The organism is Mycobacterium botniense, from assembly GCF_010723305.1.
GTDB lineage: Bacteria > Actinomycetota > Actinomycetes > Mycobacteriales > Mycobacteriaceae > Mycobacterium > Mycobacterium botniense.
The window spans coordinates 1,662,430-1,893,115 of record NZ_BLKW01000002.1; the positions used below are offsets into that span (position 1 = coordinate 1,662,430).

At 64.7% G+C, this 230,686-nt stretch carries 214 protein-coding genes, 1 tRNA gene and 8 pseudogenes (2 of these 223 running past the window's edge); 108 read left to right on the forward strand and 115 right to left on the reverse strand.

Going from position 1 to position 230,686, the window contains the following annotated elements; all coding sequences use genetic code 11:
* Positions 1-204, forward strand: partial view of a glycerophosphodiester phosphodiesterase family protein gene (locus G6N08_RS07735; protein WP_163756840.1) — the final stretch only. The gene continues 789 nt to the left of window position 1, outside the view; the window shows 204 of its 993 coding nt (coding positions 790-993); its start codon lies off the left edge, out of view; it ends in the stop codon at positions 202-204.
* Between the two features lie 250 nt (positions 205-454).
* Here the strand turns inward: G6N08_RS07735 and kstR are convergent, their stop codons facing one another.
* Positions 455-1,060: a cholesterol catabolism transcriptional regulator KstR gene (gene kstR / locus G6N08_RS07740; RefSeq protein WP_163755801.1), complete on the reverse strand. Its 606-nt coding sequence runs from the start codon at positions 1,058-1,060 to the stop codon at positions 455-457.
* A gap of 311 nt (positions 1,061-1,371) precedes the next feature.
* Between kstR and G6N08_RS07745 the strand changes: the two genes are divergently transcribed.
* Positions 1,372-3,480, forward strand: a complete 2,109-nt coding sequence (locus G6N08_RS07745; protein WP_163755803.1) for an acyl-CoA dehydrogenase family protein — start codon at positions 1,372-1,374, stop codon at positions 3,478-3,480.
* 208 nt (positions 3,481-3,688) lie between these two features.
* Here G6N08_RS07745 and G6N08_RS07750 read toward each other — a convergent pair whose 3' ends face one another.
* Both G6N08_RS07750 and G6N08_RS07755 read right to left on the reverse strand, forming a co-directional pair.
* Entirely contained in the window at positions 3,689-4,225 is a 537-nt protein-coding gene (locus G6N08_RS07750; RefSeq protein ID WP_163755805.1) for a hypothetical protein, read from the reverse strand.
* A 54-nt stretch (positions 4,226-4,279) separates the two neighbouring features.
* Positions 4,280-5,368 carry a ferredoxin--NADP reductase gene (locus tag G6N08_RS07755; protein ID WP_371868969.1) on the reverse strand — a complete coding sequence of 363 codons (1,089 nt, stop codon included), beginning with the start codon at positions 5,366-5,368 and terminating at the stop codon, positions 4,280-4,282.
* A gap of 174 nt (positions 5,369-5,542) precedes the next feature.
* On the opposite strand from G6N08_RS07755, the gene hsaA reads away from it, so the two are divergent.
* The 4 genes from hsaA to hsaB are packed head-to-tail and all read left to right on the forward strand — an operon-like array spanning position 5,543 to position 9,135.
* Positions 5,543-6,727 carry a 3-hydroxy-9,10-secoandrosta-1,3,5(10)-triene-9,17-dione monooxygenase oxygenase subunit gene (gene hsaA, locus G6N08_RS07760; RefSeq protein ID WP_163755807.1) on the forward strand — a complete coding sequence of 395 codons (1,185 nt, stop codon included), beginning with the start codon at positions 5,543-5,545 and terminating at the stop codon, positions 6,725-6,727.
* Positions 6,728-6,776: 49 nt separating this feature from the next.
* Positions 6,777-7,652: a 4,5:9,10-diseco-3-hydroxy-5,9,17-trioxoandrosta-1(10),2-diene-4-oate hydrolase gene (gene hsaD, locus G6N08_RS07765; protein WP_163755809.1), complete on the forward strand. Its 876-nt coding sequence runs from the start codon at positions 6,777-6,779 to the stop codon at positions 7,650-7,652.
* On the forward strand, positions 7,649-8,566 hold the full coding sequence (hsaC, locus tag G6N08_RS07770) for an iron-dependent extradiol dioxygenase HsaC (RefSeq protein WP_163755812.1): 918 nt from the start codon (positions 7,649-7,651) through the stop codon (positions 8,564-8,566). The genes hsaD and hsaC overlap by 4 nt, the downstream gene beginning before the upstream one ends.
* A complete protein-coding gene (hsaB, locus tag G6N08_RS07775; protein WP_163755814.1) occupies positions 8,566-9,135 on the forward strand; it encodes a 3-hydroxy-9,10-secoandrosta-1,3,5(10)-triene-9,17-dione monooxygenase reductase subunit in 570 nt (189 codons plus the stop codon). The genes hsaC and hsaB overlap by 1 nt, the downstream gene beginning before the upstream one ends.
* Positions 9,136-9,227: 92 nt before the next feature.
* Here the strand turns inward: hsaB and G6N08_RS07780 are convergent, their stop codons facing one another.
* The 8 genes and pseudogenes from G6N08_RS07780 to fadD3 form a co-directional block, all read right to left on the reverse strand.
* Positions 9,228-10,757 carry a PPE family protein gene (locus tag G6N08_RS07780; RefSeq protein WP_163755816.1) on the reverse strand — a complete coding sequence of 510 codons (1,530 nt, stop codon included), beginning with the start codon at positions 10,755-10,757 and terminating at the stop codon, positions 9,228-9,230.
* Between the two features lie 350 nt (positions 10,758-11,107).
* Entirely contained in the window at positions 11,108-12,283 is a 1,176-nt protein-coding gene (locus G6N08_RS07785) for a cupin domain-containing protein (protein ID WP_163756844.1), read from the reverse strand.
* A gap of 323 nt (positions 12,284-12,606) precedes the next feature.
* Positions 12,607-13,791 carry a pyridoxal phosphate-dependent aminotransferase gene (locus G6N08_RS07790; protein ID WP_163755818.1) on the reverse strand — a complete coding sequence of 395 codons (1,185 nt, stop codon included), beginning with the start codon at positions 13,789-13,791 and terminating at the stop codon, positions 12,607-12,609.
* A 10-nt stretch (positions 13,792-13,801) separates the two neighbouring features.
* Complete coding sequence (gene ipdE2, locus G6N08_RS07795; RefSeq protein ID WP_163755822.1) at positions 13,802-14,743, reverse strand: acyl-CoA dehydrogenase IpdE2; 942 nt, start codon at positions 14,741-14,743, stop codon at positions 13,802-13,804.
* 8 nt (positions 14,744-14,751) lie between these two features.
* Positions 14,752-14,830 (reverse strand): annotated as a pseudogene (locus G6N08_RS21300) (hypothetical protein); the annotation flags it as partial.
* A gap of 15 nt (positions 14,831-14,845) precedes the next feature.
* Complete coding sequence (locus tag G6N08_RS07800) at positions 14,846-15,799, reverse strand: acyl-CoA dehydrogenase family protein (RefSeq protein WP_163755824.1); 954 nt, start codon at positions 15,797-15,799, stop codon at positions 14,846-14,848.
* Positions 15,796-16,944, reverse strand: coding sequence for an acyl-CoA dehydrogenase family protein (locus G6N08_RS07805; protein WP_163755826.1), 1,149 nt, complete (start codon positions 16,942-16,944; stop codon positions 15,796-15,798). The genes G6N08_RS07800 and G6N08_RS07805 overlap by 4 nt, the downstream gene beginning before the upstream one ends.
* The gene (fadD3, locus tag G6N08_RS07810; protein ID WP_163755828.1) at positions 16,944-18,473 is read right to left on the reverse strand and encodes a 3-((3aS,4S,7aS)-7a-methyl-1,5-dioxo-octahydro-1H-inden-4-yl)propanoate--CoA ligase FadD3; all 1,530 of its coding nucleotides are present in this window, start codon (positions 18,471-18,473) and stop codon (positions 16,944-16,946) included. Before fadD3 ends, G6N08_RS07805 begins: the two co-directional genes overlap by 1 nt.
* Positions 18,474-18,540: 67 nt before the next feature.
* Between fadD3 and ipdE1 the strand changes: the two genes are divergently transcribed.
* The 5 genes from ipdE1 to G6N08_RS07835 all read left to right on the forward strand — a co-directional run bounded on the left by ipdE1 (position 18,541) and on the right by G6N08_RS07835 (position 23,335).
* On the forward strand, positions 18,541-19,689 hold the full coding sequence (gene ipdE1, locus G6N08_RS07815) for an acyl-CoA dehydrogenase IpdE1 (protein WP_163755830.1): 1,149 nt from the start codon (positions 18,541-18,543) through the stop codon (positions 19,687-19,689).
* Positions 19,686-20,474, forward strand: coding sequence for a (5R,7aS)-5-hydroxy-7a-methyl-1-oxo-2,3,5,6,7,7a-hexahydro-1H-indene-carboxyl-CoA reductase (gene ipdF / locus G6N08_RS07820; RefSeq protein WP_163755833.1), 789 nt, complete (start codon positions 19,686-19,688; stop codon positions 20,472-20,474). Before ipdE1 ends, ipdF begins: the two co-directional genes overlap by 4 nt.
* 111 nt (positions 20,475-20,585) lie before the next feature.
* Positions 20,586-21,191, forward strand: a complete 606-nt coding sequence (gene kstR2, locus G6N08_RS07825; RefSeq protein WP_163755835.1) for a TetR family transcriptional regulator KstR2 — start codon at positions 20,586-20,588, stop codon at positions 21,189-21,191.
* Between the two features lie 3 nt (positions 21,192-21,194).
* The gene (gene fadA6 / locus G6N08_RS07830; protein WP_163755837.1) at positions 21,195-22,355 is read left to right on the forward strand and encodes a steroid 3-ketoacyl-CoA thiolase FadA6; all 1,161 of its coding nucleotides are present in this window, start codon (positions 21,195-21,197) and stop codon (positions 22,353-22,355) included.
* A 101-nt stretch (positions 22,356-22,456) separates the two neighbouring features.
* Entirely contained in the window at positions 22,457-23,335 is an 879-nt protein-coding gene (locus tag G6N08_RS07835) for a type IV toxin-antitoxin system AbiEi family antitoxin (protein WP_163755839.1), read from the forward strand.
* Between the two features lie 64 nt (positions 23,336-23,399).
* Here the strand turns inward: G6N08_RS07835 and ipdC are convergent, their stop codons facing one another.
* From ipdC to echA20, 4 genes are read right to left on the reverse strand one after another with little or no spacing between them, the layout of a single operon-like run.
* Positions 23,400-24,458, reverse strand: a complete 1,059-nt coding sequence (gene ipdC / locus G6N08_RS07840) for a (3aS,4S,5R,7aS)-5-hydroxy-7a-methyl-1-oxo-octahydro-1H-indene-4-carboxyl-CoA dehydrogenase (protein ID WP_163755841.1) — start codon at positions 24,456-24,458, stop codon at positions 23,400-23,402.
* Positions 24,455-25,198 carry a cholesterol ring-cleaving hydrolase subunit IpdB gene (gene ipdB, locus G6N08_RS07845; RefSeq protein WP_163755843.1) on the reverse strand — a complete coding sequence of 248 codons (744 nt, stop codon included), beginning with the start codon at positions 25,196-25,198 and terminating at the stop codon, positions 24,455-24,457. The genes ipdC and ipdB overlap by 4 nt, the downstream gene beginning before the upstream one ends.
* Positions 25,195-26,076, reverse strand: coding sequence for a cholesterol ring-cleaving hydrolase subunit IpdA (ipdA, locus tag G6N08_RS07850; protein WP_163755845.1), 882 nt, complete (start codon positions 26,074-26,076; stop codon positions 25,195-25,197). Before ipdA ends, ipdB begins: the two co-directional genes overlap by 4 nt.
* 42 nt (positions 26,077-26,118) lie before the next feature.
* On the reverse strand, positions 26,119-26,862 hold the full coding sequence (gene echA20 / locus G6N08_RS07855; RefSeq protein ID WP_163755847.1) for a (7aS)-7a-methyl-1,5-dioxo-2,3,5,6,7,7a-hexahydro-1H-indene-carboxyl-CoA hydrolase: 744 nt from the start codon (positions 26,860-26,862) through the stop codon (positions 26,119-26,121).
* 54 nt (positions 26,863-26,916) lie between these two features.
* On the opposite strand from echA20, the gene G6N08_RS07860 reads away from it, so the two are divergent.
* From G6N08_RS07860 to G6N08_RS07880, 5 genes are all read left to right on the forward strand, one after another.
* Positions 26,917-27,696, forward strand: coding sequence for an SDR family oxidoreductase (locus G6N08_RS07860; protein WP_163755849.1), 780 nt, complete (start codon positions 26,917-26,919; stop codon positions 27,694-27,696).
* Positions 27,697-27,708: 12 nt separating this feature from the next.
* Entirely contained in the window at positions 27,709-28,614 is a 906-nt protein-coding gene (locus tag G6N08_RS07865; RefSeq protein ID WP_163755850.1) for an SDR family oxidoreductase, read from the forward strand.
* A 359-nt stretch (positions 28,615-28,973) separates the two neighbouring features.
* Positions 28,974-29,591 (forward strand): fatty-acid--CoA ligase, encoded by a 618-nt coding sequence (locus tag G6N08_RS07870; RefSeq protein WP_163755853.1) that lies wholly within the window; start codon positions 28,974-28,976, stop codon positions 29,589-29,591.
* 12 nt (positions 29,592-29,603) lie between these two features.
* Entirely contained in the window at positions 29,604-29,852 is a 249-nt protein-coding gene (locus G6N08_RS07875) for a (2Fe-2S)-binding protein (protein ID WP_163756846.1), read from the forward strand.
* A 140-nt stretch (positions 29,853-29,992) separates the two neighbouring features.
* Complete coding sequence (locus tag G6N08_RS07880) at positions 29,993-30,727, forward strand: VIT1/CCC1 transporter family protein (protein ID WP_163755855.1); 735 nt, start codon at positions 29,993-29,995, stop codon at positions 30,725-30,727.
* Positions 30,728-30,747: 20 nt separating this feature from the next.
* Here the strand turns inward: G6N08_RS07880 and G6N08_RS07885 are convergent, their stop codons facing one another.
* From G6N08_RS07885 to G6N08_RS07900, 4 genes are read right to left on the reverse strand one after another with little or no spacing between them, the layout of a single operon-like run.
* Positions 30,748-32,232 (reverse strand): multicopper oxidase family protein, encoded by a 1,485-nt coding sequence (locus tag G6N08_RS07885; RefSeq protein ID WP_163755857.1) that lies wholly within the window; start codon positions 32,230-32,232, stop codon positions 30,748-30,750.
* Between the two features lie 59 nt (positions 32,233-32,291).
* On the reverse strand, positions 32,292-32,750 hold the full coding sequence (locus tag G6N08_RS07890) for a nitroreductase family deazaflavin-dependent oxidoreductase (protein ID WP_163755859.1): 459 nt from the start codon (positions 32,748-32,750) through the stop codon (positions 32,292-32,294).
* A 10-nt stretch (positions 32,751-32,760) separates the two neighbouring features.
* Positions 32,761-33,153, reverse strand: a complete 393-nt coding sequence (locus G6N08_RS07895) for a DUF8021 domain-containing protein (RefSeq protein ID WP_163755861.1) — start codon at positions 33,151-33,153, stop codon at positions 32,761-32,763.
* Positions 33,153-34,313, reverse strand: coding sequence for a steroid 3-ketoacyl-CoA thiolase (locus G6N08_RS07900; RefSeq protein WP_163755863.1), 1,161 nt, complete (start codon positions 34,311-34,313; stop codon positions 33,153-33,155). Before G6N08_RS07900 ends, G6N08_RS07895 begins: the two co-directional genes overlap by 1 nt.
* 118 nt (positions 34,314-34,431) lie before the next feature.
* Between G6N08_RS07900 and G6N08_RS07905 the strand changes: the two genes are divergently transcribed.
* From G6N08_RS07905 to ltp2, 6 genes are read left to right on the forward strand one after another with little or no spacing between them, the layout of a single operon-like run.
* Positions 34,432-35,709 carry a cytochrome P450 gene (locus G6N08_RS07905; protein WP_163755865.1) on the forward strand — a complete coding sequence of 426 codons (1,278 nt, stop codon included), beginning with the start codon at positions 34,432-34,434 and terminating at the stop codon, positions 35,707-35,709.
* A 35-nt stretch (positions 35,710-35,744) separates the two neighbouring features.
* Positions 35,745-36,812 carry an acyl-CoA dehydrogenase family protein gene (locus G6N08_RS07910; RefSeq protein ID WP_163755866.1) on the forward strand — a complete coding sequence of 356 codons (1,068 nt, stop codon included), beginning with the start codon at positions 35,745-35,747 and terminating at the stop codon, positions 36,810-36,812.
* A complete protein-coding gene (gene fadE29, locus G6N08_RS07915) occupies positions 36,797-37,960 on the forward strand; it encodes an acyl-CoA dehydrogenase FadE29 (RefSeq protein ID WP_163755868.1) in 1,164 nt (387 codons plus the stop codon). The genes G6N08_RS07910 and fadE29 overlap by 16 nt, the downstream gene beginning before the upstream one ends.
* Positions 37,957-38,937: a bifunctional MaoC family dehydratase N-terminal/OB-fold nucleic acid binding domain-containing protein gene (locus G6N08_RS07920; protein ID WP_163755870.1), complete on the forward strand. Its 981-nt coding sequence runs from the start codon at positions 37,957-37,959 to the stop codon at positions 38,935-38,937. The genes fadE29 and G6N08_RS07920 overlap by 4 nt, the downstream gene beginning before the upstream one ends.
* Positions 38,934-39,335: a MaoC family dehydratase gene (locus G6N08_RS07925; RefSeq protein WP_163755872.1), complete on the forward strand. Its 402-nt coding sequence runs from the start codon at positions 38,934-38,936 to the stop codon at positions 39,333-39,335. The genes G6N08_RS07920 and G6N08_RS07925 overlap by 4 nt, the downstream gene beginning before the upstream one ends.
* Positions 39,335-40,507: a 17-hydroxy-3-oxo-4-pregnene-20-carboxyl-CoA lyase gene (gene ltp2, locus G6N08_RS07930; protein ID WP_163755874.1), complete on the forward strand. Its 1,173-nt coding sequence runs from the start codon at positions 39,335-39,337 to the stop codon at positions 40,505-40,507. The genes G6N08_RS07925 and ltp2 overlap by 1 nt, the downstream gene beginning before the upstream one ends.
* Before the next feature lie 68 nt (positions 40,508-40,575).
* Here ltp2 and chsH3 read toward each other — a convergent pair whose 3' ends face one another.
* Positions 40,576-41,481 carry an enoyl-CoA hydratase ChsH3 gene (gene chsH3, locus G6N08_RS07935; RefSeq protein WP_163755875.1) on the reverse strand — a complete coding sequence of 302 codons (906 nt, stop codon included), beginning with the start codon at positions 41,479-41,481 and terminating at the stop codon, positions 40,576-40,578.
* Position 41,482: 1 nt separating this feature from the next.
* Positions 41,483-43,165: a 3-oxosteroid 1-dehydrogenase gene (gene kstD / locus G6N08_RS07940; RefSeq protein WP_163755877.1), complete on the reverse strand. Its 1,683-nt coding sequence runs from the start codon at positions 43,163-43,165 to the stop codon at positions 41,483-41,485.
* Between the two features lie 72 nt (positions 43,166-43,237).
* Between kstD and G6N08_RS07945 the strand changes: the two genes are divergently transcribed.
* The 7 genes from G6N08_RS07945 (at position 43,238) to G6N08_RS07975 (ending at position 49,581) form a co-directional block, all read left to right on the forward strand.
* Positions 43,238-44,023: a 2-keto-4-pentenoate hydratase gene (locus G6N08_RS07945; protein WP_163755879.1), complete on the forward strand. Its 786-nt coding sequence runs from the start codon at positions 43,238-43,240 to the stop codon at positions 44,021-44,023.
* Positions 44,024-44,036: 13 nt separating this feature from the next.
* Positions 44,037-44,951: an acetaldehyde dehydrogenase (acetylating) gene (locus tag G6N08_RS07950; protein ID WP_163755880.1), complete on the forward strand. Its 915-nt coding sequence runs from the start codon at positions 44,037-44,039 to the stop codon at positions 44,949-44,951.
* Complete coding sequence (dmpG, locus tag G6N08_RS07955) at positions 44,948-45,991, forward strand: 4-hydroxy-2-oxovalerate aldolase (RefSeq protein ID WP_163755881.1); 1,044 nt, start codon at positions 44,948-44,950, stop codon at positions 45,989-45,991. The genes G6N08_RS07950 and dmpG overlap by 4 nt, the downstream gene beginning before the upstream one ends.
* A 72-nt stretch (positions 45,992-46,063) precedes the next feature.
* Positions 46,064-46,381 (forward strand): heme-binding protein, encoded by a 318-nt coding sequence (locus G6N08_RS07960; protein WP_163755882.1) that lies wholly within the window; start codon positions 46,064-46,066, stop codon positions 46,379-46,381.
* A 142-nt stretch (positions 46,382-46,523) separates the two neighbouring features.
* On the forward strand, positions 46,524-47,651 hold the full coding sequence (locus G6N08_RS07965) for a hypothetical protein (RefSeq protein WP_163755883.1): 1,128 nt from the start codon (positions 46,524-46,526) through the stop codon (positions 47,649-47,651).
* A 2-nt stretch (positions 47,652-47,653) separates the two neighbouring features.
* Positions 47,654-48,436: an SDR family oxidoreductase gene (locus G6N08_RS07970; protein WP_163755884.1), complete on the forward strand. Its 783-nt coding sequence runs from the start codon at positions 47,654-47,656 to the stop codon at positions 48,434-48,436.
* On the forward strand, positions 48,436-49,581 hold the full coding sequence (locus G6N08_RS07975; RefSeq protein ID WP_163755886.1) for a sulfotransferase family protein: 1,146 nt from the start codon (positions 48,436-48,438) through the stop codon (positions 49,579-49,581). Before G6N08_RS07970 ends, G6N08_RS07975 begins: the two co-directional genes overlap by 1 nt.
* Before the next feature lie 71 nt (positions 49,582-49,652).
* Here the strand turns inward: G6N08_RS07975 and G6N08_RS07980 are convergent, their stop codons facing one another.
* Both G6N08_RS07980 and G6N08_RS07985 read right to left on the reverse strand, forming a co-directional pair.
* Positions 49,653-50,117, reverse strand: coding sequence for a hypothetical protein (locus tag G6N08_RS07980; protein WP_163755888.1), 465 nt, complete (start codon positions 50,115-50,117; stop codon positions 49,653-49,655).
* Positions 50,114-51,277 (reverse strand): 3-ketosteroid-9-alpha-monooxygenase, oxygenase component, encoded by a 1,164-nt coding sequence (locus G6N08_RS07985; RefSeq protein ID WP_163755890.1) that lies wholly within the window; start codon positions 51,275-51,277, stop codon positions 50,114-50,116. Before G6N08_RS07985 ends, G6N08_RS07980 begins: the two co-directional genes overlap by 4 nt.
* 113 nt (positions 51,278-51,390) lie before the next feature.
* Between G6N08_RS07985 and G6N08_RS07990 the strand changes: the two genes are divergently transcribed.
* The gene (locus tag G6N08_RS07990; protein WP_163755892.1) at positions 51,391-51,915 is read left to right on the forward strand and encodes a gamma carbonic anhydrase family protein; all 525 of its coding nucleotides are present in this window, start codon (positions 51,391-51,393) and stop codon (positions 51,913-51,915) included.
* On the opposite strand, the pseudogene G6N08_RS21305 reads toward G6N08_RS07990, so the two are convergent.
* The 8 genes and pseudogenes from G6N08_RS21305 to G6N08_RS08025 form a co-directional block, all read right to left on the reverse strand.
* Positions 51,912-52,725, reverse strand: a pseudogene (locus G6N08_RS21305) (3-oxoacyl-[acyl-carrier-protein] synthase III C-terminal domain-containing protein). The gene G6N08_RS07990 and the pseudogene G6N08_RS21305 overlap by 4 nt on opposite strands.
* A gap of 31 nt (positions 52,726-52,756) precedes the next feature.
* Positions 52,757-52,828 (reverse strand): annotated as a pseudogene (locus G6N08_RS08000) (SRPBCC family protein); the annotation flags it as partial.
* Positions 52,829-52,849: 21 nt separating this feature from the next.
* Positions 52,850-53,143 (reverse strand): annotated as a pseudogene (locus G6N08_RS21185) (2-polyprenyl-6-methoxyphenol hydroxylase); the annotation flags it as partial.
* Between the two features lie 90 nt (positions 53,144-53,233).
* On the reverse strand, positions 53,234-53,659 hold the full coding sequence (locus G6N08_RS08005) for a nuclear transport factor 2 family protein (protein ID WP_163755896.1): 426 nt from the start codon (positions 53,657-53,659) through the stop codon (positions 53,234-53,236).
* On the reverse strand, positions 53,656-54,540 hold the full coding sequence (locus G6N08_RS08010; RefSeq protein ID WP_163756848.1) for a TIGR03619 family F420-dependent LLM class oxidoreductase: 885 nt from the start codon (positions 54,538-54,540) through the stop codon (positions 53,656-53,658). Before G6N08_RS08010 ends, G6N08_RS08005 begins: the two co-directional genes overlap by 4 nt.
* Positions 54,541-54,545: 5 nt before the next feature.
* Positions 54,546-55,727 carry a thiolase family protein gene (locus G6N08_RS08015; RefSeq protein WP_163755898.1) on the reverse strand — a complete coding sequence of 394 codons (1,182 nt, stop codon included), beginning with the start codon at positions 55,725-55,727 and terminating at the stop codon, positions 54,546-54,548.
* On the reverse strand, positions 55,727-56,791 hold the full coding sequence (locus G6N08_RS08020) for a thiolase family protein (RefSeq protein WP_163755899.1): 1,065 nt from the start codon (positions 56,789-56,791) through the stop codon (positions 55,727-55,729). The genes G6N08_RS08015 and G6N08_RS08020 overlap by 1 nt, the downstream gene beginning before the upstream one ends.
* A gap of 8 nt (positions 56,792-56,799) precedes the next feature.
* A complete protein-coding gene (locus G6N08_RS08025) occupies positions 56,800-57,822 on the reverse strand; it encodes a Zn-ribbon domain-containing OB-fold protein (RefSeq protein ID WP_163755902.1) in 1,023 nt (340 codons plus the stop codon).
* 58 nt (positions 57,823-57,880) lie between these two features.
* On the opposite strand from G6N08_RS08025, the gene G6N08_RS08030 reads away from it, so the two are divergent.
* Positions 57,881-58,912 carry an LLM class F420-dependent oxidoreductase gene (locus G6N08_RS08030; protein ID WP_163755904.1) on the forward strand — a complete coding sequence of 344 codons (1,032 nt, stop codon included), beginning with the start codon at positions 57,881-57,883 and terminating at the stop codon, positions 58,910-58,912.
* A 113-nt stretch (positions 58,913-59,025) separates the two neighbouring features.
* Here G6N08_RS08030 and G6N08_RS08035 read toward each other — a convergent pair whose 3' ends face one another.
* Positions 59,026-59,745 carry an acetoacetate decarboxylase family protein gene (locus tag G6N08_RS08035; protein ID WP_163755905.1) on the reverse strand — a complete coding sequence of 240 codons (720 nt, stop codon included), beginning with the start codon at positions 59,743-59,745 and terminating at the stop codon, positions 59,026-59,028.
* A gap of 37 nt (positions 59,746-59,782) precedes the next feature.
* On the opposite strand from G6N08_RS08035, the gene G6N08_RS08040 reads away from it, so the two are divergent.
* A complete protein-coding gene (locus G6N08_RS08040; RefSeq protein WP_371869006.1) occupies positions 59,783-60,976 on the forward strand; it encodes a cytochrome P450 in 1,194 nt (397 codons plus the stop codon).
* 85 nt (positions 60,977-61,061) lie between these two features.
* On the opposite strand, the gene G6N08_RS08045 is transcribed toward G6N08_RS08040, so the two are convergent.
* Positions 61,062-61,862 (reverse strand): crotonase/enoyl-CoA hydratase family protein, encoded by an 801-nt coding sequence (locus tag G6N08_RS08045; protein WP_163755909.1) that lies wholly within the window; start codon positions 61,860-61,862, stop codon positions 61,062-61,064.
* A 68-nt stretch (positions 61,863-61,930) separates the two neighbouring features.
* Here G6N08_RS08045 and G6N08_RS08050 point away from each other — a divergent pair, with 68 nt between their 5' ends.
* The 3 genes and pseudogenes from G6N08_RS08050 (at position 61,931) to G6N08_RS08060 (ending at position 66,202) form a co-directional block, all read left to right on the forward strand.
* Positions 61,931-63,577 carry an acyl-CoA synthetase gene (locus G6N08_RS08050; RefSeq protein ID WP_163755911.1) on the forward strand — a complete coding sequence of 549 codons (1,647 nt, stop codon included), beginning with the start codon at positions 61,931-61,933 and terminating at the stop codon, positions 63,575-63,577.
* Positions 63,578-63,813: 236 nt separating this feature from the next.
* Positions 63,814-64,661: pseudogene (locus G6N08_RS08055) on the forward strand (amidohydrolase family protein).
* On the forward strand, positions 64,658-66,202 hold the full coding sequence (locus G6N08_RS08060) for an acetolactate synthase large subunit (RefSeq protein WP_163755913.1): 1,545 nt from the start codon (positions 64,658-64,660) through the stop codon (positions 66,200-66,202). Before G6N08_RS08055 ends, G6N08_RS08060 begins: the two are co-directional and overlap by 4 nt.
* Here G6N08_RS08060 and G6N08_RS08065 read toward each other — a convergent pair.
* The 4 genes from G6N08_RS08065 to G6N08_RS08080 are packed head-to-tail and all read right to left on the reverse strand — an operon-like array spanning position 66,188 to position 71,494.
* Positions 66,188-67,657: a flavin-containing monooxygenase gene (locus tag G6N08_RS08065; RefSeq protein ID WP_163755915.1), complete on the reverse strand. Its 1,470-nt coding sequence runs from the start codon at positions 67,655-67,657 to the stop codon at positions 66,188-66,190. The genes G6N08_RS08060 and G6N08_RS08065 overlap by 15 nt on opposite strands.
* A gap of 32 nt (positions 67,658-67,689) precedes the next feature.
* Positions 67,690-69,198, reverse strand: a complete 1,509-nt coding sequence (gene fadD17, locus G6N08_RS08070; protein ID WP_163755917.1) for a long-chain-fatty-acid--CoA ligase FadD17 — start codon at positions 69,196-69,198, stop codon at positions 67,690-67,692.
* A gap of 5 nt (positions 69,199-69,203) precedes the next feature.
* Positions 69,204-70,301 carry an acyl-CoA dehydrogenase family protein gene (locus G6N08_RS08075; protein ID WP_163755919.1) on the reverse strand — a complete coding sequence of 366 codons (1,098 nt, stop codon included), beginning with the start codon at positions 70,299-70,301 and terminating at the stop codon, positions 69,204-69,206.
* 11 nt (positions 70,302-70,312) lie between these two features.
* Entirely contained in the window at positions 70,313-71,494 is a 1,182-nt protein-coding gene (locus G6N08_RS08080) for an acyl-CoA dehydrogenase (protein WP_163755921.1), read from the reverse strand.
* A 186-nt stretch (positions 71,495-71,680) separates the two neighbouring features.
* Here G6N08_RS08080 and G6N08_RS08085 point away from each other — a divergent pair, with 186 nt between their 5' ends.
* From G6N08_RS08085 to G6N08_RS08140, 12 genes are all read left to right on the forward strand, one after another.
* Positions 71,681-71,872, forward strand: a complete 192-nt coding sequence (locus G6N08_RS08085) for a ferredoxin (protein WP_163755923.1) — start codon at positions 71,681-71,683, stop codon at positions 71,870-71,872.
* Between the two features lie 24 nt (positions 71,873-71,896).
* The gene (locus tag G6N08_RS08090; RefSeq protein WP_163755925.1) at positions 71,897-72,811 is read left to right on the forward strand and encodes a 3-oxoacyl-ACP reductase; all 915 of its coding nucleotides are present in this window, start codon (positions 71,897-71,899) and stop codon (positions 72,809-72,811) included.
* 260 nt (positions 72,812-73,071) lie between these two features.
* Positions 73,072-73,836 (forward strand): MlaE family ABC transporter permease, encoded by a 765-nt coding sequence (locus tag G6N08_RS08095; protein WP_163755927.1) that lies wholly within the window; start codon positions 73,072-73,074, stop codon positions 73,834-73,836.
* A gap of 7 nt (positions 73,837-73,843) precedes the next feature.
* Positions 73,844-74,686, forward strand: a complete 843-nt coding sequence (locus G6N08_RS08100) for an ABC transporter permease (protein WP_163755929.1) — start codon at positions 73,844-73,846, stop codon at positions 74,684-74,686.
* Positions 74,687-74,694: 8 nt separating this feature from the next.
* Complete coding sequence (locus tag G6N08_RS08105; protein WP_163755931.1) at positions 74,695-75,897, forward strand: MCE family protein; 1,203 nt, start codon at positions 74,695-74,697, stop codon at positions 75,895-75,897.
* Positions 75,897-76,943: an MCE family protein gene (locus tag G6N08_RS08110; RefSeq protein ID WP_163755933.1), complete on the forward strand. Its 1,047-nt coding sequence runs from the start codon at positions 75,897-75,899 to the stop codon at positions 76,941-76,943. The genes G6N08_RS08105 and G6N08_RS08110 overlap by 1 nt, the downstream gene beginning before the upstream one ends.
* Positions 76,933-77,994 carry a virulence factor Mce family protein gene (locus G6N08_RS08115; RefSeq protein WP_281352709.1) on the forward strand — a complete coding sequence of 354 codons (1,062 nt, stop codon included), beginning with the start codon at positions 76,933-76,935 and terminating at the stop codon, positions 77,992-77,994. The genes G6N08_RS08110 and G6N08_RS08115 overlap by 11 nt, the downstream gene beginning before the upstream one ends.
* Positions 77,991-79,382: a virulence factor Mce family protein gene (locus G6N08_RS08120; RefSeq protein ID WP_163755937.1), complete on the forward strand. Its 1,392-nt coding sequence runs from the start codon at positions 77,991-77,993 to the stop codon at positions 79,380-79,382. Before G6N08_RS08115 ends, G6N08_RS08120 begins: the two co-directional genes overlap by 4 nt.
* The gene (locus G6N08_RS08125; RefSeq protein WP_163755939.1) at positions 79,379-80,545 is read left to right on the forward strand and encodes an MCE family protein; all 1,167 of its coding nucleotides are present in this window, start codon (positions 79,379-79,381) and stop codon (positions 80,543-80,545) included. Before G6N08_RS08120 ends, G6N08_RS08125 begins: the two co-directional genes overlap by 4 nt.
* The gene (locus G6N08_RS08130; protein ID WP_163755941.1) at positions 80,545-82,272 is read left to right on the forward strand and encodes a virulence factor Mce family protein; all 1,728 of its coding nucleotides are present in this window, start codon (positions 80,545-80,547) and stop codon (positions 82,270-82,272) included. The genes G6N08_RS08125 and G6N08_RS08130 overlap by 1 nt, the downstream gene beginning before the upstream one ends.
* A complete protein-coding gene (locus tag G6N08_RS08135; protein WP_163755943.1) occupies positions 82,269-82,949 on the forward strand; it encodes an Rv1363c family protein in 681 nt (226 codons plus the stop codon). The genes G6N08_RS08130 and G6N08_RS08135 overlap by 4 nt, the downstream gene beginning before the upstream one ends.
* The gene (locus tag G6N08_RS08140; protein ID WP_163755945.1) at positions 82,949-83,431 is read left to right on the forward strand and encodes a mammalian cell entry protein; all 483 of its coding nucleotides are present in this window, start codon (positions 82,949-82,951) and stop codon (positions 83,429-83,431) included. Before G6N08_RS08135 ends, G6N08_RS08140 begins: the two co-directional genes overlap by 1 nt.
* Positions 83,432-83,446: 15 nt before the next feature.
* On the opposite strand, the gene G6N08_RS08145 is transcribed toward G6N08_RS08140, so the two are convergent.
* The 3 genes from G6N08_RS08145 to G6N08_RS08155 form a co-directional block, all read right to left on the reverse strand.
* Positions 83,447-84,010 carry a hypothetical protein gene (locus tag G6N08_RS08145; protein WP_163755947.1) on the reverse strand — a complete coding sequence of 188 codons (564 nt, stop codon included), beginning with the start codon at positions 84,008-84,010 and terminating at the stop codon, positions 83,447-83,449.
* A 101-nt stretch (positions 84,011-84,111) separates the two neighbouring features.
* Entirely contained in the window at positions 84,112-85,566 is a 1,455-nt protein-coding gene (locus G6N08_RS08150; protein ID WP_163755949.1) for an alpha,alpha-trehalose-phosphate synthase (UDP-forming), read from the reverse strand.
* On the reverse strand, positions 85,567-85,731 hold the full coding sequence (locus tag G6N08_RS08155; RefSeq protein WP_163755951.1) for a hypothetical protein: 165 nt from the start codon (positions 85,729-85,731) through the stop codon (positions 85,567-85,569).
* 305 nt (positions 85,732-86,036) lie between these two features.
* Here G6N08_RS08155 and G6N08_RS08160 point away from each other — a divergent pair, with 305 nt between their 5' ends.
* Both G6N08_RS08160 and G6N08_RS08165 read left to right on the forward strand, forming a co-directional pair.
* The gene (locus G6N08_RS08160; protein WP_163755954.1) at positions 86,037-86,972 is read left to right on the forward strand and encodes an enoyl-CoA hydratase; all 936 of its coding nucleotides are present in this window, start codon (positions 86,037-86,039) and stop codon (positions 86,970-86,972) included.
* Between the two features lie 206 nt (positions 86,973-87,178).
* Positions 87,179-88,012, forward strand: a complete 834-nt coding sequence (locus G6N08_RS08165; protein WP_163755956.1) for an SDR family oxidoreductase — start codon at positions 87,179-87,181, stop codon at positions 88,010-88,012.
* Here G6N08_RS08165 and G6N08_RS08170 read toward each other — a convergent pair.
* Positions 87,995-88,903, reverse strand: coding sequence for an NAD(P)-dependent oxidoreductase (locus tag G6N08_RS08170; protein WP_281352729.1), 909 nt, complete (start codon positions 88,901-88,903; stop codon positions 87,995-87,997). The two genes, G6N08_RS08165 and G6N08_RS08170, sit on opposite strands and share 18 nt — an antisense overlap.
* 211 nt (positions 88,904-89,114) lie before the next feature.
* Between G6N08_RS08170 and G6N08_RS08175 the strand changes: the two genes are divergently transcribed.
* Entirely contained in the window at positions 89,115-89,906 is a 792-nt protein-coding gene (locus G6N08_RS08175; protein WP_163755961.1) for an SDR family NAD(P)-dependent oxidoreductase, read from the forward strand.
* Between the two features lie 10 nt (positions 89,907-89,916).
* Here G6N08_RS08175 and G6N08_RS08180 read toward each other — a convergent pair whose 3' ends face one another.
* The gene (locus G6N08_RS08180) at positions 89,917-91,440 is read right to left on the reverse strand and encodes an LCP family protein (RefSeq protein WP_246216716.1); all 1,524 of its coding nucleotides are present in this window, start codon (positions 91,438-91,440) and stop codon (positions 89,917-89,919) included.
* A 145-nt stretch (positions 91,441-91,585) separates the two neighbouring features.
* Between G6N08_RS08180 and G6N08_RS08185 the strand changes: the two genes are divergently transcribed.
* The 10 genes from G6N08_RS08185 to G6N08_RS08230 all read left to right on the forward strand — a co-directional run bounded on the left by G6N08_RS08185 (position 91,586) and on the right by G6N08_RS08230 (position 104,204).
* On the forward strand, positions 91,586-92,308 hold the full coding sequence (locus tag G6N08_RS08185) for a FadR/GntR family transcriptional regulator (RefSeq protein WP_163755965.1): 723 nt from the start codon (positions 91,586-91,588) through the stop codon (positions 92,306-92,308).
* A gap of 360 nt (positions 92,309-92,668) precedes the next feature.
* Complete coding sequence (locus G6N08_RS08190) at positions 92,669-93,466, forward strand: MlaE family ABC transporter permease (protein ID WP_163755967.1); 798 nt, start codon at positions 92,669-92,671, stop codon at positions 93,464-93,466.
* A 1-nt stretch (position 93,467) separates the two neighbouring features.
* Complete coding sequence (locus G6N08_RS08195; RefSeq protein WP_163755969.1) at positions 93,468-94,346, forward strand: ABC transporter permease; 879 nt, start codon at positions 93,468-93,470, stop codon at positions 94,344-94,346.
* A 5-nt stretch (positions 94,347-94,351) separates the two neighbouring features.
* On the forward strand, positions 94,352-95,566 hold the full coding sequence (locus tag G6N08_RS08200; protein ID WP_163755970.1) for an MCE family protein: 1,215 nt from the start codon (positions 94,352-94,354) through the stop codon (positions 95,564-95,566).
* The gene (locus G6N08_RS08205) at positions 95,563-96,594 is read left to right on the forward strand and encodes an MCE family protein (protein WP_163755972.1); all 1,032 of its coding nucleotides are present in this window, start codon (positions 95,563-95,565) and stop codon (positions 96,592-96,594) included. Before G6N08_RS08200 ends, G6N08_RS08205 begins: the two co-directional genes overlap by 4 nt.
* A complete protein-coding gene (locus G6N08_RS08210) occupies positions 96,591-98,126 on the forward strand; it encodes a virulence factor Mce family protein (RefSeq protein ID WP_163755974.1) in 1,536 nt (511 codons plus the stop codon). Before G6N08_RS08205 ends, G6N08_RS08210 begins: the two co-directional genes overlap by 4 nt.
* On the forward strand, positions 98,123-99,694 hold the full coding sequence (locus G6N08_RS08215) for a virulence factor Mce family protein (protein WP_163755976.1): 1,572 nt from the start codon (positions 98,123-98,125) through the stop codon (positions 99,692-99,694). Before G6N08_RS08210 ends, G6N08_RS08215 begins: the two co-directional genes overlap by 4 nt.
* Positions 99,691-100,848 (forward strand): virulence factor Mce family protein, encoded by a 1,158-nt coding sequence (locus tag G6N08_RS08220; RefSeq protein WP_163755978.1) that lies wholly within the window; start codon positions 99,691-99,693, stop codon positions 100,846-100,848. The genes G6N08_RS08215 and G6N08_RS08220 overlap by 4 nt, the downstream gene beginning before the upstream one ends.
* A 1-nt stretch (position 100,849) precedes the next feature.
* Positions 100,850-102,400 carry an MCE family protein gene (locus G6N08_RS08225; RefSeq protein ID WP_163755980.1) on the forward strand — a complete coding sequence of 517 codons (1,551 nt, stop codon included), beginning with the start codon at positions 100,850-100,852 and terminating at the stop codon, positions 102,398-102,400.
* Between the two features lie 529 nt (positions 102,401-102,929).
* Positions 102,930-104,204 carry an amidohydrolase family protein gene (locus tag G6N08_RS08230; RefSeq protein ID WP_163755982.1) on the forward strand — a complete coding sequence of 425 codons (1,275 nt, stop codon included), beginning with the start codon at positions 102,930-102,932 and terminating at the stop codon, positions 104,202-104,204.
* A gap of 275 nt (positions 104,205-104,479) precedes the next feature.
* On the opposite strand, the gene G6N08_RS08235 is transcribed toward G6N08_RS08230, so the two are convergent.
* The gene (locus tag G6N08_RS08235; RefSeq protein WP_163755984.1) at positions 104,480-105,661 is read right to left on the reverse strand and encodes an acyl-CoA dehydrogenase family protein; all 1,182 of its coding nucleotides are present in this window, start codon (positions 105,659-105,661) and stop codon (positions 104,480-104,482) included.
* A gap of 363 nt (positions 105,662-106,024) precedes the next feature.
* Between G6N08_RS08235 and G6N08_RS20610 the strand changes: the two genes are divergently transcribed.
* Positions 106,025-106,231 carry a hypothetical protein gene (locus G6N08_RS20610; RefSeq protein WP_170301270.1) on the forward strand — a complete coding sequence of 69 codons (207 nt, stop codon included), beginning with the start codon at positions 106,025-106,027 and terminating at the stop codon, positions 106,229-106,231.
* Positions 106,232-106,430: 199 nt separating this feature from the next.
* Here the strand turns inward: G6N08_RS20610 and G6N08_RS21050 are convergent, their stop codons facing one another.
* Entirely contained in the window at positions 106,431-106,556 is a 126-nt protein-coding gene (locus G6N08_RS21050) for a hypothetical protein (RefSeq protein WP_281352710.1), read from the reverse strand.
* A gap of 2 nt (positions 106,557-106,558) precedes the next feature.
* Between G6N08_RS21050 and G6N08_RS08245 the strand changes: the two genes are divergently transcribed.
* Both G6N08_RS08245 and G6N08_RS08250 read left to right on the forward strand, forming a co-directional pair.
* Positions 106,559-107,431 (forward strand): alpha/beta fold hydrolase, encoded by an 873-nt coding sequence (locus G6N08_RS08245; RefSeq protein WP_163755986.1) that lies wholly within the window; start codon positions 106,559-106,561, stop codon positions 107,429-107,431.
* 328 nt (positions 107,432-107,759) lie between these two features.
* Positions 107,760-108,791 (forward strand): fused (3R)-hydroxyacyl-ACP dehydratase subunits HadA/HadB, encoded by a 1,032-nt coding sequence (locus G6N08_RS08250; RefSeq protein ID WP_163756850.1) that lies wholly within the window; start codon positions 107,760-107,762, stop codon positions 108,789-108,791.
* 95 nt (positions 108,792-108,886) lie between these two features.
* On the opposite strand, the gene G6N08_RS08255 is transcribed toward G6N08_RS08250, so the two are convergent.
* Genes G6N08_RS08255 through G6N08_RS08270 form a run of 4 tightly spaced genes read right to left on the reverse strand, consistent with a single transcriptional unit; the run spans position 108,887 to position 113,137 of the window.
* Positions 108,887-110,215, reverse strand: a complete 1,329-nt coding sequence (locus G6N08_RS08255) for an amidohydrolase family protein (protein WP_246216641.1) — start codon at positions 110,213-110,215, stop codon at positions 108,887-108,889.
* A complete protein-coding gene (locus G6N08_RS08260) occupies positions 110,169-111,383 on the reverse strand; it encodes an amidohydrolase family protein (RefSeq protein WP_163755991.1) in 1,215 nt (404 codons plus the stop codon). The genes G6N08_RS08255 and G6N08_RS08260 overlap by 47 nt, the downstream gene beginning before the upstream one ends.
* A 3-nt stretch (positions 111,384-111,386) precedes the next feature.
* The gene (locus tag G6N08_RS08265) at positions 111,387-112,202 is read right to left on the reverse strand and encodes an acetoacetate decarboxylase family protein (RefSeq protein ID WP_163755992.1); all 816 of its coding nucleotides are present in this window, start codon (positions 112,200-112,202) and stop codon (positions 111,387-111,389) included.
* Entirely contained in the window at positions 112,199-113,137 is a 939-nt protein-coding gene (locus G6N08_RS08270; protein WP_163755994.1) for an SDR family oxidoreductase, read from the reverse strand. Before G6N08_RS08270 ends, G6N08_RS08265 begins: the two co-directional genes overlap by 4 nt.
* 64 nt (positions 113,138-113,201) lie before the next feature.
* Between G6N08_RS08270 and G6N08_RS08275 the strand changes: the two genes are divergently transcribed.
* A complete protein-coding gene (locus tag G6N08_RS08275) occupies positions 113,202-114,134 on the forward strand; it encodes an IclR family transcriptional regulator (RefSeq protein ID WP_163755996.1) in 933 nt (310 codons plus the stop codon).
* A gap of 55 nt (positions 114,135-114,189) precedes the next feature.
* Here the strand turns inward: G6N08_RS08275 and G6N08_RS08280 are convergent, their stop codons facing one another.
* The 9 genes from G6N08_RS08280 to G6N08_RS08320 all read right to left on the reverse strand — a co-directional run bounded on the left by G6N08_RS08280 (position 114,190) and on the right by G6N08_RS08320 (position 125,103).
* A complete protein-coding gene (locus G6N08_RS08280; RefSeq protein ID WP_163755998.1) occupies positions 114,190-114,738 on the reverse strand; it encodes a nuclear transport factor 2 family protein in 549 nt (182 codons plus the stop codon).
* On the reverse strand, positions 114,728-115,609 hold the full coding sequence (locus G6N08_RS08285; protein ID WP_163756000.1) for an SDR family NAD(P)-dependent oxidoreductase: 882 nt from the start codon (positions 115,607-115,609) through the stop codon (positions 114,728-114,730). Before G6N08_RS08285 ends, G6N08_RS08280 begins: the two co-directional genes overlap by 11 nt.
* A gap of 61 nt (positions 115,610-115,670) precedes the next feature.
* Positions 115,671-117,107 (reverse strand): aldehyde dehydrogenase family protein, encoded by a 1,437-nt coding sequence (locus G6N08_RS08290; protein ID WP_163756002.1) that lies wholly within the window; start codon positions 117,105-117,107, stop codon positions 115,671-115,673.
* 27 nt (positions 117,108-117,134) lie between these two features.
* Positions 117,135-118,841, reverse strand: coding sequence for a thiamine pyrophosphate-binding protein (locus G6N08_RS08295; protein ID WP_163756004.1), 1,707 nt, complete (start codon positions 118,839-118,841; stop codon positions 117,135-117,137).
* A gap of 2 nt (positions 118,842-118,843) precedes the next feature.
* The gene (locus tag G6N08_RS08300; RefSeq protein ID WP_163756852.1) at positions 118,844-120,037 is read right to left on the reverse strand and encodes a CaiB/BaiF CoA transferase family protein; all 1,194 of its coding nucleotides are present in this window, start codon (positions 120,035-120,037) and stop codon (positions 118,844-118,846) included.
* A gap of 16 nt (positions 120,038-120,053) precedes the next feature.
* Positions 120,054-120,989: an SDR family NAD(P)-dependent oxidoreductase gene (locus tag G6N08_RS08305; protein ID WP_163756006.1), complete on the reverse strand. Its 936-nt coding sequence runs from the start codon at positions 120,987-120,989 to the stop codon at positions 120,054-120,056.
* Positions 120,990-122,837 carry a flavin-containing monooxygenase gene (locus G6N08_RS08310; RefSeq protein ID WP_163756008.1) on the reverse strand — a complete coding sequence of 616 codons (1,848 nt, stop codon included), beginning with the start codon at positions 122,835-122,837 and terminating at the stop codon, positions 120,990-120,992.
* A 62-nt stretch (positions 122,838-122,899) separates the two neighbouring features.
* Complete coding sequence (locus G6N08_RS08315) at positions 122,900-124,258, reverse strand: aromatic ring-hydroxylating oxygenase subunit alpha (RefSeq protein WP_163756010.1); 1,359 nt, start codon at positions 124,256-124,258, stop codon at positions 122,900-122,902.
* Positions 124,255-125,103: an SDR family NAD(P)-dependent oxidoreductase gene (locus G6N08_RS08320; protein ID WP_163756012.1), complete on the reverse strand. Its 849-nt coding sequence runs from the start codon at positions 125,101-125,103 to the stop codon at positions 124,255-124,257. The genes G6N08_RS08315 and G6N08_RS08320 overlap by 4 nt, the downstream gene beginning before the upstream one ends.
* A 162-nt stretch (positions 125,104-125,265) precedes the next feature.
* On the opposite strand from G6N08_RS08320, the gene G6N08_RS08325 reads away from it, so the two are divergent.
* From G6N08_RS08325 to G6N08_RS08340, 4 genes are read left to right on the forward strand one after another with little or no spacing between them, the layout of a single operon-like run.
* The gene (locus G6N08_RS08325; protein ID WP_246216642.1) at positions 125,266-126,882 is read left to right on the forward strand and encodes a Vgb family protein; all 1,617 of its coding nucleotides are present in this window, start codon (positions 125,266-125,268) and stop codon (positions 126,880-126,882) included.
* On the forward strand, positions 126,879-127,616 hold the full coding sequence (locus G6N08_RS08330; RefSeq protein WP_163756014.1) for a GntR family transcriptional regulator: 738 nt from the start codon (positions 126,879-126,881) through the stop codon (positions 127,614-127,616). The genes G6N08_RS08325 and G6N08_RS08330 overlap by 4 nt, the downstream gene beginning before the upstream one ends.
* Positions 127,617-127,623: 7 nt before the next feature.
* The gene (locus tag G6N08_RS08335; RefSeq protein WP_163756016.1) at positions 127,624-129,201 is read left to right on the forward strand and encodes an AMP-binding protein; all 1,578 of its coding nucleotides are present in this window, start codon (positions 127,624-127,626) and stop codon (positions 129,199-129,201) included.
* Position 129,202: 1 nt separating this feature from the next.
* On the forward strand, positions 129,203-129,976 hold the full coding sequence (locus G6N08_RS08340; RefSeq protein WP_163756018.1) for an SDR family NAD(P)-dependent oxidoreductase: 774 nt from the start codon (positions 129,203-129,205) through the stop codon (positions 129,974-129,976).
* Positions 129,977-130,039: 63 nt separating this feature from the next.
* Here the strand turns inward: G6N08_RS08340 and G6N08_RS08345 are convergent.
* Positions 130,040-130,111: transfer RNA gene (locus G6N08_RS08345), tRNA-Thr, on the reverse strand.
* Positions 130,112-130,138: 27 nt separating this feature from the next.
* Positions 130,139-130,864, reverse strand: coding sequence for a hypothetical protein (locus G6N08_RS08350; protein WP_163756021.1), 726 nt, complete (start codon positions 130,862-130,864; stop codon positions 130,139-130,141).
* Between the two features lie 131 nt (positions 130,865-130,995).
* Between G6N08_RS08350 and G6N08_RS08355 the strand changes: the two genes are divergently transcribed.
* Together G6N08_RS08355 and G6N08_RS08360 are read left to right on the forward strand one after the other, a co-directional pair.
* The gene (locus G6N08_RS08355; RefSeq protein ID WP_163756023.1) at positions 130,996-131,715 is read left to right on the forward strand and encodes a response regulator transcription factor; all 720 of its coding nucleotides are present in this window, start codon (positions 130,996-130,998) and stop codon (positions 131,713-131,715) included.
* A 73-nt stretch (positions 131,716-131,788) separates the two neighbouring features.
* Positions 131,789-133,198 (forward strand): sensor histidine kinase, encoded by a 1,410-nt coding sequence (locus G6N08_RS08360; RefSeq protein WP_371868970.1) that lies wholly within the window; start codon positions 131,789-131,791, stop codon positions 133,196-133,198.
* 3 nt (positions 133,199-133,201) lie between these two features.
* Here G6N08_RS08360 and G6N08_RS08365 read toward each other — a convergent pair whose 3' ends face one another.
* The 12 genes and pseudogenes from G6N08_RS08365 to G6N08_RS08420 form a co-directional block, all read right to left on the reverse strand.
* On the reverse strand, positions 133,202-133,606 hold the full coding sequence (locus G6N08_RS08365; protein ID WP_163756027.1) for an HIT family protein: 405 nt from the start codon (positions 133,604-133,606) through the stop codon (positions 133,202-133,204).
* A gap of 98 nt (positions 133,607-133,704) precedes the next feature.
* Positions 133,705-134,595: an SDR family NAD(P)-dependent oxidoreductase gene (locus G6N08_RS08370; RefSeq protein WP_246216643.1), complete on the reverse strand. Its 891-nt coding sequence runs from the start codon at positions 134,593-134,595 to the stop codon at positions 133,705-133,707.
* On the reverse strand, positions 134,592-135,002 hold the full coding sequence (locus tag G6N08_RS08375; protein WP_371869007.1) for a nuclear transport factor 2 family protein: 411 nt from the start codon (positions 135,000-135,002) through the stop codon (positions 134,592-134,594). The genes G6N08_RS08370 and G6N08_RS08375 overlap by 4 nt, the downstream gene beginning before the upstream one ends.
* Before the next feature lie 32 nt (positions 135,003-135,034).
* Positions 135,035-137,089 (reverse strand): FAD-dependent oxidoreductase, encoded by a 2,055-nt coding sequence (locus tag G6N08_RS08380; protein WP_163756031.1) that lies wholly within the window; start codon positions 137,087-137,089, stop codon positions 135,035-135,037.
* Positions 137,086-138,156, reverse strand: coding sequence for an NAD(P)H-dependent amine dehydrogenase family protein (locus tag G6N08_RS08385; protein WP_174813286.1), 1,071 nt, complete (start codon positions 138,154-138,156; stop codon positions 137,086-137,088). Before G6N08_RS08385 ends, G6N08_RS08380 begins: the two co-directional genes overlap by 4 nt.
* Before the next feature lie 59 nt (positions 138,157-138,215).
* Positions 138,216-139,343 (reverse strand): NDMA-dependent alcohol dehydrogenase, encoded by a 1,128-nt coding sequence (locus G6N08_RS08390; protein ID WP_163756035.1) that lies wholly within the window; start codon positions 139,341-139,343, stop codon positions 138,216-138,218.
* Positions 139,344-139,442: 99 nt separating this feature from the next.
* Positions 139,443-140,000 (reverse strand): nuclear transport factor 2-like protein, encoded by a 558-nt coding sequence (locus G6N08_RS08395; RefSeq protein ID WP_163756037.1) that lies wholly within the window; start codon positions 139,998-140,000, stop codon positions 139,443-139,445.
* A 2-nt stretch (positions 140,001-140,002) separates the two neighbouring features.
* Positions 140,003-140,209 carry a ferredoxin Fdx gene (gene fdx / locus G6N08_RS08400; protein ID WP_163756038.1) on the reverse strand — a complete coding sequence of 69 codons (207 nt, stop codon included), beginning with the start codon at positions 140,207-140,209 and terminating at the stop codon, positions 140,003-140,005.
* 2 nt (positions 140,210-140,211) lie between these two features.
* The gene (gene cyp51, locus G6N08_RS08405; RefSeq protein ID WP_163756040.1) at positions 140,212-141,567 is read right to left on the reverse strand and encodes a lanosterol 14-alpha demethylase; all 1,356 of its coding nucleotides are present in this window, start codon (positions 141,565-141,567) and stop codon (positions 140,212-140,214) included.
* Between the two features lie 80 nt (positions 141,568-141,647).
* Positions 141,648-142,451 (reverse strand): annotated as a pseudogene (locus tag G6N08_RS08410) (SDR family oxidoreductase); the annotation flags it as partial.
* Complete coding sequence (locus G6N08_RS08415) at positions 142,452-143,675, reverse strand: cytochrome P450 (protein ID WP_163756045.1); 1,224 nt, start codon at positions 143,673-143,675, stop codon at positions 142,452-142,454. It lies immediately after the preceding pseudogene.
* Positions 143,672-144,325 (reverse strand): TetR family transcriptional regulator, encoded by a 654-nt coding sequence (locus tag G6N08_RS08420; RefSeq protein ID WP_163756048.1) that lies wholly within the window; start codon positions 144,323-144,325, stop codon positions 143,672-143,674. Before G6N08_RS08420 ends, G6N08_RS08415 begins: the two co-directional genes overlap by 4 nt.
* 197 nt (positions 144,326-144,522) lie before the next feature.
* Between G6N08_RS08420 and G6N08_RS08425 the strand changes: the two genes are divergently transcribed.
* The 5 genes from G6N08_RS08425 to purD all read left to right on the forward strand — a co-directional run bounded on the left by G6N08_RS08425 (position 144,523) and on the right by purD (position 149,412).
* On the forward strand, positions 144,523-145,992 hold the full coding sequence (locus G6N08_RS08425) for an aldehyde dehydrogenase (RefSeq protein ID WP_163756050.1): 1,470 nt from the start codon (positions 144,523-144,525) through the stop codon (positions 145,990-145,992).
* Positions 145,993-146,065: 73 nt separating this feature from the next.
* Positions 146,066-146,815 carry an SDR family oxidoreductase gene (locus tag G6N08_RS08430; RefSeq protein WP_163756052.1) on the forward strand — a complete coding sequence of 250 codons (750 nt, stop codon included), beginning with the start codon at positions 146,066-146,068 and terminating at the stop codon, positions 146,813-146,815.
* Positions 146,812-147,681, forward strand: coding sequence for an NAD(P)-dependent oxidoreductase (locus tag G6N08_RS08435; RefSeq protein WP_163756053.1), 870 nt, complete (start codon positions 146,812-146,814; stop codon positions 147,679-147,681). Before G6N08_RS08430 ends, G6N08_RS08435 begins: the two co-directional genes overlap by 4 nt.
* A gap of 19 nt (positions 147,682-147,700) precedes the next feature.
* The gene (locus tag G6N08_RS08440; protein ID WP_163756055.1) at positions 147,701-148,132 is read left to right on the forward strand and encodes a carboxymuconolactone decarboxylase family protein; all 432 of its coding nucleotides are present in this window, start codon (positions 147,701-147,703) and stop codon (positions 148,130-148,132) included.
* A gap of 11 nt (positions 148,133-148,143) precedes the next feature.
* Positions 148,144-149,412, forward strand: coding sequence for a phosphoribosylamine--glycine ligase (purD, locus tag G6N08_RS08445; RefSeq protein WP_163756058.1), 1,269 nt, complete (start codon positions 148,144-148,146; stop codon positions 149,410-149,412).
* Positions 149,413-149,484: 72 nt separating this feature from the next.
* Here purD and G6N08_RS08450 read toward each other — a convergent pair whose 3' ends face one another.
* A complete protein-coding gene (locus tag G6N08_RS08450) occupies positions 149,485-151,068 on the reverse strand; it encodes a gamma-glutamyltransferase family protein (RefSeq protein ID WP_163756060.1) in 1,584 nt (527 codons plus the stop codon).
* Between the two features lie 18 nt (positions 151,069-151,086).
* Positions 151,087-152,607, reverse strand: a complete 1,521-nt coding sequence (locus G6N08_RS08455; protein ID WP_163756859.1) for a FadD7 family fatty acid--CoA ligase — start codon at positions 152,605-152,607, stop codon at positions 151,087-151,089.
* A 366-nt stretch (positions 152,608-152,973) separates the two neighbouring features.
* On the opposite strand from G6N08_RS08455, the gene G6N08_RS08460 reads away from it, so the two are divergent.
* Complete coding sequence (locus G6N08_RS08460) at positions 152,974-154,044, forward strand: IS110 family RNA-guided transposase (RefSeq protein ID WP_218033352.1); 1,071 nt, start codon at positions 152,974-152,976, stop codon at positions 154,042-154,044.
* Between the two features lie 14 nt (positions 154,045-154,058).
* Positions 154,059-155,765: an oxalyl-CoA decarboxylase gene (gene oxc, locus G6N08_RS08465; RefSeq protein WP_163756064.1), complete on the forward strand. Its 1,707-nt coding sequence runs from the start codon at positions 154,059-154,061 to the stop codon at positions 155,763-155,765.
* Between the two features lie 39 nt (positions 155,766-155,804).
* On the opposite strand, the gene G6N08_RS08470 is transcribed toward oxc, so the two are convergent.
* Positions 155,805-157,016: an acyl-CoA dehydrogenase family protein gene (locus tag G6N08_RS08470; RefSeq protein ID WP_163756861.1), complete on the reverse strand. Its 1,212-nt coding sequence runs from the start codon at positions 157,014-157,016 to the stop codon at positions 155,805-155,807.
* A 204-nt stretch (positions 157,017-157,220) separates the two neighbouring features.
* Positions 157,221-158,147, reverse strand: coding sequence for an alpha/beta hydrolase-fold protein (locus G6N08_RS08475; protein WP_163756065.1), 927 nt, complete (start codon positions 158,145-158,147; stop codon positions 157,221-157,223).
* 61 nt (positions 158,148-158,208) lie between these two features.
* On the opposite strand from G6N08_RS08475, the gene G6N08_RS08480 reads away from it, so the two are divergent.
* Entirely contained in the window at positions 158,209-158,829 is a 621-nt protein-coding gene (locus tag G6N08_RS08480) for a TetR/AcrR family transcriptional regulator (protein ID WP_163756067.1), read from the forward strand.
* Here the strand turns inward: G6N08_RS08480 and G6N08_RS08485 are convergent.
* Positions 158,783-159,586, reverse strand: coding sequence for a DUF429 domain-containing protein (locus G6N08_RS08485; protein WP_163756069.1), 804 nt, complete (start codon positions 159,584-159,586; stop codon positions 158,783-158,785). The two genes, G6N08_RS08480 and G6N08_RS08485, sit on opposite strands and share 47 nt — an antisense overlap.
* Before the next feature lie 40 nt (positions 159,587-159,626).
* On the opposite strand from G6N08_RS08485, the gene purB reads away from it, so the two are divergent.
* The 3 genes from purB to G6N08_RS08500 are packed head-to-tail and all read left to right on the forward strand — an operon-like array spanning position 159,627 to position 163,301.
* On the forward strand, positions 159,627-161,054 hold the full coding sequence (purB, locus tag G6N08_RS08490) for an adenylosuccinate lyase (RefSeq protein WP_163756071.1): 1,428 nt from the start codon (positions 159,627-159,629) through the stop codon (positions 161,052-161,054).
* Between the two features lie 4 nt (positions 161,055-161,058).
* On the forward strand, positions 161,059-162,306 hold the full coding sequence (locus G6N08_RS08495; RefSeq protein ID WP_163756073.1) for a cytochrome P450: 1,248 nt from the start codon (positions 161,059-161,061) through the stop codon (positions 162,304-162,306).
* Positions 162,303-163,301: a tellurite resistance/C4-dicarboxylate transporter family protein gene (locus tag G6N08_RS08500; protein ID WP_163756075.1), complete on the forward strand. Its 999-nt coding sequence runs from the start codon at positions 162,303-162,305 to the stop codon at positions 163,299-163,301. Before G6N08_RS08495 ends, G6N08_RS08500 begins: the two co-directional genes overlap by 4 nt.
* A gap of 284 nt (positions 163,302-163,585) precedes the next feature.
* Here G6N08_RS08500 and G6N08_RS08505 read toward each other — a convergent pair whose 3' ends face one another.
* Positions 163,586-164,206 (reverse strand): hypothetical protein, encoded by a 621-nt coding sequence (locus G6N08_RS08505; protein ID WP_163756077.1) that lies wholly within the window; start codon positions 164,204-164,206, stop codon positions 163,586-163,588.
* Between the two features lie 41 nt (positions 164,207-164,247).
* On the opposite strand from G6N08_RS08505, the gene G6N08_RS08510 reads away from it, so the two are divergent.
* Both G6N08_RS08510 and G6N08_RS08515 read left to right on the forward strand, forming a co-directional pair.
* On the forward strand, positions 164,248-165,141 hold the full coding sequence (locus G6N08_RS08510) for a phosphoribosylaminoimidazolesuccinocarboxamide synthase (protein WP_163756079.1): 894 nt from the start codon (positions 164,248-164,250) through the stop codon (positions 165,139-165,141).
* Positions 165,138-167,282: a S9 family peptidase gene (locus G6N08_RS08515; RefSeq protein ID WP_163756081.1), complete on the forward strand. Its 2,145-nt coding sequence runs from the start codon at positions 165,138-165,140 to the stop codon at positions 167,280-167,282. Before G6N08_RS08510 ends, G6N08_RS08515 begins: the two co-directional genes overlap by 4 nt.
* Positions 167,283-167,352: 70 nt before the next feature.
* On the opposite strand, the gene G6N08_RS08520 is transcribed toward G6N08_RS08515, so the two are convergent.
* Entirely contained in the window at positions 167,353-168,930 is a 1,578-nt protein-coding gene (locus G6N08_RS08520) for a DHA2 family efflux MFS transporter permease subunit (RefSeq protein ID WP_163756862.1), read from the reverse strand.
* Positions 168,931-169,021: 91 nt separating this feature from the next.
* On the reverse strand, positions 169,022-170,686 hold the full coding sequence (locus G6N08_RS08525) for a DHA2 family efflux MFS transporter permease subunit (protein ID WP_371868971.1): 1,665 nt from the start codon (positions 170,684-170,686) through the stop codon (positions 169,022-169,024).
* A gap of 139 nt (positions 170,687-170,825) precedes the next feature.
* On the opposite strand from G6N08_RS08525, the gene G6N08_RS08530 reads away from it, so the two are divergent.
* Complete coding sequence (locus tag G6N08_RS08530; protein WP_163756085.1) at positions 170,826-171,530, forward strand: DUF2334 domain-containing protein; 705 nt, start codon at positions 170,826-170,828, stop codon at positions 171,528-171,530.
* 27 nt (positions 171,531-171,557) lie between these two features.
* The gene (locus G6N08_RS08535; RefSeq protein WP_163756087.1) at positions 171,558-173,213 is read left to right on the forward strand and encodes an FAD-binding dehydrogenase; all 1,656 of its coding nucleotides are present in this window, start codon (positions 171,558-171,560) and stop codon (positions 173,211-173,213) included.
* Between the two features lie 58 nt (positions 173,214-173,271).
* Here G6N08_RS08535 and G6N08_RS08540 read toward each other — a convergent pair whose 3' ends face one another.
* Positions 173,272-173,910: an MBL fold metallo-hydrolase gene (locus G6N08_RS08540; protein ID WP_163756089.1), complete on the reverse strand. Its 639-nt coding sequence runs from the start codon at positions 173,908-173,910 to the stop codon at positions 173,272-173,274.
* Between the two features lie 44 nt (positions 173,911-173,954).
* On the opposite strand from G6N08_RS08540, the gene G6N08_RS08545 reads away from it, so the two are divergent.
* Genes G6N08_RS08545 through purQ form a run of 3 tightly spaced genes read left to right on the forward strand, consistent with a single transcriptional unit; the run spans position 173,955 to position 175,577 of the window.
* Entirely contained in the window at positions 173,955-174,614 is a 660-nt protein-coding gene (locus G6N08_RS08545; protein ID WP_163756091.1) for an ATPase, read from the forward strand.
* Positions 174,615-174,666: 52 nt separating this feature from the next.
* Entirely contained in the window at positions 174,667-174,906 is a 240-nt protein-coding gene (gene purS, locus G6N08_RS08550; protein WP_163756093.1) for a phosphoribosylformylglycinamidine synthase subunit PurS, read from the forward strand.
* Positions 174,903-175,577: a phosphoribosylformylglycinamidine synthase subunit PurQ gene (purQ, locus tag G6N08_RS08555; RefSeq protein WP_163756095.1), complete on the forward strand. Its 675-nt coding sequence runs from the start codon at positions 174,903-174,905 to the stop codon at positions 175,575-175,577. Before purS ends, purQ begins: the two co-directional genes overlap by 4 nt.
* 50 nt (positions 175,578-175,627) lie before the next feature.
* Here the strand turns inward: purQ and G6N08_RS08560 are convergent, their stop codons facing one another.
* Positions 175,628-176,425 carry a family 1 encapsulin nanocompartment shell protein gene (locus G6N08_RS08560; protein WP_163756097.1) on the reverse strand — a complete coding sequence of 266 codons (798 nt, stop codon included), beginning with the start codon at positions 176,423-176,425 and terminating at the stop codon, positions 175,628-175,630.
* Entirely contained in the window at positions 176,422-177,426 is a 1,005-nt protein-coding gene (locus tag G6N08_RS08565; protein ID WP_371868972.1) for a Dyp-type peroxidase, read from the reverse strand. The genes G6N08_RS08560 and G6N08_RS08565 overlap by 4 nt, the downstream gene beginning before the upstream one ends.
* Positions 177,427-177,475: 49 nt before the next feature.
* On the opposite strand from G6N08_RS08565, the gene G6N08_RS08570 reads away from it, so the two are divergent.
* From G6N08_RS08570 to purM, 7 genes and pseudogenes are all read left to right on the forward strand, one after another.
* On the forward strand, positions 177,476-178,741 hold the full coding sequence (locus G6N08_RS08570) for a M18 family aminopeptidase (RefSeq protein WP_163756101.1): 1,266 nt from the start codon (positions 177,476-177,478) through the stop codon (positions 178,739-178,741).
* Between the two features lie 154 nt (positions 178,742-178,895).
* Positions 178,896-181,190 carry a phosphoribosylformylglycinamidine synthase subunit PurL gene (purL, locus tag G6N08_RS08575; protein ID WP_163756103.1) on the forward strand — a complete coding sequence of 765 codons (2,295 nt, stop codon included), beginning with the start codon at positions 178,896-178,898 and terminating at the stop codon, positions 181,188-181,190.
* Between the two features lie 10 nt (positions 181,191-181,200).
* Positions 181,201-182,965 (forward strand): annotated as a pseudogene (locus tag G6N08_RS08580) (alpha/beta hydrolase).
* Positions 182,965-183,588 carry an Rv0804 family intramembrane glutamic endopeptidase gene (locus G6N08_RS08585; RefSeq protein ID WP_163756105.1) on the forward strand — a complete coding sequence of 208 codons (624 nt, stop codon included), beginning with the start codon at positions 182,965-182,967 and terminating at the stop codon, positions 183,586-183,588. Before G6N08_RS08580 ends, G6N08_RS08585 begins: the two are co-directional and overlap by 1 nt.
* A 79-nt stretch (positions 183,589-183,667) precedes the next feature.
* On the forward strand, positions 183,668-184,060 hold the full coding sequence (locus G6N08_RS08590; protein WP_163756107.1) for a sterol carrier family protein: 393 nt from the start codon (positions 183,668-183,670) through the stop codon (positions 184,058-184,060).
* Positions 184,061-184,160: 100 nt separating this feature from the next.
* Positions 184,161-185,732, forward strand: coding sequence for an amidophosphoribosyltransferase (gene purF / locus G6N08_RS08595; protein WP_246216644.1), 1,572 nt, complete (start codon positions 184,161-184,163; stop codon positions 185,730-185,732).
* Between the two features lie 68 nt (positions 185,733-185,800).
* Positions 185,801-186,883, forward strand: a complete 1,083-nt coding sequence (gene purM / locus G6N08_RS08600; protein WP_163756109.1) for a phosphoribosylformylglycinamidine cyclo-ligase — start codon at positions 185,801-185,803, stop codon at positions 186,881-186,883.
* A 61-nt stretch (positions 186,884-186,944) separates the two neighbouring features.
* Here purM and G6N08_RS08605 read toward each other — a convergent pair whose 3' ends face one another.
* A complete protein-coding gene (locus G6N08_RS08605) occupies positions 186,945-187,136 on the reverse strand; it encodes a DUF3073 domain-containing protein (protein WP_163756111.1) in 192 nt (63 codons plus the stop codon).
* A 130-nt stretch (positions 187,137-187,266) separates the two neighbouring features.
* Positions 187,267-188,367, reverse strand: a complete 1,101-nt coding sequence (gene ygfZ / locus G6N08_RS08610) for a CAF17-like 4Fe-4S cluster assembly/insertion protein YgfZ (protein WP_163756113.1) — start codon at positions 188,365-188,367, stop codon at positions 187,267-187,269.
* A 164-nt stretch (positions 188,368-188,531) separates the two neighbouring features.
* Here ygfZ and G6N08_RS08615 point away from each other — a divergent pair, with 164 nt between their 5' ends.
* Positions 188,532-189,392, forward strand: a complete 861-nt coding sequence (locus G6N08_RS08615; protein WP_163756863.1) for an aminodeoxychorismate lyase — start codon at positions 188,532-188,534, stop codon at positions 189,390-189,392.
* A gap of 238 nt (positions 189,393-189,630) precedes the next feature.
* On the opposite strand, the gene G6N08_RS08620 is transcribed toward G6N08_RS08615, so the two are convergent.
* The 5 genes from G6N08_RS08620 to lmeA form a co-directional block, all read right to left on the reverse strand.
* Positions 189,631-190,293 (reverse strand): heme-binding beta-barrel domain-containing protein, encoded by a 663-nt coding sequence (locus G6N08_RS08620; protein WP_163756115.1) that lies wholly within the window; start codon positions 190,291-190,293, stop codon positions 189,631-189,633.
* A gap of 231 nt (positions 190,294-190,524) precedes the next feature.
* Entirely contained in the window at positions 190,525-190,827 is a 303-nt protein-coding gene (locus tag G6N08_RS08625) for a DUF1416 domain-containing protein (protein WP_163756117.1), read from the reverse strand.
* Between the two features lies 1 nt (position 190,828).
* Positions 190,829-191,662 (reverse strand): sulfurtransferase, encoded by an 834-nt coding sequence (locus G6N08_RS08630; protein ID WP_163756119.1) that lies wholly within the window; start codon positions 191,660-191,662, stop codon positions 190,829-190,831.
* Positions 191,663-192,026: 364 nt separating this feature from the next.
* Entirely contained in the window at positions 192,027-192,134 is a 108-nt protein-coding gene (locus G6N08_RS21310) for an Ms5788A family Cys-rich leader peptide (protein WP_371869008.1), read from the reverse strand.
* 229 nt (positions 192,135-192,363) lie between these two features.
* Positions 192,364-193,176 (reverse strand): mannan chain length control protein LmeA, encoded by an 813-nt coding sequence (gene lmeA, locus G6N08_RS08635; protein WP_163756864.1) that lies wholly within the window; start codon positions 193,174-193,176, stop codon positions 192,364-192,366.
* 249 nt (positions 193,177-193,425) lie between these two features.
* Here lmeA and G6N08_RS08640 point away from each other — a divergent pair, with 249 nt between their 5' ends.
* The 7 genes and pseudogenes from G6N08_RS08640 to pstB all read left to right on the forward strand — a co-directional run bounded on the left by G6N08_RS08640 (position 193,426) and on the right by pstB (position 200,106).
* Positions 193,426-194,190 (forward strand): winged helix-turn-helix transcriptional regulator, encoded by a 765-nt coding sequence (locus tag G6N08_RS08640; RefSeq protein ID WP_163756121.1) that lies wholly within the window; start codon positions 193,426-193,428, stop codon positions 194,188-194,190.
* The gene (mshD, locus tag G6N08_RS08645; protein ID WP_163756123.1) at positions 194,187-195,122 is read left to right on the forward strand and encodes a mycothiol synthase; all 936 of its coding nucleotides are present in this window, start codon (positions 194,187-194,189) and stop codon (positions 195,120-195,122) included. The genes G6N08_RS08640 and mshD overlap by 4 nt, the downstream gene beginning before the upstream one ends.
* Before the next feature lie 130 nt (positions 195,123-195,252).
* Positions 195,253-196,377: a phosphate ABC transporter substrate-binding protein PstS gene (pstS, locus tag G6N08_RS08650; RefSeq protein ID WP_163756125.1), complete on the forward strand. Its 1,125-nt coding sequence runs from the start codon at positions 195,253-195,255 to the stop codon at positions 196,375-196,377.
* 103 nt (positions 196,378-196,480) lie between these two features.
* Positions 196,481-197,506 (forward strand): phosphate ABC transporter permease subunit PstC, encoded by a 1,026-nt coding sequence (gene pstC, locus G6N08_RS08655; RefSeq protein ID WP_163756127.1) that lies wholly within the window; start codon positions 196,481-196,483, stop codon positions 197,504-197,506.
* Complete coding sequence (gene pstA, locus G6N08_RS08660; RefSeq protein WP_163756129.1) at positions 197,503-198,417, forward strand: phosphate ABC transporter permease PstA; 915 nt, start codon at positions 197,503-197,505, stop codon at positions 198,415-198,417. Before pstC ends, pstA begins: the two co-directional genes overlap by 4 nt.
* A gap of 10 nt (positions 198,418-198,427) precedes the next feature.
* Positions 198,428-198,886 (forward strand): annotated as a pseudogene (locus G6N08_RS08665) (ABC transporter permease subunit); the annotation flags it as partial.
* A gap of 443 nt (positions 198,887-199,329) precedes the next feature.
* Positions 199,330-200,106: a phosphate ABC transporter ATP-binding protein PstB gene (gene pstB / locus G6N08_RS08670; RefSeq protein WP_163756131.1), complete on the forward strand. Its 777-nt coding sequence runs from the start codon at positions 199,330-199,332 to the stop codon at positions 200,104-200,106.
* 30 nt (positions 200,107-200,136) lie between these two features.
* Here the strand turns inward: pstB and phoU are convergent, their stop codons facing one another.
* The 5 genes from phoU to G6N08_RS08695 form a co-directional block, all read right to left on the reverse strand.
* On the reverse strand, positions 200,137-200,805 hold the full coding sequence (gene phoU / locus G6N08_RS08675) for a phosphate signaling complex protein PhoU (protein WP_163756132.1): 669 nt from the start codon (positions 200,803-200,805) through the stop codon (positions 200,137-200,139).
* Between the two features lie 95 nt (positions 200,806-200,900).
* Positions 200,901-202,997: an LCP family protein gene (locus G6N08_RS08680; RefSeq protein WP_163756135.1), complete on the reverse strand. Its 2,097-nt coding sequence runs from the start codon at positions 202,995-202,997 to the stop codon at positions 200,901-200,903.
* Between the two features lie 222 nt (positions 202,998-203,219).
* Positions 203,220-204,353, reverse strand: a complete 1,134-nt coding sequence (gene dusB / locus G6N08_RS08685) for a tRNA dihydrouridine synthase DusB (protein WP_163756137.1) — start codon at positions 204,351-204,353, stop codon at positions 203,220-203,222.
* Between the two features lie 6 nt (positions 204,354-204,359).
* Positions 204,360-205,376, reverse strand: a complete 1,017-nt coding sequence (locus G6N08_RS08690) for an acyl-ACP desaturase (protein ID WP_163756140.1) — start codon at positions 205,374-205,376, stop codon at positions 204,360-204,362.
* 157 nt (positions 205,377-205,533) lie between these two features.
* On the reverse strand, positions 205,534-206,118 hold the full coding sequence (locus G6N08_RS08695) for a TetR/AcrR family transcriptional regulator (RefSeq protein WP_163756142.1): 585 nt from the start codon (positions 206,116-206,118) through the stop codon (positions 205,534-205,536).
* A gap of 67 nt (positions 206,119-206,185) precedes the next feature.
* Here G6N08_RS08695 and G6N08_RS08700 point away from each other — a divergent pair, with 67 nt between their 5' ends.
* The gene (locus G6N08_RS08700) at positions 206,186-207,199 is read left to right on the forward strand and encodes an oxygenase MpaB family protein (RefSeq protein WP_246216645.1); all 1,014 of its coding nucleotides are present in this window, start codon (positions 206,186-206,188) and stop codon (positions 207,197-207,199) included.
* Between the two features lie 103 nt (positions 207,200-207,302).
* On the opposite strand, the gene G6N08_RS08705 is transcribed toward G6N08_RS08700, so the two are convergent.
* The gene (locus G6N08_RS08705; RefSeq protein ID WP_163756146.1) at positions 207,303-207,506 is read right to left on the reverse strand and encodes a zinc transporter Slc39a7; all 204 of its coding nucleotides are present in this window, start codon (positions 207,504-207,506) and stop codon (positions 207,303-207,305) included.
* Positions 207,507-207,572: 66 nt separating this feature from the next.
* On the reverse strand, positions 207,573-207,977 hold the full coding sequence (locus G6N08_RS08710; RefSeq protein WP_163756149.1) for an ArsR/SmtB family transcription factor: 405 nt from the start codon (positions 207,975-207,977) through the stop codon (positions 207,573-207,575).
* Positions 207,978-208,113: 136 nt separating this feature from the next.
* Here G6N08_RS08710 and G6N08_RS08715 point away from each other — a divergent pair, with 136 nt between their 5' ends.
* The gene (locus G6N08_RS08715) at positions 208,114-209,013 is read left to right on the forward strand and encodes an SAM-dependent methyltransferase (protein WP_163756151.1); all 900 of its coding nucleotides are present in this window, start codon (positions 208,114-208,116) and stop codon (positions 209,011-209,013) included.
* 48 nt (positions 209,014-209,061) lie between these two features.
* On the opposite strand, the gene G6N08_RS08720 is transcribed toward G6N08_RS08715, so the two are convergent.
* Positions 209,062-210,147 carry a F420-dependent hydroxymycolic acid dehydrogenase gene (locus G6N08_RS08720; RefSeq protein WP_163756153.1) on the reverse strand — a complete coding sequence of 362 codons (1,086 nt, stop codon included), beginning with the start codon at positions 210,145-210,147 and terminating at the stop codon, positions 209,062-209,064.
* 318 nt (positions 210,148-210,465) lie between these two features.
* Between G6N08_RS08720 and G6N08_RS08725 the strand changes: the two genes are divergently transcribed.
* Genes G6N08_RS08725 through G6N08_RS08735 form a run of 3 tightly spaced genes read left to right on the forward strand, consistent with a single transcriptional unit; the run spans position 210,466 to position 212,297 of the window.
* Positions 210,466-211,305, forward strand: a complete 840-nt coding sequence (locus G6N08_RS08725) for a tyrosine-type recombinase/integrase (protein ID WP_281352711.1) — start codon at positions 210,466-210,468, stop codon at positions 211,303-211,305.
* A gap of 42 nt (positions 211,306-211,347) precedes the next feature.
* Positions 211,348-211,644 (forward strand): hypothetical protein, encoded by a 297-nt coding sequence (locus G6N08_RS08730; protein ID WP_095785798.1) that lies wholly within the window; start codon positions 211,348-211,350, stop codon positions 211,642-211,644.
* Positions 211,641-212,297 carry a hypothetical protein gene (locus tag G6N08_RS08735; RefSeq protein ID WP_163756155.1) on the forward strand — a complete coding sequence of 219 codons (657 nt, stop codon included), beginning with the start codon at positions 211,641-211,643 and terminating at the stop codon, positions 212,295-212,297. The genes G6N08_RS08730 and G6N08_RS08735 overlap by 4 nt, the downstream gene beginning before the upstream one ends.
* 108 nt (positions 212,298-212,405) lie before the next feature.
* On the opposite strand, the gene G6N08_RS08740 is transcribed toward G6N08_RS08735, so the two are convergent.
* From G6N08_RS08740 to G6N08_RS08820, 18 genes are all read right to left on the reverse strand, one after another.
* On the reverse strand, positions 212,406-212,915 hold the full coding sequence (locus G6N08_RS08740) for a hypothetical protein (protein WP_003921237.1): 510 nt from the start codon (positions 212,913-212,915) through the stop codon (positions 212,406-212,408).
* Complete coding sequence (locus tag G6N08_RS08745) at positions 212,912-213,184, reverse strand: hypothetical protein (RefSeq protein WP_003921239.1); 273 nt, start codon at positions 213,182-213,184, stop codon at positions 212,912-212,914. Before G6N08_RS08745 ends, G6N08_RS08740 begins: the two co-directional genes overlap by 4 nt.
* A 70-nt stretch (positions 213,185-213,254) precedes the next feature.
* A complete protein-coding gene (locus G6N08_RS20150; RefSeq protein ID WP_003921240.1) occupies positions 213,255-213,425 on the reverse strand; it encodes a hypothetical protein in 171 nt (56 codons plus the stop codon).
* A 38-nt stretch (positions 213,426-213,463) separates the two neighbouring features.
* Positions 213,464-214,405: an alpha/beta hydrolase family protein gene (locus G6N08_RS08750; protein ID WP_163756157.1), complete on the reverse strand. Its 942-nt coding sequence runs from the start codon at positions 214,403-214,405 to the stop codon at positions 213,464-213,466.
* Complete coding sequence (locus G6N08_RS08755) at positions 214,402-215,778, reverse strand: GH25 family lysozyme (RefSeq protein ID WP_163756159.1); 1,377 nt, start codon at positions 215,776-215,778, stop codon at positions 214,402-214,404. Before G6N08_RS08755 ends, G6N08_RS08750 begins: the two co-directional genes overlap by 4 nt.
* Positions 215,775-216,044 (reverse strand): hypothetical protein, encoded by a 270-nt coding sequence (locus G6N08_RS20615; protein ID WP_246216646.1) that lies wholly within the window; start codon positions 216,042-216,044, stop codon positions 215,775-215,777. The genes G6N08_RS08755 and G6N08_RS20615 overlap by 4 nt, the downstream gene beginning before the upstream one ends.
* Before the next feature lie 147 nt (positions 216,045-216,191).
* Positions 216,192-217,079, reverse strand: coding sequence for a hypothetical protein (locus G6N08_RS08765; RefSeq protein ID WP_163756161.1), 888 nt, complete (start codon positions 217,077-217,079; stop codon positions 216,192-216,194).
* An 11-nt stretch (positions 217,080-217,090) separates the two neighbouring features.
* Positions 217,091-218,167, reverse strand: coding sequence for a PPE family protein (locus tag G6N08_RS08770; protein WP_081262983.1), 1,077 nt, complete (start codon positions 218,165-218,167; stop codon positions 217,091-217,093).
* A gap of 4 nt (positions 218,168-218,171) precedes the next feature.
* Entirely contained in the window at positions 218,172-219,869 is a 1,698-nt protein-coding gene (locus G6N08_RS08775) for a phage fiber-tail adaptor protein (protein WP_163756164.1), read from the reverse strand.
* A 1-nt stretch (position 219,870) separates the two neighbouring features.
* The gene (locus G6N08_RS08780) at positions 219,871-220,260 is read right to left on the reverse strand and encodes a phage tail fiber protein (RefSeq protein WP_011723759.1); all 390 of its coding nucleotides are present in this window, start codon (positions 220,258-220,260) and stop codon (positions 219,871-219,873) included.
* A 10-nt stretch (positions 220,261-220,270) separates the two neighbouring features.
* Positions 220,271-220,672 carry a hypothetical protein gene (locus G6N08_RS08785; protein ID WP_246216647.1) on the reverse strand — a complete coding sequence of 134 codons (402 nt, stop codon included), beginning with the start codon at positions 220,670-220,672 and terminating at the stop codon, positions 220,271-220,273.
* Positions 220,673-220,751: 79 nt separating this feature from the next.
* Positions 220,752-222,266: a hypothetical protein gene (locus G6N08_RS08790; protein ID WP_163756167.1), complete on the reverse strand. Its 1,515-nt coding sequence runs from the start codon at positions 222,264-222,266 to the stop codon at positions 220,752-220,754.
* A gap of 132 nt (positions 222,267-222,398) precedes the next feature.
* On the reverse strand, positions 222,399-222,710 hold the full coding sequence (locus G6N08_RS08795) for a hypothetical protein (protein ID WP_033711318.1): 312 nt from the start codon (positions 222,708-222,710) through the stop codon (positions 222,399-222,401).
* A 3-nt stretch (positions 222,711-222,713) separates the two neighbouring features.
* The gene (locus tag G6N08_RS08800; RefSeq protein ID WP_163756169.1) at positions 222,714-224,309 is read right to left on the reverse strand and encodes a DUF7257 domain-containing protein; all 1,596 of its coding nucleotides are present in this window, start codon (positions 224,307-224,309) and stop codon (positions 222,714-222,716) included.
* A complete protein-coding gene (locus tag G6N08_RS08805) occupies positions 224,306-225,211 on the reverse strand; it encodes a hypothetical protein (RefSeq protein ID WP_163756171.1) in 906 nt (301 codons plus the stop codon). Before G6N08_RS08805 ends, G6N08_RS08800 begins: the two co-directional genes overlap by 4 nt.
* On the reverse strand, positions 225,208-226,944 hold the full coding sequence (locus G6N08_RS08810; protein WP_163756173.1) for a Gp37-like protein: 1,737 nt from the start codon (positions 226,942-226,944) through the stop codon (positions 225,208-225,210). Before G6N08_RS08810 ends, G6N08_RS08805 begins: the two co-directional genes overlap by 4 nt.
* Positions 226,941-228,497 (reverse strand): DUF7257 domain-containing protein, encoded by a 1,557-nt coding sequence (locus G6N08_RS08815; protein WP_443093837.1) that lies wholly within the window; start codon positions 228,495-228,497, stop codon positions 226,941-226,943. Before G6N08_RS08815 ends, G6N08_RS08810 begins: the two co-directional genes overlap by 4 nt.
* A 2-nt stretch (positions 228,498-228,499) precedes the next feature.
* Positions 228,500-230,686 carry the final stretch of a phage tail tape measure protein gene (locus G6N08_RS08820; protein WP_163756177.1) on the reverse strand. It continues 2,730 nt past the right edge of the window, so the window shows 2,187 of its 4,917 coding nt (coding positions 2,731-4,917); its start codon lies off the right edge, out of view — the gene reads right to left on this strand; its stop codon occupies positions 228,500-228,502.

Consider the following 230,686-nt stretch of genomic DNA (forward strand, 5'->3'; position numbering starts at 1 on the left):
GGCCTGGTTGCGGATAAGCCGTTCGTCGACCATGCACATTCGCTGGGGTTCAGAGTCATTCCGTGGACGATCAACGACGCCGATGCCATGCGAGCCCAGATCAGTGCCGGTGCCGACGGCATCATCACTGATTACCCGGCTCTGCTGCGCCGCGTGTTATCCGAGTTCGGGATGCCGTTGCCGCATGGGTACCACATCGGTTAACAGCCGGCCGAGCGCGACACTTGAACCGCACCGGCTGTTTTCGGTGATTTTCGGCTCAGCTTTTACGGATCTTCCCGGACCGGCGGCAACTGCAGTGCGAGAGCATCCCGTGCCGCCAGCCCGCTCCGCACCGGCATGGAGAAGCCAGGCCATCGACAGGTGTTCTCACCGCGGCAGGTCGTGCGCCTGCTGGCGAGGTGCTCGAATAAGGTCCGGTCGGAAGGCGCTGCGAAGCCACCGCTCGCGGTGGTCAGGTCTTGGGGCTGTCCTGATCGCCGATCAAAAGCCGCACAGCCAGGTCCAGCCGCTTGCTGACGTCGGTCGCTGACGCCCGCCGAGTGAGCCAGGCGAGCAGGTTCGACAACCATACGTCGGAGATCACCCTGGCGATGTGATACTGGTCTTCGGTCGGCTCGCCGTCGGCCATCGCGCGCGCGAACATCGAATCGATGAGCTTTTCGACATGGTCAACCTCACCCGCCGCGGAGGCGTCGGCGAACACATACGCACGTGTCATCGCCTCGGTTAACAGCGGATTGCGCTGCATCGCGCGATTGAGCTTACTGACCATGAAGTTCAGCCGCTGATACGGTGTGCCGCCGGGCAAAGTGGAACGGTCGGTCTTGGCATCGATACGTTCGAACTCCCGGCCCAGCGCCGAGACCAGCAGGTGGACTTTGGACGGGAAGTATCGGTACAGCGTGCCGACCGCCACATCGGCCCGGTCGGCTACTGCGCGCATCTGAACTGCCTCGTAGCCGCCCTTCGACGCGATCGCCATCGTCGCATCCAAGATCCGCTTGCGACGTTCGCGCTGCGCCTCGGAACCCAGCTCGGACTCAGCCAGTACTGCCACGCTCATAACCTCGCGGGGCTGCGCATCTGGGATGCGGTCCACGTTTGCGTTCGCCGGCCCCGGTGTGTGACGGGACATGTGCGGGCAGCTCCTTCTTGTCGCGGTTCGCTCTCAAACGATACGCACCTCGAGCCTGAATTTCCCGCCGCTGTGACGCCGACACAGCGACGTGTACTGCTGTGATGGCGGTCGACTTGACGGTTGATCACTGGCACCATTAGAACACGTTCTAACGCCGAACGCGGGTGGTGCCGTGACCCGCGATAGCCGGTGGGCGCTGCCGCCCGTCGCCGATCACACGAGGAGCTCCAGTGTCAGCGACCATTATCGACGAACAAGCCGCGGTGCGGGAGCTGGTGCGCGATTGGGCGTCGACATCGGGGGCCACCGCCGCGATCCGCGACATCGAGCAGGGCAACGCCGACGCGTGGCGGCCTGTATTTGACGGTCTGGCCAATCTGGGACTGTTCGGTGTCGCCGTTGCGGAGGAAAGCGGTGGTGCGGGCGGCAGCGTCGAGGATCTGTGCGTCCTGGTCGAAGAGGCCGCCACGGCGTTGATTCCCGGGCCGGTCGCGACGACGGCGCTGGCCACACTGGTGGTCACGGATCCCGGCCTGCGGGGCGCGCTGGTGTCTGGTCAACGCTGTGCCGGGATGGCGCTTGAGGGCGATGTGCGCTTCGATGCCGCTTCCTGCCGGGCGTCGGGGAGCGTGCGCTGGGTGCTGGGCGCCACCGACGGCGGGGTGCTGCTGCTGCCGGCCGGCGGGCAGTGGCTGCTCGTCGACGCCGCCGACGACGGCGTAGTGGTCGAACCGGTGCGCGCTACCGACTTTTCGCGCCCGTTGGCGCGGGTGGTGCTCGCCTCGGCGCCGGCCGCTGTGCTGGACGCCCCGGAGCTGGAGGACCTGGCTGCTACCGTGTTGGCCGCCGAGGCGGCCGGGGTGACCCGGTGGGCGCTGGATACCGCGGTCGCCTACGCCAAAGTGCGTGAGCAATTCGGTAAGCCGATCGGCAGCTTCCAGGCGATCAAGCACATCTGCGCCGAGATGCTTTGCCGCGCCGAGCAAGCCGAGGTGGCTGCCGCTGACGCTGCGCGTGCCGCCGCGGATCCGGATCGGCGCCAGCTGTCGCTGGCCGCGGCGATCGCCGCGGCCAGCGGCATCGAGGCCGCCAAAGCCAACGTCAAGGATTGCATCCAGGTCCTCGGCGGCATCGGCATCACCTGGGAGCATGATGCGCATCTATACCTGCGCCGGGCCTACGGCATCGGGCAGTTCTTGGGCGGGGCCGCACGGTGGCTGCGCCGCGTGGCTGCGCTGACCCGTGCCGGTGTGCGCCGCCGTCTGGCCATTGATCTCGGCCGGGTGGCCGATTTGCGGCCTCAGATCAGCGCAGCTGTTGCCGAAATCGCCGCGCTGCCCGAAGAACAACGGCGGGTCGCCCTGGCCGACGCGGGATTGCTGGCACCGCATTGGCCGCCGCCGTACGGGCGTGGCGCCGGGCCGGCCGAGCAGTTGCTGATCGACCAGGAACTCGCGGCCGCGGGTGTGGTGCGGCCGGACCTGGTGATCGGGTGGTGGGCGGCGCCGACCATCCTCGAGCATGGCACGCCGGAGCAGATCGAGCGTTTTGTGCCGGCCACGATGCGCGGCGAAATCTTTTGGTGTCAACTGTTTTCCGAGCCGGAAGCCGGCTCGGATCTGGCGTCGCTGCGCACCAAGGCGGTGCGCGTCGGCGGCGGCTGGAAGCTGACCGGCCAGAAGGTGTGGACGTCGTCGGCGCACAAGGCGCAGTGGGGGGTGTGTCTGGCCCGTACCGATCCGGAAGCGCCAAAACACAAGGGCATCACGTATTTCCTCGTCGATATGAGCTCACCGGGCATCACGATCCGGCCGCTGCGGGAGATCACCGGCGAGGCGTTGTTCAACGAGGTCTTCTTAGACGAGGTGTTCGTCCCCGACGAGATGGTGGTCGGGGCGGTCAACGACGGGTGGCGGCTGGCGCGCACGACGCTGGCCAACGAGCGGGTCGCGATGGCTACCGGGACCGCATTGGACAACCCGATGGAAGAGCTGCTCGAGGCGGTGGCGAATCAGCAACTCGACAGCGCCCGGGAGGAGCGTCTAGCGGCGCTGATTGTGGCGGCCCAGACTGGGGCGCTGCTGGATCAGCGCATCGCCCAGCTGGCGGTTGGCGGGCGCGACCCGGGTGCGGAGTCAAGTGTGCGCAAACTGATCGGCGTCCGCTACCGGCAGGCGCTGGCCGAATACCGGATGGAGCTTTCCGAAGGTGCGGGCGTCGTCGAGGATGCGACGGTCTATGACTTCCTCAACACCCGCTGTCTGACGATCGCCGGAGGCACTGAGCAGATCCTGCTCACGCTGGCCGCCGAGCGACTGCTGGGGCTGCCGCGGGGATAGTCCGCGACACGAAACCGGGCCGTGGCCCGGGGAACCCGCGTTTTACGGCTTTTTCTGCGGTTTGCGCCGTGAGCCATGCCGGGGATAGCTGCACCGGACCGATATCGGACGCAGTAGCGTATTGCTGCTCCGGTGGTGCCGCTGCGCAGGTACTGCCGTGACGGGTGTGGTCACGTCGGTGTTCGGCGCCAGACCGGCCGGGGGAGTCTTAGGAAAACGTGGTCTGCGCGCAGGTGCTGGGCGAGGTGAGGTTGACCCCGGTATACACCACCTGAATGTGAGCGCAGACGATGACGGTGGTATCGGTCTTCGGTTGGCCGGTGCGCCAGTCGGTCGAGTCGATCCTGCCGACGGTCTGATATTTGTCCGGTGGACCTTCGCCCCAGTAGATGGTGGTGATCACGTCCGGTCCGCCTTCTTTGAACACTTTGGTGAACGGACCGCCGGTGGCGTGCACATCCAGATACGTCAACCGGTCGGTCGAGCGCACCTCGGTGCTTTGCCGGGCCCACAGACCGGGCGGGAATCCGGTCACCCCGTCGGGCGTGCGCAGGTTGGCTCCCGCGGTGAAGTCGCAGCTGCCGGTCGCACGGTGACAGTCCACAAGGGTATGGGTTTCCAGCTGGGTTGTCTCGTCGACGGGAAAGACGGTGGTGGCGTTGTTGCTGGCGGCTACGCAGGGTGTCGGCGGGATGACGGCCAGCACCGGCCCGACGCCCGCAAGTGCCACGAACAGCCGTTTCATCTTGGCGCCCTCACCTTCAGTTCAGCTGGTTCCAGCAGAACGTATCGCCGTGGTCTACTCGTCGTAGGTGACTTCGACCGAATCAGTCTCGGGGTGGGACTGACAGGCCAGGATGAGCCCATCGTCGAGGTCTCGCTGTTCCAAGACGTCGTTGGCCTCCATGGTGACCTTGCCGGCGCGCAGGGTACAGGCACAGGCACCGCAATGACCCTCCCGGCAGGAGAACGGTGCGGCCAGCCCCGCGTCCAGCAGGACGTCGAGCAGCTTGGCGCGTCGCGGCCACGACACAGTATGGGTTTCCCCGTCCAGCGTGACCACCGCGGTGGCCGGCTGCTCGTCGCCGTTGTCCTCGACCGTGACCGCGGCGAACGGGTCAGTCTCCAGCGAGCGGAACACCTCGAGGTGGATGTGCTGTGGAGGCACATCGAGCGCCGTGAGGGCATCCTGAGCGGCCTGCATGAACGGGCCAGGTCCGCAGATGAACACTTGTCGGCCGGTGTACGGTGCTGCCAGTTTGGCCAGCGCGGCCGCGCTCGGCAGGCCCTGCAGCGATTCCAACCAGTGCAGCACGGTCAGCCGGTCGGGATACTTGACGGCCAGTTCGCGCAGGGCGTCGCCGAAGATCACCGAGCGGTCGTCGCGGTTTGCATAGAGCAGCACCACCTGCCCGCTACCCTCGGACAGCGCTGATTTACAGATCGAGATCACCGGGGTGATCCCGCTGCCGGCCGCCATGAGCAAAAAATCGTCATCGAGGGTCCTGGGTACGAAGTTGCCCGAGGGCGCCAGCGCATGGATGCGCATGCCGGGGCGGGCGTGGTCGCACAGCCAGTTCGACGCGTAACCGTCGGCGGTGCGTTTGACGGTGACCATGAGCGCGTCGTCCGTGAACGGTGAGCTGCACAGCGAATAGCAGCGCGCCACTGAGCCGGTCCGCTCGCTGGGGATGCGCAGGGTCAGGAACTGCCCGGGCGCGTAGCGCAGCCGGTCCGCCGGAATGTCGGCATCGTCGGGCACTGTGAATACCAGAGAACGCGCCTCGTCGGTCTCGGCGACGACATCGGCGATCTGTAGTTCAAGGACATGGCTGCCGAGCGGCTCGTCAGGAACTGCCGGGCGCACGACGGCCTTCTCTTCCGTCATAACTAGAACAGGTTACAGAAACCTTGCCTCTCAGCGCTACCAGCTGCAGGAACAGGCTGCTCGACACAAATCGGAACGTGTTCTAATCTTCAGTCTAGGTCTGCCCGGCCCATCTTCGGGTTGGCAATGGCCTGTGTCGGCGCCCAGCTATGTCCGCACTCCCGGGAGGAAGCAGTGACGTCCATTGAACAACGCGATGCCGAGTCGGTTCTGGCCGGCATCGACGACTTGCTGCCCAAATTGCGGCAGCGGGCCCAGGAGACCGAAGACCTGCGGCGGTTGCCCGACGCCACAGTCAGCGAGCTGCAAGAGATCGGTTTTTTCAGGCTGCTGCAGCCACGACAGTGGGGTGGTCTGGAATGTGACCCGACGTTGTTCTACGAGGCGGCGCGCCGGCTTGCGAGCGCCTGCGGGTCCACCGGGTGGGTAGGCTCGATCGTCGGCGTGCACAACTGGCACCTGGCGTTGTTCGACCAGCGCGCGCAGCAGGAGGTCTGGGGCGAGGATCCGAACGTGCGGATTTCGTCGTCGTACGCACCGATGGGTGCGGGCACCGTCGTCGACGGCGGCTATCTGGTCAGCGGGTCGTGGAACTGGTCGTCGGGATGCGACCACGCCACCTGGTGTTTTGTGGGCGGACCGGTCATCAAGGACGGTCGTCCGGTGGACTTCGGCAGCTTCCTGATCCCGCGCAGCGACTACGAAATCCACGACGTGTGGTATGTCGTCGGATTGCGCGGTACCGGCAGCAACACCGTCGTCGTCAAGGACGTCTTCGTTCCGCGGCACCGGTTTCTTTCCTACAAGGCGATGAACGACCATACCGCGGAGGGGCTCAGGACGAACACCGCACCGGTCTACAAAATGCCTTGGGGAACAATGCATCCGACGACGATTTCAGCGCCGATCGTGGGTATGGCCTACGGTGCCTACGACGCGCACGTGGAGCATCAGGGCAAGCGGGTGCGCGCAGCGTTCGCCGGCGAGAAAGTCAAGGACGACCCGTTCGCCAAGGTGCGCATCGCCGAGGCGGCCAGTGACATTGACGCGGCGTGGCGGCAGCTGATCGGCAATGTCGGTGAGGAATACGCGCTTTTGGCCGCGGGCAGGGAGATACCGTTCGGGCTGCGTGCCCGTGCCCGCCGTGACCAGGTGCGCGCTACCGGCCGCGCGATTGCTTCCATCGACCGGTTGTTTGAAGCCTCCGGTGCTACCGCGCTGGCCAATGATGCTCCCATTCAGCGGTTTTGGCGCGACGCGCATGCCGGACGGGTGCACGCGGCCAACGATCCGGAGCGGGCGTACGTGATCTTCGGCAACCACGAGTTCGGGCTGCCACCGGGGGACACCATGGTCTGATGGCAGCGGCGGCGATACCGGGCGAATCGATGAAAAGGAGTAGCGCCTAGTGACTGCGACCGAGGAGCTGACATTCGAGTCGACTTCACGCTTCGCGGAGGTCGACGTCGACGGTCCGCTGAAGCTGCACTATCACGAGGCCGGCGTCGACAACGACCAGACGATTGTGCTGCTCCATGGCGGCGGACCAGGCGCCTCCAGCTGGACGAACTTCTCACGCAACATTGCTGTGCTGGCCCAGCAGTTTCATGTGCTGGCCATCGACCAGCCCGGCTACGGCCATTCCGGCAAACGCGCCGAGCATCCCCAGTTCAATCGTTACGCGGCAACGGCTCTCAAATCTCTGTTCGATCAACTAGACATCGAGCGTGCTCCGCTGGTCGGCAATTCATTGGGCGGGGGTACCGCGGTCCGGTTTGCGCTGGACTACCCCGACCGCGCGGGCCGGCTGGTATTGATGGGCCCGGGCGGATTGAGCGTCAACGTGTTCTCCCCCGACCCTACCGAAGGGGTGAAACGGCTCAACAAGTTCGCTGTTGAGCCCACCCGGGAAAATCTCGAGGCGTTCCTGCGCGTCATGGTCTATGACCGTAAACTCATCACCCCCGAGCTGGTCGAGGAAAGGTTCGCGCTGGCCAGCACACCGGAAGCGCTTGCTGCGACTCTGGCGATGGGGAAGTCCTTCTCCGGAGCTGATTTCGAGGCCGGCATGATGTGGCGCGAGGCGTACCGGCTGCGCCAGCCGGTATTGCTGATCTGGGGCCGTGAGGATCGGGTCAATCCGCTGGATGGTGCGCTGGTGGCGCTGAAGACAATTCCACGTGTGCAACTGCACGTTTTCGGGCAGTGTGGGCATTGGGTGCAGGTAGAGAAGTTCGACGAGTTCAATAAACTGACCATCGACTTCCTGGGAGGCGCGCGATGAGTATCGCTGCGGGTATTCGGTCGCTGGGCTATCTGCGCATCGAGGCCACCGATGTTTCAGCCTGGCGGGAATACGGCCTGAAGGTGCTGGGCATGGTTGAGGGCACCGGTGCGACCGAAGAGGCGCTGTATCTGCGGATGGATGAGTTCCCGGCCCGGCTGGTGATTCTGCCCGGCGAACAGGACCGGCTCTCGGCAGCCGGCTGGGAATGTGCGAATGCCGAAGGGCTGCAAGAGATCCGCAACCGGCTCGACCTGGAGGGCACACCCTACAAGGAGGCGACCGCGGCCGAGCTGGCGGAGCGGCGGGTCGATGAGATGATCCGGTTTACCGACCCGTCCGGCAACTGTCTGGAGGTGTTCCACGGTGCCGCGCTCGAGCACCGCAGGGTGGTCAGCCCATACGGGCACCGGTTTGTCACCGGTGAGCAGGGCCTGGGCCACGTCGTGCTGTCCACCCGCGACGACGCCGAGGCGCTGCACTTTTACCGCGATGTGCTCGGCTTCAAACTGCGCGATTCGATGCGGCTACCGCCGCAGCTGGTCGGGCGGCCGGCCGACGGGCCACCGGCGTGGCTGCGGTTTTTCGGCTGCAACCCGCGGCACCACAGCTTGGCCTTCCTGCCGATGCCTACCCCGAGCGGCATCGTCCACCTCATGGTCGAAGTGGAAAACTCCGACGACGTTGGGTTGTGCCTGGACCGGGCGTTGCGTCGCAAAGTGCCCATGTCGGCCACATTGGGCCGGCACGTGAACGACAAGATGTTATCGTTCTACATGAAGTCGCCCGGCGGGTTCGACGTCGAATTCGGTTGTGAGGGACTGCAAGTCGACGACCGAGACTGGATCGCCCGGGAAAGCACCGCGGTCAGCTTGTGGGGGCACGACTTCACGGTCGGTGCTCAGGGAAAATGATGAGCTCTCCGGAGCAGATCGACCCGCGCACCTACCGGCGGGTGCTGGGTCAGTTCTGCACGGGGATCACCGTCATCACCACCATGTATGACGGGGCTCCGGTCGGCTTCGCGTGTCAATCGTTCGCAGCGTTGTCACTGGAGCCGCCGCTGGTGCTGTTCTGCCCGACCAAGGTGTCGCGGTCCTGGAAGGCGATCCAGGCCACCGGCCGATTCTGCGTCAACGTGCTCAGCGAGGCACAGAAGGACATCTCCGCACGCTTCGGATCTAAGGAAGCCGACAAATTCGCCGACATCGACTGGAGCAGCTCGCCGCTGGGATCACCGATGATCGACGGGTCGCTGGCGCATATCGATTGCACAGTGGCCGCGGTGCATGAGGCCGGCGACCATTACCTGGTCGTTGGTGCGGTCCAGTCACTCACGGAGGTGCCGCGGGTGAAACCGCGGCCGCTGCTGTTCTACCGCGGCGATTACACCGGCATCGAACCCGAGAAGACCACACCGGCCCAGTGGCGCGACGACCTCGAGGCGTTTCTCACCAGCACTAGCCGGGATACCTGGCTGTAATCGCTCTAGTGAAGACGTTTTGGTTACCAACGCGTCCCGAGTGCGGTGGCCCGCGTCGTCGATGTGCACGGTGTGTTGCGCGGGTGAGCGGTTCACCGGCCGTGTGTAGGGGTATCGGGTTCGGGGGGGCCGGGGCCCCAGCTGCCGGGCATCATCGGCATGGTGGCGTTGTCGTCGGACGGGTCAGCGCCCAGCCTGACCAGCCCGGCGGGCTGGCCGACATGTTCCCGGTGGGCGGTGCCGGCAAACCCTTGGGTTCCCGCGCCCGGCCCGGAAGCCAGGACTGCGGCGGCCTGTTGCTCACCGCCCGTGCCGGTGTCGGGCTCGGCGTCCGCGCTGAGATCCAGGTATTCGTAGCGGTAGCCGCGGTCGATCAGCCCGGTCCGCCGCCGCGGCCGTCGATGCGCGCGTGCCCCGGAGGCCGCTGCGGCCTCCGCTATCGCAGTGTCACGCTCTGCGGCCGGCTCTTTGGTTGCGGCGCGAGCAGTCATCGCTGAGCCCACACCGGAACCCGGAGGACCGACAAGGTAGGGATAGGCAACCTGTGCGGTGCCGGCGAGCGGTGGCGGAGGCGCCGGCGGCGGAGCGGCGCCGGCGGCGGGTGCCGGGGAGGACGGCAGGGCCGGTGCCGGGGCGGTCGCTGGGACCGCGGCGGAGGTGACAACCGGGGGGGCCACACTGACAACCGGTGCCGGGGAGATCAGCGGAGCGGCAACCGGACCGGGGACCGCGGCGAGCGAGGCGGGCTGAGACATGCCGGCCAGCCCGGTCAGCCCGGTCAGGCCCGTCATGTCCGCCATCGGTACAGACGCAGCGATCAGGCCGAGCGAGAGCTGCGTCAGCTCCGTCAGCTGCGGGGCGAAGGTGAGGTAGACCTCGCCGGCCCAGTGGGGAACGTCGCTTGTCAGCACCGGATCGGTCAGCAAGCTTTCGATCGCCCCGACCGGATTTGACGGAAATTGCGACAAGTCGCCCTCGATGGCGTTGGCAACCTCACCGGCTCGGGTTGTCCACCAGCTCAGGTGGGTCGGACCTGGTCCGCTGTCTTGGTTTGTACCAGCACTGGGGGCCGAGGCGCTATTGGCTTTCTGGATCGGCGGGGCCGGAGTGGTTTGCGGTGCTGCCGTCACCGCCGCGCCGGCGACGGTCTGATAGGTCGCCATGGTGGTCGCCGCCTGGATCCACATCCGCGCATAGTCGGCCTCGTTGAGGGCGATCGGTATCGTGTTGATGCCGAAGAAGTTCGTTGCCACCAACACGGCGTGGACGGCATGGTTGGCGGCAAGCTCGGCCAGCGTCGGCATGGCTGCCACAGCGGCGGTGTAGGCCGCCGCCGCGGTTTCGTGCTGGGCGGCTACCGCGCTGCTATCCGCGCTGGTTTGTATCAACCACGCCAGATACGGCACATTCGCGGCCACATATGACTCTGCGCTGGGACCCTGCCACACCCCCGCCTGCACGCCTGCCAGCAGAGCGCTGAGGTCCTCGGCCACCGAAGCGTATTCGCTGCTCAACGCATTCCATGCCTGCGCTGCGGCCAGCAACGCTGCCGGTCCCGGGCCGCTGGACAGTAACGCCGAATGTACTTCCGGCGGTGAGGCCATCCAGATCAGCTCGGTCATCACCGGCGCCGCGGACCCCGATCAGCGATAGGTGACGCATGTCCGCCCGGGCAGCCGGGGTCAACCCTCGCAAACCGTTCCGACCCGGGGCTGACCGGCATCTGGCAGGCCCCGGCCAAGTCGTCGAGAACAACACCCGGCTTCATAACAGACATCGGAGCTGATCTTCCCCCGGCACTGACGATTCCGCAATAGCGACTCGATGATGATGAGGATGCCGCCTTCTCGGGGTTTAGACGCTAAATACTCCGCTAACGCGGATACTGGTATCCGGCAGGCCCGGCCGCAGTGGGAGCGGGCGATCACCCGGGCATGCCGCTGCGCAGCGCTGACCGGATCGGCAACCTGGATCAGCTCTCGGGCAGCCGCACGAGAAAGCCGGTAGTGATCAGCGTTCGGGCCAGCTCAGTTTGCTGCGCCGGATTCAGCCCGGGCAGATCACGAACCCGAAACGGCCCGGTCGCTCTCGAGACGAACAACATCGCGGCCTCATGATCGCGGCTAACCCGTATCAGCAATTGGGCGAATTGCAGAGCGACGCCGTCGGCGACCGGGATCACCCGCGAATACAGCGGCTGATATTTCATCACTCGTGTCCGTCCGTCGATTCCCACGGCGCATGGGATCTGGCCGACTGGGGGGCAGCGTCCACGTCGGACCAGGACATCTTCCATGGCACTGAGCGCCTCAGCGACGGCGCCGGAGTCTTCGACGGTTCTGACCGCTGCGCGCACCAGGTCGACCAGGTTTGCGCGCAGCCCGGGGTCATCGAGATGCCGCGGCGGCAGACGGTCGTGGACACGCTCATCGCGCAAACTCAGCGAATGCAGCAGGTGAGTGAGCAGTGTGAGCACCGTTGGGGCATGTATCCCGACAGTCAGGTGAACGGATAGCTCCGAGTGTGTCTCGGCGCCGTGGACTCGGCCGCGCGGCAGATACAACACATCACCGGCCGTCAGATGCAGGTCAGCTGGTGGGGCAAGGTCGGCACCGGCAAATCCTTCGCGGCGCTGCATTTCGTGGGGTGGCACCTCGGCGTCATAGATATGCCAGATCTTGGATCCCTGGATCTGCAGGATCAGCACGTCGTGGGGGTCGAAATGCGCGACAAATCCTGTGGAGTGAGGTGGTGTGAGATACGCGTTGACCCGCGTCGGGAAATTTAGCTCAACCTCGATCGAGTGTGATAAGGCACCGATTGTGCGCATATAGCGCTCCAGCCCGTTCAGGATGACCGTGTAGCCGTCGGCTAAGCCGTCGCGGACCCGGACCGGGTCGAGACTGCCATCCGCTAGGCGATAACTGCCGGGGTCTTTCTCCTCACCGCCTCTGACCAGCCGTACCGCCGACGGCTCCGGCTGGACGTGCGTCAGGAGTTCCTCAACGGCCGCCGACCCGCGCAGCACATTATCGAAGTAGTTTGCGCAGCCGCGATTCACATGGTACGGGCGGCTCCCCCAGATGTCGTCGAGAAATGTCTGCACCGGGAGAGGGGCAAGCAGCCAGGTCAACGAGAACTCGGCAATAGCTCCCTCCTCAAAAAACCTCGTGGTGACGAGCTCAGCAGCCTATCGCGCCTCTTACTGGTCACACCTCATACTCCGAGTATCGGTGGGGTTGGCTGGTGCGCGCCTCACCGGTGCAACGCGATCAGGTTGACGCGGTATCGATGTCCCGAGCGTTGTGGAAGCGACAGCCGGGGAGCGCGAGACACCTCGGCAGCGACGGCCACCGGCACCCCAACTTCCCGTACAAGGGCGGGACAGAGCGTGGTCGGTGTGCGGCACAGCGACCAACACTCACTATTGACCAGAAACCGTCAATGCCTGTTGTAAGTGACGCTGCACCTTCAGGTGCGCGGGCCGGCTCTGTTTTTTTCCAGCCAAGGCCGCATCCGGCGCAGGGCCTCCTCGATATCGCTCATCGGGCCGGCAAAAGACAGCCGGACGAACGAGTTACCGCGCGCGGTGTCGAAGTCGATACCCGGTGCGATCGCAACTCCGGTGTCGGCCAACAATTTCGAGCAGAAGGTCGCGGAGTCAGCGGTGAAATCCGAGACGTCGGCGTAGACGTAAAAGGCGCCGTCGGCCGGTGCCAGCCTTTCGATTCCCAAACCCCGCAGACCGTCGAGTAGCAGCGCACGGTTGATCGAGTACTGGTGTAGGTGACCGTCGGCTTCGGCGATCGCCTCGGGAGTGAACGCCGCGACAGCCGCGTGCTGCGACAGCACCGGCGGACAGATGGTGAAGTTTCCGGTGAGCCGGTCGATTGCGCGCAGCAGGTCGGGCGGTACCACTAACCAGCCCAGGCGCCAACCTGTCATCGCGAAATACTTGGAAAAACTGTTAACCACCAACGCATTTCGCGACACCTGCCAGGCGCAACTAGTTGGAGGTGCGCCTGGATAGACCAGCCCGTGATAGACCTCGTCGCTGATCAACCGTGCCCCGGTGTCCTCGCACCATGACGCGATCGCTGTCAGCTCGTGGGGTGGAATAACAGTTCCGGTGGGGTTGGCCGGGCTGGCCAGCACCACACCGTGCACTGGCGGGTCGACTGCGGCCAGCATCTCCAAGGTGGGCTGAAACCGGGTCTGCGGGCCGCATTCGATCTCGACGACCTCGCAGCCGAGTGCTGAGAGGATGTTGCGGTAACAGGGATACCCAGGGCGGCTCAGCACCACCCGGTCGCCGACGTCAAAGCAGGCCAGAAACGCGAGCAGAAATCCACCCGAAGATCCCGTCGTCACCACCACTTCATCGGCGCTGACGCGTAGGCCATATCGATGCTGATACGACGCGGCGATCGCTTCACGCAGCTCTGGGATGCCCAGGGCTACGCTGTAACCCAGCTGGTTGTGGCGCAGGGCGGCGGCAGCGGCTGCACGTACCGGCTCAGGGGCACCCGCGCTGGGCTGACCGGCAGCCAGGTTCACCACATCGGCGTGGGTACGCTGGCGCTCGGCGGCGGCCAACCAAACATCCATCACGTAGAACGGCGGGACGCCGGCGCGCAGCGCCACACGATGACTCACACGAGCCAGATTAGAACACTTCGGATTCCAGTCGGCGCAACTGCTCGCGCGGCGAACCCAGCAGCTGCGCACTCCCATGCGCGCGTTTGAAATACAGGTGCATGTCGTGCTCCCAGGTAATGGCGATGCCGCCGTGCATCTGAATACCTTCGGCGGCCACCTGGAAAAAGGTCTCGGTTGCGGCGAGGCGGGCCCGGACCGCGTTGGTGGGTGTGGGCCGGTTGATCGCCTCGTCGACGACGGCGCGTGCAGCCGCCACCGTGACATACAGGTCCGCCATCCGATGCTTGAGCGCCTGGAAGCTACCGATCGGCCTCCCGAACTGCACTCGAGTCTTGGTGTACTCAACAGTTAGGCCCAGACAGCGTTCGGCTGCCCCGATCTGCTCGGCGGCCAGCAGGATGGCGGCGGTGTCAGCGAGGCCCGGGTCGGCACCGATAGTGACGGTCTCCCGGGGTTGCAGCCGGGCCAGCTTGCGGGTGGGGTCCATGGTCGCGACTGGAGACGCACTGAACGTGATCCACCTGTCGAGCCGACCCTCCTGGGCCGCAACAACAATGTCGGCGACATCCCCGTTGACCACGTAGTCGGCATCGAACACTAACGCGCCGATTGACTTGCCGGCCGCCAACGCTTCCAGCGACTGGCTGTCTGGTTCAGCTGCGTTGAGCAGCGCCAGTTCGGCCAGCGTCGTGCCCAGTAGCGGTGTGGGCACCAGTGCGCGGCCCAACTCTTGGAGAACTATTGCTACATCAGCTAATTGGCCGCCTGCACCGCCGAATTCCTCGGGTACGACCAGCCCAGCGGCGCCGACCTGCTCGCACAATAGCTGCCACAGCGACTCGTCGTAGCCGCGTTGTGACTGCATTGCCTGCCGCACCGCAGCCGGGCCGGCGTGTTTGGACACCAGCGCGGCGACGGTGTCAGCGAGCAGCTGGCGTTCCTCACTCATCGGCGCCGCTCCTTTTCATCGCTGCGCTCTGCATCGTCGCCGGCGCGGGTCATCGGCGCCGCTCCTTTTCATCGCTGCGCTCTGCATCGTCGCCGGCGCGGGTCATAGCGCCGCTAGCACCCGGCGCCGGTGTGCCGCCGGGTCGCCCCACGCCGACCGCAACGCTTGCACCCGCAACAGCCACAGCGACAGATCATGCTCAGCGGTGAACCCGATGGCGCCGTGAGTCTGCAAAGCAGACCGGGCGGCCAGCAGAGCAGCTTCAGCGGCGGCAACCTTGGCGGCACTGACATCGCGGGCAATTTCGGATGAGTTGTCGGCCAGTGACAGCGCAGCGCCGTATACCAAAGGACGCGCCAGCTCCACAGCGATGTGCACGTCCGCGAGCTTGTGTTTGATCGCTTGATACGAGCCGATCACCCGCCCGAACTGGGTGCGCTGCTTGGCGTACTCAACAGTTATGTCCAGCAGCGCTTGCGCCGCACCGACCAACAACGCACCAGTAGCCAGTGCGCCGAACTCACTGGCACGCTTGACATCTGCGTGCCACCGCTCACCCGCCGCAGTCACCTCGAACAGCCGGCGGCTGGGATCCACAGAATCGCAGCGCGTGCCCAGTGCCGCCTCGGTGACACCGTCATCAGTGGCTAAGAGTGCCAAACCAGCGGCCTCGGCATCGACCGCGCGCGGCATGAGCGGTGGCATGGCGACCGTGGCGATCAGCTCACCGGACGCCAGCGCCGCGCAGCGCTTGCCGTCGGTGAGCAAAAGTGGTGCCACCGCAATGGATTCAGCTACCGGACCGGGAACACACCAACGGCCGAGACGCTCGAGCGCGACCACCAGATCGCTGGTGTGTGCAGCCAGTCCGCCATGTGTCTCGGGTACGTTCAGTGCGGTGACGCCAAGCTCGGCCAGCTGTGCCCATACCTTGCGTCCGGGTGCGAAGTCGCCGGCGGCCCAGGCCCGAACCGCAGCAGGTACTCCTGCGCCGCTGAGGGCGGCGTCGATGCTGGCAGCGAAGTCGCGCTGCTGGTCGTCGAGCCCGAATTTCACTGTGCTTTTCCCCCGGCTTTGTCACGTGGCAGTCCTAGCAGCCGTTCGGCGATGATGTTGCGCTGAATTTCGTTGGTGCCGGCGTAGATCGGGCCGCCCAGCGCGAACAGCAGCCCGTCGACCCAGGTGTCGGCGAGTTCGGCGCCACTCCCTTGCATATCCAGCGCCGTCTGGTGTATGGCGACGTCCAGGTCGGACCAGAACACCTTGGTCACCGATGATTCCGCGCCCAGCTCTTCACCGGCCGACAGCCTTGTCACCGTGCCGAAGGTGTGCAGCCGATAGGCTTGCGCCCGGATCCACGCCTCGGCCACCCGGTCGCTGAATTCTGCCGGCGAGCCATTGTCTTTCCAGAGTTTGGCGAGCCGCTCTGCGGCAGCCAGAAAGCGGGCCGGGCTGCGCAGCGACATCCCACGCTCGTTGCTTGATGTGCTCATGGCTGCCCGCCACCCGTCGTTGACCTGGCCGATCACGTCCTCGTCGGGAACAAAGACGTTGTCGAGGAAGATTTCCCCGAACCCGGTGTCGCCGTTCAGCTGGGTGATGGGGCGGACCGTGACACCGTCGGCCTTCAAGTCGAACATGAAATACGTCAGGCCGCGGTGCCGCTCTGCGTGCGGGTCGGAGCGAAACAAGCCGAACGCCTTGTCGCCAAACGGTGCACGTGAGCTCCAGATCTTCTGGCCGTTGAGTAGCCAGCCGCCCCGGGTGCGGGTTGCGGTCGAACGCAGCGATGCCAGATCGCTGCCGGCTTCCGGTTCCGACCAGGCCTGCGCCCAGATCTCCTCGCCGGTGGCCATCTTCGGCAGCACGCGGTCCAGCTGCTCCTGCGTACCGTGCGCGAACAGTGTCGGCGCCAACATCGAGATGCCGTTGGCGCTGGCGCGTCCGGGTGCACCGGCGCGGAAGTACTCCTCCTCGAAAACGACCCACTGCAATAGCGTTGCGTCCCGGCCGCCATATTTTTTCGGCCAGGTGATCACCGACAGCCCGGCGTCGAAAAGCACGCGGTCCCAGCGCCGGTGCTGTTCAAAACCTTCGGCGGTGTCATAGGACTTGGTCGGGAACTTGTCCTTGTTCGCCACCAGAAACTCGCGCACCTCGCGCTGCAACGCCAGGGTCTCCGCGTCGAAATCCAGGTCCATCAGGTCATCTCCCGCAATAGGGGTTTGACTACCTTGCCACCGGCGTTGCGGGGCAGCACATCGACAAACTGTACCGAACGCGGCGCTTTGAAATTCGCCAGATGTTCACGTGCGTAAGCGATCACCGACTTTTCGTCGAGATCTGAGCCGGGTCTGCGGACTACGAACGCTCGACCGACCTCGCCGAGCCGCTCGTCGGGAACGCCGATGACTGCGACATCAGCGACGCCGTCCAGCCCGGTTAGCACTTGCTCGACTTCGGCAGGGTAGACGTTGAACCCGCCGCAGATGTACATGTCCTTGAGGCGGTCGGTGATCCGCAAGTTGCCGGCCGCGTCGACGCTGCCCACATCGCCGGTGTGCAGCCATCCGTCGGCGTCGATGGCCGCGGCGGTGGCTTGCGGGTCGTCGAGATAGCCGAGCATCACGTTGGGCCCGCGCAGCAGCACCTCGCCCAGCTCTCCGATCCGTAACTCGAAGTCGGCGATCGGGCGCCCACAGGTAGTGGCGACCGTCACGGCGTCGTCCTCGGGGCGGCACATGGTGGCGAACCCGCCGGATTCGGTCAGCCCGTACGCGGTGAGCACGATGTCGATGTCGAGTTCGGACTGCATTCGCTCGACAAGCGCCACCGGCACGGTGGCGGCCCCGGTTACCGCGAACCGCAGCGAGCTGAGGTCATAGTCGCCGCGGGCCGGGTGGTCGAGCAGGCTCTGGTAGATCGTCGGCGGCCCCGGTAGGACGGTGATGCGATGCTGCTGGATCGCCTGGAACACGCGGACCGGGTCGAACGTCAATTGCGGGATCAGCGTGGCACCGGTCTGCAAGCAGGCCAGGATACCGGCCTTGTAGCCGAAGTTGTGAAAGAACGGGTTGATGCACAGATAGCGGTCGGCGCTGGTGATTTTGCCGCACGCAGCCCAGGCGGCCGGGCCGGCCAGCGACTGTCGGTGCGCACACACCACCCCTTTGCTGCGGCCGGTCGTGCCGGAGGTGAACAAGATGTCGCTGATGTCGTCGGGCGTCACGGCGGCGGCGCGGGTGGCCACCGCATCGAGGTCGACACCACGCCTGATGAAGTCATCCCACGGCATATCCGCCATCTCGTGGCGCTCCACCGGCACGCGCACGATGTGCCGCAGCGCGGGCAGCGCGCCACGATCCAGGCCCGCCAGGCGGTCCACACCCAGGAAACGGCCCATGGCGATCAGCACCGACGCGCCGGTGCGGGCCACGATGTCGCGGGCTTCCGCGCTGGTGTAGCGCGTGTTCAGCGGCACCATGGCCGCCCCGGCGTGATGGATCGCCAGGCAGGCCACCACCCAATGCCAGGTGTTCGGCGACCAGATCGCCACCCGCTCCCCGGGCACCACGCCCAGCGCGATCAGCGCCGCTGCCGCCCGGTGTACCTCGTCACGCAACTCGGCGAACGTCAAGCAGCGGTCGTCGGCGATCAGGGCCGGATGCTCGGGAAGTTGACGGGCAATCCGGTCCAGCGCCGCAGGCGTGGTCCTCGGATCGCCGGTCATCGATGTTTCTCCAGGTTCGATCTCGCCGAGGTACTAAGCAAGTGCTTGGTAGGTTAGCCTACAGCCCATGCAAGGCGTCGAGGAGTTCCGGGCCGAGGTCCGCCAGTGGCTGGCCGACAACCTGGTCGGCGAGTTTGCCGCGCTCAAGGGGCGCGGCGGGCCGGGGCGCGAGCACGAGGCGTTCGAAGAACGTCGCGCCTGGAACCAGCACCTGGCTGCGGCCGGCCTGACATGTTTAGGGTGGCCGGTCGAGCACGGCGGGCGTGGGCTCTCGGTCGCCCACCGGGTGGCGTTTTACGAGGAATACGCGCTCGCTGACGCGCCGGCGAAAGTCAACCATTTCGGTGAGGAGCTGCTGGGACCGACGCTGATCGCCTTCGGCACACCCGAGCAGCAGCGGCGGTTTCTGCCGCGCATCCGCGACGTCACTGAGCTGTGGTGCCAGGGCTATTCGGAGCCGGGCGCGGGCAGCGACCTGGCCAACGTCTCGACCACCGCCGAACTCGACGGCGACCAGTGGGTGATCAACGGACAGAAAGTGTGGACATCGCTGGCCCATTGGGCGCAGTGGTGTTTTGTGTTGGCACGAACGGAGAAAGGCTCTAAGCGCCACACGGGGTTGTCGTATCTGCTGGTGCCGCTGGATCAGCCCGGGGTGCAGATCCGCCCGATCGTGCAGCTCACCGGGGACTCGGAGTTCAACGAGGTGTTCTTCGACGGTGCCCGCACCGACGCGGCGCTGGTGGTCGGCGCACCCGGGGACGGGTGGCGGGTCGCGATGGCGACACTGACCTTCGAGCGCGGCGTCTCCACGCTGGGACAGCAGATTGTTTATGCGCGCGAGCTCAACGGCATCGTCGAGTTGGCTAAGCGCACCGGCGTCATTGACGATCCGCTGATCCGTGAGCGGCTGACCCGCTCGTGGGCCGGTCTGCGCGCAATGCGCTCATATGCCCTGGCCACTATGGATACCGAACAGCCGGGCCAGGACAATGTCTCAAAGCTGCTGTGGGCCAACTGGCATCGTGAGCTCGGCGAAATCGCTATGGACGTGCGAGGCAAGGCTGGACTGGTGCTGGCCGACGGTGACTTCGACGAATGGCAGCGGTTGTTTTTGTTCGCCCGAGCCGACACCATCTACGGCGGCTCCAACGAAATTCAGCGCAATATCATCGCCGAGCGAGTACTCGGCCTGCCCCGGGAGGTCAAGGGATGACGCTTGCGGTCGCGCCGAAAGAGGTTGGCGGACACGGGCTTCTGGATGGCAAAGTGGTCGTCGTGACCGCGGCGGCGGGCACCGGCATCGGGTCGGCCACCGCGCGCCGCGCGTTAATGGAGGGCGCCGACGTCGTCATTTCCGATTACCACGAACGGCGGCTGGGCCAGACCGCCGACGAACTGGCCGCGCTGGGTTTAGGCCGGGTGGAGCATGTGCTGTGCGATGTGACCTCCACCGCCCAGGTCGATGCCCTCTTCGCGTCGGCCAATGCGCGGATGGGACGCATCGACGTGCTGGTCAACAACGCCGGACTGGGGGGGCAGACCCCGGTGGTTGAGATGACCGACGAGGAGTGGGACCGGGTGCTCGACGTCACGCTGACCTCGGTGATGCGGGCCACCCGCGCCGCGCTGCGGTACTTCCGCGCGGCCGGGCACGGTGGGGTGATCGTCAACAACGCCAGCGTATTGGGCTGGCGTGCCCAGCATTCCCAGGCCCACTACGCGGCCGCCAAGGCCGGGGTGATGGCGCTGACACGGTGCAGCGCAGTCGAAGCGGTGGAGTACGGGGTGCGCATCAACGCGGTATCTCCCAGCATCGCCCGCCACAAGTTCCTGGACAAGACGGCCCCGGCCGAATTGCTCGACCAGTTGTCCGCTGCTGAAGCGTTCGGGCGGGCGGCTGAGCCCTGGGAAGTGGCGGCCACCATCGCGTTCCTGGCTAGTGAATACTCCAGTTATATGACTGGAGAAGTGATTTCGGTGTCCAGCCAGCATCCGTGACGCGGTGACCGGCGGGCGGTGTCCATTTTTGCCGTTTTCGCCGTCGTCGGTGCCGCCGGGCTGCTGGATACTACGATAGCCAAGCAATCGCTTGGTTGGTACTCTTGCTCTGTGGACCGCGACCCCAGCGCCTCAAATAGTCGACGAGATGAGTTGCTGGAGCTTGCTGCGGCCATGTTCGCCGAGCGCGGTTTGCGCGCCACCACGGTGCGTGACATTGCCGACGGGGCAGGCATTTTGTCGGGTAGTCTTTACCATCATTTCTCCTCGAAAGAGGAGATGGTTGACGAAGTGCTGCGCGGCTTCTTGGAATGGCTTTTCGCCCGCTACCGCGAAATCGTGGACAACGAACCTAACCCGCTGGAACGGTTCAAAGGTTTGTTCATGGCGTCGTTCGAGGCGATCGAGCAGTGGCACGCCCAAGTCGTCATCTACCAAGACGAGGCCAAGCGGCTGTCGTCGCAGCCCCGCTTCTCCTATATCGAAGACCTCAACAAGCAGCAACGCAGAATGTGGATCGACGTGTTGCGTCAGGGCATGCAGGAGGGCTATTTCCGCGCCGATCTTGACGTCGACCTCGTCTACCGATTTATCCGCGACACAACCTGGGTGTCGGTGCGTTGGTACAAACCCGGAGGACCGCTTACCGCACAGCAGGTGGGCCGGCAGTACCTCGCCATCGTTCTCGGCGGAATCACCTCAACTCGAAGGAGATAGATCATGCCTGAGGCGTACATCATCGACGCGGTGCGCACTCCGGTCGGCAAGCGCAACGGCTCGCTGGCCCACGTGCATCCGATCGATCTTGGCGTCCATGTGTTCCGGGGGCTGTTTGACCGGGTCGACGTCGACCCGGCAGCCGTCGACGACGTGATCGTCGGCTGCGTGGATGCCATAGGTGGGCAAGCCGGCAACATCGGCCGCCTGGCCTGGCTGGCGGCTGGGTACCCCGAGGAGGTGCCAGGCGTCACCGTCGACCGGCAGTGTGGTTCCAGTCAGCAAGCGATTTCGTTTGGCGCACAAGCAATCATGTCCGGAACCGCGGACATGATCTTGGCTGGCGGCGTCCAGAACATGAGCCAGATCCCCATTGCGTCGGCGATGGAGGTTGGCAAGCAATTCGGTTTCACCTCGCCAACCAACGAGTCGAAGAACTGGCTGCATCGCTATGGCGACCAAGAGATCTCACAATTCCGCGGGGCCGAGTTGATCGCAGAGCGGTGGAACATCTCCCGCGACGAGATGGAGCGGTACGCGCTCTCCAGCCACCAGCGTGCGCTGGCGGCGATTCGCGCCGGGCATTTTGACAACGAGATCATCGGTGTTTCGGTCGACGGGGCCGACTTCCGCATTGACGAGGGACCTCGGGAGACCTCCCTGGAGAAAATGGCCACGCTGCCGACGCTACGTGAGGGCGGCCGATTGACCGCCGCGCTGGCCAGCCAGATCTCCGACGGTGCCAGCGCAGTGCTGCTGGCCTCCGAACAGGCTGTTAAAGACCACAGGCTCACCCCGCGGGCACGGGTTCACCACATCAGCGCGCGCGGCGCCGACCCGGTGTTCATGCTGACCGGACCGATCCCGGCCACCCGCTACGCCTTGGAAAAGACCGGGCTGTCGATCGATGACATTGACGTGGTCGAGATCAATGAGGCGTTCGCCCCGGTGGTGCTGGCGTGGCTCAAGGAAATCAAGGCCGACCCGGAAAAGGTCAACCCGAACGGCGGCGCGATCGCTCTCGGTCACCCGCTGGGCGCCACCGGGGCTAAGTTGTTCGCTACTATGCTCAATCAACTCGAGCGCATCGGTGGGCGCTACGGGCTGCAGACGATGTGCGAGGGCGGCGGCACGGCCAACGTCACCATCATCGAGCGGCTGTAAGCTTTTGCGCCGAGTGTGATCAGCACGACACCTTCACGGCGTGTCGCGTCGCCTGGTTCACGCTCGTAGCGGTGTCGGTGCCAGCTGGCAGCATGACCGCCATGACAGAACCGAACTGGCCGTTCCTCGGCTCTGAAGTTCTGGCGGCCAGGGCTCTCCCCGAACGGGCGATGCGTTCGCTCTACGAGCGGGCCTACCCGGGCGTCTATGTCCCCGCCGGTGTCGAACTGACAGCCGGGCAACGCGCGGAAGCGGCATGGCTGTGGTCGCGGCGGCGAGCGGTGGTCGCCGGAAACTCGGCGGCGGCCTTACTGGGTGCGAAGTGGGTAAGCCCTGCACTTGATGCCGAGCTGATTTATGGGAATCGCCGCCCGCCGGTCGGCATTACAGTGCACAGCGAGACCCTGCTCCCCGGCGAAATCGTCAAAGTCGACGGTATCGCGGTGACGAGCTCCGCCAGGACTGCATTCGACATCGGGCGGCGAACAGTTTCGCGGCTGCTGGCAGTCCAGCGGCTGGATGCGTTGACCAATGCCACTGATGTGAAGGTCAACGAAATCGAGGCTGTCATGGCCGGACATCGCGGGTCACGTGGTCTGGCTCGGCTCCGGCGGATCCTGCCGCTCATCGACGGCGGAGCTGAATCCCCCCCGGAGACGCGAACCCGGCTGGTGCTGATCGACGCAGGCCTGCCTCCGCCGCGCACGCAGATCCCGATCTATGACGAATATGGCGATTTCGTCGCACGCCTCGACATGGGTTATGAGGAACTGCGTGTGGGCATCGAGTACGACGGAATCCAGCACTGGATGGACCGCAAGCAGCGAGACCGTGACATCGACCGGCATTCCGCATTGCTCGATCTCGGCTGGACGATCATCAGAGTGAGTAGCGAACTACTTCGCCACCGGCGGGGTACGTTCATTGGGAGGGTCGTCGCCGCGATGCAGGCGGCGGGATGGTGTGCTGACGGCCGATAGTGAACTGCACGACGCACACGCCGCGTGTCGCGTCGTGGAGTTCACTATCGGCCACCGGTCGCAGTCAGACCACCAGCGCATACGCTGTTTGCAAATGCTTGATCGCGTCACGCACGATCGTCTCGATGAGCTCTGCACAGGACGGCAGGTCGTCGAGGATGCCGGCCACCTGGCCGGAAGCCAGCACCCCGGCCTCCGTGTTACCTTCCACCAAACCGGCTTTCAATAGCATCGGGGTGTTTGCGGCCATCAGCACCTGTGACCAGGTCATCTCCTTACCGTGGCGCATCGCCAGGCCGTCGCGGATCATCGAGCGCCACGTCATGCCCGATATCTTCTTGAACTGAGCGGCATTACGCACAGCTGCAACGAAACCTCGGACCCGCGAGCCGCTTTCCAGTTTCTCGACCAGCTCGGTACGCAGCACCCGGTGCGGCATGCCGTCGACACGGGTGGTGACGACGGTGCCGTCCAGGCCCGCTTGCAGATAGCGGCGTTTGACCGCGTCGGGCACCGTGGAGTCGGAAGTCAACAAAAACCGGGTTCCCATCGCCACTCCGGCCGCCCCGTAGCTCAGCGCCGCTGCGAGCCCGCGGCCGTCGAAGAAGCCGCCGGCGGCGATCACCGGGATATCCACCGCGTCGAGCACCGATGGCAACAGCAACGTCGTTGCCACCGATCCGGTGTGCCCCCCGCCTTCACCCCCTTGCACGATCACCGCATCGGCACCCCAGGATGCCACTTTGCGGGCGTGTTTGGCTGCCCCGACCGAGGGGATCACCACGACGCCGGCTTCTTTCAAACGCTTGATCAGCTCCTGTTTGGGCGCCAGCGCAAACGACGCCACCCTCACGCCTTCCCGGATCATCAGCTCCACCCGCTGTCCGGCGTCGGCGGCATCGGCGCGAATGTTGACCCCGAACGGCTTATCGGTAGCGGCCTTGACTTTGCCGATGGCCGTCGCTAACTCGTTGAGCGTCATGGTGGCCGAAGCCAAGATTCCCAGCCCGCCCGCGTTAGCGGTGGCCGACACCAGCCGAGCACCGGCCACCCACCCCATTCCGGTTTGCACCACCGGGTGTTCGACGCCCACGAGATCGGTGAGTGGAGTGCGTAGTCTCATACCCGGACCTCTGTGTCGCGCAGCGACTTCGGGTCGATGACATCGCGGATTAGCCGCAGCTCCTCGTCAAAGGGCTGCCTGGTCTCGCCTGCCTCGTCCAGTCCATAGATCTCGAATGACGTAGCTTGCCGGACGTCCTCGGGTGAGACACCGGGATGCAGGCTCAGCGCCCGCATGATATGTCCCGGCCCGCCGAAGTCGAAAACCCCGAGATTGGAGACCACCCGGTAAATGTTGACGAACCGGAAGGCCGGATTGTCTGGGTCGATTTTGTCGTAGCCGATACCGGAGACGACATCGACGGTGTCACAAAACACCCGTTTGGAGTGATTGCCGACCCAATAGCTGGTGGCGTGATTGATTGTGTTGCCGGGCGCCCCGCGCACGCCGAACATCTGGCGGGTCGGGTGCTGCAGCGGTCCTAACGCCGAGATGTTTTGGTTGCCGTAGCGGTCAATCTGGTTGGCGCCCATCACTACATGGCGTCTGCCCCACGCCAGCGTCTCGAACACCCGGCCGAACGGCATCCAGCCCTCGATGGCCCCGGAGGAGCCAAGTGCTGGCGTGTCCGCCAGCAGCTGCGCCTCTCCGTCGGTCAGCAGCAGCTCGGGGGCGAATGTCAGCCGGGCCAGCCGCGCGCCGATCAGGGCCACGGTCGTCATCGGGCTGACCAGGATTTCCCCGCTGTCGCGGAACAGCTCGGCGCAGGCCACCACGCACACTTCGGCCCGCGTGCTCACGACGACACCCCCCCGAACTCGCGCACGGCTGCCTGATACTCGGCTTCAGTGCCGGACAAATAGGTCGCGACAAATTCTCGCCAGCTCTCCTCGGACTGCGCGGCGTGCACATAGTGCCGCTGGAACTTCTCGTCGCGCCCGTAATCGGGTGCAGCCGTAGTGAAGTGGGCGCCACCAGGAGCTTCCACCACCGCGTCGACCATCATCCGGTTCACCAGCAGGGCCTGCGGGGGCACCGCCTTGACCAGCTCTTCGGTTGTCACCATGCGCTCCACCGACAGATAGCGTCTGTCGGCGGCCATCAGGTACAGGTCGTCGAAATAGGGGTCGACACCGGTGTAGGCAGCGTTGCCTTGGGCATCACCGAGGTTCATATGGACGAACGCGGCGTCCAGGCGCAGCGCGGGCATCGCGATCAACGTCTCATGCCCGCCGCCCGGCGCCGGATATGGGGAGCGGACCGTGGCGAGCTCACCCTGCCAGAAGTCGAGGACCGAACTGCCCAGTCCGGCGCGGATCGGCAAGAACGGCAACCGCTGGGCGGCGGCCTGCAGTCCGCAGCGCAGCATGCCTTCGTCCATCTCCCGGGCCTCGATCACACCGCTGGTGCGGGCCTGCGCGAACCAGGGATCGTAGAACGGCGGTGAATCCAGCGAGACGAAGCCGTAGTAGACGCGGCGCACCTTGCCGGCCGAGCACAACAGCCCGATATCCGGTCCACCGTAAGTCACGACGGTCAGATCGGTGACATCCGAACGCAGGATGGCGCGCACGAACGCCATGGGTTTACGCCGCGACCCCCAGCCGCCGATCCCGATGGTCATACCGCTGCGCAGCTGCCCCACAGCCTCATCGAGGGTGGTTCGCTTGTCCGGCATTACCCGCTGCTCCTCCACATCGCATCGCTTTCGCGCCGGCGGCTACGACTTCTTGACGAATGCATCGCGGTGCTCGTCAGCCACGCCGGCGAGGTTGAGTTCAAACGTAAAGCCTTGCTCCATACGGTAACTGGAGTTGACCCGTTGCACGTCGATGAAATTCAGCGCTTCCTTGGCCGCGCGGATGACCCGGGTGTCCTTGGTGGCGATATCGCGGGCCACCCGTAAGGCGGCCTCGTCGAGTTCATTGCGGGGCACCACCTCGTGCACCGAGCCGAAGTGGTGCAACGTTGCGGCGTCGACGGTGGCCGCGGTGAAGAACAGCCGGCGCATCATGTGCTGGGGCACCAGCCGCGACAGGTGGGTTGCCGCGCCCAGCGCACCCCGTTCCACCTCCGGCAACCCGAAGGTGGCGTCGTCGGAGGCCACGATCACATCGGAGTTGCCGACCAGCCCGATACCCCCGCCTAGACAGAACCCGTTAACCGCCGCGATGACCGGAACCGCGCACTCGTAGACCGCGCGGAACGCGGCGAAACAGCCGCGGTTGGCGTCGATTAGTGCGGTGAAACCGTCGCTGCGCTGCATCTCTTTGATGTCCACCCCGGCGTTGAAACCCCGTCCCTCGGCCCGCAGCACCACCACATGGGTGTCGGGCGTGTCGCCCGCTGCCGTGATGGCGTCCGCGAGCTCGAACCAGCCTCGCGACGGCACGGCGTTGACTGGTGGGTAATCGACGGTCACGGCGACTATGCCCGGTTCGACGGTGGTAGACGTGATCGGCATCGCACTCCCCAGGGTCGACTACCTAAGCAAGCATTTGCTTGGTACGCTAGCACAGTGACCCGTCCTGAACGAGCCGCAACCGTCAACTTGGGGCTGGCAGGACGGGTAGTGCTGGTCACCGGGGGTGTCCGGGGGGTGGGCGCGGGCATCAGCGCGGTGTTCGCCGAACAGGGCGCGACTGTCATCACCTGTGCGCGCCGAGCGGTGCACGGCCTGCCGTATGAGTTTCACGTCTGCGATGTGCGCGATGAGGACGCCGTCACCCGGCTGGTGGACGTGATCGGCGAACGGCACGGCCGCCTCGACGTGCTGGTCAACAACGCTGGCGGGTCTCCGTACGCGCTGGCCGCCGAGGCGACACCCACCTTTCATCGCAAGATCATCGAGCTCAACCTTATTGCACCACTTTTAGTTTCGCAGCGAGCTAATGTGCTGATGCAGCGGCAGCCGGGTGGCGGATCGATTGTCAACGTCTCGTCGGTCAGCGGGCGCCGTCCCTCACCCGGAACCGCGGCATACGGCGCCGCGAAGGCCGGTCTCGAAAACCTCACTGCCACATTGGCAGTCGAGTGGGCACCTAAGGTGCGGGTGAACGCTGTGATCGGCGGAATGGTCGAGACTGAGCAGTCGGAGTTGTTTTACGGCGACGCCGACTCGATCGCCAGAGTCGCCGCCACGGTGCCGTTGGGCCGGCTTGCGCAGCCTGCTGACATCGGTTGGGCAGCAGCATTTCTGGCATCCGATCTGGCGTCGTACATCAGTGGTGCAAGCGTGGCGGTGCACGGTGGGGGCGAACCGCCGCCATACCTGGCGGCATCGAGTGCCAACAAGTAAGGAGCGATGGGAATGGGGTTGGTTGACGACCGGGTGGTCATCGTCACCGGAGCGGGCCGCGGCATCGGCCGGGCGCACGCGCTGGCGTTCGCCGCCGAAGGGGCGCGCGTGGTGGTCAACGACATCGGTGTTGCGCTGGACGGGACCGGTGGCGGTGAGCGCAGTCCGGCGCAGGCGGTTGTCGAGGAGATCAGAGCCGCGGGCGGAGAAGCCGTCGCCAACGGGGACGATGTCGCCGACTGGGACGGTGCGCAGAACTTGATCCACACCGCGGTCGACACCTTCGGCCGGCTGGACGTGCTGGTGAACAACGCCGGTTTCATCCGCGACCGGATGCTGGCCAATACCAGCGAAGACGAGTGGGACGCCGTCATCCGGGTGCATCTGAAGGGACACTTCGCGCCGCTGCGGCATGCCGCGGCCTACTGGCGCGGCTTGGTCAAAGCCGGTGAGGCGGTAGACGCCCGGATCATCAACACCAGTTCGGCGGCGGGTCTGCAGGGCAGCGTCGGGCAGGGCAATTATTCGGCAGCCAAGGCCGGCATCGCCGCACTGACTTTGGTGGCCGCCGCTGAATTGGGCCGCTATGGGGTCACGGTGAACGCCATCGCCCCGGCGGCGCGGACGCGTATGACTGAGAAGGTTTTCGCCGAGACCATGGCCAAGCCCGACGGGGGATTCGACGCCATGGCTCCGGAAAACGTTTCGCCGCTCGTGGTTTGGCTGGGAAGCACCGAATCCGGTGACGTGACAGGCAAAGTATTCGAGGTCGAGGGCGGGCTGATCCGGGTCGCCGAGGGCTGGGCCCATGGGCCGCAGGTTGACAAGGGTGCGCGCTGGGATCCCGCCGAACTGGGTGCGGTAGTTCGCGACTTGCTGGCTAAGGCGCGCCCACCGGTTCCGGTGTACGGGATGTGAGATTCGCAGGCCGCGCCAGATTCGCCAAGGTCCTCCAAAACGGCAAGTGGCCTCATCGGAGGCAGGATCTCATCGGTGCCAGTCACTTGCTGCGGGCCGAATTCTTTAGCGGTGGGTTTGCGGTCACCGTTCGCCCGAATGTCCCTGTTTTCCGGAGTTCGCCCACGGGTGAGCAGAAGCTCATGTCGTCGGCGGCCGGGCAAACACAGCCGGCGTAGTGAGCCTCACCCAGGTCTGTCGGCCAGGTTAGCTTAGACTGTGCTAAGTCATATGGGGTTAGACTTCGCTCTGTGCGACGTGTCCAGCCCCGCGGTGATTCGGAGAGGTCCGGCACGGGAAACACCGATCAGCGAGCTGACTTGCGCTCCCTTGTCTTGGCCGCGTCCTATCGCGTACCGGATGTCGAGCGGGTCTGGTCGTTGATCGGGGAAGGACGCTCACCGTTGGTCGGCCTCGGAGCGCGTTTCGTAGTCCTCTACACGTCGATCAACGAGCCAGGCCGGGTACTGGTGACAATCGGTATCCGACATCGCACGTCGGTCCGGGAACTGTTGCGCTCGCCCGAGGTGTTCGAATGGTTCGACCTCATCGGGGTCGACGATATACCGGCGATATTCGCCGGTGAGGTGTTGCAGAAGATCAACCTGGTGTCTCCTGAGGCGGAGACCGTCCCTCCCGGGGTGATTATCGGTGCGATCTCGGCTGTCGGTGACGTCCCTGAACTGATGACGAAGGTGTACGACGGCCTCGACCGATTCCGGGACGCCGGGGTGCGCAAGGTCTGGATCTATCAGGCCTTCGACGACCAGCAGGAAGTGATGACACTGATGGAGCTCGACAGCGTGTTCAGCGCGCAGCGGTGGATCGACCAGCCCGATGAGGCCGCGGAATGGATGGCGGGAGCCGGGATGGGGGTGTATCCGGGCCTTTTCGTTGGACAGTTGGCCCATATCATGCGCGCCGAGGCGATTCGGTGAGGGGATGTGCTGATGTTCGTGTGTCTGTGTGTCGGGGTCACCAGCCAGACTGTCGCCGAGGCCGTCGCCGCCGGTGCGTCCACGTCCAAACAGGTTGCTGCGATCTGCGGTGCAGGTAGCGAGTGCGGACGTTGCCGGCGCACCGTACGGGCCATTATCGCAGCCGCGTCGAACCCGACTTCGACCCGCCCAGCGAGTCAAAGCATCCGGATCAGCACATCACCGACCCGATTGGTTGATTGGCCCGCGTCCCGGTATTAGCCTGCGCGTCAGCGGCTCTGCAAGATTTACCCGCGGGGTGAAACGATATCTCACCGGGTGGTGAAAGCTAAACCTGTGCAGTTGCTTCGACATTCCTCAGCGATCGTGCGGTCGAGAGCCGGGTGAGATTAGATAGCGGCATGGCCCAGCCAGCTACTCGTCCGCCGTCGTCACCAGAACAGCTGCCGCACGACTTCGATCACGTCCACTCCGATGTCAGCGGTGGCTGGTTGCGCGCAGCCACGTTTGGTGCCATGGATGGTCTGGTCAGCAATACCGCCCTGATTGCCGGTGTCGCCGCAAGTGCCAGCGCTGATGTCATCGTCGTCAGCGGGTTCGCCGGTCTGCTGGCCGGGGCGTTCTCAATGGCACTAGGCGAATACACGTCGGTGACTACGGCCAATGAGCAGATCGACGCGGAAGTCGCCGTCGAGCGTCGCGCCTTTTCGGTTCATCCTGACGCCGAACGCGCCGAGCTCGTCGATATGCTCGTGCAGCTCGGCATGACCAAGCAGACCGCGCAGCGCGCCAGCGACGAAATTCACCGGAACGAAGATAGCGCGGTCAACTTCCATTTGGCGCTGGAGATCGGGGTCGATCCGCGGGAGAAACCCTCAGCCCGGTTGGCCGCGATCTCCTCGTTTGTGATGTTTGCCATCGGCGCGGTCATCCCGCTGATTCCCTACCTCCTCGGTTATGACTGTCTATGGGCGGGGCTGGTGTGTGCCGCCGTCGGCCAGGTGACCGCAGGTGCTCTGGCAGCCCGGTTCACAGGCAAATCGGCGTGGTGGGCCGCGCTGCGGCAGTTGACTTTTGGCGCTGTCGCCGTCGCCGCCACATACCACACCGGTTGGCTGGTCGCTAACCTGCTCTGACAGCTCTGCTGAGCGCAGGTTCAGGTGCAGTTGATCAATGCCATGAAACCAAAGTCCATATGTGATTGCTTATGGCAGTGAAACAGGGACAGGCCCGGCTGGTTGGCGGTGAAGTCGATGGCCAGTGCCTGGTAGGCGCCGAGCATGACGACATCTTTACGGACTCCGGATGTGGGGGTGCCGGCGATGTGGGTGATCTCGAAGGTCGTTCGGTGCAGATGGATTGGGTGGTTGTTCTCGGTGGCGTTGCTCACGCGCAGGCGGTAGCGCTTGCCGCGCTCGACCTCGAATCGTGGTTGGCCGGTCTTCGCAGAGAAGCTCTGGCCGTTGATCGTCCACACGTTGAAGCCTTTGTCGGCGTCTGTTTTGCGTTCGATCATCATGTCGAACACGTGGTCAGGCGGGGGCGGGTTGCCGTCCGGCGCGCCGAACACCCGGTAGTCCCAGATAAACGGCGGCGGCGGAATCCATTGCGGCGGACCGGTCTGGCCGGCGTATTCGACAACGACACCCATGCCGCGGCGCTGGGCGTCCTCGTTGATGTCGCCGAGCACCCACACGCCCGGGGTGTTCATCTCGACCAGGGCCGAGATGCGTTCGGCGGCACTAAGCCACAGCACCGGAACACGGGCGGGTGTGGGCACCGGGTTGCCGTCGAGCGCGACGACGGTGAAGGTGTGCCCAGGCAGCGCAAGGCCCCGGGTCTGGGTCGCGCTGGCGTTGAGCAGCTGCAGCAACACCCGCTCACCCGGCTTGACCCGGATGGGGTCACCGTGGCCGAGCTCGCGGCCGTTGATCGCCAGGGTGGTGTACTCGAGGTCGAAGCCCGGCGGCAGACCGCGCGCTCGCGCCTGGGCGATGGCGGCCTCACCGCGGGCGCGCAGTTGCGGAATCGGGGCGCCGGCCAGGTAGGGGGTCCCCATGTCGCCGGAGCGGTCCAGGAAGGGTTCGAACTCCTTGAGGGTTAAGAAAACCTCGCGGTCATAGCGCCCCGGGTTGTGTTTCGGTTCGATGTAGACGGGTCCGGCCTGGCCGTTGTAGGTTCCCAGGCTCAGATCGTCGCCTGCGACCAGATGGGTGTGGTAGTAGCGTAAGCCGGGCGGGCCCGGCACAAACGCCACCCGCCGCATGCCGTGCGCGGGTATATAGGGGGTGCCTTCCTCGGCTGCGCCGTCAACATCGGCAGGCAGCGTTTGGCCATGCCAGTGCAGCTGTTCTGGGGTGTCGGTGTCGTTGTAGATGTCGACCACCACAGGCTTACCCTCGGTGAACCGCAGCAGCGGGCCGGGGAACTGATCGTTATAGAGGCGGGTCGATACCACTCGATCTGGGGCCAGCTCCACCAACCCGGTGCCGATACGCACCGTGTAATCCGCCTTGCCACCGGGGGGTTGCGCCGGCGGCGTGCGCTGACACGAGGTGCTGGTGGTGATGCCGGCGATAGCGGCTCCCCCGACCACTGCCGCACCGCCAAGCTTAAGGAACTCCCGCCGTGCGACCTTCATGGCCGGCGCGTACCTCCCGGATGTGGGCCCAGATCACAGTATCGGGAGAGCACTCTAAACTACGGCTCGCAAACGACGATGGGGATCCTCCGATCGGTCCAAGACTGGTAGTCCTGGTAGCTCGGGTACATTTCGACCAACCGCGGCCAGTACTTCGCTCGCTCTTCCTCGGTGGCGTCGCGCGCGGTCAGGTCGAGCAGCTCTTTTTTGATCTGCACCTGAACCTTGGGATTGGCCTTGAGGTTGAGGTACCACATGGGGTTCTTATCGGCGCCGCCCTTCGACGCCGCCACGATGACCCGCTCCCCGTCGCGCAGAAAATACAAGGGGCTAACGCGCGGTTTTCCGGTTTTGCGGCCGGTGGTGGTCAGCAAGGCGACCGGAATCTTCTGGAATGTGCCACCCAGACCTTCTCCGCCGCCGCGGCGGTACATGAAGGTGTTGATCCGCGACATCCACTTGATGATGAAGTCGGTCAGCGGTGAGTTCAGAAATCGCGGCGGTGATTTCGCTGGCATGCCGGTGATCCTAGGGTCGGTGAATAAACGGACGGAACCGAACTTTGATGTGGTGGATCTGGGCGTCTCCGGCCGGGCTCTCGGCCGGGATCACAAAGGTCTCGTCCACCTGCGCCGCGATCCGCCGTCTTCTCACCGACGGCTTGGTCATCACGTGGTATTTCGCGCGCACTTCGTCGCCACAGAGCGTGAATGTCGGCGCGGTGGTCGCCGCGATGATCCGATATTGCGGGCCGCGATTCAGGCTGCGCCGCAGGTGATTTCCGGAGAACCCGGTCATGAAGCCCAGCTCGATGCGGGTGCAGCCCCACGCGAAGGGAACCGCGTCACCGTTATGGGTGACCAGCGCGTCGATGTACGACTGTGCCGCCGCGATGCGGTCGGCGTCGCAAACCCGGGCCACTAGATCCGCTCGATGATGGTGCCCGTCGACAAGGCGCCACCGGCGCACATGGTGATCAACGCGGTGCTCTTGTCGCTGCGCTCCAGCTCGTGCAGCGCGGTGGTAAAAAGCCGGCTTCCGGTGCAGCCTACCGGATGTCCCAGTGCGATCGCACCACCGTTGACGTTGACGCGGGTCATATCTGGGTTGTGGACCCGCGCCCACGACAGCACCACCGACGCGAACGCCTCGTTGATCTCCACCAGATCGATGTCGCCCATCTTCATCCCGGCCTTTTGCAGCACTTTCGCGGAGGCCTGCACCGGACCGTCGAGGTGGTAGTAGGGCTCCGCGCCCACGAGAGCCTGGCTGATGATCCGGGCCCGTGGCCGCAGTCCCAACGCCCGCGCTTTGTCTGCGTCCATCCACAGCACCGCTGCCGCCCCGTCGGAGATCTGCGACGATGTACCCGCGGTGTGAATACCGCCCTCCAGCACTGGTTTCAGTTGACTCAACCCTTCCAGAGTGGTATCGCGCAGACCCTGGTCCCGGGTGACGGTCTGCCGCTCACCGGTGGGCTGATGCTGCTCGTCAAGCACCGGCGCCTCGATCGGGCTGACCTCTCGATCGAAGCGGCCTTCCTCCCAGGCTCGCTTGGCCTTTTGCTGGGACTCCAGGCCGAACTCGTCGACGTCCTGCCGGGTTATGCCGCGCCGCTTGGCGATGCGCTCGGCGGCCTCGAATTGGTTGGGCATGTCGATATCCCACGACTCTGCCCGCCAGTTACGCTCCGGGCCGGCGTTGGCGCCCAGACCCACCCGGCTCATCGCCTCGATGCCGCAGGCGATTCCAATGTCGATGGCATCGATAGCGATGAGTCCGGCGACCAGGTGGTTGGCTTGCTGGCCACTGCCGCACTGGCAGTCGACGGTGGTGGCGCCGACGTGCTCGGGCAGGCCTACGGTGAGCCAGGCTGTGCGGGTGATGTTGTTGGACTGCTCGGCGTACTGGGTCACACAGCCGCCGACGACCTGCTCCACCTCGCCGGCATCGATGCCGGCCTTGGCAATCAGCGCCTTTTGCACCGCACCCAGCAACTCGGTCGCATGCAGGCCGGAGAGCCATCCGTTGCGTTTGCCGATCGGGCTGCGAGTGGCTTCGACGATTACCGGGGTACCCATGTGGTCAGGCTAGAACACGTTTCATTAGTCTGACAAGCGACGATGCGTTGGCGCCTTTTGTCTGCGGTAAACGCATGTTTTACTGGCACTAGAACACGTTGTATTGAGGAGTGCACCGATGGCTGTGCCCGCGAAGGGCCCCGTTGCGGGGCCTAGTCTGCCACCCGGGTTCGACTTCACCGATCCTGACATCTACGTCGAACGGTTACCCGTCGACGAGTTTGCCGAGGTGCGCAAGGCGGCGCCGATCTGCTGGATAGAGCAACCCCCTGGCAAGGGCGGGGGCTTCCATGACGGCGGCTACTGGGCGATCACCAAGCACAAAGACGTCAAAGAGGTGTCGCTGCGCAGCGACATCTTCTCCAGTTACGAGAACTGCGTGATTCCGCGCTTCAAAAACGACATCGCGCGCGACGACATCGACGTGCAGCGCTTCGTCATGCTCAACATGGACGCACCGCATCACACCCGACTGCGCAAAATCATTTCCCGCGGGTTCACTCCGCGGGCGATCGGCCGCCTGCGTGACGAACTCAATGAGCGGGCTCAGAACATCGCCAAGGCGGCGGCGGCCAAGGGTTCCGGCGACTTCGTCGAACAGGTGTCCTGTGAGCTGCCGTTGCAGGCGATCGCGGGTCTGCTGGGAGTGCCGCAGCAGGACCGGGACAAGTTGTTCCGATGGTCTAACGAGATGACCGGTAACGAAGATCCCGAGTATGCCCACATCGACCCGAAGATGTCGTCGGCCGAATTGATCGCCTACGCGATGCAGATGGCCGAGGAACGGGCAAAGAACCCCGGCGATGACATTGTCACCCAACTGATTCAGGCTGATATCGATGGGGAGAAGCTTTCCGACGACGAGTTCGGTTTCTTCGTGGTGATGCTCGCGGTGGCCGGTAATGAGACCACCCGCAACTCCATCACCCAGGGCATGATGGCCTTCACCGAGTTCCCCGACCAGTGGGAGCTGTTCAAACGGGAACGCCCGGTGACCGCCGCCGATGAGATCGTCCGATGGGCCACCCCGGTCACGTGTTTCCAGCGCACCGCGCTGCAGGATTATGAACTGTCCGGGGTGCAGATCAAAAAGGGGCAGCGGGTGGTGATGTTCTACCGCTCGGCCAACTTCGACGAGGACGTGTTCGAGGATCCCTACCGCTTCAACATCCTGCGCAACCCCAACCCGCATGTGGGATTCGGCGGCACCGGAGCGCATTACTGCATCGGCGCCAACCTGGCCCGGATGACGATCGAGCTGATGTTCAATGCGATCGCCGATCACATGCCCGATCTGACGCCGATCTCCACACCGCAACGATTGCGCTCGGGCTGGCTGAACGGCATCAAACACTGGCAGGTCGACTACATTGGCCAGTGCCCGGTGGCTCACTAGGCTGTACGACCCGCGATCGAGTCAGGAGGATTCGGGTGGACTTCACGCCTGGACCAGCGCAGCAGGCCGTCGCCGACGTGGTCAGCGCGGTGCTGGAGCGCGATTTTGGCTCGGCGACGACGCCCGCAGAGCAGGCGCGGAGTAATCAGGGGTCGGGCTGGGACGCCCTCGTCACGGGAGGCGTGGCGGCGCTACCGCTGCCCGAACGCCTCGGCGGTGACGGTGTGGGTCTGCCGGAAGTCGCAACCGCTTTGACTGAGATCGGCCGGCACGGTCTGATCAGTCCGGCGTTGGCTACCCTGGGCTTCGGTGTGGTGCCGTTGGTGGACCTGGCTTCCGGGGAGCAACAAGACCGGTTTTTGACCGGTGTGGCCCAGGGCGGGCTGCTGACCGCGGCGCTCAACGAGCCGGGCGATGCGCTGCCCGACAACCCGGCGACGACGTTCGTTCACCGTAGGCTCTCCGGCACCAAAATCGGGGTTGCCTATGCGCAGCAAGCCGATTGGATGCTGGTGACCACCGACAGTGCTGTTGTCGTAGTGTCACCGACGGCCGATGGGGTGCAGCTGGTGCGCACGCCGACGTCTAACGGCAGCGACGAGTACGTGGTCAGGTTCACTGATGTGGTCATTCCTGAGGACCACGTCCTGGTCGGCGCCGAGTCGAGTCGGGTCAACCAGCTCGCGCTGGCCATGATCGGCGCCTATGCCGACGGCCTGGTAGCCGGCGCGCTGCGGCTGACCGCCGACTATGTGGCTAATCGGCATCAGTTCGGCAAACCGCTGTCGACATTCCAAACCGTCGCAGCCCAACTCGCCGAAGTCTATATCGCTTCTCGCACAATAGATCTGGTAGCGAAGTCGGTGATCTGGCGGCTGGCTGAGGGCCGCGATGCCGACGACGACCTGGACGTGCTCGGCTACTGGCTGACCGCGCAGGCACCGTCGGCGATGCAGATCTGCCATCACCTGCACGGCGGTATCGGTGTCGATATCACCTATCCCATGAGCCGGTACTACTCGACGATCAAGGACCTGACTCGGTTTCTTGGTGGGCCGTCACATCGTCTTGATCTGGTGGGAGCGCAATGTTCATCGACCTGACACCCGAACAGCGCGAGCTGCAAGCCGAACTACGGCAGTACTTCTCCAGCCTGCTCACACCCGAAGAGGCAGAGGAGATGAAAACCGACCGGCATGGTAAGGCATACCAGGAAGTAGTCCGGCGCATGGGCCGCGACGGCTGGCTGGGTGTCGGCTGGCCGAAAGAGTATGGCGGCCGCGGTTTCGGTCCACTCGAGCAGCAGATCTTCGTCAACGAGGCGTCGCGGGCCGACGTGCAGCTGCCGTATGTGACACTGCAAACCGTCGGCCCAACCTTGCAGGTGTACGGCACGGAAGCCCAGAAGAAAAGGTTCCTGCCGGCGATTTTGGCCGGAGAAGTGCACTTCGCTATCGGCTACACCGAACCGGAGTCCGGCACCGACCTGGCGTCGCTGCGCACCACCGCTGTCCGTGACGGTGATCACTACATCGTCAACGGGCAGAAGATCTTCACCACCGGCGCGCACGAAGCCGACTACATCTGGCTGGCGTGCCGAACCGATCCGACCGCGCCCAAGCACAAAGGCATTTCGATCCTGATCGTCGATACTAAGGATCCCGGCTACTCGTGGACACCGATCATCACCAACGACGGCGCGCATCACACCAACGCGACCTACTACAGCGACGTGCGCGTGCCGGTGGACATGCTGGTCGGGCGGGAAAACGACGGGTGGCGGTTGATCACTACCCAGCTCAACCACGAGCGGGTGATGCTCGGCCCCGCCGGACGGGTCGCCGGCATTTACGACCGGGTGCGCGCCTGGGCGTCCACGCCGCGGGAGAACGGCGTCGCACCGATTGAGCACGCCGAGGTCCGGCGAGCGCTCGGCGAGATGCACGCCGTGTGGCGCATCAACGAACTACTGAACTGGCAGGTGGCGGCCGCGGGGGAGACGATTGACGTCGCCGACGCCGCAGCCACCAAAGTATTCGCCACCGAACGCGCCCAGTCCGTGGGCCGGCTGGCCGAAGAGATTGTCGGCAGGTTCGGCAACCCTGCGGAGCCGGATACCGCCGAGCTACTGGAGTGGCTGGACGTGCAGACCAAACGCAATCTGGTCATCACCTTCGGGGGCGGTGTCAACGAGGTGATGCGCGAGATGATCGCGGCATCAGGGCTCAAGGTGCCAAGGGTGCCCCGATGACCGGAGTCAGCGAGATCCAGGACGCCCTTCGAGAAGGCATAGCGCAGGTCAGGGCGGCCGGACGCAGCAAGCCGCGGCCGGGCCGGGACCCGGTGAATCAGCCGATGATCAACAACTGGGTAGAAGCCATCGGCGACCGCAACCCCATCTATGTCGACGACGCAGCAGCGCGTGCCGCCGGCCATCCCGGGATTGTCGCACCACCGGCGATGATCCAGGTGTGGACCATGATGGGGCTGGGCGGATCGCGCCCCGACGACGACCCGCTGGGGCGGGTTATCCGGCTTTTCGACGACGCGGGTTATATCGGCGTGGTCGCCACCAACTGCGAGCAGACCTATCACCGTTATCTGCGGCCCGGTGAAGAGGTCGCCGTGAGCGCGGAACTCGGCGATGTGGTGGGACCCAAACAAACCGCGCTGGGCGAGGGCTGGTTCATCAACCAGCATATCGTATGGCAGGTCGGAGATGAGGATGTTGCCGAGATGGACTGGCGCATCCTCAAATTCAGGCCGAAGACAGCAGACCAGTCCTCCGGGAAAAACACAGTGCCGGCCGATCTCGACCCGGACGCCATGATGCGCCCTGCCGTGTCGCGTGACACCAAGTTCTTCTGGGACGGTGTCAACGCCCACGAGTTGCGGATCCAGCGCCGCCCGGACGGCAGCCTGCAGCATCCTCCGGTGCCCGCGGTGTGGCAAGACAAGGACGCACCGATCGACTACGTGGTGGCCAGTGGCAAGGGCAGGGTGTTCAGTTTCGTGGTGCACCATGCACCGAAGGTGCCCGGCCGTACGGTTCCCTTTGTCATCGCGCTCGTCGAGCTCGACGAAGGGGTGCGCATGCTGGGCGAGCTGCGTGGGGTAGACCCCGCGCGGGTGGAGATCGGAATGCCGGTTCGTGCAACCTATATCGACTTTCCGGCAGGTGATGCCGGTCCGTCCTGGACGCTGTACGCGTGGGAGCCGGACGCATGAACGCACCGGTTGTTGAGGTCGGAACCAAGTTGCCGGAACTCAAGATTTACGGCGACCCCACGTTCATCATCTCCACGGCGTTGGCTACCCGAGATTTCCAAGACGTGCACCATGACCGGGACAAGGCACAGGCCAAAGGGTCGAAGGACATCTTCGTCAACATCCTCACCGACACCGGGCTGGTGCAGCGGTACGTCACCGAATGGGCCGGGCCTTCGGCGCTGATCAAATCGATTGCGCTGCGGCTGGGGGTGCCGTGGTATGCCTATGACACCGTGACGTTCTCCGGTGAAGTGACCGCGATCAACGACGGCCTCGTCACCGTGAACGTGCTGGGCCGCAACAGCCTTGGCGATCATGTCATCGCCACCGCAACACTGACGATGGGGGGTGCCTGATGCGGTCTGGCTCGCTGCGAGCTCGAGCGGCCATCGTCGGTATCGGCGCCACCGACTTCTCGAAGAACTCTGGTCGCAGCGAGTTGCGGCTTGCCGCCGAGGCGGTGCAGGATGCCCTCCGCGACGCCGGTTTGAGCCCCGCCGACGTCGATGGGCTGACCACCTTCACGATGGACACCAACACCGAAATCGCGGTGGCGCGTGCGGCCGGCATCGGCGAGCTGACGTTCTTCAGCAAAGTCCACTACGGCGGTGGCGCCGCGTGCGCCATCATCCAGCAAGCCGCCCTCGCCGTCGCCACCGGGATCGCGGACGTCGTGGTGGCTTACCGGGCGTTCAACGAGCGCTCCGGCATGCGATTCGGCCAGGTGCAGACCCGGCTGACGGAGAACCCGGACTCCACCGGCGTGGACAATTCGTTTTCCTATCCCCACGGCCTGTCGACGCCGGCGGCGCAGGTTGCGATGATCGCGAGACGCTATATGCACCTGTCCGGCGCGACCAGCCGGGATTTCGGCGTGATCTCGGTGGCCGACCGCAAACACGCGGCGAACAACCCGAAGGCCTACTTTTACGGCAAGCCGATAACCATTGACGAGCACCAGAGTTCGCGGTGGATCGCCGAGCCGCTGCGCCTGTTGGACTGCTGCCAGGAAACCGATGGAGCGGTGGCGATTGTGGTGACCTCCGTAGATCGCGCCAAGGACCTCAAACACCGTCCCGTGGTCATCGAGGCCGCCGCGCAGGGCTCCAGCCCCGACCAGTACACCATGGTCAGCTACTACCGGCCAGAACTCGACGGTCTGCCTGAGATGGGTCTGGTGGGCCGTCAACTGTGGGCGCAGTCCGGGCTGAAACCGGCCGATATCCAGACCGCCATTCTTTACGATCACTTCACCCCGTTCACGCTGATTCAGTTGGAGGAGCTGGGTTTCTGCGGTAAGGGTGAGGCCAAGGACTTCATTGCTGATGGTGCTATCGAGATCGGCGGCCGGCTGCCCATCAACACCCACGGTGGTCAGTTGGGCGAAGCCTACATCCACGGTATGAACGGCATCGCCGAGGGTGTGCGCCAGTTGCGCGGGACTTCGGTGAACCAGGTACCCAATGTTGAGCATGTGCTCGTCACCGCTGGCACCGGCGTGCCGACGTCCGGACTGATCTTGGCCTGACGCGTGTCAAATCATCCTCGGTAAAGACCTCTTGCTGGCACCGTGGGGCGAAGGCGTGCCGGCTGCGGTCACGGCGCGGCGGTGTTCTCGGCGGGTGTGACGCCCGCGGCCCGCTCGGCCGTGAGCAGCTCCACCCCGCTGAGCACCGGTGCGTCATCGCGGTCGGGAACGACAACGCTGGCAACGACACGCTCGTCGTCACGCCACAGGCGCACCAACAGTGACTCACCGGGGAATACCACCCCGGCGAAACGTGCGCCGTAGCAGGTGACCCGACTCGCGTCGCTGTCCAAACAGGTGTCGATGATCGTCTTGCACGTCATGCCGAAGGTGCACAGACCATGCAGAATCGGACGCGGAAAACCCGCAGCAGCAGCGAATTCGGGATCAGAATGAAGCGGATTGCGGTCACCGCAGAGCCGATACAGCAAGGCCTGCTGCGGCAGCGTGGACAGCGCAACCTCGATATCGGGCGCTCGCTCCGGTGCGCGAACCGAGGTCGACGGTCCGCGATCGCCGCCGAATCCGCCTTCGCCGCGAGCGAAAATCGAGCGGCGCTGTGTCCATAGCGGGCTGCCCTCCAACGAGTTCACTGTCGTCTCGAGCACCACCACCGCGGCCTTGCCCTTATCCCAGACCTCCACGATGCGGCTGATGGCGCGCGCGCTGCCGGACGGGGGTAACGGTGCCGGTACCATCACCTGCTCGGAGGCGTGCAGCACCTTAGCTAAATCGATTTGCACACCGGGCCAGCTAACCCGGGGTGGTTCGACCTGATGAAACGAAGCCGCCACACAGCCGAATGTGGGCAGTACTTGTGGCTTGTGGTCGATCACGTAGCTGAGCTCACGCGGGTTCACCGGATCCGCACCCGCTCCCAGCGCCAGGTTGTAGAGTTGTACATCGGTAGCTGACCAAGAGAACTCAACAGCACCGAACTCGGCCCCAAGTGCAATGTCCGGATCGATCGGCATGTCAGCCTTTCCCCGCAAGATGCAATGCGGCCAGGTAACCGAAAGTCATCGCCGGCCCGATGGTACCGCCAGGGCCGGGATAGGTGTGACCCATCACCGGTGAGCTGACATTGCCTGCGGCATAGAGTCCCTCGATGACGCTGCCGTCGTCGCGCAACGCGCGTCCATGCACGTCGGTGCGGATACCACCCTTGGTACCCAGATCCCCGGGAACCATCTGGACAGCGTAGTAGGGGGGATACTTGATCTCACCGAGGCTTGGGTTGGGCTTGTTGGTGGGATCGCTGTAGTAGCGGTCGTAGGCACTCTCACCGCGATGGAAGTCCTGATCCACACCGCTGCGCGCAAACCCGTTGAACCGCTCAAGCGTACCTATCAGCCCGTCGACGTCCACTCCGATCTTACCCGCCAACTCTGAGACGGTGTCGGCCATCACGACGACGCCAGACTCCAGCCACTTACGTGGAATACGTTGCCCGCCCTGCAGTCCGGCAAACAGATAGCGATCGCGGCATCGCTGGTCGAGGATCATCCACGCGGGCAGGTTTTCCGCCGGGCCTGCCCCCTGGCCCCATTTCCCGCCATACATCCGGTGGGTGGCCTCCACATAGGGCAGCGCTTCATTCATGAACCGCTGACCGGCCACGTTGACGATGATCGAGCCGGGCGCGTTGCGTTCCGACAATGCGAACCACGGGCCGCTGGGCAGCGGAATCGTCGGTCCCCACCAGGCGTCTTCCATCAGATCTAAAGCGGCGCCGAGTTTCTCAGCCGCCACAATCCCGTCACCGGTGTTCGCGGCAGCGCCGACGGACCAATCGGCGTTGATCGGGGGCCGCTGGTATTTGAGCCGCATCTGCTCGTTGTGCTCAAAACCGCCGCAGGCCAAGATGACGCCCCGACGGGCCTTCATCAATGTCGGTTCAGCATCCTCTCCCGCTGTGGTATCTCTGGCGTAGACCCCCCGCACCGCATCACCTTCGACGTGCAGATCTGTCAATGCGGTGTTGAGCAGCACCGGGACACCGGCCTGTCGCAATCCGATTCGCAGCGGGCCGATCAGCGCGCGTCCCATGCCGACCAGGTTCTTGCCGGTCGCCTTGGCCCAAAACGTGCGAGCGCCCACCCGTATGCTGCGCAGCAGTCCCTTCGGGTGGCGCTTGAGCAGGTTGAGCCGAACATAATCCTGCTGCATCACAACGACGTTGAGTGGTACCTTGCTGTACGGAGGTTCCAGCCCGGCAAGATCGGGTCCGAGCTTTTTGGCGTTGAACGGTTTTGGTTCGATCGAACGGCCGCCCGGCCGTCCGCCCTCGGCTTCGGGATAGTAGTCCGAATAACCCGGAACCCAGCACATCTTCAACGGGGTGTGCTTCAGCACAAATGAGAGCATCTCGGGGCCGCGCTCAAGGTAGGTGTCGATGCGCTCGGGTTCGACGACGTCGCCGATGATCCCGTGCAGGTACGTGCGGGCAGCTTCCGGGGTGTCCCGCACACCGTCGCGTTGGAGGACTTCGTTGTTGGGAATCCACACGCCGCCGCCTGAGCGGGCGGTCGACCCGCCGTAGTGCGGAGCCTTCTCGATGATTACCGCCGACAGGCCCCGGTGAGCAGCGGTAAGGGCGGCGACCATGCCGGCGCCACCGCTACCGACCACGACGACGTCGAACTCCTGAGCTGTCATGTAGAACACGTTATAGAATTGCTCGGGGCGGGCGCTACCGGCCCGGTCACACCAACGAGGGGACTTCGGTCAATGCTTCCTGCCGCGACCCGCGATGTGCTGGCCGCCCACTTGGCGCACGCCGAGCGGAGCCGTGAGCCCATTGCCCCGCTGACCGCGGGCTACCCGGAGATCGACGTTGTCGACGCCTACGAGATCCAGCTGATCAATATTCGCCGCCGGATAGCTGACGGCGCCCGGGTGGTGGGTCACAAAGTGGGGCTGTCGTCGTCGGCGATGCAGCAGATGATGGGGGTCAACGAGCCCGATTACGGTCATCTGCTCGACGAGATGCAGGTCTACGAAGACACCCCGGTCAAGGTGGCGAATTACCTATACCCGCGGGTGGAGGTCGAGGTGGGTTTCATCCTGGCCGCTGACCTTCCGGGTGCGGGCTGCACCGAGGAGGATGTGCTTGGGGCGACCGCAGCGTTCGCCCCGGCCATCGAGTTGATCGACACCCGCATCACCGACTGGAAGATCGCGTTATGTGACACCATCGCCGACAACGCGTCGTCGGCGGGTTTCGTGCTCGGTGCGGCACGGGTGGCACCGGCGGATATCGACATCACCGGAATCGACGCGGTGCTCAGCCGCAACGGTGAGGTGGTGGCCAAGGGCCGCAGCGACGCGGTGCTGGGCAATCCGGTCACCGCGGTGGCGTGGTTGGCCCGTAAGGTGGAAAGCTTCGGTGTGCGGCTCAAAGCCGGTGACATCGTGTTGCCCGGCTCGTGCACCCGCGCGATCGACGTCCGGGCCGGGGACAATTTCGTCGCCGAATTCGCCGGCCTGGGGTCTGTCCGGTTAGCGTTTGAATAAGAGGAGCGTCCAGATGCCGTCCAAGGCTTCGGTGGCCATCGTCGGTTCCGGCAATATCAGCACCGACCTGCTGTATAAACTGCTGCGCTCAGAGTGGTTGGAGCCGCGCTGGATGGTGGGCATCGACCCGGAAAGCGAAGGGCTGGCCCGGGCCCGCAAACTGGGTCTGGAGACTACCCACGAGGGAGTGGATTGGCTGCTTGCCCAACCCGAAAAACCTGATCTGCTGTTCGAGGCCACCAGCGCCTACGTGCACATGGCTGCGGCGCCGAAGTACGCCGAAGCCGGGATTCGGGCGATCGACCTGACCCCGGCCGCGGTCGGTCCGGCGGTGATCCCCCCGGTGAATTTGCGCGATCACCTCGATGCGCCGAACGTCAACATGATCACTTGCGGCGGTCAGGCGACGATCCCGATCGTCTACGCGGTGTCGCGGGTCGTCGCAGTGCCGTATGCCGAGATTGTGGCGTCGGTGGCGTCGGTATCGGCCGGGCCGGGCACCCGGGCCAATATCGACGAGTTCACCAAGACCACCGCCCGCGGCGTGCAGACCATCGGGGGAGCGAACCGCGGCAAGGCGATTATCATCCTCAACCCCGCTGAGCCGCCGATGATCATGCGTGACACCATCTTTTGCGCTATCCCCGAAGACGCCGACCGTGACGCGATCATCAAATCCATCCATGACGTGGTTGCCGAAGTGCAAACCTATGTGCCTGGGTACCGGTTACTCAATGAGCCGCAGTTCGAGGAGCCGTCATTGAACTCCGGCGGTCAAGCGGTGGTTACCACGTTCATCGAAGTCGAAGGCGCCGGGGATTATCTGCCGCCGTATGCGGGCAATCTGGACATCATGACGGCGGCGGCCACCAAGGTGGGCGAGGAGATCGCCAAAGAGACTCTGTCCGTCGCAGGAGGTATGCGATGACTGCCGGTATTTGGGATGTCCGCATCACCGACACCTCGTTGCGGGACGGCTCGCACCACAAACGCCACCAGTTCACCAAAGGCGAGGTCCAGTCCATCGTCGCGGCGCTGGACGCCGCCGGGGTGCCGGTGATCGAGGTGACCCACGGCGACGGTTTGGGCGGATCGTCATTCAACTACGGCTTTTCTAAAGTTCCTGAACAGGAACTGATCAAGCTGGCCGCCGAGACCGCGAAAGAAGCCAGGATCGCGTTTTTGATGCTGCCGGGGGTCGGCACCAAAGACGACATCAAAGAAGCGCAGGACAATGGCGGGTCAATTTGCCGGATCGCCACCCATTGCACCGAGGCCGACGTGTCGATCCAGCATTTCGGGCTGGCCCGCGAGCTGGGTCTGGAAACGGTCGGGTTTTTGATGATGGCCCACACCGTCCCGCCGGAAAAACTGGCCGCGCAGGCCCGCATCATGGCTGACGCGGGCTGTCAGTGTGTCTATGTCGTCGACTCCGCCGGTGCGCTGGTGCTCGAAGGCGTGCGCGACCGGGTCGCCGCACTGGTGGCCGAACTCGGCGACGACGCCCAGGTGGGCTTTCATGGGCATGAAAACCTCGGCCTGGGGGTGGCCAACTCGGTCGAGGCCGTGCGCGCCGGGGCCAAGCAGATCGACGGGTCCTGCCGGCGGTTCGGGGCCGGAGCGGGCAACGCGCCGGTGGAGGCGTTGATCGGGGTCTTCGACAAGATCGGCGTCAAAACCGGCATCGACTTCTTCGACATCGCTGATGCCGCTGAGGACGTCGTGCGCCCGGCCATGCCCGCCGAGTGCGTGCTCGACCGCAATGCGCTGATCATGGGCTACGCCGGAGTCTACTCCAGCTTCCTCAAACACGCTGTGCGCCAAGCAGAACGCTACAACGTGCCGGCCTCTGCGTTGTTGTACCGGGCCGGTCAGCGCAAACTCATCGGCGGCCAAGAGGACCAGCTCATCGATATCGCGCTGGAAATCAAGCGCGAACAGGAGCGCGGCCGGGCGGTGACCCACTAACAACGCGCGCCAGCGGTGCTGGGCGGCGATCAGCGGCGCTGGGTAAGGCTACCGCGGGTAACCTCGGTAACTATGAGCACCACCTTCACGACCGCCAGTCGGCTTCGCCGCGGACTCTGCGGCGCGTTGGCCGGCGGTCTACTGGGCACCACTGCGTCGGTGCTGATCGCATTGCCGGTGGCCAACGGGGATCCCCAGCAACAGTGCAATACGACCGTGGGCCAATCGATCGACTCCTATCTGAAGCGGCATCCGGATGTCAGGCAGGAGTTGATGGCTAAAGCGCAAGCGGAGTCGCCGGGCTCGCCCAACGCGCTGCTCGACTACCTCCAGCGGCACCCGGATGTGCGCCAGGCGCTGATCACACTGTCCCAGCAGTGCACCTCGTAGTGAAACAGACCTGGTCGTTGTTCACCATCGACGATGCGCAGGGCCGAGGTGTCCGGCTCGTCCCTCGTTTTCCGGCGCGCATCCTCACCAGGCGGGATGTTCGCCATTGACGGAAAATAGGAACACGTTCTAGCGTCGAGGCGTGTTCTCAGATCCGCTCACGGAAGCGATCGCCGAGGCCGAGAAACTGGTGGCCGCCGCACCGCATATCGAGACCGAAGCCGACCTGCTCGAAGGACTCCAGTATCTGGCCGGCTGCGTTGCCGCCTGCACACACATCGCGTTCAACTACGACCGCGATCACCCGTTCTTGCTCTCGGGCACCGGGCCGTTCACAAAAATGGGACTGGACAATCCCGACACCCTCTACTTCGGCTGTCGGGTGCACGCCGATTATGACTACGTCGTCACCGGCCGCAGGGGCACGACCACCGACTTGAGTTTTCAGGTGCTCGGTGGGGAATACACCGACGACGAAGTGCCGGCCAGCCAGGTTGCGTTCGACGACCGCGAACTCGACATCGCCGAGGACGGGAGCTTCGAGTGGCGGCTGCGGCCAACCAGCAATGGGCAATTGGTGATCCGCGAAGTCTACGGCGACTGGTCGCAGCAGCGTGGCACGGTGGCTATCGCACGGCTGGATACCGCGGGCACCGCGCCACCACCCCTGACCCGCGACACCATCGAAAAGCGCTATGCCACAGCAGCACAGCAGTTAGTTCAACGAGTCAAGACCTGGCTGCAGTTCCCGCAATGGTTCTATCTCAACATCCCGGTCAACACCATGGTGGCACCCCGGCTGACTCCCGGCGGTCTGGCGACGCAGTACTCGTCGGCCGGGCATTTTGATCTGCGGCCTGATCAGGCGCTGGTTATCACGGTGCCGGTGACCGACGCGCCGTATCTGGGGTTCCAGCTGGGCAGCATGTGGTATATCTCGCTGGACTACATCAACCACCAGACTTCGCTGAATTCCAGTCAGGCGCAGGAAGATCCGGATGGCAAGATCCGCATCGTGGTCGCCGACCAAAATCCGGGCATCACCAACTGGGTCGAAACCCTGGGGCATCGCCGGGGGTTTCTGCAGTTTCGCTGGCAACGGGTGTCACGTCAGCTCACCGAGGCCGACGGTCCTACGGTCGAACTTGTTGACTTCGACGCGGTGCCGGACGCGCTTCCGTACTTCGATCACAACAAGATTTCTCCCTCCGCATGGCGCATGCGAATCGCGCAGCGCCAGAATCAAATCGCGAACAGGATGCTGGGATAGCAATGACCGGGATGCTCGACGGCAAAGTAGTGGTGATCAGCGGTGTCGGCCCCGCGCTGGGCACCACACTTGCACGGCGGTGCGCGCGCGACGGCGCCGACCTGGTGCTGGCGGCCCGGACCGCCGACCGTCTCGACGACGTCGCGAAACAAATCGCCGAAACCGGCCGACGCGCGGTGCCCGTCGCCACCGATATCACCGACGACGACCAGGTGAAAAACCTCGTTGACTCGGCGTTGGCCGCCTACGGCAAAGTCGATGTGCTGATCAACAACGCTTTTCGAGTGCCCTCGATGAAGCCATTGGCTGGAACGACGTTTCAGCATATCCGCGACGCGATCGAGCTCACCGTGTTGGGCGCGTTGCGGGTCATCCAGGGCTTCACACCCGCGCTCGCACAGGCCAAAGGCGCGATCGTCAACGTCAACTCCATGGTGATCCGGCACTCCCAGCCGAAATACGGTGCATACAAGATGGCCAAGTCAGCACTGCTGGCGATGTCTCAATCCTTGGCCAGCGAACTCGGCGAACAGGGGATTAGAGTTAATTCCGTTGCTCCCGGCTATATTTGGGGAGAAACACTGAAGCGCTACTTCGAGCATCAGGCTGGCAAGTACGGGACCACGGTAGAGCAGATCTATACCGCCACCGCCGCGAATTCCGACTTGAAACGGCTGCCGACTGAGGACGAGGTTTCGGCGGCGATCGTATTCTTGGCGAGCGACCTGGCCAGCGGTATCACCGGCCAGACGCTCGACGTCAACTGTGGGGAGTACAAAGCCTAATGGCCGAGCGCACCGACGTCGGCACCGTCGAAGAGCTGCACGCGTCGGCCAGCAAGCTGGTCGGGCTTGATGACTTCGGCACCGACGACGATAACTATCGGGAAGCGCTTGCGGTGCTGCTTGACTCCTACCAGCGCGAAGCAGACCTCACCCCGTTGGGCAGCAAGATGAACCGGTTTTTTCTGCGTGGTGCGCTGGTGGCACGGCTGTTGTCCGAAGCTGCCTGGAAACAGTACCCCGAGCACGCCGACGTAGTCATTGAGCGCCCGATCTTCGTCACCGGGCTGGTGCGCACCGGAACCACCGCGCTGCACCGGCTCCTCGGCGCCGATCCTGCGCACCAGGGCTTGCACATGTGGCTGGCAGAGTACCCGCAGCCGCGCCCCCCGCGCGAAACCTGGGAATCCAACCCGGTGTATCGTCAACTCCAAGCACAGTTCACTCGCCACCACCAAGAGAACCCTGGATACACCGGGCTGCATTACATGGCTGCCGACGAGCTCGAGGAATGCTGGCAGCTACTGCGGCAGTCGTTTCACTCGGTTTCCTACGAAACCCTGGCCCACATACCCAGTTACGCGCGATGGCTGGCACAGCAGGACTGGACACCGGCGTATCGACGGCACCGCAAAAACCTTCAGCTGATCGGTCTCAACGATGCGGGTAAACGGTGGGTGCTGAAAAATCCCAGCCACCTGTTCGCGCTGGATGCGCTGATGTCGACCTATCCCGATGCGCTGATCGTACAGACGCACCGACCCGTGGAGACGATCATGGCGTCGATGTGTTCGCTGGCCCATCACACCACCGAGGGCTGGTCGAATACTTTCGTGGGCGCCCAGATCGGCGAGGACGCAATGGAAACCTGGTCACGTGGGCTGCAGCGGTTCAATGTTGCTCGCGCCAAATATGATCCAACTCAGTTCTACGATGTCGACTATGCAGATTTCGTATCCGATCCGATCGGCACGGTGGAATCTCTCTACCGATACTTCGGATTGACGTTCACCGAGGAGGCCCGCGCTGCCATGGAACAAAGCCATGCGGAAAGCCGGCGGGGAGAGCGAGCACCCAGACACGCCTATTCGCTTGCTGACTACGGACTTACAGCGGAGTCTGTCAAAGAACGCTTCGCGGGGCTGTGACGCGTGTGCGTGAACGGTACCGCAAAAGCGATAAATCCAACATCAATTCTTCGCGCTCGCCTCAAAGAGACTCAGCCGTCGCCCGGCGGCGGGGCGGACGGCACCGGCTCCACAATGCCTTCGGCGATAGCGTGATCGATGCTGTCGGCTAGCTTCGGGCAGCTCCGAACACGTGCGGTCTCACCGCCGGCTCGCCGCACCTGGGCAAAGAAGGCGCAGCGCCGCATCGATTCCGAACTCCATTGCACCGAGGTGTGCCCGGGTCCGAGTTTTCTGACCAACACCGACGCATGGCAGAAGCGGCAATCCACTGGTTGCAGACCCCAGTTGAGATATCGTTGGTGCTCACGCCGGGTGGCTTCCCGTAGCGCAGCGGCCCGGTCCGGATCGGTGGCGAGATCCGGCGACCGCGGCCCGCTCTCGCGCGGCTGGCGCCGAGCTGGCGCTTCATGAGCGCCATGAACTCCATGCAGCGCCAGCATCGATCGAGCCAGCTGATCGACGTCGGGGACGCTGGGGTCGTTGTGCGCGCTCATCGGGAGGGCTGGGCGGCTTGCCTTTTCGTTTCTTCGTCGGCCTTCCGGCGGAGGTTTTCTTCGACTTCTTTGTGCCAGAACTCGTTGGCCTTGGTGGTGTCCACCTCGATCTCGAATCGGTCCGTCATCTCTGGTGTGACGTCAGCGGCGTCGACATAAAACTGCTGATACCAGCGACGCAACTGATACACTGCGCCGTCCTCCTCGACCAGCAGTGGATTGTCGATGCGGGTCTTGTGCCGCCAAATCTCAACGTCCTGAAGGAACCCCTTGCTGACGCCCGCCGTGAAGGCCTCGGCGAGCTTTTCGGTCATCTCCTCATCCATGCCCTTGGGCTTCTGGACGATCACCCCCCACTGCAGCATGAACGAGTTCTGCGTGACCGGGTAGTGGCAGTTGATCAGGATCGATTCGGCCTTGTAGCCGCCGTAGTTGTTGTGCAGCCAGTTGATCATGAACGACGGCCCGAAATACGAAGCCTCCGAATCGAGAATCTGCTCGCCGGTGTATTGCGAACCGCCCAGGTCAACATCGGGGCGGCCCACGGTGCGCAGGTACTGCGAGGCGATGTGACCCTCGAAGACGTTCTTGAAATACGTTGGGAAACCGAAGTGGATGTAGAAAAAGTGCGCCATGTCGACGACGTTGTCGATGATGTCGCGGCAGTTCGACGGGATCAGCTCCCGATTCCAGCGCCAGTCGGTCCACTCATCGCTGGCCCATTCCGGAATCTCGGGTATTCGCACCTCCTCCGGGGGAGGGTTGCCTTCGTGATCATGCCAGATGAACAGCAAGCCGCTGCGCACGTCGGTCAGCCAGGACCTGGTGCGGGCCATGCGAGGGGTGCGCTTGGCGTAGGGAACCAACGTGCAGCGTCCGTCACCGGCCCACCGCCAATCGTGGAACGGACAGGCGATTTCGTCGCCCTTGATGGTGCCCTGGGTCAGGTCGCCACCCATGTGCCGGCAATAGGCGTCGAGCACGTGCAGATCGCCGTGCGAGTCCGCGAACACGACGAGCTTGGTGCCGAACGCCTCGATCGGGTGCGGTTGGCCATCCAGGAACTCCTTGACCGGCCCCAGGCAGTGCCACCCGCGAGCGTACCGGTCCGGCAGGGTGCCGCTATCGATCTCACGGACCGCGACGCCGTCGGTACTCACCTGTCACCTCCAACTTCATGCTCCAATTAGAACACGTTACAGTTTTTCGGTCGGATTGCGCAATGACACCGGCTCTGCCAGCGGATATACCCGCCTTGGGGTATATCTGAACGATGCCGCTGTTTTCCTTCGAGGGCCGATCGCCCAAGATCGACCCCACTGCGTTCGTCGCCCCCACCGCCACCCTGATCGGTGACGTCACGGTGGAGGCGGGGGCCTCGGTATGGTTCAACGCCGTGCTGCGCGCCGACTACGTCCCCATCATTGTGCGCGAGGGCGCCAACGTGCAGGACGGTGCCGTCTTGCACGCACCGCCGGGCATCCCGGTCGACATCGGACCCGGTGCAACCGTGGCGCATCTGTGTCTGGTCCACGGTGCGCATGTCGGCGCGGAGGCGTTGATCGCCAACCATGCCACGGTCCTCGACGGCGCAGTGATCGGAGCACGCAGCATGATCGCCGCCGGCGCTCTGGTGGTCGCCGGCACCAAGATTCCGGACGAGGTCCTGGTAGTCGGGGTGCCGGCGACCATCAAAGGCCCGATCGCCGGAACCGGTGCCGAGATGTGGGTGAATGTCAATCCGCAGGCTTACCAGGATCTGGCGCGGCGCTACCGGGCCGGACTGGAGCCGGTTTAGCCGGGCGTTGCGAGACCGGCTCGGCAGCACTGAAAGACAGCAACAATGTCGCCCGGTTTGACTTGACCATCGTCGAGAGCGGCGTCGACGTGGACCGGTCTGCCCACCGCGAACAGGGGTGCCGGGCTTTTGGAAGGTATCGCGGTGGCGTTCGCGGGGTAGTTCGAGGGCTTCGCTCCAGTTGTGCAAGAACACCCGGTTGGGCTGAGTGGTGACCAGCAGGTTGAGGTCCTTGGATTTGACTCCGATGCGGCCGCAGACCGCCAACGCCACCTCGGGGGCTTCCCGGTTACCCCGGGCCAACACCTTGGTGATCTTGGCTTCGTGGAAGCTCACGTAGAACTCCCGGCCCGCCACCATAGCCGGGGGGATCGGCGGTCAACGTCATATCACCGGCATATTGCCCGCAGTAGCGGCGTTCGGCATCGAGCACCGGTGAGGTATCGGAGAGGGTCAGCAGCCCCACGGCCGACAACCGCCGTTGTACACGTACTCGGGGCCGATGCCAGTCGGTAGCGGCCTCGCCGCCTGCTCCCAGGATCGGAAGGTCAGGCATCTGGGAATGCGTCAGCGGCACATTGACATCAGCCAGTATCCCGATGCCGTGTCGCTCGACCAAGGCCATGGTGGCCCGCTCCATCAGGTCGACGGTACGTCGGGTGCACAGTGGTGGCGAAATTGCGGTGCGCGAAACATCAGATGTCCCCGCAACTCATCGGTACCGGCGTAGCGTTCGTCATACGCTGCGGAAAATCGGTTTTCGGGCAGGCAGGTGCCGACATCGACCAGGCTGACGGCGGGCTCACGAATCGCTGCTCATGCTGCGCCCTCCTCATCCAGTCGGTGTCACCGGCAGCCCGTTGCGGTGGCGGTATGCGGCGATGGCCTTGAGGGTTTTGAGCTCCAGCAGATACAGATTCAGGCCCAGTCGGCGGGCCAGGTTGTCATCGGTCAACGTCGCCAGTACCCGATCGAGCGGGTCGGGCCATCCGGCGAAACGGGACCGGATCATCTCCACCGGGTGTTCCGGGCGGATGAAGTCCGGTGACAGGGCAAGTCGAACCAGCACTGCAGAGCAGGGCCGCCAGCCGGCCACAGGCCAACGTTTCCGTGTTTGCCGATCATCATCAGTGCCACACGCTTGTCGGCGACGTGTGGAACGGTGAGCACTCCCTGCCAGTGCGAGCGGCGCGCCGACGATACCGCGAACCGTTGAATGCAGGCCATCCCCCGCATATCGACCCACGCCTCAATCTATGACGGCAATAGGGTGCTGGACAGGGGTATGGCCGATATCTCGCAAGCGGTCGCAGCCGGCTTAGACTGGCCGGGCGGTGGCGGCGGCGCGCTCCGGCTCCCAGTATGCGCGCAGCGCCACCAGCTTGCCGTCGTCGTTCACCTTGTAGGTGAACACCCCCTCCGCGGTGATCTGGTGTCCGCCCATGGTGATGACGATGTTGCCGACATTGGCTTCTTCATGGCCGCACTGGAAGGTGTCGCGGAAGTCGAACTCGATCGAGTCCGTCGGTGCAATCGCCTTGTCCCAGAACGCTGAGATGGCATCACGGCCACGGTGTCCTTTGCCTTCGGGGTCGAACACCGACGGCCCGATCGGGTCTTCGACGATGGCATCGTCGGCGAACACCGCCAGCCACGCTTCTTTGTCTTTCGCCCGCACCGCCTCGCGGGAGCGACGGCCGGCGGCGTGTGCAGGGTGCTCTGTCCGGGTATTTATGTCGGTCATGCCTCGTCCTGCCAGCCGGAGTGAATATAGGTGTCGGCGAAGCGTTTGAGCGAGTCCTTCTTCTTGTCCAGCGGCGCGTCGAAGCCGAGGCCGTCAAGAATCCAGGGGATGACGATGTTGTCGGTGACGCCGATCTCGGCGAGCTGACGGTGCCCGTCCACGCCGAACTTGTCAACGCACACCGCCTGAAACTCGAAAGGTTGACCGGCGCGGCCGTATTCGGCGCGCAGCACATTGAGCCGTGCGATGGTGTCGCGTAACTGCTCACACGTCATCATGGCGCTGGTCCAGCCGTCGCCGATGCGGGCAGCCCGCTTGAGCGCAGGCTCGGTATGGCCGCCGACGTAGAACGGCACCGGTGCGCTGGGCGCCGGGCTCATCTGCAACCTGTCGAAGTCATAGAACTCGCCGTGAAATTCCACCATACCGCCGCCGAGGACTAATTTGATGACCTCGATCATCTCGTCGACCCGCGCGCCGCGGCGCGCATACGGCTGCCCGCACCATTCGAATTCCTCTGGTGCCCAGCCGATCCCGATGCCAAAGCCGAACCGGTTGTTGGTTAAATTAGCGACCGACCCGACTTGGCGAGCCAGCAGCAGCGGGTTGCGGGAACCGAGTTTCATCACGTTGGTGTAGAACCGCAGCGTCGAGGTCACCGCACCCATTGCCGCCGCAGCGATCAGCGGGTCGACCCAGGGTGTGTTCTCGTTCCACATCCGGGAACCGTCCGCGGTGTAAGGGTAATCCGCGGACGCCTTTTCCATATAAAACAGCGAATCGGGCAGCGCGATCGAGTCGAATCCACAGTCCTCAGCGGTGCGGGCGATATCGAGCAGTTCGTCGATGGGACCCATCGCGATACTGCACGTGTACTTCATCCGGGTCACGTGACGGTCCTGGGCTTTTCGCTACCAACCACCCACATCGAGAAGTACTGAGAACCGCCGCCGTAGGCGTGACCGAGCGCCTTGCGGGCACCGGGAACTTGATGCGCCCCGCCCTTGCCCATCACCTGGATCGCCGCCTCGGCGAAGCGGATCAGCCCCGACGCGCCGATCGGGTTGGATGACAACACACCCCCGGACGGGTTAACCGGCAGCCGCCCGCCGATCGCGGTCTCCCCGGCCTCGGTGAGCTTCCAACCCTCGCCCTCGGGCGCGAAACCAAGGTTCTCGAGCCACATCGGCTCGAACCAGGAGAACGGCACATAGATTTCGGCGGCATCGATCTCGTCGATCGGGCTGGTGATGCCGGCGGTCTGCCACAGCGCGGCCGCACAGTCGCGGCCGGCTTGTGGGTTGACCTGGTCGCGGCCGGCGTAGGCGAGCGGCTCGGTACGCAGCGCGGTGGCGTGAATCCACGCGACCGGCTGCCCCTGGGCGACATGCTGGTCGGCGATCTGCTCGTCACCGATAACAAGCGCGCACGCCCCATCCGACGAAGGGCACGTCTCATCGCGGCGGATCGGATCCCAAAGCATTTCAGACGACATCACCTTCTCCAGCGTGATGTCGGGTTGTTGGACGTGCGCCAAGGGGTTCTTCGCACCGTTGAGTCGGTCTTTGACCGCGACCATCGCACCGATGTGCGTCGGCGCACCAGAGCGGCGGATGTAGGCCCGCACATGGGGGGCGAAATAACCACCCGCGCCCGCGCCGACCGGCTTGGTGAACGGCACCGGAATCGACAGCGCCCACATGGCATTCGATTCCGATTGTTTCTCCCACGCCATCGCCAGCACGCGGTGGTACTTGCCCGACTGAACCAGGCTGGCGGCCACCACCCCGGTCGATCCGCCTACCGAACCGGCGGTATGCACTCGGATCAGCGGTTTGCCGGTGGCGCCAACAGCATCGGCCATGAACAGCTCAGGCATCATGACGCCTTCGAAGAAATCCGGCGCCTTACCCACCACAACAGCGTCGATGTCGTCGAAGGTGGTGCCGGAGTCAGCCAATGCGCGGTCAATCGCCTCGCGCACCAGACCGTTCATCGACACGTCATGACGCTTGGCAACATATTTCGTTTGACCGGTGCCGAGCACTGCGGCGAGTCGCGCGGCCATCAGTTCTTCCTTTCCATGACGGCGACCAAGTTCTGCTGCAGCGCCGGACCGCTGGTGGCGTGGGCCAGCACACGCTGCGCGGAGCCATTCCAGATATGTTGTGCCGCAAATCCTATGCGCTCAAGGCCAGCGACAAACATCGGATTGGCAGCCAGCGCGCCCCCAGAGGGGTTCACTTTCACCGACGCGGGTAACCTCATCGCCTCGGCCAGGATGAGGTACTGGTGAGTGAACGGTGCATGGATCTCCGCGACGTCGATCGTGCGCATTTTGCCGCCGGTGGCAATCTTCGTCGCCACCGTGGTCGACGGCGACACCGTGAGGTCGCGCGCACCCAGCACAGGGGATTCGATGCGGTGTTCGAAACCGGTGATCCAGGCAGGGTTTTCACGCAGCTCGCGAGCCCGGTCATCGGCGGCGAGCACGATGGCAGCGGCACCGTCAGTGATCGGTGCGATGTCGTGACGGCGCAGCGGGTCAGCGAAAAACGGCCGCTCGAGCAGCTCTTGGACGCTCTCGGGTTGCGGCAGTTTATCGACTCGCGGTGCCTGCGCGAAAGAATCATAGGCAACCCGGGCCATCTGTTCGAAGGTCCATTTGCTGGCCTCCAATCCGAGGCGGGCCTGCAGCCCGGCGATCGACACCGAATCGGGCCACAGTGGCGCGACCGTGTAGGGGTCGGTCTGCCGCGACAAGATGCGACGCAACATCCCGGCTGAGGACTTCCCAAAGCCGTAGACGAGCGCGGTGTCCACCTCGCCGGTGAGTAGCTTGATATAAGCCTCGTAGGCCGCCCACGCCGCGTCCATTTCCACATGCGACTCGTTGATCGGCGGAACGGCACCGATTGAGTCGATCGCAGAGATGAAAGAAAACGCCCGCCCCGCAAGATAATCCGACGAACCTGAGCACCAGAAGCCGATGTCGGCCTTGGTGATGCCGAGCTCGTCGTACAGCTGGGCGAAACACGGCATCAACATCTCGACGCCGTTGGTGGTGCCATCGGTTCGGCGGACATGCGGGGCATGGGCGAAGCCAACCACCGCAACTTCACGAGCGCTCATCACAGCCTTTACAAGTGGTGTTTGTAGGTGTCGTAATCGGCGTCCGGTTCTCCGGTCGGCCGGAAATACTCGATGTTGTCGATGCCTAAGCCCCATTCCTCACGCGGTTTCCACACCGCCTCGACGCGCATGCCCATCCGGACCTCGTGCGCATCCACCTCGGCAACGAGGTGCAACAACGGAATGTCAGCGCCGTCGAGCAGCACATAGGCGGCCACATAGGGGGGCTTGATGCGCTGGCCCATGAACGGGATATTGATAATCGCGAACGTCGTCACCGTGCCTTTGTCCGGCAGTTCGACGAACTCGGTCATCGGCAGACCGGTCGCAGGATCAGCTTCGCGCGGCGGGAAGTACACCTTGCCCGGTTCTCCGCCATCGCCACCCGTGCGGGCACCCAGCAGCTTGCCTTGCTGCAACGCGCGCAGATACACACTTTCCGGATGCGAAGCACTGTGCTGAATCTCCATGTCGATCGGGGTGACGACGATGGTGACCGGATCACGGGCCTCGTGCTGGGCAGTGTCCGCCTCAGATGTCGCCTCAGATGTTTCTGCCTCACCGAGAGCGAAATAGGCGATGTCGGTGATGGCGCCGACCGGCTTGTCGGCCCAGTGCACGTGCACCCGGGTACCGGTGCGGATAGCTTTGGGATCACCGACATCCACGGCGTGCACCAGCGGAGTGTCGGCGCCGTCGAGTTTGATTAGCGCCCAGGCGAACGGGCGGTCCAGTGGCTGGCCGGCGACCGGCTGAGGTTGCCACGTCCAGGACACCACAGTCCCGGTTGTCGACACCGGTACCATCTCGTCCAGCGGTTCGTAGGTGACCGGGTCATATTCGGCCGGTGGCACATGCACCCGACCATCGGATCCGCGCACGCCCAGGATGTGGCGGTCACGGAGTGCCGTGAAAAACTTGCTCAACGTGGGGCCGACTGAACGTTCGTAGTCGAACGACAACCTCAGCGGCGCGGAAAGAGGTGGTTCCGGATGGTCGATCAGGGTCAAGCGGCTTGAACGAGCTGTCACGGCTTCGAGTAGAACAGGTTCTAACAACGGTGGCAAGAATCGGTCGAAAGGTAGTCTAATGAAGCTCGGCCTTCAGCTTGGATACTGGGGGGCTCAGCCGCCGCAGAACGCCGGGGAATTGGTGGCTGCCGCCGAGGAGGCGGGTTTCGACGCGGTGTTCACCGCCGAGGCCTGGGGATCGGATGCTTACACTCCGCTGGCCTGGTGGGGGGCGTCGACCCGCCGGGTGCGACTGGGCACCTCGGTGGTCCAGCTGTCTGCGCGGAGCCCGACGGCGTGCGCGATGGCCGCCCTGACGCTCGATCACCTGTGCGGTGGCCGGCACATTCTCGGGCTGGGAGTGTCCGGCCCCCAGGTGGTAGAGGGCTGGTATGGCCAGCCGTTTCCCAAGCCGCTGGCCCGCACCCGTGAATACATCAATATCATCCGCCAGGTGTGGGCCCGCGAGAAACCGGTGACCAGCGACGGCCCGCACTACCCGCTGCCGCTCACCGGTGAGGGGACAACGGGTCTGGGCAAGGCGCTCAAGCCCATCACCCACCCGCTGCGCGCCGACATCCCGATCATGCTGGGCGCCGAAGGCCCTAAGAACGTCGCGCTGGCGGCCGAGATTTGCGACGGCTGGCTCCCCATTTTCTATGCGCCGCGGCTGGCGGGTATGTACAACGAATGGCTCGACGAGGGCTTCGCGCGGCCAAATGCGCGCCGTACCCGGGCGGACTTCGAGATCTGTGCGACCGCGCAGGTAGTGATCACCGACGACCGGGCGGCGGCCTTCGCGGGCATCAAGCCCTATCTGGCCCTCTACATGGGCGGTATGGGATCCGAGGACACCAACTTCCACGCCGACGTGTACCGGCGCATGGGTTATGCCGAGGTGGTCGAGGACGTGACCAGGCTCTTCCGCAGTAACCGCAAGGATGAAGCCGCCAAGGTGATCCCCGACGAACTCGTCGACGATGCCGTGATCGTCGGCGACCTCGACTACGTGCGTAAGCAGATCAGCGTGTGGGAAGCTGCCGGGGTCACCATGATGGTGGTGTCAGCGCGCAGCCCCGAGCAGGTCCGCGAGCTGGCCGGCGTGCTGTGAACCCAACCTTGCCACCTGATTAGAACACGTTCTAGATTGGCCGCGTGACCGAGACGCGATCACGATCGGCCCGGCGTTGGCGTGGGCCGATCGAGCCCCCTAACGGAGAAAGGTCAGATCGGGTGGGCGTCGCCAAACGTCATCTCCACGTTGGCCGCAGATTGGGACATCAACGCGCGCTTCGGCAGCCCCAGAGACGCAAGTTCTTTGGCGTAGGCGTGGTCACCCAGCCACAGGCGCGCACCCCCCAACCGCGCGCGCAGACCCGTTACGCGCATCTGCCAGGGAACCTCGCGGGTGACGCCGTCGCGGTGCGCGTAGGTTGTGAGAACCTGGCTGCGCGACGTCAACCGTCCTGGTATTGGCAGACCGGGGCGGAACTCGATACCAACGATCAGTTGGCCGTCGGCGCTCACCTCGAACGTGAAGTCCTTGCGGTCTCGCACCCGGAAGTCCGCCATGATTTTCGGGAATCCCCAGATCGTGCGGCCGGCTTCCAGGGTGAATGTCTGGTCGACCGGCAGGTGATGGATGAACGCCGCTGCCTTGGCCAGCGCCTTGGGGCCGCGGGCACGCCGGCCGGGCGGGTTCACCATGATGGCGGTGCCGTATTCGTGGTACTGCCCGAGATCGCCGTCGACGTACCGCACCAGCATCTGCATGACCACCGCTCGGCCGGGCAGGTATTCGCACACGGTCAACCCGCTGTAGTCGATGAGGCGCTGGGCCGGTGCCGCGGGCACCGAGAACGCGGCGCTGTGCAGATCGGCGGTACGGATCCGGATCGGCATCGTCAGTACCGTGCCGGCAATGGTGTGCTGCGAGACGGACATGTCGCTCACTGTAATGCGGAGGACTGTGATGACTGAAGTGGTCACCAAACCGGATGTCGACCTGGCCGACGGCACTTTTTACGCCAGTGGGGAGGCCCGGGCAGCGTACCGTTGGATGCGGGCCAACCAGCCGGTGTTTCGGGACCGCAACGGGCTGGCGGCGGCGTCGACCTACCAGGCGGTGATCGACGCTGAGCGCCAGCCAGAGTTGTTCTCCAACGCCGGTGGGATCCGGCCGGACCAGCCCGCGATGCCGATGATGATCGACATGGACGATCCCGCACATCTGCTGCGGCGCAAGCTGGTCAACGCCGGCTTCACCCGCAAACGGGTGCGCGACCGGGAAGAATCGATCGTCACGCTGTGCGACGTGTTGATCGACGCCGTGTGTGAACGCGGCGAATGCGACTTCGTCCGCGACTTGGCCGCACCGCTGCCGATGGCGGTCATCGGAGACATGCTCGGTGTGCGCCCCGACCAGCGGGACATGTTTCTCAAATGGTCTGACGACCTGGTGACGTTTTTGAGTTCGCATGTTTCCCAGGACGATTTCCAGATCACCATGGACGCTTTCGCCGCCTACACGGAATTCACCATGGGCATCATCGCCGCGCGCAAGCAGCAGCCTACCGATGACCTCATCAGTGTGCTGATTCATGCCGAAGTCGACGGCGAGCGGCTGACCGACGACGAGATCGTCATGGAGACACTGCTGATCCTCATCGGCGGCGATGAAACCACCCGGCATACCCTGAGTGGGGGCACGGAGCAGCTGCTGCGCAACGACGACCAGTGGAACTTGCTGCAGCGCAACCCCGATCTGCTGCCGAGTGCTATCGAGGAGATGCTGCGCTGGACGTCGCCGGTAAAAAACATGTGCCGCATTCTGACCGCCGACACCGAATTCCACGGCACCCCGCTGCATAAAGGCGAAAAGATGATGCTGCTCTTCGAGTCGGCAAACTTCGACGAATCCGTGTTCGACGAGCCCGAACGCTTCGATATCACCCGAAACCCCAACAGCCATCTCGCGTTTGGCTTCGGCACCCATTTCTGTCTGGGTAATCAGCTCGCTCGGCTCGAACTGACGTTGATGACCCGTCGGGTGCTGCAGCGGCTGCCCGATTTGCGGTTGGCTTCCCAACAGGTGCTGCCACTGCGGCCAGCGAACTTCGTCAGCGGTCTGGAATCGATGCCGGTGGTGTTTACGCCGACCAAGCCGCTGCACTGAATCACCCAACGTGTGCCGTTGGGCACCGACACGTGCACCGACGTGCCGTCAGGGCGGCAAATCCGCTCGCAGGTCGCCCGGGGCCTCAGCGTCCTGTGAACTGGGGTACGCGTTTCTCGGCGAACGCCTTCGGGCCTTCTTTGGCGTCTTCGGAGAGGAACACCTGAATACCGATCCGGGTGTCGACTGTGAAGGCCTCGTTCTCCGGCAGGCCCTCAGTCTCGCGGATGGACCGTAGTATCGCCTGCACAGCCAGTGGTCCGTTGGCCGAAATCACATCGGCAATCTCCAGCGCCTTAGCCAGTGCCTGCCCATCAGGGACAACATGGCCGATCAGCCCGATCTCCTTGGCCTCGGCGGCGGTAATGTGCCGGCCGGTCAGCAGCAGATCACAGGCATGCGTGTAGGGAATCTGGCGCACCAGCCGCACCGCCGAGCCGCCCATCGGGTACAAACTCCAGCGCGCCTCGGAGATGCCGAATCTGGCGCTCTCACCGGCTATCCGGATGTCGGTGCCCTGCAGGATCTCGGTGCCGCCGGCGATGGCGGGGCCTTCGACCGCGGCGATCAGCGGCTTAGTCAGCCGGCGACCCTTGAGCAGCGCGTCGATGCGTGAGGGGTCGTAGCTGCCGTCTTTGAACGATTCACCCGGCGGGCGGGCGTTTGCCGCCTTCAGGTCCATGCCCGCGCAGAAGTAGCCGCCGGCGCCGGTGAGGATGCAGCAGCGGATGTCAGGGTCGGTGTCGACGCGATCCCACGCCTCGACCATGATTTGCATCATTTCGCCGCTGAGCGCGTTGCGTGCAGCAGGGCGGTTCATCGTCACGATCAGGGTGTGTCCGCGCTGTTCAACCAGGGCGTCTGGTTCTTTCTCCGAGTCGCTCACGAGTGTCTGCCTTCCTGCGAGTGGGCCACAGACTTGTCAGGAAATGTAACACGTTCTAATTTGGGGCCGTGGCCCTCAACATCGCCGACCTCGCCGAGCACGCCATCGACGCTGTGCCTGACCGTGTCGCCCTGATCTGCGGCGACGACCAGCTGACCTACGCGCAGCTGGAGGAGAAGGCCAACCGCTTCGCGCACTATTTGCTCGACCGGGGGGTTAAAAAAGACGACAAAGTCGGGCTGTACTGCCGCAACCGCAACGAGATCGTCATCGCGATGCTGGGCATCGTCAAAGCCGGCGCGATCCTGGTCAACGTCAACTTCCGCTACGTCGAAAGCGAGCTGCGCTACCTGTTCGACAACTCCGACATGGTGGCGCTGGTACACGAGCGCCAATACGCCGAGCGGGTCGCCAACGTGCTGCCGGATACGCCCGAGGTCAAGACGGTGCTGGTCGTGGAGGACGGCAGCGACAAGGACTACCAGCGCTACGGCGGTGTCGAGTTTTACTCTGCGCTTGAGCAGGGATCGCCCGAAAGGGATTTCGGCCCGCGCAGCGCCGACGACATCTATCTGCTCTACACCGGCGGCACCACCGGCTTCCCCAAGGGCGTGATGTGGCGCCATGAGGACATCTATCGGGTGCTGCTCGGCGGAACCGACTTCGCGACAGGCGAATACGTCAAGGACGAGTACGACTTGGCCAAGCAGGCCGCCGCCGGGCCTCCGATGATCCGCTTCCCGATCCCACCTATGATCCACGGCGCGACCCAGTCAGCCACCTGGATGGCGCTGTTCTCCGGCGGAACCATTGTGCTGGCACCGGAATTCGACGCTGAAGAAGTCTGGCGGACCATCCACAAACACAAGGTCAACCTGTTGTTCTTCACCGGTGACGCGATGGCGCGCCCGCTGCTGGACGCGCTCATCGCCGCGCGGGAAGCCGGCGAGGAATACGACCTGTCTTCGTTGTACCTGCTGGCCAGCACCGCCGCACTATTCTCGCCAAGCATCAAGGAGAAACTGCTTGAGCTGCTGCCGAATCGGGTCATAACCGACTCGATCGGCTCGTCGGAAACCGGCTTCGGCGGCACCAGCGTCGTCGCCAAGGGCCAGACGGACGCCCGCGGACCCCGGGTCAGCATCGACAAGTGGACCGTGGTGCTCGACGAGGACGGCAACGAGGTTAAGCCGGGCTCGGGTGTCAGGGGTGTCATCGCCAAGCGCGGCCATGTCCCGGTCGGCTACTACAAGGACCCGGAGAAATCGGCGGCCACCTTCCGGGTGATCAATGGCGTGCGCTACGCCATTCCCGGGGACTACGCCACCGTCGAGGACGACGGCACGGTGACCTTGCTCGGTCGGGGCTCGCAGTCCATCAACACCGGCGGGGAAAAGGTGTATCCCGAGGAGGTGGAAGCTGCGCTCAAGGCCCATCCTGACGTGTTCGACGCCCTCGTGGTCGGGGTTCCCGACGAGCGGTACGGCCAGTGCGTGGCAGCAGTCGTCCAGCCGCGGGCAGGAGCACGCCCCTCGCTGGCGGAACTCGATGCGTTTGTGCGCAGCGAGATCGCCGGATACAAAGTGCCCCGCGCACTGTGGTATGTCGACGAGGTGAAACGTTCCCCCGCCGGTAAGCCCGATTACCGCTGGGCCAAAGAGCAAACCGAAGCCCGGCCCGCCGACGACGTACATGCCAAACACGTGCGGGCCTGATCCGCACCCCGTCGTCATGTGCAGTGCATTGGGGAAGCTCACCGCAGGATAAGCGCCAATGCCCCGCGACCCGGCCGCGTGCCTCACGGCCAGCTCAGAAGACGGCCGATCGTGGTCTCAATATCGCACGGTGAGCTTTCGGGAGCGTCGAGAGTTTCGAGCCCGATGAACACGGCTTGTCCGTTTCGCAAACGCCTTCTTTGAACTCCGTCCGACCCCGCTACAGTCGAGATGAGATGACGATCGATGTGTGGATGCAGCACCCGGCCCCGCGTTTCCTCGCCGGCGATATGCTGGCGTCGTTGCAAGGCTGGACCGGCGATGCGGTACCCCACACCGAAATCCCGATCGAGGCGGCCATCGACTCCATGGATGCCGAGGCAGTGGACATTGGCCTGCTATCCGCGTGGCGCCGGCCCCAACAGTCAAGATCTTGTCGGCAACGACGAGGTTGCAGGCTGGATTCGACTGCACACCAACCGGTTTGCTGGTTTGGCAGAAGTCGATCTGGATCGGCCGATGGAGGCGGTACGTGAGCTGCGGCGACGAGTACGCGACGACGCCTTTGTTGGCCTGCGGGTGGTGCCGTGGCTGTGGAACGCGCCGCCGACGGATCGCCGCTGTTATCCGCTGTTCGCCGAATGTGTCGAGTTGGGCGTCCCGTTCTGCACCCAGGCCGGTCACACCGGCCCGCTGCGGCCCTCGGAGACCGGACGCCCGATTCCCTACATGGACCAGGCCGTCCTGGACTTTCCAGAACTGGTCATCGTGTGCGGGCATGTTGGTTATCCGTGGACCGAGGAGATGGTTGCGGTGGCCCGCAGCACGGGAATATCTACACCGACACCTCGGCCTACACCACCACATGGTTGCCCGAAGAACTCGTCCGGTTCATGAAACCGGTACCGGGCAGCGAAAAGTGTTATTCGCAACCAATTATCCGATGATCGGGCACTCGCACGGCCTGGAAGGTTTCGACCAACTCGGGCTCGCCGACGAAGCTTGCCGCGACCATCTGCACGGCAACGCCGAGCGCGTCTTCAGGCTCGCAACAAGACTCGAGATGCGAAAGGTGCACTCATGAACGGGGCTCACGCGCTGATCAACACCCTGGTCGGCGGCGGAGTTAACGTATGCTTCGCCAACCCGGGAACCTCCGAGATGCATTTCGTGGCGGCGCTTGACGACGTTCCGCGGATGCGCGGCGTGCTGACGTTGTTCGAAGGCGTGGCCACCGGCGCGGCCGACGGTTATGCCCGCATCGCCGGGAAGCCCGCCGCGGTGCTGCTGCACCTCGGGCCGGGACTGGCCAACGGGCTGGCCAACCTGCACAACGCTCGCCGGGCCCGGGTGCCGATGGTGGTGGTCGTCGGCGACCACGCGACCTACCACAAAAAATACGATGCCCCATTGGAATCCGACATCGACGCGCTGGCCGGCAGCGTGTCGGGATGGCTGCGGCGCAGCGCAAGCACCAGTGAGATCGCTGCGGATGCTGCGGAAGCTATCGCTACAAGCCAAGCTGGCCATCATATTTCGACGCTGATTTTGCCCGCGGATGTGTCGTGGTCGGATGGCGCGACGACTGCCACGACGGCGCCGGCGCGCGCGATGCCGACCGTGGACGTGGAGCAGAGCGCCAAGGTGCTGCGCTCGGGCGAGGCTACTGTGCTCCTGGTCGGCGGCGACGCCACTCGTGGCCCTGGGCTGATCGCCGCCGCCCGCATCGCCGCTGCCACCGGTGCCCGCTGGTACTGCGAGACGTTCCCGACAGTGTTGCAGCGTGGCGCTGGTGTCCCCGCCGTGGAGCGGCTCGCCTATTTCGCCGAAGCGGTCGCTGCCCAACTCGCGGGCGCTCAGCACCTCCTTTTGGCCGGGACCAAGTCACCGGTGTCGTTTTTCGCTTACCCGGGGAAGCCCAGCGATCTGGTGCCGGAGGGCTGCGAAGTCCATGTCCTCGCCGAGCCCGTTGGCGCCGCGGATGCGTTGGCTGCCCTGGCCGACGAGATCGCGCCGGGAGTCGAGGCGCCACTGGCCGCCCCGTCGCGTCCCCAGTTGCCAACAGGTGCGCTGAGTGCCGCCTCGGCGGCCGACGTGATCGGTGCACTGCTACCGGAACGGGCGATCGTCGTCGACGAATCCAACACCTCAGGTCTGCTGTTGGCGGAGGCCACCGGTGGTGCGCCCGCGCACGACTGGCTGACCCTGACCGGGGGCGCGATCGGCTACGGCATCCCGGCTGCCATCGGTGCCGCGGTCGCCGCACCCGAGCGGCCGGTACTGTGTCTGGAATCGGACGGCTCTGCCATGTACACCATTTCGGGTCTGTGGACCCAGGCGCGGGAGAACCTCGACGTGACCACCGTCATCTACAACAACGGCGCCTACGACATCCTGAGGCTGGAGCTACAGCGCGTTGGAGCGGAGTCCACGCCGGGACCGAAGGCGCGGGAGCTGCTCGACTTAACCCGTCCCACCATCGATTTCGTCCACCTTGCCGAAGGCATGGGTGTTGCGGCGCGTAGGGTGGCGACTGCCGAAGAATTCGCCGACGCCCTGCAGGCCGGTTTCGCCGAACCTGGGCCGCATCTCATCGAGGCGGTGGTGCCGTCACTGCTGGGCTAGCGGTGCCACTGTGCGCAATTCGTAGTTGTCGAGCTTGGGCCTGGCGAGCATGGCGCGGTGTCTCGCCGGTGTGAACGGCCACACCTCGGGTAAACCGTTCTTGCCGAGATACCAGCTGTCGCACCCGGTGGTCCAGACGGTATCCGGCATCGCGGTCGTCAGGGTCGCGTTGAACGCCTCAGTCGCCGACCGCGTCGGCTCCACCGTGTCGAATTCGTAGCGCTGCCAGCGGCGGATCCAGTTCACGATGTGCCTCGACTGCGATTCGGCGACCGCGGTCAACGGGAAATTACCGACCGGGCTGTGCGGACCGAGCAGCATGAAAAAGTTCGGAAATCCAGGCATCGCAACAGTTTCGAAAGCATGTGGCCCATCGCGCCAGGCGTCCTCCAGCCGGAGCCCGTCGCGGCCGATCACCTGCATTGGCCTCATGTAGGCGTGCGCGTCGAATCCGGTTGCCAGCACAATGACGTCGACTTCGTGCAGCACACCGTCCTTGGTGACGATGCCGCGAGGTTCAACATGGTCGATAGCGGCAGTGACTAGCTCGACGTCCTCTCGCTGCATCGCCCGATAAAAGCCGCTTGACATCACCAGCCGCTTGCACATGGGCGTGTAATCGGGGGTCAAGGCCTTGCGCAGCTGCGGGTCGCGCACGGTGCGAAGATTGGCTCGGCAGAGGGCGGCCACGAATCGTCGCTGCCATCCCGGCTTGGTTAATCCGACCGCGAAAGTCTCGAACGCAGCTTGGTATGCGCGGTAAGCCACCCGGTCCAGCCAGGGAAACGCGCGATGGGTGATTCGCGTCAGCTGCCGGTAGCGCGGATTGGGCAGGGGCAGCACCCACTGCGCGGTGCGCTGGAAAAGGCTGAGCTGAGCCGGGGTTCCCGCAAGTCTGGTGACCAGTTGCACACCGGTTGACCCCGTGCCGACTACTGCTAGACGCCGACCGTGCAGGTCAACGCTGTGGTCCCAGCGCGCGGAGTGAAACACCGGACCGGTGAAATTGTCGAGTCCGCAGATGTCGGGAATCTTCGGGTGGTGCAGTACCCCGGTCGCCGAGATCAGGAAATCGACCCGAGACTCGTCTGCGCCGCGAGCGCACACAACCCATTTTTGGCCGTCGAACCGGGCGCTGGTGACCTCGGTGCCGAACCGGATCCGGTCATAGATGCCCATCCGCTGTGCCACGTCGACGAAGTACTGTTGTATCTCGCCGCCAGGCGAAAACAGCTGACTCCAGTCCGGGTTCGTCGCAAAAGTGAACTGGTAGAAACGCGAGGGCACGTCGCACGTCAGGCCGGGATAGGTGTTCTCCCGCCAGGTGCCGCCGACCTCGTGGGCTTTCTCGTAGAGCGTTACGTCGTCGATACCGGACCGCTGCAGGATGATCGCCGCGCAGATACCGGACATCCCGGCTCCCGCGATCGCGACTTTAGGCTGGCGCTTTACCACTCGACCCGCCTCCCGCCTCCGCGAATGTTGGGCTATCGCCGAATCTGCCACACCGGGTCGGCGCAGTCGAGACCCTGCGCAGACAGCTCGCGTTTGAGCACCTTGAACGTCGCCGTCCGCGGCAGCGCGCTGCTGACCCGCACGTACGACGGCCACTGCTTGGGCCCGAGGTCGGGTTGCTCGGCCAGAAACGCCCGGAATTTCTCGGCATCGAAGTCCGCGCCCGGAGCCAGCACCAGCGCCGCCATCACCTGGTCGCCGACGACCGGGTCGGGGACCGGATACACCGCCACCTCGGTCGCATCCGGGTAGCGTGCCAGCACCCGCTCGATGGGTGCGGTGCCGAGGTTCTCCCCGTCGACCCGCAGCCAATCACCCAGCCGCCCGGCGAAATACACGTAGCCGTGCTCGTCGCGGTAGGCCAGGTCACCGCTGTGGTAGATCCCGCCGGCCATGCGCTGCGCGGTGGCTTCCGGGTCGTTGTAGTAGCCCTCGAACCGTCCCGCTCCGGTGGTGTTGACCAGCTCACCGATCACCCCGGGCGGGCAGGGTGTGCCCGACTCGGGGTCAACGATCGCGATGCCCTCGGGCAGCGGGCCCAGCGCACCCGCGGGCGTGTCGGGGGTGCGGCTGATCGCCACTCCGCCCTCGGTCGACCCGAATCCGTCGATCACCACACATCCGAAGCGGCGGGCGAAGCGTTCGACGTCACCGGGCGCACCCTCGTTCCCGTACACCGCGCGCAGGGGGTTGTCGGCGTCGTCCGGACGCTCCGGGGTGGCCAGCACATACGCTAACGGCTTGCCCACATAGTTGGTGTAGGTGACGCCATACTTTCGGATGTCGGGCAGAAACGCCGAGGCCGAGAACTTACGCCGCAATACCATCGAGCCGCGGCAGGCCAGCGCCACCGACCAGCCGACCAGCACCGCGTTGGAATGAAACAGCGGCATTGACACATAGCAGACATCATCGCGGCCCAGAGCGAATCGCTCGGTCATCGTCACGCCGGCGATCGCGACCTTGCCGTGGCTGCACATCACCGCCTTCGGATCACCGCTGGTGCCCGACGTGAAGATCAGCATGAATAAGTCCTCGGGCCGTGCTGCCGGAAAGCCCACCTGGGCATCGGCATGCGTGGCCACCTCCCGGGTCCACTCAGCGGAGTCGACGTTCACGTGCTCGATGCCGGTCAGCGCCGCAGCCGAATTCGAGTCAGCCAGTACCAGCTGGCAATCGGCGTGGCTGATATCCCGGGCCAGTGCGGCGCCACGCCGCACCGGGTTGAGGCCCACCGGCACAATGCCGGAAAGGCCCGCCGCAACCAACATCGCCGAAAAGAACGGGGTGTTTTCCAGCAGCACCCCCACGTGCGGAGGCCTAGCGGGATCCAGGCGTTCGCGCAGTGTCGCGGCGATCGCCGCACCGTGCCGGAGGTGATCGCGCCAGCTGGTGAACGAGTCTTCGAAATAGACGCCCCGATCGTCGACCTCGACCAACGGGGCCAGCAGGTCGGTGACGGTAGGGAGCGGCTCACCCATAACGACTAGACCGGTGTGTCGGCCAATTCGCGGCCGATCTGCAGCAACTGCCCGGTCGCGCCGCCCAGCGCGAACTCGGTCTGTTTGGCCGCCAGGAAGTAGCGGTGCACCGGGTGGTCGATGTCGATACCGACGCCGCCGTGGATATGGACGATGGTGTGCGCTACCCGATGTCCAGCCTCAGCGGCCCAGAACGCGACGGTGGCGACCTCGGTGCCGGCGGGAAGATTCTCACTGAGCCGCCAGGCCGCCTGGGTCAAGGTGAGCCGCAGCCCCTTGACATCGATGTAGCCGTCGGCCAGGCGTTGCGCTACCGCCTGGAAGCTGCCGATTGGGCGCTCGAACTGCTCACGGGTGCGGGCGTAGTCGGCGGTGAGCTGCAATCCGCGTTCAAGTACGCCGAGTTGAAAAGCGCTGCGGCCCAGCGTGCTCATTGTCGAAACCCAGCTGACAGCGTCATCGCCGCCAACTGTGCGCGTAGCGTCGACCTCGACTCCTTCTAATCGAAGGTATCCGGCGCTACCCAGGCTGGTGGTCTGCTGGGCGGTGATCGCGACACCCGGATCGTCTGCTGCGACGAGGAAAAGCACAGTACCCGAATCGCTTTCCGCCGGCACCAGGAAGCCGTCCGCTACCGGACCGTAGCCGACCTGAGTACGGGTACCCGTAAGGCGGTACCCGGCTCCGGTACGGGCCGCCTGCACCGGGCCCTCGCCCGGTTCACCCTCCGGCGCTACGGTGAGGATTTTTTCTCCGCCGACCGCCGGCGCGCCCCACTGCCGCTGGAGTTCGGGGGAGCCGAACCGGCTCAGTGCCCCGGCGGATAACACCACCGACTCCAGGTACGGCACCGCGGCCAGTTGACGGCCGAGCGCGACCAGCACCGCGGTCTGCTCGAGTACACCGAAACCTCCACCGCCCAGCGACTCCGGTGCCGCAGTGCTCAACACGTCGGCGTCGACCAGCTTGCGCCACAGCTCGCGGTCGAAGCGCTGCTCGAGCGCGTCGAGTGCGCGTTGATGCTCCGGCGTGCACACCGCATCCACGATGGTGGTGACCAGATCGCCGAGTTCCTGCGCGGCTTCAGTTGTCGAAAAATCCATGAGGGGGTCCTTTACCGGTTGGCTCGTGGCAGCCCCAGCGCGGTCATACCGATGATGTCGCGCTGGATTTCGTTGGTGCCGCCACCGAAGGTCAAGATCAGGCAGGCGCGGTGCATCCGCTCCAACCGCCCGCGCAGCACCGCACCCGGTGAATCCTGGCGCACGGTGGCTGCGGGGCCCAGCACTTCCATCAGCAGCCGGTAAGCCTCGGTGGCCAGCTCAGTGCCGAAAACCTTGGCGGCCGACGCATCCGCCGGCGACGGGGCGGCAGAGTTCGACGAGGCGAGCTCCCAGTTGATCAACTTGAGAACCTCGACCTTGGCGTGCACGCGGGCCAGATTGAGCTGCACCCACTCCGAGTCGATGAGCCGGGCACCTCGGGTATCCTTGGTGTTCTGCGCCCATTCACGAACTTGGTTGAGCGCCATAATGATCGGCATCGCCGACACCAACGCGACTCGCTCGTGGTTAAGCTGGTTGGTGATGAGTTTCCAGCCGCCGTTTTCCTCCCCGACCCGGTTGGCCACCGGCACCCGGACATCCGAATAGTAGGTGGCGCTCGTGTCCGGACCGGCCATGGTGTGCACCGGTGTCCAGGAGAAGCCTTCGGCGGTCGTCGGCACGATCAACACCGAAATCCCGCGGTGCTTTTTGGCTTGTGGGTTAGTCCGAACCGCCAGCCACACGTAATCGGCGTACTGGATCAAGCTGGTCCACATCTTCTGGCCGTTGACCACGTACTCGTCACCGTCGCGGACTGCGGTGGTGCGCAAGTTGGCCAGGTCGGTGCCGGCGCCCGGCTCAGAATATCCGATGGAAAAATGTAGTTCACCCGCTGCGATCTTGGGCAGATAGAACTTCTTCTGCTCCTCGGTACCGAACGCCATGATGGTCGGAGCGACACTGTTGATCGTCAAAAATGGAACCGGCGCGCCGGCGATGGCGGCTTCGTCGGTGAAGATCAGCTGGTCCATCGCCGAACGGGCCTGCCCGCCGTACTCTTTGGGCCAGCCCAGGGCGAGCCAGCCGTCCCGGCCCATCTGCGCGACCATCTCCCGGTAGACATTGCCCGAGCCGATCTCGCCCGAGGTCGAGTTCAGCGCCTCGCGGCGCTCGGGCGTCATGAGCTTGGCGAAGTACGACCGCAGTTCGCGACGCAGCTCCTCCTGCTCAGGGGTGTAAATGATGCGCATCCCTGCCGCCCTTCGGTCCACAATCCCGCCTACTCACCAGCCGCGACGCCGCACGTCGGAGGCGACCGGTCGCCACCCTGGTTGTAACACGTTCTAGTGTGAGGGTCCAGCGACTGTCCCTGTGGATCCCCGTCGTATCGTGGTGGTACGTCCAGAAGGGCGGTTTGAAAGGTCAAGGAGGATACCGTGCGGGTGATAGTGGACCGTGACCGGTGTGAAGGGAACGCGGTGTGTGTGGGCATCGCGCCGGACATCTTCGAACTCGATGACGAAGACTACGCCGTCGTGAAAACCGAGCCCATTCCCGCCGACCGGGAGCAGCTGGCCGAGCAGGCCATCGCGGAGTGCCCCCGAGCCGCACTGTCGCGCAGCGACTAAACACGGACTAGAGGTATTCGTCAATTGACTCTGGGTACGCGCGCGACCGACCTGTCCGGCAAGGTTGCGGTGGTGACGGGGGCGGCCGCCGGTCTGGGCCGTGCTGAGGCCATCGGTTTAGCCCGTGCGGGCGCCACCGTCGTCGTCAACGACCTCGCCGCCGCCATGGAAGCTTCCGACGTCATCGACGAGATCAGCGCTGCCGGGCCCAAGGCGGTCGCCGTCGTCGGTGATATCAGCCAGCGGACCACCGCCGATGAGCTGATCAGCTGCGCCGACGGCCTGGGGGGCTTGAGCATCGTCGTCAACAACGCGGGGATCACCCGCGACCGGATGCTGTTCAACATGTCCGACGAGGACTGGGACGCTGTGATCGCCGTGCACCTGCGGGGTCATTTCCTGCTCACCCGCAACGCGGCCAGGTATTGGCGTTCAAAGGCGAAAGAAGCCGGCGGAACGGTCTACGGGAGGATCATCAACACCTCGTCGGAAGCGGGCTTGGTGGGACCGGTCGGTCAGGCCAACTACGCAGCCGCGAAAGCCGGCATCACCGCGCTGAGCTTGTCTGCCGCGCGGGCGCTGAGCCGGTATGGGGTTCGCACCAATGTCATCTGTCCACGGGCCCGGACCGCCATGACCGCCGAAGTCTTCGGTGCCGCGCCCGAACTCGGTGACGGCCAGGTCGACCCACTCTCACCTGAACATGTGGTCACCCTGGTGCAGTTTCTCGCCTCCCCGGCCGCCGAGGCCGTCAACGGGCAGGTTTTCATTGTCTACGGCCCGCGCGTGACACTGCTGTCGGCACCGAGCGTCGAGCACCAATTCAGCGTCGACGCGCCGGTATGGGACCTCGCCGATCTCACCGCCACCCTGCACGACTACTTTGCTGAGCGCGATCCCGAGCGCAGCTTCGCAGCGACCGCTGTGATGGGCCCGTAACTGGCGCGGCGACCCCTCTCACCGCACTTTACGCAAATAGAACACGTTCCCCATGAGCTGCGTCACACCTCTGGTCTGACCTGGACAAACTACCTGACTTTGTCCAATTTTGCGTTCTTTGACACTGTGAACGCGTTCTAGTTACTATGATCCGGCTCACGCGGAGCAGCGTCCGGTGACTGGGGATTCAAGCGGCGAATATTGGGGACGCACAGGCTTCGCCCGGAAGTCGCTAGCAGCCGCCTGAGAGGGGAACCAGGTTGATCGAACAGCTCGCGGTTCCCGCCCGGGCCGTGGGCGGATTCGTCGACATGTCGCTGGAAACCCTGCGCGCTGGTTTCCGCCGGCCGTTCCAATTTCGCGAGTTTCTCGAGCAGACGTGGATGATCGCGCGGGTGTCACTAGTTCCCACACTGCTGGTCGCCGTTCCGTTCACAGTCTTGGTGGCGTTCACCCTCAACATTTTGCTGCGCGAGCTCGGCGCCGCTGACCTGTCCGGCGCCGGGACCGCGTTCGGCACCATCACCCAGCTCGGTCCCGTCTGCACCGTCCTGGTGGTGGCCGGCGCCGGTGCCACGGCGATCTGTGCCGATCTGGGCGCCCGCACCATCCGCGAGGAAATCGATGCCATGCGGGTGCTCGGTATCGATCCCATCCACCGCCTGGTGGTCCCCAGGGTGCTGGCCTCGACGTTCGTCGCGCTGCTGCTCAACGGTTTGGTCTGCGCGATCGGCATCGTCGGCGGGTACGTGTTCTCCGTGTTGTTACAGGGAGTCAACCCGGGCGCCTTCGTCAACGGCCTCACGGTGCTGACCCATCTCGGTGAGCTGGTGCTCTCCGAAGTGAAAGCGGTGTTATTCGGAACTGTCGCCGGGCTGGTCGGCTGCTACCGCGGCTTGACGGTCAAGGGCGGACCGAAAGGCGTGGGTGTCGCGGTCAACGAGACTGTGGTGTACGCGTTCGTCTGTCTGTTCGTGATCAACGTGGTCGTGACTGCGATCGGCGTGCGAGTGCTGGCCCGGTGAGCAACCCATGAGCTACGACACCACGCTACGGCTACGCCGCTTTGTGGCACGGTTTCAGGTTCCCGTCGACGACTTCGGCGAACAAGCGTTGTTCTACGGCATCTCGGTGCGCTTTATTCCCAATGCGCTCGGCCGTTACCGCAGGGAGACGGTCCGGCTGGTGGCCGAAATGACGATGGGTACCGGCACCTTGGTGCTGATCGGGGGAACGGTCGGCGTCGCGGCGTTTTTGACGCTGGCTTCCGGCGGCGTGATCGCGGTCCAGGGCTACGAATCGCTGGGCAATATCGGTATCGAAGCGCTGACCGGATTCCTGTCGGCGTTTCTCAATGTCCGCATCGTCGCACCGGTCGTCGCCGGCATTGCGCTGGCCGCCACCATCGGCGCCGGCACCACAGCACAGCTCGGCGCGATGCGGGTCGCCGAGGAGATCGACGCCATCGAATCCATGGCGGTGAACTCGGTGTCCTACCTGGTTTCCACCCGGCTGATTGCCGGGCTGATCACGATCATCCCCCTGTATTCGCTGGCGGTGCTGGCATCGTTTTTTGCGGCACGGTTCATCACGATTTTCGTCAACGGGCAATCGGCGGGCCTCTACGACCACTACTTCAACACGTTTCTGAGCCCCACGGATTTGCTGTGGTCGTTTCTGCAGGCGATCGTGATGTCGATCGCGGTGATGCTGGTCCATACCTACTACGGCTACAACGCATCCGGCGGCCCCATCGGTGTCGGCTTGGCTACCGGTCAGGCGGTGCGAACCTCGCTCGTTGTGGTCGTGGTCATTACTTTGTTCATTTCGCTGGCGGTTTACGGCGCATCCGGTAACTTCAACCTCTCTGGGTAACAAGGACTATGGCAGGTACCGGGGCAAGGCGTACGAAGGTCAGGCTGGCGGCGGCGTTGCTGGCTTCCTTGTTGGCGGGCTTTGCGCTTCTGACGTATCTGTCGTACAACTCAGCGTTTCTCTCGACCGACCCTGTTTTTGTCACCGCACCGCGGGCGGGGCTGGTGATGGAACGCGACGGCAAGGTCAAATATCGCGGCATCCAGATCGGTAAGGTCAAAAACATCAGCTATGCGGGTGGTGAAGCGCAGTTGATGCTTGCCATCAACAGTCGTGAGCTTCATTACATCCCCGCCAACGCGGCTGTCCGCATCGCCAGCAACACGGTCTTCGGCGCCAAGTCGGTGGAATTCATTCCGCCTAAATCGCCTTCGCCGTTCTCCCTGCGCCCCGGCGCGCACGTGCAAGCCACCGCGGTGTCGCTGGAAGTCAACACACTGTTTCAGTCGCTCATTGAGCTGTTGCACAAGATCGACCCGGTCGAGTTGAATGGGACCCTGAGCGCACTCGCAGAAGGCTTACGCGGTCACGGCAGCGACTTCGGCTCGTTGCTGTCTGGTCTGAATACCTTAGCAGCACAGGCAAATCCGCAGCTGCCGACGCTGCAGCAGGACTTTCGGAATACCGCGAACGTGGCTAACATCTATGCTGATGCCGGTCCCGGCCTGACCCGCGTGCTCGACAATGCGCCGGTGACCGCCAAGACGGTTGTGGACCAACGAGACAACCTCAACGATGTGCTGTTGGCGACCATCGGTCTTGCTAACAACGCCTACGAGACGTTGGGGCCAGCCGAGCAGCCTTTCATCGACGCCGTCAAACGGCTGCGTGCCCCGGCGAAGGTGATTCACGACTATTCACCCGAGTACGGTTGTCTGTTCAAGGGCATCGACCGCGGCATTAAGGAGTTCGCACCGCTGATCGGCGTCAAAAGGGCCGGCTTGTTTACCTCATCGAGCTTCGTGCTCGGTGCGCCGGGCTACACCTATCCGGAGAGCCTGCCGATCGTCAACGGTTCCGGCGGCCCGAACTGCCGTGGATTGCCTGACATTCCCACTAAGCAGCACGGCGGCTCCTGGTACCGCGCACCGTTCCTGGTCACCGATAACGCCTACATCCCGTATCAGCCTTTCACTGAAATGCAAGTGGATGCGCCGTCGACACTGCAATTTTTGTTCAACGGTGCCTTCGCGGAACGGGACGAATTCTGATGGCCCGCTACGAGTCACATCGGTCGATGATGGTTAAGGTCACTGTCTTCACCATCGCAATGTTGCTGGTCGCCGCCGGCCTGGTGGTGATCTTCGGCGAGTTCCGCTTTGGTCCCCAGTACACCTACCACGCCATCTTCACCGACGTCACCAGGTTAAAACCCGGGCAGAAGGTCCGCATCGCGGGTGTGCCGGTGGGCTCGGTGAAGCGCATCAAGCTCAATCCAAACAACAGCGTGGACGTGACATTCGGTGTGGACAAACGCTACACACTCTACACGTCGACACGCGCGGCGATCCGGTACGAAAATCTCGTCGGTGACCGTTATCTCGAGATCACCTCCGGCCCCGGTGAATTGCGCAAACTGCCTCCGGGCGCGACCATTAACCAAGAGCACACCCAACCGGCCCTGGATCTCGATGCCCTGCTTGGCGGTCTGCGTCCGGTCCTCAAAGGTCTGGATGCCGACAAAATCAACGCCATCAGCAGCTACGTGATCGAGCTGCTACAAGGCCAGGGCGGGGCATTGTCAAACCTGCTCGCCAATACCAGCGCCCTCACATCGACGCTGAGCGCGCGCGACCGCCTCATCGGCGACGTGATCAACAACGTGAACACTGTGCTCGCCACTGTGGACCAGAAGAGTGCGCAGTTTTCCGCCAACGTCGACCAGCTTCAACGACTGATCACCGGGCTGGCGCAGGGCCGCGACCCCATCGCCGGCGCGATCGTACCGTTGGCCTCGGCCGAGTCGGATCTGACTGCGCTGCTGCAGAATTCGCGGCGACCGCTGCAGGGCATCATCGAAAATACCCGGCCACTGGCCACGGAGCTCGACGACCGCAAGGCCGAGGTGAACAACGACATCGAGCAGCTGGGCGAAGACTACCTGCGGTTGTCCGCGCTCGGCTCCTACGGGGCGTTTTTCAACATCTACTTCTGCTCGGTGACGATCAAGATCAACGGACCTGCAGGCAGCGACATCTTGATCCCCATGGGGGGCCAGGTTGATCCCAGCAAGGGGAGGTGCGCCTTTGTCAAATAGCACACGCGATCGTGACCCGGTTCGCACCGGCATCTTCGGTATGATCTTAGTGGCGTGTATTGTCTTGGTCGCGTTCGGCTATAGCGGGCTGCCATTCTGGCCTCAGGGCAAGCCCTACGATGCCTACTTCACCGACGCCGGCGGCATCGCACCCGGCAATGACGTCTACGTGTCAGGCGTGAAGGTCGGGCGGGTTGAGTCGGTCGGGCTGGCCGGAGATGCCGCCAAGGTGACGTTCACCGTCGATCGGCACATCATCGTCGGCGACCAGTCGCTTGCGTCGATCCGAACCGACACCATCCTCGGTGAGCGCTCCATCGCGGTGACCCCGGCCGGCGCGGGTCGTGCGAGGTCGATTCCGTTGAGCCGAACGACGACACCGTATACCCTCGGCTCCGCGCTCGAGGATCTCGGTCACACCGCCGGGGCGCTGGACAAGGGCCAGTTCGAAAAGTCGCTGCAGGTGCTCACCGAGGCGCTGCACGACGCCACCCCTCAGTTGCGCGCCGCACTGGACGGAGTCACGGCGCTGTCGCGCACGGTTAATCGTCGCGATGAGGCATTGGAAAGTCTGCTGGCGCATGCGAAGACGGTGACGTCGGTTTTGGCCAGGCGCGCTGAGCAGGTCAACCGCCTGATCATTGACGGCAACCAGTTGTTTGTGGCGCTGGATGCCCGCCGCGCTGCGCTGAACCAGTTGATTTCCGGTATCGACGATGTCGCCCAACAGATCTCCGGATTCGTGGCCGATAACCGCAAAGAATTCGGCCCGGCTTTGAGCAAGCTCAACCTGGTTCTGGACAACCTCAACGAACGCCGCGACTACATCAGCGAAGCGCTCAAACGCTTGCCCCCGTATGCCACCGCGCTCGGTGAGGTGGTGGGCTCCGGGCCGGGATTCAACGTGAACGTCTACAGTGTGCTTCCGGCGCCGATGGTGGCGATGGTGTTCGACCTGGTCTTCCAGCCCGGCAAATTCCCGGCCAGTCTGGCCGATTACCTGCGCGGGCTCATCCAAGAACGGTGGATTCTGAGGCCCAAATCGCCATGACGAGTCGGTTCGCGCGCACCAGGATACTGCACACCGCCCTGGCCGGTGTCCTGATCGGGATGCTGGTGGGAGGTGTATCAGTCCTGTTTTCTGATCGCGACACCCGCACCATTGTCGGCTATTTCACTTCAGCGGTGGGCCTCTACCCCGGCGACCAAGTCCGGGTTCTCGGTGTGCCCGTGGGCAAGGTGGACGCCATCGAGCCGCGGACCTCCGACGTCAAGATCACCATGTCGCTGCCCAAGAATCTGAAAGTGCCACAGGAAGCCCGAGCGGTCATCGTGGCGCCTAATGTTGTAGCCGCCCGCTTCATCCAGCTCACGCCCGCCTATACCGGAGGGCCGGCGCTGCCCGACGGTGCGAGCATCGGTCTTGATCGCACGGCCGTTCCGGTTGAGTGGGATGAAGTTAAAGACGAACTGGCCAAGCTGGCCGGTCAGCTGGGCCCGGCTCCGGGTTCGAAGCAAGGCGCACTGGGCAAGCTCATCAACCAGGCCGCCGATACACTCGACGGCAACGGTGATTCGTTCCACGCTGCGCTGCAAGAACTGTCGAAAGCCGCTGGACTGCTGGGTGATTCACGCACCGACCTTTTCGGCACGGTGAAAAACCTGCAGGTGCTGGTTGACGCGTTGTCGCACAGCAACGATCAAATCGTGCAGTTCTCCGGGCACCTGGCCTCGGTGTCGCAGGTCCTGGCGGACAGTTCCCGCAACCTCGGTACCACTTTGGGCACCCTCAATCAGGCGCTTGCCGATATCAAAGGTTTTCTGCACGAAAATGACTCGACATTGATCGGAACGGTCAACAAACTCAACGACTTGGCCAAGGTGCTGAGCGACCAGAGTGAGGATATCGAGCAAGTGCTGCACGTGGCTGGTCCCGGGATCAGCAACTTCTACAACATCTACGATCCCGCGCAAGGCACGCTGAACGGTCTGTTGTCGATACCGGAATTCGCCAACCCGGTGCAGTTTATCTGCGGTGGCTCGTTCGAAACCGCGGCTGGCAAGTCGGCACCGGAATACTATAAGCGCGCCGAGCTCTGCCGCGAGCGGTTGGGGCCGGTGCTGCGCAGGTTGACGGTGAACTACCCGCCGTTCCTTTTTCACCCCATCAACTCGATCACGGCCTACAAGGGCCAGATTATCTATGACACGCCGGCCACCGAGGCTAAGTCTGAGACACCGATTCCGCAGTTGACGTGGATACCGCAGCCTGGGCTGCAGCCACCCAAACCGGACGATCTCAAGGATCTGATTGTGCCGCCTGCCCCGGCGACCAATCCCAGCGCGCCGTCGCCGGTCTCCGGGCCATATGGGCCCCCGCCGGGTCCGGCGCCGGCCGCGGCTCGACCGCTACCGGCGCAGCAGGGAGCAGGCTCATGAAACCACACTGGTTGCGGGCTGGCGCATTGATCGCGGGCAGCGCCGCGGTCGCCGGCTGCCAGTTCGGCGGGCTGAATTCCATCGCGTTGCCGGGAACGGCCGGCCATGGCCGCGGTGCGTACACGATTACCGTCGAGCTGCCCGGTGTGGCGACGCTGCCCCAGAACTCTCCGGTCATGGTTGACGATGTCACCGTCGGCAGCGTCTCGGGCATCGATGCTGTGCAACGACCGGACGGAACTTTCTATGCAGCGGTCAAATTAGCCCTGGATCGCAACGTGGTGATGCCTGCGAACTCCACCGCCAGAGTCGCGCAGACATCGCTGTTGGGTTCACAGCACATCGAGCTCATTCGGCCGTCCAGCCAGGCGCCGATCGGCAGGCTGGTGAACGGTTCGACGATCCCAGAATCGCGCACAGGCCGTTATCCCACCACCGAGGAGGTGCTGTCGGCGCTGGGAGTGGTGGTCAACAAAGGCAATCTTGGTGCGCTGCAGGAGATCACCGACGAAGCCTATCAGGCAGTGGCCGGTCGCGAAGGTCAATTCGTCGACCTGTTGCCCAGGCTGGCCGAGTTGGCCGCGGGACTCAACCAGCAGGTCAATGACATCATCGCTGCCGTCGACGGGCTGAACCGCTTCTCTGCGATTCTGGCGCGCGACAAGGACAATTTGGGACGGGCGTTGGCAACGCTGCCCGACGCGCTGCGGGTGCTCAACAAAAACCGGGACCGTATCGTGGAAGCGTTTGGTGCGCTGCAGAAATTGGCTGCGCTGGCCTCACACGTGCTGTCGCAAACTAAGGTGGACTTCGCCGAAGACCTCAAGGATCTGTATTCTGCTGCCAAAGCCCTCAACGATAACCGCAAAGAGTTTGTCACATCGCTGCAGCTGTTGTTGACGTTTCCTTTCCCGAACTTCGGTATCAAGCAAGCCGTCCGCGGGGACTACCTCAACGTGTTCACGACATTCGACCTGACGCTGCGTAGGATCGGGGAGACATTCTTCACCACAGCGTATTTCGATCCGAACATGACTCATATGAGTGAAATCCTCAACCCGCCTGACTTTCTGATCGGCGAGCTGGCTAACTTGTCGGGGCAAGCGGCCGATCCGTTCAAAATTCCTCCCGGGACAGCGTCGGGACAGCAGGGGCAACGGTGATGACTGATCGGCTGACCAGGATCCAGCTGACCATATTTGCGATCGTCACGGCGATCACAGTCAGTCTGATGGCGATCTTTTATCTGCGTATGCCGGCCGCACTGGGCGTCGGCACTTATGCGGTGACGGCGGACTTCGCCGCAGGCGGGGGCCTATACAAGAACGCGAACGTCACCTACCGCGGCGTCGCGGTAGGCAGGGTGGAGTCGGTCACGCTGAATTCTCACGGGGTGGACGCCAGCATGCGGCTGAACAGCAACACTGCCATCCCGGCGAATGTCATTGCCAGCGTGCACAGCGTGTCAGCCATCGGTGAGCAGTACGTCGACTTGGTTTCCCCGGGCAAACCCGCCGCAGCCAAGTTGCACAACGGGTCCCGCATCGGAAGGGAAAACACTCGCATCAGTGAGGATATCTCCACCCTGCTTCGCAAGTCCGAGGCGCTGGTCAACAGTGTGGCTGATACCCGGTTACGTGAGTTGCTGCATGAGACCTTCACCGCGTTCAGCGGGACCGGCCCGCAGCTGGCACGACTGATCGAGTCGGCCCGGCTCCTGGTGGACGAGGCCAACGCCGTCTATCCGCAAACCTCGCAGCTGATAGATCACGTTGGCCCGTTCCTACAAGCACAGGTCCGCTCCGGTGACGACATCAGGTCGCTAGCCGACGCGCTGGCGAAGTTTACTTCCGAAGTGCGGCAGGCTGATCCGCAGCTGCGCGCTCTACTGGCTTTGGTGCCCCCAGCGGCCGACGAGGCAAGCACGGCTTTCTCGGGAATCCGGCCATCCTTTCCGATGCTTGCGGCCAGCCTGGCCAACCTGGGTCGAGTCGGTGTCATCTACCACAAGACGCTTGAGCACTTGCTGGTGGTATTGCCGGCGCTCTTTGCCGCGATCACCACCGCTGCGGGCGGCGAACCTGAAGACGAGGGCGCCAAGCTCGACTTCAAGATCGATTTGAACGACCCGCCGCCCTGCAATACCGGATTCATTCCGCCACCGCTGATCCGCACCCCCGCCGACGAGACGTTGCGCGAGCTCCCGACGGACATGTACTGCAAAGTGGCGCAGAATGATCCGACTACGGTGCGTGGGGCGCGCAACTATCCGTGCCAAGAGTTCCCGGGCAAGCGCGCACCCACCGTGCAGCTGTGCCGTGACCCGCGCGGGTACGTGCCGATCGGGAGCAATCCCTGGCGCGGACCGCCTGTCCCTTATGGCACGCCGGTAACCGATGGGCGAAATATTCTGCCCCCCAATAAGTTCCCGTATATTCCTCCGGGCGCAGACCCCGACCCGGGCATTCCGATCGTGGGGCCACCGCCGCCCGGCCAGGTCGCGGGGCCGGGCCCAGCGCCGCACCAGCCGTGGCCGGTCCCGGCACCGCCGAACGACAATGGCCCTCCGCCACCGTATACAGCGTGGATACCGCCGGCTCCCTACCCGCCGCAGCCCCCGCAGCTGCCATACCCGGCGACGATCCCGCCGCCGCCACCACCGCTGGGCACCGGCCCGCCGGCACCCGAGACCGGTCCTGCTGCGGGTCAGGCACCCCCACCGGGGCCGGAGCCGCAGGCCAGTGGCGCCTCCTACACCACCTACGACCAACAGACCGGAGCGTTCCAGGATCCGGCAGGCGGCACCGGCATCTTCGCGCCCGGCGTCCACGGTGCTTCCCGCGCGGAGAACTGGGTGGACCTGATGCGTGATCCGAGGCAGCTGTCATGACGGGGCAGCAATCGACCACGCACCGGACCCGGCGACGGGCTTCCCGTGCGGCCGGCCCCGCGAAGGGCGAGGCGGCGGCCGAGACCACGGTCCGGGTTGAGGCGGCGACCGGGGCGACGCGGCGGCCCGCGGCGATTGTCGCACCGCCGCCGCGACGGCCTGCGCGGCGGCGGCTGGTCGGGTGGATCGCCGTGACCGCGGGTACGGTTGCGATCGGTGCGTTGGCAGCGGGCGTGGCGGCCTTAATCGTCCAGCAGCGGCACGCCGACGCCCAGCAGGCGCGCGAGCAGCGCTTCGTCGACACCGCGAAGCAAATGGTCGTCAACATGTTCAGCTACACCCCTGACACCATCGACCAGAGTGTGAACCGGTTCGTCGACGGCACCAGCGGGCCGTTGCGGGCGATGCTCAGCTCGAACAACAATGTCGAGAATCTCAAACTCTTGTTCCGCGACACCCAGGCGAGCTCGGAGGCGGTCATCAACGGTGCTGCTCTCGAAGGGGTGGACAACATCAGCAACAACGCGTCGGTGCTGGTATCGGTGCGAGTGACCGTCACCGATATTGACGGTGTGAACAAGCCGTCCATGCCCTATCGCCTGCGTGTCATCGTCCATGAGGACGACAGTGGGCGGATGACCGGTTATGACCTGAAGTATCCGGACGGAGGCAACTGATGCGGTGGTGGACCGCCGTTGCCGCCGGTGCGTTGGCGGCGATCTATGTCGGGCTGGCCGCGGTGGGCGGCTGGTACTACTGGGATCGGGTACAGACACGGGGCGAGCAGTTGGCGCGGGCCCAGCTGCCCACCTTAGCCGCCCGCGAGATACCCGAGGTGTTCGGCTACGACTACCAGACCGTTGAACGTAGCCTCACTGGCGCCTACCCGTTGCTCACTCCGGGCTATCGGCAAGAGTTTCAAAAAAGTGTCAACCAGCAGATCATTCCGGAGGCCCGCAAGCGTGAGGTCGTCGTACAGGCCAGTGTCGTCGGTGCAGGAGTCATGGCGGCCAAACGCGACTCAGCTTCGGTGATGGTGTACATGAACCGCACTGTCACCGACAAGTCCCGACAGCCTCTCTACGATGGGAGCCGACTACGGGTGGACTATAAAAAAGTTGGCGGCAAATGGCTGATCGACTACATCACACCGATCTAACCGGTGTGACAGCGTTCAGTAGCACATTGCAATATCGTTGCAGTACAGGGGATAACGTTGAGCGGGGGGGTCTAGAGGTGCCTGAAAACTCAGTGTGAACGGCTCCTTCGTCATTGCCGGCTGCAGGCCGCAAACGGCGTCATGCAAACTTGTATGCGTGCCGGTCAGTGTTTCGTCGTCAAAGGCATAGGTTTCGGTGGACGGCGCGGTGCTACCGTCTGGACACAGCACGCCGGCATCCTGTTTCACTTCGAAGGTCCATCGCTGGCCCACCAACCGTGCTCTGCCGCTGTAGTTCTGCAGCTTCTCCTCACGCTTGATGTTGCTGACCGTCGTGCTCACCACATTGACAACACAAAAGTTCGCCTGAATCAGTGGGTTGGAATAGTCGGCGTAGTAGCGACTCCCGTTGACTTGATCACAGAGTGTGGACAACTTCCAGGTGGCTGGAGGTGCGCCTGCTTGCGTGTAGGTGTACACGCCGTCCGGTGGCGGCGCCACCGCGCCGGCCGGACTCGCCGAGGCCACGGCGGCTGCTGCGAAAACCGCCGCAGCCGCAAATCCCCGGTCGACGATCACCTGATGCCTCCTTTCGGGCCGGCGCTGGATGCTGAGTCGAGTATCGCAGGGTGGGCGCAGCGACACCATGGGTTCGGCACTCGCCGGGGCCGTCGGCGGGGTTAGCCTGACGGGTGAGCATCGGCGAGCGCGTTGAGAAACGAGCGCGCCCAGCGGTCGACATCATGAGTGAGCACCTGCCGTCGCAAGGCTCGCATCCGGCGCCGCCCTTCCTCGACGGGCTGGTTGAGCGCCGCCTCGATCGCGTCTTTGACCCCTTCGAGGTCGTGTGGATTGACGAGGTATGCCTGCTTGAGCTCGGCCGCCGCGCCGGTGAATTCACTGAGCACGAGCGCGCCGCCCAGGTCGCTGCGACAAGCGACGTACTCCTTGGCCACCAAATTCATTCCGTCCCGCAACGGGGTCACCAGCATCACGTCGCCGGCTACGAAGAACGCGATGAGCTCGTCGCGGGGGACTGGACGGTGAATGTAGTGCACGACCGGATGGCCGACCTCGCTGTACTCCCCGTTGATGTGGCCGACCTGCCGTTCGATGTCGTTACGCAGGATTTGATAACTCTCCACGCGTTCCCGGCTCGGGGTGGCGAGCTGGACCAAGACGGTGTCGTCGCGTTTGGCGCGACCCTCCGCGAGCAGTTCGGAAAAGGCTTTCAACCGGACGTCGATGCCTTTGGTGTAGTCGAGCCGGTCGACGCCGAGCAGAATTTTGCGGGGATTGCCGAGTTCGGCGCGAATCTCGCGAGCCCGGCGACGGATGCGACGGTCGCGGGCTCGCTGGTCGAGCGCGCTGGAATCGATGGAGATGGGAAACGCGCCCACCCGCACAGTGCGGGACCCGACTTGGGCCTCCCCGAGCCGCGAGCGCACCCCGACGGCTCCGCGCGAGGTGTTGGCGCCAATCAAGCGCCGGGCGAGGAACAAGAAGTTCTGGGCACCGCCGGCCAAGTGGAACCCCACCAAGTCGGCACCCAGCAGACCCTCGATGATCTCGGTGCGCCACGGCAGCTGCATGAACAGCTCCACCGGCGGGAAGGGAATGTGCAAAAAGAAACCAATGGTCACATCGGGTCGCAGGCTGCGCAGCATCTGGGGGACCAGTTGCAGCTGGTAGTCCTGCACCCATACGGTCGCCCCCCGCGCGGCGGCGCGGGAGGTGGCTTCGGCGAAGCGCCGGTTGACGTCAACATAGCGATCCCACCACTCCCGGTGATAAATCGGTTTGACGATGACGTCGTGGTATAGCGGCCACAGCGTGGCGTTGGAAAAGCCCTCGTAATACCCAGCGACGTCCTCGGCGCTGAGCCGAACCGGGTAGAGGCGCAGCTCGTCTTCGACGATGGGTTCTTCGTCGGCGTCGGTGATGCCCGGCCAGCCGATCCAGGCTCCTCGTTGACGTCGTAACAATGGCTCTAAGGCCGTGACCAGCCCGCCTGGGCTGCGTTTCCAGGTGGTGGCCCCATCGGGTAGCCGCTCCATATCGATGGGCAGTCGGTTAGCGACCACCACGAAGTCGGAATCCCCGGAGCCGATGGTCAGGGCCTGCCCGGACGGCATTTAGCTCTCGAGTTTCGACGGCCCAATACCGAGCATCGACAAGAAAATCCGGCACTCATCGGCATCGTTCGCGTAGGCAGCGACGACACGCCGCGCCTGGCGTGCGGTGCTGTCGGTCAACGGTTCCACATCTCCGATTTCGCCAGGGTCAGATTTACTAGGCATAAAACAACTCTAAGCGACGTCCGCAGAGCGCCGCAGCTCGCATCGTGTTGAGGTCCGGGATCCCGGCGCGGGGTGAACCGACCGGGGGTGCCTTTGCCGGGCTGGGCTGTGCTCAGCGTGCCGTGGCGTGTGCGCCGGGCTCGGCGCCGACCCGACAACGGGTGCGGTCGGGTCGAGCCGTAATGTTCACAGCGCCGGATCCGACCCGGATGCGACGGGCCGCGTTGCGGCATCACGATGAAGCGGAGCAACCTGATATAGCGCACCCTGGATACTGCGCATCGACATAAACGAAGGTGGGCGCGATGGCAACCCGTGATCACGCCGGCACCAGTGCAGTTGACGGCAAGGCCGATGCCCTGGTGACCTACGAAACCCTTGACAACGGCAGGATCGCCCGGATCTGGCTCAACCGGCCCGAGGCACATAATGCCCAGAACCGCACTTTGCTGGTTCAGCTTGACGAGGCGTTCGGTCGCGCCGAGGCCGATGACGCCGTTCGCGTGGTGATCCTGGCGGCGCGCGGCAAGAACTTCTCCGCTGGCCACGACTTGGGGTCAGAGGCAGCTATCCTCGAGCGGCAACCCGGGCCCGCGCAACATCCGAGCTTTCGTTCGCTTGGCGCCACCCGCGACCCCATCGCTGAGAAGGTCTACCTGCAGGAGTGGCACTTCTACTTCCAAAACACTTGTCGCTGGCGTGATCTGCGCAAAATCACCATTGCTCAGGTTCAGGGCAATGCGATCGCGGCCGGATTGATGCTGATCTGGGCGTGTGATCTGATTGTCGCCGCCGACAACGCGAAATTCAGCGACGTCGTCGCGGTCCGCTTAGGAATGCCCGGTGTCGAATACTTTGCCCACCCTTGGGAATTCGGGCCACGTAAAGCTAAAGAACTGCTTTTGACCGGTGATTCGTTGGACGCCGACGAAGCCTACCGGCTGGGCATGGTGTCGAAGGTCTTTCCGGTCGATGAGCTGGAGGAGAAGACGCTGGAATTCGCCCGGCGCATCGCTGAGCGGCCGACGATGGCGGCGCTGCTGGTCAAAGATTCGGTTAACGCCGCCTCCGATGCCATGGGATTCACCGAGGCGTTGCGCCACGCGTTCCACGTCCACGAGCTCGGTCACGCGCACTGGGCGGCACACAACCAGAACCGCTACCCGGTCGGGTTGCCGCCCGATGTGGAGGATTGGCGCACGGCCAAGCCGACGAAACCGGCCCGCCGAGACACGCCCTGAGCGCGCCGGCCGCCTCCGCCACCGGGCCTCAGGGACAGGGCACGGTGACGGCGCGGCCGCGTCGGCACGGGCCGGTGTGACGGTTGTGACTATTGCGGTTTGGCTGGGCCCGGTTCTGCGCGGCGCCGCGGGGGCAGAGCAACCGTGGTGGCCGGCCCATGGTTCGATTACCAGAACCTGTTTCAGTTTGGGTGTGAGGGGCTGGTATGCGGCTTTCGTTCGAGCACCGGACATACCTGGTCACCGGCGGCGGCAGCGGCATCGGTAAAGCGGTGGCCGCCGGGCTGGTCACCGCTGGCGCGAACGTCCTGATCGTCGGTCGTCACGCTGATCGGCTGGCAGCGGCCGCCACCGAGATCGGCGCTGCCAGCTCCGGCGGGGGATCGATCCGTTACCAGCCCGCCGACGTCACCAACGAAGACGCGACCGCAGACGCCGTCGCCGCCGCGACAGCGTGGCACGGGCGGCTGCACGGGGTGGTGCATTGCGCGGGCGGCTCAGAGACCATCGGCCCGATCACCCGCATCGACTCGGACGCGTGGCGCCGCACGGTAGACCTCAATGTCAATGGCACCATGTACGTGCTCAAGCACGCCGCACGCGAGTTGGTCCGCGGCGGTGGCGGCGCGTTCGTCGGAATCTCCTCGATCGCAGCGAGTAACACCCATCGTTGGTTCGGCGCCTACGGGGTGACCAAATCCGCGGTCGACCACCTGATGAAGCTGGCCGCCGACGAACTCGGCCCGTCCTGGGTGCGGGTCAACGGCATCCGCCCCGGATTGATCCGCACAGACCTGGTCGCACCGATCACGAATTCCCCTGAGCTGAGCGAAGACTATCGAATCTGCACGCCGCTGCCGCGAGTCGGGGAAGTCGATGACGTCGCTAACTTGGCGATGTTTTTGCTCAGCGATGCCGCCGCCTGGATCACCGGTCAGATCATCAACGTCGACGGTGGACACGCGTTGCGCCGCGGCCCAGACTTTACCGCGATGCTGGAACCGGTGTTCGGGGCGGACGGGTTACGTGGAGTGGTCTGAGTCCCCTCCGGCATCGCGGGCGGCAAGGGTGGCGATCGCCGACCAATCCAGGTGCCCGGCACCGGCTGCCACCAGGGCCAGGAAGCGATCCCGCAACAGGCTGGCGACCGGCAACGGTACCTGGAGGTCTTCCGCAGCGGCCAGCACCAGCTGGACGTCTTTGAGGCCGAGCCGTGCCATGAACCCGGCCGGCTCGAAATCCTGGCGGGCGATCAGTCCGCCGTAGGTCTGATAGGCCGGTGCGCTGAACAGACTCGCGGTGAGGATATCGATGTAATGCAGTGGGTCGACACCAGCTTTGCCTATCAACGTCATTGCCTCACCAAGCGACTCGATGACCGAAGCAATGAGGAAGTTGGCGGAGAGTTTGACCAGGTTGGCGGTGTGCGGATGCTCAGATACCACGAAGGTGCGCTGACCGAGCGCATCGAACAGGGGTGTCAGCGGATCGAGCACTTGCGGTGCACCCGCGGCAATGACGAAAAGCCTTGCTGCAGTGGCTGCTTCGGGCCGGCCAAGGACCGGCGCAGCGACATAGAGCTGCCCGGCCTCGTGATGCGCCGAGGTGAGTTTTTTGGACAGGTCCACACTGATCGTGCTCGAAGAAATATGGGTGGCGCCTGGTCTGAGCGACGCCAGGATGCCGTTTTCGCCGAACGCCACCTGCTCGACGGCTTTATCGTCGGCCAACATCGTGACCACGGCGTCACCGGCGCAGGCTTCGGCGACGGTGCGTGCCGGTGTGGCGCCCTGCTGAACCAACGCGGTCATCTTTTCTGCGGTGCGGTTATAGACGGTGACGCGATGACCAGCTCTGATGAGGTTCGCGGCCATTCCGCGACCCATGTTGCCCAGTCCGATGAATCCGATATCCATACCTCCAGCATGCAGCGTCTTGCTGCGCGCGGCGTCAGGATCGAACCGATGGCGGGCAGAGGTTTCGGTTTTTGTACGGTTCAGGGTGTGACGTGGCAGGTCACGACGATGTGTCGATGTACGCTCCGACAGCGCGTTGTGAATCCCGGGCTCGGGTCGTTTTCTTGATTGTGAAATACGTTATCAGCCAGTTCTTTTAGCTTGATCCACTAGACGGGAGATTCGAATGAAGCGATTAGAGGCCAGTCGGGTCTTGGTCACCGGCGCGGCGTCGGGAATCGGCCGGGCCACCGCGCTGCGGCTGCTCGACGAAGGCGCTGCGGTGGTCGCCGCCGATATTGCGACCGGGGGCCTGGAGAAGACCCGCGCGCTGGCCGGTGAGGCCGGGACCGGTGAGCAACTGACCACTGTGGAGATGGACGTCGGTGCCGAAAACTCGGTGATCGACGGAGTGCGTGCGGCTGTCCGCGCGCTGGGCGGCCTGGACGCCCTGGTCAACGCGGCCGGGATGCTGCGCGCCGCGCACACCGAGCAGATGAGCCTGCAGCAGTGGAATCACATCATCACCGTCAACCTGACCGGCACCTTCCTTGTCGTTCGCGAGGCACTGCCCGCCCTACTGGAAAACCCCCGCAGCACGGTGGTGAACTTCAGCTCCACCTCTGCCTGCTTTGCGCACCCGTACATGGCGGCCTATGCGGCCAGCAAGGGTGGTGTGCAGTCTTTCACGCACGCATTAGCACTCGAATACGCGCGTCGGGGTTTGCGTGCAGTCTGCGTGGCACCCGGCAGCATCAAAACCGGGATCACGGATACCACAGCGGGTTACATTCCGACTGACGCGGATTGGTCGTTGTTCAGCAGGCTGTCCCCGATCTTGCCCACTACGCTGGAATCCAGCGGGGCGCCGATGGGCGATCCGGCTGCGGTCGCCGGTGTGGTCGCCATGCTGGTCTCTGAAGACGGGGCTTTCATCACGGGCACCGAAATCCGCATCGACGGTGGTACGCACGCGTGAGAGCCGGTATTTAATTCACGCAGGGAACACCGCCGCCGTCGATGGGCGCGCCTCGATCGGGTGTGGGTTCGGTGGTGGTGGTGCGTGACGGGTGGTGCGGCCCGGAAACCGTCGAGGCCATAGTGATGTCATCGTGTGCCGGGGCGGAGTAGTCGCTGTCGACGAACACCGCGACATGGCCGGGGTCCACGTGCGGATCCGGTCGGTCGGGCGCATCGATGCCAAGCAGGATCCCCACATTGCGGGCATCGGCGTCGGCACCGGCGCCGTAGGCGATCGTGGTGGCGCGGGGCTCGCCGGTGATCCGGTCACGGACCTGGCCTGTGGTGTAGCCGCTGCGCTTGAGCGTGCGCGACACTTCGCCGGCGAGCCCGCTGATGCTGCCGACATTGACCACGTCGACGATGGTGGAGCGGTTGGGTGCTGCCGATGCGGGGGTGGGCAGGGCGGTTCCGAAAGCGGCGGCCACCTCTGCCTTGATTGCTGCCGGGTCAACGATGTTGACATCTTGACCGTCGATGGTGTCGTAGCGAAGTACCGGCAGTGTGCGGTATTCCACGTGGGCGCCGGCCAGCGCGCCCATCCGGCGGAACTGGTTTTCATCCCACCCGGCAGAAAGCACCACATCTTTGCGCGCCACCGCCATCAGGCTTTTGAGCTTGCCCAGATCGGTGAAGGTGCCCGAATCCTGAAGTTGCCGCATCACCGACGCCAAGAACGCCTGCTGGCGATGGGTACGGTCGAGATCGCCGTTGTCCAGGCCATGGCGCTGCCGGACGAACGCCAGGGCTTGTTCTGCGTCCAGCGTCTGACGGCCCGCCGGAAAGTCCGCGCCGGAATACGGGTCATAAACGGCGTGTTTGAGACAGACCTCCACGCCGCCCAGACTCTGGGTCAGATCGTAGAACCCGGCCAGGTTGATCTCGGCGAAGTAGTCGATCGGAACCCCGGTCAGGTTGCGGACTGCACGTAACGTCGCGGCCCTGGCGGCTTCCCTTCCCCGGGTCTCCAATTGCCGCCGGTCGCTGACGCCTTGGTCCATGAGCTTCTGCTCGGTGTAGGCCTTGGTGAGTCCGTAGGCTTCCTTGATTTTGATGTGGCGGTATCCGGGAACTCCGGTGAAAGGCACGTAATCGTCGCGCGGGATGGAAAAGGCGACCACTTTGTCATCGGTGCCCACGTGCACCAGGATCAGCGTGTTCGTGTTGTAACCACCTGCGTCGGAGTCACCGGCGTGCAGGTGCTTCAAAATCGCCCACGGCAGGTCGTTACCGTCCTGGTCTTTTCTTGAGTCAAGGCCGATAAGCAGGATATTCATCGCGCCGCCGGTAGACCGCGGATCGTCGGACTGCAGGGCCTGCGAAACGGTGATGCCCCCAAAAGCGCTGCGGGCCACCCACCACCCCGCGCCGGTGAGCGTCAACGCCGCCGCCGACACCAACGTCAAGGCGCCGCGCACCGCCAGGTGCCGGCGCGCGTGCCGGGGCGGGCGAACCGCATGCCGGCGGTGTTTGCCCCCTGACCGCGTCGATATCCCCACCACGGTATCGACTCTGCCATAACCACTGCACCCGTCCGACACGCCGGTTTGTGACCAGCACAACGCTGCCGGCAGCCGTTCGACGCGGATATTCATCTGACCACTTGACGTCTGGTGTCTTCACCACCATACTGCTGGCATGGCGCTAAGGCCGGTGAGTCGTCGATCAGTGCCCGAAGAGGTTTTCGAACAGATCACGGCCGATGTGCTCAGCGGGGAGATGCAACCCGGTCAAGCGCTGCCCAGCGAGCGCCGTCTGGCGGAGATGCTCGGAGTGTCTCGGCCCGCGGTACGTGAGGCACTGAAACGGCTTTCGGCCGTCGGACTCATCGAGGTGCGCCAAGGTGACGTCACCACCGTGCGTGACTTCCGTCGGCATGCCGGCATGGATCTGTTGCCGCGGTTACTGTTTCGCGACGGCAAGCTCGACGTCTCGGTTGCCCACAGTATGCTCGAAGCCCGGCTGCGCACGGGTCCCAAGGTCGCGGAGCTGGCAGCCGAACGGCACGGGCCTGAGTTGTCCGACCTGCTTGACGAGTCGCTGCGCATACTCGAGACCGAAAACGATCCAACCGAGTGGCAACGCCACGCGCTCACATTTTGGGATCATGTTGTGGACGCGGCCGGTTCAATCGTATTTCGTTTGATGTACAACGAGTTCCGCGCTGCATATGAGCCTGCGCTGGCGGTGCTGGCGAGCGAGATCACGGCAGATATCAAGCGGCCCGATACCTACCGGAAGTTGGCCGACGCACTCTGCGCGGGCGACCCGGCCGGCGCGAAGCAGGCCGCCTACGACGTAATCGACCTGGCGAACACAACAATCATGTCGGCACTCGAGCGTTTGGGCGGTCCACAATGAGTATTCTGGCTGCGCGTTCCCCGCGCCCAAGCCGCACGCCTACGACCGGTGTGGCCAGTTTCGGCTCACCAACGCGACACCGCGTTTCGCGGGTTCGGTGTGGCCGCTCGGTGCGCCGGGAATCGATCTGGCGCCCTTGCGATTTACGACGGCTTCGTCGGCAGCATGATTGTTCGGGAAGACGTATCGATCCGGCGACGTATGCGATGACCACCTTCAATGCGTGCTGTTGACCTATCAGCGTGACCACATGCTGGTAGATCAGGCCAGCGTCACGGTCACGACCGGACCAGGAGGATTCATGCGAGAAGAGCTGCCGTTGGCAGGCGCCAGGCACGGTCACTCCGGGGAACTGGTCCGATGACCACCCACACCGCACTCGCCAACTATGTCCGTGACCAAATTCAGCCGGGGGCGGAAGCGGTTGGCGGGTTTTACCGGATGTGCGTGCTGACCGGGAAGGCACTGTGCCGACCGCGTTTCCAGTGGCGCGAGGCGATCCAGCAGGGCTGGTTCATCACGAGTGTCTCGTTATTGCCGACCATCGCCGTGGCGATTCCGCTTACCGTGCTCATTGTCTTTACCCTCAACATCTTGCTCGCCGAGTTCGGCGCCGCCGATATCTCGGGGGCGGGTGCTGCGCTGGGCGCGGTCACTCAGCTCGGCCCGATGACCACGGTGCTGGTGGTGGCCGGGGCCGGGGCAACAGCCATCTGCGCCGATCTGGGTGCGCGCACCATCCGCGAAGAGATCGACGCGATGGAGGTGCTCGGCATCGACCCCATCCAGCGGCTGGTGGTGCCCAGGGTGGTCGCCTCAACCTGCGTCGGGACCTTGCTCAACGGTGCCGTGATCACCATCGGGCTGGTCGGTGGTTTTCTCTTCGGCGTCTACATCCAGCACGTTTCGGCTGGTGCCTACGTTGCGACCCTCACCTTGGTCACTGGTTTGCCTGAGGTGATCATCTCCGTGGTCAAGTCGGCCATGTTCGGTCTGATCGCCGGCCTGGTGGGCTGTTACCGCGGACTGACCACCAAGGGCGGAGCCAAGGGCGTCGGGACCGCCGTCAACGAGACCTTGGTGTTATGCGTACTCGCGCTGTTCGCCGTCAACGTGGTGCTGACCACGATCGGCGTGCGATTCGGGACGGGGCGCTGACATGTCCGAAGTGTCAGCGATTGGTGTGCTCCGGGCCCGCTACCCCCGGACCGTCGCCGCCGTGAACCGCTACGGCGGCGCCGCAGCCCGGACGCTCGAGCAGATCGGGAGTTTCGCGCGGTTCACCCGCATCAGCGTCGGGCAGGTGTGGTGGGCGCTGAGCCGTTACCGCAGGGAGACGCTGCGGCTGATCGCCGAGATCGGCATGGGCACCGGTGCGATGGCCGTCATCGGCGGCACCGTCGCGATCATCGGCTTGGTGACGTTGTCCGGTGGCTCACTGATCGCCATCCAGGGGTTTGCATCGCTGGGCAATATCGGGGTCGAGGCGTTTACCGGATTCTTCGCCGCGTTGGCCAATACCCGTGTCGCGGCGCCAATCGTCGCCGGGGTGGCGCTGGCCGCGACGGTCGGCGCGGGCGCCACCGCCCAGCTGGGCGCCATGCGCATCAGCGAAGAAATCGACGCGCTGGAAGTCATGGGCATCAAATCGATCTCGTTTCTGGTGTCGACCCGGATCCTGGGGGGGCTGGTGGTGATCGTGCCGCTCTACGCCCTGGCGCTCGACATGGCTTTCACCTCGGGACAAGTCGTCACAACAGTGTTCTACGGGCAGTCAAACGGCACTTACGAACATTACTTTCGCACTTTCCTGCGTCCCGAGGATGTCGGTTGGTCGGTCGTGCAGGTCGTCGTCATCGCGGTGATCGTGATGATCACCCACTGCTATTACGGGTACACGGCCAGCGGCGGCCCGGTCGGCGTCGGCAGGGCCGTCGGTCGATCGATGCGTTTCTCGCTGGTGTCGGTGGTGATCGTTGTCCTACTCGCTGAGCTGGCGCTCTACGGCGTCAACCCGAACTTCAACCTGACCGTGTAACCGCTATGGCCGCGCCAGGGACGCCGACGAAGCTGCGCATCCAGCTTTACCTGGAGGGTGTCGTTCTGCTGTTAGTCGGCGCCGTGGTCCTTGCCCTGGTGTACATGCAGTTTCGGGGCGATTTCACCCCCAAGGTCGAATTGACGATGGTTGCCTCGCGGGCGGGTCTGGTGATGGACTCCGGATCGAAGGTCACCTACAACGGTGTCGTAATCGGGCGGGTGGCCAGCATCTCGCAGCTTGAACGCGACGGCAAGCCGGCCGCCAAGTTCGTGCTGGACGTGGACCCGAAGTACATCCATCTGATTCCGGCCAATGTGGACGTCAAAATCGAGGCGGCCACCTTGTTCGGCAACAAATTCGTTGCGCTTACGTCACCGAAGAATCCAGTGCCACAACGGATTTCCCCAGGCGATGTGATCGACGTGCAGTCTGTGACCACCGAGTTCAACACGTTGTTTGAGAGGCTCACCTCGATCTCCGAGAAAGTGGACCCGGTCAAACTGAATGCGACCTTGTCCGCGGTGGCGCAGGCACTGGACGGATTGGGCTCCAAGTTCGGGCAGTCGATCGTGAACGGCAACGCTATTCTGGAGCAGCTGAATCCGCGTATGCCGCAGATCCGCTATGACGTGCGACGGTTATCGGACCTTGCGGACATCTACGCGGCTGCATCGCCCGACCTGTGGGACTTTCTGCAGCACGCGGTGATTACGGCGCACACCCTCACAGCGCAGCAAGATGAACTGGATGCCGCGTTGTTAGCGGCGGTCGGGGCCGGCAACAACGGTGCTGGCATCTTGCGCAGGGGCGGGTCGTACCTCGTTCAGGGGGCCCGCGATTTGGTTCCTACCGCCCAGGTACTCGACACCTACAGCCCTGAACTGTTCTGTGCGGTCCGCAATCTTCACGATGTCGCTCCGAAGGTCGCCAAAGCAGTCGGCGGAAACGGCTATTCGCTGTCAGGTGTTGGGACGATCGTGGCCGCACCCAACCCGTACGTCTATCCGGATAATCTGCCGCGGATGAACGCCCACGGCGGGCCTGGTGGGCGACCGGGCTGTTGGGAGACCATCACCCGGGATTTATGGCCGGCACCGTATCTGGTGATGGACACCGGCGCCAGCATGGCCCCCTACAACCACTTTGAGCTTGGCCAGCCCATGTTCACCGAATACGTATGGGGCCGCCAATACGGGGAGAACACCATCAACCCATGAAAATCACCGGCACCGCGATCAGACTTGGCACCTTGTGGTTGGTGCTACTGATGTTCACCGTGATGGTCGTTGTGGTATTCGGCCAGGTGCGGTTCAACCGCACCACAGCGTACTCGGCGGTGTTCACCAGTGCCAGCGGACTACGGGCCGGGCAGTTTGTCCGAGCCGCGGGTGTGGAGGTCGGAAAGGTCTCCCGGGTGCGGCTGATCGACGGGGACAGGCGGGTGCTGGTCGATTTCACCGTTGACCGCTCGCTGCCTCTGGATCGGGCGACTACCGCATCGATCCGGTACCTCAACCTGATCGGCGACCGCTATCTGGAACTCAAACATGGCGACAGCGGTCAGCGACTGGCTCCGGGTGCCACCATTCCGGTCGAGCACACCCAGCCAGCCCTGGATCTGGATGCGCTGATCGGGGGGTTTCGCCCTCTTTTCCGGTCGCTGGACCCGGACAAGGTCAACACCATCGCCCAGGCGATCATCACCGTGTTCCAGGGCCAGGGCGGAACGATCGTTGACATCATCGACCAGACCGCTTCTCTCACAGCGAGTTTAGCCGACCGTGACCACGCGATAGGCGAGGTCATCAACAACCTGAATACCGTGCTGGCTACTACCGTCAAGCGTCACAAGGAGTTCGACCAAGCAATCGGTGACTTCGAGGAGCTGATCACCGGACTGAAGAACAGGGCCGATCCCCTGGCGAGCGCGGTGGCGCACATCAGCAGCGCCGCCGGTACCCTGGCCGACCTGCTGGGTGAGGATCGCCCCTTGTTGCACGGCAGCATCGGATACCTCGACGGCCTCCAGCAGCCACTAATCGACCGGCTGGCGGACGTCGACGACGTGCTGGCAAAGCTACCGGCCGCGTATCGGATCATCGGCCGGGCGGGTGGTCTTTACGGTGACTTCTTCAACTTCTACCTGTGCGACATTTCACTCAAGATCAACGGATTACAGCCCGGTGGTCCAGTACGCACCGTCAAGCTCTTTGGCCAGCCGACTGGAAGGTGCACCCCGCAATGAGGACACTGACAGAATCCAACCGTGGCCGCATCGGGCTGATGGGTGTCGTGGTCACGCTTCTCGTTATCGCCGTGGGGCAAAGCTTCACCAGCGTGCCGATGCTATTCGCCACGCCCATCTACTACGCGCAATTCACCGACACCGGCGGTCTCGGCAAGGGTGACAAGGTGCAGATCGCCGGCGTCAACGTCGGTCTGGTTCGCTCCCTGGCTATTCAGGGCGACAAGGTCGTTATTGGATTTTCACTGCCGGGAAGAACTATCGGCACCCAAAGCCGCGCAGCTATTCGCACCGACACCATTCTCGGGCGCAGGAACTTGGAGATCGAGCCCCGCGGTTCAGATCCATTGCAGGCCAACAGCGTTCTGCCATCAGGTCAGACCACCACGCCGTACCAAATCTACGACGCATTCGTCGACGTGACGAAGGCAGCCACGGGCTGGGACATCGACGTCGTCAAACGCTCACTAGATGTGTTGTCTCACACTCTCGATCAGACCTCCCCTCATTTGAGTGCCGTTCTCAGCGGTGTCAAGGGTTTCTCCGACACCCTTGGCAAGCGGGACGAACAGCTTAAGCAGCTGTTGGCCAACGCCAACAAGGTCGCTTCCGTGCTGGGCGATCGCAGCGAACAGATTGATGCGTTACTGGTGAACGCCAACACCCTGCTGGCCGCGTTCAAACGACGCAGCCAAGAGCTGGAAGCCCTGTTGAGCCATGTGTCGGCAGTGTCAACCCAGATCGTGGGATTGGTTGCGGACAGCCCGAACCTGCACCATGTGCTCAAGCAGTTGCGAACAGTTAGCGGTGAGCTGGTCAAGCGTAAAAACGATCTGTCCGATGTGTTGATAATGCTCAGCCGATACACCGCATCCCTGACCGAGGCTGTCGCTTCCGGCCCGTACTTCAAAGCTATCGCGGTAAACCTGCTGCCCCAGCAAATCCTGCAGCCGTGGGTGGATGCAGCGTTCAAAAAACGGGGCATCGACCCCGAGGAGTTCTGGCGCAGCGCCGGGCTACCGGCATTCCGGTTCCCGGACCCCAACGGGATTCGCTTCCCCAACGGTGCACCGCCCCCGGCGCCGCCGGTGCTGGAGGGTACCCCGGAGCATCCCGGACCCGCGGTCCCGCCGGGATCGCCGTGCTCCTACACCCCGCCAGCCGACGCACTGCCGCGGCCCGCTAACCCGCTGCCGTGCGCCGTGTCGGACCAAGGCCCGTTCGGTTCGGTTCCCGCCGGCTTTCCGGCCCCGTTCGATGTGGCGGCCTCCGCGCCGAATCCTGACGGCTCGGCACCGACGCCGGGGGTGCCGATCGCCGGACGTCCCGGGCAACCACCACCGGACGTGCCGGGCACGGCGGTGCCGCTCGCGCCGGGACCTCCGGGCGCGCGCGAGCCGCAGGGGCCGCCCGGTCCCCTTCCGCCCCCGCCGACGCCGGTGCCGCCCGGACCGCCCGCACCGCCGGGGCCCGGACCTCAGCTGCCGGCGCCCTTCATCACACCCGGCGGGACGGGGGGCAGCAGCCAATGAGCACCATCTTCGACATCCGTCAGCTTCGGCTGCCGAAAGTGTCCCGCAGGGCGATAGTGATTGCCTCGGTGGCGGTGATTTCGGCCCTTGTCGCAGCCGTTGCCGGTGCGCAGGTCTATAAGAAGCTCACCACCACCACGGTGGTCGCATATTTTTCCGAAGCCCTTGGTCTCTATCCGGGCGACAAAGTTCAGATCATGGGCGTGCGGGTGGGGTCGATCGACAAGATCGAACCCGAGGGCGACGCCATGCGGATCACCCTGCACTACAGCCGCAAATACAAGGTGCCCGCCAAAGCCACCGCCTCGATCCTCAACCCATCCCTGGTCGCTTCCCGCAGCATCCAGCTCTCACCGCCCTACACCGGTGGACCGGTGCTGAAAGACGGCGCGGTGATCCCGGTCGAGCGTACCCAGGTGCCTGTCGAGTGGGACCAGCTGCGCGACTCCCTGAACAACATCCTCCGACAGCTGGGCCCGACCGCACAGCATTCGAAGGGCCCGTTCGGTGACCTCATCGAATCGGCCGCGGACAGCTTGGCCGGCAAGGGAAAACAGGTCAACGAGACCCTGACCAGTTTGTCGCGCGCGCTCACCGCCCTCAACGAAGGTCGGGGAGACTTCGTGGCGGTAACGCGCAGCTTGGCACTATTCATTAGCGCGCTGTATCACAACGATCAACAGTTCGCGGCCCTCAACCACAACCTCGCCCAGTTCACCCGGTGGTTCACCACATCCGACCATGAACTGGCCGACACCGTTCAGCGGGTCGACGACGCGCTGGTCACGGTTCGAAAGTTTCTCGACGACAACGGGTCAGTGCTGACTCACGACGTCAACAACCTCGCCGAGGCCACCACCGCGATCCTGCAACCCGAGCCGCGTGAGGGCCTGGAGACCGCCCTACACGCGCTGCCGGCTTTTGCCGGCAACTTCAACAACATCTACCAGCCGGTCCACGGCGCGCTGGTGGGTATGGGTGTGTTCCCGAACTTCGCGAACCCCATCCAGGGCATCTGCAGCGCTATCCAAGCCGGCAGCCGGTTGGGTTATCAGGAATCAGCGGAGCTGTGCGCCCAGTATCTGGCGCCGATTCTGGACGCCGTCAAGTTCAACTACCTGCCGTTCGGCGTGAATTTGTGGAGTACGGCCGCCACCCTGCCCAAGGAAGTGGCCTACTCCGAGGAGCGGCTGCGCCCGCCGCCCGGGTACAAAGACACGACCGTGCCGGGGATCTTTGCCCGAGACACTCCGTTCTCGCACGGAAACCATGAGCCGGGTTGGATCGTCGCCCCCGGGATGCAGGGCACGCCGGTTCAACCGTTCACCGCGAACATGCTGACTCCCGAATCGCTAGCCGAACTTCTTGGTGGACCCGACATCACACCCCCACCCCCGGGAACCACTCTGCCCGGATCGCCGAATGCCTACGACGAGTCCAATCCGTTGCCGCCGCCGTGGTATCCGCAGCCCCCGCCGCCGCCCAAGGTGGTTCCCGCGCCGTCTTCGGGTGCGGCAGCCGGGCTGCCCGCACCCAATGGCTCCGCACCGAGTGGGCCGCGCCGATGACCCGCGCAGCGACACGGCTGATCCTCGGCGCCGGGCACCGCGGGCTGGTCTTGCTGCTGGCCACGCTGATGCTGAGTTCATGTACGTGGCGTGGCATCGCGAACCTGCCGTTGCCAAGCGATCGCGGTACCGGTCCTCACCACCTGACGATCTACGTCCAGGTGCCCGACACGCTCGCGCTGAACACCAACAGCCGGGTGCGGGTCGCCGACGTCTGGGTCGGCACGGTACGTGATATCAGCCTGAAAAACTGGATCGCCACACTGACACTGGACCTCGATCCGACTGTGCAGCTACCGGCCAACGCGACCGCGAAGATCGGCCAGACCAGCCTACTGGGCACCCAGCACATCGAGTTGGCCGCTCCGGCCCACCCGTCGCCACGGCCATTGCGGAGTGGCGACACGATCGGGCTGAATCACTCCACGGCGTACCCCACCGTCGAGCGGACGTTGGCCAGCATCGCGGTCATCCTCAACGGTGGCGGCATCCCACACCTTGAGCTCATCCAAAACGAGATTCTCAACGTCCTTGACGGCCACGTCGACCAGATCCGCGAATTCCTCACGCGGCTGGACACGTTCACTGCCGAACTCAACCGTCAGCGCGAAGATCTCACCCGCGCGATCGACTCCACCAACCAGCTGCTGACAATTGTCGCGAAGCACGACGAGACCCTCGATCACGTGCTCACAGCGATCCCGCCGCTGATCCGGCATTTCGCCGACGCCCGCGATCTGTTCGCTGACGCCACCGAATCCCTGGGGCGGTTCAGCGACGCCGCAAACCGCACCCTGTCCGCGACGCGACCCGGTCTGCACCAGGACTTGCAGTCGCTCCAGCGGCCGCTCAAGCAGCTGGGTCGGGCCTCTCCCTATGCGGTTGGCGCGCTGAAGTTGTTGCTCACGGCGCCGTTCAACATCGACAACGTGCCCAAAGTGATCCGCGGCGACTACATCAACGTGTCGGCGACGGCCGACCTGACGCTGTCCACCCTCGATAACGCGCTGCTGAGCGGCACGGGCTTTTCCGGGATGCTGCGGGCACTGGAGCAGTCCTGGGGACGGGATCCGGGCACCATGATCCCCGACGTGCGCTACACGCCGAACCCCAACGATGTGCCGGGCGGACCCCTGGTGGAACGGAGCGAATGAGATGCTGCCGCGCCTGCTCAAGATCCAACTGGTGTTGCTGACCGGAATCTCGGTCGTCGCGGTGGTGGTCTTGGGCTGGTATTACCTGCGGATCCCCGCCCTTTTGGGTGTTGGTCGGTACACGCTGTATGCCGATTTGCCGCAATCCGGCGGGCTTTACCGAACCGCCAACGTCACATACCGGGGCATGACCATCGGCAAGGTGATCGCTGTCGAACCCACGGAGCGGGGCGCACGGGCGGTGCTGAGCATTGATGCGGGCTATCAGATCCCGGTCGACGCCTCGGCAAACGTGCACTCGGTGTCGGCGGTGGGCGAGCAGTACCTCGACCTGGTATCGGCCAGCAACCACGGTCCGTACTTCCGGACTGGGCAAACCATCCTCAAAAGCAAGGTGCCCAGCCAGATCGGCCCGGCATTAGACGCCGCCAACCAGGGATTGGCGGCGCTGCCGATAAATAAGGTGGAATCGCTGCTCAATGAGACATCGCAGGCGGTGGGCGGGTTGGGGCCCTCCCTGCAGCGGCTCGTCGACGCTACTCAGGCCATCGCCCACGACGTCAAGGGCAGCATCAACGACATCAACACGATCATCATGCATTCAGCGCCAATCATCGACAGCCAGGCCAATTCCGGCGATGCGATCGCGCAGTGGGCAGCCGGCCTCGCCACCCTCGCCGCCCAGACCGCGCAGCAAGACCGCGCGGTGCGCAACATTCTGGCCAACACGGCACCGACGGTCGGCCAAGTCAGCGCGACGTTCGACAACGTTCGCGACTCGCTGCCGCAGACACTGGCCAACCTTGAGGTTGTGTTCGATCTGCTCAAGCGTTATCACAACGGCGTCGAACAGTTGCTGGTGTTTCTTCCGCAGTCGGCTGCGGTCTCGCAGGCCGCTACCTCCGCCTATCCCGATCATGCGTCGGTGGACGTTGCCTTGGCGATCAACCAACCACCGCCGTGCCTGACCGGATTCCTCCCGGCGTCGCAGTGGCGCTCACCAGCGGACACCAGCACCGCCCCGCTACCGGCCGGCACCTACTGCAAGATTCCGCAAGACACCCCCGCCAACGTGGTGCGCGGCGCCCGTAACTACCCATGCGTGGACGTGCCCGGCAAGCGGGCGGCCACCCCGCGGGAATGCCGCAGCCCCCAGCCCTATGTGCCGCTGGGCACCAATCCCTGGTACGGCGACCCCAACCAGATCCGCAACTGCCCCGCACCCGGGGCGCGGTGTGACCAGCCAGTGGATCCGGGCCGGGTCATCCCCGCCCCATCGGTCAACAACGGCCTCAACCCGTTGCCGGCCGATCAGCTGCCCGCACCCCCGCCTCCGGTCAGCGATCCACTGCAGCGACCGGGGTCGGGCACTGTCCGATGCAACGGGCAGCAACCCAACCCGTGTATCTATGTTCCGTTCGCGGCCCCCACAGCGATCTACGACGTGCAGAGCGGCGATGTTGTCGGTCCCGACGGTCTGACGTACACCGTTGACAGTCCGGGCAACCTCGGCGACGAGGGGTGGAAGCAGATGCTGGCGCCGGCGGGGTGAACAGTCGAGTTCCGCCTTGCGCGCACCCAGACGCACGAAAATGACCTCTCCGCAGATGTCGTGTGGACGGTTCGGCCAGCTGCCCATGTCCCATGCCAAGCACATGGAGGAGGGCATCATGCCCAAGACGCCCCCCTCGAAGGCAACCGCGGACATGTCATACCAGCATCCGGTTGCTCAAATACTTTGGTGCGCATGCTGATCTCGATCGTGCTGGATCACCGCGCGGAGTGCTGCGAACTGATCGCGAAGCTCAATGCGCCGTTACGGCAGCAACCCGAAGCGGATCGGACCCAGATCCGAGATCCGCACCGAGCGGTGAACTCCGGGCCGGAAACACCAGGGTGTTGCGGCAGGCACCCGCCCAGGTCATCGAGCAACGGCCCGGCCCGGTTCGCGAGTGACCCGATCAGGCTGATACCGGGGCTACCGGCATTCCGCTCAATGGGTCAATGAGATGACGATCTTGCGCTCGTCGGGCTCGCCGGGACGTTAGCCTTTTATCGTTCCGACAACGGCGGAGGATCCGATGGCTGCAACCTGGGACACGATCGATCGCTACGTCGTCATCTCGACGGACACTCATGCCGGCGCCGATCTTCACGACTACAAACGGTATCTGCCGGCGCGTCTGCACGACGAATTCGACGCCTGGGCCACGACGTACATGAGCCCGTTCGACGACCTGATCATCGCCACCGCCAACCGAAACTGGGACCACGAATTCCGGATGGCAGAAATGGACGCCGACGGAGTGGCCGCCGAGGTGCTGCTGCCGAACACTGTTCCGCCATTCTTCCCGACCACCCCCAACATCACAATCAACCTGCCCCGCACCCGCGAAGAGTTCGAGAAGCGTTGGGCCGGTGTGCAGGCCCACAACCGCTGGCAAGTCGACTTCTGTTCGCTCGCTCCGGCCCGGCGTCGCGGGTTGATCCAGATCTTTCCCAACGATGTCGACCTGGCATTGGAGGAGATACGCTGGGGCGCCGGGCAGGACTGCTTCGGCGGCGTGCTCATCCCGCCCGTCTCGCCCGGTGACTCGCAGGTCGCCCCGCTTTTTCATACCCGCTACGAACCGATCTGGGCGCTGTGCGCCGACCTGGACCTGACGGTTGTGCAGCACGCGGGAGCCGGTAGCCCCGAGATGCCGATGGACCAGCCGGCATCCAATGCGGTGCTGATCACCGAGATGGCGCTGTGGGCCCAGCGCACCCTGGGCCATCTCATATTGGCTGGCGTATTCGAACGTTATCCGACACTACGATTCGTGCCAACCGAGCAGGGCACGCTGTGGGTGCAGCAGCAGCTGGCCGTGCTCGACGCCATGGTGCCCACCATGAAATCGGAGGCCCACAACCGCACCTACGGCATGTTCGGGGGGTCGTCTGTCGACGCGTTGACACTGACCCCGAGCGAATACGCCCAGCGGAACTGTTATCTGGCCTGCGCGTTGGCCCCCTATGACTCCGCAACGATCGATTTCATGGGGGCCGACCACATCATGTGGGGCAGTGACTACCCGCACGAAGAGGGCTTAGCGCCCCACTCCAAGCTGGCCATCCGCTGGGCCCTGCACGACAGGTCGCAAGATGAGTGCCGAAAGATCTTGGGCGGCAACGCCGCTCGGCTATACCGTTTCGACCTTGATGCGTTGGTTCCGGTGGCCACCAAAATCGGGCCGACAGTCGCCGAGGTGCACACACCGCTTGGCGACACCGGTTATCGCGCGCCGGCCGCTTTCGGCTACCGGCCGTTTGAAGGTGGCCTGGCCCTCAAGCGTCTGGCACCCGAACGCAGCTAACGTCGCAGCAACCATGGGTTCGCCACCGGCCCCGGCTCGGCTGGGCGTGGCCTTTGCGTGTCGCGGGCCGAACGGCGCGCCCCGCGGATAGTGGACGCACAGACTAAGCCGAAAGAGCCCGGCACCAGCGCACCCTCTCAGTTCCTCAGTGGCGCAATCGATCTTCTCCCTGGCGACGGTGAGCAGCTGCTTGAAGGCGAGTTGCGCCAACTGCCGATGTCGGCGGTCTAGACCTGCACATAGCCGAGGCTCTTGAGTTCACTCACCGCGGCGTCTTAGATCATGGCCCGCAGCGGGCCCTGCGGTTCGATACCCAGCGAGCTTAGCGCCGAGGCGTGGAACACGGTGCCGGGCACGTGGATGGCGTGGGCGAGACCGGCGTGCGCGTCGCGCCAATAGCGTTGCAGCGGTTTGTCCATCCGCAAGGCGTTGCCCCCGGAGCGGGAGAAAATCTGGTCGACGGCCATGACCGCACGCCACGCCGCACGGATCTGGGTGCGACGTCCGGCAGCGCGGTCCTGAAACGACACGTCCTTGCCGGCTTCGACGATATCGTAGATGCGGTCCACATTGGCCAGCAGTTCCTGGCGGGCGGCGTTGATGTCGGCGGCGGCTTCGCCGATCGCGTACATGACGTATGGATCGTCCTTGATCGCGGTGCCGGTCGCTCCCACCCGGTCTCGTTGATAGTCCAGGTGGGCGGCCAATGCCCCTTCGGCGATGCCGACGACCGCCGCCGTGATCCCCAGCGGGAACATCGTCGACCACGGCATCAGATACAGCGGCTTGGTCATGCCGGCCTTACGTTGCGCAGTGCCGTCCATGACCTCGGTGGCATCCATCGTCCGGTAGTCGGGCACAAACGCGTCGCGCACGATGATGTCCTTGGAGCCGGTGCCGCGCAGCCCCACGACGTTCCACGAGTCCTCGACGATCTGGTAGTCCTTGCGCGGCAGGATCATGTGCAGCATCTGCGGAGGCATGACCGGCGTGCCGTCGGCGTCGCCGAGCATGGCGCCCAGGATGATCCAGTCGCACTGATCGGTGCCGGAGCTGAACTGCCAGTGACCGCTAAAAAGGTAGCCGCCGTCGACGGGTTTGGCCACGCCCTGCGGCGCATACGGGGACGCCACCCAGGTGTCGAAGTCATCGGCCCAGATCTCCTCAGCCACCCGTGGATCGGCATAGGCCAGCTGGTAGGGGTGCACCGCCACCACACCGGTGATCCAGCCGGCGGCGGGATCAAGGGCGGCGGTGGCCATCACGGTCTCGGCGAACTCGCGAGGATGGACCTCGTAGCCGCCGTACTTCGCGGTTTGCAGCAGCCGGATCGACCCGACCTCTTTCATCGCTTTGGTGGTCTGATCGGTCAGCCGGCCGATGCGCTCCGCCTCGACGGCCTGCTCGCGCAGCTGGTCGGCGATGTCCATCACCCGGTCGATTACTCGTTTGGTCATGCTGTCGTCCTTACGTCGAGGGTCGCGATCGATGGTCTGCTGCCCGTGATGATGACATCTTTGATGCTCGCGGTGAGCGGAAAAGCTGTTCCGGGGACCCGCGGTGTCGGGCCCACACGCAGGCTGCCATCGTCGCCGCATGAGCCGATCCGTGAACCGGCCCAGCCTGACCCCTGAGAATCCGTGCGTTGCTCGATGGTCGGGTGCGGATCACGACCGTTCACCACAGCCATACACCGGAAAGTGTGCTGACGTCGGACACCACCGCGTGCGGCGGCCGGAGGCCAAGACTGGGGGAGCAAGGGTGGACCGCCAGGCCAACCGTCACATACGTTATGGGCCAGTACGCCGGCGGGGGAACACATGAAGCGACTTGAGGGCGGCCGCCTCCGGCTGACCGGCGCCGCCCGCGGTAACGAGCAGTCCACCGCGCTGCGGCTGCTGGAGAAGTACGCGGTCATGGGGCCGCCGGCATCGCCGCTGACGGTCTGGACCAAATCCGCGCCCAGGATGCGGGCGAGAGGGGAGCGGTTCACCACTGCGGGAACGTCGGCGACGAGAAATCCGTGATCGACTCGACCCGTCCCGGTATGACGGCCTGCCGGCAAGGGCAATGTCGAGTTTTTACCCAAGCCCTCGCGCGACTATGCGCGCCAGGGTCTGCGCGCGGTGTGCGTCGCCCCCGCCCGTATCACGATCTCCGATGTCAAGGGGGATTACATTCCGCCCGATACGGATTGGTCGTTCGCTAAGCTGTCACCGATCTTGCTCACCAGACTGGAATCCAGCGGGGCGTCAGCGGGTGATCCTGCGGGCCGTTACCGGCGTGGTCGGCGCGCTGGCGTCCGAGGGCGGCGCGTTCACCGGCACCGAAATCCGAGACGGGGGAACCCACGCATGACAGCTGATCTGAGCTACGACACCACCCGTCGCGAGATCGCGACCGAGGCAGGTGTTTTGCGCTATCACGAGGCCGGCGAGGGGCCGCCGCTGCTGCTGTTACACGGCTCCGGGGCCGGAGTGACGGGATGGCGCAATTTCCGGGGGGTGCTGCCCGCGTTCGCCGCGCACTTCCGTTGTCTGATCCTGGAATTCCCCGGCTTCGGTATCAGCGACGACTTCGGGGGCCACCCTTTGCTCACCGCGTTCGACGCGGTGGTCCGGTTCGTCGACGCGCTCGGTCTGGACACCGTCGATATCCTGGGCAACTCGATGGGCGGCGGCGTGGCAATCAACTACGCGCTCGCCCATCCCGAGCGGGTGCGCCGGCTGGTGACCATCGGCGGTATCGGCCTCAACATCTTCAGCCCGGGTCCCGCGGAAGGGATCCGGTTGCTGCAGGAATTCGTCGACGACCCGACCCGTGAACGACTGATCCGCTGGCTGCACTCGATGGTCTACGACCCTGCGGTGGTCACCGAGGAACTCATCGAGGAGCGCTGGCGCCATGCCACCGATCCTGAAACGCTGGCCGCCGCGCGCAGAATGTACGGCAAAGAGGCGTTCACGCAGCTGACCAAGGCCATGGAATCGTCCCCGGGACCGCAGCCGTGGGCGGTGATGCATCGGCTTACGGCGCCGACGTTGATCACCTGGGGCCGCGATGACCGGGTGAGCCCGCTGGACATGGCGCTGATCCCGATGCGCACCATCCCCAACGCCGAACTGCACGTGTTTCCCAAGTGCGGGCACTGGACAATGATCGAGGCCAAAGACGCGTTCGAAACCGTCGTGTTGGCTTTCTTGCTCCGCAAGGGCACCGCGCGGTAGCGCCGATCAGGGTTGCCGGCTGCTCGCCCCGCGCAGCGCGTATCGCTTCTTGCGTAGTGGACGGCTGATGCGAGGCCGGTTTCACGAGCGCATCACCGGTGTGGTTGAGTAAACCTGCCAACTGTCGGGGCAGCAACGTGACTCGGGCCATCGGGTCGTCGGTGAGCGAAGCCGCGGGTTGGCGTGGCAAGGGTGAATCACTGGGTGCGGGTGTCGCCCTGGTGGACCGTACGCAGGGTTGGCGCCGGCGTATGGTGCGACGGTGGCCGCGCGTTACTGTGCTTTGGTCGGCCTCCGCAACAAGCCGATAGAAAAGTTGGGCGCAGTCATGACCACAGCAGCAGAGACGTCGGCGATCGAATCGCGCGTCGGCCACTACTACCAGATGGACCGCACCTATCTGGTCGGCCGCGAAAAGCTACGCGAGTACGCCCGGGCAGTGCAGGACTATCACCCCGCCCACTGGGATGTCGCCGCCGCCGCGGAATTGGGCTATCCGGATTTGGTGGCACCGCTGACCTTCACGTCGGTCCCGGGCATGGCCTGCAACCGCCGCATGTTCGAGTCGGTGGTGGTCGGCTACCACACCTATGTGCAGACCGAAGAAGTCTTCGAGCAGCACCGGCCGATCGTCGCCGGCGACGAGCTGCAGGTCGATGTCGAACTGTCGTCGGTGCGACGGATCGCCGGCCGCGACCTGATCACGGTGACCAATACCTTCACTGATAGGGCCGGTGAACGCGTGCACACTCTGCACACCACCGTCGTTGGCGTCACCGCTGAGGATGTCGATCCGGCGATCAAAACGGCCGCACAGAACGCGATGATGCACGACGTGAACATCGCCGCAATCGGTGAATCCGATGCTGATTACGTGAAGACGGTGCGCCCCGAAGGCGAAGTCCGGATCGCTGCAGGTGGCATCACCCGCACACCGGGGACGTTGTTCTTCGACGAGGTGCGGGTCGGCGACGAGCTACCGGTGCACCATGCGCGGCTGTCCCGCGGTGACCTGGTGAACTATGCCGGTGTGGCCGGCGACGCCAACCCGATCCACTGGGACGAAGACATCGCCAAGCTGGCCGGGCTGCCCGATGTGATCGCCCACGGGATGCTCACCATGGGTTTGGGTGCCGGATTCGTCTCGGCGTGGTCGGGCGACCCCGGTGCGGTGACCCGCTATGCGGTGCGGCTGTCGCAGCCCGCGATCGTGTCGGCCGCCGAAGGCGCAGACATCGAATTCAGCGGCCGGATCAAATCGTTGGACCCGGCAACCCGCTCCGGTGTCGTCATCGTCTCCGCGAAGTCGGGTGGCCGCAAAATATTCGGCCTGGCGACGTTGACCGTCCGCTTCCGCTGACCCCGCGGTTGGGATCCACGTGCCCGATGTCGTGTGACGGGGCGGCGCCTACCCCAATCAGCGGCCCCGCAGTGCGGCCATGGACAGCATTCGTGTCATGTCTCCACAAGGTGGGGGGAAGGCTCCGCCCCCGTCAACCAGTGGCGGCCGACCCGGCGGGCGGTTTCCCACTTGGGGATGCTCACTGCATCGTCTTGGCCGAGGTCCTCGGGGGTCGGCCCGATGCGTTGGGCCAGGGGAGCGAGGGCGTTCAGGTCGAAGTTGTACACCTCGGCTGCTGCCAGGCCCAGCATCTGGCGGGTTTCCTCGATGGGGACGTCCCAAAAAGAGCGCCGCAGCCATTCACGGGTATGCGGCCAAGTTCCCTCCGGATGGGGGAAGTCATTGCCCCACAACATGTTTGGCACACCGATCTCGTAGCGCCGCGCCAGCTCCCTGCGCTCCGTGGTGGTGGCCCCGATGAAACAGTTGCGGTCGAAGTAGGCTGAGGGCGGCATCGTCAGATCGCCCTCCATCAGATGGCTCATCTTCTTGGCCGAGTGCTCGCGCAAATACCGCGTATCCATCAGCCAGAGCAGGTCGTTGGCCCAGAATGCGCCACACTCCGTGACTCCCCATCGCAGCCGGGGGAAGCGCTCGAACACGCCTGACCACAGTGCGAACCACAGCGGCCGGGCCCCCCACCAGCGCACCTCGGTGACATAGATGCCCAGATGTCCGCCGTACTCCTCCTGCGGGGCGGGACCGGAGTGGGTGTGCACCGGCATCTGCAGGTCCTGGCAGGCGGCCCAGACCTTGTCGTAGCGACGGTCGTGGTAGGGCGGGTAGCCGACCCAGCGCGCGGGGATCAGAATCCCGCCCCGCAACCCCGATTCCGCGGCTCGGGTGATTTCGGCCACCGCCGCGTCGACATCCGCCAGTATCGGCACGACCGCGACCCCGGCCCGCCGCTCGGGGCTGTGGCTGCACAGCTCGGCCAGCCAGCGGTTGTGCGCCCGGGCCCCGGCCATGGCACGCCCCGGGTCGAGCTCGCCCGATTGGCCCAGACCGGCCCCGAACGGGGCCCCGGCGACCCCGGTTACGGCGTCGGCGTCGGGGAAGATAACCTCGCCGGCCACCCCGTCGCCGTCGAGTTCCTTGTCCCGCAGCCCGACATCCCATCCGCCGGCGATACCCTCTCCATGCTCGGCGAACCACGCCTGCGCGAATTGCTCATCGATGAACTCGCCAACCTGCGGCGCGGCAGCCTTTTCGGCCAGGTACGCCTCGAACTCCTCCCGATACTCCGGGTCGACATATTCGCGGTACCGTTCGGTGGGCAGCTCGGCGTGACAGTCCGCGGAGATGATCACATAGGGGTCCACAGGCGTCCTTTCGTTACCAGGCACGGATGGGGTCAGGCTCGAAGACGGTGCTGCGCGCATCGGCGGGTACGGCCGCCAGCGGCTCGGCCACCTCGGCCACGGTCGGGCCGATCCGGTCCACGAGGGGCGCGAGCGCCTGGAGGTCGAAGCCATAGACGCTCGCCGCAGTACCGCCCACCATGGCCGCCACCTCGTCGGCCGGGACACCGCTGAAGGTATGGCGCAGCGCCTCGCGCGTGTAGGGAGCGGTGCCCTCGAAATGTGGGTAATCACTTCCCCACATGATCTTCTCGACGCCGATTCGGTGGCGCTCGGCGCATTCGACGGGTCGCATGAAGCTGGCGCCGACATAACACTGGCGGGCCCAGTACTGGCTGGGCTTAAGGGGTAATGAGCCGGCGGTCGGCCCGGCGAACCGAGCGATCGCCGAGCTCGCTCGCCCATAACGCGCGACCGCGACGTCGAGCGAGTCGAGGGTCGCCGGTATCCAGCCGGCGCCCTGCTCGGTGAAGACCACGGTGAGGTCCGGATGGCGATCGAGTACGCCACTGAAGATCAGATGCCACAGCGCCCGATGCGCCCACCAGTGCGTCTCGTACACCCACACCGCGAACGAGCTGCCCCACCCGTCGGTCGGGCTCGGCCCGGCGTTGCCACCGTGGTGGTTGACCACCACGCCCGCTTGCTCGCACGCCGCCCACAGCGGCTCCCAGTGCTCGGCGTAGAGCGGAGGGATGCCGCTGCCGGGGACGACTCCGGGCAGCAGCACACCGCCGCGCAGCCCCAGTTTCGCGATCTGGGCAATTTCGGTGACAGCCTCGTCGAGATCGCCGAGCAGGATCTGGCCTACCCCGGCGCGCCGCTCGGGCGAGGCGGAGCAGAAGTCGGCCAGCCAGCGATTGTGCGCACGCAGTCCGGCCCAGCGCAGCTCAAGCTCGCGGACGGTCTCCGGCGGGGGTGCGGCCAGGCTCGCCTGGGGGAAGAACGGCGGCACCGTATTGGGGAAGATGACCTCCCCCGCAATGCCTTCCCGGTCCAGATCAGCGTTGCGCCGGTCGCTGTTCCAATTGCGTTCGGCGTCGGGTTCGGTGAGGTCGGCGAACGGGTTGACGTATGTCTTTGCCCAGCCGTCGAATTCGTCGCGGTACTGCGGATCGAGGTACTCGCGGTAGTCGAGCAGATCCGCACCGGCGTGGCAGTCGGCCGAGATGACCGTATACCGATCCATGCGCTATACCCGCGCGGGCTCGGGTCCAGGGGCCGCGAGCAATGCTTCGTTGTCATAGGGCTCGTCGTAGCGCTGGTGCACATACGGCAGCAGCCACTCCTGCGGTACCCGCGCGGCGATCCGTCCCACCTGGACGGTGCGCCGGCGACACCAGGTGATCGAGCTGATCTGGCGGACCACGATGTCGGCCACCGGATCCAGTGGCGACTCCCCCAATTCGATTGTGCCGTCGATGTTTTCGAACAGCTCGTAGTGGCGGTGATATTCACCGTAGACCAGGTGCGGATCGGTGATACCGCTGCCGTCGGGAGCCCGCAGGAACTTGAAGTAGAACTCGGTGTCGACCTGGTCGGGTGGCAACTGCGCCGGGCCAGTGACCTGACCGTTCACTCGGATGAGCTGATAGCCTAGCCGGTCAACTGTCGCGGTGACGCGATCGTCGTCACGCTGCACGTCGATGTGAGCCAATTTCTTGGGTTCGCCGAATGTTTCGCGCCCACCCGTGACCGATTGCTCGGTGGACTGGGGCATGAAGAGGGGATAGTCGCCGTGCAGCTCGCCATGCCGGGCGGTCACCGAAAACACCGCCGATCCGAATGGCGGTCTGCCCTCGATCCGGACCCGCTGAAGCTGAACGCGCACCAATGGCTCGGCCGCCGGTTCCAGCGGCTTGGGCAAGACGGCCGCGACAATCTCCGGATCGGTGAGGTACGTGACAGTCACCGCTTCGGTGGCGATCGGCGCCTTGGTGGCGTCGACCTCGTGATCGACTTGCGCCTCGGGCGGGCGAGGGCCATACCGAATTATCTTGGTGCTCAATGCTTTCCTCCTTCGGTAGCGGGCGTCTTCGCGGCGCTCTGGCTGAGCACGTCGACCAGGTAGTCGGGGTTGCTGCGAGCAAGGATCGACGTCGCCTTGCGGCGCACGACGTCCTCAGCGGGTGTGGGGGGACCCATCATCCAGAAGCGGTCTGCCCGGATTCCCTCGACGACCTGGTCAGCGACCGTCTCGAGCGGAGTGAACTCGATACGTGCGCCGGCGGCCTCGAAGCGGGCCACAACGTCTGCCAGCGTGTGCTCGGGTGTGCGACGTTTCTGTGTCGGGGCGTAGCGCTGCGGCCGGTGCCGCCACGACTCCCAAATGCCGGTGTTCAAAAAACCGCCCGGGAAAAGAACGTGCGCCCGCACCCGCGTCCCGGTCATCTGCAGGTGGGTGTAGAGGCTTTCGGTCAGGCAGAGCACCGCGGCCTTGGTCATCGGGTAGACCGCCGTGGCCGGTCCGCCCATGGCCCCCCGGGCGATCGGCGCGAACCCGCCGTTGCCCGAACAGGTGTTGATCACATGTCCGTCGCCCTGCCCCAGCAGCATCGGCACGAACGCCTTGATCCCGTGGATGACGCCGAGCACGTTGACGTCGATCCCCCAGCGCCAATCGGCCAGGTCGTGTTCCCACATATACCCTTCGGAGACCGCGCCGGTGCCCGCGTTGTTACACACCACGTGCACCGCGCCGAAGCGATCGAGCGTCTCCTTGGCGAGCGACTCGACCGAGGAATAGTCGGTCACATCGGTAACCACGCCAGCGGCCTCGATGCCCTCGCCCGCGAGTGCCCGGGTTGCCTGGTCCAGCGGTTCTTTGCGGACATCGGCCAGTACCACCTTCATACCTTCCTGGCCGAAGCGCCTGCCCAGGGCCCGGCCGATGCCGCCGGCTCCACCGGTGACGACCGCCACCCTGCCTTGAAGATCCGTCATTGTGGCCATGGTCACATGGTCGCTTATGACACCGCAAGCAGTCGCATTATGCGACCATGGCGCTATGGCTCCGCGTCCCTCACCCCAGACCGAACGGGTCGTGAAGCTGTTCGAGCATCTCGCGGGGGATGCGAGCCGGGGGATGACGTTGGCCGACGTATCGCGGCACTTGAGCGTCCATAAGGCCAGCTGCCACTCGATGCTGTCCGAACTGCTCCGGGCCGGTTGGTTGCTGCGCGACCCTGTTCGCAAGACCTACCACCTCGGTCCGGCTCTGGTCCGGCTCGGCCGGGAGGCGGCCAGCCGTTATCCGGCTCTGGTGTTGGCCCGCTCTGTGATGGCTGAGCTGGCGGCCGCGACCGGCGCGCACTGCATTGCCTTCTCGGTCAGCGATGACCACTCCACCGTCGTCGATCAGGTCCGAAGCCCTCGCGGCGGCGGTCACCCGATGCCCATCGGCACCCAGTTCCCCCACCGCCCGCCATACGGGGCGTCGATCGTTGCCTGGGCCGGGCCGGATGTGCGAGGGCGCTGGCTGGCCGCCCTGCCCGAGGACGTGCGCGACCGCTACCGCCGGGCTGTCACCGCCGCCCGGCAGCGGGGCTACGCGGTGGGTCTTCACATCCTGCCCGATCTGCGCTTGCAGGAACTGGCGCAGATCGTGCGCAGCGCCGAGGTACGGTCCACCCGGCTGAGCCAGCTGGCGCAGGCGTTAACCGACGAACTCATCCACACCGAAGAGTGGTTCCCGATCAGCCTGGCCGCAGACCGCACCTACGAGGTGAGTCACATCGACTCGCCAGTTCTGGAGGATGGATCGCGCATCGCCCTGATGCTGAGCCTGGTTCCCAGCACCGGGCCGATGAGCGGCGCGGCGGTCACTCGTCTGGGGGCGCAGCTCTCGTCTGCAACCCGCCGGCTTAGCGCCGCCCTAACCAAAGAGTCCCATCTCTCTGGTCGTTCGTCAGGTGACAACCCGGTACTCGACGCGGGTTGAGCGTTACCCGGGTCCAGCTCGACGGTCCCGGGTCAGGAGAGTGCAACCACAGAGGTCAGACGGCCCTGAGCGGATTGTGCCGCTCCCGCCGGTTGACCAGCGGCCGCTGATACGACGGATCCGCCTTGCTGCGCGACGGCGCACCGTTGTCGTGGATATCGGGGACGTCGGCGAAGGGCAGTGGCATGGCCGGGACTATGCTTGACCATTCGATGACGTTGATACGCACTACAATCCGCCAGGATCCGTCACGCCGCTCAAGCCGGTCGATATAACGCCCCCCAGCCATCCAGTTAGTCTCGTCGCGGTTGCGTGCGACGAATAGGTAATACGTTTCGCTGTGGGCGGTTTCGCCGTCGATCTCGCAGGTGTGGTTGAGGAGGTTGTGATGTGTGGCCACTTGGCCCTTCTCATGCAGAGCCGAAGCCCACTCGTAAAGATCCGACGGGCCGCCGACGAAATCGCCTGCGGCGATGACCGCATCCGGGTGAAACGCGGACAGCAGAAGATCCCGGTCGAAACGGTCCATGCCGCGGCTGAACCGCGTCAGGCAATCCAGGATGTCATGCCGGTCCAGTACGCGCGCAACACGATCAGCGTCCACGGGTGTCCTCCGCGATCGGGCGCCAAATCGGCGCGCCGCGCTCGGCCCGCAGCGACGGAATGACCCGGCCGTCCACGTCGGTGATGCCGTAGTCCCGGGCGATCTCCGCAGTGATGAACGTGCCTCCCGACCGCGTGATCACGTCGGGATCGGCGGCGAGTGCCGCGATCACCCGGCCGGGAAATTCAGGTGAGCAACCGACCGCCGGATTCGTGGCCGTCAGACCCCGCATCGCAGGCTCGCGCGCGAGATTGCGTTGCGCGCGTTCGGTAAACGTCAGGCCCTGCCACAACGAGAGCGACGCGACATGGTGTGGCCGCAATTCGATAGCCATGTCGCGCGCCATCCGGTCGACGGCGGTCTTGCACGTCCCGAATACCACGCCGTACGTGTAGGTCACCCCAACATAGCCGGAGATAGCGACGATCAACCCCGACTGCTGGCCGACCATGATCTTGGCCGCATGCCAAGCCGCGACGAAGTTCGACCGCACACCGACCTCGACCATCTCCCAGTTCGACAGCGGCTTTTCCCAGAACGGTGCGGGCTCGGTCAAATCCTCCGGGATCGCAAAAGCGTTGTTGACGAGGATATCGAGCCTGCCCTGTTCACAACGGATTTGGTTGAACAGCGCCGCGACCTGATCATCGTCGGCGTGGTCGACTTGAACCGCGACCCCCGTGCCGCCGCGGCGGCAAACTTCCGCCGCAGTCTCGCCCACAGTGCCCGGCAACGGGCCCGAGCCGGGGACGACGGTACGGCCCGTGATGTACACCGTCGCTCCTTCGGCTCCCAGCGCCACCGCGATACCCTTGCCGATCCCACGGCTGGCGCCGGTCACCAGCGCGACTTTCCCTGTCAGCGAACCCACCGCCAAAACACCTCGCTTTGATCTCCGACGGGCCGCCCGATGTCGTGCGGATCCGGTCCCGCTACCCGGCAGCGTTGTCCGGCGCGTACCCGAGCACGCTCTTGGTCTCCAGGTACTCGTGGAAGCCGAACTCGCTCCATTCGCGGCCGTTGCCGCTGCACTTGTAGCCGCCGAACGGCGCGTTCATGTCGAAGGCGTGGTTGATCGTCACCCAGCCGGCGCGGATTTTGCTGGCCACCGCCCGGGCCTTGTTGAGGTCGGCTCCCGAAACATAGCCGGCCAGACCGTAGTCGGTGTCGTTGGCGATCTCGATGGCATGGTCGATGTCGTCATAGCCCAGGATGCACAGCACGGGGCCGAAGATTTCCTCGCGCGCGATGGTCATGTCGTTGGTGACGTCGGCGAAGACGGTGGGTTTGGCGTAGTAGCCTTTGTCCAGGCCGTCGGGCCGGCCAGGGCCGCCGGTGACCAGGGTGGCGCCCTCGTCGATGCCTTTCTGGATCAAGCGCTGCACCTTGTCGAATTGCGCCCGCGAGGCAAGCGGTCCGATGGCGTGGCTGTCGTCAGGATCGCCGACCTTGACTTGCTCGGCGGCTTCCCGCGCCACTGCGACGGCTTCCGCCATGCGCGATTTCGGCACCAGCATGCGCGAGGGCGCGTTACAGCTCTGGCCGGTGTTGAGCATCATGTTGGTCACACCGGCCCGGACGCTGTTCTCGAATTCCGCATCGTCGAGCACGATGTTGGGGCTCTTGCCGCCGAGCTCCTGGGTAACCCGTTTGACCGTGCTGGCGGCCCTGGCGGCCACGTCGATGCCGGCGCGCGTCGAACCGGTGAACGAGACCATATCGATGCCGGGGTGGCTGGACAAGGCGACCCCTACCCCCGCGCCGTCCCCGTTGATGAGGTTGTACACGCCCGCCGGCACGCCCGCGGCGTCGAGAATCTCGGTGAATATGTAAGCCGAGTACGGCGCCACCTCGGACGGTTTCAATATCATCGTGCAGCCGGTCGCCAGCGCCGGATACACCTTCACCGCGATCTGGTTGAGCGGCCAGTTCCACGGGGTGATCAGCCCGCACACCCCGACCGGCTCCTTGACCACCAAGGTTGCCCCGTGCTGTTGCTCGAACGCGAAGTTCTTCAGCACGTCGATGGCGGTCACCAGGTGACCCAGGCCAAGCTGCACCTGGGGCCCGGCGGCCAACGACGGCGGAGCGCCCATCTCCTCGGTCACCGCCTCCGCCAGATCGTCTGCACGCTTTTGATATTCGGCAAGAATCGCCTGCAGCAGCTCGAGGCGCTCTTCCCGGCTGCTCTCGGACCAGCCGGCGAAGGCGCGCCGCGCCGCGGTTACCGCCACCTCGACGTCATCGGCCGAGCCGAGTGAGATCCGGCCCGTCACCTGTTCGGTCGCGGGATTTTCGACATCGAACGGGTGCGGCCGCACCGGATCCACCCACTGGCCGTCGATATAGAACTTCAGATACTCGCGCATAACGCCACCTTCCCTCAAATCCTGCCTCTATTGAGTGCCCTCGGCGTACCAGGTCCGGAATTCGCCGTAATTCGGCATTTCCTCCGAGTTCGCTTTGGGGTCGATCTCGACGTGCACGACTGCCGGCCGCCCGCTGGCGTAAGCCCGCTTGATCGCCGGGCCGATGTCCTGCTCATACTCGACGTATTCGCCATGGCAGTCCAGGCCTTCGGCGATCTTGTCGAAGCGCACGTTTTTGCTCCAGTGCACCCCGGGCTGCGGCGACGGCTGTTCGAAAGTGCGTTTGTAAACACCGACTTCCAGGCCCCACTGGTGGTCGACTCCCACGATGCACACCAGCGGTAGTCCCAGCCGCGCCGCGGTCTCCAATTCGGCGATGTGAAACAGAAACGACGAGTCGCTGGTGATCAGCATGACCGGTCGTTTGCCGCCATCGGCCACCGAAGCGCCGACGGCATACGGCAATCCGGTGCCGAGGTGGCCGAAGTTCTGGTTCCAGATGACGTCGTGCGGTCTGGCCTGCGAGTAGGTCCATTGGAAGATAACCGTCGCGCCGCCGTCACGCACCAGGATGCCGTCGGACGGGAAGGCTTTCGTCGCCTCGACCACAAACCGCGCGGGATGGATGGGAGTGCTGCCGCTGGGCGCGGTTTGCGCCAACTCGGCCCGGCGGTCGGCATCCTGTTTGATCCAGCGGGCCAGATCGGCTGACGATGCGCGGGGGCTGTCTTGTAACGCAGCCACCAGCTGCGGCACGACGGCTCGCAGGTCGCCCACCAGCGCCACGTCCACCGGCCGGTTCACCCCGATCGCCGCCGGATCCTGCTCGACGTAGATCCATTTGCGGATCGGGTCGTTTTGCGCCCAATGCCGCGTCTTGCCGTAGTGGACCGGCTCGCCAAGTTCGGTGCCCAGCGCCACACACAGGTCGGAGGCGGTTACCGCCTCGACCGCGGCCGGAGAAAACCCGTAGGGAAAGGTGCGGTCCTCCAGCCCCGGGATGAAGGAGGTGCCGCCGGAGGTTTGGATCACCGGGCAGGCCATGAGCTCGGCGAGCGCTTTGACCGGCCCGCCGCTGCGCGACGTGTGCACACCGTGCCCGACCAGCAGGATCGGGGCTTTGGCCGCCTGCACCAGCTGTGCGGCCTGAGCGATTTCCCGCGCGCCCGCGCCCTGGTCGACCAGGCGATAGGCGCTGGGCGGTGCCGGTGCCGGCACGTCCAGTTCGTGCAGCAGCACATGGGCCGGGTACTCGATGTAGGCCGGACCCGGGGTACCCGACATCGCGCGGCGGATCGCCTCGTGAACGATTTCGTCGGTCTGGTCGGCGTACTCGATCGAGGCGCTGTATTTCACCGAGGGCTCCACCAGGGCCTCCTGGCGGACGAACTGGATGCGCCCACGCCGCACCCGCCGCTCGGTGATGCGGGCCCGTTGCCCACCGATGAAGATGACCGGCGAGTTTTCCACCTTGGCGCACATCATCGCTCCGGCTAAGTTGGCCACGCCGGGTCCGAGCGTTCCGATGCACAGGCCCGGCTTACCCGTCATTCGTGCGGCCGCCTCGGCCATGAATCCAGCGCTTTCCTCGTGATGCGGGGCGACCACAGCCCAGCCGCGTCTGTCGGCTTCCAGGAACATATGCACGAAGTTCGGGTCAGGGATACCGAACACGGTGTTGACACCCTCGGCCTCGAAGAGGTCCAAGATGCGGCGGTAGACGGGCACACCCATGATCAGCGCTCCTTTCCGTGCCGGGCAGACGTGAAGTCACCCTCGTGCCTGGTGTGCCCGCTGAGTTCGGTGCTGCCCATGCTGATCTCCTCGAGCACTTCGTCGGTATGGGCGCCCAATTCCGGGGCCGGCCCGCTGACTCGGCCCGGGGTGCGCGAAAACCACGTCGGCACACCAGGAAAGCGCAACCTTCCGTGCGGGCTATCGACCGTCTCGAACAGCCCGACAGCGTTCAGGTGCGGGTTGTCGAACAGCGCGTCGGGTGTGCGGATGGGTGCCGCAGGGATTTCCAGCGTGCGGAACAACGTCAGCCATTCCTCGGTGGTGCGCTCGCGCATCGTCTGGGCCACCAGACCATATACCGTGTCGATCTGGCGGGCCCGCTGCTCGAGCGTGGCATAGCGATCGCTGGCCCATGGCGGCTGAACGGCGTCGATGAACGCCGACCAATGCTTGTCGGTGTAGATCAGCGCCGAAATGTAGCCGTCGCTGGTCTGATAGGGGCGACGGTTGGGAGCCAGCGCCCGGGGATAGCCGGCCGGTCCGAGGGGCGGCTCAAAAATCGCGCCGTTGGCATGTTCGACCAGCATGAACGACGCCATGGTTTCGAACATCGACACCTCCACCTCTTGGCCCTCGCCGGTGCGCTCGCGGTGGAACAGCGCCATCATGGTGGCGTAGAGCGCCGTCAGGCCGGCAACCTTGTCGGCCATGATGGTGCCCACGTAGCTGGCCTCGCCGGTCAGCATCTGTTGGACGGCCGGCAGCCCACATTCGGCCTGGATAGTGTCGTCGTAGGCTGGCAGATCTCGGTCGGGCCCGCGGCGGCTATAACCGTAGCAATTGGTGTAGACGATCGCCGGGTTGATCGCGGCGACGTCGTCGTACCCGAAGCCCAGCTTGGCGATTGCTTTGGCCCGCATCGAATGGATGAACACATCCGCTGTTTCGATGAGCGCCCGCAGCGCGGCTTTGCCGGTCTCGGAGCGCAGGTCAAGCACGATGCTGCGCTTTCCACGGTTGACATTGACGAACACACCACTCATTCCCGGCGCGGGCCCCACCGTGACGTAACGGGTGACATCGCCGCCGGGTGGTTCGATCTTGATCACATCGGCGCCCATGTCGGCCATGATCTGGGTGCAGTAGGGCCCCATCACCATCGCAGTGAGGTCGAGCACCCGCACGCCCGCCAGCGGGCCGGTGACCGGCCTAGCCATGAGTGGCCCCGTCGCGGATGTACCGCCTGGCCATCCGGAAACTGTAGTCGATGTGGTCGGCGTGGCCGTTGGGCAAGACCGGGAAAATCACTGGTCCGGCCATGTCACGGATCGCATCAATCTGTTCGCCGACGGTCTCGATCGACCATGAATCGCGGTATATGCCAGGAGTTTCAGCGACAACGGCCCGCGCCATCCGGCCAGCGATCGCGATCAACACCTCGCCGCTGATCGAGCAACATTCGTGGGCGAGCCACCCCACCGCGGGTGCCACCAACTCCGGGCCCCACGGCGGGTAGCCCACGGTGTCACGGCCCTGAGCCATTCTCGTCTCCGCTGCAGGCACAATGACGTTGCATTTCACGTTATGCGTGCTGCCTTCCAGTGCCACCACGTGGGACAGGCCGATCACTCCGGATTTGGCGGCCGCGTAATTGGCGATACCGTGGTTGCCGTACAGCCCGCCGATTGAGGACGTCAACACGATGCGGCCGTAGCCGGCCTCGCGCATGTGCGGAAACGCCGGCCGAACAACATGAAAAGCACCACGCAGGTGGACGTCCAGTACCGCTTCGAAGTCCTCGTAGCTCATTTCTTGTAACGTTGCGCTGCGGACGTTGCCGGCGTTGTGGATGATGATGTCCAGCCGGCCGTACCGCTCAAGCGCCGCAGCGATGATCGCCGCACCACCGGCTGGGGTCGTCACCGACTCGGTGCACGCGACCGCCTCACCGCCTGCCGACTTGATCTCGTGCACCACTTCGTTCGCGGGACCGGGGTCGATCCCGTCACCGGTGAGCGTTCCGCCGGGATCGTTGACCACGACATTCGCCCCCCGTGCGGCCAGTAACCGGGCATAGGCCCGGCCAAGGCCACGCCCGGCGCCCGTCACGACCGCGACTCGATTGTCGAATCTCAGCTCAGACATTTATGTTCCGAGTTCAAGGCCGTCGAGATCGCCCGTTTTGCGCCATTGTTCGAGCAACTCGCCGAAGGCGTAGAAGCCGGGTCCGTAAGGTTCGCCGAGGTGGGTACGGATACCTTCGCCACCGCCGCCGCCTTCGTTGTTATAGTAGCCCGGCGTGCAGGTTTGGTCGAATGCCGAAGTGTCTACAGCGGTTTCGCGGATGACCTGAATCCACTGGTCCTGGGCCCGCTGGCTGGGCTCGACGGTGACGGCGCCGCGTTTCTGGGCTTCGGCGATGATGTAAGCGATATGCTCGGCCTGCTGCTCGAGCATGGCGGTGGTGTTGGCCGCGACACCGCCCTGGATGAAGCCGGTGTGGAATTGGTTGGGGAACCCGCGGGCCGTCATGCCGTGCAGCGTCTTGTAACCGTCGCGCCAGTAATCGAAGAGCGACAACCCGCCGCGGCCCTCGATCGTGTCGATCGCGTAGCGGCGGCTGATCTCCGTGGTGATCTCGAATCCGCTGGCGTAGATAATGCAGTCGGCTTCGTACTCGACTCCTCCGGCAACGACTCCCTTTTCGGTGATCCGTTCCACACCCTTGGATTCCGACACGTCGACCAGAGTGACATTAGGCCGGTTGAACGTGGGCAGGTAGTCGTCGTTGGAACAAGGCCGTTTGCACAGAAACCGGTAGTAGGGTTTGAGCGCCTCGGCGGTACGCTTATCCTTGACGATGCTCTCGATGCGGCGCCGCAGCCTTTCCATAACCTTGTAGTCTTCCTCTTCCCGGATCGCCATTATCTGTTCCACGGTCAGCGACGCAGGGTCATCCATGGCGGCGATTCGCGCGGTCATGTTGCGGCCCAGCTCAGTCCAGAAATCACAGACCAGGTCCGGCTCGTCGAACACCACTCCTTCGAACGGGCTCCAGCGGTGGAAATTGCGCTGTCGCTCCTTCTGCCAGCCCGGTTTGAGTGTCTTCACCCATTCAGGATCGGTCGGTGTATTGCCCCGCGAGTCGACCGATGAAGGCGTGCGTTGGAACACATACAGGTGCTTGGCGTAACGGCCGAGGAACGGGACGATTTGAATGCCGCTGGCACCCGTGCCGATCAGTGCGACACATTTGTCGGCCAGCTTGTAGAGGCCACCCGTCGAATCCCCGCCGGTGTACTCGTAATCCCAGCGGGACGAATGGAACTGGTGACCTTTGAAGTTCTGGATCCCGGGAATGCCGGGAAGTTTAGGTCGGTTGAAGGAGCCATTGGCCATGACGACGAAGCGGGCGCGGATGTCGTCGTCGCGGTCGGTGCTGATCCGCCAGCGCTTGATTGCTTCGTCCCAGCGCAGCGCGCGCACGGCAGTCGAGAAGATCGCTGAATCATAAAGGCCGAAGTGCTTTCCGATACGCTGGCAGTGGGCCCTGATCTCTGGGCCGTCGGCGTACTTCTTGGTTGGGATGTAGTCCAGTTCTTCCAACAACGGCATATAGCAATAGGAGTCGTTATCGCATTGGATGCCGGGGAAACGGTTCCAGTACCAGACGCCGCCGAAGTCTCCCCCCATCTCGATGATGTGCACGTCTTCCACGCCGGCCTTCTTCAGATAGGCACCGGCCAGCAGACCGGCGATCCCACCGCCCAGGACAGCGACATAGATGTCCTCGCGAATCGGATCGCGCACGACCGGCGGCGTGTACGGGTCGATCTCGTAGAACTTGGCGAGCTCGCCGGTCAGTTCCAGATATTGCTGAGAACCCTCTGGCCGAAGCCGCTTTTCACGCTCCTGACGGTATTTCTCCCGCAGCGCATCGATATCGATGTCGTCAGGCGTTTGTGTCGGTTGCTCGCAGTCGGGCGTCGTCATCGGGCGCCGCTCCTTTTCATCGCTCCGCTCTGCATCGTCGCCGGGGCGGTCATCCGTTCTCCTCACAGCTCGCGCGGTTCGCCGGTTCCCATATATTTCGACAGTTGATAGTGCAGGTTGACGGTGCTGCGTTCCATATACGGGTTGGGTTTGGTGCCCTTGAAGCCGAGCGATTTCATCCCCTGCTGCACCGCGGCCATATTGGCGAAGTCCTGTGGAAAAACGGTGCGCCAGCTGGGATCTCCCGGTGGGAGGTACTCCCACTCGGTGTGTGGCTCTTGGCCCTCGGGATAGAGCTCGTAGCAGGAGGCTTCGAAGATGCATTTGTTCGGGTCGTATCCGTAGGGCCGGGCACTGTAGCACAGCGCGGTGGTCAAGCCTTGGCCGATCTGGAAATTGGGGAATATCTGCCACGCCGTACCGCTGGCGGCCAGGTGTTCGGGATCGATGGTCGGCCAGATCACCCCGCGGGCAGCGTCGTCGCGGCGCGCGGCCGACAGCCAGTGCTCGAGCACCTGGTCCGCCGGGGTGCCCTCCGGAAGTTCGTCGACCAGCCTGCGTGCGGCATCCACCAATGTTTTGGTGGTGGTGGCGTCGGTTTCTTCCAGGGTGTAGACCTGCATCTGCGCGGTTGAGATTCGCGGGTCGGTGCCGGTGCCGAGCCGGATTTTCGACTTGGTTTTTTCCAGATCCTTCGGGGCGTCATAGCCAATGTTGCTATGCCGCCCGTGGACTTTGGCCCAGCCGCGAAAGCTGCCGAACTTGTTGAACTGCGGGTGTGTGGTCGCGACGTGGTAGGTCTCGTTGAAGGCCTCCATCGCTACTTTCCAATTGCACTCAAAATGCAGCCATCTGCGCCACTTGCAACGCATTTTGTCCAACTGAAACGGGTCCAGCATGGTGGCGGCGGGCTCGAGATAATCACGCAACGGCTCGCAGTCGGGATCCATGTTGATCCACACCCACCCGCCCCAGGTATCGACGTTGACGGGCGCCAGGTGGGTGTTTTCCGGTGTCAGCGCACCCTGCCAGTCTTGTTTTTCGGGCACATGGGTGCAGCTGCCCTCCAGGTCGTATGTCCACCCGTGGAATCCGCAGACGAACGATTTCTTGCGGCCGCAAGCGTTTTTCGCGCCCTCAGGGATATCGACCAGACGGCGCCCGCGATGCATGCACACGTTGTGGTGAGCTTTGAATGTGCTGGGCCCGGTGCGCACCACCACGATGGAATCGTCGAGGATGTCATAGGTCAGGTAGCTGCCCACCTGGGGGAGGTCTTCGACCCGGCCGACCTGCTGCCACACCTTGCGCCACAGTTTGTCGCGCTCGGCGCGCGCATAATCCTCGGAGAGGTAGGCCTCGACCCCGATTGTGACCGGTGCGGACAGCTGCTCGGCTGCGTGCACTTCGGTGTCGGTCATCGCATGCTCCTTAGCGCCGCTCGGAACGACTCGTCCTTGAGAAACAACGACGTGTTGTCAGCGTCCAAATGGGACCACTTGAGGTCGAGGCCCCCGTCGACCAGCAGGGTCTGTCCGGTGATGTAGCTGGAAAGATCGGACAACAAAAACAGGATGGCGCCAGCGATCTCCTGCGCACGGCCACGCCGCCCCATCGCGATGGCGCGACGGTCACGTTCCGGGTCGTGGTCGACATAGGTGCCCGAGGCCGGTGTCGCGGTGATCCCGGGCGCCACCGCGTTCACCCGGATGTTGTCCAGCGCCAACTCGAGCGCCATCGTGCGCGTCATCGCCGCCACCGCCGCCTTGGCTGTGCCGTAGGCAATGTGAAATGGTGCGGTGTTCATGCCGCTGATCGAGGACAACGAGACGATCGCACCGGGCTTGCCCTGTTTTTTCAGCTCCGCCGCGACCGCCCGGCTCATAAAGAACGCGGTTTCGAGGTTCGCAGTGAACAATTCCCGCCAGTCGCTGCGGGTCACCCGGGTGGCGGGCATCCAGGTCGAGGGCGCCGCGCCACCGGCGATATTGACCAACCCATAAAGCTCGCCGACGGTGCCCCGCACGCGATCGATGACGGTATCGATGCCCTCATCGGTCGACGCGTCGGCGGAGACCGGTATGACGGGAAGGCCTTGCCGGGCCAGGGGAGTGACGTGCTCGTCGAGGTTCGCGGTGGATCGGCTCACCGCGATCACGGTGGCCCCTGCCGCGGCAGCCATCGACGTCACTGTGGTACCGATGCCGCCGCCACCGGCGCCCGACACCACGACGACGCGGCCGTCCAACCTCAACGGATCATGCATAGAGCGATTTGTCCGGACAAAATATGTTACTCTCCATTTTGTAGAACACTATTCCGCTGAAGCTTAGACTGCGTCAAGTGCCGATTATGCTGCTGCCTGAATAGTTGTCTGGACTAGTACATCTGACACCATCGGACGCGCGCATGGAAGGATCCCGCGAGGATGACCATGTCACCGGAAACGGGCCGATACGGCGTTATGAGCCCGCCGCAGGTGGCCGAGGGGTGGCGACTCGAGCGGGTCACCGCGCCCAGCCGGCTGTTCGGCGCCAATGGTCTGTGCGCCGGTCCGGACGATCGCATCTACATCGCGCAGGTAACCGGTAGCCAGATCAGCGCGCTGGATCTGCGCACCGGGGACGTGGGTGTCGTGAGCCCCAAGGGCGGTGACATCGTTGCGCCCGACGACGTTGCTTTCGACAGCGGCGGCAATCTGTACACCACCGAGGTCATGGACGGCCGGGTGAGTGTACTGGACCCCAGTGGGCGCCCGCGGGTGCTGCGCGACGATATCCCGGCCGCCAACGGCATCACGTTTCACCAAGGACGGTTATTCATCAGCGAGTGCCGTGTGGGTGGACGCATCCTCGAAATGGATCTCGGCGGCGGTGAACCCCGCGTGCTGTTGGAGAATGTCCCGCTGCCTAACGCGATGGAGGTCGGCCCCGACGGCCTGCTGTACTTCCCGGTGATGGGCGCCAACCAGATCTGGCGCATCGATCTGGATGGTGGCGAACCACAGTGCGTTGCAGGAGATCTCGGTGTCCCAGATGCGGTGAAGTTCGATTCCGAGGGTTTCATCGTGTCCACCCAGGTGGCCAGCGGGCAGGTGCTGCGCATCGATCCGCGCAGCGGTGAGCGCAGCGTCCTCGCCGCGCTCAGCCCCGGGCTGGACAACCTCACCTTCGCCGGCGATCGGCTGCTGGTGTCGAACTTCACCGGCGAGATCACCGAGATTCTGCCCAGCGGTGCGACACGCGCCGTGTTGCCCGGCGGACTGAACTGGCCGCTGGACCTGGCGGTGGGCGATGACGCGAACCTCTACATCGCCGACGGCACGTTCTTCTACGTGCGACATCCGGATGCGAGGTTGCACGCGGTCGGGATGTTGTTCTCTCCGGGCTATCCCGGGTTCGTGCGCGGCGTGGCACCGGCCGGCGCCGGGCAGTTCGTGGTGACGACCTCGGGCGGTCAGGTGGCCCGCTACCGGCCCGCCGCCGGCGAGAGCGAGGTGTTGGTGGATGGATTCGATCAACTCTACGGTGTGGCAATCGCTTCATCAGGTATCGCGTTCGCCGAACTGGGCACCGGACGGGTGTTGTCGCTGCGCGCAGGCAGGGTCGAGACGCTGGCGTCCGGCCTGCATGAGCCGGTTGGTGTGGCGATTGCCGCCGACGGCTCTGCTCTGGTCACCGAATCCGGTGCCGGGCGGGTGGTCCGGCTGACCGGCTCACACCCAGAGCCGGTGCTCGACGAATTAGGCTGCCCCCAAGGTATTCTGGCGACTGACGGTCGGATCTACATCGTCGACGCCAGCGCCAAGGAGTTGATCGAATTCGACCTGGACACCGGGGCCCGCCGCACGATTGCCGCCGAGTTGCCGGTCGGAGCGCCGCCCGGTGTGGTGCCCAAACCGCTTAAAGGCTTACCGCCGTTCTCCGGCCCGCAGGGTCCATTCGCGGGGATCACAGCCGGGCCGGACGGCACCCTGTTTGTCTCCGCCGACGCGGAGGGCAGCGTCCTGGCATTGCACCCACCAGCTGCCGAGGATCGCCGGTGACCGTCAGCCCCACCGACCACCGCTACCTTCAGGTCGCGCGCACGCTGCGCAAGGAGATCGTCGAGGGAATTTACCCCGTAGGCACCCAGTTGCCCACTGAACATGAACTGTGCCAGCGGTTTAACGTGAGCCGCTACACCGTGCGGGAGGCGCTGCGCCGGCTCAGGGAAGACAACCTCGTCGTCTCGCGGCCGCGCGCGGGAACACTCGTCGTACCCCGCCCGGCGTCGAATTCGTATGCCCAGGATGTCAAGTCGATCAACGACCTGCTCGCTTTCGCGACCGGCACCCAGTTCGCCATCGACTCGACCGCAATGGTGAGCGTCAACGACGATCTCGCCGGGCACACCGGGTTGCCGGTGGGCACCCAGTGGCTGGCCATCCGCGGATATCGGCAGGCCGAGGAGGACTCGGCGCCGATCTGCCGCACTGAGTACTACATCAACCGGGCCTTCGCCGCGGTCGGCAGGTTACTGCAACGTCACACCGGCCCGGCTTTCCCACTGATCGAGGATCTGTTCGGAGTGAGTATCGTCGAGGTGCATCAGGAGATTGGCGCGGTGGTGCTCTCGCCCGGGGTGGCCGATCGGCTCAGGGTCGAGCCGGGAATCGCGGGGCTAGAGATCCGCCGCACCTACACGACGTCGGAAGGTGAGGTCGCCCAGGTGACGATCAACACGCATCCGTCCTCGCGTTTCCGGTATTCGATGACGATGCACCGGATCAAAGACTAGGTTACCGGTGACAGTGCACACCGCTGCTGACCCTTACGCCCGCGGGTGGTGGGTCAATAGCACACTGGCTGATGCGCTGCGCGAATCCGCGGAACGAACTCCACAGCGCGTGGCGGTGGTCGACGGCGCATGCCGTCTGGACTGCGGAAGCCTCTATTGTCAAGCGGCGACGCTGGCGCAGGCGCTGCTGGGGCGTATGCCGGTGGGCAGCGTGGTGTCGTTCATGCTGCCCAACTGGCACGAAGCGGTGGTCATCTACCTGGCCGCCACGCTGGCCGGGATGGTGGTGAACCCCATCCTGCCGTCGCTGCGAGATCGCGAGCTGCGGTTCATCCTCGGTGACGCCCAAAGCCGCATGATCTTTGTGCCATCCCGTTTCGGCCGCCGCGACTACATGCCCATGCTTAGCCGGGTCACGTCCGAGTTAGACACCCGCCCTGAGGTTGTCGTCGTGCGCGGTGATCCTGGCGATCACACCGCATACCCATCGCTGATCGATGAGCAGGCGCCGGCACGCGAGTTGCCGGCGCTGCAGGCCGACGCGGTACGTATGATTCTCTACACATCGGGTACCACGGGACGGCCGAAAGGTGTGCTCCATAGCCATAATTCATTGCACGCGTTGATTTGTCAGATCCAGGAGCATTGGCTGGTCGAGCCTGGCGACCGGTTCTTGGTTCCCTCCCCGATCGCTCACATCGGTGGTTCGATCTACGCCTTCGAATGTCCGCTTCTGCTCGGCACGACCGCGGTGCTGATGGATCGGTGGGACGCGGATGCTGCCGTGCGGCTCATGCAGGCCGAGCACTGCACTCATATCGCAGGAGCGACACCGTTTTTGGAGCAGCTCCTCGACGCGGCACAGCGGGCCGATACTCGGCTACCCGACCTGAAATTGTTCGTGTGTGGCGGCGCATCGGTACCCGCATCGTTGATCCGCAGCGCCGCAGCCTATTTCGAGCGAGCCGTCGTCACCCGCGTCTACGGCTCGACGGAGGTGCCCGTCACGACGATCGGCGCGCCGACTGACCCGGACCGCGCCGCCGACACGGATGGCCGTCCCGGCTTGGCTGAGGTCAAGATCGCTGCAGCTGACGACGCATCGGTCGGTGCAGGCGAGATTCTCGCCCGCGGACCCCAGATGCTGGTCGGATACCTGCATCCCGAGGACGAAGTAGAGTCGTTCGATACCGAAGGCTATTTCCGCACCGGGGACATAGGCCGCTGGGTTGACGGGCGGTATCTGGTCGTTACCGGCCGAGCCAAGGACATCATCATCCGCAAGGGCGAAAATATTTCGCCGAAAGAGATCGAGGACATCCTTATCGGTCATCCGGGCATCGCCGAGGTCGCTGTCGTCGGCCTGCCCGACGCGGCGACCGGCGAGCGGGCCTGCGCGGTGATCGTGCCCACCAGCGCACCGCCTCCCGACCTCGCCGCCTTGCGCGACTTTCTGGAAGCGCACGGCGTGGCTACGTTCAAAGTGCCGGAGCAAGTCGTCATCTGGGACGCCTTGCCGAAGAATGACGCGGGAAAAGTAGTGAAACAACACATCAAGGCGGCGCTTATGAAGGCGGACAGATGACATGCAGGTAGCGATCGTCACCGGCGCGAGCGGCGCCATCGGCTTTGGATGCGCGATTAAACTCGCCGGAGCGGGTGCCGCCGTGCTCGGAACGGGGCGGGATCGGAGCCGTCTGGACCAGCTGGAGAAGGCTATCGGCGATCCCGAGCGGGTCAGGACCGTGGCCGTGGATCTCACCGACGACGACGCGCCGCGCCGCATCGTGGATGCCGCTGTCGAACGCTGGGGCCGTGTCGACTTTCTGATCAACAACGCCGGGGTGGGCAGCCCCACCCCGCTGCACGATACCGACGACGAAACCCTGGACCATTTTCTCGGACTGATGCTGCGCGCACCGTTCCGTTTGGCACGGGATGTGTTGCCGCATATGCAGCCCGGCTCGGCCATCATCAATATCACATCGACATTCGCTGTGGTGGGAGGTTTGCGCGGCGGCGCCTACTCTGCGGCCAAGGGCGGACTGACAGCGCTGACCACCCATATTGCCTGTCAATACGGTTCGCGTGGAATCCGGTGTAACGCGGTGGCGCCCGGTGTGATCGAAACGCCCATGACCGAAGCCCGCCTGCGGGATCAGCGCTTCCGCAGACTCAATATCGAGATGACCCCACATCAGCGGCTGGGCACGGTCGAGGATGTGGCGAGCACTGTGGCGTTTTTGTGTTCGCCCGGCGGCAGTTTCATCAACGGGCAGACGATTGTGGTCGACGGTGGCTGGAGTTCCACCAGATACCTCTCGGAGTTCGCACTGACGTCGCAGTGGACGGCCCGGTGAATCTGTTCGCGGCGCCCGCATCGATGTCCGCACGGGCCGGCCGGTGCAGCCCTTTCCGCGTCGAGCCTCCTGTCAGGATCGAACTGACGACCGCTCGCTTACAAGGCGAGTGCTCTACCACTGAGCTAAGGAGGCCGGTCTGACGAAAGTCAGCGTATCGGCTCACTGATTCTGGTCGATGATGCGCTGGGAACGCACCGGTCGGGACGGTGAGCGGCGCGGCCAGGGCCGCGGCAACGGGATGCGCTCGGCGATGTTGCTCAGCGGGTTGACGACCATGGTCAGGGAGATGACCGCCTCTTGCAGGGTGGCGATGGCGGGTTCTAGCGCTTCCATCCCCGGGGCCAATCGGCTGAGGGTGTCGGCAACGTCCGCCAATTGTTCCAGCGGCCCGTTTTTCGCCGTCAGCTTGTCGACCAGGCCTCCCTCGGCGAGCAACCGGTCGGCCAGCCCATCCTCGGCCAGTACGCGTTCGATCAGCCCATCGTCGGCGAGCAGCTGATCCGCGATCCCGCCGGGCTTCAGCGCGCGCTCCAACACGCCGCCCTCCTCGGTGAGGCGATCGAGCAGGCCGCCCGGGGCGGTCAACACGTCGATCAACCCGCCGGGACGCAGCAGCCGGTCCACCGGGCCGTCGGGCGCCAGCGCGCGGCCCAGCGGGGCATCGTCGTCCAACAACTGAGCCAGCCGATTCGCCCGTGTGATCGCATCCTCGATCCCCAGCAGCTGAGCGACCGGATTCGACCTGTTCTGGGTGTGGCCGGGGCCTAGTGTGCGTCTCGCCAGCCCTACCGCCGAGGCTGCGACGCTCACGGTTACGTCGGCTGCCGCCAGCCCGACACGCGCAGGGGCGGTGACGATCGAAATCACGCTTTTGCCGAGGCTCATTCCCCGAGTGTATTCGCGCCGGTCGAGCCCACTCGTTTGCAGCATCGTCGAAGCATGCTGGCATCAGATTCACAGCTCGTGCACAGCTGTTGTCGAGGTTACTTTCAACCAAGTGCGAGGAAATTGACTTCATGACCGTGGCCACTACACGCGAAACCACCCCTGAGGCTCGTGTCCTGATCGTCGACGACGAGGACAATATTGTCGAACTGCTGTCGGTGAGCCTGAAATTCCAGGGTTTCGAGGTTTACACCGCAACCAACGGGCCCGCGGCGCTGGACCGGGCCCGGGAAACCCGGCCGGATGCGGTGATCCTCGATGTGATGATGCCGGGAATGGACGGTTTCGGGGTATTGCGCCGGCTGCGTGCCGACGGCATCGACGCGCCCGCGCTGTTCCTGACCGCCCGCGATTCGTTGCAGGACAAGATCGCGGGCCTCACCCTCGGTGGTGACGACTACGTGACGAAACCGTTCAGCTTGGAGGAAGTGGTCGCCCGATTGCGGGTCATCTTGCGACGCGCCGGCAAAGTGACCGGTGAACCGCGCAGCACCCGCCTGAAGTTCGCCGATATCGAACTCGACGAAGAGACCCATGAAGTATGGAAGGCCGGACAGCCGGTATCGCTGTCGCCCACCGAGTTCACCCTGCTGCGCTACTTCGTCATCAACGCGGGCACGGTGCTGAGCAAACCGAAAATCCTCGACCACGTCTGGCGTTACGATTTCGGTGGTGACGTCAACGTCGTGGAATCCTATGTTTCGTATCTGCGCCGCAAGATCGACACCGGCGAGAAGCGTTTGCTGCATACGCTGCGCGGGGTCGGATATGTGCTGCGGGAGCCGCGATGAGCAGCGATGCGCTTGTGTCACACGATGACGCGCCGTAGGCGAGCACAGGATGGGCAAATACCGTCGACAAGCGATGCCGCTGCGGGTGAGCCTGGTGGCGGCCACTCTGCTTCTTGTCGCGTGTGGCTTGCTGGTGCAGGGAATCGCGGTCACCTCGATCCTGCATCACGAGCTGTTTAACCGCGTCGACCAGACCCTGCTCGACGCGTCGCGCGGTTGGGCCCTGGCCCCACGGCGGGTACCTCCGCCCCCGGATGAGGGCCCTAACGCCGCCCGTCCGCCGTCAAACTTTTATGTGCGCGAGGTCGACCCGGATGGCCGCACCTCGGTGAGCGTCAATGATCGCAACGGCGAACCAGCACTGCCCGCTAACAACGACGTGGGCCCGAACCCGACGACAGTCGGCTCCGTCGACGGGTCGGGTGTGCAGTGGCGGGCCGTGTCGGTGCGTGGGCCCCGGGGCGGGTTTATCACTGTCGCACGCGACCTGTCCGATGTTCAGTCCACCATCCGGGCGCTGTTATGGTCACGGATCGCCATTGGGGCTGTTATATTGGCGATCCTCGGTGCGGCCGGATATTTCGTGGTGGATCGCAGTCTGCGGCCGCTGGCCGAAGTGGAACAGATCGCGGCGGCGATTGCCGCCGGTCAGCTGGATCGTCGTGTGCCCGAACGTGATCCGCGCACCGAGGTGGGCCGGCTGACGTTGGCGCTGAACGGTATGCTCGCGCAGATTCAACGGGCGCTGGCCTCCTCAGAGGCTTCGGCGGACAAAGCCCGCAGTTCCGAGGAGCGGATGCGCCGGTTCATCACCGACGCCAGCCACGAACTGCGGACCCCGCTGACCACGATCCGCGGTTTCGCGGAACTGTACCGTCAGGGCGCCGCCCGCGACATGGAGATGCTGATGTTGCGGATCGAAAGCGAAGCACGCCGGATGGGCCAGCTGGTCGACGACTTGCTTTTGCTGGCGCGGCTGGACGCACACCGGCCGTTGGAACGGCATCGGGTGGACCTGCTGGCGCTGGCGACCGACGCCGTGCACGATGCACAGGCGATCGCCCCCAAGCGCAAGATCACGATGGAAGTCTTTGACGGTCCGGGCACCCCGGAGGTGCTCGGCGACGAGTCCCGGTTGCGCCAGGTGTTGAGCAACCTGGTGGTCAACGCGCTGCAGCACACCCCGGAAAGCGCTGATGTCACCGTCCGGGTTGGCACTGTCGGCGACGATGCGGTGGTGGAGGTGGCCGACACCGGCCCCGGTATGAGCCAACAGGACGCGTTGCGGGTTTTCGAACGGTTCTACCGCACCGACTCGTCGCGGGCGCGCTCCAGCGGCGGCACCGGGTTAGGGCTGTCGATTGTCGACTCGCTAGTACATGCCCATGGCGGTGACGTTACGGTGACCACCGCCCCCGGAGAAGGCTGCCGCTTCTGCGTCTCCTTGCCGCGCGTCGCCGATGTTCCTGCGCAGGTGGGCTGATATTCACCCCAGTTCGGCGAGCGCCGCCTTGATCTTGGTCTGCGCCTCATCGAGTGATTCCGGTGAGGGGTGGCGGTCGACGTTGGCGAAGCCGAAGTCACTGAGGTGCCGGGTCGGGAAGACGTGGACATGTAGGTGCGGCACCTCCAGCCCGGCGATAATCACCCCGGCCCGCTCGGTGCCGAACGCCCGGCACACCGCCTTGCCGATCAGCTGGGCCACCGCCATGATGCGGCCGAACAAGGCGCTGTCGACTTCCTGCCAGTGGTCGATCTCGGCGCGCGGCACCACGAGTGTATGTCCTTGTGTCATCGGCTCGATTGTCAGAAAGGCGACGGTCTCGTCGTCCTCGTAGACGAAGCGGGCGGGCAGTTCTCCGTTGATGATCTTAGTGAAAACGGTGGCCATGACTGTCAGCATATGAGCCCCGCCGTTGTTCGTCGGCAGTGATGCTCGTGTGAGCGTCCCGGCATTTCGCCGGGCGAGCCAGCACATAAGACTGCACATCACCCCGGCCGAGACGCAGCGTCAGGGCGAAAGAGGTTGTGCAGCTCCTGCACCGACCATGGCGGTGAGTCGTGGTGATCGCGGTAACCGATGACCGCAGGGGTAGGCCGCGGCAAGCGGCCGACAAATCCACCCGCTGCGACAAGGATTTCGCCGGTCAGATGGGCAGCGAGATTGCTGGCCAGATACACATACAGCGGCGCGGTGTAATCCGGCGGCGCGGCATCAAGCGCGGCGCGCATCGTGGCCTCATCGACAAGACCGCGGCGGTGCAGGTCTGTGATCTGAGCTTCGTACTGCGGCCCGCTCGACAACCGTGTCCTGGCCCCAGGGCACACCACATTAGCGCGCACCCGGCGTTGTTTCAGCTCAGCGGCAATCGCCAAGGTCAGGCTGGTGACCGCGCCCTTGCCGGCCGGATACCCTGTGCCGCCGTAGTCACCCAAAAACGCAAATGAGCCGGTGTTGACGATGCTGCCAGCGCCCTGCTCGACCATCCTGGGTGCTGCGGCGCGGCACGTCGCGAACACGGTGCCCAGGTGCGCCTCGAGCAGTTCATCGAACTCGGCCGGACTGATATCGACGATCGACGAACCCACCGGCTCGGCGATGCCCGCACAGTTCACTAGAATATGGATTCCGCCGAATTCACCAATGCACTTGTCGATCAACGCTTCTGCTGCTGCCTGATCGGACGGCGAACCGGCGTGCGCGATCGCCCGGCCACCGCATGCGGTGATCGCGTCGGCGGCTTTACCGGCGGCGCCGGGGTCGCGACCGTTGACCACCACGCCGGCACCGTGTCGTGCCAGCAGGGCGGCAACCGCTGCGCCGATACCGCGGGAGCCGCCGACCACCACAGCGCCCTGGCCGGCCAGCAGGTCGGTCACACGTCTGCGCCGAATGTCATAGCGTCCATGTTCCAATAGCCGCGCATATTGGTGATTAAGCCGGCGTTGTTCACCCGGTAGGTGAACACCCCGCGTACAGTGCTGGTGACTCCGTTGTCAAACACGCTGCGCAGCAGCAGGATGTGCGCGATCTCATGGGGAGAGCTGGACGGGAACGTCTCTTCGCAGGTAATTGTCAGTTGATTCGCCGCGATGTTGGCGTCATAGAACGCGGCAACCGCATCCTTACCCCGTGCGCCCTGCCCGTCGGGGTTGGTAGGCGCCTTGCCGATCGGGTCTTCGATGACGATATCGTCGGCCATCAGTGCCAGCCAACCCTCCCGGTCGTGGGCTTGCACGCACCGCCACGAAGCCTGCGAGGCAATAAGTGCCGGTGACTGCTCAATCGTTTCCTGGGACACTTTTCTCTCCTCTCCCGTCAGATGGCACAAGCGACACGTGCGCCATCCTCGGTGGCCTTGCGGATGAGACCAAGGCCGGTGCAATCACCGGCGGCACGCACATCGGCGCCGGGCATGCCGGCCACCAGGGCGTCGAACAACGTGGTGTCGGGTTCCAGTCTTCCGGCCACCACGACGCTATCGGCGGACAGTTCGCGGGTCGCGCCTGCCGCAGGTGTGAAAACGACGCTTCGGGGTGTGATCCGTTCGACGGGTGCCTGGACGTGCACGGTGACGCCCAGCCTGTCGAGACGATTCATGTGCTCGGTTCTGCGCTTATCGCCGACTTCAGCGGCTATCGTCGCGCCGGGCTCAAGTACCGAGACGAGACGTCCACGGCTGGCGAGAAACTCGGCCAATTCAAGAGCAACCAGGTCAGCGCCGATGATGGCGACCCGCCGACCGAACGGCATCCAGGCTCGGGTCGCGGCGCGCACCGCCCCGGGGCGCACCAGACGCTGGCGCCACCCGCCCAGCAGCCGGGCACTGAGCCGCGCCCAGGCCGGATCCGTCGGTCCGGCATGGCCGCCGAGCAGTTCCCGCAGCGCCGGTCCGCTGCATACGTGCGGGAGATCATCACCGGGGATTGTCGGCAGGACAACCCGGCCACCGGTCGCAACAACCACCGCCTCCGGCGCGAACTCGACGATCTCGCCGACTGAAACAGCATGGCCCAGATGCACTTTGACAGTACTCAAGTCGATTTCTTGAAGAAGATACTGCAAAAACGGCTCGTTCTCCGGATGCAGGATTGACGCCCAGCGCAGTGAGCCGCCCAGCTGGCCGGTGCGCTCGAACAGCGTCACCCGGTGCCCGCGTTCGGCGGCGACCCGGGCAGCTTCCAGGCCCGCAGGTCCACCGCCGATCACCGCCACCCGCTTGGTCTGCGAGGCCCGCCTTACCGCCAGTTCACGTTCCTTGCCGGTGCGGGGATTGACCGCGCAGTCAACCGAAAACCGCTGTTCCATGGCGTCAATGCAGTTTTCGCAGGAGATGCATTTGCGCACCCGGTGCACCTGTCCGGACGCCACTTTGCGGAGCAGGTCGGCGTCGGCGAGCAGCGGACGTCCCATCGCGATGAAATCAGCCCGCCCGTCGGCCAGGATTTTCTCCGCCCGCAGTGGGTCGTGGATGCGGCCCACAGCAATCACCGGGACGTCGACCACTTCTTTGACCGCGGCTGCAGCACCGACGTTGAGCTCATCGCCGTCGTCGGCGCCGTTGACCATCTGCGTGACCAGCCGATCGATGACTCCTCCACTGACATGAAAAGCGTCCACCCCGGCGGCCACGAGTTGTGGCGCCATCTGCGCGGTTTCATAAATCGGCCGTCCGCCGGCTACGCGCTCATACCCGGAGACGCGCAGCGTGATCGGCAGCGCGTCGCCGATTTCCGAGCGGATCGCGGCCAGTGCCTCCAGCACCACCCGAAAACGCCCCGCCACCGCATCGCCGCGATAGTCGTCAGTCCTCCTATTACGCTGCGGGGCAAGGAAAGAACCCAACAGCATGTAGCCGTGGGCGGCGTGCAGCTCGATGCCGTCATATCCGGCCTCGGCGGCGCGTCGCGATGCCGCCTTGAACAAGTCGAGCACGTCGACAAGTTGCTGTTTGGTGATCTCGGCCGACGGGCGGCCGGTCAGATATGACGGAATCACCGATGGTCCCAGTGCCGTGACGCCATGTATCTCGGGTCCGAGGCTATCGGGGCCGGCGTGCACGATTTGCGGCTGGATTTTGGCACCGTGTTCGTGCACCGCCTGCACTAGCGCGCGGTGCGCCTTCACGGCGGTGTCGGTCCCCAGCTGCAGGCCGCCGGGAGTTTCCGGATGTTTAGGGTCGATCCCGGTGGCGCCTAACGTGATCAGCCCCACTCCTCCCCGAGCGCGCGCGGCGAAGTAGTCGCAGGTGCGCGGCGACGGCAGACCGTCGGATGTCCCGTACATGGTCTCCATCGGAGACATCACCAGCCGGTTGCGCACCGACATGGTGCCGATCCGTCCCGGCCGCAGGAGATGAGGAAATGTGTTCACCGCGACGATCGCAGGCGCTGAGAAACCGGGGCGCTGTCAGCGGGCAGAGCAAAGCGGCCCGCGAATGCCCGCAGCGGCAGGTCCGCGCTGGTAATGATGCCGGGCGGTGCATCCACGACCGCCCGGATCGCGTTAAGCGCAGGCATGCCGGTGACGGTCATGCCGACGGATGCGAACGCTTCCGGGCTCGAGAAGTCGCTGCCTGCCTTGGGCAAGATCTGATGTTTGCTGTAGATGCACGGATCACCCTGGATCTTGGTAATGTAGCAGCCCTGAATATCCCAGTGCGGCATCGTGTGTGGTGTCATCTGCCATTCCAGATGTAACTCCACGCGCGGTAGCCCGCCAACCATGCCGACATATTGAAACGCTGCACCGCCCAGCGAGCCGGCCGGCAAACGGTACCATCCCAGATCCACGTCTTTGGTGCACGCACCCAGCTGGTAGGAGAATCGGACCTCGTCTAAGGCGATCCCGAGGCAGTCGGCCATCATCCGCACCCCGTCTTCGAACACCCGCGTTCCCAGCTCCAGCAGGCGCGGGGTCTCGGGGTCGTCAACGGACCGGCCAAATCCGCAGTTCTTCCACGTCGGTGCGGAGTGGTGACAGGAGACATCCACCGATTCGATGCAGGTGACGTTTTGGATATCGGCGACGTCGGCGCTGTGCACGATTGTGAGGATCTGCGCCAGACCCGGATTCATTCCAGTCCCGTAAAAAGTTGAATTCCCGCGCAAGCACGCGGCTTGCAGGATCTCGGATTCGGTGCGGTCGTCGGGGAACCGGTGATTGTTGTCGCGGTGATGCCCGGTGACCCAGTCCGCGGTGGTGACGATATTGATACCCGCCTCGAGCACCCGCCGGTAGAGTGCGACATCCGGCCACACCCCGTGGAAGGTCACGCAGTGGGGACGGGCGGCGATGATCTGGTCGACCGACCCGGTGGCGATGACGCCGATGGGCCCGATCCCTGCGATCCGCCCGGCGTCCTGGCCGATTTTCTCAGGCGAATAGCAATGCAGTCCGACAAGTTCCAGTTCTGGATGGCGAGCTATCCGCTTGATCATTTCGGTGCCGACGTTCCCGGACGCCACCTGAAACACTCGCAGCGGCGCGGCCACAGCGCCTACCTGTCAGCGTCAGTGTAACGGATAATGCCGCGAATGTTCTTGCCGTCCAACATATCTTGGTAACCATCGTTGATCTGCTCCAGCTTGTACTGCCGGGTGATCATGTCGTCGAGGTTAAGTTTGCCCGCCTGGTACATCGACAACAACTGCGGAATGTCGTACTGCGGGTTACCGCCACCGAAGATGGTGCCTTGCAGGTTCTTCTGCATCAGGGTCAGCATCGCGAGGTTTAGCGTCACCTGGGTATCCAACAGGCTGCCGATGGCGGTCAGCACACACGTACCGCCCTTGGCGGTGATGTTCACATAGCTGTCGATATCGGCACCTTTAAGTTCACCGACGGTGATGATCACCTTCTTGGCCATCAGACCGTGGGTGACTTCCGCAATGCCCATCAGCGCGGCTTCGATATCCGGATACACGTGAGTGGCACCGAATTTCAGAGCCTGGTCGCGTTTCCATTCCACCGGCTCGACGACGAAGATGTAGCGGGCACCGGCGTTAACCGCCCCCTGCAGCGCTGCCATGCCGACCCCGCCGACGCCGACGATGGCGACATCGTCTCCAGGCCGGATGTCCGCCGTGTGGGTCGCCGACCCATAGCCGGTGGTGACACCGCAGCCGACCAGGCAGGCGACTTCAAAGGGCACCGAGGGGTCGATTTTCACCACAGAGCTTTCATGCACCACCATGTACGGGGAGAACGTGCCCAACAGTGTCATCGGGTACACGTTTTGGCCGCGGGCCTGAATGCGGAACGTCCCGTCGCTCACCGCTGCGCCGTTGAGCAGCCCTGCGCCTAGATCGCACAGGTTACGCAACCCGGCCTGGCAGGACTGGCATTTGCCGCAGGACGGGATGAACGACAACACCACGTGGTCGCCCTCGGCGAGGTCCTCGACACCGGGACCCACCTCGGTGACGATGCCCGCGCCCTCATGCCCGCCCAGCACCGGGAAGCCGGCCATCGGGATCCCGCCGGTTACCAGATGGTGGTCGGAATGGCACATCCCGGCCGCCTCCATCTGGATTTTGACCTCGTGCTCGCGCGGGTCACCGATCTCAATTTCCTCGACCGACCACGGCTGGTTGAACTCCCAGATCAGCGCGCCCTTTGTCTTCACCGTGAACCTGCTTTCATCGGAGGTTTTGTACCGACAGCGTAGTGATGTGGGTCTCAGTGAGTATGCCCGGGTGGCGAGGTCGGCCGGGGAGGCGCTGCGCTACCACAACGGCACCGGGGCCTTGCCCAGCGGATAGTAGCCGGGCACCTTCTCGCCGGCGATGCTTCGTTCGATGCGCTTGTGCATGCCCGCCGACAGTTCACCCGCTTTGATCAAATCCGCGTAGAGCGCCGACACGTGACCGAAGTCGAAAAAATCGCGTTGCCAGCTCCATTTGCCGCCACCCGCGTACCGAAACCAGCTGCCACCGATCCCATACACCTCTCGTCCCGCACCCTCGGCAGCCCCTGCTGGTGGGGGGGCAACCTGTTTCCAGAAGCCGACTACTTCGCCTTGCCTGTCGTCGATGATCACTTTCTGGTAGGGGTAGCGCCAGCCCTGCAGGCCTTCCATCTCTTGACCGAGTGCAATATCGCGGATCTCGTCGATGCCGATGCACATGACGTCTTCTTTGGGCCCGATGTTCCAGCCGTAGGTCGCGTCGTCGGTATAGAAATCGGCGAGAATGCGCCAGTCCCCGCGCCGCTCCGCTTCGCGGTTGGCCTCCAGCCAGCGCCCGACGACGTCTTCGAGTTCTTCGCGGGGGAATCCTGCCACGGCTAGTCTCCTGTCTCCTGGATGGACAGCGCCTGGGTGGGACAGGCCCACACGGCCTGTTCGATCTGTTTGCGAGCCTCGTCAGGGGGCTCGTCGTCGAGAATCTCGACCTGACCGCGTTTGGGCACCCGAAAGTAATCGGGCGCTTCCAATTCGCACATTGCGTGTCCCTGGCACAGATCCAGATCCGCTTTCACTCTGTACCCCACAGTCAGCTCCTTCTCCGACGGCGGTAGCGCACCCGGGCCGGCTGGACGAGCTGCACCACCATCTTCGAGTGGTCGTTGCGGTAGGTCTCCGAAGGCTGTGCCATCTCGAACTCGTATTCCCGCAGCAACACCGAAAAGATCGCTTTGATCTGCATGGTCGCGAACGCGGCCCCCACGCAGCGATGCCGGCCGGCGCCGAACGGGATCCAGGTCCAGCGATTGAGCAGATCCTCCTGACGCGGCTCCTCGTAGCGCTCCGGCACAAACTCGTCAGGATCGGGGAAGTCTTCCGGGATCCGGTTGGAAACTGCCGGTGAGACCGCCACCAGGTCACCGGAGTGGATCGGATACCCTTTGACCACAAATTCGCCCTTGGCCACCCGCATCAGGATGATCAGCGGCGGATGCAGCCGCAGTGTTTCTTTGAGCACATTGTCCAGCCGTGGGATCTGGCGCAGGGCATGGAAACTCACCGGCTGACCGTCGGCATAGAGCTCATCGAGTTCTGCGATTACCCCGGCGTAGACATCAGGGTGCCGCATCAACTCGATCAGCGTCCAGGATGCGGTGCCGGAGCTGGTGTGATGCCCGGCGAACATCATCGAGATGAACGTCCCGGTAATCTCGTCGGCGGAAAACCGGGGGCTGCCGTCATCGTTTTTAACGGTGATCAAGACGTCGAGCATGTCGCGGTCGCTTTTGTCCGCCGGTGGGTTGGCCATGCGGCTGGTCATAATGTCCTGGACCAGCACCACCAATGCTTTGCGGGCTTCGTCGCGTCGGCGGAAGCTCTCGATCGGCAGGTAGGGGTCGACGTAGCACAAGGGGTCAGTGCCGCGCTCCAGTTCGTGATAGAGGTGAGCGAACCGCGAATCAAGCTGCTCGCGGAACTTGGTGCCGATCAGGCAGGCTGTCGATGTGTAAATGGTCAACTCGGCGAAGAAGTCCAGCAGATCGATCTCACCGCTTTCCCCCCAGCCCGCGATCATCCGGCGGACCTCGCGCTCGATGGTGGTCGCGTGGCCTTTCATCTGCTCGCCGCGCAGCGCGGAGTTGTGCAGCATCTCTTTGCGCCGCTCCGGGCTGGCGTCAAACACGACGCCTTTACCGAAGATCGGTGTCATGAATGGGTAGGCCTCGGCCTGGTCGAGCTCATCGTCGGCGGCCCGGAAGAAGAACTCATTGGCTTCCGCTCCCGAGAGCATGACAACGTCTTTACCCGCTAATTGAAAGACCCCGACATCACCGCACTCCTGGCGGACTCGTTTCATCAACCCGATCGGATCGGTGCGAAACTCCTCAAGATGGCCGTGTTCCTCGCTGCCACCCGAGACCCGTGGTACGGCAACAACACTCATATCTTCGGCATCCCCTCTCCACGCCGGCCTGATCGCTCAGCTTCGCCGCCGGCCGTTTGACCCCACGTCGCCGACGCATCCAGCTTCAGTTCGTGGCGCTCCGGCGGCGCGTCCGTCAGCGGCGCCTCCGGCTGGATCTCCATGTTGACCACGAACGAGCCCCGCGGCGTTTCAGCAACGAACGCGATAGCCCGCGCGATGTCACTGGGACGCAGAAAGTAGTTGTGGCGGGCCTGACCCCACTTCGCCCAGTCTTCGAGCATCGGACCCACCTGTTCGGCGGAAAGCTGCCAGCCCATACCGGTCAGTGTCGGCCCGGGATGCACGATCGACGCGCGGACGCCGGTGCCCTCTAGCTCCATCTGCAAATTGGTGACCATGGCGATCAGGCCTGCTTTGGCGGCGCCGTAGGCTCCCATGTGCGGTCGTTGGCGCAGCGCGACATCGGAGCCGACGAAGATGACGTCACCGCGGCGCCGCGCCACCATGTCCGGCAGCACTGCGGTGGCCAGCCGGTTGGCGCCGACCAAATGGATGTGAATCTGTTCGGTGAAGGCCTCGGTGCTGATTTCGTGCAGCCGCCCAGGCAACATGTCACCAGCTCCCGACACCAGCACCTCGATCTCACCGAGCGCATCAATGGACTGTGCCACAAAGGATTTCACGGAGTCCGCATCAGTGACGTCGAGCGGGAACGCCACCGCCTCGCCCCCGCCCGCGCGGATCTCGGCAACCAGTTCGTTGAGCTTGTCGATGCGCCGGGCACCCAGTGCGACGGGGAAGCCCCGGCCGGCGAGTTCAATGGCCGTCGCCGCGCCAATGCCTGACGACGCACCTGCGACGATGGTGGGACGGCGGGCCGGATGAGGTTCGAAGCGCGGCATTTACGCAAGCTCCACGGTGATCGGCAGGCACGCGAACCCACGCACATTGCTGGAGTGGACACGCACGGCGTTGGGCTCGTCCACCTGATAGTCACGGATCCGATCCAAGAATTCTTCCAGCGCGACCCTGGCCTCCATCCGAGCCAGGTGCGCCCCCAAGCAGAAATGTGCGCCGCTGCCGAAACTTACTAGTTTCGAACCGATCTCGCGCCCGACACGGTACTCGTCAGGGTTGTCGAACACTCGGTCATCGCGGTTGGCCGAGCCCGGCAGCAGCAACAACACATCGCCTTTGGGGACAGTGGTGTCATAAATCGTGAGATCCTGGGCGACGGTGCGGGCCAGAATCTGGCTGGAGGTGTCGTAACGCAGGGTTTCCTCCACCCACAGCGGGATCCGGGAGTGATCGGCGAACACCGTGGCCAGCTGATCGGGGTTGCGCGCAGCCCAAAAGACGGCATTGCCCAGCAGTTTGGTGGTGGTCTCGTTGCCGGCGACGACCATGAGGAAAAGAAACGCCACCACCTCCTGGTCGCTGAGCCGGTCGCCATCGAGTTCGGCCTGCAGTAGTGCCGAGGTCAAGTTGTCGGCGGGGTTTTGGCGGAACTCGTTGATCAGGTCGAAGTAGTAGACCATGAGCTCGGCCGACGCCTGGACCGCCGACTCGGGTACATCGGCGACCCCGTCGTCGCGATGCAGCACACCATCTGCCAGCGCGCGGATGCGGGGCCGGTCGGCTTGCGGGACGCCCATGAGTTCGGAGATCACATCCATCGGCAGCTTGCCGGCGAATTCGGCGATGAAGTCGAAGCTTCCCGATCCGTCCGCCTGCAGCGCGTCGTCCAGGTGGGCACGGGCCAGCTCGCGCACCCGCGGTTCGAGTTCACGAATCCGCCGTGGTGTGAAGCCTTTGGAGACCAGGGTGCGCAGGCGCAAATGGCCGGGGTCATCCATGGCCAGAAACGACATCACCTTGTGGGCATCAGGATTACGGGAAACGGGATCCAGCGAAACGCCATAGGCGTTGGACAGCGCAGTGCTGTTGCGAAAGCCCTGTAGCACGTCCTGATGCCGTGACAGTGCCCAGAAGTTGAGCTCATCGTTACGGTACAGCGGAGCCTCGTCCCGCAGCCGCCGGTAGTACGGGTACGGATCCTCGTGGAACTGGTAGTCGTAGGGGTCAAGCACGAGTTCGTCAGGGCGGTCACCCACGTGGATGTTCATTGGTCTGCTCCGGCCGGGTGCCTTGTTTCTCGGGGGCGCTCGGGGCCGTCGGGCAGGATCAGTCCCACCACGTAGGCCAGCCGGTCGGCGATCTGGTGATAGGTGAAAGCGCCGCTGCCGGCCTGGACCAGAGCACCGAAAAAGGCCATCTCCAGGGCGAACACCGTGCGCGGGTCGGCATCGGGTCCAATCGCCGAGGTGATGCGCCGATGGATCTCCGCACCGATCCGGTCGCGGACGCTGCGCACCGCAGGATCAGCGCCGCCGCCAAGGAGTGCCGTTGTGCACGCGGCGGCCACCTCGGGCTCGTCGGCGACCACCAGCGCCAGGTGCCGCAGCGCCTTGTCCACCCGGGCCGGCATGGGATCGTTCACATCGGTGAAGTACGGGACTTGCCGGACCAAATCCAGGTAGATCTCGGCAATGAGGTGGTTCTTCGACGAGAAATAGGTGTATGCGGTCGCCGGGGCCACTTTGGCGCGGGCGGCAACCGCACGCACGGTCAAGTCGGTATAGGACGTCTCCCGCAGAGTCTGCAAACCCGCTGTCAGCACTTTGCGGAAGGTCTCTTCCTGCCGGCGGTTGCGAGGAATGTCGCCAGACTTGTCACCGGCCTCAGATGTGATCACAACCGCAGCTTCGCTGGACACATGTCCAGATTATCGGATGCGCGTGGAGCGAATCAAGTGCTGCCGATGAAAATCCTAGTGAACAGGCGATTCTCTGCTCCTGGGGATAGCCACGAAGGTCGGCTCTTGCACCGCCGATGGTCGGAGAGCTATGGTTCGACAGAATGAATTCGGACAAGTGTCTACTCTATCGCGCAGGGTAGAGGCGGGAGCGGGAAATGGCGTTACTGGCCGATGGCACAAGTGCACTGCTGATCGACGGCAAACTGGTGCCCGGCAGCTCGGGCACGTTCCCGACTCTTAATCCGGCCACTGAGGACGTGCTCGGGACGGCTGCAGATGCCGACGCCGAAGACATGGGCCGGGCGATCGAAGCCGCTCGGCGTGCCTTCGACGAGACCGACTGGTCGCGTAACACGGCGTTGCGGGTGCGCTGTGTACGCCAGTTGCGTGCGGCGCTGCGCGAGCACGTCGAGGAGCTCCGCGAGATCACCATCGCCGAGGTGGGCGCACCGCGGATGCTGACGGCGACTGCCCAGCTCGAAGGACCCATCGAGGACCTGGGGTTCTCCGCGGACACGGCCGAGTCCTACCAGTGGAATCAGGATCTCGGCCAGGCTGCCCCGATGGGCATTCCCACCCGGCGCACCATTGCGCGCGAGGCCGTCGGTGTGGTCGGAGCGATCACCCCGTGGAATTTCCCGCATCAGATCAACCTCGCCAAGCTTGGTCCGGCGCTGGCTGCGGGTAACACCGTCGTGTTGAAACCCGCGCCTGACACCCCGTGGTGCGCGGCGGCGCTCGGCGAGCTCATCGCCGGGCACACTGATTTTCCACCCGGTGTCGTCAACATTGTCACCTCCAGCGACCACAGCCTGGGGTCGCTGTTGGCCAAAGATCCACGGGTGGACATGGTTTCGTTTACCGGTTCGACGGCCACCGGCCGCAGCGTGATGACCGACGCCGCCGCCACCATCAAGAAAGTGTTCCTGGAACTGGGTGGCAAGTCCGCGTTCGTCGTGCTTGACGACGCTGACCTGGCTAGTGCGTGCTCGGTGTCGGCGTTCTCGGTATGTATGCATGCCGGTCAGGGGTGTGCGATCACCACTCGGCTGCTGGTGCCGCGGGCCCGCTACGACGAGGCTGTTGCTACGGCCGCGGCGACCATGTCGTCGATCAAGCCCGGCGATCCGTCCGACCCCGGCACGGTGTGCGGGCCGCTGATCTCGGCGCGTCAACGCGACCGGGTACAGGGCTACCTCGATCTCGCCGTCGCCGAGGGCGGAACGTTCGCCTGTGGCGGTGGCCGGCCCGCGGACAAGGCGGTCGGCTTTTTCATCGAGCCCACTGTGATCGCCGGCCTGACCAACGAGGCTCGGGTTGCCCGGGAGGAGATTTTCGGCCCGGTGCTGACTGTGATCGCGCATGATGGCGACGACGACGCGGTGCGCATCGCCAACGACTCGCCCTACGGGCTTTCCGGCACCGTGATGAGCTCCGACCCCGACCGCGCCGCCAGCGTGGCGGCGCGATTGCGGGTGGGCACTGTCGCCGTCAACGGCGGAGTGTGGTACTCGGCGGACGCACCGTTCGGCGGCTACAAGCAGTCCGGTATCGGCCGCGAGATGGGTCTGGCCGGATTCGAAGAGTACCTGGAGACGAAACTGATTGCGACAGGAGTCCAATGATCGCGCGGAGTCGGAATTGCGTCGCGGGCGCGAACAGGGGCGCCCTAACCGGCCACTGAGCAGAGAGGAAAGCATGCGATTCGCAAACAAAGTGGCCATTGTCACCGGTGCGGCCCAGGGCATCGGGTTGGTCTACGCACAGGCGCTCGCTCGTGAAGGCGCGTCGGTCGTGGTCGCCGACATCAACGCCGACGCCGCCGAGGGGGCCGCTAAGCAGATCGTCGCCGACGGTGGCACGGCGATCCATACCCCGGTCGACGTGTCCGACCCGGATTCGGCCACGGCGATGGTCGATCGCACCGTTGCCGAGTTCGGCGGCGTCGACTACCTGGTCAACAACGCCGCGATCTACGGCGCGATGAAACTCGACCTACTGCTGACGGTGCCGTTCGACTACTACAAGAAGTTCATGAGCGTCAACCTCGATGGGGCACTGGTGTGCACGCGAGCGGTGTACCGGCAGATGGCCCGGCGGGGCGGTGGTGCGATCGTCAACCAGTCGTCGACGGCAGCGTGGCTGTACTCCAACTACTACGGCCTGGCCAAAGTCGGTATCAATGGGCTGACCCAACAGCTGTCCCGTGAACTCGGCGGGATGAATATCAGGATCAACGCTATCGCGCCCGGCCCGATCGACACCGAAGCCACCAGGACCGTCACCCCGGGCGAGATCGTCAAGGACATGGTCAAGCAGATCCCGTTGTCGCGCATGGGCACACCAGAGGATCTGGTGGGATTGTGTCTGTTCCTGTTAAGTGATTCGGCATCGTGGATCACCGGCCAGATCTTCAATGTCGACGGCGGACAGATCATCCGCTCATGAGTGAACAGGTGAAGCTGGGCTACATCGGACTGGGCAACATGGGTGCACCGATGGCCCGCCGCCTGCTCGACTGGCCGGGCGGCTTGACGGTCTTCGACGTGCGATCCGACGCCATGGCACCTTTCGCCGACGCCGGCGCCACCGCGGCGACCACCGTCGCCGATGTTGCCGACGCCGACATCATCAGCGTGACTGTGCTCGACGACGCGCAGGTGCGCGAGGTGATCGCCGGTGAGAACGGGCTGGCGCACCACGCCACACCGGGCACCATCATCGCCGTCCACTCGACAATCAGCGATAGCACCGCGGTCGCATTGGCGAGGCAGCTGGAACCCGAGGGAATCCACGTCATCGACGCCCCGGTCAGTGGCGGCGCGGCAGCGGCCACCAAAGGGGAGCTGGCAACCATGGTCGGAGCCAGCAACGAGGTTTTCACCCGGATCCAGGAGCCGTTCTCCCGCTGGGCGTCGCTGGTGATCCACGCCGGTCCGCCGGGCGCGGGGACACGAATGAAGCTGGCACGCAACATGATCACTTTTATCTCGTATGCGGCTGCGTGTGAAGCGTCGATGCTCGCCGAGGCAAGCGGCCTGAACCTTCACGACCTCGCCAAGGTGGTGCGGCACACCGACGCGCTGACCGGGGGCGCGGGAGCAATCATGTTGCGTGACACCATGAAACCCCTTGAGCCAGAACACTTCCTCTACCAGCCTTTCCTGCATACTCGCGGGCTGGGGGAGAAAGATCTGAGCCTGGCGTTGGGGTTGGGCGAGGCGTTGTCGGTGCAATTGCCGCTGGCCCAAGTGGCACTCGAGCGGTTGGCGGACGGTCTGGGGGTACCCCACACCGCGACGGAGTCCCCGTAGACCGGAGAGGAGAAACGCGATGGACGAATTGCGCCGCAAAGGCTTGGAAAAGATGAACGAGGTCTACGCCTGGGACATGCCCGACATGCCGGGCGAGTACTTCGCCTTGACCGTCGAGCATCTTTTCGGCCGCATCTGGACCCGGCCCGGACTGTCGATGCGTGACCGCCGGATGGCGGTAATCGCGGTCCTGACGGCCCAGGGTCAGGAAGACCTGCTCGAGGTTCAGGTCAACGCCGTCCTGCACAACGAGGAATTGAGTCTCGATGAGCTGCGCGAACTCGCGGTGTTCATCACCCATTACGTCGGCTTCCCGCTGGGGTCGAGGCTCAACAGCGCCATCGAGCGAGTCGCGGCCAAACGCAAGAAGGCGGCCGAGAACGGCGTGCCGGCCGACAAGAAGTCCAATGTCGCCGAGGTCCTCGCCAAGGAGTCCGGCCAATCGGGCTAACCTGATGTCTCGTGCGTGTCCTGGTGATCGGGTCCGGTGCCCGCGAACATGCGCTGCTGTTGGCGCTCCGCAAAGACCCGCAGGTCGACGGACTTGTTATCGCTCCCGGTAACGCCGGCACCGCTCTGATCGCCGATCAGCACCAGGTCGACATCACCTCCGGTGATGAGGTTGCGGCGCTGGCCCGCCGCGTGAAGGCCGATATGGTGGTCATCGGCCCTGAGGTACCTTTGGTACTCGGCGTGGCCGATGCTGTACGCGCTGATGGCATCGTCTGTTTCGGGCCCACTAAAGAGGCGGCCCGGATCGAAGGTTCCAAAGCATTCGCCAAAGAAATCATGGCAGCGGCCGGTGTTAGCACCGCTGCAAGCGAAATCGTCGATAATCCAGCATATTTGGATAGGGCGCTGGACCGGTTTGGGCTGGCCGTCGGCGAACCTGCCTGGGTGGTTAAAGATGACCGGCTGGCCGCCGGTAAGGGTGTAGTAGTGACCCCGGATCGTGCTATCGCGCGTGCCCACGCGGCCAGACTGCTCGAATCTGGGCATCCGGTGCTGCTGGAGTCCTATCTGGACGGGCCCGAGGTATCGCTGTTCTGTGTGGTCGACGGCATGACGGTGGTGCCACTGCTGGCGGCGCAGGATTTCAAGCGGGTCGGTGACGGGGACACGGGGCCTAACACCGGTGGAATGGGCGCTTACGCGCCTTTGCCGTGGCTGCCGGAAGGCATCTGCGCTCAGATTGTCACTGAAATCGTGGAACCTGTGGCGGCCGAGCTTACCCGGCGCGACTGTCCGTTCCAGGGCCTGCTCTACGCGGGGCTGGCGATCACCAAAAATGGTCCGGCTGTGGTCGAATTCAATTGCCGTTTTGGTGATCCCGAGACGCAATCGATCCTGGCGCTGCTGGACTCACCACTGGGGCAGCTGCTTTATGCCGCGGCCACCGGTGAGCTGGCTGCTTTTGGCGCACTGCGCTGGCGCGACGGCGCGGCCGTGACCGTGGTGCTGGCTGCGGAAAACTACCCTAACCATCCCCGGCTTGGCGACGTCATCATCGGGTCGGACGCCGATGGAGTGCTGCATGCCGGCACGACGCGGCGCGGAGACGGGACAGTCGTGTCCTCCGGCGGGCGCGTGCTGTCGGTGGTGGGCACCGGTACCGACCTATGTGCCGCCCGCTCGGCGGCTTACCGCATTCTCGAGTCGATTCGTTTGCCCGGCGGGCACTTTCGCACTGACATCGCCCTACTGGCCGCTGAAGGCAAAATTCACATCTAAGCCCAGCCGGCTCGCGCACGCCGCGGAATTCCCGGGGGCTCGGGACCCTCAGTGCGGCCTGGGTGCGGCGGGCTAGCAGCCGGCGGCTTGGCCGTCCCGGCGCGGGTCACTGGCGGCGAAATACCCATCGTCGAGCCGCCAGATCGCCTGGCAGCTACCGAAGTCGTTGTAGTCATCCACAACCACCAGCTGGTGGCCGCGGCGGTGCAGCTCGTCCAGCGTTGACTGCGGTAAACCGGGCTCACAGCAGAGCTGCATACCCTGCAGCCACCGGAACCTGGGCCCGTCGCAAGCCGTCTGCGGGTTCTGGCCGTAGTCGGCGATGCGCACCACCATCTGCACATGGCCCTGGGGCTGCATCGTGCCGCCCATCACGCCGAAGCTCATTACCGGCGCGCCGTCCCGGGTCAGGAAACCGGGGATGATCGTGTGGTAAGGACGCTTGTTCGGCCCGACTTGGTTCGGATGCCCGCGCGTCACGGCGAAACTCGAGCCACGGTTCTGCAGGGCGATGCCGGTCCCGGGCACCACGACGCCCGAGCCGAATCCCATGTAGTTCGACTGGATCATCGACACCATCATCCCGGCGGCGTCGGCGGCGGCGAGATACACGGTGCCCCCGCCCGGCTGTCCGGCAGATGCCGGCGTGGCCCGGTTGAGGTCGATGAGCGTCGCCCGGTGCCGCAGATACTCGCTGTCGAGCAGTTGCTGTGGTGCCAGCGGCATATGACCGATATCGGCGACGTAGGTGTGCGCGTCGGCGAAGGCGAGCTTCAGCGCTTCGATCTGCAGATGCAGACTGTCAGCAGAATCGACGGGGAACGAGCCGATGTCGAAGTGCTCAAGAATGCCTAGCGCTATCAACGCGACGATGCCCTGGCCGTTGGGCGGAATCTCGTGGACGGTGTAGCCGCGGTAGGCTGCGCTGACCGTACCGACCCAGTCGGGGCGATGCGTGGCGAGGTCACTGGCGCGAAGGGCGGCGCCGTGGGCGGCGGCGTGCGCCTCGAGTTCTGCCGCGAGTTCACCGCGATAGAACGCCTCGCCGTTGGTCATGGCGATGGTCTCGAGCGTAGCCGCATGGTCGGGGAACCTGACCAGTTCACCGGGTTTGGGTGGCCGTCCGCGCGGCAGGAACACCTCGGCGAACCCGGGCTGGGATTCACATATCGGTGCCTGCGCCGCCCACTGCGCCGCCACTGTCGGTGAGACCAGAAATCCGTTGCGGGCGTAGGTGATTGCGGGCTCGAAAACACGGGTGAACGGTAGCTTTCCGAACTTCGCGTGTAGTTCCACCCATGCCGACACCGCACCGGGCACGGTGACTGAATCCCAGCCCAGGGTGGGCACTGCCCGCCCGCCGAAGTACTCCGGCGTCCACGCGGCCGGAGAGCGGCCTGACGCGTTCAGCCCATGCAGTCGCTGACCATCCCAGACGATGGCGAAGGCGTCCGAGCCGATGCCGTTGGACACCGGTTCGACCACGGTGAGTGTGATAGCGGCGGCGAGAGCCGCGTCGACCGCGCTGCCGCCCTCACTGAGCATCCGAAGGCCCGCTTGTGCGGCAAGCGGCTGCGAGGTGCACACAACGTTTTGCGCCAGAACCGGTTTCCGCGGCCACGCATAGGGCAACTCCCAAGAGAAAGGCACAGTCACCGCCGGACTCCTTGGCGTTCAGGCTCGACTGGCCCCGAATTTTTCGGCGGCCGCACGGCGATCGACGGAACCTTTTGCGGTGTGGGGCAACTCGTCCGTCACCTGGATGGTGGCAGGGACCTCGAAAGCAGCCAGCCGCTCCCGGCAGAACGAGGCGAGTTCGGTGGTGTCCGGGTGATCCGAGGCTCCAGCGACCACGACTGCGGCGACCGTCTCCCCGTAGATCGGGTCCGGGACGCCGAACACCGCTGCCTCCACCACATTTGGGTGACTAGTCAGAACCACCTCGACCCGTTCGGGCGAGACCTTCTCCCCGGCCCGGTTGATGAGCTCCTTGATACGCCCGCGCAGTGTCAGCTCTCCCCCCGCGGACAGTGATCCCAGGTCGCCGGTGTGCAGCCACCCGTCCGTGAATGTCCGCGCCGTTGCGTCGGGATCTCCCAGGTAGCCACGCGCCACCGTGCGGCCGCGCAGCCAGATCTCGCCCACCGCATCGGGCGGGCAGGGTCGGCCGTCATCCCCGACGATCCGGATCTGTGCTCCGGTGGAGCAACCAACGAAACCCGCCGCCGGGATCTGGTCGTCGGTTGTGCTCGCCACCTGGTGGGTGGCCTCGGTCATGCCATAGGCGCTCATCACCGGTGCACCGAATTCGGTCCGCAGTGCCTGCGCCGTTTGGGTGCTGAGCGCCGCGCTGCAGCTGCGAATGAACCGCAGCCCGCCGGAGTGCTCGGCCGCGGCACGTTTCAGGAGAATCTGGTGAATCGTCGGCACTGCCGTGAACCAGGTCGCGTGTGCGGCACGGATATCGTCCCAAAAAGTGTGTGCGGAAAACCGTCCCCCGGCGGGTAACAGCACAGTCCCTCCGGAAGCCAGGGTGGACAGCAGTGCCGCGACCAGCCCATGACCGTGAAACAGCGGCATCACCGCGACCGTCGCATCCTGCGGGCCTAACCGATAGGTGTCGATCACTCCACGTACCGCGGACGCGATGTTGTCGCAGGTCCACGGCACCATCTTCGGTGAACCCGTCGTGCCTCCGGTGAACATGATCACAGCGTCGTCGGACCGCAGCCCGTCGGGCGCCGCGCTGACCGGGTAAGGCGGGGCGGCGGCGTCGAGGTCGATGCGGAGACCGCCGCGGCTCACCGGAACCGAGACCGGCCAGCATGGGAATGCGGTTTCGCCGGTTTCGCCGGACTGGTCGATCAAGGCCACTCGCGCGCCGGCCGCCGCGATCCTGGCGTTCTGCTCGGCGAGTGGCAGTGCGGGGTCCAGGGGAACCGCGACAAGCCCTGCCCGGGATGCCGCCAAGAACCCGAGGACGAAAGCAGCGCTATTGGGTGCGCGCAGCGCGACCCGGTCACCCGGCTGCAGGCCGCGCCGGGCCAGCTGCCCGGCCAGCTCGTCGACCAGCGTGATCAGGTCGCGATAGGTGACCGGGACGCGGTTGGCGGTGACGATGAGTGCCGGTGTTTCCGGGTGGCGTCTCGCGGCGGCCTCGACCAGAGCGGCGATTTGCGGGGCGGCGGCGGTCACCTCGATCACACTCCTTCTCCAGACGCACGCGGGCACGCGAGGGCAGCGCCCTCACCTGTACGATGCCCGCACACCTCATGAGCTGTCCAACCACTGACGTATTGGCGCTGGTTGGCAGGATCGCGGTTGGACTCCGATGCCAAACCGACAAGAGTTAAGTCAGTGTCAGGGTGAGATGCCGCATGTTGCGGTGGTTGGATCCTGATCACCTGGTGTCTGGCTCGTAGAGTGTCTGCCGCCTTCGGGCTGGCGTGCATGGGTTTTGTCGGCATCAGGTGTGAAGGACCGGCCGGCGTGACTTGATAGGAGCGTGGCATCCGCCCCGACTGAGATGTGTCCGCCGACCGGCCCAACCGTCACCTCACAGTGAAGGAGGCAACCACCATGGTTGTTGTTGGAGCCGATGTACACAAGCGCACGCACACGTTCGTCGCGGTCGATGAGGCCGGGCGCAAGCTGGCCGAGAAGGTTGTCAAGGCCACTACTGCAGGTCATGCCGAGGCGGTGATGTGGGCCCGAGAAAGCTTCGGGCCAGAGGTGGTGTGGGCGATCGAGGATTGCCGGCATCTGTCGGCCCGGTTAGAGCGTGATCTGATGGGCTTTGGTCAGTCGGTGGTGCGGGTGCCGCCGAAGTTGATGGCCCAAACGCGGGCTAGCGCACGCACCCGGGGCAAGTCTGATCCAATCGACGCCTTAGCAGTCGCGCGCGGTTTTCTGCGTGAACCCGATCTGCCGGTCGCCTCCCATGATGAGGTGTCGCGGGAGTTGAAGTTGTTGGTGGATCGCCGGGAAGTCCTTGTGGCGCAACGCACTGCCACCATCAACCGGCTGTTGTGGCGGGTGCACGAGCTCGACCCCGACCACGCGCCCAAAGCCCGTTCGCTGGATCTGGCCAAGCACCGCCGGATTCTCGGCGATTGGCTTGCCACGGTGCCTGGCCTGGTCGCTGAGTTGGCGCGCGACGAGCTAGCCGACATCATCCGACTCACCGAGACCATCAACGCCTTGACCAAGCGCATCGGACAGCGAGTTCGCCACGTCGCCCCGGTGCTGCTTGCTCTTCCAGGCTGCGGGGAGCTGACCGCGGCCAAACTCGTCGGAGAAACCGCCGGGGTGACCCGGTTCAAAAGCGCGGCCGCCTTCGCGCGCCATGCCGGGGTGGCGCCTGTCCCGGTGTGGTCGGGAAACACTGCCGGTCGCGTGCGCATGACCCGCTCGGGCAACCGCCAACTCAACGCCGCCCTGCATCGCATCGCCGTAACCCAGATCCGTCTCAACGGCCTTGGGCAGGTTTACTACCGGAAGCGGCTAGCCGACAGCGATTCCACCACCGAAGCCCTGCGCTGCCTCAAACGCCGCTTGGCCCGCGTCGTCTTCGGCCACCTCCAGACCGACGAACAGAACCGTCAACAGCCTTGCCAACCGGCAGCGGCTTGACATAGGAGAAACCCATGAACATCCAATCCGCCCCTGAGGGACTGACCGACGGTTTCCATCTGGTAGTGGACGCCCTGAAGCTCAACGGGATCGACACCATCTACGGTCTGGTCGGTATTCCCATCACCGACCTTGCCCGAGTCGCACAGGCATCGGGTATCCGCTTCATCGGATTTCGTCACGAAACCTCAGCCGGGAACGCCGCGGCCGCCGCCGGGTTTCTCACCCGAAAGCCCGGCATCTGTTTGACAGTGTCGGCCCCGGGTTTCCTCAACGGGCTGGTCGCGCTGGCGAACGCAACAACGAACTGTTTTCCGATGATCCAGATCTCAGGATCCAGCGAGCGCGCACTCGTGGATCTCCAGCGCGGCGCCTATGAGGAACTCGACCAACTGAGTGCGGCGCGGCCGTTCGCAAAAGCAGCGTACCGAATCTCCCGTGCGGAAGACATCGGACTCGGCGTCGCGCGCGCCATCCGCGCCGCGGTGTCGGGCCGGCCGGGTGGGGTGTACCTCGATATCCCCGGTGCCGTGCTCGCTCAGGCCCTCGACGCGACCGCCGCGGCCAGCACCCTGTGGCGGGTCGTCGACCCTGCTCCCCGGCAGCTCCCCGCACCCGAGGCGGTTGAGCGGGCGCTGGACTTACTGGCCACCGCGCGCCGGCCGCTGATTGTGCTCGGCAAAGGCGCCGCCTATGCCCAGGCGGACACCGTGATCCGGCGTTTCGTGGAGACTACCCGAATCCCCTTCTTGCCGATGTCGATGGCGAAGGGCCTCGTGCCGGACACACACCCGCAGTCGGTTGCGGCTGCCCGGTCGCTGGCGCTGAGCCGCGCGGACGTGGTCATGTTGATCGGCGCGCGATTGAACTGGCTGTTAGGCAATGGTGAATCACCACCGTGGTCTGCCGACGTGAAATTCGTCCAGGTGGACGTTCAAACGTGCGAATTCGACAGCAACCGGCCGATCGCCGCGCCGCTGGCCGGCGATATCGGCTCGGTGCTGTCGGTGCTCCTGGACCGCATCATCACCCAGCCGCTCGCCGTGCCGACGGCGTGGACTGATGAACTCGCCGAGCGCAAAGCTCGCAACGATACCGCAATGCGTGAACGCCTCGCGGAGGATGCGCATCCGATGCGGTTTTACAGCGCGCTGCGGGTGATTCGCGAGGTGCTGGCGCAGCACCCCGAGGTCTATGTGGTCAACGAGGGCGCTAACGCCCTAGATATCGCCCGCAACGTCATCGATATGCAGATGCCGCGGCATCGCCTAGACAGCGGAACCTGGGGTGTCATGGGTATCGGCATGGGCTACGCCATCGCGGCGGCGATCGAGACCGGACAGCCGGTGATTGCGATTGAAGGTGACAGCGCGTTCGGCTTCAGCGGGATGGAATTCGAAACGATATGTCGCTATCGGCTCCCGATTACCGTTGTCGTCCTCAACAACGGCGGCGTCTACCGCGGCGACGAGGTCGCGGCCAGCGGAACGGATCCGGCACCCACCGTACTGAGCGCGCATGCGCATCACGAAAAGATCGCAGAGGCGTTTGGCGGCAAGGGGTATCATGTCATCACTCCCGTTCAATTGGAGTCTGCTCTCGTCGACGCGTTAGCATCGGGGACGCCGGCGATTATCGATTGTGTACTCGATCCCGCCGCCGGCGTGGAAAGCGGACATCTGACGGCGCTGAACCCGAAAAGCGCGGCTGCCGGCGGCTAATTTCTGCGGGAGCAGAGTTATCGCGGGCAGGCGCTGAGGTTATCGCAACGGCAAACCGGTGATCGCCCTGCTGATAACCAGCCGTTGAATTTCGCTGGTACCTTCAAAGATCGTGAAGATCTTGGCATCTCGGCGCATACGCTCAACCGGGTAGTCACGCGTGTAGCCATTACCACCAAGGATTTGCAGCGCTTCGTCGGTGACGTAGACGGCGGTCTCGCTGGCGACCAGCTTAGCCATCGATCCCTCGGCGGCCAGGAAAGGTTTGTTATGGCGAGCCATCCACCCGGCGCGCCACACCAGTAGCCGCGACGCGTCAATCCGGGCTTTCATGTCCGCCAGTTTGAACCCGATCGCCTGGAAATCCCCGATTTTGCGGCCGAACTGCTCACGTTGTTGCGCGTAGTCCAAGGCATACTCGTAGGCGGCGCGCGCAACCCCCAACGCCATTGCGCCCACAGTAGGTCGGGTCCGCTCGAATGTTGCCAATGCTTCGTGGCTACTGGTGCTTTTCCCCTCCCTGGCGCGTGCGATCCGTTCGTCGAACTTGTCCTTCCCCCCGACGATCAACCTTCCGGGAATCCGGACATCCTCCAAAACCACCTCGGCGGTGTGCGAAGCCCGGATACCGTGCTTGTGAAATTTCTGTCCCTGCTGAAACCCCTGCGTATCCGGCGGGATGATGAACATGGCCTGTCCCCGCGATCCCAGATCCGGATACACCGACGCCACGACGATGTGCACGTTGGCGATACCGCCGTTGGTGGCCCAGGTTTTCGTGCCGTTAAGAATCCACTCGTCACTCGCCTCGTCATAGCGCGCCCGGGTCGCGATTGCGCCGACATCCGAGCCCGCGTCCGGCTCCGACGAACAAAATGAGCCCAGCTTGGGATCATCGACGGTGCCGAACATCTGCGGCAGCCACTCGCCGAGCTGCTCGCGTGTGCCGTTCGCGGCCAGCGCCGCTGCGGCCAGTCCGGTGCCCAGAATCGACAGGGCGATTCCAGCATCACCCCAGAACATCTCCTCGAAGACCGTCAGCATGCCCAGGCCGGTCGGCTCGGCGGCTTGGGTTGAGAACAAGTCGATCGAGTAAAGCCCGACCTTGGCCGCTTCCTGGATAATCGGCCACGGGGTCTCCTCACGCTCATCCCACTCTGCGGCTGCCGGTCGGATCACGTCGGCGGCGAACTCATGGACCCAGTCGCGCACGTGTATGACGTCGTCGGAGAGTTCGAGCGAGAACGACATCGCTATGATCCTTTCGACTGTGGTGGGTGGCACCATGTTGTCGGGCCAGAGGTTGGGACGCGTGACGCCGAGCAGGTTTAACGGCTCGTCGCGGTCGGGTTCACCGCACACCATCCAAGTCAGATAGCCGTCCACGTCTGGTGAACGGTGGTACACCATAGCAGCAAAGCGGCGTTTCGGTCTCGCGTCAGGGCGACGCGACCGTCAGGCAGCGACCAGCAGCGGCGCGATCCAGCTCAACTCCGCGGGTAGTTGCGCACTCCAGAACGACGGATCGTGTCCGCCCGGTGAGAAACCACCCGAGGGCGGATGGGGTAGCTGAGCGGTGAACTGCCGGGTGGCGTCGTAGAACGGATCGCTAGTGCCGCAGTCCACCCGGATAGGGATTGACGCCAGAGTTGGCAGCCCGAAGACCGAATTCGCTGCCCAGTCGTCGGGGCCGTCGAAGGCGCCCGGCGCGGCGGCGCCGGGCGCCAGCCACAGTGCCGGGCTGACCGCGCAGATTGCTGCGGTACGCGCCGGCCCCAGCCTCCCGCCCAGCAGCAATGCGCCGTAGCCGCCCATCGACCAGCCCAGAAACGCCACCCGCGAAGTGTCCAGGCCCTGATCGTCAAGCATCGGGATGAGCTCGTTGAGCACCATGGCCCCGGAATCCTCGCCAGACGACCTTTTGTGCCAGTAACTTCCGCCACCATCGACAGCGACGACTGCGAAGGGTGGCAACCCGGCGGTAACAGCTTGCGCCAAACCCTGTTCGACGCCGCCGGCCATCACCGTGGCCGCATCAGAGCCTTTGCCGTGGAGGGCGATGAGCGGCCGCAGGGCTTGGGTCTGGCCAGGCGGGCGGGCGATCGCCCAGTTCGTCATCTTCCCCCCGCGCGCTGCCGACACGAACGACCCTGTGGACATTGTCGGTGCAGCCGCCGGCGCGCGTGGCGGCTGCACCGGTGCCCGGGGTTGCTGACCTGGCGCCCACGCGGCGCCACTGCCGGTCATCGAGACCGAAACGGCCCGCGAACGACGAGGACACAAGAGTTTCTCGAGCGCGTCCGCGCCTACTGCACCTGCGGCCACACTGGCACCAAGGCGCAGCAGTGCACGCCGGGTGACGTCGGGCATGCGGGCTATCATGCCAGAGGCGTTTGCCCGAAAGGGCAATGTGGTGCCAACCTGGCTGGCAGCATGACTAAGAGTGACGGCAGCAGTTACCCCCAAGGGAGAACGTCGGCGGTACGCGCTGGTGAGTGCTGCCGCTGAGCTGCTGTGCGAGGGCGGGTTGACGGCGGTGCGTCACCGGGCAGTTGCTCGCCGGGCGGGTCTGCCGCTCGCATCGACCACCTACTATTTCTCCTCGCTCGATGACCTCATCGCAGGGGCGGTCGAGCATATCGGGATGTTGGAGGTCGCCCAGCTGCGGGCCCGGGTCGCAAGCCTGTCGCGGCGCCGCCGCGGGCCCGAGACAACTGCTGAAGTGCTCGTCGACCTGCTCGTCGGCGACAGATCCGGGTCACACCTCACCGAGCAGTTGCTCTCGCGTTACGAGCGTTATATTGCCTGCGCGCGACTGCCTGCGCTACGCGAGATTCAACGGCGAAATCTGCGTCAGCGTGCCGCAGCTGCCGCCGAGGCGATTGAGCGGTCCGGGCGGTTCGCCCAGATCGAACTGGTCTCCGCATTGGTCTGCGCAGTCGACGGTGCGGTGGTTTCTGCGCTGGTCGACGATTGGCGGGATCCGCGTGCCGCCGCGCAGGCGACCCTGGTGGACATCATCGACGTGCTGGCACCCGTCGACCAGGGAACGGCGCGTGTGTGACTCGCCGGGGTAGCTTCGCGGGAGCCACCAAATCCGGTGGAAGCGCGGGTGTCACGATGTAGCCGCTGGCGAGGTCCCCGTAGGTGCTGACGCTGGCCGGGCGGCGCTGCGCGTACAAGGCCACATATGCGCAGAGCACAGCATCGACCGGATCCTCCACGCGGCGCAGATCGCTTTTGCGCCGGGCGGTTTCGGCCTGTCGGCGCAAGACGTCCCAGTCCTCGGTCACCCGCAGCGGCACGGCTGCCGTCGCGAGCCTCTCGATCTCGTCCATCAGCCGCAGCAGCTCGGACTTGAGCTGTTCGAAGCTGCGGCCCGTCTTGGCCTTGTACTTCAGCGTGTGTTCCAGGCGAAACAGCGCGACGGCCGCTGGGTGCGGGTAAACCTCGATCGCGCGGCGCCGGGCTGATGATCGCGGATCTATGTCGAGATCGAGCGCAGCGGCCAGCCGGCCGCCGCGGGGACCTGCTGCAAACTCGGGCCGTGCCGTGTTGGTGGGATGCGCACCGGCCTCAAACCTCCGGAAGTCGCGATTTAGCGCGATCTCAGCCGGTCGCGGGCCGGACCGGTTGGTCACCACCAGCGGCGCATCGATGGCTACCAGACAATCACCTTGTACATAGGGCCCTATGGCCGCCACCACCGCCGCATCGTCGCGTGCGCTGCCGACGCGCTTCAGGCGTCCTCGAGCGTCGAGTACTGCGATACCGCTCGGATTGCGCTCGCCCCAGGCGAGATCCACGCCGACGAAGTACATTCATCTAGCTTGCGGCATCACAACCGTAAGCTGTGTCGTTGTGAGCATTCCCAACGTGCTGGCCGACCGTTATGCCAGCGCGGCGATGGTGGCCATCTGGTCACCCCGGGCCAAGGTGATCGCGGAGCGGCGGCTGTGGCTGGCGGTGCTGCGCGCACAGGCGGAATTGGGTGTCCCCATTGCTCCGGATGCCCCGAGCGTCATCGCCGACTACGAACGCGTGCTCGAAGATGTCAACCTGGATTCGATCGCCGCGCGGGAGCGGGCGTTGCGCCACGATGTCAAGGCCCGCATCGAGGAATTCAACGCACTGGCCGGCCACGAGCAGATCCACAAAGGCCTGACCAGTCGTGACCTCACCGAGAACGTTGAGCAGATGCAGATCCACCGGTCGCTGGAGCTGGTGTTCGGGCACGCGGTGGCGGTGCTGGCCCGGCTGGCCGAGCGGGCGGTCGCCTACCGCGATGTGGTGATGGCCGGGCGCAGCCACAATGTCGCCGCTCAGGCCACCACACTGGGCAAGCGGTTCGCCTCGACGGCACAGGAGATGCTGATCGCGCTGAACCGGCTGCGTGAGTTGATCGACCGCTACCCGCTGCGCGGTATCAAGGGTCCGGTGGGCACCGCCCAGGACATGCTTGACCTGTTCGGCGGAGACGCGACCAAACTGGCACGCCTTGAGCAGCGTGTTGCCGAATTCCTTGGTTTCACAAAGGTTTTGACTAGTGTCGGCCAAGTCTACCCGCGCTCGCTGGACTACGACGTGGTGTCTGCGCTGGTCCAGCTGGGCGCTGGACCGTCGTCGTTGGCGCACACCATCCGGCTGATGGCCGGCCATGAGCTGGTCACCGAGGGTTTCGCGCCGGGACAGGTCGGCTCCTCGGCCATGCCGCACAAGATGAACACCCGCAGCTGCGAACGGGTCAACGGACTGCAGGTGGTATTGCGCGGCTATGCCGCGATGCTGGCCGAGCTGGCCGGTGCCCAGTGGAACGAAGGTGACGTGTCATGTTCGGTGGTACGCCGAGTGGCGTTGCCGGACAGCTTCTTCGCCGTCGACGGCCAGATCGAGACGTTTTTGACCGTGCTCGACGAGTTCGGCGCTTACCCGGCGGTGATCGACCGCGAGCTGGATCGCTATCTGCCGTTCCTGGCCACGACGAAGGTCTTAATCGCGGCGGTGCGCGCTGGGATGGGCCGAGAAGCCGCGCACGAGGTGATACGTGAACACGCGATAGCAGCGGCGCTTGCGATGCGGGAAAAAGGCGGCGAACCGGACCTGGTGGAGCGGCTGGCCGCCGACGCGCGGCTGCCGCTGGACCGGGCGGCGCTGGACGCCGTGCTGACCGACAGGCAGGCGTTCACGGGGGCCGCCGGGGATCAGGTCGATCAGGTGGTCGCAGCGGTAGATGCGCTAGTCGGGCGCTACCCGGAAGCGGCGAAATACACCCCGGGTGCGATCCTGTAGGGCCATGAGCGCCCCTGCCGTCCTTTCCGGGATCGATTTCACCGATCTGAACAACTTCGCCAACGGGTTCCCGCATGAGTTGTTCGCCCTGCACCGCCGCGTCGCCCCGGTGTTTTGGCATGCGCCCACCGAGCACACCCCCGACGCGGAAGGTTTCTGGTCGGTGGCCACCTACGCCGAAACCCTTGCGGTGCTGCGTGATCCGCTGACATTCTCGTCGGTGACCGGTGGTAAGCGGCCCTTCGGCGGCACGGTGCTGCAGGATCTGCCCATCGCGGGTCAGGTGCTCAACATGATGGACGACCCGAGGCACACCAAGATTCGGCGGTTGGTGAGCTCCGGCCTGACCCCGAGGATGATCCGCCGCGTCGAAGACGATCTGCGTGCACGGGCCCGTCGGCTGCTCGACGGGGTCCGATCAGGCGTCGCATTTGACTTCGTGGTCGACATCGCCGCCGAACTTCCCATGCAGATGATCTGTATTCTGCTCGGCGTCCCCGAGGCGGATCGGCACTGGTTGTTCCAGGCTGTGGAGCCGGGGTTTGATTTCGGTGCCTCCCGAACGGCGTCGATGCCGACGCTAAATGTCGAGGACGCCGGGTCGCGAATATACGCCTACGGGTTGGAGCTGATCGCCCGCAAGCGGGCAGAACCAGCCGACGACATGCTCTCTACGGTTGCCAACGCCACCATCGACGATCCCGACGCGCCGTCACTCTCCGACGCCGAGTTGTATCTGTTCTTCCATCTGCTGTTCAGCGCCGGCGCTGAGACCACCCGCAATGCGATTGCCGGCGGCCTCTTGGCCCTGGCGGAACACCCTGAGCAGTGGCGCCGGTTGCGGGGTGATTTCAGCGTGCTGCCCACAGCGATCGAGGAGATCGTGCGATGGACGTCGCCGTCGCCGTCCAAGCGGCGCACCGCCACCCGCGCGGTCAGCTTGGGCGGTCAGCCGATCGAGGCTGGCCAGAAGGTGCTGGTGTGGGAGGGTTCGGCGAACCGCGATGCCGATGTCTTCGACCATCCCGACGAATTCGACGTTCTCCGAAAGCCCAATCCACACCTAGGTTTCGGTCAAGGGGTGCATTACTGCCTGGGCGCCAATCTAGCGCGGCTGGAACTGCGGGTGCTCTTCGGGGAACTGCTGTCGCGTTTCGAGGACGTCCGGGTCGTGGCGCCCGTCGACTGGACCCGCAGTAACCGGCATACCGGCATCCGACATCTGATCGTGGAATTGCGTGATCGGCCGTGACCATGCGGCTCAGCGCCATCGAGCCGACACCCGATGCGTTCGCCGCGGTGATGGCGACCGGAATCTTATCGATCGCCGCCCGCAACCACCAGTACGCAAGGATCAGCGAAACACTCGATGTTCTGGCGGTGTTCGCTTTTTCGGTTCTGCTTGCCCCAGTGGCCGCTGCCGCCGTCAGACGCCGGGTCGCCCCTTGGGATCTAGAAGATCCTGACGTGACGCTGCGGCTTTTTACGTTCGTCGCCGCGTGTGCGGTGCTGAGCAGTCGGGTGGCCTCCCATCCGATGGCCGCTGGCATCCTCGGCGCATCAGCGCTGGCGTCTTGGCTGTGGTTGGGCGTGCTCACCGTGCGGAACATATCGGCTCGCCCGTGGCCGGTGCTGCGCGATCATGTGCATGGTGCATGGGAACTGGCCAGCGTCGGCACATCGGGGTTGGTGATCATGGTGATGCTGCTCGCAGAGCACTCCGGACGCCGCTGGTGGCTGGTGGCCGCGGTGCCGCTCTGGGTGGCGGCGATTGGGCTGTATGGGCTGATGACGTGGCTGATCCTGTGGCGCGCGTTAGCAGAGCGACAGGATCGCGACGGATTCGAACCGGATAGCTGGATCCTGATGGGTGCGCTGGCCATCGTGACCCTGGCCGGTGATTACCTTCACCAACTGGCCCGCGGCTGGCTGGCCGGGGGCATTCGCGCGGTCACCCAGGTGACCTGGCTGGCGGCCACGCTATGGATACCGCTGCTCGTCTACTTCGGCCTGCGGCGCATCAGCCGGCGGCCTGCGGTGCTGCAGTTTGCCGGTGTGTGGTGGGCGATGGTGTTCCCGCTCGGCATGTACTCTGCGGCGACCTACGCCATGTCTGTCGAGCTCGGCGTGCGGTCACTGCAGACGGTGTCGCTGGTGTTCTTCTGGGATGGGCTGGCGTTGTGGCTGATCGTGGCTGCTGCCGGACTGCAGCGGTTGTGGTGCGTGGCGGCCCGCTCGAGGACATGAGCGCAGAAATTCGCTGAGGCATCATTCGACACAGTCGCCTCTTGCGTCGCTAGATGAGCGATGAGTACCCCCGCCAACTCGATATCGTATTGGATATCACACTGCCATGACGCTCCAGAGCGCCTCGTGGCGTTCTGTGAGCACGCACGCCGAGCAGAAACTCGCGTCGGGTAGGGATGAACCCTGTGATATCGCATGTGCCATCGTTCTCGGCGGCATGTCATACCCACTATCGCGTTGCGGGTGTGCCTGGTGACACAGATGGGGAACGGCTATTTGGCGCCTCACACCGAGTCCCACCGAGCGCCCGCCGACCGCAGCTCCAAGGCGGCCAGCCGGCGGATGATGCTGAGATCCTCGCGGCGCCATGCGCCAACGGGATCGGAAGTAACTTCGGTCAGCTGGCGAACCGGCCGATTAGCCAACGCTCGCAGTGCGAGCAGCTGGTCGCCGGCTGGCGTCGCGGCCACGCTGGTCACGGTCCATTTGCGCCGGACGAACCGTAGCCGCAGAACCAGCCACGGCGCTATCACCGCAAGTACCGGCGGCGCCGCGACCGCCATTGCCAGCAACGCAGCCAACCAGCTCGCGGTGGTGTCCAGGTTGTGCCCGGCACCGGCGACGTCCAGCGCAGCCTGGCTGGCCGCGGTCAGGGGCTTGCTGACGGCGGCACCGACGAGCGGGATGTGCCGGGCGCTGTGGCCGGCCGACTCGAGGTTGTCGGCGAGGCCATGCGCGCCCGTGTCGACCTGTCGTCCCACGCCGGCGACGCTCGAGACCATGGTGTTGATAGCCACGCCGATAAGCACCCAGCCGGAAACCCACCCGAGTACGGCGATGTCGGCGATCAGCTGCGCGATGAGCCGACGTGGGGTGCTGGCATAAGGCAAGAACCGAACGTTCATGGCCCTGATCCCAACACAGCGGTGCCGGATAGGCTGACGCGGTGCGTCCCGCGTTATCCGACTATCAGCACGTGGCCAGCGGCAAGGTCCGCGAACTGTACCGCATCGACAACGAGCACCTGCTGCTTGTGGCAACCGACCGAATCTCAGCTTTCGACTATGTGCTCGCCAGCACCATCCCGGACAAGGGCCGCATTCTGACCGCGATGAGCGTGTTTTTCTTCCACCTCGTCGAGGCCCCCAACCATGTGGCGGGACCGCCGGATGATCCCCGTATCCCTGACGAGGTGCTCGGGCGGGCGCTGGTAGTGCGAAAGCTCCAGATGCTTCCCGTGGAATGTGTCGCCCGCGGATATCTGACTGGCTCAGGACTGCTGGACTACCAGCGGACCGGCGAGATATGCGGTATTCCGCTCCCTGCTGGCCTGGTAGAAGCCAGCAGATTTCCAACACCGTTATTCACTCCGGCGACGAAAGCTGAACTCGGACAGCATGATGAGAACATTCCGTTGGCACGGGTGATAGAGATGGTGGGCGCGGTGCGCGCCAACCAGCTGCGCGACCTTACGCTTCAGACTTATGTCCAGGGCGCCCACCACGCCTTGACGAAGGGGATCATCATCGCCGACACCAAGTTCGAATTCGGGGTGGACGCCGATGGCAATCTGGTACTGGCCGACGAGATCTTCACGCCGGACTCGTCGCGGTATTGGCCGGCCAATGAGTATCAGCCGGGTGTGGTGCAGACCAGCTTCGACAAACAATTCGTGCGCAACTGGCTCACCAGCCCCGAGTCTGGCTGGAACCGCACCGGCGCACAGCCACCGCCTCCGCTTCCGGATCACATAATCGAGGCGACGCGCAGTCGGTATATCGAAGCCTATGAGAAGATTTCCGGCCAGAGCTTCGAAGACTGGATCGGCCCGGGCGCATGAGCGCGACACCGCCGGTTGCCAAGCGGCTGGACAGTCGCCGCGTGTTCCACGGCGACGTCTTCGTGGACCCATATGAATGGCTTCGCAACAAGTCTGACCCCGAAGTCATCGCCCACCTGCAGGCGGAAAACGACTACGCCGACCGGATGACAGCCCACCTTGAGCCGCTGCGGCAGCAAATTTTCGATGAGATCAAGGCTCGCACCAAGGAAACCGACCTGTCGGTGCCGACCCGTCGCGGGGAGTGGTGGTACTACGTTCGCACCTTCGAGGGAAAACAATACGGCGTCCAATGTCGCTGCCCGGTAGCACAGCCAAGCGACTGGCACCCTCCGTTGTTCGATGAGCACACTGAGATCCCGGGTGAACAGGTGCTGCTTGATGAAAACATCGAAGCCGACGGTCACGACTTCTTCGCGCTGGGCGCCGCCAGTGTCAGTCCAGACGGCAATGTGCTCGCATACTCCGTAGACGTCGTTGGCAATGAACGGTATACATTGCGGTTCAAAGACTTACGCACCGGACATCAATACCCTGATGAGATCGCTGGCATCGGCGCAGGAGTCACGTGGGCCACCGATAACCGCACCGTGTATTACACGACCCTCGACGCTGCCTGGCGGCCCGACACGGTGTGGCGGTACCGACTCGGTTCGGGGGAGCCGGCCGAGCAGGTCTATCACGAGCGTGATGAGCGGTTCTGGCTGGCGGTGGGCCGCACCCGCAGCGATGCCTATGTGGTGATCGTCTCGGCCTCGGCGATCACCTCCGAAGTGCGTTATGCGAAGGCCTCTGACCCGCGCGCACCTTTTACCACTGTGCTGCCCCGCCGCGATGGTGTCGAGTACTTCGTGGAGCACGCGGTCATCGGCGGTGAGGACCGATTTTTGATTTTGCACAACGACGGTGCGGTGAACTTCACGCTGGCGGAGGCCCCGGTGAGCAATCCTGCCGAGCAGCGGACACTGATTCCGCACCGCGATGATGTCCGGCTGGACGGCGTGGACGCGTTCGCCGGCCATCTGGTGGTCAGCTATCGGCGTGCGGCGTTGCCGCGGATCCAGTTGTGGCCCATCGGACCTGATGGTGGCTACGGCGTGGCCGAGGAGCTCTCGTTCGAGTCCGAGCTGATGTCTGCCGGGCTAGGGCCTAACCCAAGCTGGAATTCACCGAAGCTTCGTATCGCCACCGGGTCTTTCCTCACCCCCACGCGCATCTACGATGTCGACCTGGTCAGCGGTGAGCGCACGCTGTTGCGCGAGCAACCGGTGCTCGGCGAGTATCGGCCCGAGGACTACACCGAGCGCCGGGATTGGGTCCGCGGCACAGACGGCGCCCGGATACCGGTGTCTATCGTGTATCGATCTGATATCGAATTTCCTTCTCCAGCAATACTTTACGGCTACGGAGCTTATGAGATCTGCGAGGATCCCAGGTTCTCGATCTCGCGGCTGTCGTTGTTGGATCGCGGCATGGTATTCGTCATAGCCCATGTCCGCGGCGGCGGTGAAATGGGCCGGCTGTGGTACGAGCACGGGAAGCTGTTAAAGAAGAAAAACACCTTCAGCGACTTCGTCGCGGTGGCGACCTATCTGGTCGAGTCAGGGTTGACCCGTCCGCAGAATTTAGTGGCAATGGGCGGTAGTGCGGGCGGACTACTGGTGGGCGCGGTCGCCAACATGGTGCCGGACCTCTTCGCCGGCATTCTGGCTCAGGTGCCGTTCGTCGATCCGCTGACCACGCTCTTGGATCCCTCGCTTCCGCTGACCATCACCGAGTGGGAAGAATGGGGAAACCCCTTAAGTGACAGTGACGTCTACTGGTATGTGAAGTCCTATTCGCCGTATGAGAACGTCACGGCTAAAAAGTATCCCCCGATTCTGGCGATGACGTCGCTGCACGACACCAGGGTTTATTACGTTGAGCCTGCGAAATGGATTGCAGCGTTGCGACACCACAAGACCGATGGAAATCCTGTGCTGCTGAAGACTCAGATGGCCGCCGGCCACGGCGGGATCAGTGGCCGCTACGAACGATGGAAAGAGATCGCTTTCCAGTATGCGTGGTTGTTAGCTGCTGCCGATCGCGAGCACTACGGCGGCGCCCAGGAAGACGACTTCTATGGCCGCGCGGAGGGGTAACCTCGTGCTCATCGACTTGGGCGGGGCAGCAGCATCCCCGCGGTGTGCACGGCAGTCACGATCGGCTACATCAGGGTGCAACGACCGCGACTTGGCCCGGGCCCGGGGCGACAGGTTTTTTGGGCAGAAACATCGCGGGGATTAACGCCAACACCGCCAGGACAACCGCTGCCACGAAGACGGCGGTGTAGGCGTGTGAAAGATCGCGCAGGACGTTGCTCATGAAGTCGGAAACAGCTGTGCTACGCGGCATTAACGCCGGGTCAGGTATCAGATCACGGCGTCCCGGTTGCAGGATGCCGGCTTTGCGCGCAGCTGCAATGTTTTTGCTGTGATCAAACTGACTGGTCAAGATCACCGACATCAACGCCGTGCTGATCGACGCTGCCACTTGCAGGTTGACGTTGATCAGTGCTGAACCGCGGGCGATCTGATGCGGAGCCAAAGACTGCACAGCCGCGGCTGTCAGCGGCATTGTTGTGCAACCTAAGCCCATGCCCATGAGCACCAGCCCCGCGAGTAGAACCGGCAGGTAGCCCACCTGTGCTGCGACACCATAAGCGAAGGTGGCCATGCCCGCACCGATCAGTGTGATGCCGGTGAGCACAACCTTATCCGGGCCGCGCCTGTCCAGCAGAACTCCGGCAATCGGCATTGTCAGCATGGCACCGATACGCTCCGGCATCATGTGCACCCCTGACTGCAATGGTGTCTGGTGCAGCAGTTGCTGCAAGCAGCTTGGGATGAGCAGCGCGGCACCGAAAAAAGCTGCCCCGGAAAGTAACATCGTCAAGTTTGCGGCCGTGACCTCCCGATTCTTGAACAGCCGCAGGTCGATCAGGGGATTGCTCGTGCGCAAAGCGTGCAACACGAAGCTTCCGATAAGTATCAGACCGATGCTCGCCGGTATCCACACGTGAGGGTCGATGACAAGACCGCGTGCCGGAATGGATGAAATGCCGTAAAGAAATGCCGCCAGGCCAGGCGAGAGCAGCAGTAAACCGGCGACGTCGAAGGTCTCCGAAGGGGTTGCGCGATCTTTTGGAAACACGATGGCCGCAAGGATGAATGCCACCATGCCGATCGGGAGGTTGATACGGAAAATCCACTGCCAACCGTAGGCGTCGATCAGCCAGCCACCCAAGATCGGCCCCGCGATCGGTGCGAGCAGCATCGGAATGCCGAGTACGGCCATGAGCCGCCCGATCCGCTTCGGCCCCGCCTCGCGCGTCAAGATGGTGATGGTAAGAGGCATCAGCATGCCTCCTCCAAGGCCCTGTACTACTCGAAAAACGATGAGCACCAAAATATTTGGTGCAGTAGCGCAGAGCAACGAACCCACTGTGAAAGCGAGCACGGAACTCATGAACAGCCGCTTGGTGCCAAACCGGTCGGCAGCCCAACCCGCCAGGGGAATCACCGTGGCCAGCGCGAGCGTGTAGCCCGCCATTGTCCAGGCGACAACGGCTTGGCTGGACTCAAATACGGTGATGAAGGTGCGTTGGGCGACACCGACCACCGTGGTGTCCAAAATCGTCATCACCACAGCCAGCACGCACACTCCCGCGACCCGCAGCAGCCCGGCGTCGAGTTTGTCTGGATAGATTCGTTCGCCCACCGTCAACTTCCGGGCGGGAAAGGCCGGCAGGGATGACCCGTTCGGAGACGGTTTCGGGGTCGGCGGTTGCCGCGGCTGCGGATTGACGGGGCGATGCACCACGCCCACCAGCCTAACGAAGTTAAGTAACTACGTTCGTGTGCGTTCCGGGTGAGGTTTTCGGTTGTAGTGAATTTCTGGCGAGCAACGCTACGGGTAGGTACATCAGTGTGATCATGACCACTGCGACCGCGAAAACCAGGCCGTAAGCATGTGATAGATCGTGTTGCACGGCGCTGGTGAAGTCCGGCAGAAGGGCGCGCCGCGGTATCGCCGACGGGTCCAGCGACGCCCCGTGGCTGGCCGCGGTCTGCCGAAGAGCCGCGAGTTTATTCGCAGCGATGATGTTTCCACTGCGAGCGAACTGGCTGGTCAGGATTGCCGACATGAGCGCGGTACCCACCGAGGCCGCGACTTGGTGATTGACGCTGAGCAGTGTGGAACCGCGGGCCACCTGATGCGGGCGCAGCGGGCGCAACGCCGCAGCCCATAATGGCATCAAGGTACAGCCCATGCCCATACCCATGATCATCAGGCCTGCCAGTAGCGTGGGTGAGTAGTCCATGCCGTTCCAAACCCCGTACGCGAAAGTGCCCATCCCGAGCGCGGTCAGCGTCACGCCGATCGGCACGACTTTGGCCGGGCCATATCGGTCCATAATGTATCCGGCGGTCGGGATCGTGAGCATGGCGCCGATGCCCTTGGGGATGAGGTGCAGCCCCGACTGTAGCGGCGTCTGATGCAGCAACTGCTGAAAGCAACTCGGGAAGAGCAACGTAGCGCCGAGATAGGCAGTCTCGGAGAGCAACAGTGCCGCGTTGGCCAGCGCAACCGCATGGTCTTTAAACAGCCGCAGGTCGATCAGCGGGTGCGCCGCTCGGTAGCGGGTGTGGAGCACGAATCCGGCAATCAGCAGCACGCCGATGCCCACGGGTGGCCAGATATGGATATCGGCCACCGTGGCACGGCCGGGTATCGATGACACCCCGTAGAGGAATGCGGCCAAACCTGGAGACAACAGCAGCATTCCGACAACGTCGAAGGCTTCGGAGGGTTTGGTGCGGTCTTTCGGGAAAATGACGCCGGCCAGCAGGAACGCGGTCACGCCAATCGGCACGTTGACCAGAAAGATCCATTGCCAGCCGAAGGCTTCGATTAGCCAACCACCGACGACCGGATCGCAGATCGGGCTGAGCAAAGTGGGAACCCCGGCCACGGCCATCAACCGCCCCAACCGGTTGGGGCCTGCTGCCTGGGTCATGATGGTGTATTTCAGCGGCAGCAGCATGCCGCCGCCGAGACCTTCAAGGATCCTAAATCCGATCAGCAACGTGATGTTCGGTGCCATCGCGCACAACAGTGAGCCTAGGGTGAAAAAAAGCACCGAGCCCATAAACAGCCGCTTGGTGCCAAAGCGGTCGGCCGCCCATCCGGCCAGCGGGATCACGGTGGCCAGTGCCATGGTGTAGCCGGTGATCGTCCAGGCCACGACGGCCTGGCTGGACCCAAACTGGGCAATGAACGTGCGCTGAGCTACGGCGACGACGGTGATATCCAAGATGACCATGAGGCGAGCAAGGACGCACACCCCGCTGATCCATAACAGACGAGCGTCAAGCTTGTCCGGGTAATCCCCATCCCGGGTGACCAGCTGCCGGTCAGGCGCTGTGGACACGCCGACATGATCGGCGTCCTTGTGAGGTATCTGGGTTTTCCGTGGCCGCGGATTGATGACACGCTCCACCACGCCACTAGCGTACCGGCTCTGACACAGACTGAGGTGGTTGGCCGGAAGTGAATATCGCATCAGGGGTACGGACGGGATCGACGCTTGCTGTCTGCGTGTTCGTCACATTCTTGTCATCTGACGTGGGCACACTGCGGGTGTGTCTGGGAAATTGATCGTCTCGGTCTCGGGGATCGGCGACCGCACCCTGGCCGACATCGACGCGTTTTGTGCGCAGATGGATGCACGGAACGTCCCGGTGTCATTACTGGTGGCGCCCCGGCTCAACGGCGGCTACCGGCTGGAGCGGGACTCGCGCACCGTCGAGTGGCTGACGAATCGGCGCACCCGCGGCGACGCGATTGTGTTGCACGGCTACGACGAAGCGGCCGCCAAAAAGCTTCGCGGCGAATTCGCGACGCTGCCCGCACACGAGGCGAATCTGCGGCTGATGGCCGCCGACCGGGTGCTCGAGCACCTCGGGCTGCGCACCCGGCTGTTCGCGGCGCCAGGCTGGCTGGTGTCACCTGGAACCGTCACGATGCTGCCACGCCATGGATTCCGGCTGTTGATCGGTCTTTACGGGATCACCGACTTGGTCCGGCACACCACCACCCGGGCCCGGGTACTGGGAATCGGTGAAGGTTTCCTCTCCGAGCCGTGGTGGTGCCGGATGCTGGTGCTCTCCGCGGAGCGTATCGCACGTCGTGGCGGCCTTGTGCGAGTGGCAGTTGCCGCCCACCACTTGCGCAAGTCCGGGCCGCTGCAGGCGATGCTCGACGCGGTGGATCTGGCCTCGATGCATGGCTGTGCGGCGACCGTGTACCGTTGGGGGTCCGAGAGCGAGGTTCTCGACGCGGCCTGATCGCCGGGTTCACTACGCTGGAGTGGCATGAGCGATTCCGCAGCTGCTGACGTCATCGTCGTCGGTGCTGGGCTGGCCGGTTTGGTGGCCGCCTGCGAGGTAGTGGACCGCGGATTTCGGGTATTGATCCTGGATCAGGAGAATAGCGCCAATCTGGGTGGACAGGCGTTCTGGTCATTCGGTGGACTTTTCTTCGTCGACAGCCCCGAACAACGCCGTTTAGGCATTCGCGACAGCCACGAACTCGCTCTGCAAGATTGGCTGGGCACGGCCGGGTTCGACCGACCCGAGGATTACTGGCCGCAACAATGGGCGCATGCCTATGTCGATTTCGCAGCGGGTGAAAAACGGAGTTGGCTGCGTGCCCGGGGCCTGCGGATCTTCCCGCTGGTGGGCTGGGCCGAGCGTGGCGGCTACGATGCACGCGGGCACGGCAATTCGGTGCCTCGTTTCCACATCACCTGGGGCACCGGGCCGGCTCTGGTTGAGATTTTCGCACGCCGACTTCAGGGCCAGCCAAGGGTGCGGTTCGCGTACCGGCACCAAGTGGACGAGCTGATCGTCGAGGGTGGCGCGGTCACCGGGGTGCGGGGAACGGTGTTAGAGCCCTCAGCCGAACCACGCGGTGTACCTTCATCACGAAAAGGATTAGGGCAATTCGAATTTCGTGCTCCGGCGGTGATCATTACCAGCGGCGGCATCGGTGGTAATCATGAACTAGTGCGGCAAAACTGGCCGCAGCGGATGGGGCGGGTTCCTGAGCAGCTGCTGAGTGGAGTGCCCGCCCATGTCGACGGCCGGATGATCGGCATCGCCGAGAAGGCCGGCGCGCGGGTGATCAACCGCGATCGGATGTGGCATTACACGGAAGGGATCACCAACTACGACCCGATTTGGCCACGTCACGGCATCCGGATCATTCCAGGCCCGTCCGCACTGTGGCTGGACGCTGAAGGCAAGCGATTGCCGGCCCCGCTTTATCCGGGCTTCGACACGCTCGGCACACTGGAGTACATCACCAAATCAGGTTACGACTACACCTGGTTTGTGCTGAACGCCAAGATTATCGAGAAGGAATTCGCGCTGTCCGGCCAGGAGCAGAACCCGGACTTGACCGGACGGAGCGTGCCCGAACTGCTGCGCTCCCGGGCCCGGCACGGCCCGCCGGGACCGGTGCAGGCATTCATCGACCGGGGCATTGACTTTGTCACCGCGAACTCATTGCGGGACTTGGTCTCTGCCATGAACCAACTGCCCGATGTAGTCCCGTTGGATTACGCAAGGGTGGAAGCCGAAGTCACCGCTCGCGATCGTGAGCTGGCCAACCCGTTCAGCAAAGACAGCCAGATCATCGCGATCCGCGCCGCTCGCCGCTACCTGGGTGACCGGTTAGGCCGGGTGGCGGCGCCGCACCGGCTGACCGACCCGAAGGCCGGGCCGATGATCGCGGTCAAGCTGCACATTCTGACCCGAAAGACGTTAGGAGGACTGGAAACCGACCTCGATTCGCGGGTGCTCAAGGCTGACGGCACCCCACTGGACGGCCTGTACGCCGCCGGGGAAGCGGCCGGATTCGGTGGCGGCGGTGTCCATGGCTACCGGGCTTTGGAGGGCACTTTCCTCGGTGGCTGCATCTTCTCCGGCCGGGCCGCCGGCCGCGGCGCGGCCGGCGATATCGCCTAGTCAGATACCGCCCGGCCGACGTGAGCAGAGTATGCGGCTGCTCGCGCGGAGACCACGGTCAGAATGTGACCGCGCTTTCCTCGGGCAACACCTGGAAGTCGGTACTGGTCATTTCGCTGAGCCGGCTGTAGTAGATGCCCCGAGCTGCGGGGGAGATGATGCCCTGGTGGATGGGCACCGCTCGCGAGGGCGCGACGGCCCGCAGATAGTCGACGGCTTCGGAGATCTTCATCCACGGCGCAGCCGCCGGAGTAGCCAGCACATCCACCGGCTCCTCAGGCACGAAGAGGGCATCGCCGGGATGCATCAGCCGTGCGGCGTGGCTGTCGTCACCCACCAGATACGAGATGTTATCGATCACAGGGATTTCCGGGTGGATTACCGCGTGTCGGCCACCGACTGCCCTGATGCGCAATTGACCGACCCGCAGCTCATCGCCGACGTGCACGGCCTGACATGGCTCACCCAGCTGCGCGGCGGTTTGCGGGTCGGCGTACAGCTCGGCCTGCGGGTTGGCCTCGAGCAGCGCGGGCAGCCGTGACTGGTCGACGTGATCAGGGTGCTGGTGGGTGATCAAGATGGCGGACAGCCCGCTGATGCCCTCGAACCCGTGCGAGAAATTTCCCGGGTCGAACAGCAGAGTCGCGTGGTCGAACTCGGCGAGTAAGCAGGAATGGCCGAAATGCGTCAGCTGCATGTCTACGATTGTGCGCTCAAGTATGCGCTCAAGGGGAAGTGCGGATGCGGGCAGTGCTGGCGACCATGCTAGTCGTGGGTGGGGCGGTGGCTCCGGTGGCCGCGATGGCCGTGCATGCTGACCCGGAAACCTGCCCGGCCGTGTGTGACCGGATTCCCGGCAGCGCGTGGATTCCCGCACGCGACGTGCCGCTCAACGCGGTGTACCGCTGGCCTGCGCTGGCCGCGGCGGCGGTCGCGGTTACCGGGACGACGCCCCGCTTTCGGTTCGAGGAATTGTGCGCCACACCGACGCCGCCGCAGGATCCCCGCCAGTACGCCGTGGCGGCACGGGCCGCCGTCGCCAATCCGGATGGTCAGTGGCAGTTGCAGGCTCAGGTGCTGCACTGGCGCGGTGATACAGCACGCGGCGGCCAGGCCGCGGCGTCGGTGTTTCGCAATGCCGCGGCCGCGCTGCAGGCCTGCCAGCCGGGCACATCGCCGCCGATCACGCTCGAGCAAACCGACCGGCTGGTCGCAGTGGTCGGCGGACCGGTCGTTCTGCACACCTATCTTCTCGCCCATCCCGCGAGCAGTACCGTCAGCGAACTCGCGTTGTGGTCGTCGGACCCGCCGCAGGTGCCGTGGCCACTGACGGCCGACACCCAAATACTGGACGCGATGACCGCCCCGTTATGCACCGCCTACATTGCCTCGTGCCCGTGAGATCGGGGTCGTCGGTAGAGTTGGCGCCATACACGCCTGAGGAGGAATGCTGGTGGCCCGGGTGGTTGTCAATGTGATGCCCAAGGCGGAGATTCTCGACCCGCAGGGCCAGGCGATTGTCGGTGCGCTGGGACGCCTGGGGCATACGGGAATCTCAGATGTACGGCAGGGCAAGCGATTTGAGCTTGAAGTGGATGACAGTGTCGATGATTCCGAGCTCGCTGAGATCGCAGAGTCGCTGCTGGCGAACACGGTTATCGAGGACTGGACGATAAGCCGGGAACCGCAGTGACGGCCCGGGTCGGGGTCATCACCTTTCCCGGGACACTCGATGACGTCGATGCCGCGCGGGCGGCGCGGTTCGTGGGCGCCGAAGTCGTCAGCCTCTGGCACGCCGACTCAGACCTCAAGGGTGTCGACGCGGTCGTGGTTCCCGGCGGATTCTCCTACGGGGATTATCTGCGCGCGGGCGCGATCGCCAGGTTCGCTCCAGTCATGGCCGGAGTCATCGATGCTGCCAGCAAGGGTATGCCGGTGCTGGGGATTTGCAACGGCTTCCAGATTCTCTGCGAGGCCGGGCTGCTGCCTGGTGCTCTCACCCGCAATGCGGGTCTGCATTTCATCTGCCGGGATGTGCGGCTTCGTGTGACGTCGACCGCGACAGCGTGGACATCGGTTTTCGAGCCGAACGCCGACATCGTGGTCCCCTTGAAATCCGGCGAGGGACGCTACGTGGCTTCTGAAAGGATGCTCGACGAACTCGAAGGCGAGGGGCGAGTGGTGTTCCGCTACCTCGACAACCCGAACGGCTCGCTCCGCGACATCGCCGGGATCAGTTCCCCCAATGGGCGCGTGGTCGGGCTGATGCCACATCCCGAGCATGCCATCGAAGCCCTCACCGGACCCTCTGAAGACGGGCTCGGCGTATTCTGCTCGGTGCTGAATTCGGTTCTTGAAGCCTGATTTGACCTGTGTGTGCCTCGCTGACGGTGGTCTCGCTCCAGCCGGCACTGTCATGAGCTCAACGCCACCGAGGCCTCAGCTGTGTAGCACAAGAAGGTCAGCGTCTCCTGCAGGTATAGCTGTACCGTGTTAGCGTCATGAGCGAGGTAACCGATCGCCACGTCGGTCCCTAGTTGAAGATCGAAATCGCCTCCGCGAGTGGTCAATACGAAAGCACCATCGATAGCGGGCGCCCAGATGATATCGCCGTCGATCAGTCGGTGGATGTGCTCGCGAATCGGGTAGCCTTGCTCGGTGGTTTCGCTGACCTTGGTGTAGGCGTTCGCCGACAGCAGCACTGAATACGGGCCGTCCACACCGGCCAGTCGCAGGCCGGAAAGCGCCTGTGCGATCACATCAGGGAAGTCACGGGCGTCTTTGGGCAGTTTCAGCGGAGGGTTCGAACTGGCGCTTCGAATGCCCTCGATCGACGCGGCGGCGTAGCCTTCGAAGATGGTCCGATCTTCCACGAATGCCAGCTTCTTCGCAGCCACCTTAATGGGATCCCAGTTGGAGTCACGCGATCCACGTTCCACGTCATCGATCTCCGAACGTGAGAGCGTAAACGGAACGCGCAACTGCACAAGGGGTTTACTCGACCGCAGGTGGGCGACCACGCCGTCGGTTGGCGCGGCTACGTCAATCAGCCGGCCGGTGCTGACCGCTGCCGTCGTCGGCCCACTGGGACCGCTGACGTCAACGACGCGCCGTCCGGCGATATGGCGTTTGAATGTCCGTGACGCCTCCAATTCGATTTCAGCCCATGCAGCTTCAGTGATCGGCGCGAGCTCGCGGTAGAGATTGTTCATCGAGAGATTCCTTTCAGACTGCCGATCGTTAACGAGCCGTCGGCGAGGTCAACTGTCGCCGCCGGGTGCGACCCAGGCAGCGGCGGCGGATCATCGAGGAAGCCGACGGTGGGCGAGAAGAACAAGCCGCCAGTGACGGCGGTGGAGAACTCCAAAATGCGGTCGGTGTTGCCAGGTGGGTTGCCCAAGAACATGTGGCGCAGCATCTTTTCGGTGACTTCAGGTGTGCGCGAATAACCGATGAAATAGGTGCCGAACTCGCCCCTGCCGACCTCGCCGAATGGCATGTTGTGCCGCACGATCTTCAGTTCGGTGCCGTCGTCGTCGGTGATGACGTTGAGGGCGATATGCGCGTTTCCCGGTTTGTCGTCCAGCTCGATGTCTTCCAGCTTGGTCCGTCCGATCACTCGCTCTTGTTCGGTGACCGACAGCGATTCCCACGCCGCCATGTCGTGCACGTACTTTTGCACGTGCACATAGCTGCAGCCCGCGAATTCTGGGTCCTCGTCGCCGACCTGGGTGGCTGTGGCGGCCAGCGGTCCCTGCGGATTTTCGGTGCCATCGACAAAGCCGAGCAGATCCCGGTTGTCGAAAAACCGGAAGCCGTGCACTTCGTCGACGACGGTCACGGCGCCGCCCATGGCCTTGAGGATCCGGTTGGCCAGCTCGAAGCAGACATCCATGGTCTCGGCCCGGATGTGGAACAACAGATCACCGGGCGTGGCCGGCGCGGTGTGCCGCGGGCCTTGCAGCTCTACGAATGGGTGCAGCGCCGCAGGCCGCGGACCGGCAAAGAGGCGGTCCCAGGCGTCGGAGCCGATCGAGGTGACCACCGACAAGTTTTTCCCCGGATCGCGGAAACCGATCGCGCGCACCAGCCCGGAAAGCTGGGGCAGTGCGTCATGCACGGTCTTTTCGCTGCCGCGCTCGATGATGGCCACCAGGAAGATCGCGGCAGGCGTTAGCGGCGCCAAAACGGGTTGCGGCAAAACGGCGGACATAGTCACGACCCTAACGTCCCCCCTGACGCGTGGTGATAAACATAGGTGCATGACGGCCACGGCGGCAGGCCTCTGTGAGTTCATCGACGCGTCTCCGTCACCGTTTCATGTCTGCGCCACGGTTGCGCAGAGATTGCGGACCGCCGGGTACACCGAGTTGGCCGAAATCGACGCATGGCCGCAGGCTGGAAGATTTTTCACGGTGCGTGCGGGTTCGCTGGTGGCCTGGGACAGTGGCGGTGATTGCGCGGACGATCCCAGGCCGTTTCGCGTTATCGGCGCCCATACCGACAGCCCCAACCTGCGCCTCAAGCAAAATCCCGACCGGCAGATCGCGGGATGGCAGGTGGTGGCGCTGCAGCCCTACGGGGGTGCATGGCTCAACTCGTGGCTAGATCGCGATCTCGGTATCAGCGGCCTGGTGTCGGTGCGCGAGGACGGCCATATCACCCACCGGTTAGTCCGTATCGATGATCCGATCCTGCGGATCCCGCAGCTGGCCATTCACCTGGCCGAGGACCGCAGGTCGGTCGCCCTGGATCCGCAGCGGCACATCAATGCGGTGTGGGCGGCCGGCGGCTCCCCTCGCTCATTTGTCGACTATGTCGCCGAGCGGGCCGGTGTGGAAGCCGGCGACCTGCTGAGCGCGGATTTGATGGCTCACGAGGTGGCTCCGTCGAGGCTGTGCGGGGTGGACGACGATTTCGTCAGCGCCCCGCGGCTGGACAACCAGGTCAGTTGCTATGCGGGGTTAGAGGCCTTCCTGGCCGCCGAACCGCGGGGCTATCTGCCGGTGCTGGCGCTGTTCGACCACGAGGAGGTTGGGTCTACGTCCGATCACGGCGCCCAATCTGAGCTGCTGCTGACCGTGCTGGAACGTATTGTGCTGGCAGCCGGAGGAGGGCGGGAAGACCTACTGCGCCGACTCCCTGGCTCCATGGTGGCCTCGGCGGATATGGCGCACGCTACCCACCCCAATTACCCCGACCGCCATGAGCCCAATCATCCGATCGCCGTCAACGCGGGCCCGGTGCTAAAGGTGCACCCCAACCTGCGTTATGCCACCGATGGCCCGACGGCCGCGGCATTTGTGCAAGCCTGCCGGCAGGCCGGAGTGCCGCTGCAGCGCTACGAGCATCGCGCCGACCTGCCGTGCGGTTCGACGATCGGCCCGCTGACAGCAGCGCGCACCGGGATTCCCACTGTCGATGTGGGCGCCCCCCAACTGGCGATGCACTCCGCGCGCGAACTGATGGGTGCCCGTGACGTGGCGGCGTACACCCTGGCGCTGCAAGCATTCCTGTCGCCCGAGTAAGAAACCTTCCTGCGGCCACCCAGCCTGCAGCCACGGTCTGCAATCGAGCGTCCCCGCCCGCACCCTCGCCAGGCCGCCCATCGGCCAGCTGGGCACAACTATCTGCTCAAAAGTCTGCTCAAAAGCCCGAAAACATGGAATTTAGACTGTCGGGGTGACATCTGGGCTCACTCACGCGGTCGATACCGTTGAGCGCGCCGCCGCTACCCCTGACGAGCCCCAGCCGTTTCGTGAACTAGGGCTCAAAGCCGACGAATACCAGCGGATTCGAGAGATCCTGGGCCGCCGGCCCACTGACGCTGAGCTGGCAATGTACTCGGTGATGTGGAGCGAACACTGCTCGTACAAATCGTCGAAAATTTACCTGCGCTATTTCGCCGAGACCACCACTGACGAGATGCGCGCCGGCATGCTGGCCGGTATCGGCCAAAACGCCGGCGTGGTCGACATCGGGGACGGCTGGGCGGCCACGTTCAAAGTGGAGTCACACAACCATCCCTCCTATGTCGAGCCATACCAGGGGGCGGCCACCGGTGTCGGCGGGATCGTCCGCGACATCATGGCAATGGGCGCCCGACCGGTCGCCGTGATGGACCAGCTCCGCTTCGGGCCGGCCGACGCTCCCGATACCCGACGGGTTGTCGACGGCGTGGTGCGTGGTATAAGCGGCTACGGAAATTCACTGGGCTTGCCTAACATTGGCGGAGAAACCGTTTTCGATCCCTGCTATGCCGGCAATCCGCTGGTCAATGTGTTATGCGTCGGAGTGCTGCGCCGGGAGGACTTGCACCTGGCATTCGCTTCGGGCGCCGGCAACAAGGTCATCCTGTTTGGGGCACGGACGGGGCTAGACGGTATCGGCGGGGTGTCGGTGCTGGCGTCGGACACCTTCGGAGGTGACGAGTCGGGGCCCGGCCGCAAGAAGCTTCCGTCGGTTCAAGTCGGCGACCCGTTTATGGAGAAGGTTCTCATCGAGTGCTGCCTCGAGCTGTACGCGGCTGGCTTGGTGATCGGCATCCAAGATCTGGGTGGTGCGGGGTTAGCTTGCGCCACATCGGAGTTAGCGTCGGCCGGCGACGGTGGCATGACAGTGCGACTGGATGCTGTGCCGCTGCGGACCAACAACATGACGCCTGCCGAGGTGCTGTGCAGCGAGTCGCAGGAGCGGATGTGCGCGGTGGTTGCGCCGCAGAACGTGGACGCTTTCTTGGCGGTGTGCCGCAAATGGGAGGTGCCGGCCACTGTGATCGGCGAGGTCGCCGACGGTGACCGGTTGCGCATCACCTGGCACGGTGAAACGGTTGTCGATGTCCCGCCGCGGACGGTGGCACATGAAGGTCCCGTATACCACCGCCCGATCGCCCGACCCGCTTCGCAAGACGAGCTGAACGCTAATACTTCGAGAACGCTGCACCGGCCGGCCACGGGTGAGGAGCTACGCTCAACTTTACTTGCGTTGCTTGGTAGTTCGCATCTGTGCAGCCGTAGGTTTATCGTCGAACAGTACGACCGCTATGTGCGCGGCAATACCGTGCTCGCCGAGCACGCCGACGCCGGCATGCTGCGCGTCGACGAGTGCAGCGGCCGGGGTATCGCCGTGTCCACCGATGGTTCCGGACGGTATACGCTGCTGGATCCCTACACCGGTGCTCAGCTGGCGCTTGCCGAGGCATACCGCAACGTCGCCACCACCGGTGCCACGCCGGTCGCAGTGACCAACTGCCTCAACTTCGGTTCGCCCGAAGATCCCGAGGTGATGTGGCAGTTCGCTCAGGCGGTGCGTGGCCTTGCGGACGGCTGCGCGGTGCTGGGCATTCCGGTGACCGGTGGCAACGTGAGCTTCTACAACCAAACCGGCTCGACGCCAATTCTGCCTACCCCGGTGGTCGGGGTGCTCGGCGTCATCGACGACGTCAACCGGCGCATCCCCCCGGCGCTGGGTAGCAAGCCGGGTGAGGTGCTGATGCTGTTGGGTGACACCCGCGATGAGTTGGACGGCTCAGTGTGGGCCCAGGTCACCGCGGATCATCTCGGCGGGCTGCCGCCGGCGGTCGATCTGGCCCGTGAAAGAGTCCTGGCCGAGGTGCTGTCTGCGGCGTCGCGTGACGGGCTGGTCTCAGGCGCACATGATCTGTCTGAAGGCGGCCTTGCCCAGGCTATCGTCGAAGCAGCACTAGCCGGTGAAACCGGTTGCCGGATCGTGTTTCCCGAGGGCTACGACCCCTTTGTGATGTTGTTTTCCGAGTCAGCGGGCCGGATACTGGTGGCGCTGCCGCGCGACGGTGAGAACAAATTCCGGTCGTTGTGCGACACGCGTGGGCTGCCGGCAACCCGCATCGGGGTCGTCGATAAGGACTCGGACACACTGGAGGTTCAGGGTCTTTTCTCGGTCACTCTCGCCGAGCTGCGCAGCACGTCTTACCGGGTGCTGCCCGGGCTTTTCGGATGAGCAGCCGGGCATGAGCACGGGTGTGCACGACGTTGCCGGCGCGTCGGTTGCGGGAACGTCGCCGCGCGGCAGGCATCCGCTGCTGGTATGGGCGTGGCATCTGCTGCGGCTGAGATTCGTCGGCGTGGCGTGCGGCGCAGTGTTTTTTTTGCTTGTCGCTCACGCCGTCGCTGCTGCCCCGCGACTGGCTGTTCCAGGGCCTGATTGGCGGTATCAACGCCGCTTTCGGCTACGCCCTGGGCGTGGTGATCGACAAGATAGTGCAGCGTGTCGTGCTCCACGCGGCCAGCTGGTGGCCGCCTCCTGCGCCGGTGCTGTGGGCAATGAAGGCCACGGTGGTGGGCCTTTCGGCGGCGGTATGTGTGCTGATGCTCATCCCGGCCGCTTCCTGGCAACGGCAGGTCTCGGCCCTGATGGGTATTCCGGGTCCGGCGACACTCGGTTATATGCGCACACTGCTCGTCGCGGTGGGAGTTGCTGGCCTGCTGGTCGGCACCGCCCGGGTGCTGATCGACGCTGTCATGCTGCTTGCCCGGACGTTGATCCGGCACTGGCATGTCCACGACGAAGTAGCCTTGTTCATCGGCGCCGCGATCGTGGTGGGGCTACTGGTGACGCTGATCAACGGCGTTCTCGTCCGCGGCTTCTTCGCCGTGGCGAGCGCGATTGCCGAGCCGCGGAACGCCAGTACACGCGGGGGCCTTCATCAACCGCTGTTGCCCGAAAAGTCCGGCAGCCCAGCATCATTGGCCGGGTGGGAGACACTAGGTTTTCAGGGCCGCAACTTTGTCGCCACCGGACCGCACGCCGCTGAGCTGACCAGAATCAACGGCCGGCCCGCTAAAGAGCCCATCCGGGTATACGCCGGTTTGCAGAGCGCCGCCAACGACCACAGCCGGGTCCGGCTGCTGGTCGGAGAGCTCGAGCGAACTCGGGCGTTCGACCGAAAGCTGCTCGTCGTTATCCCGACCACTGGCACAGGCTGGATCGATCCGGTAGCGGCACGGTCGTTGGAGATGATGTATAACGGCGACACCGCGATCGCCGGTCTGCAGTATTCGTACCTGCCTAGCTGGGTCTCCTTTCTGGCTGACCGGCAGAAGTCGATGGACGCCGGCCGGCTGATGATCGACGCAATTCACGACCGTTGGCAGCAGCTGCCAGCCGATCACCGGCCGAAATTGGTGCTCTACGGCGAAAGCCTGGGTTCGATGGCCGGGCAGGCCGCGTTCCGGTTCCTTCCCGATATCAGCAAGATGGGTTTCGACGCGGTGCTGTGGGTGGGACCTCCGCAGGCCAGCCCGTTATGGCATGCGCTGGTTATGCATCGTGACCCGGGCACGCCGGAAGTGCAGCCCCGTTATGACAGTGGGAGCACAGTGCGGTTCTCCGAGGCGATCGACCCCGGGGATATCGCGCGGATCACAGCGCGACCGTGGCAGGGGACGCGGGTGCTCTTCCTGCAGCACCCCTCCGACCCGGTCGTGTGGTGGTCGCCCGAGCTGTTGTTCCACCGGCCGGCCTGGCTTGCGGAACCGCCGGGCCGGGACCGCAGCGCGTCCATGCGCTGGTATCCGGTGGTGACGTTCTGGCAGGTCAGTGCTGACCTGACGAACGCCGAGGGCGTGCCTGCCGGGCATGGTCACGACTACGCCAACACCATCGTGGACGGCTGGGCTGCGCTGGTGCCGCCGGACGGCTGGACTGTCGTCGACACGGAACGGATCCGTATTGCGCTTAAGCAGTCAGCAGGATCCGACGGGTACGAGAAGTGATGCACGAGAACACATGTCGGAGGATCGCGGCGCTGTCGCTGGCATCGGTGCTGATCGGCTGGAGCTTTGTGAGCCCATACCTGCCGATGCGGTGGCGGGTACCGATGCAGGCCGGGCTGGGCGGGCTTCTGGTGCTGGTCACCCGCACGTCGCTGGGCCTGACACCGCCGAAGCTGTGGGCAGGGTTGCGGCTGGGTTCAGCGGCCGCGGTACTGGCAGGGGTTGCGGTTGGGGTGATGACATCGGTGCGCCGGGTGCGGCTGGCGATGTCCGCGCGCGAACCGTTCACGTCAGCACCGGTCTGGCTGGGGTGGCAGATACCCTGGGGCACGGTGTGGGCCGAAGAAGCGGCGTTTCGCGGTGCGCTGAGCAGCGTCGGGATGGCGGCCTTCGGCCCGACCGGGGGACGGATACTGCAGGCCGGGGCTTTCGGGCTCTCTCACGTCATCGACGCCCGTGCGCACGGGGAGCCGGTGGCGGCTACGGTGCTGGCTACCGGCATTGCGGGCTGGGTGCTCGGTTGGTTTGCCGAGCGGTCCGGGAGCATAGCGGCGCCGATGCTGGCGCATCTGGTGCTCAACGAGACTGCGGCGGCCGCCGTGCTGACTATCCGGCATCGATAGGCGCCTTGGGCGCCGCCAACTGCGCAACCTCATGTACGGTAGGCGGCGGTGCAGGCTCATGACGTTGCCACCCTGAAACGTGTCGACCCGTCAGCAGGCTGATCCAGCCAAGACCCGCGACGCTGTCGTGGCGGTCGCGCAGTGGTTGCGCGATGCCACCCGTCCTGCGCCTGACCGTGCCGACCTGGCGGCTGCCGTTCGGCTCACCGCGCGCACGCTGGCCTCGCTGGCACCCGGGGCCAGCGTCGAGGTCCGGATTCCGCCGTTCGTGGCCGTCCAATGCGTGTCCGGGCCAAAGCACACCCGGGGTACACCACCCAACGTTGTCGAGACGGATCCGCGGACCTGGCTGTTGTTGGCGACCGGGCTGCAGACGATCACCGAAGCGAAGGCCAGCGGTGCGCTGACACTATCGGGTGCCCGGGCCGGCGAGATCGAATCGTGGCTGCCGATAGTGAGTTTGTCGTGCTGAGTTATGCTTTGCGGCGCAACACGCCTGCTGGATGCGGCGACTGCAGCGCCCTCGCCGTAAACTCGGGTACATCACCGACAGCGCAGGGAGCCGCCCCACAGTGACCGGCCAGCACCCCTCACCCGGGGAGAACCCGCCCCGCGAAGAGTGCGGAGTATTCGGTGTCTGGGCCCCTGGCGAAGATGTCGCCAAGCTCACCTACTACGGTTTGTACGCGTTGCAGCACCGGGGTCAGGAAGCAGCCGGCATCGCGGTCGCCGACGGATCTCAGGTGCTGGTGTTCAAGGATCTCGGTCTGGTCAGCCAGGTATTCGACGAACAGACGCTGGCCGCTATGCCGGGTCACGTCGCTATCGGGCATTGCCGCTACTCCACGACCGGCGACACCACCTGGGAGAATGCTCAGCCCGTCTTCCGGACCACAGCCGCCGGTACCGGGATCGCCCTAGGCCACAATGGCAACCTCGTGAACAGCACTGCACTGGTGGCCCGGGCCCGCGAGGCCGGGCTGATCAGTCCCAAGCTGCCGGGTGCGGCGACCACCGACTCGGACATCCTTGGTGCGCTTTTAGCCCACGGAGCTGCTGATTCCAGCGTGGAGCAGGCGGCGCTGGAGTTTTTGCCCACCGTGCAGGGCGCTTTTTGCCTGATATTCATGGACGAAAACACGCTGTATGCGTGCCGCGACCCTTACGGGGTACGGCCGTTGTCGTTGGGGCGGTTGGACCGTGGCTGGGTGGTGGCCTCGGAAACAGCTGCGCTCGACATTGTCGGTGCCTCGTTCGTCCGTGATATCGAACCGGGTGAACTGCTGGCGATCGACGCCGACGGAGTGCGCTCCAGCCGCTTCGCCAACCCAACACCCAAAGGGTGTGTTTTCGAGTATGTCTACTTGGCGCGACCCGACAGCACGCTATCGGGCCGGTCGGTACATGCCGCTCGGGTGGAGATCGGCCGCCGGCTGGCCCGCGAATGCCCGATCGAGGCCGATCTGGTGATCGGGGTGCCCGAATCGGGCACCCCGGCGGCGGTCGGCTACGCCCAGGAGTCTGGTATTCCTTTTGGCCAGGGCCTGACGAAAAACGCCTATGTCGGGCGTACGTTCATTCAGCCGTCGCAGACCATCCGCCAGCTTGGCATCCGGCTCAAGCTCAACCCGCTGCGCGAGGTGATCCGCGGCAAGCGCCTGGTCGTCGTCGACGACTCGATCGTGCGCGGCAACACTCAGCGAGCCCTGGTGCGGATGCTGCGCGAAGCCGGAGCGGTAGAAGTGCATGTGCGCATCGCCTCACCACCGGTGAAGTGGCCTTGTTTCTACGGTATCGACTTCCCCTCACCAGCCGAGTTGATCGCCAACGCGGTCGAAGCCGAAGACGAGATGCTCGAAGCGGTGCGGCATGGTATCGGCGCTGACACGTTGGGTTACATTTCGCTGCGGGGTCTGATCGCCGCCGCCGAGCAGCCAGCGTCACGGCTGTGCACCGCCTGTTTCGACGGTAAGTATCCGATCGATTTGCCCAGCGAGGCCGCCTTGGGCAAGAACGTCATTGAGCAGGTGCTCGCCACCGCTGTGCGTGCTGCTGCCTCTGACCTCGCGTCCGGCGAAGCGGCTCGTCGCGCTGGCGAAAGCGCCCGTGGCCCCGAAGACGCCACTGCGCTGGAGCGTCGGTAACCGGTTGAACGAGATTGCCGGGCCCGAGCAATACCGGCCGGAAGCGGCGCCCGGTAGCCTGTATCGCGATGACGGATCGCGGAATCACCCCCGGCAATCGAGGCATCACCTATGCATCGGCTGGGGTGGACATCGAAGCCGGCGATCGCGCAGTCGAATTGTTCAAGCCCCTTGCAGCTAAGGCCACCAGGCCTGAGGTGCGCAGCAAGCTGGGTGGATTCGCGGGGCTGTTCGCTCTTCGCGGCGACTACCGCGAACCTCTGCTGGCCGCTGCCAGCGACGGGGTGGGCACCAAGCTGGCAGTCGCTCAGGCGATGGACAAGCACGACACCGTCGGGTTGGACCTCGTGGCGATGGTGGTCGACGATCTGGTGGTCTGCGGCGCCGAGCCGCTGTTCCTGTTGGATTACATCGCGGTAGGGCGCATCGTCCCGGAACGGCTCAATGCGATCGTTGCCGGGATTGCTGACGGCTGTCTGCGCGCCGGCTGTGCGCTGCTCGGCGGTGAGACCGCGGAACACCCAGGTTTGATCGAACCCGATCACTACGACATCTCGGGCACAGCTGTGGGGGTGATCGAAGCCGACGACGTGCTCGGACCCGAGCGCGTCAAACCCGGCGACGTCATCATCGCGATGGGCTCATCCGGTCTGCATTCCAACGGCTATTCGCTGGCGCGCAAGGTCCTGCTGGAGATCGACCGGATGAACCTGGCCGGATATGTCGAGGAGTTCGGCCGCACCCTGGGCGAGGAATTACTCGAGCCCACCCGCATCTACGCCAAGGATTGTTTGGCGTTGGCCGCTGAAACGCATGTCCGCACTTTCTGCCACATCACCGGCGGTGGGCTGGCCGGCAACCTGGAACGTGTCATCCCGCACGGACTTGTCGCCGAGGTGGACCGCGGCACCTGGACACCCGCGCCGGTGTTCGCCATGATTGCGCAGCGCGGCCGTATCAGCCGGCCGGAAATGGAGAAGACGTTCAACATGGGCGTGGGCATGGTCGCTGTTGTCGCGCCGGAAGACACCGACCGTGCACTGGCGATCTTGACCGCACGCCACCTGGACTGCTGGGTGCTGGGAACCGTTAACAAAGGCGGGAAAGACGAACCCCGGGCCAAACTAGTGGGCCAACACCCGAGGTTCTAATGGGTTGGCCAGACCTCCCGGGGCGGCGACGCCGTCCGCGCAACACGGTGAGCACGCACCTCTAGCGGTGCCGGTCGTCCGCCTCGTCCCACGGGTCTGCAGAGAACCGGTCGTCGCCGTCTAACTGGTCGGATTCATCCGAACCCGATCCTGACAGCTCACGCTGGAGCCGCTGAAAATCGGTCTGCGGGGAGCTGTACTTCAGTTCTCGAGCAACCTTGGTCTGTTTTGCCTTCGCCCGGCCGCGGCCCATGGGGGAACCCCCTCGCGCAATAACGGAGCGGCCCAACAATGAGGCGGCTCCGATCTGTCGGTGTCTTTGTTGTCCTGCCTCAGTTTACCGTGCCCGTCGGCTGGCTGTGGGTGTGGTCTGTCGACCAATGTCACGGTCCACGGGACGCGCCGCGTAACCGCTCGACAGCCAGCCGACCGGCCCCTGCGACCTTGGCGGCCGGCACCGAGTCGGCGTCGATCATCGCGGCGACCTCAATTTCCCCGCCGGTGACCAAAGCGGTGTCGACCGGCAGCCCGCGCTTGAGCAAGGCCAGTGCAATCGGCCCCAAGTCGGCGTGTTCAACCACAGTTCCGAGGCGTCCGACCGGGCGACGGTCGGAGCGCAGCACATCGCCCGTCGACGGCCGCTGCGCGGCACCGTCGAGGTGCAACAACACCAGCATGCGGGGTGGTTGACCAAGGTTGTGTACCCGTGCGACGGTTTCCTGGCCGCGGTAACAACCCTTGTTCAGGTGCACAGCGCCAACACCCGGCCCCCCGATCCAGCCCACCTCGTGCGGTATCGTGCGTTCGTCCGTGTCCAGGCCAAGCCGGGGACGCACTGCTGCGACCCGGTGAGCTTCATAAGCCCACACCCCGGCCGGCCGCAGCCCCGCCCGCGTCAAACGGCCTTGCCAATCCCCCGCGTCTCGGCGTGGCACGACGAGATCGAGTTCGATCTGGTCCGCGCGGGCACTGGGCATTCGGCGCACAAATCCGCCACTGCGAAGGGGCACCGCGTGCATGTGCTCGGGCAGCGTTTCCACGCCTAACACGTCGAGCACGGTCCGGTCGGCCAACCGCGGGCCGAGCAAAGACAGCACCGCCATGTCGGCTGCGCTGGGGACCACGTCGGCCCAGAACACCATTGTGCGCAGGTAGGCCAGCAGCGGTTCGCCCCGCCATGGTTCGGTGTCGAGATATGTGGTGGCATCCAATTCCGTCTGGACCCAGTGATCCTCGATCCGGCCCTGGCTGTCCAGGCTGAGATTGTGTGTGCTGCTGCCCTCGGCCAGTTCGCTGACATGCTGTGTGGAAATGCTGTGCAACCAGGTTTTTCGGTCGGCACCCGTCAGCGTGAGCACAGCGCGATGCGAGCGGTCCACCAGTGCGGCGTCGGTTTCGGCTGCGCGTTGCTCACCGAGGGGGTCGCCGTAATGCCACACTGCGCCCGCATCGGGTCCGGGATCGGGGGCGGGAACAGCGGTCATATCCCAACTCTACGGAACCGGGCACCGAGGTAGCCGATCATCGGCTTACGTCTCACCGCACCGATGCCGGCGGGCCGGGGGCAGCGTCAGGCTCCTGGCGGGGCCCGGGCCCCGTTCGGCAATTAGGCTTCTCCTTCGTGGCAGGCACAGCGGGCCAGGCGGGTGTGGTCGTCACGCTTGACGGTGAGATCCTTTCCACCGGGACTCCGCTGGTGCATGCCGATGACCTCGCGGTAGTGCGTGGAGACGGTGTCTTCGAAACGCTGCTGGTCCGCGAGGGCGGGGCCTGCCTGGTCGAGGCGCATCTCCAGCGGCTGACCCACTCGTCGAAGTTGATTGACCTGCCCGAGCCAGACCTCGTCAAGTGGCGCTGCGCCATAGACCGGGCTGCACACCACTGGGCAGCGGTTACCGCCGCTGAGGGTGCGATGCGGCTGATCTATAGCCGCGGGCGGGAAAGTGGCTCGGCGCCAACGGCTTACGTTATGGTCAATCCTCTGCCGGAACGGGTGGCCGCCGCCCGCCGCGACGGGGTGGCCGCGATCACCCTGGACCGCGGAGTATCCGCCACGGGCACCGGCGCGATGCCGTGGTTGCTGGCCGGTGCCAAGACACTGTCTTATGCGGTCAATATGGCGGCCTTGAGGCACGCGGCCCGGCAGGGTGCCGGTGATGTCATCTTCGTCAGCTCCGACGGCTACATCCTGGAGGGCCCGCGCTCCACGGTGGTGATCGCGGCCGACGTCGGCGGCGCCGTCGGCCTGCTGACGCCGCCGCCGTGGTATCCGATTTTGCGTGGCACGACCCAACAAGCACTTTTCCAAGTGGCCCGCGCCAAAGGCTACGACTGTGACTACCGGTCTTTGCGTGTCGCTGACCTGTTTGCCGCCCAAGGGGTTTGGCTGATATCCGCGATGACCTTGGCCGCCCGCGTACACACCCTCGACGGCCGCCCGTTGCGACGCTCTCCGATGGCCGCGGAGTTCGCCGAACTGGTCGACGCCGCCATCGTCAGCGATCGCTGAGTTTTTGTTGTTCCTGTGCCGGCAGCCGGGTACGGTCAGCCGTACACAGGGAAGGAGGTGGTCCGCGAATTGTTAGCTTTCAGGACATGTGAGGTGGTTGCGCGCTAGCAGCGCCGCGCGAGGAATCAGCGGGACGCGCTGGCGAATTCCCCGCAGCCACCCGGCCCCCGAGCCCCTGACCTGTCCAGTCAGGAATTACGGCTCGGGGGCTGTTCTGTGCGGGGGCACGGCAGAACCGCTATCCGGCGAAGCGCGACAGCCGCGCAGACAGGCGCGGCACCAGGCCGCCGTCGGCGTCTACTCGCTCCTCGACGTAGGCCAAATCCCCGCCCTCCACGATGCCGTACAACCGTCTCGCGCCGCCGACCAGCGCACCAGATTTGCTGCGCGCCAGCGCGTCGGTGACCAACTCCCAGGACGACTGCGTGCGTGGCCGTCCGTAGAACAACTCCACGTAGCCCGCTGAATGTGCCAGCAGCAGCTCGATGGCTTGTGACTCGGTCGGGTCAGTGGGGTCTTCGACGAAGCGCCAGAAGCCGGTCTCCCGCAGGTCTGGCCCCTGGTAGTCACCCGAGTCGCTGAGCCGCCACGACCGGGCCTCCCAATTGAGGTATTCGCCGCCGTCATGGGAGACGACGATCTGCTGGCCGAACCGGTAGTCGCCGTCGCTGCTGCGACCTTCGCCCTGGCCGCGCCACACCCCCACCAACGGCAGCAAGGCCAGCAGCGCATGGTGCAGACTAGCGCCTTCACGCAGGTTGGCGGTATCGGCCGGGATCGGGAGGTCATCGAAACCGGGGATGTTGCGCGCCGCGGTCACCTTGGCGCGCTCAGCTGCTGCCGCCACGGCACGGTTGCCGGAGCCGATGGGGCCGCCACGACCGCGATGCTCGTCGGGCATCACGAGTCGTCGGTGATGAGGCGGTATAGCACATACAGCCCGAACCACGCGATGGCCACCACCGCCGCCACCAGCATGACCTCAAAAAACAGCACCACGGAGACGAGTCTAATTCGTCTGCGGTAGCCGGTGTTCGAGTGTCGCAGACGGCGACGGGCCGCCCCGGGATAAGCCCCCTGGCGAGCGATGCGCGACGGCGTTGTGGTTTGCGGCCCTCACAGGGAAGGCGCGTCAGGCGATCTTAACGTCGACCTCGTGGATTCCCGCGCCGGACGGCCTTACCACGGCGTCGCCGTTGCCGGCGGGCGAGAGTGCCCGCACCGTCCAGGTCCCCGGCGCGGCGAAGAACCGGAAATCCCCGGTCGCCGATGCCACGACCTCGGCGGTGAACTCCTCAGAGGCGTCCAGCAGGCGCACAAACGCCCCGCCCACGGGTTGGCCGGAGCTGTCCACGACGCGGCCAGTGATCACCGTTTCCTTTTCCAGATCGACACTGGCCGGCAGGGTTTGTCCTTGTTTTGGTCCAGAGCACATATCAGCTTCCCAACTCGATCGGGACTCCCACCAGGGAGCCGTATTCGGTCCAACTGCCGTCGTAGTTTTTGACGTTTCGGTGTCCAAGCAGTTCGTGCAGGACGAACCAGGTGTGCGACGAGCGCTCACCAATCCGGCAATAGGCGATGGTCTCCTTCGAGCCGTCCAAACCGGCGTCGGCGTATAGCTTGGCCAGTTCTTCATCAGACTTGAAGGTGCCATCCTCGTTCGCGGTCTTGCTCCACGGCACGTTGATCGCGCCGGGAATGTGACCGGGTCGTTGGCTCTGCTCCTGCGGCAGGTGCGCGGGAGCCAGGATTTTGCCGGAAAACTCGTCGGGCGAGCGGACGTCGACCAGGTTCTTATTGCCGATCGCAGCGATCACCTCATCGCGAAACGCCCGGATGCTGTTGTCGGGTGGGGATGCGGTATAGGACGTTGTGGGCCGAGTGACCGGATCGGCCGACAGCGGGCGGCCGTCCAGCTCCCACTTTTTGCGGCCGCCGTCGAGCAGCTTGACTTTTTCGTGGCCGTAGAGCTTGAAATACCAGTACGCGTAGGCAGCGAACCAGTTGTTGTTGCCGCCGTACAGGATCACGGTGTCGTCATTGGAGATGCCCCGGTCACTGAGCAGTTTGGAGAACTGCTGGGCGTCGACGAAGTCACGGCGGATCGGATCTTGCAAATCGGTACGCCAGTCCAGCTTCACTGCACCAGGGATGTGGCCCCTGTCGTACGCGCTGGTGTCCTCGTCCACCTCGACAAAGACCACGCCAGGAGTGTCGAGATTGCTCTCGGCCCAGTCCGCAGAGACCAGGACGTCGGAGCGTGCCATGGTGGATATCCTTTCGATTGCTTACGAAAATGCTTATGACAAAACAGGGTTCAGGCGGATCGGGGCGCCAAGAGCCCCGCCCGGTGTAGTGACCGCGGCCCCAGCACTGCCGTTGGCTAGGGCGCCGCGCGCTCGAGGTGACGAGCTGAGCCGATAACCCACACGAGCCCCTTTCGGGAATGCACCCGCCAACCTTGCTGCGGTGGTGCTGACCACGGACCGCCCAGCACTGGCGGCATATCGCAGCCCCCATGCCTCTATCGGTACGTTGATGGTGGTCGACACAGCACTACTCCTGTTGCTACAACAATGGGAAGAGACACGCCACAACGGGTGCTCCGAGCTCGCGGCAGTGCGCGGCTACTCAGCGGTTACAGCAACAGCCCGCGGTACGGCACAAATCTATTGCGCGACGCTTGGTGAGCGTGGGCTCCAGGCGGGCTGACACGGTCGATAGTTTACCCAATGACACCTTCGTCAAGCCAATGGTGCGGCCGGGATGAGCCTGAACCGGCGCCGGAGGCGCTCCGCCGCGACGGGCTTCCCCGGGCGTCGATGACCAACGATCGGCCGTATCAGCACCCAAAACTGTTGCGCTGTAGCTGATTTAGTAGCAATACCAGCACCGGCGCACGGCCAGCGCACTTCAGCGGCTCGTCGTTGGTCGCGGCGACATTGGCCAAACAGCGCAGCCAGGCTATTCATGACTGTTTGAACTCATTGAGGGTGATTGTTACCCCGTCGGTGATGCCCTCGATGATGACATCCGAGCCGCGCGCTCCCTGGCTGGTCGGCGCCACCGCGAACGGAAGCTTCTGGTCGGGCAGCCGGCCGCTGAACGCGCTGAGCACCGCGTCCCGCTTAGCCGCCGGGACGCGGTGATTGGCGGTGTCCGGTCCGGTGAGGATGCCGGTGGGGGTGAGCACCAGAGTGGTCCGGTCATCGCCGGTCATTGACAGGTCCACGGACACGCTTACGCGTTTGTTGAAGTTGGCAGATTTCGGCGTGCCGGTAAACACCAAACCGTGACTGCTTGAGATCCCCGATTCGGTAGTGCCACCGGTCGCGTCGTTAGTTTCGGCAGGCGGCGCCTCAACCATCAGGTCGGGTATTCCGAGATAACGACCCAGATGCACCGAGTCGATGATGATGCGGCTCTCCAGTTTGCCCACGGCAAGCTTCGCGCCCGGCCTGAAAAGCCAGGACGCATTGCTCAGATCGATCGAATGCATGGTGGCCTCCAGCGTGGCCTTGCCCACCATCGCATGGTCGACGGCATTCGCCTTGATCTCTAGCTCGTCGTAGTGGTCCCGCATCGCCTGTGGAATGAACGGAAAGCCCAGGATTGCCACGAACGGATCGGATCCAAGGCCAGCGGCATCGCGCACTGCGCAGGACAGCCGGTATTCGGCGTAGATGCAGGTTCCGAAGTCGACGGCGACGGCAACCATGACGGCGACGGCCACGGCCAGCACCGTTCCGCCCATACCAATCAGCAGCTTGCGCACCAGGATCATTGTGGCGTATCGGGCTTGTGGCGCGAGTGCGCCCGGGAACCGATTTTCCGATTGCTGCGCGCTCCGCCCCATCAGCGCGGTGCAGGCGTCGGGCCGCCTTTGGCCGGCAGCCGCGTCTGATCCCGCATCGTCGGCGCGCTAAAGACCAGGTAGCACGCTATCGTTAAATGACCTGGTCGGTAACGGCACATTGCCCGCCGTTAACGCCCAAGCTGGAAGACGCCTTCCCCACACGGCTGGAGGGGCTTGGTGGAGCTCTTAATGCTGACTGCGGAGCGGCACGCCGATGCGGTGCTGCCGTCGTTGTCGCTGCTCGTGCACAATGTCCGGACCGCCCCTCCAGAGGTATCCTCACTGCTGGAAGCGGGAACCGCCGAAGTGCTGATCGTGGATGCCCGCAATGACCTGCCAGCCGCGCGGGGGCTGTGCCGCTTGTTGGGCACCACCGGGCGCTCGATTCCCGTGGTGGCAGTGGTAAGCGAGGGCGGACTCGTCGCCGTCAGCGCTGACTGGGGACTTGACGACATCGTGTTACCGAACACCGGCCCAGCCGAAATCGATGCACGGCTGCGCCTGGCAGTGGCCCGGCGCGGGGGCGTGACCACCCAGGAGAGCGCGGGCAAGGTGACTCTCGGGGACTTGGTGATCGACGAGGGAACGTACACCGCTCGGCTGCGCGGCCGCCCGCTGGATCTCACCTACAAAGAGTTCGAGCTACTCAAATACTTGGCGCAACACGCTGGCCGGGTTTTCACAAGAGCTCAGCTGCTCCACGAGGTCTGGGGGTATGACTTCTTCGGCGGGACCCGAACCGTCGATGTACACGTGCGGCGGTTGCGCGCCAAGCTCGGCCCCGAGCACGAATCATTGATCGGGACAGTCCGCAACGTGGGGTACAAGGCGGTCCGGCCGGCCCGGGGCCGGTCGCCGAGCGTGGAGGCCGACAACGCCGACAACAGCGAGCCCACCCAAATCCACGACCCGCTGGCCGACCCGGCACACAGTCAGTGACGGTGTGCAACTGGCGCTCGGCGCTGACAGCCGAGGAGCAGCGGATGGTGCGTGAACTCGTCACGGTGGCAAGCAGATTTGACGGCGTTGCACCAGTCGGTGAGCAGGTGCTGCGCGAACTCTCCCATGAGCGCAGCGAGCATCTGCTGGTCACTGGTCCGCGAGCCGGGGGCTCAGACGAGATGGCCGTCGGTTATCTCAACCTTCGCCCACGCGATGCGGCCGCCGCGATGGCCGAGATGGTGGTTCACCCGCAGGCACGTCGGCATGGTGTCGGCGCCGCGATGGCCCGCGCTGCGCTAGCCAGGACCGGCGGGCACAACCATTTCTGGGCACATGGCACGCTTGAGCCCGCCCGGGCTACCGCGTCCGCTCTGGGACTGGTCCCGGTGCGCGAACTACTGCACATGCGGCGCTCCCTGCGCAAGGTCTCGCCGCCGGCGCCCCCCGACGGTGTGCGGATTCGTACCTATGCGGGCCCCGCTGATGATGCGGAGCTGCTGCGGGTTAATAACGCCGCGTTCGCCGGGCACCCCGAACAGGGCCATTGGACGCCAGTGGATCTCGCCGAACGCCGCGCCGACCCCTGGTTCGACCCAAACGGGGTGTTCTTGGCGTTCGATGATGCGACGGATAGGCTGCTGGGCTTCCACTGGACCAAAGTGCATCCCGACCAACCAGGCTTGGGCGAGGTCTACGTTGTCGGCGTTGATCCGGTTGCGCAGGGCCGTGGGCTGGGACAGCTGTTGACGGCGGTCGGTATCGCATTCCTGGCACGACGGCTGGCCGATGCGCCCGAACCCACCGTGATGCTCTATGTTGAATCCGACAACGCCGCCGCGGTGCGGACCTATCAGCGGCTGGGCTTTACCCGGCACAGCGTGGACACCGCCTACGCCGCCGGTATGTCTGGTACTCGCGGTACCCGCTGAGCTGTTTAGCCGGTCTTCACCCGTTATGCGGGGTCTGGTCAGCGCCGAAGCGTATGTTCCCGATGACCCGGGCAAGGTCTGGGCCGGGCAGCACAATTAGCGGTCGTAGACACGGAGAAAGTGAGCTGAGGTGAAGTTTGACACGGTTCGCCTGACTGCTGTGACGGCGGTGTCGGTGACAGCGCTGAGCGCCCTGGCGGCGACCGCGTGCGGCAGCGATAAGAATGTCGGCGAAGCGACATCGGGAAGCTCGGGAACGCTGGCTGCACATGTCGGCTGCGGTGGCAAGAATGATTTGACAGCCGAGGGCTCAACCGCCCAGCAGAATGCGATCGCATTATTCAACCAGGTGTGGGGCCAACGGTGCCCGGGGAAGAACGTGTCCTACAACCCGACCGGCTCAGGCGCCGGCCGCGAGCAGTTCATCGCCGGTCACGTGGACTTTGCGGGCTCGGACTCACCGCTGGTTTCTCAACAGATCCAGCCCGCTGTCAACCGATGCAACGGCAACCCGGCGTGGGACCTACCGCTGGTCTTTGGGCCAATCGCCCTGGCTTACAACCTGCCCGGAGTCAATCGCCTTGTGGTCAATGCTGATGCGCTGGCCAAGATTTTCACTGGCGAGATCACCAGGTGGAAAGACCCGGCGCTCACTGCGCTCAACCCGGGCACAGTCCTTCCTGACACCAAAATCACGCCCATCTACCGCTCCGACTCGTCGGGCACGACCGACAACTTCCAGAAGTACCTGGCCGCGGCGGCGCCTCAGAGCTGGATCAAGGGGGTGGGCACCGAGTTCCAAGGCGGTGCCGGGGAGGGCGCGCAAAAGTCGGCAGGTGTGGTTCAGGCCGTGCAGGCGACACCCGGCGCGATCGGCTACGTGGAGAAGGGCTTTGCTGAGCAGGCGGGTCTGCCGTTTGCGCAGATCGATGACGGCAGCGGCCCGGCGCCGCTGACCGACGAGACGGCCCGGAAGGCCATTGACGCCGCCAAGTTCGCCGGTCAGGGCAACGACCTGGTGCTTGACCTAGATTCGTTGTATGCGACCAAAGAGGCCGGCGCCTACCCGCTGGTGCTGGCGACTTACGAGATCGTGTGCTCCAAGGGCTACGACTCGAGCACCGCGGCGGCGGTCAAATCGTTTTTGACGGTAGCCGCCAACGACGGTCAAGCCGGTCTTTCACAGGCCGGGTATGTGCCGCTACCGGACAGCTTCAAGCGGCGCCTGCTGGCTGCGGTGAACGCACTACAGTAGGCCACCGACGCAGGAGGGTAGTTCGGGTCCGTCGGCGATCGACCGGATGCCCCGATAACGATGGCCGCCAGACCGGAACGACGATGGGATCGCAGGTAACACGATGACCGCACCGGATCCAGCCGACGCCGGTTCGGCTGACGCCATCGCCGGGCCTTCTCTCGGGCTGCCCTTGTCCCCCCTTAAGCCGTGGGGAAAAGCCAAACCGCGCCCGGGCGATCGGGTGTTTCGGGCACTAGCGAAAGGTTCCGGTGGCCTGATCGTCGTGCTGATCGCGGCGATCGGTGGCTTTCTGGCCTGGCGGGCAATACCGGCTCTTGCGCGCGACAAGGAGAACTTTTTCACCTACGGAGGCAATTGGGTCACCACCGACACGTCGGCGATGCATTTCGGAATTCGCGACCTGCTTCAGGTGACGGTGTTCGTGTCAGTGTTCGCGCTGATCCTGGCGATGCCGATAGCGCTCGGTATCGCGATCTTTTTGACCCAGTACGCCCCGCGCGTGCTCGCCGGGCCGCTGTCATATACGGTCGATCTCCTGGCGGCGGTGCCTTCCATCATCTACGGCGTCTGGGGCTTGTACGTCCTGGCGCCGGAGCTGAGGCCGATCGCGACGTGGCTCAACGCCAACCTGGGCTGGTGCTTTTTATTCGCGACCGGCAACGCGTCGGTGGCGGGAGGAGGGACGATATTCACCGCCGGGATCGTGCTGGCTGTCATGATCTTGCCGATCATCTCGGCGGTCACCCGCGAGGTGTTCGCGCAGACCCCCCGCAGTCACATCGAAGCTGCGCTTGCGCTTGGCGCCACCCGATGGGAGGTGGTCAAGACCACTGTGCTGCCGTTCGGATTATCCGGTTACATCAGCGGAGCGATGCTGGGTCTCGGCCGCGCGCTGGGTGAAACGATTGCGCTGCTCATCATCCTGCGCGGCACCCAGCAAGCGTTCGGCTGGTCGCTGTTTGACGGAGGCTACACCTTTGCCTCCAAGATCGCTGCTACCGCGTCCGAATTCAACGACCAGTTCAAAGCAGGTGCCTACATCGCCGCGGGGCTTGTGCTCTTCTTACTCACGTTCGTGGTCAATGCGCTGGCCCGGGCCGCCGTCGCAGGTAAAGGAACGCGATGACGGCGATGCTGGACCGGCCCCTTAAGGCGCGCACGTTCGCCGGAGTCAGTCTGCGCCGTCGGGTCGCCGACAGCGTCGCGAGTGTGCTGGTGACACTCTCGATCGGGATCGCTCTGGTGCCGCTGGTGTGGGTGCTGTATTCGGTGATCGCCAAAGGGTTCCGGATGATCACATCCAGCGTGTGGTGGACACATTCGCAAGCGGGGATGACGGCGTTCATGGCCGGCGGCGGCGCCTACCACGCGATCATCGGCACCGTGTTGCAGGGGCTTGTGTGCGCGGTTATCTCCATCCCGATCGGAATCTTCGTCGCCATCTATTTAGTGGAGTACGGTGGTGGCACCCCGATGGGCAGGCTGACCACGTTCATGGTCGATGTCCTCACCGGCGTCCCCTCGATCGTGGCCGCGCTGTTTATCTACGCACTATGGGTGGCCACGCTGGGTTTTCCCCGATCTGGGTTCGCAGTATCACTGGCGCTGGTGTTGCTGATGATTCCCGTAATCGTGCGGGCGACCGAAGAGATGCTGCGGATCATCCCCATGGACCTGCGCGAGGCCGGTTATGCGCTGGGCTTACCAAAGTGGAAAACGATTACCAGGATCGTGATTCCCAGCGGACTGTCCGGCATCGTCACCGGGGTGTTGCTGGCATTGGCCAGGGTGATGGGCGAGACGGCTCCGCTGCTGATCCTGGTCGGCTATTCGCAGGCGATGAATTTCAACTTATTCAGCGGATTCATGGGATCGCTGCCTGGCATGATGTATGACCAGACCTCAGCCGGCGCCGGCGCCAACCCGGTTCCCACCGAACGGCTATGGGGTGCTGCGCTGACCCTGGTGTTGCTGGTCGCGGTCATCAACGTGACGGCTAAGGTGTTCGCGAAAACCTTTGCCCCGAAGAAGGGCTAGGAAAACCTTGGGGTTTTCCCTGCTGGCCGGCGTGCTGACGCTGTCGGTCCTGGGTATTCCCTATATCGCCAAGGCCACCGAGTCCGCGCTTGGCCAGGTGCCGACCTCGTACCGGGAGGGGGCCGAGGCGCTCGGGCTGCCGGCTGGGTGGACCTTGCGCAAGATCGTGTTGAAGTCGGCGCTACCCGGAATCGTTACCGGCATGCTGGTGGCGTTAGCGCTGGCGGTCGGCGAGACAGCGCCCATGCTCTACACGGCGGGCTGGTCGGATTCCCTTCCGACCGGGAAGCTCACCGACTCGCCGGTTGGGTACCTCACTTACCCGATCTGGACGTTCTACAACCAGCCCTCGAAGACGGCCCGCGACCTCTCCTATGACGCGGCGTTCTTGCTGATCGTCCTCCTGCTGTTGCTGATCGCCATCGGACGGCTGATCACTGGGGTCTCACGGCGGCATTCCGAATCCTAAGCGACAATGTCTTTCCGATGGAGAGTCAACTGCGCCAGTGGTTTTCGTGTAGTAGTTGGTGACGCCGGGCATCTGGTCGGGTGATGGACGTGTCGAAGAGCGTCCACTGGTCATGTCTAGCTGACCAACCGCGACAGCCGCGCCGGAGCGAGGTGATATGGGCTGTGCCCGCCCGGTTGGTTCTCGCAGACCGGCTGGTCCCGCGCGGTGTCGGTCCGGTTGAGGTTCAGTGACCTTCGGCTGAACAGTCAGGGCGATACTTCACCGCTATGCAGCGTCAGGATGTGGATACGGTCAACATCTAAGCTTGCCGACGGCGAACGGTGAATCGAGGAGAGCGCTGGTAGCCAGTGGGTCGGGGGCGTCAGAACGGTCGATCCCCGCCAGGCTCTAATCGGGTATCCAGCAGGTCGGTAGATTGAATCCTCGGCGAAGGAGTTTTGGTGGCCAAACGGTTGGACCTCAAAGAGGTCAACATCTACTACGGGTCATTCCATGCGGTCGCCGATGTGTCGCTATCCATCCTGCCGCGCAGCGTGACCGCGTTCATCGGCCCGTCGGGCTGCGGCAAGACCAGCGTGCTGCGCACCCTTAACCGGATGCACGAAGTCATCCCCGGCGCCCGGATCGAGGGCACTGTGCTGCTCGATGACGAAGACATCTACGGCGCTGGTGTCGATCCCGTCGGTGTGCGCCGAGCGATCGGAATGGTATTTCAGCGGCCGAACCCGTTTCCCACCATGTCGATCCGCGACAATGTGGTGGCCGGCCTGAAGCTGCAGGGTGTGCGGAACCGCAAAGTGCTCGATGAAGTCGCCGAATATGCACTGCGGGGTGCGAATTTGTGGGACGAGGTCAAAGACCGCTTGGACAAGCCCGGTGGTGGGTTATCTGGCGGGCAGCAGCAGCGCCTGTGCATCGCACGCGCCATAGCCGTGCAACCCGATGTGTTGCTCATGGACGAGCCCTGTTCGTCGCTGGACCCTATCTCGACAATGGCGATCGAAGACCTGATCGCCGAACTCAAGCAGGACTACACCATTGTCATCGTCACCCACAATATGCAGCAGGCCGCGCGGGTCAGTGACCAGACGGCGTTCTTCAATCTGGAGGCGGTCGGAAAGCCCGGTCGGCTGGTAGAGATCGACGACACCGAGAAAATCTTTTCCAACCCGACCCAGAAAGCCACCGAAGACTACATCTCTGGCCGATTCGGGTAGCGTCTCGCATCGGAACGGTCCCGGCCGGATCTACTGCGGCGCGGTCACCGAATCGTCTTCGGGGAACTTTCCGGTTGCTTGGAATACCACACGCCGGCCCACCTCGACGGCGTGGTCGGCGAAGCGCTCGTAGAAGCGGCCGAGCAGTGTCACGTCCACGGCAGCGGCGACCCCATATTTCCATTCGCGGTCCATCAGCACAGTGAACAGGTGCCGGTGCAGGTCATCCATCGCCACGTCTTCCTCGCGGATCTGGGCGGCTTTCTGCGGATCGCGAGACAACAGCGCCTCCTGCGCACTATTGCCCAATTCCACTGCAACCCTTCCCATTTCAGCGAAGTATCCGTTGACCTCTTCGGGTAGGGCGTGCTGCGGATGACGACGGCGCGCGATCTTGGCGACATGCAGAGCCAGCGCGCCCATCCGGTCGATATCGGCGACCATCTGCAAGGCGCTGACAATCGCACGCAGATCCCCGGCCACCGGTGCCTGCAAGGCCAACAACACAAAAGCGCTTTCTTCGGCATGAGCGCTGAGCGCCGAAATCTGTTCGTGGTCGGATATGACCTGTTCAGCGAGGACCAAGTCGGCCTGCAGCAAGGCCTGCGTTGCGCGTTCCATGGCAACCCCGGCGCGTCCACACATCTCGCCGAGCAGGTCGGTCAACGCCGAGAGTTGCTCTTGGTAGGCGGTTCGCATGTCTTCCAGACTACGTCGTTGAGCTTCAATAACGCTGGAAGCGGCCGCTGAATTGGCCCTGAACTTCCGCGGCGCAACCCCGGCCCACGGTGCTGTCACTCGCAGTTGGTGTCAGCGGCATTAGTGACGGTCAGATCCTCAGGCAGTTTGGTCGGTGTGCTGCCACTGTTGCGGTCGATTTGCACGCTGACCGAGGAGCCGCTGGGTGCTGGCGCCTTGACCGACGAGAAGTCCGGACCCAGGACCACCTGGACCACTTGCCCGATTCCGGTGACCCGTTCGACTTTGGAGTTGGCAAACGCCGACGCCACCGTGACCGCCGCTTGCTCGTTACCAGGTGAGAAAAACACCGTAGTCGATTTCAGGGCGCTCGGGTAATCATCCGGTGCCAGGACCCGGAAGCCGTACCGTTTCAGCTCGCGGGTCGCTGTGGCGGCCAAACCCGACTTGGTCGTCGAGTTGGAGACCTGCACGGTGATGTCTTGCGCAGCGGTTGTCACCGCCTGCACCTGTTCCTGGCTGTGGGTACTACCGGTTTGTGGAGGGGTGCTGGTGGTTGATTTGGGTGCAGGGGCCTTTCCTAACGTCTGGGCGTTCTGATCGTGTTCTTTGGGTAGTGGGTCGTCGTTGATGATGGCGTCGAACAACGCCCGCACATCGGCCATCCGGGGTGGTTCGTTGCCGTCCGCGTCGGTTTCGCCGGTTGTTGGCACAGTCACGAATGTGATGTGCCCAGCCGAGATCCCCCGCACCGATTGGCCGAGGTCGACGAGGTCTTTGGTCTTGACGTTATCGACGTAACTTTCGCCGATGAAAAGGTTGACGACGTTGTTGAGTTTGCTGAGAGAAAAGAACGTGTCTTTAGAGATCAGCGAGCGCAGCAGCGAGGACAAAAACAGTTGCTGGCGTTTGATGCGCCCGTAATCGCCATTGTCCTCGGTAGTGACCTGGCGGGCACGGACATAGTTCAGAGCGGTGCGCCCGTCGACGACCTGGCGTCCCGCGTGCGCCAGCACAGTACCTAACTCGTAGTCTTTGAGTGGGGTAGTACTGCACACCTCGACGCCGCCTAGCGCGTCGACCATTTTGGCGAAGCCGACGAAGTCGATGGCGATGAAGCGGTTGATGGAAAGACCCGACAGCTTCTGGATGACTTTCACCAGGCACTTCGGGCCACCAAAAGCGTACGCCGAGTTGAGTTTGGTCTCCGTGTAGACGTATCGGGGTCCGTAGCTTCTGGTCTTCTCGTCGTAGAGGGGGCCGTAGGCACCAGTGTCGGGATTCCAGGCCTCGCATCGGGTCGGAGTGATCGCCAGATCGCGGGGAAAAGAAACCGCGACGACGCGTTTGCGGTTAGCCGGAATGTTGACCAGAATCACGGTGTCTGACCGGGCACCGCCGGCGTCTTCGGTGTCTCCGGCACCCATCTGGCTATTGGCCCCGGCGCGGCTGTCGACCCCGACGATTAAGAAATTCTCGTCGCCGAACTGCGCATTCGGGTCGACGACATCGCGCGAGTTGGGATCCAGCGCGCTGACGGTGTTGAGGCGGTGGTTTTTCGAGGTGCTCCACTGCCATGCCCCGCCGGTCGTTGCCAGCGCGAGCACGGCTAACAACGCTGCGACGACGCGCCCAGCCAACAGCACCAGGCGACGGCGTCGGGGTTTCGGTGGTGGTTCCTGCAGGGCGGATGTCCGGCGAATCCGCACCGGTGGTACCCGCTCTGACGCTGTCGGAAGCACCGTGGTCTGCTCGACATCATCCTGCTGCTTGGTGCTGTGCGGTCGGTGAGGCGATTCCGGCTCGAACAGCTCGGTGTCGACCAGGGCTGAATAGGCGACCGGAGTGGGGTCATGAGCTCCGTGCCCGGGTGAGTCGAGCGGTTCGACGTCCGGGGCGGCGTGATGGCGGCTGGGTCGAATGCCGCTGCGGCCACCGACTCTGGCGATCAGCTCAGCGACTGTGAGTTCACCAGTGGTATGACAGCCGCCCGGTTCGGCGTGGTCGTAGTCGCCGTCCGGGGTAACCTGTAGCGCCGGCCGTTCACGGGTGGCCAGCGAATACTGCGCAGAGAAGCGCTCCCACGGTGCCGCGCTTGGGGATCGCTGCGGCACTCGGCTGGTCAACTCGCCGTCACCGTCGGCATGAGGCGCGCGACCGCGGCCAGGAGTGGCGTTGTGGCCGTCACTCATGTTCTCCGGCCTCCGAACTCTGATGAGTCTCCGACGGTCCCTGCGGCTACGTCCGAGCAGCGCTGACAGTGCCAGCACGATAGTGCGCCGCCGGCGGGTCCCGCCACACTGCTAGCACGTCGACAGCGACACCGCGAACGAGTCAGCTGATGGAGCGCATCGCAACAAGTTCCACATGGTAACCAGACATCCGTCCAGGCGCGATGTCGAGATCGTTTCGAATCAGCCACCGGAGTGCATCATGTCGGCCTTAGTCGGCACTGTGCAGTCGTCGCGATCGGATAACCAGCCGTCGGGGAGCACCACTCGGGAAGGTGAGCCCTGCCGGCCCCGCGGACCGGTTGCCGCAGGCGGGAACGGAACGTCAGGGTCTAACCGACCCAGCAGGATATCGAGGTCGTCGAGTGTTGTCACCAGCGCTAATGCGCGCCGCAGCTCTGATCCGGCGGGAAAGCCGTGCAGGTACCACGCGATGTGCTTGCGGAGGTCGCGCATCCCCTTGTCCTCGCCGAAATGTGCGGTCAGCAGCTTAGCGTGTCGACGGATGATGTCGGCAACCTCACCCAGCGTGGGTGGAGTAGGCGCCGGACGGCCGGTGAACGCCGCCGACAGCTCGGCGAACAGCCATGGCCGCCCCAGACAGCCACGCCCGATGACGACACCGTCGCAGCCGGTGGTGGCCATCATGGTCAGCGCGTCGCTGGCATCGAAAATGTCCCCGTTGCCCAGCACCGGAATAGTCTTTACGTGCTCTTTGAGCCGGGCGATCTGCTCCCAGTCGGCGCTGCCGGAATAGCGTTGCGCCGCGGTCCGGGCGTGCAGCGCGACTGCGGCCGCACCTTCCGATTCGGCGATACGGCCAGCGTCAAGGTGGGTGTGGTGGTCGTCGTCGATACCGATGCGGAACTTGACGGTCACGGGAATGCCGGCGCTCTCGGTCGCGCGTACCGCAGCGGCGACGATCTGCCCAAACAGCCGCCGCTTGAACGGCAACGCCGCCCCGCCGCCGTGCCGAGTGACCTTGGGCACCGGACAGCCGAAGTTCATGTCGATGTGATCGGCCAGGTCCTCATCGGCGATCATCTTTGCGGCCGTATACGTGGTGGCCGGGTCGACCGTGTAGAGCTGCAGCGATCGGGGTGACTCGTCAGGGGCAAACGTCGTCATATGCATGGTGACCGGGTGCCGTTCGACGAGAGCGCGCGCGGTCACCATTTCGCAGACGTAAAGTCCGCTGACTGTGCCGACCTGGGATCGTTCCAGCTCGCGGCACAGGGTTCGGAATGCAACATTTGTCACGCCCGCCATCGGGGCCAGCACGACCGGGCTGGCGAGCGTGAGGGAGCCGATCCGCAACGCCGGCTACCGTCGGCTCATCCGCAGCGCCCCCTTGGTGTTAAGCACCCGCTCTGCGGTGATCTTCTCCTCCTGGCGGGCTTTGCGTTCAAGATAGCGCTGCTTGGACAGCTCGAACTTCTCACACTCCTTCTCGAGTTCGTCCATCAGGGCGCCGAGGTCTTCCTGCATCCAGGCGGCTTCCCCGGTGAAATCGTCACGTTCGAAGATGCGCCATTTCTTCAGCACCGGCTTGACCACATCCTCGAGGTGAATGCGCACGTCGTAGACGCCGCCGACGGCAATGATCACCGCCTTGCGGCGGAACTCGGGCACCAGGAACCCCGGCATCTTGAAGTGGCGCAGCACCCGGTGCAACGACCACATCGCCACATTGGGCGCAATGTCGAAGGCAGCCTCACTGACGTCGCGGTAAAAGATCATATGCAGGTTCTCGTCGGCTGAGATCCTGGCCATCAGCTGGTCGGCAACCGGCTCGTTACACGCCTTACCGGTGTTGCGATGTGAAACGCGGGTGGCCAACTCCTGGAAGGTGACATAGATGATGGAATCGGTGAGGCGGTCGGCGAAATAGTGGCCCTGGTGGTTTTGGCCTGGGCTGAAGCCACGGTTCACCACCTCGATGCGCAGCTTTTCTAACTCCACCGGATCGACCGCACGGGTTACCACCAGGTAGTCACGCAGTGAGATCCCGTGCCGGTTTTCCTCGGCGGTCCAGCGGTTCACCCATTGCCCCCAGGCGCCGTCCATGCCAAAGTTCATCGCGATCTCGCGGTGGTAGGAGGGCAGATTGTCCTCGGTGACCAAGTTCTGCACCATCGCGACTTGGGCGACATCGGAAAGCTTGGACTGCTCAGGCGACCAATCCTGGCCGCCCAGCGCGTAGTAGTTCTTACCGTCCGACCAGGGGATGTAGTCGTGCGGATTCCAGTTTTTGTGCATGCTCAGATGCCGGTTCAGGTTCTTCTCGACGACCGGCTCAAGTTCGTGCAACAGCTCCAGGTCGGTCAGCTCTGACGGCATGGACCCTCCCGTTATCTGTGCCTGTTGGTAGCAGTCAATATATCTGTGTATGCCGGTAGCATTCAAGTTTGACTGGCTTGACGGCATGTCTGCGCCGCGCCGACAGTAGTGTGCGAGCCGCGACAGCCCCCCGGAACAGGGGTGCACCGGGCTCACGTTAGGGAGCCGCGACCCTGCTGGTAAGCATGTCGATGCAGTAGTCGATGAATTGGCTGCGCGTCGCGGCTAACCGGCCGTCCAGATACGCAGTGAACAGTGCGGTCAGGCCGCCGATCAAGCTGGTGGCGACCAAGTTTTGCCGTACCGGGTCGCTGATCCGGGTGAGTTTGCGCTGCAATAACGCAATGAAGTTTGGCATCCACTCCGCGCCGGACCGGGTTAGCACGGGTTCCACCTCGGGCGCCAGCAGCAGCACCCGCCCGCGCACTGGATCGTCGACCATCAGTTCGACGAATTGCTCGACGGCTTCCCGCGGGGTGGCCGCTGACATCAGCGTCGCCATGGCGCGGGCGCACACGTCGTCATAAACCGCGCGAACGAATTCATCACGGTCAGCGAAGCTTTCGTAGAAGTAGCGCTCAGTCAGGCCAGCGTGGCGGCAGACCGCGCGGACAGTCACTGCTGGCCCGCCCTTACCGCCGAGCAACTGCACGCCGGCGGTGATGAGTTTGTCCCGGCGCAAAGCTTGGCGGTCCTCCAGCGGCACACCAGACCAGCGGCCGCGTCGTTGACCGGAAGGCACATCGCTCCTAGAGTCATTTTGACAACGCACGTAGTCAGAATTGCTGACCGCGACAGGACATGTCACCGTGACCCAAGATACGTCTACGGCAGGCGAGCTGACCAGCGAAAGCGCTGAGGAGGTCGCCACCGGCTGCCCGGTGTCGCCATGGGGGTACGCGGCGCCGCCGCGCCCGCTGGGCCCGGATTCGCTGACGTGGCGCTATTTCGGGGATTGGCGCGGCATGCTGCAGGCACTCTGGGCGGGCTCCATGCAGAATATGCACCCCCAACTGGGTGCGGCCGTCGAAGAGCACTCGACGTTCTTCCGGGAGCGCTGGGCGCGGCTGCTGCGATCGCTCTACCCGATCGGCGGAGTGGTTTTCGACGGCCACCGTGCCCCGATAACCGGTGCCGAGGTCCGCGACTACCACATCGACATCAAAGGCGTTGACGCTCGCGGCCGTCGCTACCACGCGCTTAACCCCGATGTGTTCTACTGGGCCCACGCCACCTTCTTTGTCGGCACTTTGATTGTGGCCGAGCGATTCTGCGGTGGAATCACCGAATCCGACAAACGCCAGCTGTTCGCCGAGCACGTCATATGGTACCGAATGTACGGCATGAGCATGCGGCCGGTGCCGCAGACCTGGGAGCAGTTCCAGGTCTACTGGGATCATATGTGCCGCAACGTGCTCGAGAACAACCGGGCCGCACGCGCCGTGCTCGACCTGACTGAGCTGCCGAAACCGCCATTCGCCCAATGGCTTCCGGATTGGCTGTGGGCTGTGCAGCGTAAACTGCTGGCGCCGTTCCTTGTTTGGCTCACCGTCGGGCTCTACGATCCGCCGGTGCGTGAGCTGATGGGTTACACGTGGTCGCGCCGCGACGAATGGCTGCACCGCCGATTCGGGGATGTGGTTCGGCTGCTATTCGCGTGCCTGCCGAGGCGGATGCGGATGCACCCGCGGGCCCGTGCCGGCTGGGACCGCGCCACCGGACGCGTCCCGGCTGATGCACCGTTGGTGCACACCCCGGCGCGCAACCTGCCACCGCTCAACGAGCGCAAAAACCGCAAGCACTACTGCCCCGAGGTGGATTGACAGCGCTGCGCGCTCACCGCTCACGTCGCTTCGGGTACCATACGGGCGCGCGCTGCCTGGGGCACCGCTTAACGGCCTGGTCGGCCGCGGTGCGGCGTTGGCCTCAGCAGTGAGCGTGACTGTGGACTTCCTCGAGGCCGGACTCATGCACATGCGGGTGGCTGTGCTCGGTGCCGTCATCGTGGGTGTGTGAGTGCTCATGTTCGAGGTGCTCGTGCTCATGGCTGGTGTGCGCGTGGGTATGAGCAAGGTCTCCGTGCTGATGTTCATGCGAATGCGGTGCGTCGTGTGTGTGTTGTTCAGTCATGGTCATCATCTCCTCTAGCGGAAATATGCGGAAATATGTTGCGTTTGTTGGAGAGACGAGCGCTCGTCACCCAGCGCCAACGATGGTGTCCCGAAATGACTGGGGCCCCGACACTGGTTGCAGGGCGCTGTCGGCGCGATGGTGGCGCGGAACTCCGGGACCGGCGTGCTCGGCATTGCAGACCGCATCGATGACGAGCTGGCGCACGTGGTCGTTTTCCAGGCTATAGAAAATCGTGGTTCCTTCCCTGCGGGTGCGCACCAGACGCGCCATGCGCAGCTTCGCCAGATGCTGCGAGACCGATGGCGCCGGCTTGCCCACATGTTCGGCAAGCTCGCTCACCGACATCTCCCGGATGGTCAGCGACCACAGCACCTGCACCCGGGTAGCGTCGGCCAACATCCGGAAGACCTCGACAACCAGGCTGACCTGGTCATCCGGTAACCGGCTATTTTCAGTACCTGCATGCATACGCAGATACTAGCGAAGAGGTGTGGGGTGTACAAGGCGGCCTCTCGCCGTTCAGGCTGACCGGCTCACTGATGCGGCCGGGGCGGTAGTAACCTAGCCTGTCTATCTTGTTGGGAAAACGGGTTGAGGGAGCCGAATGGTACGCACCGACAGCGACAGCTGGGACTTGGCGACCAGCGTGGGGGCCACGGCGACGATGGTTGCCGCGCAGCGGGCGCTGGCCACCGAGCGGGGCTTGATTGAGGACCCCTTCGCCGCACCGCTGGTGCGCGCGGTCGGCATCGATGTCTATACCCGGCTGGTCAACGGTGAAATTCCGGCCGACGAGAACTCCGAGTTCGACCCGGACCGGATGGCCCGGGGAATGACCGTGCGCACCCGCTTCTACGACAAATACTTCGCTGACGCGACTGAAAGCGGTATCCGGCAGGCGGTCATCCTCGCGGCCGGCCTGGACGCGCGCGCCTACCGCCTGAACTGGCCCGCGGGCACCGTCGTCTACGAGGTCGACATGCCCGAGGTGATCGAGTTCAAGACGGCGACGCTCCATGAACTCGGTGCGCAACCCACGGCGGAGCGGCGAACGGTCGGCGTCGATTTACGCGATGACTGGCCGGCTGCGCTGCGAGCTGCCGGATTCGATACCCAAGCTCCCGCCGCCTGGACGGCCGAGGGATTGGTCGTCTACCTGCCCTCTGACGCGCAAGACGCGCTGTTCGACCACGTCACGGAGCTGAGCGCCGCCGGTAGCCGGCTGGCGTGTGAATTCGTTCCGGACACCGCCATTTTCGCCGAGGGGCCGTGGCGCGAGCACCACCAGCGGATGGCGGAGCTCGGCTTCGACATCGACTTCAACGAACTCGTCTACCACGGTGAACGTAGCCATATCATCGAGCACTTGGCCCGGCTGGGCTGGGGGGTGTCACATCGCACCGTTGCGGAGATGCACGCGGCCAACGGCTTTGTATACCCCGACGACGAGGTGGCCGCCGCCTTCGCCAACGTGACCTATCTCGACGCGGTGCTCGCACGCTGACTGCGGCGCGCGACGGCCGAGGATCGGTTGGCCGGTGGCCAGGATCAGTCAGTGCAGGTGTGGCAGCACCTTTGCGCGGTAGAACTCAATCGCGACAGCCGGGTTCTGCTGGACAAAATGCATGAACGGTGTCGCGCCGACATCCAGCACGGACTGGACTGCGGCGATGTGGGTGGCGGGATCGGTCCCTGTCGTCCAGCCGGAGATCACCTTCTCCAGCGGGTTGGCCTGTGCCGCGCGCTGGATGTCGACAGGGTTGGGTTGGTCGATGGCGCCGCCGGTGAACCGCCACAGTTCGGCGGCCCGCGTGATCTCGGTGTGATCGCCGACGACGGCGAACACCTCGGCTCGCTTGCCCAGCCTGGCCGGATCACGGCCGGCGTCCCGGGCGCCCTGGTTGAACGCGGCCACCAGCTTCTGGTTTTTCATGCTGCCCGCTTCCGCAATCCACCCGTCGCCGTACCGACCGGCCAGGTGTGCGCTTTTCGGCCCGCCTGCGGCCACGAAGATCGGCGGCGGTGATGGTGGCAGGTCGTAGAGCTTGAGCTGGTTTGTCTGAAAATGCTCGCCGTGAAAGGAGACCCGTTGGCCACTCCACAATTGACGGATGAGCTCGATGGCCTCGATCAAGCGGTCGTGGCGCTCTCGGTAGGGTCCGAACTCAGTGGTGGCGGCCTGTTCGTTGAGCCGTTCGCCGGTTCCCAGGCCGAGAAAAACCCGTCCGGGGTAGAGAACCGCGAGCGATGCGAAAGCGTGAGCCACTGTCGTCGGGTGATAACGATAGCTGGGGCATGTGACGCCGGTGCCAAATAGCACATGGTTGGTCTGCTGGCCCACCAGCGCCAAGGTGATCCACGGGAACATCGAATGTCCCTCATTGTCCTGCCAGGGCTGGATGTGGTCGCTGGCCCACAGGTAGCGGAAGCCCGCTTGTTCGGCCTGTCGGGCCTGGTCGAGCAGCTGTGCCGTGGGGAACTGCTCATGGGATAGTACGAAGCCCACCGCAGGGCCTGACGGCGGCGGAGCGGCGGAAATGGACGGTTTGGGAGCAGGTCGGCTGCAGGCAGATGCCAGCCCGGTGAGGCTCAAGCCCGCTGCCAGCCATCCGAAAGAGCGTCGTGACATACCTCGCATGGGGCAGGTCTACCCCACCTTCAACGACTGCGCCTGAATAACAGCTAATCCGCGCCAGGTGTTAATTGGGGCGCATACGGCAGGCCCCTGGACTCGAGTGGGTGCCCAGCATCGTGGTGTCCTGTTCAATGGTGCCCCCACCAGGACTCGAACCTGGGACCTGCGGATTATCAGACCGATTGTCGCGCAACAAGTTTCGGAAAAGGGCGCCGCGTGAACCCGGTCAGCAAACCTGCCGCAACCCGCGATGCAAACCTGGATACAGATCGATTCTCGGCCGTTACCAAATTCTGCGGAAAAACATATTTACTACCGGACGTGTCAATAAGTGAACCACTGCTCGAAGAGTGGCAGCTGTGGCAATACGCAGCCCGCAAAGCCGACAGCACCATCCTCGAACGCGTCCGCGTGATCGCCCTCTTCGCACTCGAAACCGGTTGCTCCCCAGTCACAGCCAAAGCCGGCGACATCATCCGGTGGCTAGGCTCTCACACCGAGTGGTCGCAATCAACCGCCGCGACCTACCACAGCTATCTTCGGTCATGGTTCACGTGGCTGACCATCATGGACCATCGCGCCGACAACCCGATGGTGAAACTCGGCGCGCCCCGCTACCCCGACCGGGTGCCGCGGCCGGTCTCCGACGATGACCTGGTGCGGCTACTGCTCACGCCGATGCACCACCGCACCCGCGTAATGATCCTGTTGGCGGCCCTGGCTGGGCTTCGGGTACACGAGATCGCGAAGCTCCGCGGCGAAGACATCGACCTGTCCAAGCCAGCTTTGCACGTCGAGGGGAAGGGCAAACGGACCGCCTGGATACCGCTGCATCCGTTGCTGGTCGAGGCGGCATTGACCATGCCCGCCAAGGGATTCTGGTTCCCAGCTAACTCTCGCCGCCCGGGTAACCACGTGCATTCAAAATCGGTGAGCGACATCATCGGCAACGCGATGCGCCGTGCGGGTGCGCGGGGCACGCCGCATAGCCTGCGGCACTGGTACGGCACAACGCTTCTCGATGACGGCGCTGACCTTCGGACCGTGCAGGAGCTGCTGCGTCACCGCTCGCTGGCGACCACCCAGATCTACACGAAGGTGAACGACGAACGCAGGAGCGAGGCTGTCGTGCGGCTCAATCCATTCCGCGGCGCCGCCTGAACTACTCGCGCGTACAACAGGGAGGGTTTACGATCCCGCTTCATGAAGGCCCACGCGGTCGTTGTCGCCGCGGCTACGCCCATGTTCTGCCTGGCATTTCTGCTCGCTCCGGCGGCGTGGGCGTCCCCTCCGACTCCGCAGCAGGTGTGCGATGCGCTCGACGCTGATCCGGAGCCGTCGACGTTCATTTCGCTGCTGCTCGAAGCAGCCCAGGACGAGGGCATCAGCACCACGGCGGCCGGCGCGCAGATGGGTGCCTACGTCGGCGACCGATGCCCGCGCCATCTCCCGATGCTTGAGCGGTACCTGGCCGACAGGCAGGAGGCAAGCCAACGATGACGGCTGATGACACCGACGTGAGTCCACCTGGCGATGAGACTGTTGCGAGCATGTCGCACGGCGCGGGCGGCGACGAGACCGAGGTCGTCCCGCCGGTCACCGAGGTAGCCCCGGAGTTGGCGTGGTCGGCCTGCGAAGACGAGGCCGGCCTGGAGCCGGCGCCGGCCGCCGGCCGATCGTGGGCCCGCACCTGCGGCTACGCCGCGCTGATCGGAGTGGTGCCGGCCGGCCTGTTGATCCTGATCTTCGGCTTCCCGTGGTACTGGTTCAGCCCGCGCTCGAGCGCACCTGCGCCGAGCGTGGCGGCCCCGACGCCGGCGCCCACGGTCGCGGCGCTTCCACCCGCCGGCAGCGCGCCCCCGCCGGCCGTCCGCACGCTGGGGCCTGTGGCTGTGCCACCGCCGTCAACGGTGACCGTCACGGCAGTGCCGCCGGCGACAGTGACCGTGCAAGCAGCGCCTACGCTGCCGCCGACGGACAGCAGCTGGACGCCGGAGCAGCTCGCAACCTCGACGTGCGATGTGCTCTGGGGCGGGGGCAGCCAAGCCGATGCGATCCAATTCGTGCGGAACAAGACCGGGTGGGATTTCGGGCCCGCTCAACGCTGGACCGCTCAGGCGACCTCGATCACCTGCCCGGGAGCCGGGCACTGACCCGGCCGGCTCACCACCGGTCGAGGATCATCGCGAGGATCGCGCCCATGAGCACCACCACCGCGGTCCAGCCGGCCACCAGCACCAGCAGCGGGTGATCGGCCGGCCTCATAGTTCGATGTCGAGTTCGGGAGGGATCGGCGGGTAGTCGGCGCCGGGCAGGTTCTCCTTGATCCAGCGGATTGTGCGCCGCATCCATGCCTCGGCGATCCGGAACTTCTTCTCCGCGACGTCGCGGGCCTGGCGGTCGGCTTCGGCGAGCCTCTCGGCCTTGTCGATGCGTTTGGCGTTCTCGACGATCTCTTCGCCCTGCTCTTGGAGCCGCTTCTCGATGGCGTCGGTGTAGCGGGCCCAGTTCTCGCTGGCCGCCGCGTAGGCCTTGGTGAAGGTGTCGTTGATGGCCGCCTGCGCGGTCGCCTCGGCGGTCTTCGTCGATGCGCGGGCGGCTTCCAGCGCGGCGTTGGCTTGGATTGTGGCGGCGTTGGCCTGTTCCTTGAGGGTGTCGATCTGCTCCAGTGAGGCTTGGTGGTTCTTCTTGGCTTGGAACAGCACCCCGAGTAGGCCGATGACGGCGACCACGAGGGAGCCGAAGACCGGCCCCCAGATCGTCCAGTTCACCGGCCGGCGCTGCGGCGTGGTCTGGCCACGACGTTGCGCAGCCAGCTGGCCGTCCGGTTGGGCACCTTCAACCCGACGACCGCGTACAACACCACGCCGAGGGCTTCGTAGCCGCCGTGGGAGAGCGCGTGTGGCCAGTCGAGGGCGCCGAGGTCATGTCGTGGGGCGTCCTGCCACGCCGCCAGCAGTGCGGCGGCGAACGCCACTCCCGCGAACTCGAACGTGTTGGCCGCCCAGGTCCAGCCGGGCCACTTCCAGTTGATCGCCACGTTGGCCTTTCAGGTCTAGGAAACCCCGCGGGGCGGCAGGTGTTTGTCGCCCGGCGGGGTTCCGGTCAGGTCAGGCCGACAGGAAGGCGTCGACGTCCTTGACGAACACCTCGGCCTTGGCGATGAACGCCTTCACCTGCTCGGGCAGCGGCAGGTCTTCGATCACTTGGAGCACGGTTTCGGCGTCCTTGACGAGGGTTTCGGCGTCGGCCTTGAGCTGGGCGGGATCGATAGTGGTCATGACGGTATTTCCTTTCAGGAGAGGGTGATTCGACTGCTCTAGGCGAACTGCGGTGCGACCACCTGGGTCAGGTAGTTGATCATCGGGGTGATGTCGTACGCGTAGTGGTCCGCTGACGGGCCGGCGGCCACGAATTGCAGGCCGTTCCAGATCGCTTCGGCCATCGCGATGACCATCGTGATCGGGTTGACGAACTGCTCGACCGCGGCCTCGATCAGCGCGACGAGGCCTTCGATGGTGCCGCCGAAGTCCTGCGACACGATGATGTTGTAGATCAGGGTTTCGTCGTGTCCGACTTCGGTTTCCGCGGTCCACGGGTCGGTGCCGATGGGCGCGTTGGTGTACAGCTCGGTGGCGCCCCCGTCGGTGCCGAGCCACACGAAATCGAGCCAGTTGGACGGGGTTTGGGCCGGGGTGAGGCAGTCGGGGCCGGAGATGCCTCCGGTGACCTGGCCGTCGCGCAGGCCGGGCATTCCCCAGCCGGCGTAGGCGTTGCCGTTGGCGTAGCCGGGTGAGCGCAGCGGGTTGCCCCACATCAGCGCGGCCGGCACCCGGGCTTGCAGCCCGTTGGCGAGGATGAAGTCGCGCCACCACCAGCTGCCGCAGATCGCGCCCTGGCTGTAGCCGATGGGGATGATCAGGTTGTTCGGCCACACGTCGGTCGCCAGCCGGACCGCTTCGTTCTTCCCGTCCAGCGCGGAGGCGCCCATGTTTGGGTTGAAGATCGACGCGGGGTAGTTCCCGACGGGCTGCCAGGTGAACACGTTCGGGAACGCCGCGGCGGCGGCCTGGGCGACCGCGGCCGGCTGCGGCCATCCGGTGTTGTCCATCGCCGACCCGGTGCCCGCCCACGTCATCAGCACGATCGGCAGCTCACCGCTGATCGCCCAGGACACGCCGGTGTGGTCGACGAACGCCGACGTCGACGAGACACCGGCCAGGGCGTCCATGATGTTGGCCCAGGTGACCGCAGCGGTCACGACGCGGCCTTCGGGGTGGGCTCGCCGGCCTGCTGGTACAGCGCGACGATCATGTCGAACCAGTCCAGCCCCTTGTACAGGCGCAGCCCGACTTTGCCGCTGGTCGTCTCGACGTCGAGCACCGACGAGGTGGTCTGGCCGGGCGCCTCGGGCGGGAAGTAGACGCCCGGGCCTTCGTACTCGTGGAGCTGGTCGACCTGACGGTAGGACAGCGGCGCCCCGGTTTGGGCGTCGATGCCGGCCAGCGCGCACATGACGGTCTGCGCGATCGCACCCGCATTCGGGCTCACGGCGCCGAGCTTCGCCGGGGTCTGCACCGGCAGCAAACCGAAGATGTGCGCGGCGACCGCATCGACCAGGGTCAGATCGTCGCCGTCGGCGATCTTCTGCGCCAGCACCGCCAGCGCGTCGGGCTTGCCGGCCAGCTGCGGCCACGCGCCGAGCTGCCCAGCGATCGCGTCGATTTCTTGCTGCTCGGTGGATTCTGGCTGTGTCACGGTTCCTCCTGTAAACAGTTGTGCGAGCTGGTCTTCGGTGCCTTTGAAGGCGTTGCAGTCGACGGTGATCCCGGCGACCAGGGCTTGGTCGGTGAACTGCCAGCAGGTGGGTGTGACGCCCCCGTAGGGCGCCCAGCCGGAGCCTTCGTCACCGCCCGCGGCTTCGTAAATCTGTGAGGCGTAACCAGTGCCGCCCGGGTAGGCCGAGGAGACGATCGCGCCGGCCTGGGACAGGTCGCCGCCTCCGACCTCGTCGAAATACCAGCGCGGACAGTAGCCGACCCCGACGGTGATGCCGGCGGCGTTGAACGCCGAGGCGACGGCGTAGTAGTTGGCGAGGTCGCCGCCGTTGGCCTCCCAGTCGAACATCGCGTTGGGCAGGCCGCCGGCCGCCAGGTAGGTCTGCGCCTGGGCGCCAAGGTTGTTGGTGGTGACGTAGTGGTAGCCCAGCACCGGAAGGTTGGCGTCCCGGCAGGCCTGAAGGACGACCGGCCAGAACGGATCCTCGTAGTAGTCGCCCTCGGAAACCTTGTGGCACATGCCCGAAAAGCCCTGCGGGATCAGCTGGTTGACGAAGTCGACCGCGTCCTGCTCGGAGTTCCAGTTGTTGTTGGAGCAGTCCGGGTAGAACAACGTGCCGCCGGCCGGCCCGCCGAGGCGCGGGAAGTCGGCGACCGGCGAGCGCCGCAGCGCGGACAGTTCACGTTCGGTTGACCAGTGGCTGATGTGTGCGAGGCGGTCGGTGTAGCGGACGTGGTCGTCGCCGTGGCGGCGCACCTCCCACTGCAGTCGCCCGTCGACGACGACAGCGGTGGCGGTAGCGCCGGCCTGGTAGCGGGTTTCTCCGACGAGATCGGGTGCGCCGTTTGGTTTCACGAAATCAGTCCTCTCACGAAGTGTTCGCCCTCGAAGTCAGCCGAGCTGGCGCAGTGCACGCCGCCGGGTCCGCGGTGATGCCAGCGGCAGTAGTAGGTCAGGTTCTGCGCTGATTCCACCCATGCGCCAACGGAATCCGGGTCACCCACGCCCGGGTATTGGTGCTCAAGCATCTGCAGGTCGACGCCGTTTTGCAGCGCGAACTCGATGTGCGTGTGGGAGCTCGAGCGGGCCGTGGCATTGCGTGAAGTCCCCGGTGCGCACACCGAACGCGCACTTCGCCGTGGCGTGGGTTTTGCGGCGGTAAGCGTCGAAATCCCGGTAGTGCGGGTCGGATTCGCGCGGCTCGTGCTCCGGGTAGTGGACGGTGTAGCGGTGCGTGACGTTCTGGTCATGCGCCGGGGTCTCGTCCATCAGCCGGCGCTGATCTGCTCGCCGGGGTCGGCGTCGTCCGGGCGGATCCCGCTCGACGGCTCGCCGGCGTCGGCGTCGTCGACGCTGACCCGGCCGCGCTTGCCGCGCGGCGCTTTTGACATGACCGGGCCGGTGTTGAGCAGGTTCAAATCCGTTGCCAGCCGGTTGAAGTCGACACCCTCCGGGGACTTGCCGCCGGTGAACAGTTCCTCGGTGAGCGCGACGACCGCGACCGTGTTGTACGTCGCGTAGAAGGGGGCGGTGATGCCGCCGTGGCCGCCCCACGTGAACAGGCCGGCCTCGGTGCGGCTGGTGGCGTCGACGACGGGAATGTAGTGGCCGCCTTCGATGCGATGCCGGCCACGGAGCAGATGCCAGGGCTGGCCGGCCTCGAACTCCGCCTCGCAGTAGTCGGGCACCTGGATACCGATGCCGACCATGTCGAACAGCGACAGGGCGATCAGCAGCTCGTCGAAGTCACCCGGGGTCAGGCCGGCGTAGGCGACGATCTTGTGCCGGTTGCCGTCGGCGTCGACCAGGCCGGTGTTCTGCCGGAACTCGTACAGCTCGTGCACGTCGGTGCCCTGGTCGGTGCTCGGGTCACCGGGCACGTAGCCGGTGATCTCGGAGTAGTTCTGGACCGCGGTCTCGTCGGTGAAGTTGACCGTAACGCCGCGCAGCGCGTTGGCCAGCCGGATCTCTTCGATGCTGCCCGCGATTGCGCAGTCGCCCAGCTGGTCGTTCATGAACATGTGCGGCTGGATCGCATCGGCGTGGCCGAGTGGGTATTTCAGCGACTCGACCGACGGGAGGTCGCTGGTGTAGTAGTCGCACAAGCGGACTCGGGGTTGGGCCAGAACGGTTTTCAGGCCGAGCTTGTACTTCACGGTTTCTCCTTTCAGCCGCCGGCTGGCGGTCTGGTGACGAATCGGACGAGGCCGCCGTATTCGGGTTCGGGGCGCGGCTGCTTGGGCGGTGTGCCGCCGCGCGCGGGGATCGGGGTGGGCAGCGGTAGCGGTGTCGGGGTCTCGGTGGCCGGTAGCGGTCGCGCGGCTGCCGGGGCCGCGGGGACGGTGTTGTTTGGTGGCTGCGTCCACCACTGCTGTGGCGCCGACAGCGGGCCCACCCGCGTGGCGTTGCCGAACGCTGCCCGGACGCTGCTGACCGCGACCGCAGGCCCCGCGGCCGGCGCGGTCGCTTCGGCGCCCGCCGACAACCGGTTGAGCGCCTGCATGACCGGAGTCGCCGGCGCCAGCGCCCAGAGCACGTTGAACATCGACAGCACGGCGACCGGAAAGGCGTAGGGCCCCGACGAGAGGAATGACTGCAGGTATTGGCCGAGCAGGCTGCCGTTGTCGAGGCCCCAGAGCGGGATGTCGTTCGGGTTCAGCAGCGACAAGATCGACCCGGCGCCCCCGGTCGCGTCCTGCGCGTCCGGAACGTCCAGCGAGTCCGTTACCCGGGGCGCTGAGTCGAACGGCTGCAGCCCGCGGGTGCTCGCCGCTGACGCCACCTGGTATTCGGCCATGGCCGCGATGTCCTGGGCCCAGTATTCGGTGTAGACGGCTTCGAGCGCGGCGATGGCCGCCGTGTTCTGGCCGAGCAGGTTGGTCGCGACCAGCACGCGTAGTTGGGCCCGGTTGGCGGCGACCAGCGCGGGCGGCACGGTGGCGGCGCGGGCTGACTCGTACGCTGCGGCCGCGGCGCGCGCGGCGTTGGCGGTGTGCTCAGCTTGCGCGGCGGTCGTGGTCAGCCACGCCGCGTAGGCCAGCGCGCTTGCGGTCATCGCGTCGGCGGACGGCCCGCGCCAGGATGCGGCGAGCCCAAGCACCGTTGAACGGAAACCGGCGGCGCTTTCGGCTAACTGCGCAGAGATCGCATCCCAGGCGTGTGCTGCGGTTAGGAATGGGCCAGAGCCCGCACCGGCATACATGCGGGCTGAGTTGATCTCTGGCGGCAGCAGCCAAAAGTCCACCCGCTTAGGTCTGTTGGATGATCAGGTTGAACGTCTGGTCGTACTGGCGGCCGTACTCGGTGACGATGTGCACGATCACCGGGTAGACGTCGCCGGTGACGCCGCCGGTGAGCCACCCGGTGGCCTGCGTGGCCGTGACGTTGACCGACACCACCGTCAGCCCGGGGCTGACCGGGGTGAAGGTGGCCGCCGCGACGCTATCGCCTGTTCCGGCAAGCCAGTTCGTGAAATCGAAGGTGTAGTCCAGCACCGCGTCGGCGGCCTGGGTCCAGGTCGGGCCGACCCGGCCGAAGCTGGTCACCACCTCGGTGCTTCCGACCGGCACCGAGTAGGTGCGCAGCGGCGACGGGGTGTGCACCCGATAGTCGGCCAGGCTCGCCGATCCCACGATGGGGCCGATGACGGCCGAGACGTTGAGCGTCACCGGCGCCGGGAGTAGGTTCACCGCGACGGCACCCCAGGCCGGCGTGTAGGCCGACATGCTGGCCGCGGACACCACATACGGCGCGCCGGCCGCGTCCCCGAGCAGCAGGATCTGGTCGGCGCTGCTCGAGTTGACGATCGCCCGTTTCGTCTGGTTGTAGCCGAACGCGTTCGCCCGCGGCGTGATCCCGTGCGCGGCCACCAGCCTCGCGGCCGGCTTCGTCGACGGCGCGGTCAGCTGATTGAGCGCACCGTTACTCGAGACCGGGGTGTCGAATCCCAAAGCGCCGATGTAGGACACCGACTGCGCCGTCATGTACACGGGCGCTGAGGAATTCACCTTGATCGTCTGCGCCCCCACGGGTGGGTCGATGACCCCGAACAGGTACAGCGAGCCGAACGGGTAGAGCCACGGGTTGCTGCTGTAGAGACCGTACGTTTCGCTGGCGAGCAGGGTCATCGGTTTGCTGCCGACTTCCGCGGTCAGGGTCACCGCCGCGGTGTTGTAGATGTTGACCGCGGCGAGCAACGCGGTGGCGTCCGCGGCGAGGGTGTGCGCGATGCTGCCCTCTGCGAGGTAGCCGGCTGCGTCGGTTCCGACTGCGTCGAAACTGATTGCGTTGCCCAATAATCCGACACCGAGGCCGGCCCATTCCTCACTGGCGGCGGGCGCGGTCGCGGTGAAGTCGACCAGGCCGCTGCCGGCGGCGTCCCCGATGAGCAGGGGCTGGTTGGTGCTGGCGACCGACGCGATGTTGGCTCGGCTGGTCTGGTTGTAAGAGGCGAACGAGTCGCCCCCGGCGGCGACGGTGCAGCCGAACGCGTTGACGAACAGCGGCGCGGTCGGTGAGGTGACCGCCAGCGCTGCTGACGCCCCGGATGCTGTTGTGCCGGAACCGACACCGGCGACTCCGGAGTAGCTGGCGGTGGCCAGCGCCAGGGTGCGGGCACCGGATTCGGTGCCCATGCCCGTCACGGACGCTGTCACGGTCTGCGCGCCCGTCGGCGGGTTCAGGAGGTAGAACAGCTGCACCATGCCGGTGTTGGAGCTCCAAAACGCTTGGGCTTCGGGGACCGGCGTCATGGCTTGGCCGCCGAATTCGACGGCGAACGTGGCCCCGGATGCGTCGACCGTCCCGACCCATTCGACCGCCGCGATCACGGCGGGATTGGGGGCGCTGCGGCTGACGTTATGCGTCGTCGCCGGTGTGCTCCCGGTGGTGGCCGATCCCGCGATCGATGCGATTGCGGTGGTCGACGAGTCGAAGGTAACTGCCATCTCAGGACGCCATCCCGGTGGTGGTGAGGTTGCAGACGTTGAGGAGCAGCACGTCGCCGTCGGCGACGGTGACGGGCGGGTTGGCGGCCAGCGTGAACATGCACACCGCGGAGGCGTCGCCATCGAAACCCGTCCACAGGCTGACGGCTTCGATGGTCTCGCCGGTGGTCATGTTCCACGACGGCGCCGCGCCGGTGAGCTCGGTGGCCCCGTTCGTGGGGGTGTCGACCGCGAGCTGCTGACGCGACGTCACCGCGGACAGGTTGGACGTTCCCGCGTTGCCGGGATCCCCGTTGTGCAGCTGCGCGCAGACGATGGGGACGGTCAGCGGCACGTTGTTCAGCGTCGCGAGAAAGAGATCCGCGAACGCGGGGGTGATTCCGTAAGCCATGAAATCCGCCTTAGGAGTGGGTGATTTGGAAGATCCCGGCGGCGTTCCAGTCGATCTCGAACGTGCCGTTGGTGTCGGAGACGAGCTCTCCGTAGTTCACGTAGCCGATGAGCGGGTTCGACGCGGCCGCGCCGGGTGTGACGTCGACGATCGCGGCGTACTGGGCAGAGATCGTGGAGTCCGGTCCCCATGAGATGTTGTTGGCCGTAAATGTCAGCGTGTTCGACGCGTAACTGGCGCCCACGCCCGAAAGCGCTTGGCCACCTGCGGTATAGCCGGTGCCGGTGATCTCCTGGGCGCTGATGTCGGACTGGTAGCGATGCGCGTCCGACGGCGTGTAGCCCGAACCGAGCAGCATCACGTGGAACGTGTCGTTGTAGAGGTTGATCTGCTTGTTTGCAAGGGATTCCATGAATCCGCCGTACAAAGTGGCTGTGACTGTCATCGCATCGCTTTCCTGTGAGAAATAGCTGTCGTCGTCGTATTGCGCTCTACTGCAATACGATTCCGGCCGCCGACCAAAAGGAGGACGTGGTTCCGGTGAAGGTGGTGGAAGCGCTCGAATCCTGAATGAGCAGCCCCGTATAGGGGCCGCTGGCGCCGTTGTAGCGTTCCGTTCCGCCGCTGTACGCGGTGAAGGTGCCGCCCCCGAAGTTGGCGCCTACGCCGAACCCGTGGACGATCATCTGCCCGGCGGCGCAGGTCAGCGATTGCGACGCCGCCAGCGCACCCTCGGCGGTGAGTTTCGACCCAACGGCGGATACGTCGTTGTACGAAACAGTGTTCGCGACAAAGTAGTTCGAGCCGCTCATGCTTGCAACGACCGTCTCCGCACCGGACGGTGGAGACGCCAGTCCCCACACCGAAAGTTCCCCATAGATCGCCGAGTTGTCGTGGTAGGCGTAGGCGAGCAGAGTCATGGCCACCCCGCCATAGCTGACCGCCGAGGTCGCCACCCCCAAATCCGTTGCTACGAACGCCAACACATAGTTGCCGGCGGCGTTGTGCGACCACGAGCCCGAAGACGCGTAACTCGCTGCGCCAGAGCCCAAGGCGTCGAACGTCACCGGCAGCGTCGTCTTGACCGTCGGAACCAGCATCTGCGCGGCCGCGGCCGACAGCGGGACGACGATGACCGAGCTCGCCGAGATCGTGGGCGCCAGCTCTTTGGCCGACGCCTCTGCGGTCATCACGGGGATAACCGCGCTGCCGGCCAGCCTGGGCATCAGCGCTTGCGCGGCGGCAGCCATCGTCGGAACCGAGACGACCGACTTGGTCGTGGCGGTCGGCGCCAGCGCGGCCGCCGTGGCTGTCATCAGCGGCGCCGCGACAGCCTCGCGCGTTGCCACAGTGGGCGCCAACGCCGCCGCCGCGGCCGTAGCCAACGGCACCGCCACCTTGGCGCCGGCCGTGACCGATGGCGTCAGCATCCCCGCGTTGGCGTGCATCGTCGGTGCGGGCGTCCGGTACGTCCGCACCACCGGCGCCAACATGGCCGCGGCCGCGTTCATCGGCGGCACGGCGACAACACCGTCAGCAGTGACCCTGGGCGCCAGCATCCCGGCCGCGGCGCGCGCGGTCGGCGCCGTCACGGTCTTGGCCGGCGCCCACAGGCCGGCAGCTGCGGGCGCCCACTCCAAGCCGCACGACCCCAACACGAGCGTGTCCCCGTCAGCCACGGTGACCGGCGGCTGCGCCGGGAGCGTGAACATGCACATCGCGCTCGGATCACCGTCAAACCCCGACCAGAGACTCACCGCCGCGACCGTTTCCGCGGCGGTCACCTCCCAAGACGGAGGCACGCCAGTCAGCCCGACAGCGCCCGTGTCCGGCGCGGTAACGGTCAGCTCCTGGCGCGCCGTGATCGCCGACGGGTTGCTCAGTCCAGCCGAGCCCGGAGCGCCGTTGTGCAGCTGGGCGCACACGATCGGTACCCGCGGCCGTCCACCGCTCAACGCCGAGAGAAGCAGGCTGGCGAACGCCGGTGTCATACCGTAACTCGCCAACCCGCTCCTCCTCTCAATGGTGATGCGTTGTGTTCCAAAGCCATTCGAGAAGCACCCCGAGAAGCACAGCGGCGCCCAGCGTCCAGGCCGACGTCACGATGTCGGCGACCGCGGGGCCCATCGCGAACGGTCCTACGCGGTGGCGGTGATCGGGGTGCTGGCCGCCGATGTCGCGGTGATGCCGTCGGCGCCGGTGACGGTGTAGGTGAACGCGAACTCGTGCCCGTCGACGAGCCCGGTCACGGTGAGCGTGACAGTGTCGCCGTCGACGATCGGGTCACCCGAAAGTTCAGCTGCGCCAGTGGCGTCGGCGGTGAGGTCGGTTTGGGTGACCTCGTAGTTGAACGGCCCGGTCGCTGTGTTCGGTTGCGGAAAAACGATTTCGGCGCTCAGACCAGGCTGCGCTGATACTGTCGGCGCGATCATCATGAATCCAGTGATCACGATTTATCCTGCCGTTCCGGTGTTAGCGATTTCGCAGAAGAAGTCGGCGGATCCGCCGCCGACGATGGTGTTGGGGTAGGAGCTGGAGTTGCTGTAGGACACGAACCCCGGCTGGATGTAGTCGCCGGCGTCGAGCTGCACACCGATGAACGATGCACCCTTTTGGATGTAGTACGGCAGCGCTCCCGGGGAAGTCAGGCAGATGACGTCGATGTCATACAGCAGACCGTTTTTGAAGATCCCGACACCGAAATAGGCATAGCTGGCACCACTTTTCGGCACCCACTGGGTCATGACCCGCACGTTGTAGATGGCCGACTTGTGGACGGTGAGCTTATTGGTGGACGGGTCGTAGGTGTAGTTCGAGGTCTGCGCCTGGATGTTGTTGAAGTAGTTGGCCGGCGCCAACGCGCAGTTGATGTTGTTGGCCAACGTGATCGCGGTCGTCGACAGGTTGCCGGCTTGGAACACGTCACCGATGATCGGGCCCGGAGCGTCGTCGACGAACCCGAACGACGCCATCTGGGAGGGCGCCATTCCCGCGTACTGGGCCAGCCCGAAGCCGCAATACCGGTATGCGGCACCGTAGTTGGTCACACCCGAGGTGTCGAGGTATTCCAGGATCGCGACACCGTTGACGATGATTTGAAGCAGCGGATGGTTGTTGCCGTCGAACCCGCAGGACAGCGAATACGCGGCGCCGGCGTAGAACGTCGGTTCGCTGGGCGTCCACTGCGCCAGCACCGTGTCTGTCCCGTTGACCACGTTGTGGATCGAGTACAGGATGGGGCTGATCTCGGCGTAAACGTAGGTGGTCATCGACGCGTTGGAGCGGCCGATCAGGATGTCATAGCCGGAGCCTTCGGACAGGTTGAAGTAGTTGTAGGAGCCGGGCGCGTTGTAGTAGACGGCGGAGACGATCTGGTCGTCGGTGTTGGTCGGGGTCGGGTGCAGCGCCAGCCCGGTGAAATTGGCTGTGCCGCTGGGGTTGAGCTGCGCATAGCCTGAGCTGTTGATCCCGAGTGTGCCGTAGCCGGCCGGGGTGTAGGTCTCGGTGAATCCGGCCAGTGTGGCGGTGGAGAAGTTCAGGAAGACGTTGATGCCGTTGTTGGAGTCGGCGGCGTCTTGGGCTTGCATCGACTGCACCGCGGTGTTGGTGGCGGCGATCGTCGCGGCGGTGGCCTGCAGCACGAGCTGGGCGTCCGCGGCGGTCCCGCCGCCGCCGAGGATCCCGTCGAGTCCTTGGATGATGGCGCCGATGATGTTGGCGACGCCCTGCACGGCGGAGACGATGAAGTTCGCGACGTCGTCGATCACCTCGGCGCCGGTCTTGAGGATCAGCGTGGCGATGTCGGCGATCGCCTGCAGGGCTTCGGCCCCGAACGACGCCAGCGCGGCGAACGGGTTAGCGCCGGCGCCCAGGCCTCCGACCAGCGCCGAGGCCACCCCATTCGCGGTGCCGGTCGACAGGTTGTGCGCGCGGCCGATGACCCCGATTTCCTGGGTGGACGGCGAGTCCTGGGGCGGAACGTTGTGGATCGCCGGGTTCGGGGTGATCGCCGGCGGGTCCGACGTCGCGTAGGTGGGGTCGATCGTCATAGCGGCACGAAGCTCGGCCGGACCTGGAAGCTGCAGCGGGCGGTCGTCGACCACTGGTTCGCCGACGCCGTCTGGTTCTCGGCGTACAGGTAGATCGTGGCGGCCTGCCCCGCGGGCACGATGTTGGCGCTGCCCGGCCCCAGCCCGTAGGAGATGGCTTGAACGGTGCCCGGGGATGCGCCGGGGTTGCCGTAGCCGTAGGCGCAGATCTGCCCGGATGGACCGTTGACGCGGGCCACCAGGTCGACCATGGTGTCGACCGCGCCGACGACGTTGGCTTGGGCTTTGACTTCCGGCCACCACGCCAGCAGCTGCGCGGGTACCTGGATGGCGCCGATCTGCTTCTGGGAGTTGGTGTTAGCCGGGGAGGCGACGATACCTGTTGCGTAGTACCAGTTCCCGACCGGGACGGGCTGCCATTGCGCCTGACCGCTGCCGGGATCCCAGCCGATCATGTATCCGGCCGCCGCGGTCACCCCCCCAAGAACCTGCGAGATCGTCGTCTGGCCGTCTTGTCCCGGCGGGCCGGCCCAGTTGTAGAAGGTGAGGCTGAGCGCGACCGGGTCGCCGTTGGAATCCCATTCGGTTTCAACGACTTCGGGGTTGGGTGAGGGAAGCGGTGTGCCGTAGGCGACCGGGATCATCTGGAAGGTGAACTTCACCGCGGGCCCGGGGGGGCCGGGCTGCACCGCCGGGAACGAGGCTCTGCCACCACCCGGGCCGAACACCACGATCCCGGCGCCGGAGGCGTTGTTGAACGCGGCCGGGAACCACACCGAGCCGTTGAACGTCACCGACCCGTCGGGGTTGGTCGACCACGTATTGCCCGGCAGGTAATAGGTTTGGCCGTTGTACGTGACGTACATGCCGTTGGGGTCGGCATAAAACGCTGGTGCTGTCACGTCAGGTTGCCTCCGGAAAGAATGATGTTCACATAGGTTTCAAGGCCCGAGATTTTCCGCAGGATCTTCGTCGGTGCGCCTTCTTCGCTTTTGCCGTCACCGATCTGCAGGGTTACCCGATTGCGTTCGGTGCGTGAGTCTTTGATGTCGAGCAGCTCGACGTAGTCGATATAGAGCGTGCCGCGGCGAATGTAGAACACGAGGGTTCCGCGCCAGATCTCGCGGCCGACCGCGAACGGCTGGTTGTCGATGAAACTGATTTTCGCCGAGGGGTATCCGCGGATATTCCACAACGCCGAGGCCTGCGAGAACAGGGAGTCGATCGACAGCGCGCCTTCACCGGAGGGAAAGAACTTCTCGGCGAACATGTACGGTCCGCCTTTGAGTTTCGCGTCGTAGTTCTCCGCGACGGAGAAGGCGAACAGCACGTTGTCAAAGATGCCGTCCAACAGGCTGTTCGGTACGCCGGTGACCCCGAGGGCGATGGTGATCGCGTCGATAAGCCACTCCAAGGTGGCGTTGATCAGATCGTTGATCCACTTCGGGGACTGGCCACCGATGACCGCCTGGTAGGCGAGCGGGGCGTGGTGGTCCACGCTGAAGTCGATCATCCCCGATTCGACGACGTCGAGGTTGAAATACACGCTCGGCGGTATGAAGTCCACACCGATCGTCGGGGCGATGTACTCGCCCAAATCCGGTGTCAGATAGGAGGCCTCGTTGTTCGGGTTCAGCAGCGGCGCCAGCGCGTTGCCGAGCAGTGAGCCTTCGAGCTGGGTGAGGTCGACCACCAAGCCCTCGAACGGGCCCCACGGGCCGGTGAACCCGGAGCGGTCACGCAGCGTGATCACACAGGTGGCCACCGTCAGCGGGAACCACAGCCCTTCGGGCTGCGGGTCGCCGGGCACCCACATGGTGGCGTCGATGTCGAACCCGTTGTCCTGGACCTGCTGGTTGACCAGTTTCCAGATCGAGTCCATGCGGCCGTTGATCTCGATCCACGCCGAGGTGTCGTTGAGGACATCCGGTGAGATAACGCAGATCGGGGTGACCAGCATCTGCATGAGGTCCATCGGTTTGGCGCCGTCGCCGTAGAGAGTTTCGGTCAGCCACGCGATGAAGTCCGGGTGCAGGGAGGTGATGTTGTTGACCAGTTCCCACAGCCGGAACTGCAGCCGGAAGGCCTGCTCGCGGATCAGGGTGGCGATCACGGTTAGGCCTGGTCCGATGCCGAACCATTCGCCTGGTTCCTGAATGAATATGGGCAGGAAAGGATTTGGCCACGTCAGGATCCGGTCGAGCCATGTTTTGTCGCCGACGAGCTCGCAGGCGACGGTTTGGATGCCCTGTTTGGATTGGTCGTGGGCGACGTCGATGCGGCCGGACCACCGGTAGCCGGGGTCGGTGGGATGCCACGGGGAGTTGCCCTTGGTGTAGATGACCGGCACCACGATGGTGTCGCACTGGATCGCAACCTCGGCGAGGTCGTCGTCGCCGTCGAGGGTCAGCGATCCCGCCGGCAGATCCTTGCGCGGGTCCATCAGATGCAGGTCGATGTAGCGGCCCGAGCAGTCCGGATCGATGCACGTGTAGTACTGGTCGTAGACGGCCAGGGTGGCCTTCGGTGACGGTATGAGCTGCGGTGTCGCTGCGGCTTTCGCGGTTTGGATCGCAGTCAGCGGGTTGCCGCCCCGTAGTGCTTGGATCAGGGCGGTCGCGGTGGGGGCGGTCACGCCGGGTGAATCCTGCGCGGGGTCAACGACATAACGATCTGGGAGGACGCGGTGCCGCCGGTGATCGACACCGGGATCTGTGACAGCGTGACCTGATCCGGTGTGGCCACACCCGGTATCGGGGTGTCATAGACCCCGGACAGCAGTTTCTGGAACGAGGTGTCGGTGAGGTTGTTCATGTTCACCACTCGCTGCTGGCGCGGCAGCGTGGACAGGAACGCGACGTCTCCGGCCTTCAGCGGCCCGACGGTGATCATGTTCGTGCTGTTGGGGCCGTTGCCGAATCCCCACGTTCCGGGCCCGTAGAACAGGATGTCGGGCCAGCCCTCCTGGGTGCCCTGGTTCGACAGGCCGACATACCCGGTTTCGGCGGCCTGGTTGTTGTCGGCGCCGGCGAAATAGGCGATCGGGGCGGGCTGGGCTTCGTTGAAAATGCCTTGCCCAGTGGTCATTCCGAATCCGGTGTAGCGGTTGTCCGGCCCGAGGGGGCTGGTTTCGCCGGCCTCGGTGAACGAGACGACTTCGGTGCCGTCGAAGCGGGTCACCGCGAAGCTGCGCGGCACGCCCGGGACCGCGCCTGCGATGAACTGCCAGGTCTCCCCGGGCAGCGGCGCGGAGAACAGGTCGACCACCCGGTAGAGCATCGTCGCGACACCGTCGACGACGCAGTAGACTTCGATTCCGCCCCAACCGAAGTCGCAGAACACGCCGTTGCCGTTGGCGTCCATTCGGGCGCCGATGACGGTGGTGGCTTCGCCGAACAGCACCACACCGTCCCAGCCGGCGCCGAGGGTGACGGTCACGACTTGGTTGTCGGTGTCGGTGGGCTGGGCGGTGTAGATGTTGAGCACGCCCTGGGTGGAGTTACCGGAGTCGGCCCAGTGGACTTGGCGGTCGGCGCCGACGTACTCGTAGCCGGAGCCCTTCGGGTTGTAGATGGTCGACCAGCCCGGCCCGAGCCCGGATTCGGTTGGAGTGGCGAAGTTGTCGGAGAAGTCGGCGTAGGTGGGCCGCCAGGAGTCGACGACGGGGATGGTTGTCCAGAAGCTGTCGTCGATGCGGCAGATGTGGGTCATGTCCCACACCCCGATCTCGCGGGGGGTGAGTTTCATTGCGTCGCCCCAGGAGTCGGGCATCAGCCGGACCTGGGCGGTCCAGTAGCCGCCGTCGGGGGTGATGTATTCCATCGTCAGGGTGGTGTCGCGTGGGGTGGACCAGGCTCCCATCCATTCGTCCATGATCTGTTGCAGCACTTGGGGTGTGCGGGCATGGACTTGCAGCTTCAGCTTGATGATGGCCGGGTCGTACACCTTGCCCTGGTAGGTGACCCCGTCTTGGCGGGCGGCCTGCAGGTCAAGGTTCTTGAACTTCGCGGCCATCCCGACCGGGTTCTCGACGCACAGGATGCCGTCGGTCACGCCGGGGAACGGCGCCAAGCCGCCCATCAAGTAGAAGATGTGCTGGCGGTCGGCGCTGGTCACCCACAGGTTCGGGAGATCACCTGCGGCGAGCTGGTCGGCACCGTAGGGGGTGATGGTGCCGTTCGGCCACATGCTCACCCTGTGTATGCCTGCGATGCGCCCCACGTCGTGCCGACCGCGCGGGCTGAGTTGTTGATGGCCATCTGCGAATTGATGTCCTCGTGCAGCTGCTTGGGGTCGTTGGCCTGCACGTGCACGGGGCCCATGATCTGGATCGGCGCCTGCGGCTGCGTGTTACCGACGTTGGCGTACTGGTCGGAGGAGGCGTTGGAGGCGAACGGCTGCTGGGTTTGGCCGGCGGTGTTCTGCTGGCCGGCCGGCCGCACACCGGTCACACCCATCAGCAGGCGGCCGGGGATGGTTTTCGACCAATCCGCCCCGGTCGCATCGGAATTCGGGATCAACGCCTCCAGCAGGCCTTCGACGCCGATGCCGACGTCCTGGGCGCCGTAGGCGGCGGCCCGGTTGAGCTCTTGGAAGCCGATGTTCATCGCTGAGGAGACGGCGCCGCCGGCGCCGCCGAAGGTGCCCATGTCGGCGCCCATCGCGGCGGCCTGGGTGGCCGCGCCTTCGAGGCCGCCGATGATGCCGCCGGAGAAACCGATGCCTGGCAGGGCTCCTTGCCCGGTTCCGGGCTGTTGAACATCAGCACCGGGTGTCGCGGTGTCGGACAGTCCCTGCTTGGATCCGGGGCTGACAGCGCCGGGGCCGGTGGGTTCGTGGATGCTGGCGTTGTCGCCGGGCTTCGGCGCGCCCGGCGGCGGCTCGATCGCGGGCCCGCCGGGGGCGCCGGGCGCCTTGACCATGTTCTGCGGCTGCTGGGCCGGCGCCTGCTGCTGCGGCGGAGGCTCCGGTTGATCGGTCACCTCGCCGCCGGGCGCGTAGTAGCGCACCGACGTCGGGTCGATGCGGCCCTGCCGGATCGCGTCCATGAAGCCGGGTCCGTATTTGTCGACGGCCTCGCTGGGCTCGACATACTCGTGAGGCGACAGCCACGCCGGGATCGTGTCCGTGCCGGACGGGCCTCCGGTGGCGAAGTAGCCGGGCTGGTGGAGGTCGAAGAACTGGCGTGCCTGGTTGCCGAGCTTGGGAAGGTTGAGCCGCCACGACGGGGCGTTCGGGTCGTGCCACCAGCTTTGGCCGCGGGTGGACTCAGTCCAGGGCGTCGGCGGCGCTGAGGGCGGCCCGGGCGGCTGCGGCCCCTTGGTGTTTCCGCCCAGCCGTGACAGGTCGGGTTGCATCTTCACCGGAGGCGCAACGGATTTCGGCCCCAGGTTCGGCAACGCCGGGCCGGAATAGTTCCCGTCGGGCCCGATCATGCCGTGCTGCTGCGCCCACGCCCGAACCTCCGCAGGCAGCATGTCGGCGTCGGGTTGCGGCCTCGGCGCCGCGGGCGCGGGGGCCGGCGCAGGCGGTGCGGGATGCGCGAAAGCGTTGCGCAGCAGCCGAAGTTGCTGATCCGGTGGCAGCTTCGCAATCTGGTCGGCGGTCAGCGGCCCGTTGAGGTCGGCCGGGGCGGATGGCGCACCGCCGCCGGACGCGCCAGCACCAGCACCAGCCCCGCCGCTGCTGGGTGTCGGTCCGATGGTGTTGCCGCGGGCTGTGTCGAGCCCGGCGGCGGCCGCGTCGTCAGCGCCCGGCGCGCCTGGCGGCGCGGCGAGCGGGGCGGGATTCGGGAAGCCGAACCGCGCCGCGCCGAGACCACCGGGGACGCCCAGGCCGCCGAAGCCGCCACCAGCGCCCCCCGCGCCGGGTGGGGCTTGGCCGATCGCGGCCCACGCCGCGGTCTCCAACGGCCCCAGCACCAGGTCTTCGAGGAACCCGACGGTCCACTCCGCGAGCCCGGGCAGCCCCTTGGACAGCCCGAAGCGGTCGGCCAGCGGCACCGGCAGGAACGGGTTCTCGCCGCCGCCGGCGCCGCGGCGGCCGTGCATCGCGTGGAACGTGCCGCGCTCGGCCTCGGCCAGCCGCTGCTGCTCCTGGGTGCGTTCGGCCTTGAGGTGGCGGATCTCTTCGTCGAGGCGGTCGCGTTCGGACTGCTTGGCGGTGGCCTTCAGCTCCGAGCGGCGTTTCTCGGCGTTGTCGATCTCGGCGTCGAGGTGCCGCAGCCGTTCCTCGGCCGCCGCGACGCGCTGCGGGTTGGCCGTGTAGTAGCCCGGCTGCCCGCCCGGGCCGGTGCCCGGTGTCGCGCCCGGCGGAATGCCGCCGCCCATGCCGCCGAAACCACCCGCGCCCATGCCGGCGGCGAAGCCGGGCATCCC

Coding starts and splice junctions, on each gene's coding strand:
- G6N08_RS07750 (WP_163755805.1), bottom strand. CDS start 4,225: ATGAAACGGCTGTTCGTGGCACTTGCGGGCGTCGGGCCGGTGCTGGCC.
- G6N08_RS07755 (WP_371868969.1), bottom strand. CDS start 5,368: ATGACGGAAGAGAAGGCCGTCGTGCGCCCGGCAGTTCCTGACGAGCCG.
- hsaC (WP_163755812.1), top strand. CDS start 7,649: ATGAGTATCGCTGCGGGTATTCGGTCGCTGGGCTATCTGCGCATCGAG.
- hsaB (WP_163755814.1), top strand. CDS start 8,566: ATGAGCTCTCCGGAGCAGATCGACCCGCGCACCTACCGGCGGGTGCTG.
- G6N08_RS07780 (WP_163755816.1), bottom strand. CDS start 10,757: ATGACCGAGCTGATCTGGATGGCCTCACCGCCGGAAGTACATTCGGCG.
- ipdE2 (WP_163755822.1), bottom strand. CDS start 14,743: ATGAGTGAGGAACGCCAGCTGCTCGCTGACACCGTCGCCGCGCTGGTG.
- G6N08_RS07805 (WP_163755826.1), bottom strand. CDS start 16,944: ATGGACCTGGATTTCGACGCGGAGACCCTGGCGTTGCAGCGCGAGGTG.
- fadD3 (WP_163755828.1), bottom strand. CDS start 18,473: ATGACCGGCGATCCGAGGACCACGCCTGCGGCGCTGGACCGGATTGCC.
- ipdE1 (WP_163755830.1), top strand. CDS start 18,541: ATGCAAGGCGTCGAGGAGTTCCGGGCCGAGGTCCGCCAGTGGCTGGCC.
- ipdF (WP_163755833.1), top strand. CDS start 19,686: ATGACGCTTGCGGTCGCGCCGAAAGAGGTTGGCGGACACGGGCTTCTG.
- fadA6 (WP_163755837.1), top strand. CDS start 21,195: ATGCCTGAGGCGTACATCATCGACGCGGTGCGCACTCCGGTCGGCAAG.
- G6N08_RS07835 (WP_163755839.1), top strand. CDS start 22,457: ATGACAGAACCGAACTGGCCGTTCCTCGGCTCTGAAGTTCTGGCGGCC.
- ipdC (WP_163755841.1), bottom strand. CDS start 24,458: ATGAGACTACGCACTCCACTCACCGATCTCGTGGGCGTCGAACACCCG.
- ipdA (WP_163755845.1), bottom strand. CDS start 26,076: ATGCCGGACAAGCGAACCACCCTCGATGAGGCTGTGGGGCAGCTGCGC.
- echA20 (WP_163755847.1), bottom strand. CDS start 26,862: ATGCCGATCACGTCTACCACCGTCGAACCGGGCATAGTCGCCGTGACC.
- G6N08_RS07865 (WP_163755850.1), top strand. CDS start 27,709: ATGGGGTTGGTTGACGACCGGGTGGTCATCGTCACCGGAGCGGGCCGC.
- G6N08_RS07875 (WP_163756846.1), top strand. CDS start 29,604: ATGTTCGTGTGTCTGTGTGTCGGGGTCACCAGCCAGACTGTCGCCGAG.
- G6N08_RS07880 (WP_163755855.1), top strand. CDS start 29,993: ATGGCCCAGCCAGCTACTCGTCCGCCGTCGTCACCAGAACAGCTGCCG.
- G6N08_RS07885 (WP_163755857.1), bottom strand. CDS start 32,232: ATGAAGGTCGCACGGCGGGAGTTCCTTAAGCTTGGCGGTGCGGCAGTG.
- G6N08_RS07890 (WP_163755859.1), bottom strand. CDS start 32,750: ATGCCAGCGAAATCACCGCCGCGATTTCTGAACTCACCGCTGACCGAC.
- G6N08_RS07900 (WP_163755863.1), bottom strand. CDS start 34,313: ATGGGTACCCCGGTAATCGTCGAAGCCACTCGCAGCCCGATCGGCAAA.
- G6N08_RS07905 (WP_163755865.1), top strand. CDS start 34,432: ATGGCTGTGCCCGCGAAGGGCCCCGTTGCGGGGCCTAGTCTGCCACCC.
- fadE29 (WP_163755868.1), top strand. CDS start 36,797: ATGTTCATCGACCTGACACCCGAACAGCGCGAGCTGCAAGCCGAACTA.
- G6N08_RS07920 (WP_163755870.1), top strand. CDS start 37,957: ATGACCGGAGTCAGCGAGATCCAGGACGCCCTTCGAGAAGGCATAGCG.
- G6N08_RS07925 (WP_163755872.1), top strand. CDS start 38,934: ATGAACGCACCGGTTGTTGAGGTCGGAACCAAGTTGCCGGAACTCAAG.
- ltp2 (WP_163755874.1), top strand. CDS start 39,335: ATGCGGTCTGGCTCGCTGCGAGCTCGAGCGGCCATCGTCGGTATCGGC.
- chsH3 (WP_163755875.1), bottom strand. CDS start 41,481: ATGCCGATCGATCCGGACATTGCACTTGGGGCCGAGTTCGGTGCTGTT.
- kstD (WP_163755877.1), bottom strand. CDS start 43,165: ATGACAGCTCAGGAGTTCGACGTCGTCGTGGTCGGTAGCGGTGGCGCC.
- G6N08_RS07945 (WP_163755879.1), top strand. CDS start 43,238: ATGCTTCCTGCCGCGACCCGCGATGTGCTGGCCGCCCACTTGGCGCAC.
- G6N08_RS07950 (WP_163755880.1), top strand. CDS start 44,037: ATGCCGTCCAAGGCTTCGGTGGCCATCGTCGGTTCCGGCAATATCAGC.
- dmpG (WP_163755881.1), top strand. CDS start 44,948: ATGACTGCCGGTATTTGGGATGTCCGCATCACCGACACCTCGTTGCGG.
- G6N08_RS07960 (WP_163755882.1), top strand. CDS start 46,064: ATGAGCACCACCTTCACGACCGCCAGTCGGCTTCGCCGCGGACTCTGC.
- G6N08_RS07970 (WP_163755884.1), top strand. CDS start 47,654: ATGACCGGGATGCTCGACGGCAAAGTAGTGGTGATCAGCGGTGTCGGC.
- G6N08_RS07975 (WP_163755886.1), top strand. CDS start 48,436: ATGGCCGAGCGCACCGACGTCGGCACCGTCGAAGAGCTGCACGCGTCG.
- G6N08_RS07980 (WP_163755888.1), bottom strand. CDS start 50,117: ATGAGCGCGCACAACGACCCCAGCGTCCCCGACGTCGATCAGCTGGCT.
- G6N08_RS07990 (WP_163755892.1), top strand. CDS start 51,391: ATGCCGCTGTTTTCCTTCGAGGGCCGATCGCCCAAGATCGACCCCACT.
- G6N08_RS08005 (WP_163755896.1), bottom strand. CDS start 53,659: ATGACCGACATAAATACCCGGACAGAGCACCCTGCACACGCCGCCGGC.
- G6N08_RS08010 (WP_163756848.1), bottom strand. CDS start 54,540: ATGAAGTACACGTGCAGTATCGCGATGGGTCCCATCGACGAACTGCTC.
- G6N08_RS08015 (WP_163755898.1), bottom strand. CDS start 55,727: ATGGCCGCGCGACTCGCCGCAGTGCTCGGCACCGGTCAAACGAAATAT.
- G6N08_RS08020 (WP_163755899.1), bottom strand. CDS start 56,791: ATGAGCGCTCGTGAAGTTGCGGTGGTTGGCTTCGCCCATGCCCCGCAT.
- G6N08_RS08030 (WP_163755904.1), top strand. CDS start 57,881: ATGAAGCTCGGCCTTCAGCTTGGATACTGGGGGGCTCAGCCGCCGCAG.
- G6N08_RS08035 (WP_163755905.1), bottom strand. CDS start 59,745: ATGTCCGTCTCGCAGCACACCATTGCCGGCACGGTACTGACGATGCCG.
- G6N08_RS08060 (WP_163755913.1), top strand. CDS start 64,658: ATGAACGGGGCTCACGCGCTGATCAACACCCTGGTCGGCGGCGGAGTT.
- fadD17 (WP_163755917.1), bottom strand. CDS start 69,198: ATGGGTGAGCCGCTCCCTACCGTCACCGACCTGCTGGCCCCGTTGGTC.
- G6N08_RS08075 (WP_163755919.1), bottom strand. CDS start 70,301: ATGGATTTTTCGACAACTGAAGCCGCGCAGGAACTCGGCGATCTGGTC.
- G6N08_RS08080 (WP_163755921.1), bottom strand. CDS start 71,494: ATGCGCATCATTTACACCCCTGAGCAGGAGGAGCTGCGTCGCGAACTG.
- G6N08_RS08100 (WP_163755929.1), top strand. CDS start 73,844: ATGAGCTACGACACCACGCTACGGCTACGCCGCTTTGTGGCACGGTTT.
- G6N08_RS08105 (WP_163755931.1), top strand. CDS start 74,695: ATGGCAGGTACCGGGGCAAGGCGTACGAAGGTCAGGCTGGCGGCGGCG.
- G6N08_RS08110 (WP_163755933.1), top strand. CDS start 75,897: ATGGCCCGCTACGAGTCACATCGGTCGATGATGGTTAAGGTCACTGTC.
- G6N08_RS08120 (WP_163755937.1), top strand. CDS start 77,991: ATGACGAGTCGGTTCGCGCGCACCAGGATACTGCACACCGCCCTGGCC.
- G6N08_RS08125 (WP_163755939.1), top strand. CDS start 79,379: ATGAAACCACACTGGTTGCGGGCTGGCGCATTGATCGCGGGCAGCGCC.
- G6N08_RS08130 (WP_163755941.1), top strand. CDS start 80,545: ATGACTGATCGGCTGACCAGGATCCAGCTGACCATATTTGCGATCGTC.
- G6N08_RS08135 (WP_163755943.1), top strand. CDS start 82,269: ATGACGGGGCAGCAATCGACCACGCACCGGACCCGGCGACGGGCTTCC.
- G6N08_RS08140 (WP_163755945.1), top strand. CDS start 82,949: ATGCGGTGGTGGACCGCCGTTGCCGCCGGTGCGTTGGCGGCGATCTAT.
- G6N08_RS08150 (WP_163755949.1), bottom strand. CDS start 85,566: ATGCCGTCCGGGCAGGCCCTGACCATCGGCTCCGGGGATTCCGACTTC.
- G6N08_RS08155 (WP_163755951.1), bottom strand. CDS start 85,731: ATGCCTAGTAAATCTGACCCTGGCGAAATCGGAGATGTGGAACCGTTG.
- G6N08_RS08160 (WP_163755954.1), top strand. CDS start 86,037: ATGGCAACCCGTGATCACGCCGGCACCAGTGCAGTTGACGGCAAGGCC.
- G6N08_RS08165 (WP_163755956.1), top strand. CDS start 87,179: ATGCGGCTTTCGTTCGAGCACCGGACATACCTGGTCACCGGCGGCGGC.
- G6N08_RS08175 (WP_163755961.1), top strand. CDS start 89,115: ATGAAGCGATTAGAGGCCAGTCGGGTCTTGGTCACCGGCGCGGCGTCG.
- G6N08_RS08185 (WP_163755965.1), top strand. CDS start 91,586: ATGGCGCTAAGGCCGGTGAGTCGTCGATCAGTGCCCGAAGAGGTTTTC.
- G6N08_RS08190 (WP_163755967.1), top strand. CDS start 92,669: ATGACCACCCACACCGCACTCGCCAACTATGTCCGTGACCAAATTCAG.
- G6N08_RS08195 (WP_163755969.1), top strand. CDS start 93,468: ATGTCCGAAGTGTCAGCGATTGGTGTGCTCCGGGCCCGCTACCCCCGG.
- G6N08_RS08200 (WP_163755970.1), top strand. CDS start 94,352: ATGGCCGCGCCAGGGACGCCGACGAAGCTGCGCATCCAGCTTTACCTG.
- G6N08_RS08205 (WP_163755972.1), top strand. CDS start 95,563: ATGAAAATCACCGGCACCGCGATCAGACTTGGCACCTTGTGGTTGGTG.
- G6N08_RS08210 (WP_163755974.1), top strand. CDS start 96,591: ATGAGGACACTGACAGAATCCAACCGTGGCCGCATCGGGCTGATGGGT.
- G6N08_RS08215 (WP_163755976.1), top strand. CDS start 98,123: ATGAGCACCATCTTCGACATCCGTCAGCTTCGGCTGCCGAAAGTGTCC.
- G6N08_RS08220 (WP_163755978.1), top strand. CDS start 99,691: ATGACCCGCGCAGCGACACGGCTGATCCTCGGCGCCGGGCACCGCGGG.
- G6N08_RS08225 (WP_163755980.1), top strand. CDS start 100,850: ATGCTGCCGCGCCTGCTCAAGATCCAACTGGTGTTGCTGACCGGAATC.
- G6N08_RS08230 (WP_163755982.1), top strand. CDS start 102,930: ATGGCTGCAACCTGGGACACGATCGATCGCTACGTCGTCATCTCGACG.
- G6N08_RS08235 (WP_163755984.1), bottom strand. CDS start 105,661: ATGACCAAACGAGTAATCGACCGGGTGATGGACATCGCCGACCAGCTG.
- G6N08_RS20610 (WP_170301270.1), top strand. CDS start 106,025: ATGAAGCGACTTGAGGGCGGCCGCCTCCGGCTGACCGGCGCCGCCCGC.
- G6N08_RS08245 (WP_163755986.1), top strand. CDS start 106,559: ATGACAGCTGATCTGAGCTACGACACCACCCGTCGCGAGATCGCGACC.
- G6N08_RS08250 (WP_163756850.1), top strand. CDS start 107,760: ATGACCACAGCAGCAGAGACGTCGGCGATCGAATCGCGCGTCGGCCAC.
- G6N08_RS08255 (WP_246216641.1), bottom strand. CDS start 110,215: ATGCGCGCAGCACCGTCTTCGAGCCTGACCCCATCCGTGCCTGGTAAC.
- G6N08_RS08260 (WP_163755991.1), bottom strand. CDS start 111,383: ATGGATCGGTATACGGTCATCTCGGCCGACTGCCACGCCGGTGCGGAT.
- G6N08_RS08270 (WP_163755994.1), bottom strand. CDS start 113,137: ATGACGGATCTTCAAGGCAGGGTGGCGGTCGTCACCGGTGGAGCCGGC.
- G6N08_RS08275 (WP_163755996.1), top strand. CDS start 113,202: ATGGCTCCGCGTCCCTCACCCCAGACCGAACGGGTCGTGAAGCTGTTC.
- G6N08_RS08290 (WP_163756002.1), bottom strand. CDS start 117,107: ATGCGCGAGTATCTGAAGTTCTATATCGACGGCCAGTGGGTGGATCCG.
- G6N08_RS08295 (WP_163756004.1), bottom strand. CDS start 118,841: ATGGGTGTGCCCGTCTACCGCCGCATCTTGGACCTCTTCGAGGCCGAG.
- G6N08_RS08305 (WP_163756006.1), bottom strand. CDS start 120,989: ATGTCTGAGCTGAGATTCGACAATCGAGTCGCGGTCGTGACGGGCGCC.
- G6N08_RS08310 (WP_163756008.1), bottom strand. CDS start 122,837: ATGACGACGCCCGACTGCGAGCAACCGACACAAACGCCTGACGACATC.
- G6N08_RS08315 (WP_163756010.1), bottom strand. CDS start 124,258: ATGACCGACACCGAAGTGCACGCAGCCGAGCAGCTGTCCGCACCGGTC.
- G6N08_RS08320 (WP_163756012.1), bottom strand. CDS start 125,103: ATGCATGATCCGTTGAGGTTGGACGGCCGCGTCGTCGTGGTGTCGGGC.
- G6N08_RS08325 (WP_246216642.1), top strand. CDS start 125,266: ATGACCATGTCACCGGAAACGGGCCGATACGGCGTTATGAGCCCGCCG.
- G6N08_RS08340 (WP_163756018.1), top strand. CDS start 129,203: ATGCAGGTAGCGATCGTCACCGGCGCGAGCGGCGCCATCGGCTTTGGA.
- G6N08_RS08350 (WP_163756021.1), bottom strand. CDS start 130,864: ATGAGCCTCGGCAAAAGCGTGATTTCGATCGTCACCGCCCCTGCGCGT.
- G6N08_RS08355 (WP_163756023.1), top strand. CDS start 130,996: ATGACCGTGGCCACTACACGCGAAACCACCCCTGAGGCTCGTGTCCTG.
- G6N08_RS08360 (WP_371868970.1), top strand. CDS start 131,789: ATGCCGCTGCGGGTGAGCCTGGTGGCGGCCACTCTGCTTCTTGTCGCG.
- G6N08_RS08365 (WP_163756027.1), bottom strand. CDS start 133,606: ATGGCCACCGTTTTCACTAAGATCATCAACGGAGAACTGCCCGCCCGC.
- G6N08_RS08385 (WP_174813286.1), bottom strand. CDS start 138,156: ATGATCAAGCGGATAGCTCGCCATCCAGAACTGGAACTTGTCGGACTG.
- cyp51 (WP_163756040.1), bottom strand. CDS start 141,567: ATGAGTGTTGTTGCCGTACCACGGGTCTCGGGTGGCAGCGAGGAACAC.
- G6N08_RS08415 (WP_163756045.1), bottom strand. CDS start 143,675: ATGAACATCCACGTGGGTGACCGCCCTGACGAACTCGTGCTTGACCCC.
- G6N08_RS08425 (WP_163756050.1), top strand. CDS start 144,523: ATGGCGTTACTGGCCGATGGCACAAGTGCACTGCTGATCGACGGCAAA.
- G6N08_RS08430 (WP_163756052.1), top strand. CDS start 146,066: ATGCGATTCGCAAACAAAGTGGCCATTGTCACCGGTGCGGCCCAGGGC.
- G6N08_RS08435 (WP_163756053.1), top strand. CDS start 146,812: ATGAGTGAACAGGTGAAGCTGGGCTACATCGGACTGGGCAACATGGGT.
- G6N08_RS08440 (WP_163756055.1), top strand. CDS start 147,701: ATGGACGAATTGCGCCGCAAAGGCTTGGAAAAGATGAACGAGGTCTAC.
- oxc (WP_163756064.1), top strand. CDS start 154,059: ATGAACATCCAATCCGCCCCTGAGGGACTGACCGACGGTTTCCATCTG.
- G6N08_RS08470 (WP_163756861.1), bottom strand. CDS start 157,016: ATGTCGTTCTCGCTCGAACTCTCCGACGACGTCATACACGTGCGCGAC.
- G6N08_RS08475 (WP_163756065.1), bottom strand. CDS start 158,147: ATGATAGCCCGCATGCCCGACGTCACCCGGCGTGCACTGCTGCGCCTT.
- G6N08_RS08485 (WP_163756069.1), bottom strand. CDS start 159,586: ATGTACTTCGTCGGCGTGGATCTCGCCTGGGGCGAGCGCAATCCGAGC.
- G6N08_RS08495 (WP_163756073.1), top strand. CDS start 161,059: ATGAGCGCCCCTGCCGTCCTTTCCGGGATCGATTTCACCGATCTGAAC.
- G6N08_RS08505 (WP_163756077.1), bottom strand. CDS start 164,206: ATGAACGTTCGGTTCTTGCCTTATGCCAGCACCCCACGTCGGCTCATC.
- G6N08_RS08515 (WP_163756081.1), top strand. CDS start 165,138: ATGAGCGCGACACCGCCGGTTGCCAAGCGGCTGGACAGTCGCCGCGTG.
- G6N08_RS08535 (WP_163756087.1), top strand. CDS start 171,558: ATGAGCGATTCCGCAGCTGCTGACGTCATCGTCGTCGGTGCTGGGCTG.
- G6N08_RS08540 (WP_163756089.1), bottom strand. CDS start 173,910: ATGCAGCTGACGCATTTCGGCCATTCCTGCTTACTCGCCGAGTTCGAC.
- G6N08_RS08545 (WP_163756091.1), top strand. CDS start 173,955: ATGCGGGCAGTGCTGGCGACCATGCTAGTCGTGGGTGGGGCGGTGGCT.
- G6N08_RS08560 (WP_163756097.1), bottom strand. CDS start 176,425: ATGAACAATCTCTACCGCGAGCTCGCGCCGATCACTGAAGCTGCATGG.
- G6N08_RS08565 (WP_371868972.1), bottom strand. CDS start 177,426: ATGTCCGCCGTTTTGCCGCAACCCGTTTTGGCGCCGCTAACGCCTGCC.
- G6N08_RS08570 (WP_163756101.1), top strand. CDS start 177,476: ATGACGGCCACGGCGGCAGGCCTCTGTGAGTTCATCGACGCGTCTCCG.
- G6N08_RS08585 (WP_163756105.1), top strand. CDS start 182,965: ATGCACGAGAACACATGTCGGAGGATCGCGGCGCTGTCGCTGGCATCG.
- purM (WP_163756109.1), top strand. CDS start 185,801: ATGACGGATCGCGGAATCACCCCCGGCAATCGAGGCATCACCTATGCA.
- G6N08_RS08605 (WP_163756111.1), bottom strand. CDS start 187,136: ATGGGCCGCGGCCGGGCGAAGGCAAAACAGACCAAGGTTGCTCGAGAA.
- ygfZ (WP_163756113.1), bottom strand. CDS start 188,367: ATGACCGCTGTTCCCGCCCCCGATCCCGGACCCGATGCGGGCGCAGTG.
- G6N08_RS08620 (WP_163756115.1), bottom strand. CDS start 190,293: ATGCCCGACGAGCATCGCGGTCGTGGCGGCCCCATCGGCTCCGGCAAC.
- G6N08_RS08625 (WP_163756117.1), bottom strand. CDS start 190,827: ATGTGCTCTGGACCAAAACAAGGACAAACCCTGCCGGCCAGTGTCGAT.
- G6N08_RS08630 (WP_163756119.1), bottom strand. CDS start 191,662: ATGGCACGCTCCGACGTCCTGGTCTCTGCGGACTGGGCCGAGAGCAAT.
- pstC (WP_163756127.1), top strand. CDS start 196,481: ATGACCGCACCGGATCCAGCCGACGCCGGTTCGGCTGACGCCATCGCC.
- pstA (WP_163756129.1), top strand. CDS start 197,503: ATGACGGCGATGCTGGACCGGCCCCTTAAGGCGCGCACGTTCGCCGGA.
- phoU (WP_163756132.1), bottom strand. CDS start 200,805: ATGCGAACCGCCTACCAAGAGCAACTCTCGGCGTTGACCGACCTGCTC.
- G6N08_RS08680 (WP_163756135.1), bottom strand. CDS start 202,997: ATGAGTGACGGCCACAACGCCACTCCTGGCCGCGGTCGCGCGCCTCAT.
- G6N08_RS08690 (WP_163756140.1), bottom strand. CDS start 205,376: ATGCCGTCAGAGCTGACCGACCTGGAGCTGTTGCACGAACTTGAGCCG.
- G6N08_RS08705 (WP_163756146.1), bottom strand. CDS start 207,506: ATGACTGAACAACACACACACGACGCACCGCATTCGCATGAACATCAG.
- G6N08_RS08710 (WP_163756149.1), bottom strand. CDS start 207,977: ATGCATGCAGGTACTGAAAATAGCCGGTTACCGGATGACCAGGTCAGC.
- G6N08_RS08715 (WP_163756151.1), top strand. CDS start 208,114: ATGGTACGCACCGACAGCGACAGCTGGGACTTGGCGACCAGCGTGGGG.
- G6N08_RS08720 (WP_163756153.1), bottom strand. CDS start 210,147: ATGCGAGGTATGTCACGACGCTCTTTCGGATGGCTGGCAGCGGGCTTG.
- G6N08_RS08730 (WP_095785798.1), top strand. CDS start 211,348: ATGAAGGCCCACGCGGTCGTTGTCGCCGCGGCTACGCCCATGTTCTGC.
- G6N08_RS08735 (WP_163756155.1), top strand. CDS start 211,641: ATGACGGCTGATGACACCGACGTGAGTCCACCTGGCGATGAGACTGTT.
- G6N08_RS20150 (WP_003921240.1), bottom strand. CDS start 213,425: ATGACCACTATCGATCCCGCCCAGCTCAAGGCCGACGCCGAAACCCTC.
- G6N08_RS08775 (WP_163756164.1), bottom strand. CDS start 219,869: ATGGCAGTTACCTTCGACTCGTCGACCACCGCAATCGCATCGATCGCG.
- G6N08_RS08780 (WP_011723759.1), bottom strand. CDS start 220,260: ATGGCTTACGGAATCACCCCCGCGTTCGCGGATCTCTTTCTCGCGACG.
- G6N08_RS08785 (WP_246216647.1), bottom strand. CDS start 220,672: ATGGAATCCCTTGCAAACAAGCAGATCAACCTCTACAACGACACGTTC.
- G6N08_RS08800 (WP_163756169.1), bottom strand. CDS start 224,309: ATGACGATCGACCCCACCTACGCGACGTCGGACCCGCCGGCGATCACC.
- G6N08_RS08815 (WP_443093837.1), bottom strand. CDS start 228,497: ATGTGGCCGAACGGCACCATCACCCCCTACGGTGCCGACCAGCTCGCC.